The 229,983-nt window shown below is 70.6% G+C and carries 204 protein-coding genes, 13 tRNA genes, 1 other RNA gene and 1 riboswitch (2 of these 219 cut by a window edge); of the genes, 109 read left to right on the top strand and 109 right to left on the bottom strand.

Features of this window, described 5'->3' with window-relative positions; all coding sequences use genetic code 11:
- From OG440_RS19645 to OG440_RS19630, 4 genes are all read right to left on the bottom strand, one after another.
- A protein-coding gene (locus OG440_RS19645) for an amino acid permease (RefSeq protein ID WP_406008107.1) crosses the window boundary here: on the bottom strand, positions 1–1,333 show its 5' portion. Its footprint begins 221 nt before the window's first position; 1,333 of the gene's 1,554 nt are visible here — the first part of the coding sequence; the start codon lies at positions 1,331–1,333; its stop codon lies off the left edge, out of view.
- A 165-nt stretch (positions 1,334–1,498) separates the two neighbouring features.
- The gene (locus tag OG440_RS19640; RefSeq protein ID WP_406008106.1) at positions 1,499–3,772 is read right to left on the bottom strand and encodes a DEAD/DEAH box helicase; all 2,274 of its coding nucleotides are present in this window, start codon (positions 3,770–3,772) and stop codon (positions 1,499–1,501) included.
- 249 nt (positions 3,773–4,021) lie between these two features.
- The gene (locus tag OG440_RS19635) at positions 4,022–4,567 is read right to left on the bottom strand and encodes a hypothetical protein (RefSeq protein ID WP_406008105.1); all 546 of its coding nucleotides are present in this window, start codon (positions 4,565–4,567) and stop codon (positions 4,022–4,024) included.
- A gap of 96 nt (positions 4,568–4,663) precedes the next feature.
- Entirely contained in the window at positions 4,664–5,014 is a 351-nt protein-coding gene (locus OG440_RS19630) for a metallopeptidase family protein (RefSeq protein WP_216377826.1), read from the bottom strand.
- An 83-nt stretch (positions 5,015–5,097) separates the two neighbouring features.
- Between OG440_RS19630 and OG440_RS19625 the strand changes: the two genes are divergently transcribed.
- From OG440_RS19625 to OG440_RS19595, 7 genes are all read left to right on the top strand, one after another.
- Positions 5,098–6,705: a metallophosphoesterase gene (locus OG440_RS19625; RefSeq protein ID WP_406008104.1), complete on the top strand. Its 1,608-nt coding sequence runs from the start codon at positions 5,098–5,100 to the stop codon at positions 6,703–6,705.
- An 80-nt stretch (positions 6,706–6,785) separates the two neighbouring features.
- Positions 6,786–6,858 (top strand) — tRNA-Glu (locus OG440_RS19620).
- A gap of 38 nt (positions 6,859–6,896) precedes the next feature.
- Positions 6,897–6,971: transfer RNA gene (locus OG440_RS19615), tRNA-Asp, on the top strand.
- 24 nt (positions 6,972–6,995) lie between these two features.
- Positions 6,996–7,069 (top strand) — tRNA-Phe (locus tag OG440_RS19610).
- Between the two features lie 116 nt (positions 7,070–7,185).
- A complete protein-coding gene (gene hrpA / locus OG440_RS19605) occupies positions 7,186–11,154 on the top strand; it encodes an ATP-dependent RNA helicase HrpA (RefSeq protein ID WP_406008103.1) in 3,969 nt (1,322 codons plus the stop codon).
- A gap of 94 nt (positions 11,155–11,248) precedes the next feature.
- Positions 11,249–11,323 (top strand) — tRNA-Asp (locus OG440_RS19600).
- Between the two features lie 195 nt (positions 11,324–11,518).
- Positions 11,519–11,710: a DUF6274 family protein gene (locus OG440_RS19595; RefSeq protein WP_406008102.1), complete on the top strand. Its 192-nt coding sequence runs from the start codon at positions 11,519–11,521 to the stop codon at positions 11,708–11,710.
- A 514-nt stretch (positions 11,711–12,224) separates the two neighbouring features.
- Here OG440_RS19595 and bldC read toward each other — a convergent pair.
- Together bldC and OG440_RS19585 are read right to left on the bottom strand one after the other, a co-directional pair.
- A complete protein-coding gene (bldC, locus tag OG440_RS19590) occupies positions 12,225–12,431 on the bottom strand; it encodes a developmental transcriptional regulator BldC (protein WP_003949541.1) in 207 nt (68 codons plus the stop codon).
- Between the two features lie 603 nt (positions 12,432–13,034).
- Entirely contained in the window at positions 13,035–13,877 is an 843-nt protein-coding gene (locus tag OG440_RS19585) for a hypothetical protein (RefSeq protein ID WP_406008101.1), read from the bottom strand.
- A gap of 188 nt (positions 13,878–14,065) precedes the next feature.
- Between OG440_RS19585 and OG440_RS19580 the strand changes: the two genes are divergently transcribed.
- Entirely contained in the window at positions 14,066–15,166 is a 1,101-nt protein-coding gene (locus tag OG440_RS19580) for a Leu/Phe/Val dehydrogenase (protein WP_406008100.1), read from the top strand.
- Positions 15,167–15,476: 310 nt separating this feature from the next.
- On the top strand, positions 15,477–15,737 hold the full coding sequence (locus tag OG440_RS19575) for a DUF3073 domain-containing protein (protein WP_020131270.1): 261 nt from the start codon (positions 15,477–15,479) through the stop codon (positions 15,735–15,737).
- Positions 15,738–15,839: 102 nt separating this feature from the next.
- On the opposite strand, the gene purM is transcribed toward OG440_RS19575, so the two are convergent.
- The 7 genes from purM to purS form a co-directional block, all read right to left on the bottom strand.
- Positions 15,840–16,931, bottom strand: a complete 1,092-nt coding sequence (gene purM, locus OG440_RS19570) for a phosphoribosylformylglycinamidine cyclo-ligase (protein ID WP_406008099.1) — start codon at positions 16,929–16,931, stop codon at positions 15,840–15,842.
- Positions 16,932–16,982: 51 nt separating this feature from the next.
- Positions 16,983–18,509 carry an amidophosphoribosyltransferase gene (purF, locus tag OG440_RS19565; RefSeq protein WP_307164159.1) on the bottom strand — a complete coding sequence of 509 codons (1,527 nt, stop codon included), beginning with the start codon at positions 18,507–18,509 and terminating at the stop codon, positions 16,983–16,985.
- A 254-nt stretch (positions 18,510–18,763) separates the two neighbouring features.
- The gene (locus OG440_RS19560; protein WP_406008098.1) at positions 18,764–19,255 is read right to left on the bottom strand and encodes an META domain-containing protein; all 492 of its coding nucleotides are present in this window, start codon (positions 19,253–19,255) and stop codon (positions 18,764–18,766) included.
- A 49-nt stretch (positions 19,256–19,304) separates the two neighbouring features.
- Positions 19,305–20,102 carry a sterol carrier family protein gene (locus tag OG440_RS19555; protein ID WP_406008097.1) on the bottom strand — a complete coding sequence of 266 codons (798 nt, stop codon included), beginning with the start codon at positions 20,100–20,102 and terminating at the stop codon, positions 19,305–19,307.
- A 182-nt stretch (positions 20,103–20,284) separates the two neighbouring features.
- Positions 20,285–22,543, bottom strand: coding sequence for a phosphoribosylformylglycinamidine synthase subunit PurL (gene purL / locus OG440_RS19550; RefSeq protein ID WP_406008096.1), 2,259 nt, complete (start codon positions 22,541–22,543; stop codon positions 20,285–20,287).
- Positions 22,540–23,220 carry a phosphoribosylformylglycinamidine synthase subunit PurQ gene (gene purQ, locus OG440_RS19545; protein ID WP_406008095.1) on the bottom strand — a complete coding sequence of 227 codons (681 nt, stop codon included), beginning with the start codon at positions 23,218–23,220 and terminating at the stop codon, positions 22,540–22,542. The genes purL and purQ overlap by 4 nt, the downstream gene beginning before the upstream one ends.
- Complete coding sequence (gene purS / locus OG440_RS19540; protein WP_020131278.1) at positions 23,217–23,489, bottom strand: phosphoribosylformylglycinamidine synthase subunit PurS; 273 nt, start codon at positions 23,487–23,489, stop codon at positions 23,217–23,219. The genes purQ and purS overlap by 4 nt, the downstream gene beginning before the upstream one ends.
- A gap of 363 nt (positions 23,490–23,852) precedes the next feature.
- On the opposite strand from purS, the gene OG440_RS19535 reads away from it, so the two are divergent.
- The 8 genes from OG440_RS19535 (at position 23,853) to OG440_RS19500 (ending at position 28,536) form a co-directional block, all read left to right on the top strand.
- Positions 23,853–24,170 (top strand): Lsr2 family protein, encoded by a 318-nt coding sequence (locus OG440_RS19535; protein WP_406008094.1) that lies wholly within the window; start codon positions 23,853–23,855, stop codon positions 24,168–24,170.
- Between the two features lie 153 nt (positions 24,171–24,323).
- A tRNA-Gly gene (locus OG440_RS19530) sits at positions 24,324–24,395 on the top strand.
- A gap of 80 nt (positions 24,396–24,475) precedes the next feature.
- Positions 24,476–24,548: transfer RNA gene (locus OG440_RS19525), tRNA-Gly, on the top strand.
- Between the two features lie 202 nt (positions 24,549–24,750).
- Positions 24,751–25,704, top strand: coding sequence for an ABC transporter ATP-binding protein (locus OG440_RS19520; protein WP_406008093.1), 954 nt, complete (start codon positions 24,751–24,753; stop codon positions 25,702–25,704).
- Complete coding sequence (locus tag OG440_RS19515) at positions 25,701–26,516, top strand: ABC transporter permease (protein WP_406008092.1); 816 nt, start codon at positions 25,701–25,703, stop codon at positions 26,514–26,516. Before OG440_RS19520 ends, OG440_RS19515 begins: the two co-directional genes overlap by 4 nt.
- Positions 26,517–26,578: 62 nt before the next feature.
- Positions 26,579–27,832, top strand: a complete 1,254-nt coding sequence (locus tag OG440_RS19510; protein WP_406008091.1) for a sensor histidine kinase — start codon at positions 26,579–26,581, stop codon at positions 27,830–27,832.
- A complete protein-coding gene (locus tag OG440_RS19505; RefSeq protein WP_406008090.1) occupies positions 27,829–28,437 on the top strand; it encodes a response regulator in 609 nt (202 codons plus the stop codon). Before OG440_RS19510 ends, OG440_RS19505 begins: the two co-directional genes overlap by 4 nt.
- A 23-nt stretch (positions 28,438–28,460) precedes the next feature.
- Positions 28,461–28,536: transfer RNA gene (locus tag OG440_RS19500), tRNA-Gly, on the top strand.
- Between the two features lie 37 nt (positions 28,537–28,573).
- Here OG440_RS19500 and OG440_RS19495 read toward each other — a convergent pair.
- The 6 genes from OG440_RS19495 to ffs form a co-directional block, all read right to left on the bottom strand.
- Positions 28,574–29,473 carry a phosphoribosylaminoimidazolesuccinocarboxamide synthase gene (locus tag OG440_RS19495; protein ID WP_406008089.1) on the bottom strand — a complete coding sequence of 300 codons (900 nt, stop codon included), beginning with the start codon at positions 29,471–29,473 and terminating at the stop codon, positions 28,574–28,576.
- Between the two features lie 150 nt (positions 29,474–29,623).
- Positions 29,624–31,135 (bottom strand): N,N-dimethylformamidase beta subunit family domain-containing protein, encoded by a 1,512-nt coding sequence (locus tag OG440_RS19490; RefSeq protein ID WP_406008088.1) that lies wholly within the window; start codon positions 31,133–31,135, stop codon positions 29,624–29,626.
- Between the two features lie 291 nt (positions 31,136–31,426).
- The gene (locus OG440_RS19485) at positions 31,427–33,757 is read right to left on the bottom strand and encodes a hypothetical protein (RefSeq protein ID WP_406011396.1); all 2,331 of its coding nucleotides are present in this window, start codon (positions 33,755–33,757) and stop codon (positions 31,427–31,429) included.
- Between the two features lie 360 nt (positions 33,758–34,117).
- Entirely contained in the window at positions 34,118–35,380 is a 1,263-nt protein-coding gene (purD, locus tag OG440_RS19480; RefSeq protein WP_406008087.1) for a phosphoribosylamine--glycine ligase, read from the bottom strand.
- Positions 35,381–35,525: 145 nt separating this feature from the next.
- Entirely contained in the window at positions 35,526–37,937 is a 2,412-nt protein-coding gene (locus OG440_RS19475) for a DNA polymerase III subunit gamma and tau (RefSeq protein ID WP_406008086.1), read from the bottom strand.
- A 78-nt stretch (positions 37,938–38,015) separates the two neighbouring features.
- Positions 38,016–38,114: signal recognition particle sRNA small type (ffs, locus tag OG440_RS19470), an RNA gene on the bottom strand.
- A gap of 71 nt (positions 38,115–38,185) precedes the next feature.
- On the opposite strand from ffs, the gene OG440_RS19465 reads away from it, so the two are divergent.
- The 4 genes from OG440_RS19465 (at position 38,186) to OG440_RS19450 (ending at position 42,438) form a co-directional block, all read left to right on the top strand.
- A tRNA-Ser gene (locus OG440_RS19465) sits at positions 38,186–38,273 on the top strand.
- Positions 38,274–38,447: 174 nt separating this feature from the next.
- A complete protein-coding gene (locus tag OG440_RS19460) occupies positions 38,448–39,932 on the top strand; it encodes an HNH endonuclease (protein WP_406008085.1) in 1,485 nt (494 codons plus the stop codon).
- 90 nt (positions 39,933–40,022) lie between these two features.
- Positions 40,023–41,699, top strand: coding sequence for an Eco57I restriction-modification methylase domain-containing protein (locus tag OG440_RS19455; RefSeq protein ID WP_406008084.1), 1,677 nt, complete (start codon positions 40,023–40,025; stop codon positions 41,697–41,699).
- A gap of 13 nt (positions 41,700–41,712) precedes the next feature.
- Complete coding sequence (locus OG440_RS19450; protein ID WP_334537299.1) at positions 41,713–42,438, top strand: PaeR7I family type II restriction endonuclease; 726 nt, start codon at positions 41,713–41,715, stop codon at positions 42,436–42,438.
- 122 nt (positions 42,439–42,560) lie between these two features.
- Here the strand turns inward: OG440_RS19450 and OG440_RS19445 are convergent, their stop codons facing one another.
- From OG440_RS19445 to OG440_RS19435, 3 genes are all read right to left on the bottom strand, one after another.
- Positions 42,561–44,327, bottom strand: a complete 1,767-nt coding sequence (locus OG440_RS19445; protein WP_406008083.1) for a tyrosine-type recombinase/integrase — start codon at positions 44,325–44,327, stop codon at positions 42,561–42,563.
- Between the two features lie 10 nt (positions 44,328–44,337).
- Positions 44,338–44,637, bottom strand: coding sequence for a helix-turn-helix domain-containing protein (locus OG440_RS19440; RefSeq protein ID WP_406008082.1), 300 nt, complete (start codon positions 44,635–44,637; stop codon positions 44,338–44,340).
- A gap of 123 nt (positions 44,638–44,760) precedes the next feature.
- Entirely contained in the window at positions 44,761–45,285 is a 525-nt protein-coding gene (locus OG440_RS19435) for a helix-turn-helix domain-containing protein (RefSeq protein WP_381302029.1), read from the bottom strand.
- A gap of 330 nt (positions 45,286–45,615) precedes the next feature.
- Here OG440_RS19435 and OG440_RS19430 point away from each other — a divergent pair, with 330 nt between their 5' ends.
- The 4 genes from OG440_RS19430 (at position 45,616) to OG440_RS19415 (ending at position 50,972) form a co-directional block, all read left to right on the top strand.
- On the top strand, positions 45,616–47,151 hold the full coding sequence (locus OG440_RS19430; protein ID WP_406008081.1) for a DnaB-like helicase N-terminal domain-containing protein: 1,536 nt from the start codon (positions 45,616–45,618) through the stop codon (positions 47,149–47,151).
- A gap of 382 nt (positions 47,152–47,533) precedes the next feature.
- Positions 47,534–48,487, top strand: coding sequence for a DUF2637 domain-containing protein (locus OG440_RS19425; protein WP_406008080.1), 954 nt, complete (start codon positions 47,534–47,536; stop codon positions 48,485–48,487).
- A 263-nt stretch (positions 48,488–48,750) separates the two neighbouring features.
- Complete coding sequence (locus OG440_RS19420; protein ID WP_406008079.1) at positions 48,751–49,251, top strand: plasmid mobilization protein; 501 nt, start codon at positions 48,751–48,753, stop codon at positions 49,249–49,251.
- Entirely contained in the window at positions 49,248–50,972 is a 1,725-nt protein-coding gene (locus OG440_RS19415) for a relaxase/mobilization nuclease domain-containing protein (RefSeq protein WP_406008078.1), read from the top strand. The genes OG440_RS19420 and OG440_RS19415 overlap by 4 nt, the downstream gene beginning before the upstream one ends.
- A gap of 117 nt (positions 50,973–51,089) precedes the next feature.
- Here the strand turns inward: OG440_RS19415 and OG440_RS19410 are convergent, their stop codons facing one another.
- From OG440_RS19410 to OG440_RS19395, 4 genes are read right to left on the bottom strand one after another with little or no spacing between them, the layout of a single operon-like run.
- Positions 51,090–52,562, bottom strand: coding sequence for a ThiF family adenylyltransferase (locus tag OG440_RS19410; protein WP_406008077.1), 1,473 nt, complete (start codon positions 52,560–52,562; stop codon positions 51,090–51,092).
- Positions 52,552–53,052, bottom strand: a complete 501-nt coding sequence (locus OG440_RS19405; protein WP_406008076.1) for a hypothetical protein — start codon at positions 53,050–53,052, stop codon at positions 52,552–52,554. Before OG440_RS19405 ends, OG440_RS19410 begins: the two co-directional genes overlap by 11 nt.
- Entirely contained in the window at positions 53,049–53,492 is a 444-nt protein-coding gene (locus OG440_RS19400) for a hypothetical protein (RefSeq protein ID WP_406008075.1), read from the bottom strand. Before OG440_RS19400 ends, OG440_RS19405 begins: the two co-directional genes overlap by 4 nt.
- Positions 53,493–53,508: 16 nt before the next feature.
- On the bottom strand, positions 53,509–53,772 hold the full coding sequence (locus OG440_RS19395) for a hypothetical protein (protein WP_406008074.1): 264 nt from the start codon (positions 53,770–53,772) through the stop codon (positions 53,509–53,511).
- A 137-nt stretch (positions 53,773–53,909) separates the two neighbouring features.
- Between OG440_RS19395 and OG440_RS19390 the strand changes: the two genes are divergently transcribed.
- The 3 genes from OG440_RS19390 (at position 53,910) to OG440_RS19380 (ending at position 56,278) form a co-directional block, all read left to right on the top strand.
- The gene (locus OG440_RS19390; protein WP_406008073.1) at positions 53,910–54,443 is read left to right on the top strand and encodes a helix-turn-helix domain-containing protein; all 534 of its coding nucleotides are present in this window, start codon (positions 53,910–53,912) and stop codon (positions 54,441–54,443) included.
- Positions 54,440–54,991, top strand: coding sequence for an ImmA/IrrE family metallo-endopeptidase (locus OG440_RS19385; protein ID WP_406008072.1), 552 nt, complete (start codon positions 54,440–54,442; stop codon positions 54,989–54,991). Before OG440_RS19390 ends, OG440_RS19385 begins: the two co-directional genes overlap by 4 nt.
- 333 nt (positions 54,992–55,324) lie before the next feature.
- Complete coding sequence (locus OG440_RS19380) at positions 55,325–56,278, top strand: DUF4365 domain-containing protein (RefSeq protein WP_406008071.1); 954 nt, start codon at positions 55,325–55,327, stop codon at positions 56,276–56,278.
- Between the two features lie 86 nt (positions 56,279–56,364).
- Here the strand turns inward: OG440_RS19380 and fxlM are convergent, their stop codons facing one another.
- From fxlM to OG440_RS19350, 6 genes are all read right to left on the bottom strand, one after another.
- On the bottom strand, positions 56,365–57,588 hold the full coding sequence (fxlM, locus tag OG440_RS19375) for a methyltransferase, FxLD system (protein ID WP_406008070.1): 1,224 nt from the start codon (positions 57,586–57,588) through the stop codon (positions 56,365–56,367).
- A gap of 87 nt (positions 57,589–57,675) precedes the next feature.
- Positions 57,676–58,851 carry a lanthionine synthetase C family protein gene (locus OG440_RS19370; protein WP_406008069.1) on the bottom strand — a complete coding sequence of 392 codons (1,176 nt, stop codon included), beginning with the start codon at positions 58,849–58,851 and terminating at the stop codon, positions 57,676–57,678.
- Entirely contained in the window at positions 58,851–61,901 is a 3,051-nt protein-coding gene (locus OG440_RS19365) for a lantibiotic dehydratase (RefSeq protein ID WP_406008068.1), read from the bottom strand. The genes OG440_RS19370 and OG440_RS19365 overlap by 1 nt, the downstream gene beginning before the upstream one ends.
- Before the next feature lie 79 nt (positions 61,902–61,980).
- Complete coding sequence (gene fxlA / locus OG440_RS19360; RefSeq protein ID WP_405526454.1) at positions 61,981–62,184, bottom strand: FxLD family lanthipeptide; 204 nt, start codon at positions 62,182–62,184, stop codon at positions 61,981–61,983.
- Between the two features lie 185 nt (positions 62,185–62,369).
- Positions 62,370–62,549: a hypothetical protein gene (locus OG440_RS19355; RefSeq protein WP_406011574.1), complete on the bottom strand. Its 180-nt coding sequence runs from the start codon at positions 62,547–62,549 to the stop codon at positions 62,370–62,372.
- Positions 62,546–62,953: a hypothetical protein gene (locus tag OG440_RS19350; protein ID WP_406008067.1), complete on the bottom strand. Its 408-nt coding sequence runs from the start codon at positions 62,951–62,953 to the stop codon at positions 62,546–62,548. Before OG440_RS19350 ends, OG440_RS19355 begins: the two co-directional genes overlap by 4 nt.
- Before the next feature lie 211 nt (positions 62,954–63,164).
- Here OG440_RS19350 and OG440_RS19345 point away from each other — a divergent pair, with 211 nt between their 5' ends.
- Complete coding sequence (locus OG440_RS19345) at positions 63,165–63,710, top strand: ATP-binding protein (protein WP_406008066.1); 546 nt, start codon at positions 63,165–63,167, stop codon at positions 63,708–63,710.
- Here OG440_RS19345 and OG440_RS19340 read toward each other — a convergent pair.
- Positions 63,606–64,310, bottom strand: a complete 705-nt coding sequence (locus OG440_RS19340) for a 2'-5' RNA ligase family protein (protein ID WP_406008065.1) — start codon at positions 64,308–64,310, stop codon at positions 63,606–63,608. The two genes, OG440_RS19345 and OG440_RS19340, sit on opposite strands and share 105 nt — an antisense overlap.
- A 55-nt stretch (positions 64,311–64,365) precedes the next feature.
- On the bottom strand, positions 64,366–65,706 hold the full coding sequence (locus OG440_RS19335; RefSeq protein WP_406008064.1) for a hypothetical protein: 1,341 nt from the start codon (positions 65,704–65,706) through the stop codon (positions 64,366–64,368).
- A gap of 222 nt (positions 65,707–65,928) precedes the next feature.
- Between OG440_RS19335 and OG440_RS19330 the strand changes: the two genes are divergently transcribed.
- From OG440_RS19330 to OG440_RS19320, 3 genes are all read left to right on the top strand, one after another.
- On the top strand, positions 65,929–66,810 hold the full coding sequence (locus OG440_RS19330) for a helix-turn-helix domain-containing protein (RefSeq protein ID WP_406008063.1): 882 nt from the start codon (positions 65,929–65,931) through the stop codon (positions 66,808–66,810).
- Complete coding sequence (locus OG440_RS19325; RefSeq protein ID WP_406008062.1) at positions 66,807–67,043, top strand: DUF397 domain-containing protein; 237 nt, start codon at positions 66,807–66,809, stop codon at positions 67,041–67,043. Before OG440_RS19330 ends, OG440_RS19325 begins: the two co-directional genes overlap by 4 nt.
- Before the next feature lie 222 nt (positions 67,044–67,265).
- Positions 67,266–67,415 (top strand): hypothetical protein, encoded by a 150-nt coding sequence (locus OG440_RS19320; RefSeq protein WP_406008061.1) that lies wholly within the window; start codon positions 67,266–67,268, stop codon positions 67,413–67,415.
- Positions 67,416–67,644: 229 nt separating this feature from the next.
- Here OG440_RS19320 and OG440_RS19315 read toward each other — a convergent pair whose 3' ends face one another.
- From OG440_RS19315 to OG440_RS19295, 5 genes are all read right to left on the bottom strand, one after another.
- Complete coding sequence (locus OG440_RS19315) at positions 67,645–69,021, bottom strand: AAA family ATPase (protein WP_406008060.1); 1,377 nt, start codon at positions 69,019–69,021, stop codon at positions 67,645–67,647.
- Positions 69,018–70,451: a hypothetical protein gene (locus OG440_RS19310; protein ID WP_406008059.1), complete on the bottom strand. Its 1,434-nt coding sequence runs from the start codon at positions 70,449–70,451 to the stop codon at positions 69,018–69,020. The genes OG440_RS19315 and OG440_RS19310 overlap by 4 nt, the downstream gene beginning before the upstream one ends.
- Positions 70,448–71,653: a hypothetical protein gene (locus OG440_RS19305; RefSeq protein ID WP_406008058.1), complete on the bottom strand. Its 1,206-nt coding sequence runs from the start codon at positions 71,651–71,653 to the stop codon at positions 70,448–70,450. Before OG440_RS19305 ends, OG440_RS19310 begins: the two co-directional genes overlap by 4 nt.
- A complete protein-coding gene (locus OG440_RS19300) occupies positions 71,650–72,432 on the bottom strand; it encodes a hypothetical protein (protein WP_406008057.1) in 783 nt (260 codons plus the stop codon). The genes OG440_RS19305 and OG440_RS19300 overlap by 4 nt, the downstream gene beginning before the upstream one ends.
- Before the next feature lie 934 nt (positions 72,433–73,366).
- Positions 73,367–73,663 (bottom strand): HAD family hydrolase, encoded by a 297-nt coding sequence (locus OG440_RS19295; protein ID WP_406008056.1) that lies wholly within the window; start codon positions 73,661–73,663, stop codon positions 73,367–73,369.
- A 576-nt stretch (positions 73,664–74,239) separates the two neighbouring features.
- On the opposite strand from OG440_RS19295, the gene OG440_RS19290 reads away from it, so the two are divergent.
- Entirely contained in the window at positions 74,240–75,055 is an 816-nt protein-coding gene (locus OG440_RS19290; RefSeq protein WP_406008055.1) for a hypothetical protein, read from the top strand.
- On the top strand, positions 75,052–75,315 hold the full coding sequence (locus OG440_RS19285; protein ID WP_406008054.1) for a hypothetical protein: 264 nt from the start codon (positions 75,052–75,054) through the stop codon (positions 75,313–75,315). Before OG440_RS19290 ends, OG440_RS19285 begins: the two co-directional genes overlap by 4 nt.
- 179 nt (positions 75,316–75,494) lie before the next feature.
- On the opposite strand, the gene OG440_RS19280 is transcribed toward OG440_RS19285, so the two are convergent.
- Positions 75,495–76,196: a restriction endonuclease gene (locus tag OG440_RS19280; RefSeq protein ID WP_406008053.1), complete on the bottom strand. Its 702-nt coding sequence runs from the start codon at positions 76,194–76,196 to the stop codon at positions 75,495–75,497.
- 413 nt (positions 76,197–76,609) lie between these two features.
- On the opposite strand from OG440_RS19280, the gene OG440_RS19275 reads away from it, so the two are divergent.
- The 3 genes from OG440_RS19275 to OG440_RS19265 all read left to right on the top strand — a co-directional run bounded on the left by OG440_RS19275 (position 76,610) and on the right by OG440_RS19265 (position 79,082).
- A complete protein-coding gene (locus OG440_RS19275) occupies positions 76,610–77,161 on the top strand; it encodes a hypothetical protein (RefSeq protein ID WP_406008052.1) in 552 nt (183 codons plus the stop codon).
- Positions 77,162–77,329: 168 nt separating this feature from the next.
- Positions 77,330–78,178, top strand: a complete 849-nt coding sequence (locus OG440_RS19270) for a hypothetical protein (protein WP_406008051.1) — start codon at positions 77,330–77,332, stop codon at positions 78,176–78,178.
- A gap of 682 nt (positions 78,179–78,860) precedes the next feature.
- Positions 78,861–79,082 (top strand): hypothetical protein, encoded by a 222-nt coding sequence (locus tag OG440_RS19265; RefSeq protein ID WP_171398145.1) that lies wholly within the window; start codon positions 78,861–78,863, stop codon positions 79,080–79,082.
- A gap of 365 nt (positions 79,083–79,447) precedes the next feature.
- On the opposite strand, the gene OG440_RS19260 is transcribed toward OG440_RS19265, so the two are convergent.
- Positions 79,448–80,764, bottom strand: a complete 1,317-nt coding sequence (locus OG440_RS19260; RefSeq protein ID WP_406008050.1) for a wax ester/triacylglycerol synthase domain-containing protein — start codon at positions 80,762–80,764, stop codon at positions 79,448–79,450.
- A 326-nt stretch (positions 80,765–81,090) separates the two neighbouring features.
- Here OG440_RS19260 and OG440_RS19255 point away from each other — a divergent pair, with 326 nt between their 5' ends.
- Positions 81,091–82,263 (top strand): macrolide family glycosyltransferase, encoded by a 1,173-nt coding sequence (locus OG440_RS19255; RefSeq protein ID WP_406008049.1) that lies wholly within the window; start codon positions 81,091–81,093, stop codon positions 82,261–82,263.
- A gap of 87 nt (positions 82,264–82,350) precedes the next feature.
- Entirely contained in the window at positions 82,351–82,857 is a 507-nt protein-coding gene (locus tag OG440_RS19250; RefSeq protein ID WP_406008048.1) for an acyl-CoA thioesterase, read from the top strand.
- Positions 82,858–82,887: 30 nt separating this feature from the next.
- Here the strand turns inward: OG440_RS19250 and OG440_RS19245 are convergent, their stop codons facing one another.
- From OG440_RS19245 to OG440_RS19225, 5 genes are all read right to left on the bottom strand, one after another.
- Positions 82,888–84,825, bottom strand: coding sequence for a copper resistance CopC/CopD family protein (locus OG440_RS19245; RefSeq protein WP_406011395.1), 1,938 nt, complete (start codon positions 84,823–84,825; stop codon positions 82,888–82,890).
- Positions 84,826–85,004: 179 nt separating this feature from the next.
- Positions 85,005–85,769 carry an SDR family NAD(P)-dependent oxidoreductase gene (locus OG440_RS19240; RefSeq protein ID WP_406008047.1) on the bottom strand — a complete coding sequence of 255 codons (765 nt, stop codon included), beginning with the start codon at positions 85,767–85,769 and terminating at the stop codon, positions 85,005–85,007.
- Positions 85,766–86,251, bottom strand: a complete 486-nt coding sequence (locus tag OG440_RS19235) for a cupin domain-containing protein (RefSeq protein WP_406008046.1) — start codon at positions 86,249–86,251, stop codon at positions 85,766–85,768. The genes OG440_RS19240 and OG440_RS19235 overlap by 4 nt, the downstream gene beginning before the upstream one ends.
- On the bottom strand, positions 86,248–86,904 hold the full coding sequence (locus tag OG440_RS19230; RefSeq protein ID WP_406008045.1) for a GNAT family N-acetyltransferase: 657 nt from the start codon (positions 86,902–86,904) through the stop codon (positions 86,248–86,250). The genes OG440_RS19235 and OG440_RS19230 overlap by 4 nt, the downstream gene beginning before the upstream one ends.
- The gene (locus OG440_RS19225; protein WP_406008044.1) at positions 86,897–88,963 is read right to left on the bottom strand and encodes a penicillin acylase family protein; all 2,067 of its coding nucleotides are present in this window, start codon (positions 88,961–88,963) and stop codon (positions 86,897–86,899) included. Before OG440_RS19225 ends, OG440_RS19230 begins: the two co-directional genes overlap by 8 nt.
- A gap of 76 nt (positions 88,964–89,039) precedes the next feature.
- Here OG440_RS19225 and OG440_RS19220 point away from each other — a divergent pair, with 76 nt between their 5' ends.
- The 4 genes from OG440_RS19220 (at position 89,040) to OG440_RS19205 (ending at position 91,098) form a co-directional block, all read left to right on the top strand.
- Positions 89,040–89,783, top strand: a complete 744-nt coding sequence (locus tag OG440_RS19220; protein ID WP_406008043.1) for a siderophore-interacting protein — start codon at positions 89,040–89,042, stop codon at positions 89,781–89,783.
- A gap of 24 nt (positions 89,784–89,807) precedes the next feature.
- Positions 89,808–90,437, top strand: a complete 630-nt coding sequence (locus tag OG440_RS19215) for an HhH-GPD-type base excision DNA repair protein (RefSeq protein WP_406008042.1) — start codon at positions 89,808–89,810, stop codon at positions 90,435–90,437.
- A gap of 147 nt (positions 90,438–90,584) precedes the next feature.
- Positions 90,585–90,896: a hypothetical protein gene (locus OG440_RS19210; protein WP_406008041.1), complete on the top strand. Its 312-nt coding sequence runs from the start codon at positions 90,585–90,587 to the stop codon at positions 90,894–90,896.
- Between the two features lie 79 nt (positions 90,897–90,975).
- Positions 90,976–91,098 (top strand): hypothetical protein, encoded by a 123-nt coding sequence (locus tag OG440_RS19205; protein WP_406008040.1) that lies wholly within the window; start codon positions 90,976–90,978, stop codon positions 91,096–91,098.
- 18 nt (positions 91,099–91,116) lie between these two features.
- Here OG440_RS19205 and OG440_RS19200 read toward each other — a convergent pair whose 3' ends face one another.
- Positions 91,117–92,670, bottom strand: coding sequence for a helicase HerA-like domain-containing protein (locus OG440_RS19200; RefSeq protein ID WP_406008039.1), 1,554 nt, complete (start codon positions 92,668–92,670; stop codon positions 91,117–91,119).
- A 105-nt stretch (positions 92,671–92,775) separates the two neighbouring features.
- Here OG440_RS19200 and OG440_RS19195 point away from each other — a divergent pair, with 105 nt between their 5' ends.
- Positions 92,776–93,072: a type II toxin-antitoxin system VapB family antitoxin gene (locus OG440_RS19195; RefSeq protein ID WP_004943146.1), complete on the top strand. Its 297-nt coding sequence runs from the start codon at positions 92,776–92,778 to the stop codon at positions 93,070–93,072.
- A gap of 132 nt (positions 93,073–93,204) precedes the next feature.
- Positions 93,205–93,867, top strand: coding sequence for a LytR C-terminal domain-containing protein (locus OG440_RS19190; protein ID WP_406008038.1), 663 nt, complete (start codon positions 93,205–93,207; stop codon positions 93,865–93,867).
- A 105-nt stretch (positions 93,868–93,972) separates the two neighbouring features.
- On the opposite strand, the gene upp is transcribed toward OG440_RS19190, so the two are convergent.
- Positions 93,973–94,608 carry a uracil phosphoribosyltransferase gene (upp, locus tag OG440_RS19185; protein WP_351761628.1) on the bottom strand — a complete coding sequence of 212 codons (636 nt, stop codon included), beginning with the start codon at positions 94,606–94,608 and terminating at the stop codon, positions 93,973–93,975.
- 168 nt (positions 94,609–94,776) lie between these two features.
- Between upp and OG440_RS19180 the strand changes: the two genes are divergently transcribed.
- The 4 genes from OG440_RS19180 to OG440_RS19165 all read left to right on the top strand — a co-directional run bounded on the left by OG440_RS19180 (position 94,777) and on the right by OG440_RS19165 (position 96,522).
- The gene (locus OG440_RS19180) at positions 94,777–94,980 is read left to right on the top strand and encodes a hypothetical protein (protein WP_082412854.1); all 204 of its coding nucleotides are present in this window, start codon (positions 94,777–94,779) and stop codon (positions 94,978–94,980) included.
- Positions 94,981–95,335: 355 nt separating this feature from the next.
- Complete coding sequence (locus OG440_RS19175; protein ID WP_406008037.1) at positions 95,336–95,899, top strand: hypothetical protein; 564 nt, start codon at positions 95,336–95,338, stop codon at positions 95,897–95,899.
- A 50-nt stretch (positions 95,900–95,949) separates the two neighbouring features.
- Positions 95,950–96,381 carry a tRNA adenosine(34) deaminase TadA gene (tadA, locus tag OG440_RS19170; RefSeq protein ID WP_406008036.1) on the top strand — a complete coding sequence of 144 codons (432 nt, stop codon included), beginning with the start codon at positions 95,950–95,952 and terminating at the stop codon, positions 96,379–96,381.
- A gap of 56 nt (positions 96,382–96,437) precedes the next feature.
- A tRNA-Ser gene (locus tag OG440_RS19165) sits at positions 96,438–96,522 on the top strand.
- On the opposite strand, the gene OG440_RS19160 is transcribed toward OG440_RS19165, so the two are convergent.
- Positions 96,504–96,785 carry a PLD nuclease N-terminal domain-containing protein gene (locus tag OG440_RS19160; RefSeq protein ID WP_406008035.1) on the bottom strand — a complete coding sequence of 94 codons (282 nt, stop codon included), beginning with the start codon at positions 96,783–96,785 and terminating at the stop codon, positions 96,504–96,506. The two genes, OG440_RS19165 and OG440_RS19160, sit on opposite strands and share 19 nt — an antisense overlap.
- A 186-nt stretch (positions 96,786–96,971) precedes the next feature.
- Between OG440_RS19160 and OG440_RS19155 the strand changes: the two genes are divergently transcribed.
- From OG440_RS19155 to OG440_RS19135, 5 genes are all read left to right on the top strand, one after another.
- Positions 96,972–97,148 (top strand): hypothetical protein, encoded by a 177-nt coding sequence (locus OG440_RS19155; RefSeq protein ID WP_406008034.1) that lies wholly within the window; start codon positions 96,972–96,974, stop codon positions 97,146–97,148.
- 21 nt (positions 97,149–97,169) lie between these two features.
- The gene (locus OG440_RS19150) at positions 97,170–97,463 is read left to right on the top strand and encodes a Dabb family protein (RefSeq protein ID WP_406008033.1); all 294 of its coding nucleotides are present in this window, start codon (positions 97,170–97,172) and stop codon (positions 97,461–97,463) included.
- 208 nt (positions 97,464–97,671) lie between these two features.
- Positions 97,672–98,568, top strand: a complete 897-nt coding sequence (locus OG440_RS19145) for an RNA polymerase sigma factor SigF (protein WP_406008032.1) — start codon at positions 97,672–97,674, stop codon at positions 98,566–98,568.
- A 304-nt stretch (positions 98,569–98,872) separates the two neighbouring features.
- Positions 98,873–99,784, top strand: coding sequence for an RNA polymerase sigma factor SigF (locus OG440_RS19140; RefSeq protein ID WP_406008031.1), 912 nt, complete (start codon positions 98,873–98,875; stop codon positions 99,782–99,784).
- A 54-nt stretch (positions 99,785–99,838) separates the two neighbouring features.
- The gene (locus OG440_RS19135; RefSeq protein WP_406008030.1) at positions 99,839–100,642 is read left to right on the top strand and encodes a hypothetical protein; all 804 of its coding nucleotides are present in this window, start codon (positions 99,839–99,841) and stop codon (positions 100,640–100,642) included.
- A 147-nt stretch (positions 100,643–100,789) separates the two neighbouring features.
- On the opposite strand, the gene OG440_RS19130 is transcribed toward OG440_RS19135, so the two are convergent.
- On the bottom strand, positions 100,790–100,987 hold the full coding sequence (locus OG440_RS19130) for a hypothetical protein (RefSeq protein WP_054242212.1): 198 nt from the start codon (positions 100,985–100,987) through the stop codon (positions 100,790–100,792).
- A 478-nt stretch (positions 100,988–101,465) separates the two neighbouring features.
- Between OG440_RS19130 and OG440_RS19125 the strand changes: the two genes are divergently transcribed.
- From OG440_RS19125 to OG440_RS19110, 4 genes are all read left to right on the top strand, one after another.
- A complete protein-coding gene (locus tag OG440_RS19125; RefSeq protein ID WP_406008029.1) occupies positions 101,466–101,993 on the top strand; it encodes a MarR family winged helix-turn-helix transcriptional regulator in 528 nt (175 codons plus the stop codon).
- Positions 101,994–102,006: 13 nt separating this feature from the next.
- Positions 102,007–104,574, top strand: a complete 2,568-nt coding sequence (locus tag OG440_RS19120; RefSeq protein WP_406008028.1) for an MFS transporter — start codon at positions 102,007–102,009, stop codon at positions 104,572–104,574.
- 78 nt (positions 104,575–104,652) lie between these two features.
- The gene (locus tag OG440_RS19115; RefSeq protein WP_406008027.1) at positions 104,653–105,474 is read left to right on the top strand and encodes a YceI family protein; all 822 of its coding nucleotides are present in this window, start codon (positions 104,653–104,655) and stop codon (positions 105,472–105,474) included.
- Between the two features lie 83 nt (positions 105,475–105,557).
- On the top strand, positions 105,558–106,028 hold the full coding sequence (locus tag OG440_RS19110) for a PPOX class F420-dependent oxidoreductase (RefSeq protein ID WP_406008026.1): 471 nt from the start codon (positions 105,558–105,560) through the stop codon (positions 106,026–106,028).
- Between the two features lie 48 nt (positions 106,029–106,076).
- Here OG440_RS19110 and OG440_RS19105 read toward each other — a convergent pair whose 3' ends face one another.
- The 8 genes from OG440_RS19105 to OG440_RS19070 all read right to left on the bottom strand — a co-directional run bounded on the left by OG440_RS19105 (position 106,077) and on the right by OG440_RS19070 (position 116,310).
- The gene (locus OG440_RS19105) at positions 106,077–106,841 is read right to left on the bottom strand and encodes a TetR/AcrR family transcriptional regulator (protein WP_406008025.1); all 765 of its coding nucleotides are present in this window, start codon (positions 106,839–106,841) and stop codon (positions 106,077–106,079) included.
- A gap of 135 nt (positions 106,842–106,976) precedes the next feature.
- Positions 106,977–108,473: an MFS transporter gene (locus OG440_RS19100; protein WP_406008024.1), complete on the bottom strand. Its 1,497-nt coding sequence runs from the start codon at positions 108,471–108,473 to the stop codon at positions 106,977–106,979.
- Positions 108,474–108,630: 157 nt separating this feature from the next.
- Positions 108,631–110,847 carry an ArnT family glycosyltransferase gene (locus tag OG440_RS19095; protein ID WP_406008023.1) on the bottom strand — a complete coding sequence of 739 codons (2,217 nt, stop codon included), beginning with the start codon at positions 110,845–110,847 and terminating at the stop codon, positions 108,631–108,633.
- Positions 110,844–112,400: a glycosyltransferase gene (locus OG440_RS19090; RefSeq protein WP_406008022.1), complete on the bottom strand. Its 1,557-nt coding sequence runs from the start codon at positions 112,398–112,400 to the stop codon at positions 110,844–110,846. The genes OG440_RS19095 and OG440_RS19090 overlap by 4 nt, the downstream gene beginning before the upstream one ends.
- 14 nt (positions 112,401–112,414) lie before the next feature.
- Positions 112,415–114,055 carry a sensor histidine kinase gene (locus OG440_RS19085; protein WP_406008021.1) on the bottom strand — a complete coding sequence of 547 codons (1,641 nt, stop codon included), beginning with the start codon at positions 114,053–114,055 and terminating at the stop codon, positions 112,415–112,417.
- The gene (locus tag OG440_RS19080; RefSeq protein WP_020131327.1) at positions 114,052–114,792 is read right to left on the bottom strand and encodes a response regulator transcription factor; all 741 of its coding nucleotides are present in this window, start codon (positions 114,790–114,792) and stop codon (positions 114,052–114,054) included. Before OG440_RS19080 ends, OG440_RS19085 begins: the two co-directional genes overlap by 4 nt.
- A 296-nt stretch (positions 114,793–115,088) precedes the next feature.
- On the bottom strand, positions 115,089–115,964 hold the full coding sequence (locus OG440_RS19075) for a DUF2797 domain-containing protein (protein ID WP_406008020.1): 876 nt from the start codon (positions 115,962–115,964) through the stop codon (positions 115,089–115,091).
- Positions 115,885–116,310, bottom strand: a complete 426-nt coding sequence (locus OG440_RS19070) for an HGxxPAAW family protein (RefSeq protein ID WP_406008019.1) — start codon at positions 116,308–116,310, stop codon at positions 115,885–115,887. The genes OG440_RS19075 and OG440_RS19070 overlap by 80 nt, the downstream gene beginning before the upstream one ends.
- A 149-nt stretch (positions 116,311–116,459) precedes the next feature.
- On the opposite strand from OG440_RS19070, the gene OG440_RS19065 reads away from it, so the two are divergent.
- A complete protein-coding gene (locus OG440_RS19065) occupies positions 116,460–116,957 on the top strand; it encodes a MarR family transcriptional regulator (protein WP_406008018.1) in 498 nt (165 codons plus the stop codon).
- Between the two features lie 7 nt (positions 116,958–116,964).
- Here the strand turns inward: OG440_RS19065 and OG440_RS19060 are convergent, their stop codons facing one another.
- Complete coding sequence (locus tag OG440_RS19060; protein ID WP_406008017.1) at positions 116,965–117,336, bottom strand: VOC family protein; 372 nt, start codon at positions 117,334–117,336, stop codon at positions 116,965–116,967.
- A 222-nt stretch (positions 117,337–117,558) separates the two neighbouring features.
- Positions 117,559–117,912: a VOC family protein gene (locus tag OG440_RS19055; protein WP_406008016.1), complete on the bottom strand. Its 354-nt coding sequence runs from the start codon at positions 117,910–117,912 to the stop codon at positions 117,559–117,561.
- Between the two features lie 174 nt (positions 117,913–118,086).
- Between OG440_RS19055 and OG440_RS19050 the strand changes: the two genes are divergently transcribed.
- Entirely contained in the window at positions 118,087–118,518 is a 432-nt protein-coding gene (locus OG440_RS19050; RefSeq protein WP_406008015.1) for a hypothetical protein, read from the top strand.
- 199 nt (positions 118,519–118,717) lie between these two features.
- Here OG440_RS19050 and OG440_RS19045 read toward each other — a convergent pair.
- A tRNA-Arg gene (locus OG440_RS19045) sits at positions 118,718–118,790 on the bottom strand.
- Between the two features lie 194 nt (positions 118,791–118,984).
- Positions 118,985–119,075, bottom strand: a tRNA-Ser gene (locus OG440_RS19040).
- 157 nt (positions 119,076–119,232) lie between these two features.
- On the opposite strand from OG440_RS19040, the gene OG440_RS19035 reads away from it, so the two are divergent.
- Both OG440_RS19035 and OG440_RS19030 read left to right on the top strand, forming a co-directional pair.
- Entirely contained in the window at positions 119,233–119,748 is a 516-nt protein-coding gene (locus OG440_RS19035; protein WP_406008014.1) for an SSI family serine proteinase inhibitor, read from the top strand.
- A gap of 396 nt (positions 119,749–120,144) precedes the next feature.
- Complete coding sequence (locus OG440_RS19030) at positions 120,145–124,776, top strand: PAS domain-containing protein (protein WP_406008013.1); 4,632 nt, start codon at positions 120,145–120,147, stop codon at positions 124,774–124,776.
- A gap of 16 nt (positions 124,777–124,792) precedes the next feature.
- Here OG440_RS19030 and OG440_RS19025 read toward each other — a convergent pair whose 3' ends face one another.
- Positions 124,793–125,377, bottom strand: coding sequence for a TetR family transcriptional regulator (locus tag OG440_RS19025; protein ID WP_406008012.1), 585 nt, complete (start codon positions 125,375–125,377; stop codon positions 124,793–124,795).
- A gap of 385 nt (positions 125,378–125,762) precedes the next feature.
- On the opposite strand from OG440_RS19025, the gene OG440_RS19020 reads away from it, so the two are divergent.
- Entirely contained in the window at positions 125,763–126,938 is a 1,176-nt protein-coding gene (locus OG440_RS19020; RefSeq protein ID WP_406008011.1) for an MFS transporter, read from the top strand.
- A gap of 262 nt (positions 126,939–127,200) precedes the next feature.
- Here OG440_RS19020 and OG440_RS19015 read toward each other — a convergent pair whose 3' ends face one another.
- The 6 genes from OG440_RS19015 to OG440_RS18990 all read right to left on the bottom strand — a co-directional run bounded on the left by OG440_RS19015 (position 127,201) and on the right by OG440_RS18990 (position 133,236).
- A complete protein-coding gene (locus tag OG440_RS19015; protein ID WP_406008010.1) occupies positions 127,201–128,880 on the bottom strand; it encodes a long-chain fatty acid--CoA ligase in 1,680 nt (559 codons plus the stop codon).
- 127 nt (positions 128,881–129,007) lie between these two features.
- The gene (locus tag OG440_RS19010; protein WP_406008009.1) at positions 129,008–129,556 is read right to left on the bottom strand and encodes a SigE family RNA polymerase sigma factor; all 549 of its coding nucleotides are present in this window, start codon (positions 129,554–129,556) and stop codon (positions 129,008–129,010) included.
- Between the two features lie 302 nt (positions 129,557–129,858).
- Entirely contained in the window at positions 129,859–131,037 is a 1,179-nt protein-coding gene (locus tag OG440_RS19005) for a lipid-transfer protein (RefSeq protein WP_406008008.1), read from the bottom strand.
- Positions 131,034–131,516: a MaoC family dehydratase gene (locus OG440_RS19000; protein ID WP_406008007.1), complete on the bottom strand. Its 483-nt coding sequence runs from the start codon at positions 131,514–131,516 to the stop codon at positions 131,034–131,036. Before OG440_RS19000 ends, OG440_RS19005 begins: the two co-directional genes overlap by 4 nt.
- Positions 131,513–132,535: a bifunctional MaoC family dehydratase N-terminal/OB-fold nucleic acid binding domain-containing protein gene (locus tag OG440_RS18995; protein ID WP_406008006.1), complete on the bottom strand. Its 1,023-nt coding sequence runs from the start codon at positions 132,533–132,535 to the stop codon at positions 131,513–131,515. Before OG440_RS18995 ends, OG440_RS19000 begins: the two co-directional genes overlap by 4 nt.
- Before the next feature lie 386 nt (positions 132,536–132,921).
- Positions 132,922–133,236, bottom strand: a complete 315-nt coding sequence (locus tag OG440_RS18990) for a hypothetical protein (RefSeq protein ID WP_406008005.1) — start codon at positions 133,234–133,236, stop codon at positions 132,922–132,924.
- Between the two features lie 361 nt (positions 133,237–133,597).
- On the opposite strand from OG440_RS18990, the gene OG440_RS18985 reads away from it, so the two are divergent.
- Positions 133,598–134,491, top strand: a complete 894-nt coding sequence (locus OG440_RS18985) for a bifunctional DNA primase/polymerase (RefSeq protein WP_406008004.1) — start codon at positions 133,598–133,600, stop codon at positions 134,489–134,491.
- Between the two features lie 215 nt (positions 134,492–134,706).
- Here OG440_RS18985 and OG440_RS18980 read toward each other — a convergent pair.
- A tRNA-Ser gene (locus OG440_RS18980) sits at positions 134,707–134,793 on the bottom strand.
- A 493-nt stretch (positions 134,794–135,286) separates the two neighbouring features.
- Between OG440_RS18980 and OG440_RS18975 the strand changes: the two genes are divergently transcribed.
- Positions 135,287–135,910: a hypothetical protein gene (locus OG440_RS18975; RefSeq protein ID WP_406008003.1), complete on the top strand. Its 624-nt coding sequence runs from the start codon at positions 135,287–135,289 to the stop codon at positions 135,908–135,910.
- A gap of 120 nt (positions 135,911–136,030) precedes the next feature.
- Here the strand turns inward: OG440_RS18975 and OG440_RS18970 are convergent, their stop codons facing one another.
- Positions 136,031–137,653: a S1C family serine protease gene (locus tag OG440_RS18970; RefSeq protein WP_406008002.1), complete on the bottom strand. Its 1,623-nt coding sequence runs from the start codon at positions 137,651–137,653 to the stop codon at positions 136,031–136,033.
- A gap of 281 nt (positions 137,654–137,934) precedes the next feature.
- On the opposite strand from OG440_RS18970, the gene OG440_RS18965 reads away from it, so the two are divergent.
- From OG440_RS18965 to OG440_RS18955, 3 genes are all read left to right on the top strand, one after another.
- The gene (locus OG440_RS18965) at positions 137,935–138,771 is read left to right on the top strand and encodes a glycerophosphodiester phosphodiesterase (protein ID WP_406008001.1); all 837 of its coding nucleotides are present in this window, start codon (positions 137,935–137,937) and stop codon (positions 138,769–138,771) included.
- A 254-nt stretch (positions 138,772–139,025) separates the two neighbouring features.
- Positions 139,026–139,664 carry an ATP-binding protein gene (locus OG440_RS18960; protein ID WP_406008000.1) on the top strand — a complete coding sequence of 213 codons (639 nt, stop codon included), beginning with the start codon at positions 139,026–139,028 and terminating at the stop codon, positions 139,662–139,664.
- 220 nt (positions 139,665–139,884) lie between these two features.
- Positions 139,885–140,850 (top strand): DUF5926 family protein, encoded by a 966-nt coding sequence (locus tag OG440_RS18955; protein WP_406007999.1) that lies wholly within the window; start codon positions 139,885–139,887, stop codon positions 140,848–140,850.
- A 277-nt stretch (positions 140,851–141,127) separates the two neighbouring features.
- On the opposite strand, the gene OG440_RS18950 is transcribed toward OG440_RS18955, so the two are convergent.
- Positions 141,128–141,682, bottom strand: coding sequence for a hypothetical protein (locus tag OG440_RS18950; protein WP_406007998.1), 555 nt, complete (start codon positions 141,680–141,682; stop codon positions 141,128–141,130).
- Positions 141,683–141,738: 56 nt separating this feature from the next.
- Positions 141,739–142,404: a bifunctional DNA primase/polymerase gene (locus OG440_RS18945; protein WP_406007997.1), complete on the bottom strand. Its 666-nt coding sequence runs from the start codon at positions 142,402–142,404 to the stop codon at positions 141,739–141,741.
- 524 nt (positions 142,405–142,928) lie between these two features.
- Between OG440_RS18945 and OG440_RS18940 the strand changes: the two genes are divergently transcribed.
- The 4 genes from OG440_RS18940 to OG440_RS18925 all read left to right on the top strand — a co-directional run bounded on the left by OG440_RS18940 (position 142,929) and on the right by OG440_RS18925 (position 148,926).
- Complete coding sequence (locus OG440_RS18940; RefSeq protein WP_406011394.1) at positions 142,929–144,464, top strand: SpoIIE family protein phosphatase; 1,536 nt, start codon at positions 142,929–142,931, stop codon at positions 144,462–144,464.
- A gap of 105 nt (positions 144,465–144,569) precedes the next feature.
- The gene (locus OG440_RS18935) at positions 144,570–146,063 is read left to right on the top strand and encodes an aminopeptidase P family protein (RefSeq protein WP_406007996.1); all 1,494 of its coding nucleotides are present in this window, start codon (positions 144,570–144,572) and stop codon (positions 146,061–146,063) included.
- Between the two features lie 81 nt (positions 146,064–146,144).
- Positions 146,145–147,512 (top strand): PLP-dependent aminotransferase family protein, encoded by a 1,368-nt coding sequence (locus OG440_RS18930; protein WP_406007995.1) that lies wholly within the window; start codon positions 146,145–146,147, stop codon positions 147,510–147,512.
- A 196-nt stretch (positions 147,513–147,708) separates the two neighbouring features.
- Complete coding sequence (locus OG440_RS18925) at positions 147,709–148,926, top strand: MFS transporter (protein WP_406007994.1); 1,218 nt, start codon at positions 147,709–147,711, stop codon at positions 148,924–148,926.
- Positions 148,927–149,112: 186 nt separating this feature from the next.
- Here the strand turns inward: OG440_RS18925 and OG440_RS18920 are convergent, their stop codons facing one another.
- From OG440_RS18920 to OG440_RS18910, 3 genes are all read right to left on the bottom strand, one after another.
- Positions 149,113–149,946: a triphosphoribosyl-dephospho-CoA synthase gene (locus OG440_RS18920; protein ID WP_406007993.1), complete on the bottom strand. Its 834-nt coding sequence runs from the start codon at positions 149,944–149,946 to the stop codon at positions 149,113–149,115.
- A gap of 9 nt (positions 149,947–149,955) precedes the next feature.
- The gene (locus OG440_RS18915) at positions 149,956–150,894 is read right to left on the bottom strand and encodes an intradiol ring-cleavage dioxygenase (protein ID WP_406007992.1); all 939 of its coding nucleotides are present in this window, start codon (positions 150,892–150,894) and stop codon (positions 149,956–149,958) included.
- A gap of 123 nt (positions 150,895–151,017) precedes the next feature.
- Positions 151,018–151,479: an ATP-binding protein gene (locus OG440_RS18910; protein WP_406007991.1), complete on the bottom strand. Its 462-nt coding sequence runs from the start codon at positions 151,477–151,479 to the stop codon at positions 151,018–151,020.
- A gap of 243 nt (positions 151,480–151,722) precedes the next feature.
- Between OG440_RS18910 and OG440_RS18905 the strand changes: the two genes are divergently transcribed.
- The 9 genes from OG440_RS18905 to OG440_RS18865 all read left to right on the top strand — a co-directional run bounded on the left by OG440_RS18905 (position 151,723) and on the right by OG440_RS18865 (position 161,814).
- Positions 151,723–152,592: a hypothetical protein gene (locus OG440_RS18905; RefSeq protein ID WP_406007990.1), complete on the top strand. Its 870-nt coding sequence runs from the start codon at positions 151,723–151,725 to the stop codon at positions 152,590–152,592.
- Between the two features lie 124 nt (positions 152,593–152,716).
- A complete protein-coding gene (locus OG440_RS18900) occupies positions 152,717–153,481 on the top strand; it encodes a YcnI family protein (RefSeq protein ID WP_406007989.1) in 765 nt (254 codons plus the stop codon).
- A gap of 149 nt (positions 153,482–153,630) precedes the next feature.
- On the top strand, positions 153,631–154,281 hold the full coding sequence (locus OG440_RS18895) for an SCO family protein (RefSeq protein WP_406007988.1): 651 nt from the start codon (positions 153,631–153,633) through the stop codon (positions 154,279–154,281).
- A 5-nt stretch (positions 154,282–154,286) separates the two neighbouring features.
- Positions 154,287–154,757, top strand: a complete 471-nt coding sequence (locus OG440_RS18890; protein ID WP_406011393.1) for a copper chaperone PCu(A)C — start codon at positions 154,287–154,289, stop codon at positions 154,755–154,757.
- A gap of 13 nt (positions 154,758–154,770) precedes the next feature.
- Positions 154,771–156,765, top strand: a complete 1,995-nt coding sequence (locus OG440_RS18885; RefSeq protein WP_406007987.1) for a copper resistance CopC/CopD family protein — start codon at positions 154,771–154,773, stop codon at positions 156,763–156,765.
- A gap of 8 nt (positions 156,766–156,773) precedes the next feature.
- A complete protein-coding gene (gene efeB / locus OG440_RS18880; protein WP_406007986.1) occupies positions 156,774–158,102 on the top strand; it encodes an iron uptake transporter deferrochelatase/peroxidase subunit in 1,329 nt (442 codons plus the stop codon).
- 147 nt (positions 158,103–158,249) lie between these two features.
- A complete protein-coding gene (gene pheA / locus OG440_RS18875) occupies positions 158,250–159,182 on the top strand; it encodes a prephenate dehydratase (RefSeq protein ID WP_406007985.1) in 933 nt (310 codons plus the stop codon).
- A gap of 551 nt (positions 159,183–159,733) precedes the next feature.
- Entirely contained in the window at positions 159,734–161,011 is a 1,278-nt protein-coding gene (gene serS, locus OG440_RS18870) for a serine--tRNA ligase (RefSeq protein ID WP_406007984.1), read from the top strand.
- A complete protein-coding gene (locus OG440_RS18865; protein ID WP_406007983.1) occupies positions 161,008–161,814 on the top strand; it encodes an HAD family hydrolase in 807 nt (268 codons plus the stop codon). The genes serS and OG440_RS18865 overlap by 4 nt, the downstream gene beginning before the upstream one ends.
- 479 nt (positions 161,815–162,293) lie before the next feature.
- Here OG440_RS18865 and OG440_RS18860 read toward each other — a convergent pair.
- The 6 genes from OG440_RS18860 to OG440_RS18835 form a co-directional block, all read right to left on the bottom strand.
- Positions 162,294–162,378: transfer RNA gene (locus OG440_RS18860), tRNA-Ser, on the bottom strand.
- A 283-nt stretch (positions 162,379–162,661) separates the two neighbouring features.
- Positions 162,662–162,904 carry a hypothetical protein gene (locus tag OG440_RS18855; protein ID WP_406007982.1) on the bottom strand — a complete coding sequence of 81 codons (243 nt, stop codon included), beginning with the start codon at positions 162,902–162,904 and terminating at the stop codon, positions 162,662–162,664.
- 102 nt (positions 162,905–163,006) lie between these two features.
- A complete protein-coding gene (locus tag OG440_RS18850) occupies positions 163,007–163,726 on the bottom strand; it encodes an ABC transporter permease subunit (protein ID WP_406007981.1) in 720 nt (239 codons plus the stop codon).
- A gap of 9 nt (positions 163,727–163,735) precedes the next feature.
- Positions 163,736–164,647: an ABC transporter ATP-binding protein gene (locus OG440_RS18845; protein WP_406007980.1), complete on the bottom strand. Its 912-nt coding sequence runs from the start codon at positions 164,645–164,647 to the stop codon at positions 163,736–163,738.
- Positions 164,644–165,552, bottom strand: a complete 909-nt coding sequence (locus tag OG440_RS18840) for an ABC transporter permease (protein WP_406007979.1) — start codon at positions 165,550–165,552, stop codon at positions 164,644–164,646. Before OG440_RS18840 ends, OG440_RS18845 begins: the two co-directional genes overlap by 4 nt.
- The gene (locus tag OG440_RS18835; RefSeq protein ID WP_406011392.1) at positions 165,542–166,519 is read right to left on the bottom strand and encodes an ABC transporter ATP-binding protein; all 978 of its coding nucleotides are present in this window, start codon (positions 166,517–166,519) and stop codon (positions 165,542–165,544) included. Before OG440_RS18835 ends, OG440_RS18840 begins: the two co-directional genes overlap by 11 nt.
- A gap of 293 nt (positions 166,520–166,812) precedes the next feature.
- Here OG440_RS18835 and OG440_RS18830 point away from each other — a divergent pair, with 293 nt between their 5' ends.
- From OG440_RS18830 to OG440_RS18805, 6 genes are all read left to right on the top strand, one after another.
- Complete coding sequence (locus tag OG440_RS18830) at positions 166,813–168,624, top strand: SDR family oxidoreductase (RefSeq protein WP_406007978.1); 1,812 nt, start codon at positions 166,813–166,815, stop codon at positions 168,622–168,624.
- A 75-nt stretch (positions 168,625–168,699) separates the two neighbouring features.
- Positions 168,700–169,662: a MerR family transcriptional regulator gene (locus OG440_RS18825; RefSeq protein WP_406007977.1), complete on the top strand. Its 963-nt coding sequence runs from the start codon at positions 168,700–168,702 to the stop codon at positions 169,660–169,662.
- Between the two features lie 122 nt (positions 169,663–169,784).
- Positions 169,785–170,348, top strand: a complete 564-nt coding sequence (locus tag OG440_RS18820; RefSeq protein ID WP_406007976.1) for an RNA 2'-phosphotransferase — start codon at positions 169,785–169,787, stop codon at positions 170,346–170,348.
- Positions 170,349–170,398: 50 nt separating this feature from the next.
- Positions 170,399–170,842 carry a hypothetical protein gene (locus OG440_RS18815; protein ID WP_406007975.1) on the top strand — a complete coding sequence of 148 codons (444 nt, stop codon included), beginning with the start codon at positions 170,399–170,401 and terminating at the stop codon, positions 170,840–170,842.
- 42 nt (positions 170,843–170,884) lie between these two features.
- The gene (locus OG440_RS18810) at positions 170,885–171,787 is read left to right on the top strand and encodes an LLM class flavin-dependent oxidoreductase (RefSeq protein ID WP_406007974.1); all 903 of its coding nucleotides are present in this window, start codon (positions 170,885–170,887) and stop codon (positions 171,785–171,787) included.
- A gap of 71 nt (positions 171,788–171,858) precedes the next feature.
- Positions 171,859–172,746, top strand: a complete 888-nt coding sequence (locus OG440_RS18805) for an HAD hydrolase family protein (RefSeq protein WP_406007973.1) — start codon at positions 171,859–171,861, stop codon at positions 172,744–172,746.
- Between the two features lie 11 nt (positions 172,747–172,757).
- On the opposite strand, the gene OG440_RS18800 is transcribed toward OG440_RS18805, so the two are convergent.
- The 6 genes from OG440_RS18800 to hisC form a co-directional block, all read right to left on the bottom strand.
- Entirely contained in the window at positions 172,758–173,624 is an 867-nt protein-coding gene (locus OG440_RS18800; RefSeq protein ID WP_406007972.1) for a GyrI-like domain-containing protein, read from the bottom strand.
- Positions 173,625–173,725: 101 nt separating this feature from the next.
- Entirely contained in the window at positions 173,726–174,781 is a 1,056-nt protein-coding gene (locus OG440_RS18795) for a M23 family metallopeptidase (RefSeq protein WP_406007971.1), read from the bottom strand.
- 160 nt (positions 174,782–174,941) lie between these two features.
- Positions 174,942–178,433, bottom strand: coding sequence for a thiol reductant ABC exporter subunit CydD (cydD, locus tag OG440_RS18790; protein WP_406007970.1), 3,492 nt, complete (start codon positions 178,431–178,433; stop codon positions 174,942–174,944).
- 93 nt (positions 178,434–178,526) lie between these two features.
- Positions 178,527–179,531, bottom strand: a complete 1,005-nt coding sequence (gene cydB / locus OG440_RS18785) for a cytochrome d ubiquinol oxidase subunit II (RefSeq protein ID WP_406007969.1) — start codon at positions 179,529–179,531, stop codon at positions 178,527–178,529.
- A gap of 20 nt (positions 179,532–179,551) precedes the next feature.
- On the bottom strand, positions 179,552–181,060 hold the full coding sequence (locus tag OG440_RS18780) for a cytochrome ubiquinol oxidase subunit I (RefSeq protein ID WP_406007968.1): 1,509 nt from the start codon (positions 181,058–181,060) through the stop codon (positions 179,552–179,554).
- A 164-nt stretch (positions 181,061–181,224) separates the two neighbouring features.
- Positions 181,225–182,304, bottom strand: a complete 1,080-nt coding sequence (hisC, locus tag OG440_RS18775) for a histidinol-phosphate transaminase (RefSeq protein ID WP_406007967.1) — start codon at positions 182,302–182,304, stop codon at positions 181,225–181,227.
- A 410-nt stretch (positions 182,305–182,714) separates the two neighbouring features.
- Between hisC and OG440_RS18770 the strand changes: the two genes are divergently transcribed.
- The 3 genes from OG440_RS18770 to OG440_RS18760 all read left to right on the top strand — a co-directional run bounded on the left by OG440_RS18770 (position 182,715) and on the right by OG440_RS18760 (position 186,644).
- A complete protein-coding gene (locus OG440_RS18770) occupies positions 182,715–183,827 on the top strand; it encodes a LacI family DNA-binding transcriptional regulator (protein WP_406007966.1) in 1,113 nt (370 codons plus the stop codon).
- Positions 183,828–184,455: 628 nt separating this feature from the next.
- On the top strand, positions 184,456–185,541 hold the full coding sequence (locus OG440_RS18765) for a metallophosphoesterase (protein WP_406007965.1): 1,086 nt from the start codon (positions 184,456–184,458) through the stop codon (positions 185,539–185,541).
- Positions 185,542–185,768: 227 nt separating this feature from the next.
- Complete coding sequence (locus OG440_RS18760) at positions 185,769–186,644, top strand: hypothetical protein (RefSeq protein ID WP_406007964.1); 876 nt, start codon at positions 185,769–185,771, stop codon at positions 186,642–186,644.
- A gap of 252 nt (positions 186,645–186,896) precedes the next feature.
- Here the strand turns inward: OG440_RS18760 and OG440_RS18755 are convergent, their stop codons facing one another.
- From OG440_RS18755 to thiC, 4 genes are all read right to left on the bottom strand, one after another.
- A complete protein-coding gene (locus OG440_RS18755) occupies positions 186,897–188,396 on the bottom strand; it encodes a VWA domain-containing protein (RefSeq protein WP_406007963.1) in 1,500 nt (499 codons plus the stop codon).
- The gene (locus OG440_RS18750; RefSeq protein WP_406007962.1) at positions 188,393–189,022 is read right to left on the bottom strand and encodes a hypothetical protein; all 630 of its coding nucleotides are present in this window, start codon (positions 189,020–189,022) and stop codon (positions 188,393–188,395) included. Before OG440_RS18750 ends, OG440_RS18755 begins: the two co-directional genes overlap by 4 nt.
- Positions 189,023–189,055: 33 nt before the next feature.
- Positions 189,056–189,433 (bottom strand): hypothetical protein, encoded by a 378-nt coding sequence (locus OG440_RS18745; RefSeq protein ID WP_406007961.1) that lies wholly within the window; start codon positions 189,431–189,433, stop codon positions 189,056–189,058.
- Between the two features lie 114 nt (positions 189,434–189,547).
- Positions 189,548–191,374 carry a phosphomethylpyrimidine synthase ThiC gene (gene thiC / locus OG440_RS18740; RefSeq protein WP_406007960.1) on the bottom strand — a complete coding sequence of 609 codons (1,827 nt, stop codon included), beginning with the start codon at positions 191,372–191,374 and terminating at the stop codon, positions 189,548–189,550.
- A riboswitch (TPP riboswitch) is annotated at positions 191,367–191,556 on the bottom strand. Its footprint overlaps the gene before it by 8 nt.
- A gap of 384 nt (positions 191,557–191,940) precedes the next feature.
- Between thiC and OG440_RS18735 the strand changes: the two genes are divergently transcribed.
- A complete protein-coding gene (locus OG440_RS18735) occupies positions 191,941–193,545 on the top strand; it encodes a YibE/F family protein (RefSeq protein ID WP_406011391.1) in 1,605 nt (534 codons plus the stop codon).
- Positions 193,546–193,706: 161 nt separating this feature from the next.
- On the opposite strand, the gene OG440_RS18730 is transcribed toward OG440_RS18735, so the two are convergent.
- The 4 genes from OG440_RS18730 to OG440_RS18715 form a co-directional block, all read right to left on the bottom strand.
- Positions 193,707–194,153 (bottom strand): SsgA family sporulation/cell division regulator, encoded by a 447-nt coding sequence (locus tag OG440_RS18730; RefSeq protein ID WP_406007959.1) that lies wholly within the window; start codon positions 194,151–194,153, stop codon positions 193,707–193,709.
- Between the two features lie 100 nt (positions 194,154–194,253).
- Positions 194,254–195,111, bottom strand: coding sequence for an IclR family transcriptional regulator (locus OG440_RS18725; RefSeq protein ID WP_406007958.1), 858 nt, complete (start codon positions 195,109–195,111; stop codon positions 194,254–194,256).
- Positions 195,112–195,316: 205 nt separating this feature from the next.
- A complete protein-coding gene (locus tag OG440_RS18720; protein WP_020130691.1) occupies positions 195,317–195,529 on the bottom strand; it encodes a DUF5326 family protein in 213 nt (70 codons plus the stop codon).
- 230 nt (positions 195,530–195,759) lie between these two features.
- Positions 195,760–196,077 carry a cupin domain-containing protein gene (locus OG440_RS18715; RefSeq protein ID WP_406007957.1) on the bottom strand — a complete coding sequence of 106 codons (318 nt, stop codon included), beginning with the start codon at positions 196,075–196,077 and terminating at the stop codon, positions 195,760–195,762.
- A 58-nt stretch (positions 196,078–196,135) separates the two neighbouring features.
- Between OG440_RS18715 and OG440_RS18710 the strand changes: the two genes are divergently transcribed.
- The 5 genes from OG440_RS18710 (at position 196,136) to OG440_RS18690 (ending at position 199,870) form a co-directional block, all read left to right on the top strand.
- Positions 196,136–196,513: a phage holin family protein gene (locus tag OG440_RS18710; protein WP_406007956.1), complete on the top strand. Its 378-nt coding sequence runs from the start codon at positions 196,136–196,138 to the stop codon at positions 196,511–196,513.
- A 7-nt stretch (positions 196,514–196,520) separates the two neighbouring features.
- The gene (locus OG440_RS18705; protein WP_406007955.1) at positions 196,521–197,012 is read left to right on the top strand and encodes a low molecular weight protein-tyrosine-phosphatase; all 492 of its coding nucleotides are present in this window, start codon (positions 196,521–196,523) and stop codon (positions 197,010–197,012) included.
- A complete protein-coding gene (locus tag OG440_RS18700; protein WP_406007954.1) occupies positions 197,009–198,166 on the top strand; it encodes a cystathionine gamma-lyase in 1,158 nt (385 codons plus the stop codon). Before OG440_RS18705 ends, OG440_RS18700 begins: the two co-directional genes overlap by 4 nt.
- A gap of 227 nt (positions 198,167–198,393) precedes the next feature.
- Positions 198,394–199,299, top strand: coding sequence for a LysR family transcriptional regulator (locus OG440_RS18695; RefSeq protein WP_406007953.1), 906 nt, complete (start codon positions 198,394–198,396; stop codon positions 199,297–199,299).
- An 88-nt stretch (positions 199,300–199,387) separates the two neighbouring features.
- Positions 199,388–199,870, top strand: coding sequence for an NUDIX domain-containing protein (locus OG440_RS18690; protein ID WP_399470477.1), 483 nt, complete (start codon positions 199,388–199,390; stop codon positions 199,868–199,870).
- Positions 199,871–199,909: 39 nt separating this feature from the next.
- Here OG440_RS18690 and OG440_RS18685 read toward each other — a convergent pair whose 3' ends face one another.
- Both OG440_RS18685 and OG440_RS18680 read right to left on the bottom strand, forming a co-directional pair.
- A complete protein-coding gene (locus tag OG440_RS18685; protein ID WP_406007952.1) occupies positions 199,910–201,292 on the bottom strand; it encodes a globin domain-containing protein in 1,383 nt (460 codons plus the stop codon).
- 418 nt (positions 201,293–201,710) lie between these two features.
- On the bottom strand, positions 201,711–202,343 hold the full coding sequence (locus tag OG440_RS18680) for an HAD family hydrolase (protein ID WP_406007951.1): 633 nt from the start codon (positions 202,341–202,343) through the stop codon (positions 201,711–201,713).
- 196 nt (positions 202,344–202,539) lie between these two features.
- On the opposite strand from OG440_RS18680, the gene OG440_RS18675 reads away from it, so the two are divergent.
- A complete protein-coding gene (locus tag OG440_RS18675; RefSeq protein WP_406007950.1) occupies positions 202,540–203,406 on the top strand; it encodes a GNAT family N-acetyltransferase in 867 nt (288 codons plus the stop codon).
- Positions 203,407–203,476: 70 nt separating this feature from the next.
- Here the strand turns inward: OG440_RS18675 and OG440_RS18670 are convergent, their stop codons facing one another.
- Both OG440_RS18670 and OG440_RS18665 read right to left on the bottom strand, forming a co-directional pair.
- On the bottom strand, positions 203,477–203,896 hold the full coding sequence (locus OG440_RS18670; RefSeq protein WP_406007949.1) for a heme-binding protein: 420 nt from the start codon (positions 203,894–203,896) through the stop codon (positions 203,477–203,479).
- Between the two features lie 237 nt (positions 203,897–204,133).
- Positions 204,134–205,360 carry an MFS transporter gene (locus OG440_RS18665; RefSeq protein WP_406007948.1) on the bottom strand — a complete coding sequence of 409 codons (1,227 nt, stop codon included), beginning with the start codon at positions 205,358–205,360 and terminating at the stop codon, positions 204,134–204,136.
- A 141-nt stretch (positions 205,361–205,501) separates the two neighbouring features.
- Between OG440_RS18665 and OG440_RS18660 the strand changes: the two genes are divergently transcribed.
- Entirely contained in the window at positions 205,502–205,975 is a 474-nt protein-coding gene (locus tag OG440_RS18660) for a MarR family winged helix-turn-helix transcriptional regulator (protein ID WP_406007947.1), read from the top strand.
- A gap of 10 nt (positions 205,976–205,985) precedes the next feature.
- Positions 205,986–206,438: a GNAT family N-acetyltransferase gene (locus OG440_RS18655; RefSeq protein WP_406007946.1), complete on the top strand. Its 453-nt coding sequence runs from the start codon at positions 205,986–205,988 to the stop codon at positions 206,436–206,438.
- 68 nt (positions 206,439–206,506) lie between these two features.
- Here the strand turns inward: OG440_RS18655 and OG440_RS18650 are convergent, their stop codons facing one another.
- On the bottom strand, positions 206,507–207,892 hold the full coding sequence (locus OG440_RS18650; protein ID WP_406007945.1) for a serine hydrolase domain-containing protein: 1,386 nt from the start codon (positions 207,890–207,892) through the stop codon (positions 206,507–206,509).
- Between the two features lie 59 nt (positions 207,893–207,951).
- Positions 207,952–209,430 (bottom strand): replicative DNA helicase, encoded by a 1,479-nt coding sequence (dnaB, locus tag OG440_RS18645; protein ID WP_406007944.1) that lies wholly within the window; start codon positions 209,428–209,430, stop codon positions 207,952–207,954.
- 459 nt (positions 209,431–209,889) lie between these two features.
- Between dnaB and OG440_RS18640 the strand changes: the two genes are divergently transcribed.
- A complete protein-coding gene (locus OG440_RS18640) occupies positions 209,890–211,227 on the top strand; it encodes an MATE family efflux transporter (protein ID WP_406007943.1) in 1,338 nt (445 codons plus the stop codon).
- Between the two features lie 152 nt (positions 211,228–211,379).
- Here OG440_RS18640 and rplI read toward each other — a convergent pair whose 3' ends face one another.
- From rplI to rpsF, 4 genes are all read right to left on the bottom strand, one after another.
- Positions 211,380–211,826, bottom strand: coding sequence for a 50S ribosomal protein L9 (rplI, locus tag OG440_RS18635; protein ID WP_020130673.1), 447 nt, complete (start codon positions 211,824–211,826; stop codon positions 211,380–211,382).
- Positions 211,827–211,844: 18 nt separating this feature from the next.
- On the bottom strand, positions 211,845–212,081 hold the full coding sequence (gene rpsR / locus OG440_RS18630) for a 30S ribosomal protein S18 (protein WP_406007942.1): 237 nt from the start codon (positions 212,079–212,081) through the stop codon (positions 211,845–211,847).
- 82 nt (positions 212,082–212,163) lie between these two features.
- Complete coding sequence (locus tag OG440_RS18625; protein ID WP_406007941.1) at positions 212,164–212,775, bottom strand: single-stranded DNA-binding protein; 612 nt, start codon at positions 212,773–212,775, stop codon at positions 212,164–212,166.
- A gap of 78 nt (positions 212,776–212,853) precedes the next feature.
- Positions 212,854–213,144, bottom strand: coding sequence for a 30S ribosomal protein S6 (gene rpsF, locus OG440_RS18620; RefSeq protein ID WP_006604399.1), 291 nt, complete (start codon positions 213,142–213,144; stop codon positions 212,854–212,856).
- Between the two features lie 286 nt (positions 213,145–213,430).
- Here rpsF and OG440_RS18615 point away from each other — a divergent pair, with 286 nt between their 5' ends.
- From OG440_RS18615 to OG440_RS18605, 3 genes are all read left to right on the top strand, one after another.
- Positions 213,431–213,742, top strand: a complete 312-nt coding sequence (locus tag OG440_RS18615) for a hypothetical protein (protein ID WP_406007940.1) — start codon at positions 213,431–213,433, stop codon at positions 213,740–213,742.
- Between the two features lie 216 nt (positions 213,743–213,958).
- The gene (femX, locus tag OG440_RS18610) at positions 213,959–215,080 is read left to right on the top strand and encodes a peptidoglycan bridge formation glycyltransferase FemX (protein WP_406007939.1); all 1,122 of its coding nucleotides are present in this window, start codon (positions 213,959–213,961) and stop codon (positions 215,078–215,080) included.
- An 84-nt stretch (positions 215,081–215,164) separates the two neighbouring features.
- Positions 215,165–216,196, top strand: a complete 1,032-nt coding sequence (locus OG440_RS18605) for an alanine racemase (protein ID WP_057606322.1) — start codon at positions 215,165–215,167, stop codon at positions 216,194–216,196.
- A gap of 149 nt (positions 216,197–216,345) precedes the next feature.
- Here OG440_RS18605 and OG440_RS18600 read toward each other — a convergent pair whose 3' ends face one another.
- Together OG440_RS18600 and OG440_RS18595 are read right to left on the bottom strand one after the other, a co-directional pair.
- Complete coding sequence (locus tag OG440_RS18600; RefSeq protein ID WP_406007938.1) at positions 216,346–217,848, bottom strand: glycosyltransferase family 87 protein; 1,503 nt, start codon at positions 217,846–217,848, stop codon at positions 216,346–216,348.
- Between the two features lie 131 nt (positions 217,849–217,979).
- A complete protein-coding gene (locus tag OG440_RS18595) occupies positions 217,980–220,658 on the bottom strand; it encodes a transglycosylase domain-containing protein (RefSeq protein WP_406007937.1) in 2,679 nt (892 codons plus the stop codon).
- 353 nt (positions 220,659–221,011) lie between these two features.
- Between OG440_RS18595 and OG440_RS18590 the strand changes: the two genes are divergently transcribed.
- The 4 genes from OG440_RS18590 (at position 221,012) to OG440_RS18575 (ending at position 224,802) form a co-directional block, all read left to right on the top strand.
- The gene (locus tag OG440_RS18590; RefSeq protein WP_406007936.1) at positions 221,012–221,695 is read left to right on the top strand and encodes a helix-turn-helix transcriptional regulator; all 684 of its coding nucleotides are present in this window, start codon (positions 221,012–221,014) and stop codon (positions 221,693–221,695) included.
- Between the two features lie 44 nt (positions 221,696–221,739).
- Positions 221,740–222,822, top strand: a complete 1,083-nt coding sequence (locus OG440_RS18585) for an inositol-3-phosphate synthase (RefSeq protein WP_406007935.1) — start codon at positions 221,740–221,742, stop codon at positions 222,820–222,822.
- 93 nt (positions 222,823–222,915) lie between these two features.
- Positions 222,916–224,175 carry an MFS transporter gene (locus OG440_RS18580; protein WP_406007934.1) on the top strand — a complete coding sequence of 420 codons (1,260 nt, stop codon included), beginning with the start codon at positions 222,916–222,918 and terminating at the stop codon, positions 224,173–224,175.
- Between the two features lie 129 nt (positions 224,176–224,304).
- Positions 224,305–224,802 (top strand): hypothetical protein, encoded by a 498-nt coding sequence (locus tag OG440_RS18575; RefSeq protein WP_406007933.1) that lies wholly within the window; start codon positions 224,305–224,307, stop codon positions 224,800–224,802.
- 118 nt (positions 224,803–224,920) lie between these two features.
- Here OG440_RS18575 and OG440_RS18570 read toward each other — a convergent pair whose 3' ends face one another.
- Positions 224,921–226,387 (bottom strand): CCA tRNA nucleotidyltransferase, encoded by a 1,467-nt coding sequence (locus tag OG440_RS18570; RefSeq protein ID WP_406007932.1) that lies wholly within the window; start codon positions 226,385–226,387, stop codon positions 224,921–224,923.
- A 257-nt stretch (positions 226,388–226,644) separates the two neighbouring features.
- On the opposite strand from OG440_RS18570, the gene OG440_RS18565 reads away from it, so the two are divergent.
- Together OG440_RS18565 and murJ are read left to right on the top strand one after the other, a co-directional pair.
- A complete protein-coding gene (locus OG440_RS18565; protein WP_406007931.1) occupies positions 226,645–229,062 on the top strand; it encodes a DUF6049 family protein in 2,418 nt (805 codons plus the stop codon).
- A gap of 44 nt (positions 229,063–229,106) precedes the next feature.
- A protein-coding gene (gene murJ, locus OG440_RS18560) for a murein biosynthesis integral membrane protein MurJ (protein WP_406007930.1) crosses the window boundary here: on the top strand, positions 229,107–229,983 show its 5' portion. 1,397 nt of this gene lie beyond the right edge of the window; 877 of the gene's 2,274 nt are visible here — the first part of the coding sequence; the start codon lies at positions 229,107–229,109; its stop codon lies beyond the right edge, outside the window.

Below are 229,983 nucleotides of genomic sequence, written 5' to 3'. Positions count from 1 at the left end.
ACGCCACCGACACCACGCCGATCACCTTCGACCAGCGGCCCAGGTGCCACGGTCCCCGCGCGAAGGACTCGCCCTTGCGCACGCGCAGCAGGGTCGGGATGACGTACGCGATGTAGAGACCGATGACAGCGATCGAGGTGACGGCCGCGTACGCGGTCACGTTGATCAGGTACGGCAGGCCCAGCACCAGCGCGCCGCCGGCGGCCAGCCAGACCGCCGCGACGGGCGTGCGGGTGCGCGGGCTGACCGTGTGCCAGATGTGCGAGTACGGCAGCGCGCCGTCCCTCGAGAAGGCGTAGATCATGCGGCTGTTGGCGGTCACCGACGCCATCCCGCAGAACAGCTGGGCGCCGATCACCACGAGCAGCAGCAGCTTGCCGGCGGTCGCGCCGAGCGCGTCGAGCAGGATCTGGGCGGGCGGCGCGCCGGTCGGGGAGGCGAGCGCGGCGTCGTAGGACTGGATGGCGTACGTGAAGCCGAGCAGCAGGACGAAGCCCGCGATCCACGAGGTCCAGATGGACTGCACGATGCCCTTCGGGCCCGCGGTGGACGCGTCGTGCGTCTCCTCGGTCATGTGGGCGGAAGCGTCGTACCCGGTGAAGGTGTACTGGGCCATCAGCAGGCCCAGCAGGACGACGTACACCCCGCTGCCCCAGCCGGTGTTGTTCACGAACTCGCCGAACACGAAGGACGTCGACTGGTGCTTGTCGGGGACGAAGGCCAGCGCCCCGACGATGACGCCCACGCCCAGCACGTGCCACCACACGCTCACGCTGTTGAGGAGGGCGACGATCCGCACCCCGAAGGTGTTCAGCAGGCCGTGCAGCACCAGGATCCCGGCGAAGAGCAGGACCGTCCGGCCGGGTGTCACCTCGAAGTCGAACTGGAGGTTCAGGTAGGCGCCGAGGAAGGACGCGGCCCCGAAGTCGATTCCCGCGGTCACCGCCACCTGGCCCAGCACGTTGAACCAGCCCGTGAACCAGGCCCAGGCCGCCGCCGATCGCGGGGGCGCCAGCCGGTGCGCCCAGAAGTACAGGCCCGCCGACGTCGGGTAGGCCGAACAGATCTCGGCCATGGACAGGCCGACGAACAGGGTCATCAGCCCCACGGCGACCCAGCCCCAGATCATCACCGCCGGGCCGCCCGTGTTCATGCCGAACAGGTACAGCGTCAGGCAGCCCGACAGGACCGAGATGATCGTGAAGGAGACCGCGTAGTTGGAGAACGCCGACATGCGGCGGGCGAGGACCTGGGTGTAACCGAGCTGGGCCAGCAGCTCTTCGTCCGAGAGTTTCCCGGGAGCCGGCCGACCCACTGTGCCGTCATCTGTCATGCCCCCAGCAATTCCCATGCCGAGGGCGTGACACACGTCACAACTTGGCCAGAAAGTGCCCTTGCCGCTCCGGCGACCGACGTCGGCGGGTGCGGACGCACGAAAACGCCGTGGCCCCCACCGGTGTTCGGTGGGGGCCACGGCGTTCACTCACATGAGGTGACGTCAGCCGTTGCGCTTCCAGCGCGGCTTGTCGTCACGACGACCGGCCGTGCCGGAGCCGGAGCCGGTGCCACGGTGGTCGTCGCGACGGCCGAACGGGCGGTCGTGGCCGCCGGAGCGGAAGCCCGGGCGGTCGTCACGGCGGTCACGGTTGAACGGACGGTCGCTGCCACGGTGGGTGGAGGGACGCTCGTCGCGACGGTCGCGGTTGAAACCGCCGCCCGAGGGACGGTCGTCGCGGTTGAACCCGCCCGAGGGACGGTCGTCGCGGCGGAAACCACCGGAGGGACGCTCGTCACGACGGTCACGGTTGAAGCCGCCGCCCGAGGGACGGTCGTCGCGGCGGAAACCACCGGAGGGACGCTCGTCACGACGGTCACGGTTGAAACCGCCGCCCGAGGGACGGTCGTCACGGCGCTCGAAGGAGCGGCCGCCACGGTCGTCACGGCCGGCGCCGCCACGGTCGTCACGACGGTCGCGGTTGAAGCCACCGCGGTCGTCACGACGCTCGAAGGAGCGGCCACCGCGGTCGTCACGGCGGTCGTCGCGACGGAACCCGCCGCGCTCTCCGTCCCGACGGTCGCGGTTGAAGCCGCCACGGTCGTTGTCACGGCGCTCGAAGGAGCGGCCGCCACGGTCGTCGCGACGGTCGTCACGGCGCTCGTAGTTGCCCCGCTCGTCACGGCGCTGCCGCGGCTGCTCGTACGCGGGCTGCTCGGAGACCGCGGCCTCGGCCGGCGCCTCCGTCACGGTGTTCTGCTCGACGACCGCCTCGGCGGCCGCGACGACGGCCGCCTCCGGGTCCTCGCCACGCTCGCGCGCCACGCGGGCCACCAGACGGTCGGCCTCCTCGCGCAGCTCGGTCGCGCGCCGCTGCGCACGCTCCAGCTCCTTGGTGAGCTCGGAGACCTCACGCTCGGCCTGCTGCGCCGCGTTGCCCGCGGACTCGGCCTGGACCTCGGTCATCGACCGGGCGCCGGTGATCTCGGCGACCTCCGGCTCGAAGGCGGCGCCGCCCTGGATGATGTGACGCCCGGCGTCGACGCCCGCGTCCTCCATCAGCCGGAAGATCTGGCGGCGCTGGTGCGGCAGCGACAGGGAGACGACCGTGCCGGTGCGGCCGGCCCGGGCGGTGCGGCCCGCGCGGTGCAGGTAGTCCTTGTGGTCGCCGGCCGGGTCGACGTTGAGCACCAGGTCGATGCCGTCGACGTGGATGCCGCGGGCGGCCACGTCGGTCGCGACGAGCGCGTTGACGTAGCCCTTCTTGAAGTCCTCGAGCACGCGGGTGCGCGCGCCCTGCGTCATACCGCCGTGCAGCGCGTCGGCCTTCACACCGGAGTCGCAGAGCTGCTCGGCGATACGGTCGGCGCCGAGCTGGGTGCGGACGAAGATGATCGTGCGGCCCTTGCGGGAGGCGATCGCGGCGGTGACCGGCGCCTTGTCCTTGGGCTTCACGATCAGGATGTGGTGCGACATGGTCGTCACGTTGCCCTGGGCGCTGTCGACCTCGTGCGTGACGGGGTTGCTCAGGTAGCGCTTGACCAGCGTGGAGATCTCGTTCTCCATCGTGGCCGAGAACAGCATGCGCTGGCCGCCGCCGGGGATCTGGTCGAGCAGCTCGGTGACCTCGGGCAGGAAGCCCAGGTCGGACATCTGGTCGGCCTCGTCGAGGACGGCGACCTGGACGTTCTCGAGCGAGCAGGCGCCGCGGTTGATGAGGTCACGCAGGCGGCCCGGGGTGGCGACGAGGACGTCGACGCCGCGCTCCAGGGCGTACATCTGGTTGCTCATGGACGTACCGCCGCAGACGACCTTCATCTTCAGGCCGAGGACGTCGCCGTAGGGCTGAAGCGCGTCCGCGACCTGCATCGCGAGCTCACGCGTCGGCGTGAGGATGATGCCGCGGGGCTTCTTCTTGTCGGTGTGGCCGCCGGACAGCGACGACAGCAGCGGCAGACCGAAGGAGAGGGTCTTGCCGGAGCCGGTGCGGCCACGGCCGAGGATGTCCTTGCCGGCCAGGGCGTCCGGGATGGTCGCGGCCTGGATCGGGAAGGGGGCGGTCACGCCGTTCTGCGCGAGCTTGCGCACGACGCCCTCGGGCAGCCCGAGGTCGGCGAAGGTGAGTTCGGGGGCCTCGGGCGTCTCGATGACGGCCTCGACGGCCTCGACGACGGCCTCTGCGGCCTCGACGGTCTCGGTGACCGCGATCGCCTCGAGGGTGATCGGCTCGTCGTTGTTCTCGGACACGACGGAGTGATCAGTACTGGAAATGGACATGCGAATGCGAAACCTTCCGGAGTCTCAAGTCGGCACGCGCCCGTCAACTCCGTGTTCGCATTGCGCTACGACCGCCTCTATGCGGTCAGCCACGGCAAGGGAGAGAACGCGCCACACGGCGCGCTCTGCGGTGGCGCCGGGCAAATGGGATCAAACGATCTACCACTATAAGCACCCTGGCCACCGAAGGCAAACCGGGCCTCATCACCCCAGCTCAGCAGCCTCTTCGGACCCGAGCCGGAGGGTTTCCTAGGCGGGCTCGCCCGCCTCCGGCTCAGGTTCCGGTTCCCGGTCCGCCAGCTGCGCCGCCGCCCCGCCGTCGTCCTCGTGCGCCGAGGCCGACGGCTCGGCGACCGTCGGCTCCGGCGTGGGCGACGGCGGCTCCGGCGTGGGCGCGGGCGGTTCCGGATCCGGCGAGCGCGTGGGCGCGGGCGGCTGTGCCCCGGTGGGCGTCGGCGCCCCCGGCCGCTCGCTCTTCCCCGGCCGTACCGCCCCCGCCGAGGCCGGCGCGCTCCCGCCCGCCGACGGCGGAGCCGAGGCCGACGCCGAGGCGCTCGCGCCGGCCTTGCCGCCCTTCCCGTGCGCGTGCTTGCCGTCGCCGCCCGCCGCGCCCGGCCCGGAGCCGCCCCCCGCGCCCGCGGAGACGCCACCGGGGGCCTCACCGCCCCGCTGCCCCGCCGAGTGAGACGGTTCGGCCCGGCCGCCCTTCTCGTGCCCCACGCTCATACAGCCGGCGGCCGCGGCGACGGCCATGACCGTCGCGGCCAGACGAACGGGTACGTACAAGGGGCGCACGGGGCCACCTCCGGGGCAGACACAGGGAGTCGACCTGTCCAACTCCCGGCGCCCGCAAGAGGACACGCGCCGACGCGCGCTCCTGTGCCGTACGGCTCAGCCGTAGCCGAGGGCGTGCAGCCGCGCGTCGTCGATGCCGAAGTGGTGGGCGATCTCGTGCACCACCGTGACCTCCGTCTCCGCGACGACCTCCTCCCGCGTCTTGCACATCCGCAGGGTCGGCCCCCGGTAGATCGTGATCCGGTCCGGCAGCACACCGGCGTACCACTCCCCGCGGTCCGTCAGCGGGGTCCCCTCGTACAGCCCGAGCAGCTCGGGATCGTCCGCCGCCGGCTCGTCCTCGACGAACACCGCGACGTTGTCCATCAGCCGCGTCAACTCCGGCGGAATCCGGTCCAGCGCCTCGGCGACCAGTTCCTCGAACTCCTCGCGCGTCATCTCCAGCACAGGCCCATTGTCCGGTACGACGCGGCCGGGGGAGGTCACGAACCGACCGCATACCGAAGCCCGGACCGGGGCATAGGGCACCAATGGTCCGCGCCCGTCTCCCCACCGCAGTCCTGACAGTCCTCAAGCGTCCCCGGCCCGCCGGGCGCGGCAACCCGGTCCCCGAACTCGCCGCCCGGCCCAACCCCTGGATCCGCGCTCTCGGCCTCACCGGAGTCGTCCTCATCGGCGCCTGGCTCGGCCTGCTGATCGTCGGGGACGTCCGCGTGTCCGTCGGCCCCATGAACACGACGATGACCCTGCGCCCGTCCGTCACCGGCGGCACGAAGATCAACATCTCCCCGCTCGGCGCGCTCAGCCTGGACAGCCACATCGCCCCGGTCCGCCTCGACGTGAACGTCGACCAGCTCGACCCCGAGCGCTCCCAGGCCCTCGTCGACCACCCCGAACGTCTCTCCGGCCTCCAGGACGAGGTCGCCCGTGACATCGAGCACGGCACTCTCGACCTCGCGCTCCGCTCCTGCGTGGCCGTCGTCTCCGGCGCCACCGCGCTGGGCCTCGCCGTCTACCGCCGCCCCCGCCGCGCGCTGGCCGCCGGCGGTCTCGCCTTCGCCCTGCTGGCCGCCTCGGGCGCGACCGCGTACGCCACCTGGAACCCCAAGTCGGTGCTGGAACCACGGTTCTCGGGCCTGCTGTCCTCCGCGCCCTCGCTCGTCGGCAACGCGCGCAGCATCGTCACCGAGTTCGACGTCTACCAGCAGGAACTCGCCCGCCTGGTCACCAACGTGACCAAGCTCTACGACGTCACCTCCACGCTCCCCGCGTTCCAGCCGGACCCGACCACGGTCCGCGTCCTGCACGTGTCCGACATCCACCTGAACCCCGCGAGCTGGAAGATCATCGCCTCGCTCGTGGAGCAGTACAAGGTCGATGTCATCGTCGACTCCGGCGACACGATGGACCACGGTTCGGCGGCGGAGAACGGCTTCCTGGACCCCATCGCCACGCTGGGCGCGCCGTACGTCTGGGTCAGGGGCAACCACGACTCGCTCGTCACCCAGCGCTATCTGGAGGGCATGAAGAACGTGCACGTCCTCGACGACGGCCGCGCGGTCACCCTCGCCGGGCTGCGCTTCGCGGGTGTCGGCGACCCCCAGTTCACCCCCGACCGCTCCTCCGCGCCGGGCGCCGAGGAGTCCCAGGAGGCGGCGGGCGCCCGGCTGGCCGAGGCCCTGCGCGCGCAGCGGACCGCCGGCACCCCGGCGGACGTGGCCATCGCCCACGAGCCCTCCGCCGCCCGGGGAACGGACGGCGAGGTGCCTCTCGTCCTGGCCGGCCATCTCCACCACGAGGACATGGAGGTCATGAAGAAGGGCACCCGGCTGCGCGTCGAAGGCTCGACGGGCGGCAGCGGTCTGCGTGCCGTCGAGGGCAAGTACCCGGACCCCATCGAGGCGTCGATCCTGTACTTCGACCGCGACACCCGCCGCCTCCAGGCCTGGGACGAGATCAAACTCGGCGGCCTGGGCCTGACGACGGCCGAGGTCAGCCGCCATCTGCCGAAGGAGAACCTGCCCGGAGCCGTACCGTCCCCGAGCCCCTCCCCGACTCCCTCCCCCAGCCCGCCGCTCGGCCCGTCCGTCGGCCCCTCCGCGAGTCCCTCCGGAACCCCCTCCAGGACGGGCCCGTAAACCGTTTTGGCGATACCCCCCGCCATCCCATATGCTCATGACGTCCCCGACGCGCTGAGAAGCGCCCAGGCGGGCCGATAGCCCTCATCGTCTAGCGGCCTAGGACGCCGCCCTTTCAAGGCGGTAGCACGGGTTCGAATCCCGTTGGGGGCACGCAACACCGTGTGCGACACTGTCGTACACAACAGCTTGGTCCTGTGGAGCAGTTTGGAGTGCTCGCCACCCTGTCAAGGTGGAGGCCGCGGGTTCAAATCCCGTCAGGACCGCTGAGGTTTCACGTGAAACCTCGTGGCTGGGTAGCTCAGTTGGTACGAGCGATCGCCTGAAAAGCGATAGGTCGCCGGTTCGACCCCGGCCCCAGCCACAAGAACGAAAAACCCCCTCCGGGTGACCGGTGGGGGTTTTCGTCGCTGCGCGGAGGACGAGGCGGTCCAAAAGCACTCGCCCCTTCTTTCGCCGAGATGAGATCCTGGATCGCGTATGTCTACGCACCCCACTCCCGGCGCCTCCGCTCCGGGCACTCCCGCCCTCGGCGACCTCGCCCCCCGCCTGACCGAGCTGTCACTGCGCGACGCGCACCGGCTCGGGCGCAGGCTCGAAGGCGCGCGCAAGATCCGCAAGCCGGAGGCCCGTGCCGCCGTGCTCTCCGAGATCGAGGCGGAGGTCGCGCAGGTCGAGGAGCGCATGGCGCTGCGACGCGGCCGGGTACCGGTCGTCTCGTACCCCGAGCAGCTCCCGGTCAGCCAGAAGAAGGACGAGATCGCGGCCGCCATCCGTGATCACCAGGTCGTCATCGTCGCCGGTGAGACCGGGTCCGGCAAGACCACCCAGATCCCCAAGATCTGTCTCGAGCTGGGGCGTGGCGTCCGCGGCATGATCGGGCACACGCAGCCCCGGCGGATCGCCGCCCGCACCGTCGCCGAGCGGGTCGCGGAGGAACTCGCCACGCCCCTGGGCGAGGCCGTGGGCTGGAAGGTGCGGTTCACCGACCAGGTGAACCCGGACGCCACCTTCGTGAAGCTGATGACGGACGGCATCCTCCTCGCGGAGATCCAGACCGACCGTGAGCTGCGCGCGTACGACACGATCATCATCGACGAGGCCCACGAGCGGTCCCTCAACATCGACTTCCTGCTCGGCTACCTCGCCCAGCTGCTGCCGCGCCGCCCGGACCTCAAGGTCGTCATCACCTCGGCGACCATCGATCCGGAGCGCTTCTCCCGGCACTTCGGCGAAGCGCCGATCGTCGAGGTCAGCGGGCGGACGTACCCGGTGGAGGTCCGTTACCGGCCCCTCCTGGAAGAGGACTCCGAGGACGTCGACCGCGACCAGATCACCGCGATCACCGACGCCGTGGAAGAGCTGATGGGCGAGGGCAAGGGCGACATCCTCGTCTTCCTCTCCGGTGAGCGGGAGATCCGGGACACGGCCGACGCGCTGGAGAAGAAGAAGTACCGCTTCACGGAAGTGCTGCCCCTCTACGCCCGGCTCTCGCACGCCGAGCAGCACCGGGTCTTCCAGCAGCACACGGGCCGCAGGATCGTTCTGGCGACGAACGTGGCCGAGACGTCCCTGACCGTCCCGGGCATCAAGTACGTCATCGACCCCGGCTTCGCCCGCATCAGCCGCTACAGCCACCGCACCAAGGTCCAGCGTCTGCCCATCGAGGCGATCTCGCAGGCCAGCGCCAACCAGCGCAAAGGCCGCTGCGGCCGGACCAGCGACGGCATCTGCATCCGGCTGTACGACGAGGACGACTTCCTCGCGCGCCCGGAGTTCACGGACGCGGAGATCCTCCGTACGAACCTGGCGAGCGTCATCCTCCAGATGACCGCGGCCGGCCTCGGCGACATCGAGAAGTTCCCCTTCATCGACCCGCCGGACCACCGCAACATCCGCGACGGCGTGCAGCTGCTCCAGGAACTGAACGCGCTGGACCCGTCCGAGAAGGACCCCCGCCGCCGGCTCACCCAGACCGGCCGCAAGCTGGCCCAGCTGCCCGTCGACCCGCGCCTCGCCCGGATGGTCCTGGAGGCCGACAAGAACGGCTGTGTGCGCGAGGTCATGGTGATAGCCGCCGCGCTGTCCATCCAGGACCCGCGCGAGCGCCCGGCCGACAAGCAGACCCAGGCCGACCAGCAGCACGCCCGCTTCAAGGACGAGACCAGCGACTTCCTCGCCTATCTCAACCTCTGGCGGTACGTCCGCGAGCAGCAGCGCGAGCGCGGCTCGTCGTCCTTCCGCCGGATGTGCAAGCAGGAGTACCTGAACTTCCTGCGCATCCGCGAGTGGCAGGACATCTACACACAGCTCCGCACGGTCGCCAAGCAGATGGGCATCCATCTGAACGAGGACGACGCGCCCGAGCAGAGTGTCCATGTCTCGCTCCTCGCCGGTCTGCTGTCGCACATCGGCATGAAGGATGTGAAGGACGGCAACAAGAACGAGTATCTGGGCGCGCGCAGCGCCAAGTTCGCGATCTTCCCGGGGTCGTCCCTCTTCAAGAAGCAGCCGCGCTTCGTGATGTCCGCCGAACTGGTGGAGACGAGCCGTCTGTGGGCCCGCGTCAACGCGAAGATCGAACCGGAGTGGGTCGAGCCGCTCGCCGGGCACCTGCTCAAGCGGACGTACAGCGAGCCGCGCTGGGAGAAGGACCAGGCCGCCGTGATGGCGGACGAGAAGGTGACGTTGTACGGCGTCCCGATCATCGCCCAGCGGAAGGTCAACTACGGCCGGATCGACCCGGAGACCTCCCGCGACCTGTTCATCCGCAACGCGCTGGTCGAGGGCGACTGGCGCACCCACCACAAGTTCTTCGCCGACAACCGCCGGCTCCTCGGCGAGGTCGAGGCGCTGGAGCACCGTGCCCGGCGCCGGGACATCGTGGTGGACGACGAGACGCTGTTCGACTTCTACGACCAGCGGGTGCCCGAACACGTCGTGTCCGGCGCGCACTTCGACTCGTGGTGGAAGCACAAGCGGCACGAGCAGCCCGACCACCTGGACTTCGAGCGGGAGATGCTCATCCGGGAGTCGGCGGAGGCGGTCACCAAGGCCGACTATCCGGACTCCTGGCGGCAGGGTCAGCTGAAGTTCCGGGTGACCTACCAGTTCGAGCCGGGCGCGGACGCGGACGGTGTGACCGTCCACATCCCGCTCCAGGTCCTCAACCAGGTCACGGACGAGGGCTTCGACTGGCAGATCCCGGGTCTGCGCGAGGAGGTCGTCACGGAGCTGATCCGTTCCCTCCCCAAGCCGATCCGCCGCCACTACGTACCGGCGCCGAACTTCGCGAAGCGTTTCCTGGACCAGGCGGGGCCCCTCCAGGAGCCGCTCACCACGACCATGGCGCGTGAGCTGAAGCGCATGGTCGGCGTCCCGTTCGAGGCCGACGACTTCGACTGGTCGCGGCTCCCCGACCACCTGCGGATCACCTTCCGGATCGTCGACGAGCGGCGCCGCAAGCTGGCCGAGGACAAGGACCTGGAGACCCTGAAGCTCCGGCTGAAACCGAAGGCGCGGCAGGCCATCTCGCAGGCGGCCGCTGCCATCGCCGAACGGCAGGGCGGCGAGTCCCTGGAGCGTTCGGGCCTGACGGACTGGACGATCGGCACGCTCGCCCGGGTCTTCGAGACCCGCCGCGCGGGCCAGCCGGTGAAGGCCTATCCGGCGCTCGTCGACGACGGGGACACGGTGTCCGTGCGCCTGTTCGACACGGAGGCGGAGCAGGCGGAGGCGATGTGGAAGGGCACGCGCCGGCTGATCCTGCGCACCATCCCGGTCAACCCGGCAAAGTTCGCATCCGAGAAGCTGACGAACGCCCAGAAGCTCGCGCTGTCCGCGAATCCGCACGGTTCGATCCAGGCGCTGTTCGACGACTGCGCGATGGCGGCGGCGGACCGGCTCATCGCCGACTTCGGCGGTCCGGCCTGGGACGAGGAGTCGTACCGGAAGCTCTACGACAAGGTCCGCGCGGAGATCGTCGACACGACGGTGCGGACGGTCGGACAGGTGCAGCAGGTATTGGCCGCCTGGCAGGCCTGTGAGCGCCGTCTGAAGGGCGTGCGCAGCCCCGTGCTGCTCGCGAACCTGGCGGACGTACGGAAACAGCTGGACGCCCTCGTGAAGCCCGGCTTCGTGACGTGGGCGGGGCTGCGCCGGCTGCCCGACCTCATGCGCTACCTGGTGGCCGCGGACCGACGACTCCAGCAGATGCCGACCGGCGTCCAGCGGGACACCAGCCGCATGGAGAAGGTCCACGAGATGCAGGACGAGTACGCGTGGCTGCTGGAGCAGCTGCCGCCGGGCCGGCCGGTTCCCCAGCAGGTCCTGGACGTCCGCTGGATGATCGAGGAGCTCCGGGTCAGCTATTTCGCCCACGCGTTGGGCACGGCGTACCCCGTCTCCGACAAGCGGATCGTGAAGGCGATCGACGCGCTGGCGCCGTAACGGCACCCGCACGGAGGGTGAGTTCGACCGGCGGGCTCACCCTCCTGTACAGTCCTTCTCGCAGCGCAACGCAACATCAAGTGCCGCAAAACCTGGTCCTGTGGAGCAGTTTGGAGTGCTCGCCACCCTGTCAAGGTGGAGGCCGCGGGTTCAAATCCCGTCAGGACCGCAGTGAACGAGTGAGGCCCGCTTCCCGTCGAGGGACGCGGGCCTCACTCGTTCCCCGACCGGAGCCCGGATCCTCGGATCCGGGCTCTTCGCGTCGGTCTGTGGACGTTGTCCGCCGGTCTCTTGACGCCGCCACGTTCCGCCGGTACCCCAGAAGCCAGGGCCCGTTCCCGCGCGGCCCGGACGGAGGTGGGGCATGGCGGCATCGGTCAGGCACGAGACGCGGGCTCTGCTTCGCGCACACCTGTCGGCCGCGACCCCTTACCGGCATCTGACCCGCCACTGCCCGATCTGCCACCGCTTACTGCGCCTGGCGATGGACGGCGCCCCACGGGGCACACAGGCCCCCGAGGGGGCCGCGGAGGGCGAGAGCCCCTCGACGGCGTGAACCGCGCCCTCACGTCCGCCGGCCGCACCCGCGCTCGCGTTCGTACGCGCGCCCGCACTCGACGGCACCCCGACCGCCAACGGCCGTACCCGCGTGGGGCGCTGGAACGCGAGCCTCCTCTAGCGCACACGAGTCAGGGGCAACAAGGCCCCTGGCATGTGACGGGTGTCACGGCATGAGTTTTCAAAACCCGGGTTCTTACCAGGCTCCTACAACTGGTCAATTTTATATGTGCAATTGCACCACTCCGGAGGATGCCCCCAGGAACCCTCCCAGAGCCTCCCCAGACTCCGACAAGCCCGCTCACAGAGCCACCTGATACGACTCGCCGAGCGCTCCCGAGCCGTCTCAAGCGCACAAAAAAGATCGCGCCGGACTCGGCGGAGTCCAGCGCGATCGACGACGTTCCCGGTGGGCGAGGGGCCTGTTGGGGCAGGACCCACGTCGCTTGCAGCTAGGTTTCGGGCGTCCGAACAGGTTGGGGGACCTGACGTGTTGCCCGGTTATTCACTTGTCAGGCCTCGCTGCGCTGCTGCGGGATACCCGCAAGCAGTGCGCGAACCTCGGCCTCGCGATAACGGCGGTGTCCGCCGAGCGTACGAATCGACGTGAGCTTGCCGGCCTTCGCCCACCGCGTGACCGTCTTAGGGTCGACGCGGAACATGGTGGCGACCTCAGCCGGGGTCAGCAGCGGCTCAGCATCAGGGGTGCGAGCGGTCATGAGCGGCCTCCTCGGGAGAACCGAACCTTCTCGGTTCTTTCCTCTAAATTCTGCACCTTGACCCGCGTTGCCCGAAATGGCGGACGCGAGTCGAGTCGGTTATAGGACGAACGGCTTGTCCTCGGCACTACAACTACACCATCTGTCCAGCCGCGTCGGCCAAACCGATGGAATTGCCCCCCAGGTGTTCATCGGCGACGGAAGCCGATGGACCATGCCATAGCGGACAGTCACGCCACTGTGACGATCAGTCACAGGACGATCAGGAGGCACCAGACCCCCCAAAGCGCTGCAATGCTGAGATTTCCCCCCACAGTGGAACATAAGCAGGCGGACGGAGCCCTCCCCGGACTCCTTGTCCTATTTTGGCACGAGGAGGGGCAAGCGACGCAAGGGCCGTGTACGTGCGTTCCATCACCCTTGCGACATAAGCCCGGATCGGGACCTACGTCCCGTCAGTTCCGTGAAGTGCGGTTGACCGTACGCTGTTCCACTGCTTCACGGCCGTGACGTACGTCACTAATGAAAGCGCTGTCGCGTCTGTCACATCGTCAGTTCACAGCGAGTCCGCGGCGCCGACGGCTCGCGGACCTGCGGCGGCCGTCAGTTCGCCGAACGCCGCTCGCGTGCCGACCGCCACCGCTCCACGAGCCGCCCATAGGCCTCGCCCGCCGCCGCGCCGTCCCCGATCCGCAGCGCCTCGATGCCCTCGGCCACGTCCCTGGCCGAGTGATCGTCCTCGAGATCACCGGCGGGCAGCACGTGCACCAGACCGCCGTAATCCAGTTCCACCAGCGAACGCGGGTGGAATTCCTCGAGCCAGCGCCCCACGTCCAGCAGGCCCTCGATGAGGGGCCCCTCGTCCATGGCGTCCTTCAGCGTCCGCAGCGACCGGGCCACCCGCCGCCGCGCCTGCACCATCGGTGTGCGGTAGCGCAGCACGGGCGCCACCTCCGCCGTCCCCTTCTCGTACTCCCGCTCCTCGTCGGAGACGAGGACGAACCAGTTCAGCGGCACCTGCCAGACGGCCGTACGGATCCAGGGGCGGGCGTCGGGGTGGCTTTCCAGCCACCGCTCGTGGTCCTTGGCGGCCTCAAGACGCACTACCTCGGGCAGCGCCGCGTCCAGGACCGGCCGGGGCAGCTCCTCGTCCAGGTCCGCCAGGGCCAGCCAGCCGCGCAGCCGGGTGCGCCAGGGGCAGACGCAGAGCGCCCCGTCCACCCGGGCCAGGAAAGCGTCACCGCTCTCGTGCACCGGCACCGCGACCGGTGGGGTGGGCAGCAGGTCGGCCAGGGAACGGCGCAGTTCGTCCTGGTAGGAGGGGAGGTCGGAGCGGTCGGCGTAGCGCGCCCAGTGGGTGCGCTCGGGCTCGGGGAAGGCGGCCAGCGGCTCGTACACGCGCAGATAGACCGCGTACGGAACGATCACCGAGGACACCTTGGGCACGCCTGCTCCCTCCCCCTTCGGCCGATCGGGAAACCCCGTGAATCGTCCCACGGCGGTACTCCGGGAGAAGGTGATCCCCCACACCACGGGATCGGCGCGCCACGCAGGCTCTACTCTCAGTCCACAGGCCCCGCCACCCTTACGGTGCCTGCGTCCCGATCGCCGCTCGATACCCGGGAGTCACCACAGTGACCGACGTTTCCGGCGCACCTGCTGATGTACTGCACACCCTGTTCCACTCGGATCAGGGCGGTCATGAGCAAGTCGTGCTCTGCCAGGACCGCGCCAGCGGCCTCAAGGCCGTCATCGCCCTCCACTCCACCGCGCTGGGCCCCGCCCTCGGCGGTACCCGCTTCTACCCGTACGCGACCGAGGCGGAGGCCGTCGCCGACGCGCTGAACCTCGCGCGCGGGATGTCGTACAAGAACGCCATGGCCGGTCTGGACCACGGCGGCGGCAAGGCCGTGATCATCGGCGATCCCGACACCATCAAGACCGAAGCGCTGCTGCTCGCGTACGGCCGGTTCGTGGCCTCGCTCGGCGGGCGGTACGTGACCGCCTGCGACGTCGGCACCTACGTCGCCGACATGGACGTCGTGGCGCGCGAGTGCCGCTGGACGACCGGGCGCTCGCCGGAGAACGGCGGGGCGGGCGACTCGTCCGTGCTGACCGCCTTCGGCGTCTACCAGGGCATGCGGGCCTCCGCCCAGCATCTGTGGGGCGACCCGTCGCTGCGGGGCCGTACGGTCGGGATCGCGGGCGTCGGCAAGGTCGGCCACCACCTGGTGGAACACCTGCTGGCGGAAGGCGCCCGGGTCGTGATCACGGACGTGCGCCGGGAAGCCGTCCGGCGGATCGCCGACAAGCACCCCTCGGTGGGCGTGGTCGCCGATACCGAGCGGCTGATCCGGACCGACGGGCTCGACATCTACGCGCCGTGCGCGCTCGGCGGTGCGCTGAGCGACGACTCCGTGCCGGTGCTGACGGCCAAGATCGTCTGCGGCGCGGCCAACAACCAGCTCGCCCACCCGGGTGTGGAGAAGGACCTCGCCGACCGCGGGATCCTCTACGCGCCGGACTACGTGGTGAACGCCGGCGGCGTCATCCAGGTCGCCGACGAACTGCACGGCTTCGACTTCGAGCGGTGCAAGGCGAAGGCGGCGAAGATCTTCGACACCACGCTCGCCATCTTCGCTCGTGCGAAGGCGGACGGGATTCCGCCGGCCGCTGCGGCCGACAGGATCGCCGAGCAGCGGATGCATGAGGCCGCTCAGGCGCGCGGCTGGTGACCCTCGCGTAGGGCTCCGCGGCGACCCGTCCGCGGGTTTCGGCGGTACCGCCGGGTGGAAAGTTGGAGAGAACTCTCACCCTTCCCGGCGGGTCGGCCGCCGATAAGTGGTTAAAATCGCCACTGACCAGCGAGGACGGGGCAACCCCAAGGTGCTGCGCACACGCGCGTGCTACGGGCGACGTACCGTACGGGCGTGGGCTCAGGTACCGTGGGAGCCCTACGGCGGGCTCTCCACGGAGAGGCCGTTCTGGATCATGAACGCGTGTCAACCTGGGGCCGTCGAGCCCCGTCGTTGAGGGGGTCGAGCCATGGGGCGCGGCCGGGCCAAGGCCAAGCAAGCGAAGGTCGCCCGCCAGCTGAAGTACAACAGCGGCGGGACAGATCTCTCACGCCTGGCCGAAGAGCTGGGCGCATCGCCATCGAATATTCCGCCGAATGGTGAGCCATTCGAGGACGATGACGATGACGATGAGCAAGACGACGACCCGTACGCACGGTACGCCGAGCTGTACGGGGACGACGACGAGGATGACGGCGAGGACTCCTCGCAACACCGTCGCGGCGCTTGACCTTGTACTGAGCACCCGCCCGGTCGGTGACTTCGGTCACCGACCGGGTCTTGTGCTGTCCGTACGGTCACGGGCCCGTCCGGTGCCGGGCCCGCCCGGTTCTCAGCCGGCGTAGTCCCCGACCAGCTCCGCGCCGGTCGGGTGCTCGCCGCGTTCGGTGATCTCACCGGCGACCCAGGCCTCCACGCCGCGGTCCGCGAGCGTCGCCAGGGCCACGTCCGTCGACTCCTCGGGCACGATCGCCATCATGCCGACGCCCATGTTCAGCGTCTTCTCCAGCTCCAGGCGCTCCACGGAGCCGGTCCTGCCGACCAGGTCGAAGATCGGGGCCGGGGTCCAGGTGGAGCGCTCCACGACGGCGTGCAGCCCGTCCGGGATCACCCGGGCCAGGTTGGCCGCGAGGCCTCCGCCGGTGATGTGCGAGAAGGCGTGGACGTCCGTCGTGCGGGTGAGCGCCAGACAGTCCAGCGAGTAGATCTTGGTGGGCTCCAAGAGCTCTTCGCCGAGGGTGCGGCCCAGTTCGTCGATCCGCGCCTCCAGGGACAGCCCGGCCTGCTTGAGCAGGACGTGCCGGACCAGGGAGTACCCGTTCGAGTGGAGGCCGGAGGCCGCCATGGCGATCACCGTGTCACCCGTGCGGATACGATCCGGGCCGAGCAGCCGGTCGGCCTCCACGACGCCCGTACCGGCGCCGGCCACGTCGAAGTCGTCCTCGCCCAGCAGACCCGGGTGCTCGGCCGTCTCGCCGCCGACCAGGGCGCAGCCGGCGAGCACACAGCCCTCGGCGATGCCCTTGACGATGGCGGCGACCCGCTCGGGGTGGACCTTGCCGACGCAGATGTAGTCGGTCATGAACAGCGGTTCGGCGCCGCACACCACGATGTCGTCCATGACCATGGCGACCAGGTCGTGACCGATGGTGTCGTACACACCGAGCTGACGGGCGACGTCGACCTTGGTGCCGACGCCGTCCGTGGCGGAGGCGAGCAGCGGGCGCTCGAAACGCTTGAGGGCGGAGGCGTCGAAGAGGCCGGCGAAGCCGCCGAGGCCGCCGAGGACCTCGGGGCGCTGCGTCTTCCTCACCCACTCCTTCATCAGCTCGACGGCGCGGTCGCCCGCCTCGATGTCGACTCCGGCGGCCGCGTAGGACGCACCGGAAGCACTGCCCGTCGCCGTAGGGGACTGATCAGACACAGAAGACATTGCCTGGGATCTTTCGGGTTGGTGAAACGGGGCTCTGCGGCGTTACGGGCGACGGATGGCGTCAGCCGCGGCCGTGGCTGCGGGACCCGCGGCCAGCTCGGTCTCCAGGAGCTGCTTGCCGAGCAGCTCGGGGTCCGGGAGATCCATCGGGTACTCGCCGTCGAAGCAGGCGCGGCAGAGGTTCGGCTTGGCGATGGTGGTCGCCTCGATCATGCCGTCGATGGAGATATAGGAGAGGGAGTCGGCGCCCAGGGAGGTGCCGATCTCGTCGATGGTCATGCCGTTGGCGATGAGCTCCGCGCGCGTGGCGAAGTCGATGCCGAAGAAGCAGGGCCACTTGACGGGCGGCGAGGAGATCCGGATGTGGACCTCGGCCGCGCCGGCCTCCCGGAGCATGCGGACCAGGGCCCGCTGGGTGTTGCCGCGCACGATCGAGTCGTCGACCACGACCAGCCGCTTGCCCTTGATGACTTCCTTCAGCGGGTTCAGCTTCAGGCGGATACCGAGCTGGCGGATGGTCTGCGAGGGCTGGATGAACGTCCGGCCGACGTAGGCGTTCTTCACGAGGCCGGCGCCGAAGGGGATGCCGGAGGCCTCCGCGTAACCGATGGCGGCGGGGGTGCCGGACTCCGGGGTCGCTATCACCAGGTCGGCGTCGACCGGCGCTTCCTTGGCCAGCTTGCGGCCCATCTCCACGCGGGAGAGGTACACGTTCCGGCCGGCGATGTCGGTGTCCGGGCGCGCCAGGTACACGTACTCGAAGACGCAGCCCTTGGGCTTCGCTTCCGCGAACCGGGAGGTCCGCAGTCCGTTCTCGTCGATGGCGATGAACTCGCCCGGCTCGATCTCACGGACGTAGGCGGCGCCGCAGATGTCGAGGGCGGCGGACTCGGAGGCGACCACCCAGCCGCGCTCCAGGCGGCCGAGGACCAGCGGGCGGATGCCCTGCGGGTCGCGGCCCGCGTAGAGGGTGTGCTCGTCCATGAAGACGAGCGAGAAGGCGCCCTTGACCTGCGGGAGGACCTGGTGGGCCGCCTCCTCGATGGTCAGCGGCTTGCCGTCCTCGTCGACCTGGGCCGCGAGCAGCGCGGTGAGCAGGTCGGTGTCGTTGGTCGCCGCGACGCGCGGACTGCGGCCTTCCTGCTTGGGCAGGTCGGCGACCATCTCGGCGAGCTGGGCGGTGTTGACGAGGTTGCCGTTGTGGCCGAGCGCGATCGAGCCGTGCGCGGTGGCACGGAACGTCGGCTGGGCGTTCTCCCACACGGAGGCGCCGGTGGTCGAGTAGCGGGCGTGTCCGACCGCGATATGACCCTGGAGCGAACCGAGCGAGGTCTCGTCGAAGACCTGGGACACGAGGCCCATGTCCTTGAAGACGAGGATCTGGGAGCCGTTGCTTACCGCGATCCCCGCGGATTCCTGACCCCGATGCTGGAGGGCGTAGAGCCCGAAGTAAGTGAGCTTGGCGACCTCTTCACCGGGGGCCCAGACCCCGAAGACGCCGCAAGCGTCCTGTGGGCCTTTCTCGCCGGGGAGCAGATCATGACTGAGTCGACCGTCACCACGTGGCACGCCTCCGAGTGTAGGCGAGATCGACCACTGGTCCGAATTGGGGATACCCGCCGGTAACTCGATCACCCGCCGTTCACATACGTCATGATCGACTTATTTTCGCAGGTCAGTGGCTGGATATGGTGATCCACCAGACGGTTGGGCGGCCTCCGGGCGCGACCGCCCCGGCGCCCGCCCGGTCCGCGCGAGTGAGGTGTCGCACACCGTTGGGGCCGATGGGCGCGCTCCCCCGGGGTCGGGGGAGCGGCCGGAGGTCATTTCCTGCTCAGCAGGACCTGATCGCCGTCGGCCGTGGCGAGCGTCAGCGTGCTGCCGTCGACCTCGGTGCTGAGAGCGCCCTCGGCGAGGGTGCCGGCCAGCGTGCGCTCGAAGTCCATGGGCTGGGCGGCGCAGGCCATCCTGGTCGACCGGGCGTCGCTGAACCGGATGCTGTCGCCCTCGACGGCGGCCTTGGCGGTGAAGTTGTTGCAGCCGTAACTGCCCGCCGCCTTGCCGTCCCGGATCTCGACGTGCGCGCCGTCCGGGGCGCGATGGGTGGTGCCGTCCACGGTCACGCTGTCGACGTTCCAGCGGACACCGGTGACGGGCTGCTCGGCGCTGACCGCCCCGCTGCCGGGCTGCTCACCGTCCGCCCGCTCACTGCCGCAGGCCGCGGCGAGCGGGAGGAGCAGGACGGCCGCGGTCAGCGTCAGGCGCTGCCTGTGCGTCGTGTACGTGTGCGTAGGGCTGTGCCTCTGCCTGTACATGCCGGTTCGACGGGACAGGTGGGGCGGTCGGTTCCACCTGGGGTCGGATTCAGGACATCAGGGGCAGCAGCGCCGTGAGGTCGGCCCGCTCGCCGCTCGCCGCGACCTTCGCCTGTGCGACGGCGTCCTGCCAGGTCAGACGGCCGGTCGCCAGCCGGATCCAGGTCAGCGGGTCCGTCTCGACGACATTGGGCGGGGTGCCCCGGGTATGCCGGGGTCCCTCGACGCACTGGACCACGGCGAACGGCGGGATCCGCACTTCCGTCGCGCCGCCGGGCGCCCGGGCGGCGAGGGCGTCGGCGAGGAGCCGGGTGGCGGCGGCGAGCGCCTGCCGGTCGTAGGGGATGTCCAGGCCGGGGACGGCGGCGTTCAGGTCGTCGGTGTGGACGACGAGTTCGACGGTCCGGGTGACGAGATAGTCGGCGAGGGTCATCGCGCCGGTGCGGGTGGCGAGGAGGCGGTTGCCGGGGGCGGTGGCGAGGTCCTCGGCGACGCGCTCCTCGGTACGGGCGAACAGGGCGTTCAGATCGGGGTGCGCCGCGGCCAGGTCCCGGGTGCCGTCGGAGATGTCGGCGGCCCGGGACGCGGTGGCGAACGGCCACTCGAGGAGCGTGAGCGCCGCCTTCGGCGGCTCGTCCCGGTCCAGGTTGCGGCTGACGGTGGCCACCGCCATGGTCACGTGCGCGGCCAGGTCCCGCACGCTCCAGCCCGCGAGCCGGGTGGGCAGCGCGAGCTGCTCGGGGCCGAGACCGGCCACCGCCCGCCGCACGTTCGCGAACTGCGCGGCGACCGCCGCACGGATCTTGGCGGGGTCGTACGCGCGCGTGCGTTTCCTGGCCGGAGGCATGGCGGTGAGCCTAGTGGCCGCCTGTGACAACCGGGGCCCTGCCCGTCCGGCGCGTACTGGCGCGCGGGGCCCTGCGCGGACCCTTGTGCGCGCGACCTGGTGCGCGGCCTCGCGACGGTACGACGAAGGCCCCGCCCGGGGGAACGGGCGGGGCCTTCACCGGCGGACAGGTGCCGCCGCACTTACGCGAGCAGCGCCGGGATGGTCTCCTCGTGAGCCTTGCGCAGCTCCTCGAGGGACAGCTCGAACTCGCCCTGGAGCTCGACCGAGTCACCGTCCACGACACCGATGCGGGTGACGGGCAGGCCGCGCGCCCCGCACATGTCGTTGAAGCGGAGCTCCTCGGAGCGCGGGACGGCCACCACGGCACGGCCCGCCGACTCGGAGAAGAGCAGGGTGAAGGCGTCGAGCCCGTCCGGTACGACCAGCCGCGCGCCCTTGCCGCCGAGCAGCGCCGACTCGACGACCGCCTGGATCAGACCGCCGTCGGACAGGTCGTGCGCGGCGTCGATCATGCCGTCGCGGGAGGCGGAGATCAGGATCTCGCCGAGCAGCCGCTCGCGCTCCAGGTCGACCTTCGGGGGCAGCCCGCCGAGGTGGTCGTGGACGACCTGCGACCAGGCCGAACCGCCGAACTCCTCACGGGTGTCGCCGAGGAGGTAGAGCAGCTGGCCCTCCTCCTGGAAGGCGACGGGCGTGCGGCGCGCGACATCGTCGATCACACCGAGCACGGCCACCACGGGGGTGGGATGGATGGCCACGTCACCGGTCTGGTTGTAGAGGGAGACGTTGCCGCCGGTCACCGGGGTGCCCAGCTGTTGGCAGGCGTCGGCCAGACCGCGGATGGCCTCCGCGAACTGCCACATCACCGCCGGGTCCTCGGGCGAACCGAAGTTCAGGCAGTCGGAGACGGCGAGCGGCTTGGCGCCGGTCGTCGCCACGTTCCGGTAGGCCTCGGAGAGGGCCAGCTGCGCGCCCGCGTACGGGTCGAGCTTGGCGTACCGGCCGTTGCCGTCGGTCGCGATGGCGACGCCGAGGCCGGTCTCCTCGTCGATCCGGATCATGCCGGAGTCCTCGGGCTGGGCGAGGACGGTGTTGCCCTGCACGAAGTGGTCGTACTGCGAGGTGATCCACTTCTTGGACGCCTGGTTGGGCGAGGCGACCAGCTTGAGCACCTGGTCCTTGAGCTCGGCGCCGGTGGTGGGCCGGGCGAGCTTGTTGGCGTCGTCCGCCTGGAGGGCGTCCTGCCACTCCGGGCGGGCGTAGGGGCGCTCGTAGACCGGGCCGTCGTGGGCCACGGTCCGCGGGTCGACGTCGACGATCTTGCCGCCGTGCCAGAAGATCTCGAGGCGGTCGCCGTCGGTCACCTCACCGATCACGGTCGCGATGACGTCCCACTTGTCGCAGATCTCCAGGAACCGGTCGACCTTCGACGGCTCGACGACCGCGCACATGCGCTCCTGCGACTCGCTCATGAGGATTTCCTCGGGCGAGAGCGTGGAGTCGCGCAGCGGTACGTCGTCCAGGGTGACCCGCATGCCGCCTGAGCCGTTGGAGGCCAGCTCGGACGTGGCGCAGGACAGCCCGGCCGCGCCGAGGTCCTGGATGCCGACGACCAGCTTCTCCTTGAAGGCCTCCAGGGTGCACTCGATGAGGAGCTTCTCCTGGAAGGGGTCGCCGACCTGCACGGCCGGACGCTTCGACGGCTTGGCGTCGTCGAAGGTCTCGGAGGCGAGGATCGACGCGCCGCCGATGCCGTCGCCGCCGGTCCGGGCTCCGTAGAGGATGACCTTGTTGCCGGTGCCCGAGGCCTTCGCGAGGTGGATGTCCTCGTGCCGCATCACGCCGATCGCACCGGCGTTGACCAGCGGGTTGCCCTGGTAGCAGGCGTCGAAGACGACCTCGCCGCCGATGTTCGGCAGGCCCAGGCAGTTGCCGTAGCCGCCGATGCCGGCGACGACGCCCGGCAGGACGCGCTTGGTGTCGGGGTGGTCGGCGGCGCCGAAGCGCAGTGGGTCCACGACCGCGACCGGACGCGCGCCCATCGCGATGATGTCGCGGACGATGCCGCCCACGCCCGTGGCCGCGCCCTGGTAGGGCTCGACGTACGAGGGGTGGTTGTGCGACTCGACCTTGAAGGTGACCGCGTAGCCCTGGCCGACGTCGACGACGCCCGCGTTCTCACCGATGCCGACGAGCAGGGCGTCGGACTGGGGGGCCTTCTCGCCGAACTGGCGGAGGTGGACCTTGGAGGACTTGTACGAGCAGTGCTCGGACCACATGACGGAGTACATGGCGAGCTCGGCGCCGGTGGGACGGCGGCCGAGGATCTCGACGACGCGCTCGTACTCGTCCTTCTTCAGACCGAGTTCGGCCCAGGGCAGCTCGACGTCGGGGGTCTCGGCCGCGTGCTCGACCGTGTCCAGAGGCGTCCGGCTCATGCGTTGACCAGCTTCTTGAGGATCGAGGTGAAGAACGGGAGACCGTCGGTGCGGCCCGACCCGACGAGGGGCTCGACGGCGTGCTCCGGGTGCGGCATGAGGCCCACGACGTTGCCCGCCGCGTTGGTGATGCCGGCGATGTCACGGAGGCTGCCGTTGGGGTTGACGTCCAGGTAGCGGAAGACGACCCGGCCCTCGGCCTCGAGCTGGTCGAGGGTGTACTCGTCGGCCACGTACCGGCCGTCCATGTTCTTCAGCGGGATGTGGATCTCCTGGCCCGCCTCGTAGTCGGCGGTCCAGGCGGTGTCCGCGTTCTCCACCCGCAGCTTCTGGTCGCGGCAGATGAAGTGGAGGTGGTCGTTGCCGAGCATCCCGCCGGGAAGCAGGTGGGCCTCCGTGAGGATCTGGAAGCCGTTGCAGATACCGAGGACCGGAAGACCGGCCTTCGCCTGCTCGATGACGGTCTCCATCACCGGCGAGAAGCGGGAGATGGCTCCGGCGCGCAGATAGTCGCCGTAGGAGAAACCGCCGGGCAGCACCACGGCGTCCACCTGATGGAGGTTCTTGTCCTTGTGCCAGAGAGCGACCGGTTCGGCACCCGCGAGCCTGATCGCACGCTGAGTGTCCCGATCGTCGAGGCTGCCCGGGAAAGTGACGACGCCAATACGAGCGGTCACTTCGCGGCCCCCGCGACGGCTTCTTCCGACTCGACCTTGACGGTGAAGTCCTCGATCACGGTGTTCGCGAGGAAGGATTCCGCAAGATCGTGGATGCGGGCGAGGGCGGCCTCGTCGACCGGCCCGTCAACTTCCAGTTCGAATCGCTTTCCCTGACGTACGTCGGAGATGCCTTCGAAACCCAGCCGCGGCAGTGCGCGCTGCACCGCCTGGCCCTGGGGGTCGAGGATCTCCGGCTTGAGCATGACGTCGACTACGACGCGTGCCACTGGCACTCCCGGTGGTGTGGTGCTGAGCAGGTGCCTGCGGGTGTCTCCAACAGGTGTCTTCAGACTACCCGTACAAAATTTCTACGCGGGTAGAGTTGTAGGAAACTACGTGAGCGCCATCACGATCAGGTATCGGACCAGTGCCTTCGCGAAAATTTCAGGGAAAGATCCGGGGTGCGCCAACGTTCCCTATTGCCCTGGGACACGCGGGCAGATTTAGTCGAGCTTCACATTGCAATGCCGGGCACTGTACAAATGAAATAGCAATAGCCGATACTTTGCCCCATAACAGGCGGACAGTCGACATCTCCGTGACGTCTTGGCACGTCATCGCAGAGCTGTCGCACGAAGGGACCGATATTCGTGGCGCAGAAGGTCGTGGTCACTCTCTTTGACGACATCGACGGCTCGGAAGCGGCGGAAACGATCGCCTTCGGGCTCGACGGCAAGTCGTACGAGATCGACCTGAATGAAGCCAATGCCAAGAAACTGCGTAAGGCTCTCGCGCCCTACGTCGACGCCGGCCGCAAGCGGTCGAGGTCCGGCAAGGCATACCGCCAGACGGAGGTCGCCCCCGACCCCGCGGCCGTCCGGGCCTGGGCCCAGGCCAACAAGCTGGACGTACCGGCGCGCGGCCGTATCCCCAAGAAGGTCTACGAGGCGTTCACCGACGCGCAGTGAGCCGCGCCGGGTGAGCGGCTCCCCGTGAGCCGCGGTCCGACGGCCGGTCACCGGCCCCTCGAACGTACCGACTTGCGCTGCACCCCTCCTGGTCAGCTAGAGTCTGGAGCACGCCGAGGGGCAAGGCCGAAAAGCCCAGCTCACGGAGTACATGCGGGTGTAGTTCAGTAGTAGAACATCCCCCTTCCAGGGGGAAGGCGCAGTGTGCGATCCCTGTCACCCGCTCTGCATGACCTGTCTGGCCACTGTCGTGGATCAGGTAGGGTGGTGCTCGCGCCGATCGGTGAAAGCCGGTCGGAGGCAATGCGGACGTAGCTCAGTTGGTAGAGCGCAACCTTGCCAAGGTTGAGGTCGCGAGTTCGAGCCTCGTCGTCCGCTCGGGAATCAGACCCCGGTCCAATGGACCGGGGTCTTTTCGTGTGCCCAGGGCGGGTTCTCCAGCGTGTTCCCCGAGCATGCGTCCCGGGCCGGGTGCGCGAGGCGGGCGGGTACGTGACGCGGGTGTCCGTCTGACATTTGTCATTGGGAGTGGTGACACCTCGCACTGCTGCCGGCCCCCGCCCGCGGGGAGGCTTGAGGCATGGACACGAATGAACACGTGATTGAGGTCACCGACCTCCGGCGTGTGTACGGGGGCGGGTTCGAAGCGGTCCGTGGGGTCTCCTTCCACGTCGACCGCGGTGAGATCTTCGCGCTGCTCGGCACCAACGGCGCCGGAAAGACATCGACGGTCGAGTTGCTGGAGGGGCTCGCGCGCCCCGACGGCGGCCGGATCAGAGTCCTGGGCCACGATCCGTACTCCGAGCGGGCCGCCGTGCGGCCGCGGACCGGCGTGATGCTCCAGGAGGGCGGCTTCCCCTCCGAGCTGACCGTCGCCGAGACCGCACGGATGTGGGCCGGCTGCGTGAGCGGCGCCCGCCCGGTCGAGGAGGCGCTGGCCCTGGTCGGGCTGACCCGACGGGCCGACGTCCGGGTCAAGCAGCTGTCGGGGGGCGAGCGGCGGCGCCTGGACCTGGCGCTCGCGGTCCTCGGGGAGCCCGAGGTGCTGTTCCTGGACGAGCCGACCACCGGCCTGGACGCCGAGGGCCGCCGGGACACCTGGGACCTGGTGCGCGCCCTGCGCGACGCCGGTACGACGGTGCTGCTGACCACCCATTACCTGGAGGAGGCGGAGAACCTCGCCGACCGGCTGGCCATCCTCCACGAGGGCCGTACAGCGGCCGCCGGGACCCCGGCCGAGGTGACCGGCGCCCAGCCGTCACGCATCACCTTCGAACTGCCCGAGGGGTACTTCGTGGGCGATCTGCCCCCGCTGGGCGAACTCGGTGTGTGTGGTCACGAGGTCGACGGGCGCGTCATACGGCTGCGCACCCGGGAGCTCCAGCGGGCGGCGACCGGGCTCCTGGTGTGGGCCGAGCGGAACCAGGTCGCGCTGCGGAGGCTGGACGTGCGGTCGGCCTCGTTGGAGGAGGCGTTCCTGGGAATCGCCCGGGAGGCGTCGGACAGCGACGAGATCGAGGAGGTCGCGGCATGAGCGGGGCGACGGTGAAGGACGCGGCCACCCGTGCGGGCGGCCGTCCGGTCACGACTCCCGCGAGCCGGATGGCCGCCCTCGCACGCGCCGAGCTGACGCTGCTCGGGCGGAGCAAGAGCACGATCATCGCGGCCGTGTTCGTGCCGCTGGTGCTGCCGGTGAGCCTGGCGTCGGTGGTCGAGGACATGAACGTGGAGGACGAGGGGCTCGGCGTCGGCCTGGTGCTGCTGCCCGCCGCGATCGGCTTCTCGCTGCTGTTCGGGGTGTACTCGGCGCTGGCGGCCATCTACACCGCCCGGCGCGAGGAGCTCGTGCTGAAGCGGCTGCGTACCGGTGAGCTGCGGGACCCGGAGATCCTCGGCGGGGCGGCGCTGCCCGTCGTCGTCACGGGGCTGGTGCAGTCCCTGGTGCTGGTGGCCGGCACCACCCTCCTGCTCGACGTACCGGCTCCCGAGGCGCCCTATCTCGCCGTCCTGGGGCTGCTGTTGGGCCTGGCGATGTGTGCGGCCCTCGCCGCCGTCACGGCGACGGTGACCCGGACCGTGGAGAGCGCGCAGGTCACCACGATGCCCATGGTGCTCGTGTCGATGATGGGCTCCGGCGTGACCGTCCCGCTGGAGCTGCTGCCCGACCGGCTCGCCTCGTTCTGTGAACTGCTGCCGCTCACCCCGGTGATCACCCTGATACGCGGCGGCTGGACCGGAAGCCTGTCGGTGTACGAGGCCCTGGGAGCTCTGGCGACCGCACTGGCCTGGACCCTGCTGGCGGTGTTTGCTGTACGGCGGTGGTTCCGATGGGAGCCCCGGCGCTGACCCGCCCGGAGGGGACCGGGACGAGCGGGGATCGTGGTGGGCCGAACGGTAGGGGGACAAGGATGTTGGGCCTCATTCGGGGGTGGCAGCGGCGTCACTGGCGGGACCGCAGCAAGGCCGAGCGGGTCGAGCTGCAGACCCTGGGCACCTGGTACTTCACCACCTGGTTCTTCTCCTTCGCCTGGCTCGCGCTGCCCTTGGTGGGCGGGTTGGAGCGACGCCCCGGGTCGCTGCTCGTCGGAGGGCTGCTCCTGCTGGTGGGCGCCCTGCAGTGCGCCGAGGCGAACCGGCTGACGCGGCCCGTTCTGGACCACTATCTGCGCCGGACCGGGCTCCCGCCCCGCGCCCTGTATCCGGCGGGCGTGCTGCTGGCCCTCGGACTGGCGCTGGCCCTGGTGCTCACCGCGGTGGGCGGCGCCGATCCGGTGACGACCAGGCTCTGTATAGGAGCCATGCTGCTGCCCTTCGGGATGCTCTACGGACTCGTGGTGTCCATCCGGCGGTTCCTGCGGCACTCCGCTCTGCTCGCGGTGGTTCTCATGGCGGCGTTCGGCTGGGCGGAACCCGGTGCGGCGGGGATCTTCATGGTCGGATTCCTGACCGCCTTCGCGACCTGCTTCTCGCTGTTCGCCTGCCGTTGCAGCGCCTGGAACCTGGCGGTGCTGTGGGAGGCGGACCGGGCCGGGGAGGTCGAGGCCCGGCTCGCCGTCGCCGAGGAGCGGCTGCGGTTCGGACGGGATCTGCACGACGTGATGGGGCGGAACCTGGCGGTGATCGCCCTGAAGAGCGAGCTGGCCGTGCAGCTCGCCAGGCGTGGCCGGCCCGAGGCCGTGGAGCAGATGATCGAGGTCCAGCGGATAGCGCAGGATTCGCAGCGGGAGGTGCGCGCTGTCGTGCGGGGCTACCGCGAGGTGGACCTCGGGGTCGAACTGGCGGGGGCGCAAGGGGTGCTGAGGGCGGCCGGGATCGCCTGCGAGGTGAGCGGGGAGACCGGTGGCCTGCCCGCTCAGGTGCAGTCGGCGCTCGGCTGGGTGGTGCGGGAGACCACCACCAACGTGCTGCGGCACGGAGACGCCGGGCGTTGCTCGGTGGTGTTGCGGATGCCGGAGGGACGCGTGGTGCTGACGGTGGAGAACGACGGCGCCGGATCCCCCGCCACCGACGCCGGCGACGGGTCGGGACTGACCGGGCTGCGGGAGCGGCTGCGGGGCGTCGACGGGACGCTGGAGGCCGGGTTCGTCGGAGCGGGTGTCTTCCGGGTCGTCGCCGAGGTTCCGTTGAGCGCAAACGCTGCTGTGAGAGAGGTCGCTTCATGACCGTGCGGGTACTGCTCGCCGACGACGAACATCTCATCCGGGGTGCGCTGGCCGCGCTGCTCTCCCTGGAGGACGACCTGGTGATCGTCGCCGAGGCGGCCACCGGACCGGAGGCGCTGGCGATGGCGATGGCGCACCGGCCGGACGTCGCCGTCCTGGATCTGCAGATGCCGGGCACCGACGGTGTGAACGTCGCCACATCCCTGCGCGTCGAACTGCCCGACTGCCAGGCACTGATCGTCACCAGCCACGGCCGGCCCGGACATCTCAAGCGGGCGCTCGCGGCGGGTGTGCGGGGGTTCGTCCCGAAGACGGTGAGCGCGCAGCGGCTCGCGGAGATCATCCGCACCGTGCACGCCGGGAACCGTTACGTCGACCCGGAGTTGGCCGCCGACGCGATCGCCGCCGGTGACTCGCCGCTGACCTCGCGTGAGACGGAGGTGCTCGAACTCGCCGCCGACGGGGCGCCCGTCGCGGAGATCGCCGAGCGGGCCGCGCTGTCCCAGGGGACGGTGCGGAACTATCTGTCGTCGGCCGTATCCAAACTCGGGGCGGAGAACCGGCACGCGGCGGTGCGGCTCGCCCGGGAGCGGGGTTGGGTATAGTTGGCCTCGCGCCACGGCGCAGTGCGGACGTAGCTCAGTTGGTAGAGCGCAACCTTGCCAAGGTTGAGGTCGCGAGTTCGAGCCTCGTCGTCCGCTCCATCGCAAAGGCCCCGGTCATCGACCGGGGCCTTTCGCGTCAGGTCCAGCTGGTACCCGTCAGGCGCTCGTAGGCCTCGATGTACTTCGCACGGGTCGCGTCCACGATGGGCTGCGGCAGGGGCGGCGGGGGCTGCTCACTCGCCCGGTCCCAGCCGGACTCGGCCGAGGTCAGCCAGTCACGCACGAACTGCTTGTCGTACGAGGGCTGCGCGCGGCCGGGCTGCCACTGGTCGGCAGGCCAGAAGCGGGAGGAGTCCGGGGTGAGGACCTCGTCGGCGATGACCAGGTTCTCGCCCTCGAAGCCGAACTCGAACTTGGTGTCGGCGAGGATGATGCCCCGGTCGCGGGCGATGTCGCGGGCGCGGCCGTAGACCGCGAGGGTCGCCTGGCGGAGCTGGGCGGCGGTGTCGGCGCCGACCTGGCGGGCCACCTCCTCGTAGGAGACGTTCTCGTCGTGCTCGCCGACGGCGGCCTTGGTGGCCGGGGTGAAGATCGGCGCGGGTAGTTCGCTGCCGTCGACCAGACCCTCGGGCAGGGCGAGGCCGCAGACCGTGCGGGACTCCTTGTACTCGGCGAGGCCCGAGCCGGTCAGGTAGCCGCGGGCCACGCACTCGACCGGGACCATCTGGAGCGACTTGCAGATCAGGGTGCGGCCGGCCCAGTCGGCGGGGGCGCCGGCCGGCAGTTCCGTGCTCAGGACGTGGTTCGGGACCAGGTCACGGAGTTGGTCGAACCACCACAGGGAGAGCTGGGTGAGCACCCGGCCCTTGTCGGGGATCTCGGTCGGCAGCACCCAGTCGAAGGCGGAAGTGCGGTCGCTGGCGACCATCACGAGGTCGCCCGCCTCGTTCTGGTACAGCTCGCGCACCTTGCCGGTGTGCAGATGTACCAGGCCCGGCACCTGAAGGGGCTCGGGCTTTTCTACGAATCCGGACACGGTTCCTCCCCGTGGTTCTGTCCTGGTGGGGTTGATTGTCCCGTACATCGGGATCGATCAAGGACAGCGGGTGGTGCGAGCGGGCGTACGGGCGTCGATCGGCAGGCGTACGGGCCTCGGTCGGCAGACGTACGGATGTCGGTCGCGGTGTCAGTCGCGCTTGCAGATCCGGTCCAGGAGGTTGGCCGTGGCGCGCTGGACGCGGGCGTCCACATGGCCGGGCCGGTCCAGGGCCGGGGACCAGGCGAAGGTGCCGGAGGCGAAGACCAGGGCGCCGGAGGGGGCCCGGTACAGGGAGGTCTCCTGGTGGCGGAGCACGCCCTCGCTGTCGGTGTACGGGGAGTGGGCGAGGAGTATGCGGTCCTCGTGGGGCGGGAGCGGCGTGCGCGGGAAGTAACGGTCCGCCTCGCCGGCGACCAGGTCCTCGATGCCGTCGCCGTCGCCCGCGCCGGTCGCCTCCCACAGCCAGTGGTCGGCGTTGCGGACGATCAGCGGATGCGGCTCGGGCACCCGGCCCGCGTACTGGATGCCGACCAGCTGCTGTTCGGCGCGGTCGATCTCCCGCCAGAGAACGGACTTGCCGGGTCCCTTGCGCTTGCGGCAGGTCAGCAGACGGCCCGGGACGCCGGACGGGGAGGGACCCAACTCCACCTGCCAGTAGAGGGAGTTGGCGGACAGGAAGACCAGTGAGGTGCCGCTGTCGCGGGCGAGTTCCACGGTCCGGCGCATGCTCGTCGACCAGTACTCGTCGTGGCCGGGGAAGACCAGGCCGCGGTAGCGGGTGGGGTCGATGTGACCGGCGTGCAGGTCGCGGGCGTCGGCGTAGGCGAGGTCGTAGCCGTAGCGCTCGGCCCAGCGGATGAAGTCGTAGGCGTGGCCGACGTGGAGCGGCAGGCCCGCGCCGGCGTACGGGCGGTCGAAGGAGACCGTGGTCGCGGCATCGGCCTCGCCGAGGAGCCGGCCGTCGTCGTCCCACGCGTGGTAAAGGCTGGCGCCGCTGCGGCCGTCCTCGGGGTAGAGGTTGTAGGCCTGCCAGGTCACGTCGGGGAGCAGCAGGAGCAGATCGGCCGGATGCTGGTCGCGGACCGTGAAGGGCACGTGGGAGCGGTAGCCGTCGACGGTGGTGAGGACGGCCACGTAGGCGCCGACGTTCCAGTACGACGGCACCTGTAAGCGCCAGGACAGCCACCAGTGGTGGCAGGAGACCGTACGGTCGGCGGTCAACGGCGGGGGCTGGACTATGCCGGAGAGCCGCGGGCTGGTGGTGATCTTGGCGGCGCCGTCACCGTCGTAGTGGCCGATGCGGTAGACGTCGACGCTGAATTCCTGGGGCGGGTCGACCGTGATGTGGAAGTCGACGGCCTCGCCGGGGGCGACCGCGCCGGTGGAGACGAAGCCCTTGATCTGGCGGCGCACGTCGTCGGCCGAGCGGGGGCCGCCGGTCGAGGGGGCGGTGCGGGGGGTCGGGATGCGCGGGCCGCCCCGGGTGCCGGCGGGGGCCGCGTCCACGTACCAGGGGACGACGTGCCCGGTGTCGTCGAAGTACGTCTCGCTGCCGCGCAGCCAGGGGACGGGGCCCTGTCCGAAGGGGTCCGTCACGGCGTGGGCCAGTGCTCCCGACTCCCATCGGCGGATGTGTTCCGGTCCTGGTCCGGGTCCCATGGTGCTCCCCTCCCTGTGCCCCCGCGGTGATGCGTGCGTACGCCGTACGTGACCGCCCTGCGCGTTTGTCCTATGTCGCAAGCCCTTGCCATGGGCCCGATCGGTCCCAGCACATCACATAACGCGCGCAGGCAGTCACTATTCGTTGCGAATTGGCCGAAAGTGGAATGGGGAGCTCCGTTAGGGCTTGGGGGTGCGGTGCCGGGCGTTGCGGGGGCCCTTGCCGGGGTGGCCGGGGGAGGACGGCGCGGATGACGTCGGGCATGGTCGGCGTCGGGTGATGCGGCGCGCTCAGCCGAGCCGTACCGGCTTCTCCGGGCGTATGCCGAGCTCCACGAGCCAGGTGCGCAGGGGGACCGCGTCACCGTCCTCGACGAGGCTGAGTACCCGGGGAGCCAGGTCCGCCACGCGTTCACCGTCGACCAGGAGGGTCGGGCCGTCGAGCCAGTCGAGCCCCGGAACTGCCCCTACGGTGTCCATCGCGGCGCAGCAGACCATCGCCGTGACGTGATCGGCCAGGAGCTCCCGGTCGGTGCGCGGCGGCTGGAGCGGGAACAGGGGGAGCGCGTCCTCGTCCCAGAGGGCCATGTCGGGGCCCTGGCCGGGCGCCGGGGGGCCGGCCGGAGCAGGGGGCGCCGCCGCCGCGGCAGCGGCTTCCTCCCGCCCCAGCTCGGCCCCGAGCCCGGCGGCGAGCGCCGCGCTGCGGGGGTTCGGAGGCAGGAGGTCCTCGTCATCGGCGAGGAAGACGGGCTCGGGGGCAGGGACGGGGGACGGGACAGAGGCCGCGGCGGGGCTGGTGCCGGGGGTGCCCGGGGCAGGGCTGGTGTCCGAGGGGTCCGCGGCGAGGTCGAGGCTCCGATCCAGGTCGGCACTGGTGCCGGGGGCGGGATGCTCGACGGGTGTCGATACGGCCGGGAGGCCGGTGAGGTCGGTGGGTCCCGTCGAGCCGGTCAGGCTGGTGGGCTCGGCCGGGTCGACGGGGTTCGTGAGGTCGGCGGGGCCAGCGGGACCGACGGGGTCACTGAGGCCGGCGGGCTCGGTCGGGCCGACAGAGCCTGTGGAGCCGACGGCGTCCGTGAGACCGACCGGGTCGGTCGGGCTGGCCGGGACGGCCGGATCCGCGTCGGTCAGGCCGACCTGGTCGGTCGGGCCGACAGAGCCGACGGCGTCCCTGAGGCCGACCGGGTCGGTCAGGTCGGCGGGAGTGGCGGGATCCGTGTCGGTCAGGCCGACCAGGTCGGCCGGGGCGGCGGGATCCGTGTCGGTCAGGCCGACCAGGTCGGCCGGGGCGGCGGGATCCGTGTCGGGTCGGTCTGTCGGTCTGTCGGTCAGGTGGTCCAGGACTCGGGCCAGCGTGGGGCCGCTGTGGGCGCCGGGGTGGTGGCCGCCGCGGTGGGCGGTGCCGGTCGGGTCGCCGGTGCGGCGGACGCCGAGGGTGTCGAGTACGCGGTGGAGCCGTGCCGCGTCGGTACGCCACTTGCGGTCGACCACCTCGTCCGGGTAGTCGTCCCAGGCCACTGGCGACCAGTCCGGCCCGGGGTCCGCGGGGCCGCCGTGGAAGAGGCGGGCGGCGAGCAGCGAGGCGGCCTCGTCGATCGTGCCGGGCTCTTCGAGCAGGTCACAGGCGGGGCGCTCGCCGAGGCGGGAGGTGAATCCCTCGGCCAGCCGGTCGCGCCGGGACAGCTCGGTGAGGGCGGCGACGACACCCGCGTCCAGCCGGGAGGGCCAGCGGCCCATCCGCCAGGCGGGCAGCGCCACCCGCGTCAGCAGGCGGTCCCAGCCCGCGTACGCCAGGCCCACCTGCTCCTGGGCGACGATGCGCAGCCCGTAGTCCACCGTCTGGGCCCGCTCGGAGGCCGCGGCGGCGACGCCCCGCTCCATCTCGCCGGCGTGGATCTGACAGCCGCGCAGCATCAGGCGGGCGATCCGGCCGATGCCCGAGCAGGCCGGGCGCAGCACGGGATACCGGTCTCCGCGGTAGGCGCAGACGGCCACCGCGGCGTCCAGCCCGCGCACGAAGCGCCGGGCCGCGGCTATGTCGGGGTGGGCCGAGGGTCCCGTACCGGCGACGACGGGGGCCAGCACGGCGCGCAGCTCGCCGACGCGCATCCACCACAGGAACGGGGAGCCGATGACGAGGACGGGTGCCGCCGCCGTACGGCGGTGCAGGGGGCCGTGGGAGCCGCCCGGGCCGGCTATCTCGTCTCCGCCGCGGGACGGGGCCGGGCCGTGGGCCCGGTGGGTGCGGTCCTCCAGCCAGCTGTCGCAGTCCGGCGTGAGCGCTATCGCGGAGGGCGCGGGGACGTCGAGGCGGTCGGCGAGGTCGCGGACCAGCCGGTACAGGTCGGGGGCCGCCTCCTCGGCGACGGCGACCGTGGGGCTGACCGCCGGGCGGGCGCGGGCGACGACCAGGCCGATGACGCCGGCGGCCAGCAGGACGACGAGCGCGACGGCGGACACCGCCCAGCGGGCGGCATCCCACCCCGGGCCCACGAACTGCCCGGTGGAACCGCCCGCCAGCAGGATCACCGCGGCGGCCGCGGGCAGCAGCGCGACGGCGAGCGCCCGGCTGCGGATGCGCAGCACCGCCAGTGCCCGGGCCCGCGCTGCCTGCGCGCCCATCTCCACTCCCGTACCGGTCACGACCGGACCTCACCCCCTCCCTACGGTCCTGTTTCCCCCGGCTGTCTTCGCAGTGGTCACTCCCCCACTGTGGCACCGACCACCGACATCGCAATGCCGGTGGGCCAAGTGCCGGAACGAGCACCGGAACGCTTGCGCCGCACCCTAGTTGGCGCTCCGGCCCACGTCAGCCGGATAGCTCAGCGCTCACACGATGGAATGGCTTTGGGGAAAGGTGGGCGACGGTGGGCAACGATCAGGCCCCGGGTTCCACGGGTCCTCCGTGCGGAGTTCCGTGGTGGCCCGGGGCCTGAAAGTTCCCTGCTGATACCTGCCGCCGATACCTGCCGCGGCGTGTGCCTACGCGTCTGCCGCCGCCTTCGCGGCGATGTCCCTGCGGTGCTGCGAACCGTCGAGCCCGATGCGCCCGACCGCCTTGTACGCGCGCTCGCGGGCCTCGGTGAGGTCCGTACCGGTCGCGGTGACGGTCAGCACGCGGCCGCCGGCGCTGACGACCGTGCCGCGGTCCTCACCCGCGTACTTCGTCCCGGCGTGCAGGACGTACGCGTGCGGGGCGTCCTCGGCGGCCACCTCGGCGAGCCCGGTGATCGGGTCGCCGGTGCGCGGGGCGCCGGGGTAGTTGTGCGAGGCGATGACGACGGTGACGGCCGCCTCGTCGCTCCAGCGCAGGTCCGGCAGGTCGGCGAGGTCGCCGGTGGCGGCCGCCTTCAGGACGCCGGCCAGCGGGGTCTTCAGACGGGCCAGGACGACCTGCGTCTCGGGGTCGCCGAACCGGGCGTTGAACTCGATGACCCGGACACCGCGGCTGGTGATCGCCAGGCCCGCGTAGAGCAGTCCGGAGAAGGGGGTGCCGCGGTGGCGCATCTCGTCGACGGTCGGCTGCAGAACGGTCTCCAGGACCTCCTCCACCAGCTTCGGGTCGGCCCACGGCAGCGGCGAGTAGGCGCCCATGCCGCCCGTGTTGGGGCCCTCGTCGCCGTCGAGCGCGCGCTTGAAGTCCTGGGCGGGCTGGAGCGGCACGACGCTTACGCCGTCGGTGATCGCGAAGAGGGAGACCTCCGGGCCGTCGAGGAACTCCTCGATGACGACGCGGTCGCAGCCGGCCGCGTGGGCCACGGCGGTCTCCAGGTCGTCGGTCACGACGACGCCCTTGCCGGCGGCCAGACCGTCGTCCTTGACGACGTAGGGCGCGCCGAAGGCGTCGAGGGCCTCGGCGACCTCCTCGGGGGTGGTGCAGACGTAGGAGCGCGAGGTCGGTACGCCGGCCGCGGCCATCACGTCCTTGGCGAACGCCTTGGAGCCCTCGAGCTGCGCGGCCGCCTTCGAGGGGCCGAACACCAGGATGCCCGCGGCGCGCACGGCGTCGGCGACCCCGGCGACCAGCGGCGCCTCCGGGCCTACGACGACCAGCTCGGCGCCGAGTTCGACGGCCAGCGCGGCCACGGCCTCGCCGTCCAGGGCGTCGACCCGGTGCAGCTCGGCGACCTCGGCGATGCCGGCGTTGCCGGGGGCGCAGTGCAGCGCCGTGACGGCGGGGTCGAGGGACAGGGAGCGGCACAGGGCGTGTTCGCGGGCGCCGCTGCCGATGACGAGGACGTTCACGGGGCTCAGCCTAACCGGCGGGGGCGGGGGCGTTCTGTGCGGGCTTCCGAAAGCCGGGGGGTGCCGCCCTTGTGCGTTCCTCCAAGCGACAGGCGCCGGGAAGGGCCGGAGTCGGGGGCGCGTCCGGGTCTCGCCCTACCGGCCCCTACTCGTTGGTGAACTCCTCCACGACCGTCGCTCCGAGCTCGCGCACGATCAGCTCGTAGCCGGAGAGGGCCGACTCGTTGAGGTCGGGGTCGTCGTCCTCGGGGGTGTCGTCCTCGGGGGCCACCGGCTCCGGGGCGGACGGACGGGACGGTGCCGGGGCGGGGGCCGGATAGGCGGCGCCCGCCGCCGGTCTCGACGGCGACGCGTGCTGGGCCGGGGCGGCGGGACCCGCCGGCGCCTGGGTCGGGGCCGTGCCCGAAGGGGCCGTCGACCCGCCGCCACCGCCGTAGCCACCGGGGCCGGTGTGACCCCCGGGGCCGCCGTAGCCGCCGGCCGCACCGCCGCCTCCGCCGCCTCCGCCGCCGAAGCCGCCGGTCGGCGGGGGCCCCGAGCCGCCGGACGGGTCGACGACCGCGTCGATCTTCCACTGGACGCTGAACTGCTCGGCCAGCGCCTGCCGCAGCACGTCCTCGCTGCCGCTGCTCGTGAAGTTGTCGCGGGCGCCGGCGTTGACGAAGCCGAGCTGGAGGGTCGTGCCGTCGAAGCCCGCCACATGGGCGTTCTGGCTGAGCAGGATCCAGGTGAAGCGACGGCGGTTCTTGACCGCCTCCAGGATGTTCGGCCAGAGCATGCGGGGGTCGGGGCCGCCGGAGGGGGGCGCGTACGCGCCGGACACGGGAGCGGGGGCGGGAGCGGCTGCCGGAGCCGAGGCGGGGGCCGGGGAACCGGTCGGGGCGGCGGCCGCGGAAGCGGGGGGCGGAGTCGCCGGAGGGCGCCCGCCGCCGCCCGCGGGAGCGGCCGTGGGCCAGCCGCCGGGACGGCGCCCGCTGCCCGCCGCGGTGGCGGTGGGCCAGGCGCCGGGGGCGGACGGGGCAGGAGCCTGGGGGCTCGCGGCCGGCGCCTCCTCCACCGGCGGCGCGGAGGCCGCCACGGGGGCGGGAGCGGGAGCCTGCGGGTGGGCCGGTGCGCTCGCGGGCGGGGCGGCCGGAGGCTGGGCGAACGCGGGCTCGGCCGGCGCGGGCGCGGCCGGCCGGCCGGGCGCCTGACCCGGCGCCTGACCGGGACCCGGGCCCCGGACCGCGGCGCGGGCGGCCGCCGCCCCGCTCCCGGACGGGATCGGCGCGCCTCCGGCCGGAACGCCCCCGGTCGGGGCGGCCCCGCCGTGCGCCTCCGGACCGGGCACGTAACCCATCGTCAGCATCGCGGGCGCGCCGTGCGCCGCCGCCTGCGGGGCGCCGCCCGCCGAGAGGTTCACGCCGCGCTCGATGCGGTCGAGACGGGCCATGACCGAGCGTTCGTCGCCGTAGGCGGCGGGCAGCATCACGCGCGCGCAGATCAGCTCGAGCTGGAGCCGGGGCGAGGTGGCGCCCCGCATCTCGGTGAGCCCCTCGTTGACGAGGTCGGCGGCGCGGCTCAGCTCCGCGGCGCCGAAGACGCCGGCCTGGGCCTGCATGCGCTCGATCACGTCGGCGGGGGCGTCGATCAGCCCCTTGTCCGCGGCGTCCGGGACGGCGGCGAGGATGACGAGGTCCCGCAGCCGCTCCAGCAGGTCGGCGACGAAGCGGCGGGGGTCGTTGCCGCCCTCGATGATCCGGTCGACCACCTCGAAGGCGGCGGCGCCGTCACCGGTGGCGAAGGCCTCGACGACGGAGTCGAGCAGCGAACCCTCCGTGTACCCGAGCAGGGAGGTGGCCATGGCGTACGTCACACCCGCGTCGCTCGCGCCGGCGAGCAGCTGGTCCATGACGGACATGGAGTCACGTACGGAACCCGCGCCGGAGCGCACGACGAGCGGCAGCACACCCTCCTCGACGGGGATGGCCTCCTGCCCGCAGACCTCGGCGAGGTAGTCCCGCAGGGTCCCCGGCGGCACGAGCCGGAACGGGTAGTGGTGGGTACGCGAGCGGATGGTCCCGATGACCTTCTCCGGCTCGGTGGTCGCGAAGATGAACTTCAGATGCTCCGGCGGCTCCTCGACGACCTTGAGGAGTGCGTTGAAACCTGCCGACGTGACCATGTGGGCCTCGTCGATGATGTAGATCTTGTAGCGGCTGCGGGCGGGCCCGAAGAAAGCCTTCTCGCGCAGGTCACGGGCGTCGTCCACACCACCGTGCGAAGCCGCGTCGATCTCGATGACGTCGATGGACCCCGGGCCGTTCCTGGCGAGGTCCTTGCAGGACTCGCACTCCCCGCACGGGGTGGGAGTGGGCCCCTGCTCGCAGTTCAGGCACCTGGCCAGGATCCGCGCGCTGGTCGTCTTCCCGCAGCCGCGCGGCCCGCTGAACAGGTACGCGTGATTGACCCGGTTGTTCCGTAGCGCCTGCTGCAACGGGCCGGTGACATGCTCCTGCCCGATGACCTCGGCGAACGACTCGGGGCGATAGCGGCGGTACAGCGCGAGAGACGACACGCATACGAGGTTATAGGCGACCGCTGACATCGGGTCCCCGCGCGGACCGGCCCCGGATCCGCCCCGGATCCACCCGGGAACGCAAGCGCCCCCCACGCACCCGCCAGAGCCGACCTACCCTTGCTGCCTTCCGGCCCTGGGGGAGTTCAGTCAGATAGCGCCGCGTGAGGGGCTGCGCACAGGCTACAGGATCTGAGCGGGGGGAACGAGTTCGCGAGCACTCCTCAACGTCTTGTATTGTTTGCCGCGGAGGATTCGCCTAGTGGCCTAGGGCGCACGCTTGGAAAGCGTGTTGGGGGCAACCCCTCACGAGTTCGAATCTCGTATCCTCCGCCAGTGCCTCACCGGGCACGATGTCGAAGGGCCCCACCGTTCGCGGTGGGGCCCTTCGTCGTGCGTGGTTGCAGTTTTGGTTGCAGTTCCGATGATCCGAGCGCCGACCGCAAGAGATCATGCTCCGGAGCAGCCGGCCCGACCGGGAGGCGCAGACAGCCGCACGAGGAGAAGGCGATGCCCGCTGACGGAGTCACCCTGCACGGTCCCCTCGGAGAGTTCGCACGTGAGCTGAGCCCGTCAGACGATCTGCACGCCGAGGAGATCTACGCCGCAGCCCTCTCTGTGTGGTCGACCGCGATCGCACCCACCGTGAAGGTTCAGTCGTACCTTCCAGGGTTGCGACCGCCTCTGGTGTGGACCGCCTTTGTGGGGGACAGCTGGAACCCGCCTCAAGGCCCTGAATTGTCTGTGGTTCGTGCACTGCGGCTGCGGGAGAACTTCACCTCAGTTGCAGGTCGCGACCCGGTCACCAGCGTGGCGCACCTCTTCGCGGCAGTGGACTCAGCACGCCGGTATCCATCCAGGCACACTTCCGCCTTGCGTAGCACGTTGCTGAACAGTTCACCGTTCCGCTGGACCCGGGAAGGGAAGCCCCAACTCCAGAGTGAGCTCAACCACGCCCTGCGTCAGGCTTGGGACGGCAGCAACTTCTTGAGGGCTGGCACGAAGAAGCGGACGCCCGTCCAGAGAGAACAGGACCGCATACCTCCCATGGTGGGGGCCCTCTGGAGCGTCGACGAGGGGGCCTGGAACCAGCGGCCCTACTCGCCCGGAGACGACGCCTTCTACTCCCGCTTCCTTCCGCTCAAACTCCGCGGTCGCCCTCGTGCCGGCCGTCCGGTACTGGCTGGACCGCCTACTGCATTGGTCGACGCGTACGGCTGGGCGGTCGGTGGTCAACGCCAAGTGCAACTGAGTGACGCCGCTGCGGAGAAGTGGGGTGCGGTCAGATCTCTGGAGTCAGATCTGTCTGACACCCTCGACGAGGAGCAGGCCGCCTTCACACTCCGTGTGGGTGAACACACTCTTCGCATTGCGGCTGGGCTCGCCGTCGCGGAAATGTCAGACATCATCCACGCCGACTTGATCGAAGCCGCCTGGTCTCTCGTGCGACGCTCCATTCTTGACGCCTCGGACCTCTCCAAAGCGGGCACCAGCCAGTTTGAGGAGCCCATAGCTAAGGTCGGCATCGCCATGCGGGCCGCTGCAAGCTTGGACAGCGCTCCAGTGACATCGCCTTGGCATACCGAGGAACCCATCGCCGACTTGCCCGATGCACCGGTTCAGCGAAGAACGTCCGTCGTCCAGACTCAAGATCGCGATACCCGCGTCACCCGGCAGGTCAAGGACTGGTACGACGACACCTGCCAGTTCTGCGGCACCATCCTCGAACTGCCAATGCCTCCGTACGCATACAGCGAGGCAGCGCACATCCAGGCTCTCGGGGCTCCGCACAACGGTCCCGACCGGATCGAGAACGTCCTCTGCCTGTGTCCGAATTGCCACATCCTCTTTGACAGAGGTGCTCGGTTCCTCACGGACGATCTTCGAGTCATCAACGCCGTGACAGGCGAAAGCATCGGCGCCTTGACTATCCAGTCACAGCACCGCATCCGACTCTCCTACGTCCAGCAACACCGATCTCGTTGGAAGCTTTGACAGCGGCTCGGTCGAGGATGGTTCGACCCCACCACCACTCATTAGGGCACATCGACTCCGACCGGAATTGTCCCTAGTAGGGTCTTGGACGTGGCCACTCCTCTGTTCCCTGACACCGATCTCCACGGTCTCCCTGCTCTTCCCGCGGAAGCCGTGGAGCACGGCGAGGTCTTCACGCGACGCTGGGTGGTCGACCTGATCCTCGACCTTCTCGGCTACACGGCCGACAAGGATCTCTGCGACGTAAAGCTCGTCGAGCCGGCCTGCGGCTCGGGTGCATTCCTGGTGGCTGTGGCATCGCGAATCAGTGCCTCCTGCCGTGCACACAATCGACCGATCACAGACGCGCTCGCGGCGGTTCGTGCTCTGGACCTGCTGGAGCGCAACGTGAAGCAGAGCCGTGCGGTCATCGAGAAGCAGCTGGTGGATGAGGGATGGCAGGCCGAGGAAGCTCAGCGGGTGGCAGCAGCATGGGTCGAAGAAGGCGACTACCTACTGCAGTCCGACGCCGATCACCGTGCCGACTACGTGGTGGGCAACCCTCCGTACATTCGCCTTGAAGACGTCCCCGACCATCGGATGGCCGCCTATCGCAGCGCCTGTCCCACGATGGGCGGCCGAGCAGACATTTACGTCGGCTTCTATGAGATCGCGCTGCACAGCCTCAAGCCCGGAGGCCGGCTGGGTTTCATCTGCGCGGACCGCTGGATGCGGAACCAGTACGGCAGTCGGCTCCGGCAGCTGGTGAAGCGTCGCTTCAGCATGGATCTGGCACTCGTCATGCACGACGTGGACGCCTTCGATGATCAAGTTTCGGCCTATCCGGCGATCACGATCATCTCGAACCGTTCCCAAGGCGAGGCGGTTGCAGCGGACACCACCCGCGCGTTCGGCAGCACCCAGGCCCACGACTTCGCCGACTGGTACACGAAGGGCACGTCGGAGTCGATCACTACCCCGGCCTTCCAGGCCGCGCGTATGCCGCACTGGTTCCCGGACGAGGACTCGTGGCCGGCCGCGTCACCAGCCAGGCTGGCAGTCCTGGAGGAGCTGACCGAACGTTTCCGGCTGCTGGAGGACGACAAGACCGGCACACGCGTCGGCATCGGCATCGCCACCGGCGCCGACAAGGTCTTCCTCACGGACGACGACACCCTCGTCGAACGTGACCGGCTGTTGCCGATGGCCATGGTCCGTGACACCACCAGCGGCACTCTGAACTGGCACGGCACCTACTTGGTCAACCCGTGGACTGCCGAAGGCGACCTCGTAGACCTCACCGCACACCCCCGGCTCTTCAAGTACTTCGAAGAGCACGGTGCCGCCCTGCGTAAGCGCTACATCGCGGTCAAGCAGCCCCAACGCTGGTACAAGACGATCGACAAGGTCGACCACCGTCTGACCGAGCGCCCCAAGCTGCTGTTTCCGGACATGAAGCTGACGATCCATCCGGTCCTCGATGAAGGCGGCCTGTACCCTCACCACAACCTGTACTTCATCGTCTCGGACGTCTGGGACATGCGCGTACTCGGTGGTCTGCTGCTCTCCAAGGTCGCGGAAGCGTTCGTGGAGGCGTACGCGGTCAAGATGCGAGGGGGGACTCTCCGGTTCCAGGCGCAGTACCTCCGCAAGATCCGCGTGCCCGACCCCGCAGCGATCAGCGAGAGCGACCGGGTTGCCCTTGCAGAGGCTTTCGACAAGCGCGACGTGAAGGCCGCCACGGAGGCCGCGCTTCGCGTCTACGGACTCGCCGAGCTGCCTGACTAGGGAGGGACGGATCTTGACGGTCACCCGCCAAGACTTCGAAGACGCCATTGCGGCCTACTGGGGTGCGAAACAGCTCCAGAACGAGCAGTCCGCGATCAAAGCCGCGGTTGGCGCCGGCACAGCCGGATCGGTACGCGGTGGCAAGCACTTCGATGTGATCGCGACCCTCTTGGCGAAGTTCTTCCTGGATGCAGGCTTCCCGCCTGAGAGCATCCGCGTCAGCAAGTCCCAGGGCCTGGAGCTGCCCGGCTACTACCGGCCGCAGAAACAGTGGGACCTCGTAGTCGTTCACCAGGGCGTACTCGTCGCGGCCTTCGAGATGAAGGCGCTCGGAGGGCCGTCCTTCGGCAACAACTACAACAACCGGGTAGAGGAAGCACTCGGCAGCGCGGTGGACCTCCGCCGCGCAGCGCTCGCCGAGTTGTACCCGAAGGAGAAGCCCTGGCTCGGCTACTTCTTCATAATGCAGGACGGCGAAGGCTCCCGGCGGCCGGTCAAGACCGCGAAGGGCGCCCTGCCCTCCGACGAGATCTGGCACGGCACCTCGTACCAGGATCGGTTCGGGATCTTCTGCGAGCGCCTCATGGCCGAACAGCTCTACGACGCCGCGTGCTACGTCACGTCCTCGGCCGAGAACCCCAAGCCCATCGAGCTGGTGGAAAGCCTTGACTGGCGGCACTTCTCAGCGGCGATAAACGCCCGTCTCACCTACCTGAAGGACCTTGGCATTCCTGGCTAGGACATCAGCCTCGGCGATCGGCGGAACACCGCCTGCTACAGGCAGTCGACTCATGCGTGGAGGGGCCTCGACCCGATCGGTCGAGGCCCCGCTCTGCCGTCCCCCTCAGGACTCGGTGGACATCAGCCCTGTGTATCGCCGTACTTGCCGGGGTTCTTCGCGCGATCCACAGCCTGTGCACAAGCCTCGGCGTAGGCCGTAGAGACGGCGTCCGCGTCCGTGCCTCGCACCTGGGCCTCGACCTCCTGACCGGGACGGCGGGTGGTGTGCCAGCGGACCGGTAGGTCCGTGTAGAGGTCGGTCTCGAACTCCCAGGCCATCACGGACCATTGGGCATCGCGGCCGATGTTGAGCCGGTCGCCGCCGGACAAGTACACCGCGTGGGCGTGGTGGACGATCCGGCGGTCGGGCATCTTGTCGCGGATGGCCCGCGCGCCGCCGGGGCCCTTGTCCTCCCACTTCTCCCGGTCCCATTCCTCCACCTCTGCCGCATGGTTGGGATGGTCAGCGCCCCACTGCACGGCCATCACGTCCGCGTGCTCGCGGTGCAGGAACGGGATGAGGCGTTCGCCGAGTCGGGCGACGTACACCGTCGGGTCCGCTGGGACGGGGGCCGGGCTCGGGCCGGGCTCGGGGCTTCCGGAGGCCGATGCGGGCGTAGAGGTCGTCGGCCCCCACAGCAGGGCGCCGACCTTCGCGGCGGTCTGCTGGAGCACAGTGCCGGTGAGGTGCTGGTAGCGGCGGCGCATCCGGGCGGACTTGCCGGGCTCCCAGCCCATGATGCGGTCGACGACCGCCTCGGGGACACCGAGGATCAGCAGCACGGTAGCGGCGGTGTGGCGGGCGTCGTGGAGTCGCCCCTCGCGGACGCCGGCGGCCTTCAACAGGTCCTTCCACCTGTGGTGGTCGGTGTTGGGGTTGAGCGGCTCGCCGGTCGGCGACGTGAACACGTACCCCTTCTCCACCCACAGGTCACGGGCTAGGGTCCGCTCGCGGTCCTGCTCCTCCTTGTGCCGTCGCAGCAGGGTCAGCAGTTGCTCCGGTACGCCGATCGAGCGCTTGCCGGCGCGGGTCTTGGTGTCCTTCGTCTCGCGCCGGGTGTTGATCTTCTGGGGGCAGTAACCGGGCTTGCGGCCGCACTTGTTGCCACAGCCGTGGTTGTAGCGAGGCCGCAGGCGGCCCCGGCGTACGACGAGCACCCCTTCCTCGAAGTGCACGTCCTCCCATTTCAGACCGAGGGCCTCGCCCTGGCGCAGGCCGAGCGCGAGCGCGATGACCCAGCGAGCGTGGTTGCGGTACTTGCCCGCTTCGAGGAGGAGGCGCTGGATCTCCTCAAGGGTGTACGGCTCGACCTCCTCCTCTTCGACCTTGGGGGCCTTGGCAACGGAAGCCGGGTTGATGGTGAGATGGCGGCGGCGTACGGCCTCGTTGAGCGCCGTCTTGACCGTGCGGTGCGCCTGGTGAGCGGTTCCGGCAGCGCTGCCGTTCGCCTGCATCTTCCGGTAGAGACGCTCCAGGTGCTCGGGCTCCATCTTCTCCAGGCGGTGGGCGCCCAGGCCGGGTATGAGGTGGTGGTAGACCGCCACGCGGTAGCCGTCGATGGTGTTCTCGCCGACGTTGGGCGCGGCGATGTTCTCCACCCAGTGGGTCAGCCACGTCTCGACCGTCCAGGTCTGGCCGACCTTGCGGACGCCCGTGGAGTCGCGCTGCTTCTCCAGGTCGCGTACGGCCTTGGTGATCTCGGGGCGGGTCTTGCGGCTGACGTGGCGGCGATCCGGACTGCCGTCGTCCTTGACGCCGACACTGACGTAGCCGTGCCAGCGGCCGTCCTTGCCGAGGAAGATGGTGGAGGCACCGTTGGGCTGGCGGGACTTCGGGGACTTGGTCATTCCGCCCCCTTCAGGCCGCGGTCGTGTAATCCGCCGAGTCCGGGCGCCTGGCTAGGAAGTCGTTCAGCGCCTCGGCAGGTATGCGGCGCAGCCGGCCGATCTTCACGGAGGAGATCTCGCCGGAGGAGACGTACTCGTACAGCTTGGTGCGGCCGATGCCTATCCGCCGTGCGGCTTCGGCGACGGTGAGGCCGACGAGGGTGGCATCGCCGTGGGAGGCGTCGCGCTGGTTCATCAGAGCGCGCAGCTCAGTCTCGGAGACGCCGAGGAGCTGGGCGATCTGGGTGATGGGCACGGCGTTTTCGGGCAAGGAGAAGTCCGTTTCCTGGCAGGCGATGGGGCGGCAACCCCGGCCTGGCCGGTTGATCTCGGGATGTGTGCGGTGGGTTCCGCGCCTGGGGGTTTGCGGGGCCCAGGTCGGGCGGCGGAGGCGCTACGCGTCGGGAGCGGAGTCCGCGTGCTCAGGGTCGGATTGCGTGTCGGGCGGGGGCCCGTAGATCTCCGCGTTCATCTTCATGAGGCTTTCGGCGATTGCATTGGAGACCATCGCTTCCGCCTCTTCGCGGATGTCGGGGTGTTCAGCGATGTAGGCGTCGAAGTCGTCACGAGCGCGGGTGAACACGTGCTGGGCGCGCTGGGTCTCCTGGTGGGCGGCGACGACCTTGTCGATGAGTTCCATGGCGCGGCCCTTCGCAGCGAGCTGCGGAGGGCCGGCAAGGTTTCGGAGGTCAACGCCGAAGATCTCGGCGAACCCGATCGCCTCATCGAGATTGATGCGTCGCTTGCGGTTCTCGATTCGCCAGACCGCGGACGGGTTCATTTCGAAGCCAGCCTCGTTCAGGCGGTCGGACAGAGCCGTCGTGCTCCAGCCGCGCCGCTCGCGTTCGAGCTTGATCCGTACAGCGGCGTTCTCCTCGCCGCTGAGCAAGATCCCCTCGGGGGTCTCGTCGTCTGCCATCCATCCCCTCCTTCCTGTCGCAGGGCGCCCCTGCGATATGCAGGGAGCTGAAACTGTACCACACGCTCTGCGCATGGCAGGGGATCAATGCGATACGCATAGGTAGTGATCATCGACACTCTCTGCACTAAGCAGAGATGTATTGCATTTCGCAGATCACGTGGCATCCTGGTAGTCCTGCCCAGACACCGACCGGAGACCCGAGACACAGAAAACCCCTCGGCGCGACACCGAGGGGTTCAAAGCGCAAACCTCTAAAACCGCCATCCCTAGCGATCAACCTGCCTGGCCGGGATTGCCGTCCCATATGGCCCGCAGGAGAGGAGCTTCATGTCCCAGGGTACGCCCCTGACTCCGCAGCCGCCATCCCCCGCCGTCTCCGCTGACGCCGAGCCGCCGACGGACATGCTCCACGCCCCGTTCAACATCGACGCCGAGCGTGCGGTCCTGGGCGCCTGCATGCACAGCGCCGACGTGATCGACACTGTCCGGTCCGTACTCGGCGACGCCGCCTTCTACCGGCCCGCGCACGAGACCATCTGGCGTGCCCTGCTCAGCCAGCACCGCGAGGACAAGCCGACCGACCCGATCGCCCTCACCGAGCTACTCGAAAGGCAGGGTGATCTGCATCGAGTCGGTGGCAACGCCTACGTGTTCCAGCTCGCCGACGTGCACTACGGCACCGGCGGCGCAGAGCATCACGCGGAGATCATCCGTGAGAAGGCCAATCTGCGCCGGCTGCTTGCCTCTGCGATACGCACTGTCCAGCGCGCCCAGGAGCCGGGCGCCGATCCCGAGGCGATACGCAGCGAGGTCGAGGCGGAGATGCGAGCCGAGCGTGAGCGGGCGCTGGCCTCGGGCCAGGGGCGCCTTAACCGCTTCGCCACGGACGGATGGTCCTTCGTCAAGGAGTCCGGCGCGGATGCCGAGCCTCTTTGGGGAACACGTGACAAGACCGTCTGGGCCCCCGGCGAAAGCCTGATGATCGTCGGCGCTCCGGGCGTCGGCAAGACCACCCTGGCCCACCAGGTGATCTTCGCCCGCCTCGGCCTGTCGGAGACGGTCCTGGAGATGCCGGTCGCGCCCAGCAGGCGGGTGCTCTACCTGGCCATGGACCGACCCAAGCAGATCGCCAAGGCCATGGCCCGCCGGGTCTTCGACACCGACGAAGCGATCCTTCGCGACCGACTCGTCGTCTGGGAAGGGCCACTGCCCGCCACCCTCGACAAGGAACCCGACCTCCTCGCCGACCTCGCCGCCGCACACCAGGCCGACACGATCGTGATCGACAGCCTCAAGGACGCCGTCAGCACGATGGTCGACGACAGCCTCGCCGTCGCCTTCCACAACGCCCGCATGCGCGCCCTGCGAGGCGGCGTGGAGATCCTGGAGCTGCACCACCAGCGAAAGGCCACCGCCGACGCACCGCGCGGCCAGCGCCCCAGCCTGGACCAGGTCTACGGCTCAACGTGGATCACCGCCGGCGCGGGCAGCGTCCTGTTCGTCACCGGCAGGGCAGGCGACCCTGCCGTCACCCTGCACCACCTCAAGACCCCCACCGGCGAGGTTGGCCCGCTGGACGTCACTCACGACCACAAGCGCGGCACCACCACGGTCGACCCGACCAAGGATCCCGCCGTCCTGCTGCGCAACGCCCCAGGCGGCCTGACCGCGCGCGACCTGGCGGCCATCCTGATCGGCGGCGGCGACCCAGAGCGCGCCGACGTCGAAAAGGCACGGCGCCACCTCGCCCGCCTCGTCGACAGCGGCCTGGCCACCAGGGCCGACGGCGCCGCCGGAGGAGCCGGAGGCGGGCAGCAGACCCGCTACTACGCCTCCGCACGCCACCTCACCGCCGTCGGCTGAACCCCCTGTCGGTCGGCGCGAAGCGATCACGCGACCGTACACGCGGCCCTCACGCGAACCCCCCACCGTGAACCGCTCACAGCGTCCACGCTCACCGCAAAACCGCAGGTCAATCGATCACGTGAGCGTCCACGCCGTACACGCGCCCAAGCGATCACGCGCGGGGCCCCCTTTAGAAGGGGGCCCGCGTGAACGCCCCCTCCGTGAGCGCCCCTCACCCCTGCACCACAAGCCTCACTTCCCCGCCCTGGAGCCCGCCCTTGCACTCCCCTGCCCCGAGCGCCCCGGCTGCCATACGCGGCAGCCGCAGCATCCGCTCCGGCATCGCCCTGCTCCCGCCCGCCCCGACCACCGTGCACTCACACCCGCTGGGGGTCGTCGCGTGAACCGCCTGGGACGCATCACCCTCGTCGTCGGCCTGTTGGCCGTCGTCCTCATGGCCTTCCGGGTCTCGTGGAACGCGCTGTCCGACGTGGCCCGCGCCATCGGCGCCGACTCCACCGCAGCCCTGCTCTACCCGATCGTTGTCGACGGGCTGATGGCCCTCGCGCTGGTCGCCACGCTTGTGCTGACCGGTACTGACCGGACGTTCGCGCTGCGGGTCCTGGCGACCTACACGATCGCCAGCCTCCTCCTGAACTACGTGCACGGCCTCATTCCGGCCCTGCACACCACGTCGATCCAGTGGGGCCGACTGGCCGACTGGGCCCCTGCGAACTGGGCTCTCGTACTGCTGGCGACCTCGCTCCCGGTCGGGTCGATCTACTTCGGGTCGGACCTCGTGGCGAAGGTGCTGCACCACAACCCCGAGTCGGCCGGCTCTGCCGAAGCAGCCTGTGCCGAGTCGGGGGGTCAGCAAGCTGACGAGCAGGCGACACGGTCGAGGTCTGACCAGGCCGCATCGGCCCCCAAGCAGCTGACCGAGTCGCCCTCCGTGAAGGTCGCCGAGGCGCCCGAGACGAGGCCGACTGTGGCCGGCGGGTCGGTCACCGCCCCCCGACCGCCCCGGTCTGCCGCTGCGGCGGCGTCGACCGGAGCCGCCCCGCGTCGGGCGACCGGTCGGGTCCCCGCCACCGCCAAGTCGACCGCCGACCGCACCCGCACCGATGCCGAAGTCCTCGATGAGGCCCGGCGCCTGACCGCCGACTGGAGCGACGACCGGCTAAGCGCCGAGCGTCTGCGCAGCGCACTACGGATCGGGCAGAACCGCGCCCGTGCCCTGCGCGACCAACTACAGGCCGAGCGCACTGGCCAGGCCGAGCCTCTCCACGGACTCGACGAAGCCACCTCGCAGCGGCAGAGGGAGCTCGACACAGCCCCCGTCGGCACCGCCTGACCTGCCGCAAACGCACCGATCGCCTCACCCCTCCAGATCCCCCGTGCCCCGCGCAGAACAGCGCACAGGGCAAGGGGGCCGCGCGCAGCGAAGCACCCGGCACCAGCACCCCAACGGAGAACGGATCCATGCACGACCCGCACCACGGAACCCCCGACGCCCAGCAGGCATCAACAACCACTCCAGCCCCAGACAGCACAGCAAGTTGGAGGTTCGGACACTCCCCCGCAGGGGGAGCGCCCGAACCCGACCCCGCCCCGGGGGTGGCGGGGCCCACCCGGCGCCAGGGGGCGCCGGCCGGGGAGGCTGCGACCGAGGGCGGATCGCAGCCAGGAAAGGCCGGCCATACACGCCGGACCAAGATCAAGGGGAAGGCGCGTCTGCGCGAGAAGAAGCAGCGTCCCGCTCACAGCGTCCGCCTCAGCGATCACGAGCACGCCCTCATCCAGACCGGCGCCGATGCCGTCGGCATGAGTGTGGCCGGCTTCCTCGCGCACTCCGCGCTGGCCGCCGCCCGCGACCAGTCCCGCACCGCCGTCACCATTGCCACCGAACGCGATGTGCTCACCGAGCTGTTCGCCATGCGCCGGCAGCTCGGCTGGGCCGGCAGCAACCTCAACCAGGTGGCCAAGGCGCTCAACTCCGGCGGCGAAGTGCCCTATCTCAAGGAGGTACTCACCGACGTCCACCGCGCGGCCAATGCTGCGAAGAAGGCCGTCGACCGGGTCGCCAACCGCCAGGAGCAGGAGGGTGAGGCCGCTTGATCCCCAGCATCCACGGGCAGGGCAGCAGCACCCTCGGCCTGCTCCACTACCTCTACGGCAAGGGCACCCACGAGGAGCACGTCGACCCGCACCTGGTCGCCTCCTTCGACCACCTGGCCCCTGACCCCGGCCGCGACCCCTCGGCCACGAAGAAGGACCTCGCTCACCTCCTCGACCAGCCCCTCCACCTCCTCGACCAAGACCAGCGACCCGAGAAGCACGTGTGGCACTGCTCGGTGCGCGCCGCCCCCGACGACCGGATCCTGGCCGACGACCAGTGGGCCGACATCGCCCGCCGCATCGTCGCGTCCACCGGCATCGACCCCGGCGACGGCGCCGGCTGCCGCTGGGCCGCCGTCCGCCACGCGGACGACCACATCCACATCATCGCCACCCTCGTCCGCGAAGACGGCCGCCGCCCTGACCACCACCGCTCCGGCAAACGCGCCCAGGCCGAAGCCCGCCTCATCGAAGCCGACTACGACCTCCACCGCGTCACCCCCGGCGACGGCACCGCGGCGAAGCGCACCACCAGCGCCGAGCGGCACAAGGCCGATCGCCTGGGCTGGGACCGCGCTGCGCGCGAGGAGCTGCGCGAGACCGTGCGCCGCGCGGTGGCCGGTGCCGCCTCCACGGACGAGTTCCTCGAACGACTCAAGGACGCCGGGCTGCTCGTACGCACCAAAGTGCTGCCCTCCGGCGACCTGAAGGGCTACACGGTCGCCTTGCCCGGTGACCGCAACGGGGAGAACGAGCCGATCTTCTACGCCGGTTCCACGCTCGCCCCGGACCTGTCCCTGCCCCGCATCCAGGCACGATTCACCACCGACTCCATCCCACCGGGGACCGCCGACAGCGAGCGGCCGGAACGCTCTACCGCGTCCTCGGCACCCGCAACGGCACGGCGCACCACCGCCCACGCGGCCTGGGCGGCAGTAACCCTCCTCGACCACAGCACCGATGACGGCGCGGCTGCCGCCCAGATCGCCGCCGCCGGCGAGGTCCTCGATGCCCTCGCCAAGACTTCGGCCCTCCACACCCGCGGCGAACTGCGGCAGGCGGCCTGGGAGTTCGAGCGGGCCTCCCGCTCCCACACCCGAGCCGAGTTCCGCCACGCGCAGGACCTGCGCCGTGCAGCCCGCGACCTGGTGTACAGCGGGCCCGCGTTCGGACGGGGTGAGGACGGAGCCGGCACCGCCATGGTCCTGGACACACTGGTCTTCCTCGCCATCGCGGCGGCCCACTGGCACGCCCAACGTCAGCACGCCCAGCAGGCCGAAGCCGCGCGCCGGGCCGCCGCGCACCTGCGGGCCGCCTACCAGCAGGCAGCCGCCGAACCCCTCGCCGTGCTGCGCGAGCGTGGCCGCTATAGCGCCCCGTCCCTGCGCCGCCACCACGCCACCACCCTGCGCGCCGCCCTGCCCGAACTAGCCGAGACCGTCCTGGCCGAGCCCGGCTGGGACGCCCTGGCCGCAACCCTCGCCGACGCCGAGCTCGTCGGCCACAATCCCCGCGCCCTGCTCGCCGAGGCCGCCGTCGGCCGGGAACTGGACACCGCCGATTCCGTCAGCGACGTTCTCGTCTGGCGTCTGCGCCGCACCGCGGATCTCCCGTTGTACGCCCCAGCCCAGGAAGCCACCCGGGTCAACCGCCCCAACGATCACATGTCTGCCTCGCGGACAATGCCGGTATCACCGGCATCGCGGGCACGGCGCCGTTGATCACGGCACGACGAACGCGTTGAGCGTGCCTGAAACAGATGACGGGCCCGACTGCACCATGGTCGGGCCCGTCACCACCTGCGCACTCCGCTCCTTGCTCCCACCTCCAGCCAGACGTCAACGTCGGGTTTGTCGGATGTGGTTGATGAGAGCGGCGTCCTTCTGGCAGACGCACCCAGGGGTGGGAAGCCGGTGATCGATCATCTGGTCGGGCCGGGGGCCGAAGCGGGTGTCGTACTCGATGCGTCGTGGAGGCCCGCTGACCAGGCCCGTGCTGCGTGCGATCCAGGCACCGACGACCAAGCAGGCGGCCTGCTGGGCTACGAACGCGGCCGAAGGACGGAACCCGTCGTTCGTTCTACCGGTCAGCTCAGCCGAGTTGATCAGCCCGCACACCGGTCGTCCGAGGAACTGCCCGACGAGCTCCCGCTGTTGATTGTCCAGGCATTCCAGGTCCCGTTCGGTCAACGGCTCCTGCCCGCGGGCGATTCGGGACAGCGGGAGCCCGGTCAGTTCATGCAGGCGTTGCTCCGCGCTCTTCACGGTGTGGTTGGCCTTGAAGTAGCAGCGCAGGCAGGGGCCGGTGGGCAGCGCCTCGTGCAGGGCGACAGTGGTGCCGACCGGGCCGCCGGTGCTGCCGTCCAGGGTGAGATCGGCCTGCAGCCGCTGCAGGTCGTGCCGGGCCTCGACGCTGTCCAGTCCCCCGAGGACGATCCGGGGCCACGGCAGGGTGCCCGCATCGACGGCCTCGATGGAAGCCTGGATCGTCCCGTGGAACGGGGTCACCTCGATCCGTCGTAGGCGTGCGTCGATCAACTGCACCTTCGGCAGGCCCGCAGTCGCGTCGGCCAGGGTGCCGATGCTGTATGAGGTGACGTTCGGTTTCTCGAAGACCTCCTTGTCCACCACCGTCAACTCGCCGGAGACCTGCAGCAGGTCCAGGACCAGGGCGATGCCAGTGCCGATCGCACCGCCCCCGCCCAGCAGCACCTGCTCCAGCGCAGGCAGCGGGGCGACGGCGATCCCAGGTTGCTCACCTGGGAGGACTGGGCAGAAGTCCACCACCGGGGTCTCCTGGAACTTCCCCTCCGGCAGCCCGGCAACGACCTTGAACGCCTCGCCGGCCAGCATCGCCGCAGTGAGGACCGCGCCCAGCCCGGTGCCGGGCGCGTTGAGCCGAGGGAAAGGATGACCGGTGTGCCGCAGACGGACCCCGTGTCCGTCCGGCGCACCGGCCACCGCAGTACCCAGCGGTGGTGCGGTTCCCACGTGCAGATGCAGAAGCGCCCTGCTCTGGGCCTCACCGATGCGAAGCGTCCGGTCCGGATCGATCCCGGCCGCCGTGTCCACCAGCCTGCGGATGAGTTCGTCGTCGAGCCGTCCCGGTCCGCGGCCGGGGTCCAGACTCAGCCGGACCGGCCACCGGCGCAGGTCCGCCACCAGTACTTCGAGAGTCTCCGCGGCCGCGGGCAGGCGCCCGTCCGCCGTCAGGTGGATCAGGATGCCCTCCATCCGCTCCCGCAGGGTGGTCTCTTCCACGCCGGCGGCCAGGCCGCCCAGGCGGACGCTGCGGCTGTAGTCAGTACTCACGGACACCCTCCTCGTCGAACATCACCGTGCGCGCCAGGGGCAGCGCCGGGTCGACCCGCGAAGCGGTGCAGGGCACCCAGTCCTGCTCGAAACGCCACCACCCCCACGACGCCGGGTCGGCGGGCGGCGCCGCGTAGGTCGGGACGACAGCACTGATGAACCCCGGCACCCGCAACGAGTACGCGCGGTCGGTCCGCGACAGGAAAGCCTGCTCGGGGTGCGAGTGGATCATCGCCCGCACCCGGTAGGACCGTTCCTCGGCAAAGGTGAACAGCCGGTCGTACGCGACCGCGCTCACCGTGAACAGACCCGGACCCCGCACGATCCCAGCCCTCCCGGCCACCGCCACGACCAGCACGCGCATGTCCGACTGCCCGGTCAGCAGCAGCGCTCCGGTCTCCTGGTCGGCCAGCCCGTGGCGCCGAATCTCCTGGAGCACCGGGTCGACCGCGCCGGCCGGCAGCACCAGCTTCCTCATGTCGGTGGTCATCCGGCACGCCTCCCGTCAATGCGATCGATGTCGTCCTGCACGTTCTCCACCACGTACAGGAAGGGATTGCCGGAGCTCCGCCAGGAGTGCGGCCCGCTGCTCCACTCAGGGTGGAGCCCCTGGCCTTCGGCGGTGAACGGCTTGCACACGTCGTTGGAGCCGTAGCGGTAGCCGTTCGCTTCCGGCCAGGCACTGGGCGCTCCGACTCCGGAGGCGCCGATCGACTCGACGAAGACGAGGGAGGGCGGCCGGTCCGGGTAGACCGTCCACTCGATCCGGGCGATGAACGCTGCGCGCTCACCGTTGTTCGGTTGCACCTCGGCCCAGAACAGGCCGTCGGGGTCCTGGTCGCGGTGGTGAAGGCGGCCGGCGGTCGAGGAGAGGAACTCCTCGACCGCCGGGACGTCGCCCGCCAGCCGCAGACGGCTCTCGAGATCCACGACTGACTCCCGGGCTCTAGCCGTTGGTTGTCTCGGTGCGCAGCTTCAGGTGGAGGGCCTTGGCGTGCCCGGCCAGCTCGCCCACCGTTGCCTCGGGCGGGACCTCGTGCCCGTCGTGGAACAGGTAGTAGCGGGTGGTGCCGTCGCTGGCGAAGCCGAAGGCGGTGAGGGTGTCGGACAGGATGCTCGTGGCGGTTGCCTGCGGGTCGTAGTCGTGCTGGTACGGGTGCTCGGCGAGGGCGGAGGTCACCGTGATCTTGATCTCGTGGGGCTGGGGCATACCGATCTCCTAAGTCGTTCGGGGGTGGTACAGGAACACTCTGCTGATTCAGCAAAGCGTCAGTGAGTCCAGTGTGATCACCTCGGGTCGATGCAGTCAAGCTTCATCGCCGTATTGCTGCGCGCTACGCTGCCCGTATGAGCCCCGACCGGAGCCAGCTCCCCCTCCCGGACCCCGAAACGCCAGGACCGGACGCTGTCGAACAGTTCGACATCGCCGAACTCGGACGCCTCCTGAAGGAACACCGCGGCCCCCTCTCTCTCCGGCAGGCCGCCGTCGAAGCCGGCGTCAGCTTCAGCACCCTCACCCGGGTCGAAGCCGGCGCCCAGCCCGACCTCGCCACCTTCACCCGCCTCTGCGCCTGGCTGCGCGTCTCCCCGAGCCGCTTCTTCACCCCGACCGCCACCCGCCAGACCTCACCACTCGACGAGGCCATCACCCACCTCCACGCAGACCCTCGGCTCACCGACGATGCGGCGAACAAGATCAGCTCTGTTCTGCGCGACCTCTACGACGCCCTCGCGAAGGAGGCGGTCCCCGCCGTACCCGCCCTTGCCTGCCACCTCCGGGCTGCCTCGGTGCTGCGTCCTGGCGTCCCCCAGCGGCTCGCCGACCTGCTCACCGACATGAACACCGAACTCGAACGACTCGTCGAAGCAGGCGAACTGTGACCCTCCCCCGAGGCTTCAAGGCCAACGCCGAACGCGAAGCCCTCCGACTTCGCCGCGAACTCGATCTCAGCGACACCGATGCCCTGAACGTCGACGACCTCGCCGACCACCTCAAGGTCAAGATTGTCAGCGCCGAGAAGCTCGTCAGCCACACACGCCTCGAAGAACTCGAACGAGTCCAGGCGTACGCCTTCTCCGCCGCGACCTTCCAGGTCTCCGGCAGGAACATCGTCGTCACCAACCCGCTCCGAACCCCGGGGCGCAGGGCCAGCGACGTGGCCCACGAGCTCTCCCACCTCGTCCTGGAGCATGACCTCACCGAGATCCGCGAAGTCAATGGCATGCCCTTCAGGACCTGCCGCCCCGACGAGGAAGAACAAGCCACTGCCTTTGGCGGAACACTCATGCTTCCCCGCCCCCTGCTGCTCGGCGCAGTCCGCCGCCAGTGGGGGCCGGCGCAGATCGCCGAGCACTACGGAGTGACCGAGGAGATGGCCCGGTACCGATACAACACCACTGGGGTGGCAAAACAGGTCCGAGGCCACTGACGGTGCCGGAGGTAGGCGCTGTCGGTCTGTCGCCTACCGCCGGGACGTTGGTGCTCGATTCCCCCACGCGCCCGCCGGTCTCAACAACTGCCGAGGCCAGCTTGGACGACGTACACGCTCGGGGGTGCGAGGACGAGCGCCCTTCGCCCGCTCCGCCGGAAGCGTCGCCCGCCAGCCTGCCCGGCTCACCCGTAGTGGTAGCGGACCACACTGCGCAGCGGTGCCGTCAGATCCGAAGATTCGGATACGACCGGGAGGCTACGTAGCCGGGACACCGCGTGAGACACCAGGCACAACCACAGGTTGCGCCGAGGGCAGCGAATAATGGCGGTCATGATGCGTCGAATTCCTGCTGCCAAGGTCGGCAGCGAAGGAGTCACTCACACCCAGCTCGCTGTCCAGGATGAGCTGGGGTGGCTGTTTCGAGAGCAGCCGACCGAGGACTACGGGATCGACGCCCACGTCGAAATCGTGGACACGGAAGAGGTGCTGGGTAGGCTGCTCGCGCTGCAGATCAAGAGCGGCGAGAGCTGGTTCAAGGAGACCACTCAAGGCGGCTGGTGGTTCCGGCCTGATGCCGAACACGTCCAGTACTGGCTCAACCATTCCCTGCCGGTCGTAGTGGTCCTTTACGAGCCGAAGATCCAGGTCTGCTACTGGCAACTCGTCAACCGCGAGACTTTGCAAAGATCCCGCCGGGGCGGTTGGAAGCTGCTCGTTCCCCGCAACCAGATCCTTGACAAGGAAGCTGCTTCGGTGTTGCGTGAGGCCGCCGAGGGCGACCCATATGTACTACGCATCCGTGATCTGCAGCTGGCCCGGCCGTGGATGGAGCGACTCGCAGCTGGCGAGCGCCTCGTCATCGACATCGAGGAATGGGTCAACAAGACCTCTGGGCGAGGCGAGATCATCCTCGGCGTCGACAACGAGGACGGCCAACCGCCCACCGAGCTCGCGAGCTGGCCCATCATGCTAGGACTCTCCAGCTACGCCGATGTCGTACCGACACTGTTCGCCTGGGCCGAAGTCGGTCTCCACGAGGAGACCTACGACGAAGCCGACTGGGACCAGTACGACACCGAATGCCGCGTTTGGGACAGCGAGATCACCTTTTATTCGGAGAAGTACAGCGATTGGAAACAGGGCCGGTTTTCCGGGCTGCGTCCCTATACCGACGACGGCGAGGTCGCGTTGTGGCGTCTGGAACTAACTCTTAACGAGCTGGGCACTGCCTTCATGGTGGTCGACCGATTCGGAGCCACAGGCAAGCGTCAGCTTGTGCAGTAATCCGCGCCCCGACCTAGTGATGTCCAGGAGGCGTCCTGTGCCGGTTAGACGACCACGAGATTGGTGAGCTCGCATGTCTACCCAGGTCAGTAGGCGATGACGAGCCGCACGGAAGGGCGGTCGATCACGGCTCCGTCGGCGAGGTCACTGTCTGGTGCGTCCGCAGGGTACGCCGTGACCACGGGTTCGGCGGTTCGGGCCGGGCTCCAGGCGCGGATCTGTGCGCAGATCCGCTCGGCGAGATCGGCGCCGTCCGGGCCATAGCCGACGGCTCCCAGCCGGAACCGGGGTTCTGTCTCGGGGTCTTCCGCGGTCCGCTCCAGGGTGAGGTACGCGATTGAGACCCCCTCGACGAGGGCGGGGCTCAGGGCAGGTGAGGCGGGCCGGTGGAGGCCGGCCGCCACCGCAGCGGGCTTCGCGGTGATGCGGCAGGTCACTCGCTCGGTGGCGCTCAACCGCAGCCAGACGCCGTCGAACGACTCGACGGGGCCGACCGTCACATCGGTCCAGACGACCGACTTCGGTCGGGTGAGCGCGTCGCGAAGGAGTTCCGGGGCGATGGACTGGTCCTCGTCCCAGTAGAGCCTGACGAGCCGGTCGTCGTCGATGTAGTCGTTCCGCTCTCCGTCCTGGCCGATCACCGGGAGGAAGCCGCACATCTTGACGGAGTCGGACCGCATCCGCCCCTCCTCGCGTTGGAAGGCCACGGCCCTGGAGAGCCCGCGCCACCGCAGTGGGACCACGAGGCGTCCGCCGACGGCGAGCTGGTCCCACCAGGCGCCGGGCAGGTCCCACATGCCGACCGTGGCGATCATTCGGTCGTACGGGCTGAACTCCGGGGCGCCGAGGGCGCCGTCCCTCGTGACGACGCGAACGTCTTCGTATCCGTAGGCGTCCAGCGTCCGGCGGGCGTAGGCGGTCACGTCGGGGTCGATGTCGCATGTGGTGACCTGTCCGGACTTCCCGGTGAGGTGCTTGAGCAGGGCGGCGTTGTAGCCAGTGCCGGCCCCGATCTCGAAGACGTTGTCGCCTTCGCGGACGGCGAGCTGGACCAGCATGAAGTGCACGACGTCGGGCTGGGAGGCGCAGCTCAGCGGGAGTGCGTCCTCGTCGGGGTTCTCCTTGATCGTCACGCTCTTGTTGGCGTACGCCTCCTCGATGGGTGCGCCGGGGAGGAAGGCGTGGCGGGGTACGGTCCGCATAGCGGTCTCGACGCGTGCGTCGCGGAGGCCGGAAAGGCCCTCTTTGAGGATGGCGTCGACCAGGCGGTTGCGCAGGTCCTCGGGGGAGGCGCCAGTGGTGGTGTTCATCGCGTCCTTTCGGAAGGTGCCCGGCTGTGCGTACGGCAGGGGTAGATCGTTCTCATTTGTTCTGGTGTGCGGATGCGGTTCGCGGCGTCACCCTGTCAGGAGCAGGCAGCCGTCCCAGGGGGCGGTGATCGCCGTGTTGACGGGGTCGGTGAGACGGACCAGGTGGATACCTGCCGTGCCGTCCATCAGGCCGACGCCGTCCGGCAGTCCGTGGTGGTCCAGGTGCTTGTTGAGCCAGACGTTCAGGCGGCGTACATGCGACGCGAGTCCGTCGTCGAGGGCGTCGGCGGCGGCACGGGCAACGGTCTGTATGAGCCCCGCCCAACCGTGGCAGAGGGATGCGTCGGTGAGCTGGGCGAGCTGCTGATCGTCGGCCAGACATCCGGCCAGGGCCTGCTCGGCTTGCCGTTGCCGGTCACGGTCGCCGAGGGCGAGGCCGGCGAGTTGCTGGGCGCGGGCGATGCCGGGGATGCCGTAGCACCAGGACGGGCGCCTCGGTCCTGGGCGCTGGAGTTCGCCGCGTCGGTGTTCGTCTCGGGTGATCAGGTCCGGCCACCAGGCGCGCGAGCCGGTGCCGTTGCGCCACCGGTCGAGCCAGTCGCAGATCCGGGTGATGGCTTGCGTTTGTCCGGGCACAGTGTGGCCGTGTCGCAGGGCTGTGGCCAGCAGCGCAAGCGGTCCGGTGATGCCGTGGGCGAGGCCGAAGTTGCCGTGTCCGCCGGGCCATCGCGGCGTCGGTCGCAGATCGGGGCTGTCTCCCGTCCACCAGCCGGGCAGACGTTGCGCTTCGATGGTGATCGGTTCCGTCAGCCGCACCAGGTAGGCGAGGACGTCCTGAAGCTCCGTCTTGTGGCCGCGGTGCAGGTGGTACACGCCCAGCCCGGTCAGTCCGCTGATGAGGTCGTACTCACCCAGGGTGGGCAACTCGCCGTGATCGATGCGGGCGTGTGCCCGCTGGAGTCGTTGGCGTGTGACGTCGGCGAGGTGTGTGTCCAGGGTCGCCAGGGCGCGAGTGGCGGTGTTCGTGTGCGTGAAGCTGAGGACGTACGCGACGGCCGGGGCGCCCTCGTACAGACCGCATGCTTCGGGGGCGGCCTGGATCGGGCCCTTGAGCATTGCGGCGGCCCATGGCCGGAGCGCGTCCTTGTCGTCTTCGCCGGTGTGGGCCCTGACTGCGTGCAGCAGGGCGACTCCCGCCGCGCCGGAGTACAGCGACTGGCCCCAGCCGGGCCCGGTGGGTGTGGGCGGCGCGTCGTAGTTCATCAGCGGCTCTCCCCCGGCCAGGCGGCCCATGCAACGGCGGACTGACGGGCAAGGCGGCGGCAGATCCTCTCGTCCTCCCGGTCCAGGCCACGCAGGCGGTTGTGGTGCATGTGCAGCAAGGATTCCAGGACGGAGTCGAGGTCCATGCTCTCGGCGAGGCCCTCGCGATACAGCGCCAGGGCTACGGCGCGACGGTGCCACGCTTGGGCAAGCTCGTCGCCCCAGCCCCGGGCATGAGGCGTAGTGCGGCGAACGAGTTCGATGGCTCGGTCGCTGACGCCTCGCTCGACGCGAGCCGGAGGCGCGGGCCGGTTCGCCAGCCACCGCATGCCCTCGTCGGGGCCGAGCAAGCCGCAGGCGATGTCCACCATGCCGACCGCGGCCAGCGCACGTCCGCCGACGCCGTCGACTCCGGGGCCCTGCAAGGCTGTGAGGGCGTAGGCCGAGTCGGCCGTGAACACCGCCTCGGCACAGCGCATGGCGGCGCCTGCACCGTAACGGCCGATCTCGGGGGTGTACGTGTCGAACACTAGCCTGCTGCTGAGTCCCTCTCGGCGCAGCCCGGTGGCCCATCCGGCGACGAGCTCAGTGCAGGCGGCGTACTGCCCGGGGCTGCGCGTGCGGATGCGTAGGCGCAGGTGGTCGCGGTCGTGCGGGGTGCGGTAGCGGACGAACCACCACTCGGGTGTGCCCGGGAGTTGGGCAACGAGGCCCGCAAGGTGGGTGCCGATCAGCTCATCGAGCTGATCGGGGTGGCTGTAGATCTTGGCGTTCAGCCAGGGTGCCTGTACCGCCCCCGGTACCGGGCCGAGGGTGCTGTTGGTGAGCACGGGGAGGAAGCCGGAGAGCGGGTCGGGTATCGGTCGGCGGGTGCTGGTCATCGGCAGGGCGATCTCGTGGACGTGGCGGCCGATCCAGCCGTAGGTCTCCTCGGCCGGCGCCTCCGTCAGCACGGCATGGTCTTCCCGGTCCAGGTGGGCGCGTAGGACGGTGGCGTGTGCGGGCACGTCGAGTTGGAGCCGAGTTGTCCGGTCGTCCTCCCGCAGCTCGACGGCACCGTGGCAGTGCCACCGCTTCCGCCACCGGCCGAGGGCGTCGGTCCACTCCCGCATGTCCGCGCCGCGGCTTGGAAGGTCGTCGGCGGTCAGGTTCCAGCGACTGGGAGACAGGATTACGCGCCCGTAGCGGACGCGCGGCAGGAACGGCAACCGTGCGCCGTGCGGCCCCCAGTCGAAGCTGGTCCAGGCAGGGTCGAAGGAGCGGGTCAGGTGCGCCAGGAACCTGGCCAGGGGCGGGGGTTGCTTGTCCAGGGCCATGGCGTGGAAGACCTGCGGGTCCACCAAGCGACGGCGGGAGATGCTGACCAGGTACAGCCGGGTGTGCGTGGCCGTCACCGCGAGGTCGTCGACGTCGATGACCGTCGGCGCGGTGTCATCCGGGCTGCGGTGCTCGCCCAACGGGATCACGTGTGGAAGATAAGCGGGGATGCGGGCGACGTTCTCTGTGTGCGGGTACAGCGGCGGGAAGGAGAGCTGCGCGGTCAGCGCGTTCTCGACGCCCGTGGGAACTTGACGGTAGACCTCGTCGAGTCCCGTGCCGGTGGCGACCGGAGTGAACCGGGACGTGAGCGTGCCCGCGGCACGGGCCGGTGTCACCGTGAGCGTGAAGTCCCCGTCCTCCAGGGCAGACAGGCTGTCGGCGTGCAGGCGCGCGCACATCTCCACGTGGGGCGGTGCCTCCTGCCCGGTCGGCGCATCGCCGGCCAGGCGGTCGATCAGGTCGTCGGTGAGGACGATCTCCCTGCTGCCGTCAGCCAGTGCCTGCCAGGCCAGGGCCAGCAGCCGCTCGTCCCGCTCGGAGACTGTCGTGGGTGGAGCGGTCATGCGGCTGCCGGGGTACTCGGCTGGATAGCCGAGCCCGGACGCCGGGTCGACGACCTCCTTCACCGGCACGAGCGTGCCGGTGCCATACCGCTCCCAGAACGCGACCTGGTACTCCTTCCACACACCCTGGCCCGCCGGTCGGCGCGTGAGCCGCAGTAGGGCATCGGCAGCCCTCTCCATCTCCTGCGCGACGCTCTCGGGGATCCGTACCTCGACGTCCAGTCTCAGGTCGACGGCCAAGGGGCTTCGGCCCGCGTCGGAGAGCCGACGCAATCGACCCGTGAGTTCCTCCCGAGCCAGCCCTTGCGCGCTCGCCGGGCGCCGGTTGTGCTCGTGTACGGCGCGTTGCACCGCTTCCAGCTCGTGCAGAACCTGCGCGACTTCCGGCATCGTGCCCGCGTCCGCGTCGTGCAGCCGCTCGATCAGGTGGGACAGCGGATCGGTGTTGGTCATCGGCGCGCGCAAACTGGTGATCAGGAACTTCTCGCGCACCAGCACACCGAGCAGTGTGCGGATGTTCTGCGGCTCGGTTCGGGGGAAGGAGGCGGCCAACTGCTCAGCGAGGGCGGCGAAGTGGACCGGCCGGCGTGCCAGGTCCTCGATCACGCGTACCGCGCTGGTGCGCCGGATGGTGGCGCCCATCGGTCCGCCGTGGGGAACGTGAAGGCGTCCGCCGCGGCGCGCCGACAGGTTGTTCAGGACGAGATCCAGGCGCTCCAGCAGGGCCGGGCACGCCTCCAAGCGGACGATGACGTCGTCCAGCCACTCGGTATCCACCCGCGCCACGGCCTGGTGTGCATCTCCCCACCTCACGTGTGGCGTCGAACCCACGCTGGCCGCAGTGACTCCCGCGAAGAGGCCGAACGGGGTCGGTCGCCCGGTGGCGCGCAACAAGTAGCGGACGGTGGCCATGGCGGCGCGCCGGACCTGCTTGGAGCGTGTCGGCTGCCCAGCGCAGATCGCGTCGACCCGAGAGGCGAGATCGCCGCTTGCCTGCCGTACGGCGTCGGCGAACCGCGCATCGGCCCACACCTGCTTCAGCCACTTGCCGCACGCCTCCGTGTCGGACGAATCAGGCCACCATGTCGGCAGACCCGTCAGCGGCATCGCGGCGGCCCGGAGCAGCGCCGCGCCTGTGTGCTGGTAGAGCTTTTCGTCGCTTCCCATCCCCATGCCTCCGCCGTCAGTGCTGTGAACGAGCGGGGTCGGGGGCGGCAGCGCCCCCGACCCCGTGCACGGGCCGTCGTCAGACGGCGCTGGCGCAGGACGAGGCGCAGGAGGCCGCGCACCCGTCACCGGTGCCGCACGCCTTGGGGAGCAGGTCGGCGCCGATCTCCGTGACGATGGTCAGGTCGACGTCGAACGGGTCGGCGGGCGCCTCGGGGGCGGCCGCCGCAGCGGACGCCCCGATGGTGGCCATCATGATCGGGCTGAGCATGGTTGCGGTCATCGCACTTCCTCTTCTGTCGGAAGGTTCCGAACGGTTCGTCGTGCCGCCCGGCCTGCGTATGGATTGCCGCAGGGCCGGGTTTCTCCATTCGCACCTTGGGTGCGGCCCCTCTCCGGTTGATCGGATTCCGTGGGGGACATGGATTCGGAGCATCCGGAGAGGGGGGTCGAGGACACGGGCCGGGGCTACCGGAACTGGCCCGCGTAGAGCGTGGTCAACGTTGTGCCGGTCACCAGGACGGGCAGGAACAGCACCTGGAAGGTGCCGAAGCCGAACCGACCGACGTATGTCGCCGGATGCCGCAGCACCCATCCGACCTGGTCGAGCAGCCGCACGAGCGGCCGTTGCCGCCTCCGGGCCATCACGCCGCCGACCTCCGGGCGCCCGCGGAGCCGACGGCATCGACGACCGCCCACGGCGTCGTGATCAGCGCTCCGGTCCGAGCCTGCCAGGCAGCGAGGTTGGCCCTGTCCTCCTCCAGATGCCCCAGCATCACGAGCAGAGGGGTGACGATCCCGGCCGCCTTCCCCTGCTCGACCGCGGCCAGAGCGTTGTGCCAGCCCTCGCACAGGGCGCGGCTTTCGAACGGTGCCGCCCGGTCGACGTACGTCTCGACCGCCTCCCAGCCGGCATCGGCAACGTACCGTCGTGCGCTGGCCACGCTGTGGTCGGCGGCCTCACCGAGTGACGCGGGCAGACAGGCGTACAGCACCAGGCGCGTGCCCGGGGGCACCTCGTGTGGTGCGGTCTGCCTCGCACTGCTGCTCATTCCGCGTTACCTCCAGCCAGGTGAGCCGAGACGCCAAGGACCGGCGCCTCGACGAAGAGCCTCGTCGGGGGCAGTCGGCGGCGGTACGCCGTCAGCACGCCGTTCGTCCGCCGTCCAGCGGCGCGCGAAGCGGCGGAGCCGCGGCGTACCGCTGCGGCTCCGCCGCAGCGAGGCTGATCGGTCCAGTGCCAAGCGGAAACGAGAAGCGGCGATGGACGCGGTGGACGAAGAGCACCTCTGCGGGCGGACGCCGGTACGGCGTCATTGGGTGAAGCTGGCCTATTGCACCGAGCCTTCGGGCCTCGCGCGCAGACACGTACGAAAGCTCCTCGAGGGCCATGCCGCGCCGGAGCGGGTCGACGACGCCGTTCTGATCACCTCGGAGCTCGTGGGCAACGCGCTCAGGCACACAGCCGGCGGACCGGACTGCATGTGCGTGGAGGTCTACCGGAACGTGGCGGTAGTGCGGGTCCATGACGCGGGACGAAATGTCTCCAGGGTCCGGGCACGCTCCGTGGAGGAGTCGGTGGAGGAGTTGACGGGCAGTGGTCTCGGACTGCTGCTCGTCGGGGAGTTGGCCTCCGCATGGTCCGTCCGGCCGACCGCGATCGGCAAGGAAGTGGTCGTGGTTATCGCCTTGGGTGCCAGCGGGCTACCCGAGTGTGACGTTCCTCCGCACATCCCAGCGGTACGTCCGCCCCTCACGGCGGAGCTCCACCAACTGGACGGCGGACACGGAGAGTTCGACAGCCGGTAGAGCGCGAAGCCCTGAGACCGCCTCCACAACGGGCGCGGCGGGGCGCCGGCGGTTGTTGTACGCGAGGCTCAGGTGCGGCCGAAATGCGGACGTCGGCTTCTTCGGGGCCAGACCGACGCTGCTCCCTGCCTTGGCCAGCGCGTGGTGCAGCCGGAGCAGGGGTTCCCAGGGACCGAGGGACAGGCGGACGGCGCCTCGGGAGCCGGCCAGCGGCATGGCGCATATGGAGAACGCGGAGGGCAGCAGCGCCTCGGCGTCCCGCGCCAGGCTGTCCAGCTGGCCGGGGGTGACGACGCCGGGAGTTCCGACTCGGGCGAGGGTGATGTGCAAGCCGTCCGTCGGCACCGGGTCGAGGCCGAGGGGCGCCAGCTCCTCCTGGCAGTGCCCGGCGAGAGTCGCGAGCCGCTGATCGTCCGGGAAGGTCAGCATCCAGTAGTACGCACGGCTGCCGTCCGACCAGCCGGGGCGTGCCCAGTGGTCGGTCATCTCGTCGAGTGCGCTGAACGCCGCCCAGTCGTGGGCCGCGGTGACCGCCGGGTCGTGCGTGTCGGCGGGGGGCTCGGCGGGGAACGCGGCGGGATCGGCGCTGAGCAGGGGCACCCGACGTACTCCTTCGGCTTCACACTGCCCCGGAGTACGACGACACCGACGGCGCCTACGACGCGGATGACGCCATGGCCAGGGCCGCTGGCTGCGAGCTCCAGGTTTGGAACTCGTCGCCATAATCGCGCACCGCCGGGTGATCACGCCACGGCCCGGCCTGCTCATGCAGGTCACGGGAGCGTTGGTAGACGGAGCTGATCGGTGTGTCTCCGCACAGCCGCAGGGCCTCACGGCCCAGCGCCATCGCGTGGTCGATGTCGGGCGTGCGCTGCTGCAGCAGCGCGGTGGCGACGTCGAGGCGTACGAGCGAACGGCTCCAGGAGGAGGTCGAGTGCTCCACCAGGTCGTCGATGTGCTCGGCGTCGCGCAGTACCTGGGCCGTGTTGCGCAGCGCCACATGTGACGTGACGGCGTTGGCCAGCGTCCTTGCCCGTCCGTACGGCTCGAAGGAGATGCAGGAGGTCAGCCCGACGGGTACCTCGTGGAGGTTGGAGAGGCGGAGTGCCTGTCCGACGGCCTGCTCGACGGCACGCCGGTCGCCGGTCTTGCCGAGGGCCCGGGCCCGGCCGTTGGCGAGCAGGCGGATGGACTGGGCGTGGCGCGGGGCCCGCTCGACAGCCGCAGCGGCGCAGGCGTCCGCTTCGTCGTACCGGCCGGCGTAGTAGAGGCTGAAAGACAGGGTGCCGCACGCCCAGAGGTCGGTGTCCAGGTCGCCGATCTCACGGCTGAGTTCCCGGGCTTCGGTGCAGTACGCCTCCGAGAGCGCGAAGTCGCCCGTGTTCACCGCCATGTAGCCGAGCAGGCCGGAGGCGCGGGCGGCGAGGCGGAAGAGGTCCCGGCGCGTGCGTGGGGGCTGGCGGCCGTCGAGGAGGGTGTGGGCGAGCTGCCGCACCTGGCGGGCCTGGGGGCGGAGGATGTACGGCCCGTCCTGTTCGTACCGGCTGGCGATGCACTCCAGCGAGGAGTCAAGGAAGGCGAGCGTCGCGTCGTCGGCGTTGCTGGCCGTGAGTTGCCGGGTCCGGGTGACGATGTCCAGTGGGTTCTCGTCCTCCTCTCGTGGCGGAGGCGCACTCGTCGCCTGCTGGGCCGTGCTCGACTCCTCGTCGCGGTCGTGCGCGGAGTCGTCGTCGTACGCCGTGGAGAACAGCTGGGACACGGGTCTGCCCAGCATGTGCTCCAGAACTCGGCAGGCGTCAGGACGGGGCAGAGTCAACAACTCCCCGCCGTACCAGCGGTCGAACTGACGTGGAGAGACCTGGAGGGACGCCAGGCGGGGGTCTCGGTCGAGCTCTGCCAACCGGGCGGCGGCCCGCTCGTACTGGGCGGCGAAAGCCTCGTGCGTCGTCAGGTGCCGTTGCTGGAGCAGCCGCCGGAGCAGCGTTGTCCGTGGCATGGCCCACCCTCCTGGTGCGGCGTGCAGGACCGACGCGGAGGCGCGTGCCGGTAGCGAGGTCGTGGTCATGCTCGCCCATCGGTCGGCTGCGGCGCCCGCCCGTACGAACGCGCGCCGTGACTCCTGACAGCATGCCGACGCAACCACCAACTAGGCAATATGTCTGGTGAAGTTGACCCGTATGGGTTGTAGAGGCGTCGCCGGTACGGAGAGACTTTCGCCATGGCCTTGAAGAGAAGCCTGGTCCCGCAGTCGGTGTACCGGCGACAGCTCGCGGCACGGCTGAAGGAACTACGTGACGCGACCGGGCTCACCCTCACCGCGGTCGCCGACCAACTGGAGGTCAACCAGGGGTCGCTGAGCCGGATCGAGAACGGCGAACGCGGCACGACGCCGGTTCTCGTCCGGGCACTGCTGGACCTGTACGGCGTCAAGGACGAAGACCGGCGCGCCGACGTGCTCGACCTCGTGCGAGCGGACAAGGAACAGCAAAAGCCCTGGTGGCGGAAGTACTCGACGGTGCTCACCCCGACGCACTACGACGGGTACCTCGCGCTGGAGGCCGGCGCGACGCACCTCGCCAGCTACCAGCCGATGCTCGTGCCGGGGCTGCTCCAGACCGAGGACTACGCGCGTGCCGTGATCTCCCAGATGAGGAAGGACCTGTCCCCGCCGCAGGTCGAGTCCCTGGTCAGGGTCCGCATGGAGCGGCAGAACAGCCGCTTGGGTGGTGAGACCCCAGCCAGGTTCTGGGCAATCCTCGACGAAGCCGTGCTGCGGAGGACGGTCGGCTCCGTCGAAGTGATGCGCGACCAGGCGCGGAAGTTGGTGGAGGCGAGCGAGCAGCCGAACGTCACGGTACAGCTGCTGCCGTTCTCGCTCGGCGCGCACCCCGGGCTGTACGGCCCGTTCGTCATCCTGACGTTCCCGCATCCCACGCCGAACTTGGTGTGGCTGGAAAATCCCAAGAACTCTGTGTATCTCGAGTCCACGGAAGACGTGGACAACTACACGGACATATTCGATCAGTTGAGGGGCACCGCTCTCGACCCGTCGGAGACCCGCACCCGCATCGCGCGCATCAGCAAGGAGCTCGAAGAGTGAGCACGCCCAGCACGACTGCCCCGCACGACGTCGATCTCGCGCAAGTGCGGTGGCGGAAGAGCTCGTACAGCGGGGGTGCGAACGACTGCGTGGAAGTCGCGGAAGTGGGCGAACACGCCGCAGTGCGCGACTCAAAGGACATCAGCGGGGGGCCGTTGCTCTTCCCGAAGGCGGCGATGCGCGCGCTGGTTGGCGGAATCGCCAGCGGGGCAATCGGTGAGCATCGGAACTGAGCAGAGAGCCTTGACGGTCGTCGTCGTGGGCGTAGGCGTCTCGGGTCTCACGACCGGCGTGGCGCTAACTGAGGCCGCCTGCAAAACGTCCGACATGACCGGCCTACCTAGCGCACCCGCGACGCCGGTCATCTCCCGTACGCGCGCTTCCAGCGTGCCGAGTGCCGGGAGTCTCCTTGGTCCACGGCCGTTCACCTCGCTTAGGGGGAGCAGGGAGGCTCCGTGGTTCCACAAGCCGAGGTGGTCGCGATGCACGGCGAGGATGCCGTGCTGCACCGCGAACCGCTCAGAGGGACGGCTGAAGCGCGTGGTCGTCACGAACACCGCCAGGTCCGCCCCGAAGTGCACCTTGGCACCCAGCAGATCGCGTGAAAGCCAAGGGGTGCGGCTCCGGCCGGGGCATGCAGGGCGTGGCGCTGGACGTCGGGCGGCAGGGTGCCGTACGTGATGGTGCGGCGGGCCGCTTGTCGCCGATCAGCGTCGGCACCTTCACGCTCATGGCGACCTCGCGGTTGGGCTGGCCTGGGTGGGCTGCTACCTGAGCGAGGACTGTCGGCGCGAACTGCCGCCACGCCACTGATGCTGGTGGTCCGCGCTTGTGTCAGACGGCCACGGGGGTGCGGTGCGCGCCGAGGCGCTCGAGGACCTGGTGGTGGGCGGTGACTCCGTCGACCTGCGGTTCGGGCTCTCCGATGATCAGGTCGGTGTTGTCAGGGTGCTCGAGCAGGATGTCGGCGGTCCCGGCGCGGCCGACAACGACGCAGGCGTGCCGGTGCCGCGACAGCATCACGCACATGCGGCCCGGGTCGAGGTGAAACTCGGTCGCGTCGACCCGCCCGGCGAGCGGGTGCCAGGCGATGGTGAGCGCGAACTCGCGGCCCTGGATCTTGTTCGCGGTGGTGATGGTCAGCGCGCTGGTATCAACGCCGGCGTCTTCCAGGCCGGTCACGACGAGGTTCGCCTGGGCGGTGTGCGTGGTGACCACGGCCAGGTCGGCGGCGGTCAGCAGCCGACCGTCGCGTTCGTGGCCGAGTTCGGAGACGACGGTGCCTTGCCGGTTGAGGGCGGTGATGACCAGGTCGACGATCGTCTGCGCGGTCTGGCTGTCCGCGCGGGCGGTGTGCCGGCCGGGCAGCTCCAGATACGTCCAGCCGGTCGCAGCGGCCTGCTCGAGGGCGTCGTCGGCGACGGTCGCGCCGATGCGCGGGCGGGTGAAGGTCAGCGTTCGCGCGGCCGGAGTGCTCCCGGCGATGAACGACACATCGGGGTAGAAGCAGTCGGCGACGAGCCCGGCCGCGGATGGCGGCAGCCGCCACGACACCCTCATCGCATATTCGGGCAGGCCCGCGCGGTTGGTGGTGAGCACGTCCATCGCCGGGCGGATCGGTGAGTGCGGCAGAGCCTGCCATCGGTCCGTGTCCAGGACCGTGAACGGCGACAGCTGGCCGGGGTCCCCGATCAGCAGCATCCGGCGGGCTTTCGGGGCGATGCGCTGCAGCATATCGGCGCGCATCTGGAAACACTCGTCGACAATCAGCCACGGGAACGGCTCACCGGTCTGGATGTGCGCCCACTTGGCGGCCGGGGCGACGATGATGCGGGCGCCGTCGTCGACGAGGTCGCCGTACTTGCTGGCGGCCAGTAGCATCCCGCGGCTGATGGCCGCAGCGTCGGCGATCTGGTCGGCGGGGGTGTCACCGGCGAACAGGCGGGCGACCCGCAGGGTCGGGTTCTCGGCGTGCAGCTGCAGGACGAGCTGATCGGCCTGGGCGTTGGTTTGCGTCGCGATCGGGACGAGCCCGTCGGCTTCCAGCGCCCGGGCCACCCCGCGGACCAGCGTCGATTTCCCGGCGCCCGGGGGTGCTTTGACGATGACGGCCGAGTCGTCGGTCGGCAGCTGGTTGAGCAGTCCGAGGATGTTGTTGAGGTCGGCGGCGGCGACGGCCGCGTACGACAGCAGCGGCTGCGGGCTGCTCATGCGGGCACTCCCTGTCGTTCGTGCGTCCAGGAGCTTGGGATCGGACCGGTCGCGAACCGGCCGGAGGATTCGGGGGAACTGGTCGCGAAGGTGACGCACTGCCCTTCGGCCGGCAGCGGCTGGGCGCGCCACTTCGCCAGGAAGGCGAGCTCGACGAGGTAGGGCCGGTCGTCGGGGTGGTCGCCGGGCTGGCGCTGGTCGGGTTGGGTCGAGCGGATCTCGGCGACCATGCCCGGGTGTGCCGCCCACCGGACTCGGGTGCCGTGCGGGTACGCGGGCCGGTCCGGGGTGCGTACCACGATCATCGGCACCTTGACCCGGTTGCGTTTGCGGCGTTCGCGATTCTCCTCGTCGAGGTAGACGACTTCGCCGGTGAACGCGGCGCCGGTGTCCTCGGCGACGGCCATGACCAGCGGGTCGTCGTAGGCCATCTGCGCGGGCACGACGTTCGCGGCGTCTTCGAGTGCGGCGGCGTTGACCGGTGCCCAGCCGACAGAGTCACGGGCGGAGAAGCGCGGCACCCCGTCGGTGCACCGCTTGGCGTAATACGCCCAGTTACTGCGATCCGTGCTGGCTCGGGCGGCGGCGGAGGGGGCGAGTTCGAGGGTGCGAAGCAGCTGCATCGCCCGGTGGGTGCCGGAGTAGGCGTGGCGCAGCTCCGGCATGACCGCGTCGATGATGCGGCGGGCGGCGAAGTCGCGGGCCCGGCCGGGCCGGGCGCGGCCGTGGGCGATAACCAGGGTCATGAGGTCCCGGTCGGCGGCAGGGTCGCGCAGCGGCCCCCAGGCGTGTTTCTCGGCGGCGGCGATCGCGGCGATCCGCTGCGCGCGGCTGGTGTGTGCCGGGTCCGGGTCGATCCAGGCGAGCAACGCGGCGAGATTCTCGTCCTCGACGCCGGCCTGCCCGGTGACCCAGTGGGTGCGCAGTGCGGTGGTCGCGGGCACAAGCATTGCCTGCCCAGCCCGGCCGTACTCCAGGCCGAGGAACGTCAGGTGCGCGGCGGCCCACTGCGCGGCGATCGGCGCGCCGGGCGAGTAGCGCACACCGCGGCCGGCCATCTGCACGAGCGCGTCGGCGGCAGCGGCGTTCGGGACGACAATCTGCGGGGCGGCGGCGGCCTGCGGCTGGCCCCGGCCGTCGTAGCTGATCTGCAGGTAGGGGGCCACGTGGTCGTTGAGGGCCTGCGCGAACGCTTCCAGGCCGGCGTACCGCAGGTCCCGGTTGCGGGGTTCGGCGACCACGGCGTACCCAGCGGGCCGGGCCGGTTCGGTGCCCCAGGTGATGCCGAGCAGGGCGAACGGTTCCCCGGCGAGGACGTGGAACGCGACGACGAACGGGTTCTGCTCGACGTGCAGGTGCCGCAGCGCGGCGGCCGGGACGGCCCGGCCGGTATCGAACGCTTCGGCGTGGCGCAGCGCGGTCAGGCTCATGCGACTCCTCCGGCCTGGCGGGCCGCGACGCGGGCGCGGGCAGCGTCTTCGATACGGCGGGCGCGGCGGAGCGCCAGGGACGTATCGGCGGGCGCATCGGTGTCAGCGGGCAGCGGCTGCCCGGCGGCAATGCGGGTGGCCTGGCGCAGGTCGCGAATGCCGGCGAGGTCGTCGCGTACGCTCGGGCCGATCAGCACGGGGTTGCCAGCGGTGACGGCTTCGAGGTGGCAGAACTCGCCGAGCCCGCACGCGGACCGGCAGCCCGGCACGTAGTTCGAGGGGACCTGTCGCAGCTTGTCGGCGAGTGCGTCCTGACGGGCGTCGTCGTCGAGGCCGACCAGGTCGGCGGCCTGCGGGTCGAGGGTGAACCCGGACGGCAGCTCGTCGAGGATGTTGCTGATGCTGGTGATGCGCTGCAGCTGCCGCTGCAGGTGGATGAGCCGGTCAGCCGTTGGCAGCCGGCTGCCGACGGCTTTGCTGGTGGTGGTGTTCTCCGGGGTGATCAGGACCGCGTCGGTGGAGATGACGTTCGGGTCGTGGCCAAGATCGGCGACGACCTGGCGCAACGCGTGCACGTAGACGGCGACCTGCCGGGCTGCGGCGGCGGCTTTGGCTTTGTCGATGACCTGGTCGACCGACGGGAACGACTTGATCTCGACGAGGACGAACTTGCCGTCGACGGCAACCAGCGCAAGCGCGTCGGGTTCGACGTAGACGGTTTCACCGGCGACCACGAGGGTGAGCACCGGGTGATCGAGCAGGGCGGGGGCGTCGGGGTCACCGGAGAGGATCCAGCGCAGTTTCTGCACGGTGGTGTACGCGCGGCGTTGCACCGCGGCCAGGCCGATCGGGCCGTCCTCGCCGAGATCTTCGACGCTGTACCGTTCCGGTGGCAGGCCGATCGCCTGGGTGAGCGCGGCGAAGAGCATGTCGTAGTTCGTGTCACGTTTGAGGCGCCGCTCGAACGCGTTGCCGCGGGTGATCGCGAACGGCGACTGACCGTACGGGGCGGGCACGCCAGCGGACTCGGAGGTCTTCTCGAGGCTGATGCGGGCCAGGTCGGCGACCGTGCGCAGCCGGCAGCCGGGGTTGTCGGCGATACCGGCGACCCGGCGGGCGTTGAGCCGGACCGCCTTCTGAGTGCCGCGGACCGCGTCGAGACGCGGGTCAACGGCCGGTCCGGTGTTGGCGCGATGGTTCACTTGTCGCCTCCCACGACCCGCAGGGTCCTCTTCTTGCCGAACAACTGCGCGGTGATGTCGGGCTCCTTGGCGAGACGTTCGGCGGCGGACTCGCGGTCGGCGCGGTCTTTGCCCTCGATGAGGGCCAGCTGATGGTCGACGGTCGCGCGGGCAGCTGCGACGTCGATGCCGGCGAAGCTGAGCCCGTCGATGCTCTGCCCGAAGTTCAGCAGCACACTGGTGATCGCTGCGCGGTGCTGCTCGTCGGCCGCGGGCAGGTTCTGCAGGTAGTCGAGCATCCGACGTACGGCGTGCAGGTGGTTGACCCGTTCGCTGTACACGCCGGTGATGCGCAGCCATCCGGGCCAGGTCGACAGGGCGAACAGGCCGCGGGCGGGCGCGAGCTGGGGGGTGAGGGTCGGTACGACCAGTACCGGGGTGGAGCTCCTGCTGTCCAGCGTCCGGGCTTCGTCGCGGCGGAGCGAGGTCAGCCCGCGCGGGTGCAGCTCGGAGTCGAACACGGCGCGGTGGTAGGCGGCGATGAGGGCGGCGCTGGTCGGCACGCCGAGGTCGGTGAGCGCTTCGATGACCTGGCTACGCACGCTGGCCTTACCGATCCTGGTGCCGGTCCCGGCGGGACGGGCCAGTTCACGGACCGTGTTGCGGGCTTCGGTGAGGCTGGTGTCGACCGCACCGAGCAGGGTCGCGTCGATGTCCTGCCCGCGGGCGCGGGCCAGGGCGCGCTGCAGCTCCTCGACCGCTCGGGCGAGGTCAGCAGAGGTGGAGTGTTCTTCAGGCACCACCCGAGAGTACCCGCCTCTCCCAGCATTGCCAATATCCCCTGGGTCTCCCAGTTTTTTCCAGCTTTAGGATGACTCTCGTCGGAGAGGGGATGGATGTAGCAAAACTGCACCCACGGACGCCGGCTGATCTCCGCGCGGGAGCTCGTCGCCAATGCCCTCTCATACGCTTCGTGACCGTCGCTGATCAGGGGCAACGCGGCCACCTCTGGTCTCAGTTTTGGTCTCATTCACCCCCGTCCGACTCCGTCCGAAGCCCCCACGAGAACCCGCTCCCTCGTAGGTCAGAACGTCCCCGGCCCTCGCCGAAAACCCCCAGACGAACACCAGTGCCCCACCAAGCACGACGAAGGGCCCCACCGTTCGCGGTGGGGCCCTTCGTCGTGCTTGATCTCAGTTGCGGTGATCGGACGGGGTCGGACCTCGGCGAGCTGTGAGGCTGAGCATCTTTGCCGATGGTGCCACCCAGGACGTGGGGCCGTACATCGGTGCCGGTGAAAGGTTCGGCGATCCGGTTGGCCTGCTTGCTGGAGCCGGAGATAGAGCGTCGGGTACCTGCCGCCCACCAGAGGCGATCCGACCACAACGGCATCGATGACCGGCACCGGGTCCAAATGGTCGGCGATGCGCTGCACGCGCGACTGTGAGACGGCGCTCGCTTCGATGTAGATCGTGCCTGCGCCGACCATGCCGAGTTCGGCTACCGGGGCGGCAGTCTCCTCCGCGGCGGCGGGAGGGCACAGGGAGAGCAGCACGTCGGAGCGGGAGACGAGCTCGGGCAGTGCCTCAGGTTCGAGGCACGCCCGCTCGGCCCGGCGACGGGTTGTGTCGCTGCGTCCGTCGGGGCACCACAGCACGATGTAGCCGCGGGCGCTCAGTTGGGCGCCGAAGGCAGAGCCCATGCTGCCGGGGTGTAACAGCCCGATCGTGTCTGTCATGCCGTGGTCTTCGTGTGGCCGGCGGAGTGCAGAAGCAGCAGGCCGATGGCGGCGCGTGCATGCGGCACCGTGTGGTCCGGCCCGGCGTCGTCCGGCGGCCAGGAGCGGTCGTTGCCGATCCAGATGGTGCTCAGCCCTGCGGAGCGTCCGCCGCCTACGTCGTTGACCGGGTTGTCGCCGACCATCCAACAGCCGTCGCCCAGCACGGTGCCGCAGCGGGCCGCTGCCAGGACGAAGTGCCGGGTCTGCGGTTTGCGCGCGTCGGCCTCCTCGGAGACGAAGACGCCGTCCACACTCTCGGCGATATCGTGGCCCGCAGCATGGCGCGCTGGATGTCCACCGCGCCGTTGGTCGCCACCCCCACTCGCCAGTCGGCCCCACGCAGCTCGTCCAAGCCGTCGAGGACCTCGGCTGGGCACGACACCAAGGCCGAGATGTCGTTGCAGTACGCACGCCACAACTCCGCCGTCGACATGGGCAGCCGGTACCGGTCCGGATCATGTCAAAGGTAGACAGATAGGCCCGCTCGGCCGCCATGCCTAGGACGTGCGCCTGCTCCTCGTCCTCCAGACCGTGCTCGGTGGTGAACTCGGCGGCCCAGTCGGCGAGCGTTCCCCGCCGGTCCGCGAGTGTGTTGTCGAGGTCGAAGAGAACCAGGGGCTGCAGCACATCCCGCACCCCAGTGCGCGAGCGTCAGCTCCGGATCCACCCCACTGAGCAGGCTCCATGTCCTGCCATCGCTGACCGCCGAAGCACAGCGCCAAGAAATTATCGGCAGGGCCAGAAAAAAGTCGCAGCAAAGTGTGGGGTCTCGAGTCTTCGCATCCATATGAGTCGCCAGATCTATAACTACGGTACGAGGACTGGTGTTGCCCAAAATGATCAGCAGTGGCGATGAGGCCGAGCTGAAGGTGAAGATCCCATTCGAGGACGGAGACGATCCGCCTCCCCCGACCCTCGTTCAGGACCGGAGGCTGTACGACGAGTTGCTGCGGGTGGAGTTCCGCGGCCCCCGCTACGACGTCTTTGCCCAGGAGCTGTGGACCTACGGCATCCGCACCCTGACGGCATGGATGCGCACGGGCGCCATCTCCCATCACTGCCACCGCTACAACGTGGCCTTCGACGCCTCGGAGGTCGAACTGTCCATCCTCGCCCGGACCTCAGAGGTACGCGAAGCCCTGGCCGTGGACAGCGTGACGGCGGCCGCACCCCGCTTCCTGGAGCGCTCGCTGCGCGGCGGCGAATGGAACCCGGACAAGGGCGCCAGCATGTTCACCTTCTTCGTGGGCGGATGCGTCATGGCCTTCGGCGACGTCTTCAAGACCTGGTCCCGGAAGCGGCGCCGGGAAGTGAAGGTGATGGCTTACGGGCTCCTCAACCTCACCGAGACCGACGCCGTGTTCCCCGGTCAACTCAGCCTGTTCGACGACCCCGCCGAAACGGTCGCCTCGCGTGACACGCTGCGGCGGATACTGAGCGAGGCCACCCCGGAGGCTGCTGCCATCTGCACGCTGATGCTGCGCCGCCCGGAGCTGAACCAGCGCGAAATCGGCGCTCTGCTGGGCGGTATGAGCGCCCGCGCGGTCGAGGGACAGCTGCGCCGGCTCCGCGGAACCGCTCGCGTGCTCGCGGCGAGCGGGAAGATCAGTCGGCCGCAGTTCTTCGAGGCAGGCCAGCGATGACCGTACAGATCTCCTCCGAAGCCGTGATGCTCCTCGTCATTGGCTGCGTCGTCGGGCTCGCCGTCTACAAGCACACCACGCGGACCCATACCGGTGCCTCCACCCGAGGAGACCTGGTGGGCGCGATCGGAGCGGCAGTGGGCGTCATGACCATCCTGGCGCTTCTCTTCAGCCTAGGGGACGCCGGCGAGACGTTGCAGCGGCCAGGCCCGGCATCCGGGCCGACGACGATGACGAGCGCGGAAACCCGAGCTCCGTGAAGCACACGGTCTCCGCTGCCTGTCCGGCGTGCATGGTGGCGATCAGGTAGCCCCTTGCCGAGGGATTCTGGATGACGGTGAGCACGGCGGTACAGCCGTGCTCTACCTACGCGGCCCGGAGGCGTACGGCACCAAAGTGGCCGAGGATCGTGATCCGGCCTCGCTCTACCCGAGGCCGGTTACTTCTCGTACGCCTGCTTCCAGCGCGCTCGGTGACGGGAGTCGCCCTGCCCCTGGCCGTTCACCTCACTCAGGGACAGCAGAGAGGCCCCGTTGTTCCACAGCCCGAGGTGATCCCGGTGCACGGCAAGGATTCCGTGCTGCAGCGCAAACTTCTCTGAGTGGCGGCTGAACCGCGTGGTCGTGACGAACACGGCGAGGTCAGCCGCGAAGTGCACCTTGGCGCCCAGCAGATCGCGCAGTTCACGGCTCGCGATCGTGCTGGTCGGCGCGTAGCGCTTGCACTGGATCACCACGCTCCGGCCGTCCGGGAGGCGGCCGACGACGTCAGCGCCGTTGTCGTTCGCACCGCCCACCCGCCGGACCTCCATGCACCCGTCCCGCCGACAGAGTTCCGCGACCAGCTCCTCGAACTCGGTGCCGGTCATCGCATCCACCTCCGCGAGCGTCCGGTGACCGGCCTTCACCGCCTCTTCTTGCCGCCACAGACGGTCCCGCCCGCGCACGAGCCGATCCGTACGCCACAGCCACCAGCCAGTCGCCGCGACTCCGCCAAGGATCAACACCCCGACGAGGTACGGCCACACGACCGACCAGAAGACAACCAGCAGGACCAGTGCCAGCCCACCGCCGACCGCCGCCGACTTCAGCCGCGCTGCTCGCCGCCTGCGAGCAGCCGCACCTTGTCTACGCCCAGCCATGATTGAAGCCCTTTCCCCAGGTCCTGAACGGCAGTCTGGGCAGCCTCTGGCAGCGTGAGAAGGGCGCGAGTCGGCCATGGCCAGATCGAGATGGCCGGGCCTATACCTAACGTCAGGCGTCGACTCGAGCGCATCGATGACCTACCAGGTGGCCTGTCTCAGCAATCGCCAGTCGCACGCAGTATCGCGCAACTACTGTGGGTCACATGCGCCCTTCCGATGTGCCTATGCCTCCTGCAATTGCTGCTCGGCCACGTGACCCTCGCGGCTACCCCATCCCGGCGATCACACCGTGGGAAGGAGGCATACCCCAGTTCGCCTCACTGAGCATGAGACGTGTGTTCCTTTGTCTGACGCAGCGCAGATGCACCGTATGCGGCCGGGAGATGCCGCCCGGCCCGGTGTGGCGGGTTGTGGATACCGAAGAAACCGAGATGTTGGCGGAAGTGCTCTCACGCGGAGTCGGTGACAAGTTCCTCAACATGGCACCAACCCAGGAGGGCCCGGGGCACCGGTCATGCATGATCTACAGCGCGATGGTCTGCCCCTTCCTCGGAGGGCCGGAAGCCCGCCGCGGACAAGGCGCCAACTCCTATGGCGAAGAGATACCGTCTGGCGAAGCCCGCGGGCATAAGGGCGGCATCGTCGCTTACGACTCCTGCGAGTTCCGGGAGACGCCGGTCGGTTCCGGCTGCGTGTACGGCCATCCCCTCGAACTGCTGGAGTACGAACGCGGCGAGGACCTGCTGGACGCGTTGAAGGAAGCCGTGGACGCAGACACCGAAGCCCTGACCGGCACGTGTCCTCCATGGCTACTGGACGACGAGACAGCAGTAGAGGCTGCGTTCCTCCTCGCGATGCGCACTCCCGAAGAGACTGCAAGGCTCAAAGCCCAGCGACGGATGGCGGAAGCGCGGCGCAAGCGGCAGAAGCAAGCCAAGGCATCTCGCCGACGCAATCGCTGATTCCGCAAAGCAAACTTGAGAACCCGAAAGCACGCGCCCTGGCCGTGCCCTTCAGGAGCGGCGGCCGAACTAGGCAAAGCGCAAAGTGCCGTTGCCAGTCGGCCACTGTCACTGCTCACCCTTACCCTCAATTGCACACACCCGACGACGCGCGAGAGGCCGCCTGGCATGGCTAACGACGACGGCATGTCCCCTGAGGTGCAGCGCATGATTCAAGAAGCGCAGGCCATGATGACCGACGAGGTCATGGAGGAGACCCTTCGCAGCAAGGCCGGCGTTGACCCCAGCCACCTGGCCACGTTGCTGGATCTCGTGGCGATCGGCATCACCAACGGCGCCTGGCGGAACAGCTGCATCGAGAATTGGCACGCCGAAGGCCGACTGTCGGACGGCGACATGATGCGCATCAACAGCTACACCACGGATGCCGTGCGTCGACGTCTGAAGGGTTGGTGCATCGAGTCCGGAATCATTTCGGCGAGCAGCAGCGCGCTGGAAGGGACCGACGTGGAGGATATGGACGTCCTTGTCGGTCGTATCTTCCGATGGCTGACGAATGCTGAGCGCAGGCTCCCCACCGGGATGACTCTCGGCGAGTTGGCTCGCTCCAGGGAAGACCTCGAAGAGTACGAGGACCACGCGGATCGGGCCCTCAGCGGCTTTACCGGACAGATGGAGGACAAGGGCGTCCGATTCGGCCTCCTCCGCACCGCCTGCCACGGTGCCCTGGCCTGCTCCCAGTGGTGGGCGCATCCCACATGGCCCGACCGCGTCGAACGCTTCATTCGCGTCCTTGACGATGCGACCGAGCCCCATTGGGGTTCTAACGGGGAGCGCAGGGAGAGACTGGGCGTCGAGCCGCCCTCCGTGGAGGACCGCGATATTCTGCGTTCCACGCTGTTGGAGAGCCCGTGGAAACTCGATGCCACGGCTGCCGAGTGGATCGTGGATGCCGGGATCGGCTACCTGACGCCCGAAACAGGGCTGTCGGCCGCAACCGCGTCCGATCAGAAGTAGCCAGTAGGAAGTGACCCGGTCACTGCGCTCACCGCTGCCTGGTCTCAGAGCGGGGAGTAAAGGCGATTCCCCGCTGACCAGGAACCACGAGCAGAAGCTGGCACGCTCACGCTGCTCCACTTCCGTGGTTGCAGTTCTGGTTGCATTCACCGGCGTACAGCACCGTTCAGGACCCCCGACCGGACCAGCTGCACCGCAGGTCAGGACATCCCCGCACATCCCCGAACCCCCAGACGAACATTTGGAAAGCGTGTTGGGGGCAACCCCTCACGAGTTCGAATCTCGTATCCTCCGCCAGTGCCTCACCGGGCACGATGTCGAAGGGCCCCACCGTTCGCGGTGGGGCCCTTCGTCGTCCGCCGTCACGGATGCCGTCCCGGGCGGGTGCGACCCTCGTGATCGGCGGAGGCCGATCCCCGAGCGACCGGACGCGGAGAGTCGGGGCACCGCGTACCGGATGTCACCACGTGCCCGGGGTCCGGGGCGCGAAGTGGACTTGTGAAGGTAACGGTCTGTGCCGGGGTCCGGCGGGCGCTTTCGCCGACCTGTCGGCGAAGGCCCAGGTCAGGGGCGCATGGTCGGCCGCTTTGCGGCCGGAGCGGTGATCGCTGTCCGGGTCTGTGACGAACAGCGGGGAAAGACGGCCGCTCCGAGCGGCGCATCCAGGCCCATACTGGAGGCAATGACAAAGCCAACGGCACCGAAGCGTTACTTGCCCACCAGTCCCTTCAAGGCCCCGGCCGCGCCGTCCCCCAAGCACTTCGAGGTGGGCGACCAGGTCACGCACGACATGTACGGCCTCGGCCGCGTGATCGGCATCGAGGACGGAATCGCGGCACTCGTGGATTTCGGTTCGGCGCAGATGCGGATCTTGAGCCCGTACACCAAGATGAGCAAGCTGTAGAACCGCTGTGCCCGGTCACGGCACCGCAGGTCCCTCTACGGCCCTGTAACGAATGGGAGACCTCTCATCGAACCGACCTCGCTGTTCTCCGCTCCGGAAGGGGCGACTCGCTATGCCACCGCGGCATCGCCGCCTCCGACGACCAACCCCTTCCAGGCCCCGGACTTCGGGGAGGACGAGTTCCTCCTGAGCGAGGATGCGCAGGCATCCTTCTCCGGCACGGGTGCGGCTCGACGCCAGGCGAGCTAGTCCCGGCCGGTGACAGTGGCCTCGCAGTCGGCGGCCACGGGCCGTACCGGTTCCACGCACGCCGAAGGGCCCCATCGTGAACGGTGGGGCCCTTCGACATGCGCGGTCCCGCCGGGTCAGCCGGCCCCCTCGGCGAGCAGCGTCAGCTCGTCGAGGAACGCCTCCGCCAGCAGGCCCGCGTCCTGGCTGCCCGAGTTGGTGGCGACGCTCAGCGTGTGGCCCTTGGCGCAGCCGCCCAGCGCGAAGGTGACCGTGTCCGCCGGGGGCACCATCGGGACGATGGTGAGCCGGCGCAGCGGCCGTCCGGCCAGGGTCTGGCTCTGCTCGCGCAGATGGACGTAGGAGCAGGCCGCCGGCGCGTAGGCGGGGGCGAAGATCTTTCCGCCGGCCAGCGCCAGGGTCGCCCCGGGGACCGCCGCGAGCGTGCCCTCGACCAGTTTCTCGGCGGTGCGGCGGGGCCGGGTGACGGTGGTCAGCAGGCCGGTGCAGGCGGTCAGCCGGGCCGCCGGGTCGGAGAGCGTCACCGGCGCGGGGACCCGGACGTTGGCGAACGCGTTGCCGAGGAACTCACCGCAGTCGTCGGGCCGTTCGTCGACCGGGACCGACAGCCACACCTGCCGTGCGTCGGCGGCCGGGCCACCGTCGGCTGACGCGGCGGCGAACGCGGAGTCCGTGGCCGACAGGCGGGCGCGCAGGACTCCGGAGACCGTCGCCAGGAACACCTCGTTGGTGGTCGCCGGGCGCGGTGAGCCGCCGTCCGTCCCCACCGAGACGGCCGCGCGGGCGGCCCGCAGGACGTCGGCGCGCAGCCGTACGACGGTGTACGCGGGCTCCCGCGGTCCCCGGTGCGGCAGCGGCACCGCGCGGCCCGTGGTCAGCAGGCCCGGCGGACCTCCCCCCGCCGGTCCCGGGCGGACCGTCCGTCGCCGGGGGCCGGGCACGGCCAGGGACGCGGCGCCGTCCAGCGGGCCTCCGTCGTCGAAGAGGGCGCGCAGCAGGGTCGTCAGGGAACGGCCGTCGAGCAGGCTGTGGTGCATCCGGAAGAGCAGGGAGAACTCCCCCTCCGCCGCCCCGCGCAGCAGGTGGAGGCTCCACGGCGGCCGGTCGGCGGGGAACGGCGTGTGGAACCACAGCCGGACCGCGTCGCGGAGGGTGAGGTCCGCGCTGTCGACCTGCCGGCCCAGGCCGTGGCCGTCCCGCCGCGCCCAGCGGTGCCGGCCGGTCCACCAGGCCAGGCCGGTCCGGGCGCCGCCGGGTGCGACCAGGGTCTGGGTGAGCCTGGGCAGCGCCTTCCAGCGTTCCTCCACCAACGCCCGCAGCTCGTCCAACGACGGTGGGGCGCCCGCGAGGTCCAGGGCGATCCCGGCGTTGGGCGGGCCGAACGGCCAGCGGGCCATCCCCTCTTCCATCAAGGGCAGATGCGATCCGGGCATGAGACTGCTCCTGTCGTGGGCCGTCCGTGGCGTGGGCCGGTCCTGTCGTGGGCCGGCTGCTGGGGGACGACGTCCTGTACCCCCAACGGCCGATCGGACCGGCGGTCACGTGTGCCGCGTCATCAGCCGTGCCGCCAGGTACCCCTCAGGTGTTCCGCAGGTGTCAACGCGCGGCCGTGGAGGCTCCCTGATGGGGTGACACTGCCGCAGGTTTGCGGTCAGGAACGGTGTCGGAGCGCCTTTAATCGGGACTCCGCGTCCGCCGTTCGGGCGCCCCCTTCCCGAGTCCCCCGCCCCGGCTCCGTGCCGGACAGGAGTGGTGTGTCGTGCCTGGTACTCATCCGAATCCCGCGCACATCCCCGCGCACATCGCCGTGTTCAACGTTCCGATGCACGGGCATGTGAATCCGACCCTGGGGGTCGTCGAGGAGCTCGTGCGGCGTGGGCACCGGGTCAGTTACGCCGTCACCGAGGACTTCATGCACCAGGTGAAGGCGGCCGGGGCCGAGCCCGTGCTGTACCCGGACGCGGGCGACGGCTCGGACGCGCCGGAGGACATGGGCGAGGGGTTCGCGCGGGTCGTCGAGGTGGCGCTGGCGGCCCTGCCCGCCCTGACCCGGGCGTTCGACAAGGACCGTCCCGACCTGGTGCTCTGCGACATCTACGCCTTCGCGGGCCTGCTGCTGGGAGCGCGCTGGCAGGTGCCGACCGTCGTGGCGTCGCCCACCCACCTCGCCTACGACGGCATCGTCCCCGAGTTCTTCGGTGTGCCCGGCCTCCCGCAGCTGCCGGGCTTCGCGCGACTGGCGGCGGCCTTCGCCGACCAGGGGATCGAGGCCGCGCGGATCCTGGACCTCGTACGGCCCGCGCACGCCGTCGCGTTCTTCCCGCGGAGCTTCCAGCGCAGGGCGGACACCGTCGCGGCACAGCGCGTCGCCTATGTCGGGCCGGCGCTCGGGGACCGCTCCTACCAGGGCTCCTGGCAGCCGCCGCGGCCCGACGTGCCCGTCCTGCTGGTCTCGCTGGGCTCCCAGTTCACCCGGCGGCCGGAGTTCTACCGGTCCTGCGTCCAGGCGTTCGCCGAGCTGCCCTGGCATGTGGTCATGTCCGTCGGCGCCGTCCCGCCGGACGGGCTCGGGCCGCTGCCCGCCAACGTCGAGGTCCATCCCCACGTGCCCCAGCTGGCCGTGCTCGCGCACGCGGACGCCTTCGTCACCCACGCCGGGATGGGCGGCACGATGGAGGCCCTGCACTACGGCGTCCCGCTGGTCGCGGTCCCGCAGATGGCCGAGCAGCGGGTCAACGCCGACCGGATCGAACGCCTCCGGCTGGGTGTGCACCTGCCGCGCGAGAGCGTCACCCCCGAGGCGCTGCGCGAGGCCGTCCTGCGGGTCTCGTCCGACCGGGACATCCGCGCGGGCGTGTCCGCCATGCGCCGGGAGATCGCGGCGGCCGGCGGGGCGGGAGCCGCGGCCGACCTGATCGAGCGGGCCCTGTAGCCCCGCAGTCCCTGTAGCCCCGGCACCGGTACCGCGTACCGGCCAGGCGGCCGGGACCCCTGTTCCGCTGTTCCGAGGAGTGACACCGTGACCCTGACCGACACCCTGACGTCCGACACCCTGACGTCCGACATCCGCCGTACCGGCACCGGGCGCACGCCCCCCGAGGTGCCGGAGTCCCGGCCCCATCTCTATCTCCGCCAGGTACGCATGAGCGACCTGGACTCGATGCACCACGTGAACAACGTCCGGCTGCTGGAGATGATCCAGGACGCCCATATCGACATGTTCTATCTGCGCCCCGGCCTGCCCGGACAGGAGATCCGCCCGAGGTTCGTCTACGCACGCCACGAACTCGACTACACGGAACCCCTCGTCCTCCAGCCGGAGCCGGTCACCATCACCACGACCATCGGTGACCTGCGCCGCTCGACGTTCCGCGTCACCAGCCGCGTCACCCGCGACGCCCGGGTGTTCTGCACCTGTGTGAGCACGGCGGTCGCCTACGACCCGGACGCCCGGTGCTCCCGCCGGCTCGAGGAGGAGGAACGTGCCCTCGCGGCCCGTCACGCCACTCCCGAGCCGGTGCGCTGACCGGCCCGGCCCGCGTGGGGCGGCTCCGGCTCAGCGCACGATCTCCACCGGCTTCGACTCGCTCACCTGGTCGGTCTCCGTCACCCGTACGGTCACCTTCATCTCCCAGGTGCCGGGCAGCGGCAGATTGACCGCGGCGGCGCCCCAGTAGCCGCCCCGGTCGGTGACCTTGGCGTCGAGGGGGCCGATGTCCTGGCCGGGCAGGCTGAAGGAGACACGCAGTTCGGGGATGCTGACGAAGCCGCCGTCGGGGCCGTAGACCACGGCCTGGAGGCCGTTGTCGCCGACCCGGCCCGGGTCGAGGGTGACCTGCACCTTTCCGCTGGCCCCCCGAACGCCGGGATCGCCGGTGCCGATGCTGAAGGGGATGGTGGTCACGGAGGCCACGGGCAGTCCGGCGGACTGTTCCGCCGTCGCCGCCTCGGCGGCCGCCCGGCCCGGCAGGGTGCCCGTCAGCACGGTGGTGAAGACGAGGACGACGACGGAGACGACGACCTCGGCCAGCACGGAACGGCGCAGCGCCCGGCGTTGGGCGTCCTCGGCCGGCGTGAGGGCCCCACCGGCCGGTGGCCGGGGCTTGTCGGGCAGCGGCGGGCCGCCCACCGGGGCGTCGGCCGCGGCGTCCGGCCCGTCTCCCGCCGGGCCGTCGACCGTACCGTCCACCCGGTGTCCCGCCAGGCCGTCCGCCGCGCCTTCGGCCCGGCCGCCCACCGGCTCCGGCACCCGCGCGTCCCGCGTCCCGGCAGCAGTCTCACCTGTCCCGGCAGCCTCACGGGTCTCGGCAGTCTCCACCGTCACGCTCCTCGCCGTCCTTTCCCTTGTCACCGTCCGCCGCGACCGGGCCCCCGCGAGCAGCAGCAGCGTCACCGCGGCCAGCTTGGCCAGCAGGACCCGCCCGTAGGTGGTGTCCGTCAGGGCGGACATCGAGCCGAGGCCACGCCAGGACTGGTAGACGCCCGTCACCACCAGGACGCTCACCGACAGGCCCGCCAGCTGTGAGAAGCGGCCGACCACGCGCGACGGTACGGACGCCCGGTGGAACAGGGTGAGCAGGGCCGCCAGGCCGCCCAGCCACACCGCCATCGCCAGCAGGTGCAGCACCGTGGACGTCATCGCCGCCGGGACCTGGATACCGGCCGACGCGTGTTCGGCGGCGGCCCAGGTCAGCGCCAGGCCCAGGGCCAGCGCGACGCCGGTCGGCAGCACCGCGCGGGACGAGCGCCCGCTTTTCCGGAGGGCCTTGCGCCGCCACAGGAGAAGAGCCGCGACCGCCGCGAGCAGCACGAGGCGCGCCACCAGGGCCAGTCCCGGCCGGGTGCCCAGCGTGCGGGTCAGGTTCGACGGGTCCAGGGCCCGCGCGGGGCCGCTGCCGGTCTCGTAGGGGCCGCGGAGCAGCAGCAGGAACACCGTCGATCCGGCCAGCGCCCACCAGCCGGCCGCCAGCAGCCCGCGCAGCGGCCGCACGTCGGGCGGGCGGCAGACGGCGATGAAGGCGGCGGTGCCGATGAGGAGCGCCGCGGCGAGGTAGGCGACGTAGCGGCCGATGTTGAAGAGGCCGCCGGTGACGGGGTTCTCCACCGAGGTGCTGGGCAGGAGCGGCGGGGTCGCGGACGGCGTGCCCACCGAGAAGGTGAAGGCGCCGGCGATCGGGTGGCTGTCCGCCGAGACCACGCGCCAGGCCACCGTGAACGTGCCGGTGCCGAGCTTCGCGGGGAGCTCGACCCGTGCCGTGTCGGCGCGGCCGTCCGCGTGACCCGCCTCGCCCGTGTCGATCCGCCGGTTGTCGGGGTCGAACACGCGGAAGGAGTCGTCGAGCAGTCCTACGGACTCGGTGAAGGTGAGGGTGATGGCGTCGGGGGCCGTCCGGACGACGCTTCCGTCCGCGGGGTCGGCACCCCGGAGGGCTGCGTGCGCAGAGGCCGGCGCGCCGCCGAGGAGGAGCAGGACCAGCACGGTGCCCAGCAGCACCAGCCCCTGAAGCCGCCGCCGGCCGCCGCCGTGTCCCCGGCTGTCGTGTCCCCGGCTGTCGTGCCGCCCGCCTTCGTGTCGTCCGCCATCTCGCCCTTCGCTCACGTCACCGCTCCGCCTTGCCTGGGACTCGACACTCGTGTGCTCGGAGATACGTACGCATGCACGGGGCATCCGGTTCACCAGGTGGGCCGCGCCGACACCCCGCCGTCCACCACCAGATCGTGTCCGGTGATCCAGGACGCGAGCGGCGAGGCCAGGAAGACGCAGGCGTCGCCGACGTCCTCCGGGCGCCCCAGCCGGCCGACCGCGACCGCCTCCCGCCACCGCCGCACCCCGTCGGGCCACGCCTCGGCCAGTCCTTCCCGGTCGATCAGCCCGGGCGAGACCGTGTTCACGCGGATGCCGGACGCCCCGTACTCCTGTGCCGCCGCCCGCGCGTGCATCACGACCGCGGCCTTGGAGGCGGCGTAGTGGGCGTGCCCGGGAGCGGGTCTCGCCGCTTCGACGGAGGCGATGTGGGTGATGCTCCCACCGCGCTCCCGCATCACCTCCGCCGCCGCCTGCGTACAGGCGAACACGCTGGTCAGGTTGGTGTCGACGACCGCCCGCCAGTCGGCCGCCGTCATCGAGGGCAGATCCTGCACCGGCTGTACGCCGACGTTGTTCACCAACGCGTCGAGCCGTCCGCCGCCCCACTCGGCGGCCTGGGCCACCACCTCGCGGCACTCCGCCTCGACGGTCAGATCGGCGCCGGCCAGGACGACGGCCCGCGCCCCGGTCCCGTCGGCGATCTCCCCGGCGAGGGCGTGGGCCGCCTCGGTCCCCGTACGGCAGTGGAGCGCCACCGCCGCGCCCTCCTGGGCGAACCGCAGCGCGATGCCGCGCCCGATCCCTCCGCCCGCACCCGTGATCAGGGCCACCCGGCCCGCCAGCAACGTCATGGACGGCACAGTTCCGTGATGAGGGCGGCCCGGTCCGGGTGCCGCGCCGCGAGGTCGGCCGCGTCGCCGTGTTCGTAGTCCCCGTAGGTGAAGCCGGGGGCCATCGTGCAGCCGAAGAAGGTCCAGGCACCCCCGGCGGCCACCCGCGCGCCCATCCAGGTGCGCGCGGGCACGGTGAGCTGCGGCTGCTGCCCGCCGAGGACGTCCGGGCCGAGCACCGCCGTACGGGAGGTGCCGTCGGGGGCGAGGAGCAGCAGCGTGAGCGGGTCGCCGAGGTAGAAGTGCCAGACCTCGTCGGTGGGCAGGCGGTGCAGGGCCGAGAAATCGTCGGCGGTGAGCAGCGCGACGATCGCGGAGCCGGCCGGGCGGCCGTCCGGCCCCTCCGGACCCGCCCAGGTACGGCGGAACAGGCCGCCCTCACGGGGGATCGGCTCCAGGCCGTACCGCGCGACGAGGTCTTCGGGGGTGAGCGGTGAGGTCACCCGGGGAACGCTACCTCCCGGCGCAGGAACGCCAGTTGCGCCTTCTTCTCCGGCAGGTACACGTCCGGCAGGTCGATCTCGGGCAGGGTGACGACCGGCCCCTCCTCGAAGCCCTGCCGGAGGAAGCGGACCACCGCCTTCTCGTTGCGCACGTCGGGGTCCACCACGACGCGCGACCGGTCCAGGCCGACCAGCACGTACGACGCGAACGCGCCCATCAGGGCCGCCGACCAGCCCGGCCGCGCCCCGCGCCCGCCGGCCGGCGCGATGAGGACGTGGACGCCGATGTCCCCGGGTTCGACCGGGTAGCACGCGCCCACCCGGTCCTCGCTCGGTTCGTACGTCTGGAGGAGGGCGACGGGTTCGCCGTCCAGCTCGGTCAGGAAGGCGTGATGGGTGTCGAGGCCGGCCATGTGGGTGTAGATCTCGGCGACCTGGTCCCGCGTCAGTCCGTTCATGCCCCAGAACGCGGCCCGCTCCTCGTCCACCCAGCCGTGGACGACGTCCGCGTCGCCCTCGGCGTCGAGCGGCCGGATCGCGACGGTCCCGAACCCGTCGATCACCTGCTCGTGCACATAGGCACCCCGGAGGTCCCGGGCGTCGCTGCCGTCCCGGCTGTCCCGGCCGTCCCGGGCGTCCCGGCGGTCACTCATCGTCGCTCTCCTTCGTCAGCAGTGCCCAGTCGGTGACGACCGGGGCCAGTTCGCCCCTGAGCCACAGGGGGAGCTGGTCGTGGTGGTGGGGGTGGCCGGGGAGGCCGGACGCGCCGTACGGGACGACCCACAGGCTGTCCTCGCGGCGGGCCAGGTCCCACACGTAACGGGCGGCCGGGCCGCGCGCGGCGAGGTCGGTCCAGCCGGGCACGGACGAGGTGCACAGCACGCAGTCGTGGTCACCGGCGAGGGCCGGGGCGTGCCGTCCGGCGTCCGGCAGCGCCTGCCAGGGGGCCAGCCGGTGGGTGTCGCCCCAGCGGGCGGCGGGCCGGCCGGCGACCTCCTCGACGGCCTCCCGTACGAGCGCCGTCCGGTCGACGCCGTACAGCCGCTCGGCGCGCAGGAGGTGTTCGAGGGCGAATCCGATCCGCGGGAGGAGGGCCAGCCAGGGGAGGAACACCTCCGGGTAGGCGGGCGGGGTGGCGAGGGCCGCGAACGCCGGGTGGGCGGCGAGGCGGCGGACCAGGGCGCCGCGCAGGGCCGCGAACCGCGCCGCGTCCTGGCTGTCGGCGTCCATCCGGCGGTCCCAGCGCAGCAGGCGGTCGCGGAACCCGGCGGCCGGCCCGGTCAGGTCCTCGAGCGCGGCCAGCCGTTCCAGCAGTGGCGCGGCGGAGGCCAGGTAGGTGTCGGTGTGGACGGCCGGCATGTCGGACGCGGACCATCGCCGACGCCCGCCGAGCAGCGCCCGGATGCGGTCGGCGCGGTGCGGCGGGGCGAACTCGACGCCCAGCGTCCCGGCGGGGCCCCGCTGGTTGGCCATCACCGCCACACCGTCGGCCAGTCCCGCGCGGGGCATCTCGTGCCAGCCGGTCCACTCGTGGCCGGGTTCCCAGGCGGGCACCAGCCGGGTGCCGTTCTCCTCGGCGCGCAGCGGAACCCGGCCCGCGACCCGGTGCAGCAGGCCGCCCTCGGTGTCGGCGGCCTGGACGACGTTGACGGGCTCGACCCAGAGGTCGAAGGCGCGGTCCACGTCGGCGACCCGGCGGGCCCGGAGCAGCGGGAGGAGGGCCCGGAAGCCCAGGTCGGCGGTGACGCGGGGCGGATGGCGCAGGGCGAGCGCGAGCGGGGTGCCGTCGTCGAGGCCTTCCGGGCCGCCCGCGATCACCGGGCCCCGCTCGGTCTCCAGCACCTCCACCTCGACGGTCTCCTCACCCGCCACCCGCACGAGTTCGGTGTGCCGGGCGACCCGTCGCCAGGTGCCGTCCGGGCCGAGCGCCTCGACGCCCGCGCCGGTGCGGCGCAGCCGTTCGCGGTAGAGGTCCTGGTAGTCGGCCATGGCGTTGGTGATGGCCCAGGCGACCGTGGTGGTGTGGCCGAAGTGGGCGATGCCGGGGATGCCGGGCACGGCGAGTCCGACAACGTCGAACTCGTCGCAGGCCAGGCGGATCTGCTGGTAGACGCCGGGATCCTCGATGAAGCGGTGCGGGTCGCCGGCGATGACCGCCTGCCCGGTGACCGTCCGCGCCCCGTCGACGAGCCAGCCGTTGCTGCCGGAGGTGCCGGGCCCGTCGGTGGCGAACAGGCCGACCGCCTCGGGGCCGAGGTGCCGGACGGCCTCCTCGCGCCACAGTTTGGCGGGGAATCCGGCGAACAGGATGTGTGTGGCCAGCCAGACGGCGAGCGGGGTCCAGGGTTCCCAGCGGCCGGGCGCGAGGCCGACGCGGGTGAACTCGGGGGCGTCGCAGGCAGCCAGTCCCTCGTTGACGCCGTCCACGTAGGCCCGGACCCAGTCGGCCGTCTCCAGGTCCTGTCTCTCCAGCTCGTCGAAGCAGCGTCTGGCCGTGTCGTCGAGGCGGGCGCGGCGCACGAACCGGTCCCAGGGGAGGGCCTCGGAGCCGAGGAAGGACGCCGACGTGCCGCGTGCCCGGTGCCGTTCGACCTCCAGTTGCCAGGCGCGGTCGCGGGCGGTGACGGTTCCCTGGAGGCGGGCGAGGGCGTGGGCGCTGCCGGCGCGCAGATGCGGAACGCCCCAAGCGTCACGGTAGATCTCGGTGGTCACCCTCGGGCCCCTTTGCTTTAGGTTAGGCTTGCCTAAGTAGGTTGTGCCGAAATCGTACGCGAGGGGTGAACGGGCCATGGCGCAGGGGCGGGGCTGGGAGGGCACGGTCCTCAGATTGATGCGTGCGAAGGACTTCACGCTCACGGTCACGGGCGTGGAGGAGGTCACCGGCGAGTACCGCCGGCTGCGCCTCACGGACGGCGGGCTGCTCGCCGCCACCGGCGTCCACCCGACGATCTGGATCCGGCTCTGGTTCGAGAACGCGGGGCGGCCGCACCAGCGCGCCTACACCCTGGTCGATCCCGACCCGGCGGCCGGCACCTTCGCCCTGGAGTTCGCGCTGCACGAGGGCGCGGCCAGCGACTGGGCGCGGGCGGCCGGGCCCGGCGCGACCATCGAGGCGACCGTCCAGGGCACCGGCTTCGAGACGCCCGCCCCGGCCCCGTCGCACGTCCTCGTGATCGGCGACCCGGCCTCCCTGCCCGCCATCAACTCCCTGCTCGGCGAGGGCGAGGGGACGCTCGGCGCCGCCCCGGCGACCGTCTGGTTCGAGGGCCCGCCCGACGGCCCGGACGGACTTCCCTTCCGGACCGACCCCGCACGCCACGAGATACGCCACGTGCCCCGGGTGGACGCGGGCGGCCGTCTCGTCGAGCGGGTCAAGGCCGAACTGCCCGCGCTGCTGACGGCCACCCCCGACCCGTACGTCTGGATCGCCTGCGACACCCGCACCACCAGGACGCTGTCGGCCTACGTACGCAAGGAGCTGGGCGTCCCCAGGGAACGGCTGCACGCGCTGGGGTACTGGCGCGCGAGCTGACGGCCCAGGCGGGATCATCGACGCATGGACGTCACCCTTCACCTCTCCCAGGACCCCGAGGCCGACGAGCTCCTCGGGCGGTCCCCGCTCGCCGCGCTGGTCGGGATGCTGCTGGACCAGCAGGTTCCGATGGAGTGGGCGTTCAAGGGACCCCGGACGATCGCCGACCGGCTCGGCGCCGACGACCTGGACGCGCACGACATCGCCGCCCAGGACCCGGAGGCCTTCGCCGCACTGCTCGCCGAGAAGCCGGCCGTGCACCGCTACCCCGGGTCCATGGCCAAGCGCGTCCAGCAGCTCTGCCAGTACCTCGTCGACCACTACGACGGGGACGCCGGTGCCGTCTGGAAGGAGGTGGGCAGCGGCGGCGAACTGCTCGGGCGGCTCCAGGAACTGCCGGGATTCGGCAGGCAGAAGGCGCAGATCTTCCTCGCCCTGCTGGGCAAGCAGCTCGGTGTGCGGCCCACGGGCTGGCGCGAGGCGGCCGGCGCCTACGGCGAACCGAAGTCCTTCCGGTCCGTCGCCGACATCACCGGCCCGGAGTCGCTGACGAAGGTCCGGGCGCACAAACAGGAGATGAAGGCGGCGGCGAAGGCGGAAAAGGCGGACAAGGCCGGTAAGGGCGACAGGGCGGACGGGGCCGCGAGGAAGTAGCGACGCGGGTCGGGTGGCCCGCCCGACCGACGGCCCACCGCCGCCCGGCCCCGGCCCGTACGCCGTGGGAGCCGGCTGTCCGCCGAACGGGCGGATCCGGCCCCCGGCATGCTGAATCCAGGGCGTGTCGCGGGGAGATGACCTCTCATGAGCCCCGCAGCACGCCTCCCCCGCAGCCGCACCTGGCTGCGGACGCTCGTGCTGCTGCTCGTCCTGCTGGTGCCGGGCGTGGCCGCCGACGTCCCGGCGGCACCCGTCGCCGCCGCCGAGCTCGCCGAGTACGACGTCCTCGACACGGCGCTGCGACCGGCACCCTGCGCCCACCGCCCCGTCGCCCTGCGGCGCCCCGCGCCCCTCCCTGCCCCCGCGCCCGAAGTCCCCGCGGACCGGCCGCGCCCGGCGCCGCACCGGCCGTCATACACCCTGCACGTCCTGCGCACCGTGGTCCTGCGCTGCTGACGGACGCCGTTCCCAGGCCCGCCGACGATCAGCCGCCCGGCGATCACGCTCACGCGAGGAACAAGCGAGGGAAAGAGTCATGCCCACGGACCCGTACGCGATTCTGCGCGCCCTGCTGCGCGCCGAAGCCGCCCGCAGCACACCGAAACCGCAGGTGAAGGAAGCGAAACCGCGGCAGGCCCCGGAACACCGGGACCGCTGACCGGTCGGCGGAGGCGGACTACCGCCTCCGCCGGGCCGTACCGAAGAGCGAGCGGGTGATCTCCCGGCCGATCTGCGTGCCGACGGACCGCGCCAGGGACGTGAACATGCCGCTGCCGACGACCTGCTCGACGACGGACCGGTCCTCCCCGGACCGCTTCGGCCCGGACTCCCGCGTCCGGGAACTCTCCGGCTGCTCCTGCGGCCCCCGCGGCTCCGGTCGCCCGGCGGGCCGGGCCGCCAGCTTCTCGAACGCGGATTCTCTGTCCACAGCCTGTGCATATCGCTCGTGGAGCGGAGATTCGCGCGCCGCCCGGTCGAGGACGGCGGCGTCGACCGGCCCCATCAGGGACTCGGGGGCGCGCAGCCGGGTCGCGGCCACCGGCGTCGGGGCGCCTTTCTCGCCGAGGACCGTGACGACGGCCTCGCCGGTACCGAGCCCGGTGAGCAGTTCCTCCAGGTCGTAGGGGGAGTTCGGGAACGTCTTCACCGTGGCCTTCAGGGCCTTCTGGTCGTCCGGTGTGAAGGCCCGCAGCGCGTGCTGGACCCGGTTGCCGAGCTGGGCGAGGACGTCGCGGGGTACGTCCTTCGGGGTCTGCGTGACGAAGAACACGCCGACCCCCTTCGAGCGAATCAGCCGGACGGTCTGCGTGATGGAGTCGAGGAACGCCTTCGAAGCGTCGTGGAAGAGCAGGTGCGCCTCGTCGAAGAAGAAGACGAGCTTGGGCCGGTCGGCGTCGCCGACCTCGGGCAGGTCGTGGAAGAGGTCGGCCAGCAGCCACATCAGGAAGGTCGAGAAGAGCTGCGGCTTCTCCTGGACGGCGGGCAGCTCCAGGACCGAGACGACACCGCGGCCGTCGGCGGCCGTACGCAGGAACTCGGCCGTGTCGAACTCCGGCTCACCGAAGAAGCTCGCCATGCCCTGGGCCTCGAAGGCGGTCAGCGAGCGCAGGATCACCCCGGCCGTGGCCGTCGACAACCCGCCGATGCCCTTCAGCTCCGGCCTGCCCTCGTCCGAGGTGAGGAAGGCGACGACCGACCGCAGATCCTTGAGGTCGAGAAGCTCCAGACCCTTCTGGTCGGCGTAGTGGAAGATCAGGCCGAGGGACTGTTCCTGGGTGTGGTTGAGCTGGAGCACCTTGGCGAGGAGCACCGGGCCGAAGCTGGTGATCGTGGCCCGCAGCGGGATGCCGTGCCCGAGGCCGCCGAGGGCGTAGAACTCGGCCGGGAAGCCGGTCGCCGTCCATTTCTGGCCGACTTCGGCCGCCCGCCCCCGCACCCGGTCGTTCGCCGCTCCCGGCGCCGAGACGCCGGACAGATCTCCCTTGACGTCGGCGAGGAAGACCGGCACGCCCTGCGCCGAGAGCTGCTCGGCGATCAGCTGGAGCGTCTTGGTCTTACCGGTGCCGGTGGCGCCCGCGACCAGACCGTGCCTGTTCAGCATGGGAAGGGGGACGCGGACGGGGGCCTCGGGACGGCACTTCCCGTCCCACACCAGTGCGCCGAGGTCGAGGGCGGGCCCGGTGAAGGCGTACCCGGCGGCGATGTCAGCGGCGCTCGTCGACCCACTCATCGGCAGACCCTCGTTCCGTTTTACCCCCGTTCATCACGTCTTTTCCAGCGTCGCACTCCGTCTCCATGGCTGCGCCCGGAACGTCTGGACCGGTAGGCTTTCCGTGTGATCTTCAAGCGCATCGGAAACGGCCGGCCGTACCCCGACCACGGCCGGGAAAGCACCCGGCAGTGGGCGGACGTCGCGCCGCGCCCGGTCCGCCTCGATCAGCTGGTGACCACCAAGCAGCAGCTCGACCTGGAAACCCTGCTCGCGGAGGACTCCACGTTCTACGGCGACCTCTTCGCGCATGTCGTGAAGTGGCAGGGCGACCTGTACCTGGAGGACGGGCTGCACCGCGCCGTGCGGGCGGCACTCCAGCAGCGACAGGTGCTGCACGCGCGCGTGCTCGAGCTGGACTGACCCTCCGCCCGACGCCGTTCCCGCCCCGGCCGACCCTTCCCCGTTGACCCTTTCGGGTGCTTTCCCGCACCTCGAACGGTGTCGGATGATCGTTTATTCGTCACGGCCGCCCGGGCGCACTACGCTGCGCCCATGAGCATGCTGACTCCCCCCGGCATGGGCGGCAAGTACCGGATCACGGGGGACAAATACCCCCGCATGCGCCCCCACCGACGACGCGGCCGACTGGTCGTCGTGGTCGTCGCCTGCGGCGCCGTGCTGGGCGTGGCCGGCTGGGGCACCCTTCAGCTCATCGACGTCTTCACGGGCGGCGGAGGGACGGCCACGGCCGCCGGAACCGGCTGCTCGACGAAGGCGACCAAGGCGAGCCCCGCGGCTTCCCCGGCCGCCGCGTCGGCAGCCGTGGCGGGCGCGGCGCCCAAGCCCGCGCAGATCACCGTGAACGTCTTCAACGCCACCACCCGCAGCGGCCTCGCCAAGACCACCGCGGACGAGCTGAAGAAGCGCGGCTTCCGGATCGGCGAGGTGGGCAACGCCACCAAGCAGTACGACAAGAAGGTCACCGGGACCGGGATACTGCTCGGCCCCGCGTCCTCGCTGAACACCTCGCTGCCGGTACTCGCCACCCAGCTCACCACCGCCGAACGCCGCACCGACGCCGCCCGTGCGGGCACGACCGTCGACCTGATCATCGGCAACCAGTTCAAGGCGCTGACCAGCCCGGCGGCCTCGGTCAAGGCACTGACCGCCCTGGCCGCGCCACAGCCGACGGCCACCACGAAAAAGGGCTGCTGAGGCCGCTTCACGGCCCGCCCGGGCACTGCCCGAGGACCGTGGGCGTCACGGCCCGCACGGCCCGCACGGTCTGGTCGACCGCGCGGGCGGGGCGGACCGCTCGCCCTATTCGGCCGCGCCGTACAGCCGGTCGCCCGCGTCGCCCAGGCCCGGGACGATGTAGCCGTGCTCGTTGAGGTGGTCGTCGACCGCCGCCGTGACGACGGTGACCGGGGTGCCCGCGAGCTCGCGCTCCATGAGCTCCACGCCCTCCGGGGCCGCGAGCAGCACCACGGCCGTCACGTCGTCGGCGCCCCGCCGGATCAGCTCGCGGATGGCGGCGACCAGCGTGCCGCCGGTGGCCAGCATCGGGTCCAGGACGTACACCTGACGGCCGAGAAGGTTTTCCGGCATGCGCGTGGCGTACGTGGACGCCTCGAGCGTCTCCTCGTTGCGGATCATGCCGAGGAAGCCCACCTCGGCCGTCGGCAGCAGCCGGACCATGCCGTCCAGCATGCCGAGGCCCGCGCGCAGGATCGGCACGACCAGGGGGCGCGGGTACGAGAGCTTCACGCCGGTGGTCGGGGAGACCGGCGTCTTGATGTCGACCTGCTCGGTACGCACGTCACGCGTGGCCTCGTAGGCGAGCAGGGTGACCAGTTCGTCGGCCAGCCGGCGGAAGGTCGCGGAGTCCGTGCGCTGGTCGCGCAGCGTGGTGAGTTTGTGAGCGACCAGAGGGTGGTCGACGACGTGGAGACGCATGTCCACAACAGTAACCGGGCCGAACCCGCCCGGCGCCCCCACTCACAGTGAACCCCTCCCCCTCGACTTGCCCTCGGGTTGGGCCGATGGCTGGCGTCAAACCCCCCGTCGGAGGGAAAGTGGGAGCAAGGTAAGGAGACGGACCGGGGTACCCGGAGTGGTGTGCTGATGCCTGAGCTGCCCAACCTGCCCGACAACGACTCGCCGCGAAAGGCGCGGCCGGACGAGACCGACGCCGAACGGCGCCGGCGCCGCGCCCGGTTCCTTCGCGAGCTGGCCGAGGCCCGCGAACTGCGCGACCGGGTCCAGCCGCGCCGCGCCAAGACCGCCCGGCTGCGCCACGCGATGCGCATGCGCACCTTCCGCTGGTAGCCACGGCCGCAGGGGTCTTGGGGCATATGGGGAAGATCGCCACCGTCACGGGTGCCGCGTGGAGCGGGCGTGCGTGGGCGTGCGTGGGCGCACGGGAAAGCCGCGTACGATCCGCTCGTGGCGGCAACGAGAGCGCCGGCGAGTCACTCACGGACATCGCGCGTACGTGCTCATGGGCGTACGCGCGGGCATGCGATCAAAACCACCGGACACAGGGAGCCGAAGACGTCCCCTGGGCGCCTTGTTTCTGCCACGATTCCGAGTGGGTGGGGCTCGGAGCCTCAGCTCTCTCCGCCCGCAACCTCCGCCGGGGGGACCCCCAACCGGCACGCCTAAGACCAGTGGGAGAGTCACGGTGTACTTCGCCGCACTGCTCGCGCGCACCGAAGACGGGTGGGAAGCGAGCGACACAGAGCTCGACGATGTGGAAACCCTGTCGGATCTGGCCGACCTGGCCCGGGAGGCCTCTCCCGACGACGACACGGTGATCGTGCTGATCGAGCAGGAGGACTCCTGGTTCGGGGTCGTCCGCATCGACGGCGAGGAAGACCCCCGCATCTTCGTCTCCGACGCCGCCGCCGCCGCCCGCAGCTCGTACGGCGAGATCCTGCTCACCGACGAACTGCTCGGAAGAGATCCGGGTGACGACGACGACCTGGACGCCCTCGACCTCGACGGCACCGAGGACGGTGAGAACGAGGACGAGGCCGATGACGCCGACGACACCGTGGACGCGGGTGCCGTCGCCGTCGTGAACGGCAGCTCGGCCGAGGCCGTGCCGCACGGCCCGGTCGGCGACGCCGGCATCCTCGACGACCTCGGCATCGGCGAGAAGGAACTGAGGTCGCTGTCCTCGGACGCGGTCACCGAGATCGCCGACGCCCTCGGCGCCTCGGAGGTCCTGGAGACCGTCCGCTGACCGGACCGGGGACGGCGCCTGATCCCGTACGCGACCGCTGGCGGGTCGCGATGCGGCTCGCCCTGGACGAGGCACGCCTGGCCGCCCGGGGCGGAGACGTCCCGGTCGGCGCCGTCGTGCTGGCTCCGGACGGTACGACGGTCCTCGCCAGGGGCCACAACGAACGTGAGGCGGGCGGCGATCCGACAGCCCACGCGGAGGTGCTCGCCGTCCGGCGGGCGGCCACCGCGCTGGGCGAGTGGCGGCTGTCCGGCTGCACGCTCGTCGTGACCCTCGAACCGTGCACGATGTGCGCGGGCGCACTCGTGCAGTCCCGGGTGGACCGGGTCGTCTACGGCGCCCGCGACGACAAGGCGGGCGCGGCCGGCTCCCTGTGGGACGTGGTCCGCGACCGACGGCTCAACCACCGCCCCGAGGTCGTCGAAGGCGTCCTCGCCGACGAGTGCGCGGGACTCCTCACGGAGTTCTTCCGCGACCGGTGATCCACCCCCGAATACCGATTTCAAACCGGGGCTCGCCTTGCTGTAAGGTCTCCCTCGGTAGCGTGTCCGAGCGGCCGAAGGAGCTCGCCTCGAAAGCGAGTGTGGCGCAAGTCACCGAGGGTTCAAATCCCTCCGCTACCGCTGGTGGACGAAGGGTCCGGCTCGACGAGCCGGGCCCTTCGTCGTGTTCCGCGGTCTTCACGCGGCTCGGGGCCCTTGCCCAGGTAGATCCAGGCGAGGCCGCCGACGATCGGGGCGCCGAGCATGAAGAACAGCCAGAGCGCCTTGGGCACGTGCCGGACGCGCTCGGCGGGGGTGCGGACACAGTCGAGCAGCGCCCCCAGGCACAGCACCGTCACGAGCACCATCGGGGCCATGGCCAGCGGTTCCAGCAGACCCAGCATGTTTCTCCCCTTGCCTTCACTTCCACTCCGCCCGGCACGCACCGGCGTTCACCCCCTCATCGGACGAGGACCCCCGAACGGTTCACGAACGCGCCGTGGACGTTCAAAAGCGGTGTGTAAATCGCACTTACGGTTACACTCGCCGCCGTCAACAGGGCCCGGGTGGGCTCGTACAGGGGAGGCCAGGTGGCGGTGAACGCCAAGAAGATCGCCGTCTACGTACTCGTGGTCTTCGTGCTCTACGTGATCATCACGGACCCGGCGAAGGCGGCGGACTACGTCCAGATAGGCTTCCAGGGCATATCGGACGCCGCCAAAGCCGTCGGCGACTTCTTCACCTGGCTCGCGGACGGGGCCGATTAGTAGCTCACCCGGGGAGTGCCCATGATCCGCCACCTGGTCCTTTTCAAGCTCGACGAAGGTGTCGGGCGCGACGACCCCCGGGTGGTGCGGGGCGAAGCGGCCTTCCGGGCCCTCGGCGGCCGGATCGAGGAGCTGCGCTTCTGGGAGCTGGGCTGGAACATCAGCGACCGGCCCATCGCCTACGACTTCGCGATCAACTCGGCGGTCGAGGACGCGGACGCCCTGAAGCGGTACATCGAGCATCCGGCCCACCAGGAGGGCGTCGCCCTGTGGCGCGAGTTCGCCACCTGGGTGGTCGCCGACTACGAGTTCTGAACCGCCCTCCCGGCGGTTCGTGCCGGCAGTACGGAGCCCTCCGTCGGAACAGCGGGGGGCTTTCGCACGTCCGGAACCAGGGCGATCGGCCGCACTTCACCCTCAACACGGCGTTATGGGGTGCTTGCACACAGTGCACATGTCTTGTGATGCTATGACCGCTTTTGACGGATGAGTTGACCGATGTTGACCTGACGAAGAGGTGGCGTTGACCGTGTCGGCCAGTACTGCGCCGCCTCAGCAAGAGGCACCCCCGGCACCCGCCCCCGCGCCTGCCCTGGAAGCCGTCCCGGAAGCCCCCACGGAGATCCTCACGGAGCCCGTCCAGCCGCCCGAGCGGCGTCGGGGCGCCGACACCCGGGCACTGACCCAGCTGCTCTTCGGCGAGCTCAAGGAGCTCCAGCCGGGCACGCCGGAGCACAACCGGGTGCGCGGGGCGCTCATCGAGGCCAACCTCCCGCTCGTGCGCTACGCGGCCGCCCGCTTCCGCTCCCGCAACGAACCGATGGAGGACGTCGTCCAGGTCGGCACCATCGGGCTGATCAACGCCATCGACCGCTTCGACCCGGACCGGGGCGTGCAGTTCCCGACGTTCGCCATGCCGACGGTCATCGGGGAGATCAAGCGGTACTTCCGCGACAACGTCCGCACGGTCCACGTACCGCGCCGGCTGCACGAGTTGTGGGTGCAGGTCAACAGCGCGACCGAGGACCTGACGACGGCCTTCGGCCGCACGCCGACGACGGCCGAGATCGCCGAGCGGCTGCGCATCGGCGAGGACGAGGTGCTCTCCTGCATCGAGGCGGGCCGCTCGTACCACGCCACGTCGCTGGAGGCGGCCCAGGAGGGCGACGGCCTGCCGGGCCTGCTGGACCGCCTCGGCTACGAGGACCCCGCGCTGGACGGCGTGGAGCACCGCGACCTCGTGCGCCACCTCCTGGTCCAGCTCCCCGAGCGCGAGCAGCGCATCCTCCTCCTGCGCTACTACAGCAACCTCACCCAGTCGCAGATCAGCGCGGAGCTCGGCGTCTCCCAGATGCACGTGTCCCGGCTACTCGCGCGTAGCTTCCAGCGGCTCCGTTCGGCGAACCGCATCGAGGCGTGACGCGGGACCCGGCCGACACGTCACTCGATCAGGGCTCGGAAGCGTGAGCGAGTCGTCACCTCGGAGAGCGAATCGCTCATCCGGTCTTTTCCCTGCGGATCTGCGCTGAAATGCCGTCAGACCCCCTCTTTCCAGGGCCGATTCGTCACTCACATGTCGACATGTCACTACAGCGTGTTGCCGACATGTGACATTCTGCCGGAAGCGCGTTTGCCGGGGCTTCGGCTCCGGTATTCAGGTGAAGGCTGACGTTCCTCAAGCGGGAATGTTCGCCGCGACCGTCCCGCGACCCAAAGGGGGTGGCATGTCCGCAGATCAGGGCAGCTCGAAGGTGCTCATGCTCACAAAGAGCGAGTCCGCGCCCAGCGCGCCCGTCGAGCCCGCAGTGCTCGACGTGCTCGACGACGTCACGGCCCCCGAGGCCGCTCCGGCTCCGGTTCCCACGACCACAGGGGCCATCGACACCCGCACCCTGTCCCGCTCCCTGTTCCTGCGACTGGCCACCCTCGCCGAGGACAGCCCCGAGCGCATGTACGTCCGGGACACCCTCATCGAGCTCAACCTCCCCCTCGTGCGCTACGCGGCGGCCCGCTTCCGCTCGCGCAACGAACCGATGGAGGACATCGTCCAGGTCGGCACCATCGGCCTGATCAAGGCGATCGACCGCTTCGACTGCGAACGGGGCGTGGAGTTCCCGACGTTCGCCATGCCGACGGTCGTGGGCGAGATCAAGCGCTTCTTCCGCGACACCTCGTGGTCGGTGCGCGTCCCGCGCCGCCTCCAGGAGCTGCGCCTGGCCCTCACCAAGGCCAGCGACGAGCTCTCCCAGAAGCTGGACCGTTCTCCGACGGTCGCCGAACTCGCCGCGGTGCTGGGCGTGTCCGAGGAGGACGTCGTCGACGGCCTCGCGGTCGGCAACGCCTACACGGCCTCCTCGCTGGACTCACCGGCCCCGGAGGACGACGGCGGCGAGGGCTCCCTGGCCGACCGCCTCGGCTACGAGGACACGGCCCTGGAGGGCGTGGAGTACCGCGAGTCGCTGAAGCCCCTGCTGGCCAAGCTCCCGCCCCGTGAGCGCCGCATCATCATGCTGCGCTTCTTCGCCAACATGACCCAGTCCCAGATCGGCGAGGAGGTCGGCATCTCCCAGATGCACGTCTCCCGGCTGCTGACCCGGACCCTGGCGCAGCTGCGCGAGGGCCTGATCTCCGACTAGCCGGACTCGAACCGAGGGCTTCCTTCCTGACGGAGCGTCAGCGACACTGACGCGATGCGAAGTCCGACACGGGCACGTGGCCGCCGGGGCGCCTTGTGGGGCGCGTCGGCGGCCGCCGTCGTGGTGGCGGCGGCGGGTCTGCTGGGCGGCTGCGGGGGAGACGGGCCCGGTGGCGGCTACGTCGCCATCGGCGGAGCGGGCGACACGACGCTCCCGGGCTCCCGCACGGGCGGCTCGGCCGATCCGACCGGCGGGGTGCGGCTCGTCCCGCTGGACGGGGAGAGCGGCGCTCCGGCCGGGCAGGCCGGGCCGACGATCCCGGCGGGCGAGACGACCGGACACGGGCCGGGAGACACCACGGAAGACGGCGCCGGACTCGGCGCGCCACAGACGGCCCTGCCGGGCGTCCCAGGCGCCCCGGACGTCCCGGGCGGCTCAGGCACCCCAGGCGGCTCAAGCACCCCGGGCGCCGAGGGGGGCTCCTCCTCCCCGGGCGGCACGCCCGCGCCCGCACCGACGCCCACGGCCCCGCCGAGCACCGCGCCGGCCGGACCGGCCTCGCTCGCGGTGAGTGATCCCGTCCGCGCGAGTACGGACCAGCGGTGGTGCGAGGACGTGACCCTCGCCCTGCGCAACTCGGGCGGCAGCGCGGTGCGTTCCGGCACGGTCACCTTCGGGACCCATGTCATCGACGCGCTCGGCATCGACTGGGCGACACGCGAGTCGACGGTCGCGCTCCCGGTGCCGATCGCCGCGGGGGCGCGCAAGGAGAAGACCTGGACGGTCTGCGTCGACGCGTGGCGCGTACCGCTGGGCATGCACATCGAGACACGGGACGTGTCGGTGCGGTGGGAGTGAGCGGGCGGCGCCGGACGTACAGATACCGGACACCCGCCGCGGCCGGAGTGTGCGCCGGAGGCATGGCTGTGCGCGCCAACCCCGCTGTGACACGCGGCGGTTGACGCGCCCGTTCGTCCCGTCACCCGGTCCGGTGCGGGCCGACGGCTACTTCAGCGCCAGCCAGGCGACCGCCGCGACGATCACGACCGCGGCGACGATGCCGACGATCAGGCCGATGCGGGGCCCGGACTGTGTGGGGGCCGGCTGGGCGGCGCGGGGGGCGCCGTCGTCGACGAACGCGCGGAACATCTGGGTGCTGCCGGCGGGGTCGTGGTTGCCCTGGGGGCCCTGGGTGTTAGCCATGGGCCGAGACACTAGCGAAAATGCGCGGGGCGACCCAAGTGGGGGTGGGGAGCCGGACGGCCGGAAGCCTCCGCCGGGGACCGGCCACTTGACCTCCGAGGCGCCCCCGCCGACCTCGTCGACCGCATCACCGCCCGTATCGCCGAACGCATCACCGCCCGCCGGGACGGCACCGTCGAGCGCCGGGGCCGTCTCCCGACCGCCTTGCCGACCGCCTCCCCGGCCGTCTCCCCGACCGCCTCCCCGGCCGCCTGGTCAAAGGCTCCCTGCCCAGCCGTCCGCCCCCCCAGCCGACCGCCCAGCCGGTGGCAGCTGCGGTGACGGGCCCACCGGATCGACCTCCGCGCCGCCCTCACCTGCACATTTACCGCCGCAATACTTGTCTTTGCCAACTTTTTGCGGGCTTCACGGCCTTTTTATTTGCCTGTAGCAACCAACCGCTCTTATGGTTGCCCTAAGCAACAACTTGGGAGGTGTGATGGCAGGGCAGGCGCAGTACGAGGAGCTGGCGCGTCAGCTCAGTGCCGTCGGGGCGGTGAAGCGGGACCTCGGGCGCATCCTGCCGCCCGACTGTTCCGCGGGCTCGGCCGGCGTGCTGGCGCTCCTCGGCCGCCACGGCGACATGCGCATGAGCGCTCTGTCCGAGCTGCTCGCCGTCGACATGTCCGTGACCAGCCGACACGCCGCGCACCTCGCCGACCGGGGCTGGATCGAACGCGCCCCCGACCCCGCGGACAAGCGCTCCCGCATCCTGCACCTCACGCCCGAGGGGCACGCGATGCTCGTCGAGCTGTCACGCCGGAGCAGCGAGCTGCTGGCGGAACGGCTGGGCGACTGGACCGACGCCGAGGTCGGCCGGCTCATCGCCCTGCTGACCCGGCTGCGCGCCAGCTTCGGCGACTGCCGCACGGTCACGCACCGGCCGCCGGCCCCGCCCGCGACGCCGCCTCCCGTTCCCGTAAGCGAACAGACACAGACCACCCGTACACCCGCACAAGCAACATAGGAAAAGGAAGCCCATGGCAACGACCACACCAGCCGGTGTGCGGGCTCACGCGAAGCACGGCGGAGGGTCCCACGGCTCCGCCGAGGCCGCTCCGATGACCCACCGGCAGATCATGGAGGCCCTCTCCGGGCTGCTGCTCGGGATGTTCGTGGCGATCCTCTCGTCCACGATCGTCTCGAACGCCCTGCCGGAGATCATCGGCGACCTCGGCGGCGGCCAGTCCGCCTACACCTGGGTCGTGACCGCCACCCTGCTGTCGATGACGGCCACCACCCCGCTCTGGGGCAAGCTCGCCGACCTGTACCCCAAGAAGGCGCTCGTCCAGATAGCGCTCGTCATCTACGTGCTCGGGTCCGCGGCCGCCGGTCTCTCGCAGAACCCCGGCATGCTGATCGCCTGCCGTGTCGTGCAGGGCGTCGGCGTCGGCGGTCTGTCCGCCCTCGCGCAGATCGTCATGGCGGCGATGATCTCGCCGCGTGAGCGCGGCCGTTACTCCGGCTACCTCGGCGCGACCTTCGCCGTCGCCACCGTCGGCGGTCCGCTGCTCGGCGGTGTCATCACCGACACCAGCTGGCTCGGCTGGCGCTGGTGCTTCTACGTCGGCGTCCCCTTCGCCGTCATCGCGCTGATCGTGCTCCAGAAGACCCTGCACCTGCCCACCGTGAAGCGGGACGTGAAGGTCGACTGGGCCGGCGCGTTCTTCATCTCCGCCGCGGTCTCCCTGCTGCTGGTCTGGGTCACCTTCGCCGGTGACAAGTACGACTGGGTTTCCTGGCAGACGGCCGTGATGGTCGCGGGCTCGATCCTGCTCGGGCTGATCTTCGTGCTCGTCGAGTCGAAGGCCTCCGAGCCGATCATCCCGCTGCGTCTCTTCCGCAACCGCACCATCACCCTGTCCTCCATCGCGTCGATGTTCGTCGGCGTCGCGATGTTCTCCGGCACGGTGTTCTTCGCCCAGTACTTCCAGCTGGCCCGGGACAAGTCCCCGACCATGTCGGGCGTCATGACGATCCCGATGATCGGTGGCCTGTTCATCTCCTCCACCGTCTCCGGGCAGTTCATCACCAAGACCGGCAAGTGGAAGGCCTGGCTGGTCAGCGGGGGTGTGCTCATCACGGCCGGCCTCGGTCTGCTGGGCACCATCCGCTACGACACGGCCTACTGGAAGACCGCGGTCTTCATGGCCCTGGTGGGTCTCGGCGTCGGCATGATGATGCAGAACCTGGTGCTCTCCACGCAGAACCAGGTCGACCCGAAGGACCTCGGCTCCGCCAGCTCCACGGTCACCTTCTTCCGCTCCCTGGGCGGTGCGATGGGCGTCTCGGCGCTGGGCGCCGTCATGGCCAGCCGCATCACCGACTACGCCCAGGACGGCATCGCCGACCTCGGACCCAAGTACGCCTCCCTCGCCTCCGGTTCGAGCTCCTCCAGCTCGATCCCGGACATGGACAAGCTGCCCGCGCCGCTGCGTACCGTCATGGAGAGCGCGTACGGCCACGGCATCGCGGACGTCTTCATGATCGCGTCCGGCCTGGCGCTGCTGGCCTTCCTGATCACCCTGTTCATCAAGGAGGTCCCGCTGCGCACCAAGGGCGCGCTGGCGCAGACCGCCACCGCGGACGCCGAGACCCCGGCCGCGGACACCGCCGCGGCTGGGGCTCCCGCCGCGGTCACGGCCGGCGCCGCGGCTCCCGCCGAGGAGCACGTCCCCAGCTGGGCGGTCGCCGAGTCGGCTGCCGGGCCCGGCCGGGAGGACGGCGTCCAGGGCACGCAGCGGCTCGCCGCCGTCGCCACCGCCGAACCCCTCCAGGCGCCCTCCGGCGGCATCCCGGTGCACGGCTTCGTGCGCGGCGCCGAGAGCGCGCCCGTCCCGCAGGCCGCCGTCACGCTGATCTCGCTCGCCGGACGCCAGCTCGGCCGTTCGGTCGCGCAGGCCGACGGTTCCTACGGACTGGACGCGCCGGGCACGGGCTCGTACGTGCTGATCGCCTCCGCCGACGGCTTCCAGCCGCAGGCCTCCACGATCGTCGTGAACGGCGAGCCGGTCGCGTACGACATCCTGCTCAGCGGGACCAGCGGACTCAGCGGTGTCGTGCGCGCCGCCGAGTCGGGCGAGATCGTCAAGGACGCCATGGTGATCGTCACCGATGTGCGCGGCGATCTGCTGGCCACCGCGGCCACCGGTGAGCAGGGCGAGTTCTCCTTCGCCGAGCTGGTGCCGGGTGCCGTGACCGTCGCGGTCAACGCCGTCGGGTTCCGGCCGCGCGCCCTGCCCGTCGAGATCGGCGCGACGGGCGTGACCCGCGCGGAGGTCGTCCTCGAAGCGGGCGCCCAGCTCCAGGGCGTCGTCCGCGCGCCGTACGGGCCGCTCGCCGACGCGCGCGTGACGCTCGTCGACGCGGCGGGCAACGTGGTCGGCACCGCCACCACCGGTGCGGACGGGGCGTACGCCTTCGCCGACCTCGACGGCGGCGAGTACACGGTCATCGCGACCGGCTACCCGCCGGTGGCCACCGCCCTGACCGTGGCGGGCGCAGGCGTCGACGGCCACGACATCGAACTCGCCCACCCCGGCGAGTAGTTCCGACAGTTATCGGCTCCGGCCCGGTGCGGGGGTTTCGCCCGCACCGGGCCGGTTCCAGTTCGAGGAGTACATGCAATGGGACTGACCGCGAAGATCCGCACGCGGGACGGGTGGGCCGTGTCGCACGCGGTCGTCACGGTGACCGACATGGCGGGCGGCCAGGTGCTGCGCGCCGAGGCGGACGGTGAAGGAGCCGTACGGGACGCGACCGCGCTCGCTCCCGGGGCGTACACCGTCATCGTCACGGCCGTCGGGTACGCGCCCACGGCGTCCAGCGCGATCGTGACGGCGAGCGGACGCGCCGAGGTGGGGACCGTGACCCTGGCCCGGCAGGGCGGCACGGAACTGCCCCCGCCCGGCCCCTGGACCGTCGACCCGGCGCACTCCACCGTCGGCGCGGTCGCCCAGCACCTGGGCATCTCCAGTGTGCGCGGACGGTTCACGGAGTTCTCGGCGGCGATCGAGGTCGCCCCGGACGACGTCGCCAAGTCCCGCGTGGAGGCGGTGATCCGGGCGGCCTCCATCGACACCGGCAACGCCCTGCGCGACACCCACCTGCGCTCGCCGGACTTCCTGGACGTCGAGACGTACCCGGAGATCACCTACCGCTCCGGCGGCCTGACCCCGGCGGGCCCGGACCGCTGGACCGTCCACGGCGAGCTGTCGCTGCACGGTGTCGCCCGCCCCGCCGACCTGGACCTCGCCTACCTGGGCACCGGCTCGGACCCCTGGGGCGGCACCCGCGCCGCCTTCCGCGCCACGACGGAACTGCGCCGTGAGGACTTCGCGATGAACTACAACCAGGTCGTCCAGGCGGGCATCGCGGCCATCGGCACCACCCTGAAGGTGGAGCTGGACGTCCAGGCGGTACAGGGCGACGCACTGCCCCAGGCGTAGGCGCGGGCAGGGCGACGCACCACCCCGCGCGCAGGCACGGCAGGGTCGGCCGGAACGGGTGCCGCTGCGCCTAGGCTGACTCCATGGCACCGAACATCGCGACGAACACCAAGGTCTCCCTGGACGAGTTGCTGGACTTCGTACGGCCCCGGCACCGCGCGATCCTGCTGACGCGGCGCGCCGACGGCAGCCCCCAGGCCTCGCCGCTGACCTGCGGGGTCGACGACTCGGGGCGGATCGTCGTCTCCACCTACCCCGAGCGGGCCAAGACGCGCAACGCCAAGCGGGACGAGCGGGTCGGCGTCCTCGTGCTCAGCGACGACTGGAACGGCCCGTGGGTCCAGATCGACGGCACGGCCGAGGTCATCGACACGCCCGACTCCGTCGAGCCGCTGGTGGAGTACTACCGCAACATCGCCGGGGAGCACCCGGACTGGGACGAGTACCGGCAGGCCATGCTGAAGCAGGGCAAGTCGATCATCCGGCTCACCCCTCGGCGGTGGGGCCCGATCGCGACCGGCGGCTTCCCGGCCCGCCTGGTCGCCGACCAGTAGACCGGAGGCCGCCGCACCACCACGGTGCCGGACCGGACGGCGGGACGATCAGCCGCGTTTCACCATCGCCTCGATACCCGCGATCAGCAGGTCCAGGGCGAAGGTGAAGTCGCGGCTCATCATCTCCTCGACCGTGTCGCCGCCACGGGCCGCCATGAGCGTCTTCGACTCCTCGATGATCTCGGCGGTCTGCGGGGCGCCCGCGGTCGCGGTCATGGCCTGCCGGAAGTACTCGTCCGGGGTCAGACCGGTGTCCGCGACCCGCTCGAAGAAGTGGCCCTCGATCGTGCCGTAGCCGTACACGAACTGGAAGACGGCCGAGATCGCGCCGGTGATGCCGTGCGCGGGCAGGCCGGTACGCAGCACGACCCGCTGGACCGCACGGGAGAACACCAGCGAGTTCGGGCCGATGTTGAGGTAGCGGCCGGCCAGCGGGGACAGCCACGGGTGGCGGACCAGCAGCCCGCGGTACTCCGTGGCCAGCGCGCGCAGTTGCTCACGCCAGTCCGCGTCCTCGTCCGTCGGGTCGGGCAGCGCCGCCAGCTCGCCGAAAGCCCTGTCCAGGGCGAGTTCGAGCAGGTCGTCCTTGGTGTCGACGTACCAGTAGACGGACATCGCCGTCACGTTCAGCTCGGCCGCGAGCCGCCGCATGGAGAACTTGGCGAGCCCTTCCGCGTCCAGCAGCCGCACGGTGACCTCGGTGATGCGCTCGCGGTCCAGTCCCGAGGGCTGCCCCCCGCCGCGGCCACGCCGACGCGCCCTGCCCTCCAGCCACACACTGCGATGCGCGGCGCCCTCGGCGGTCTCGGACATGGCGAGGCACCTTCCTTCCGGTCACTGGAGAAGATGCTAGGCCGAGGCCCGCCGCCGTGGCGCGGGGGACCGCCCTGACATGCGGTCCGTCGGGCAGTGGGCCGCCCCGGCTCTGCGGGCCGGGAGCCGCTGCCCTCAGCGGGCGGCGGCCGGCACCGCCGACGCCTGCGCGCGGTCCGCCCGGGCCAGCAGAGCCGCGGCCACCACGCCGCCCAGCAGCACGGCGGCTGCCCCGATCAGGAGGCTGACCTCCAGCCCGGACGAGAACGAGTCGATCACCCGCGCCTTCTCCGCCACCGAGTTCGCCGCCGCCAGCGCCACCGGCAGCGACACCGCCGCGAACCGCGCGTTCAGCACCGCGCCGAGCACGGCGACGCCCAGCCCGCTGCCGAACTCCGCCAGCGTCCCGTTGACCCCCGCGCCCACGCCCGCCTTCGCCGGCGGGATCGAGCTCATGATCGCGTACGCCATCGCCGGGCTGGCGACCGACGTTCCCGCGCCGATGAGCAGCAGCCCGACCAGCATCCCCGGGTAGCCGCCGGAGGCCAGCGTGGCGACGGCCGTCAGGCCCCCCGCCACCAGCGCCATCCCCGTCAGCACCGACACCGGGCCGCCGAGCCGGGTCATCACCTTCGCCGACAGTCCGGTGAAGTTGAGGGCCACCACGGTCAGCGCCAGCGGCGCGGTGCGCAGGCCCGCCTCCAGGGGGCCGTAGCCGAGGACGAACTGAAGCTGCTGGGTCAGCAGGAACAGCGCGCCGCCCATTCCGAAGGTGACCAGCACCGCGCCGGCGACCGCGCCCGTGAACCGGCGGTCGCGGAAGAACGCCGGGTCGAGCATGGGGTACGGGATCCTCGTCTCCCAGTACGCGAAGAGCGCGAGGACGACGACCGCCAGCCCCGCGCTCACCAGGACCCGTGCCGACGTCCAGCCGTGCGAGGGGCCGGAGATGATCGCGAAGACCAGCGTGGTCATGCCGACGGTCGACAGGAACGCGCCGAGCAGGTCGGGACGGTCGCCCTGCGGGTTCTTCGTCTCGGGGACCAGGAGCACGACGGCCACCAGGCCCAGCGCCGCCACCGGCAGGTTGATCAGGAAGATCGCGCCCCACCGGAAGTGGTCGAGCACGAAGCCGCCGATGAGCGGCCCGGTCGCGAAGCCCAGCGAGTTCACCGCGGCCCAGATGCCGATCGCCTTCGGCTGCTCCTCGGTGACGAAGACCTGCATCACCACGGCCAGGGTGGTGGTGAACAGCAGCGCCCCGCCCACCCCCATGCCGGCCCGCGCCGCGATCAGCTCGCCCGTGGTGTCCGCCAGGCCCGCCGCCAGGGAACCCAAGCCGAACAGTGCCAGGCCCGCGACCAGCATCTTCTTCCGGCCGTAACGGTCGGCGGCGCTGCCTGCGGTGAGCAGCAGACCGGACTGCACCAGCGAGTACGCGTTGATCATCCACTGGATGTCGGCGGTGGCAGCGTCCAGCTCCCGGGTGAGCGAGGGGATCGCGACGTTCAGGACGGTGTTGTCGAGCAGCACGGTGAGCTGGGCGAGGCAGATGACGCCGAGGATCAACCAGCGTCGGGGATGCCCTGGGGAGCTGCCCGGGAGGGACGAGGGCGACGGGGGCGTGGTCATGTTCTACACCGTAGAGCTATTCCCATACGCCGTACAACAAGATTGTTCGGGGCAAGGACAGGGTGCCGGGCAGCGGACACGGGGAAGGGCGGCGACCGTGGTCACCGCCCTTCCTCACCTGCTCGCGCTCAGGTCTCACGCACTCACCTGCGGCAGGTCAGCCGCTCGCCTTCTGCGTCAGGTCGTAGAAGGTGGCCGAACCGACCGTCACCTTCTTGAAGTTGGCCTCGACCCAGGAGCTGATCTGCGAGGACGTGCCGCTGCTGCTGCCGCTCATGCCGCCGCCGGAGCCACTGCTGATGAAGTAGTGGATCTTCCCGTCGGTCACGTACTGCTTGAACTGCGCCAGCGTCGGCGACGGGTCGGTTCCGTTGAAGCCACCGATCGCCATCACCGCGTCACCCGTGGCGAGTTGGTAGCTCGCGGCGTTCTGCGCGCCGATCGCGGCCGCCGCCCAGGTGTACTCGCCGGAGTCGGCCTCCAGCAGCTTCTCGGCCTCGTCGGTGACCGAGGCGCCGTTGAGCAGGCCGCCGACGCCGCCACCGCCGCCCATGCCGCCGCCGTCGCCGGTCAGGCCCCCGGGACCGCCCTGCTGGGTCTGGCCCTGGCCCTGCGTACCGCCGGTGCCGTTCTGCTGGTTCTGGCCGGGCATGCCCCCGCCGGGGAAGCCGCCGGTGCCGCCACCCTGCTGGTTCTGGCCCTGACCCTGGTTCTGCGTGGTGCCGTTCTGGTTCTGGCCGCCGCCGAAGCCGCCTCGGCCACCGCCACCGCCGCCACCCGGACCCCCGCCGCCCATCGCACTCGCGCCGGACGGGCCGGCGGTCACGATGGAGCCGGTGTGGCCCTCCTGCACCGTGCTGATGGTGTACGCCGTCGGGCCGGCCAGCGCGGCCACCAGGCCCACGGAGGCCGCAGCGAGGGCGAGCTGACGGTTGATCCGGCCCGCGAAGGTCAGGCCGAGCGCGGCCACCAGGCCGCCGACGAGCACCAGCCACTTCAGCCAGGGCAGGTAGTCGGGGGTGCGGTTGAGCAGCACGTACGACCAGGACGCCGCCGCGACGACCGAGGCCGCGAGGGTGATCGAGGCCCACAGCTCGGACCGCTTCTCCCACACCAGACCCGCGCCCATGCCGATCACGGCCGCCAGGTAGGGGGCGAGGGCCACCGTGTAGTACTGGTGGAAGATGCCCGCCATGTAGCTGAAGACGAGCGTGGTCATCAGCAGCGAGCCGCCCCACACCAGGAACAGGCCGCGGGTCGTCGACGTCCGCCTCAGCTTCCGCGTGGCCACCAGACCGCCGGCCAGCAGGATCAGCGCGGCCGGCAGCAGCCAGGAGATCTGGCCGCCGATCTCGGAGTTGAACATCCGGTCCCAGCCGGTCTCACCCCACTGACCGGTGCCTCCGGTGCCCCCGCCGCCGCCGACACTGCCGGTCTCCTCGCCGTTCAGACGGCCCAGACCGTTGTAGCCGAAGGTCAGTTCCAGGAAGGAGTTGTTCTGCGAGCCGCCGATGTACGGGCGGGAGGACGCCGGCCACAGTTCGACGATCGCCACCCACCAGCCGCCGGACACGACCAGCGCGCCGGTGGCGACGGCCAGCTGGCCGAACCGCTTCTTCAGGCCCACCGGGGCGCACACCGCGTACACGATCGCCAGCGGCGGCAGGATGAGGAAGGCCTGGAGGGTCTTGGCGAGGAACGCGAAACCGATCGCGACCCCGGCCCACACCAGCCACTTCGTCCGGCCGTCCTCCAGCGCACGGGCCACCATGTAGCAGGCCACGGCCATCAGCAGGGCCAGCATCGCGTCCGGGTTGTTGAACCGGAACATCAGCGCGGCGACCGGGGTCAGCGCCAGCACGGCGCCCGCGATCAGACCGGCCGCGGGACTGAACCGGCGGCGCACCGAGGCGTAGACGACGGCGACCGAGCCGACGCCCATCAGCACCTCGGGGACGAGGATCGCCCATGTGTTCAGGCCGAAGAGCCTGACCGACAGCGCCATCGGCCACAGCGAGGCCGGGGGCTTGTCGACGGTGATGGCGTTGCCCGCGTCCAGCGAGCCGAAGAACAGGGCCTTCCAGCTCTGGCTGCCGGCCTGGACGGCCGCGGAGTAGAAGGAGTTGGCGTAGTCCGAGGCGCTCAGGTTGTACAGGTAGAGCAGGAGGGTGGCGGCCAGCAGGCCGAGGAAGGCCGGGCGGACCCAGCGGGGATCCTCGGGACGGCCGCGCCACAGTCTGCGCTGCCAGGGCTGCTTCGGCTCACCGGACCCGGGGGCCGGGACGGCCGTCTCCCGGGCGTCGGGATCCGTGTCGGCCGGCGCCGCGGTGGGCGGCGGGCCCCAGCTCGTCGTCTGGTCGAGGTCGGTGGTCATCGGGCGTCCCCCGCGTCGGTGTCTCGGGGGCGGCGCACCGGCAGCATGTGCAGGGGCGCGTCCCTCCAGGTGCCGTCCGCGGCTTCGCCGGCGCGGAACCGAGTGGTCGTGTCGTGGTCCTGCGGGTGCACGACGTGCCGCTGCGGCAATGGCGCGGCCGGGCCGCCGGCCTGCGGAGCACCGGTCTGCGGGCCGCCGGTCTGGGGAGAGCCGGCCGGGTACGTCGGTGAGGAGGCGTGGGGGAAGGAGACGCCGGGGGCCGGGGCGGAGGCGCGGGAGGCGGTCGTCACGCCGTTGTTCGGCTCGTCGCCCTCGCGCCGGTCGGAGAACACCCAGACGCGGAAGAGCAGGAAGCGCAGCACGGTCGCCGCGAGGTTGGCGGCGACGAGCACCGCCAGCTCGGTGGAGTGCGCGGGGCTGGACGTCGCCGTGTTCAGGGCGAAGAGCGAGCCGCTGGTCAGCGCGAGGCCGATACCGAAGACGACCAGCCCCTGGGCCTGGTGCTTGACCGCCCCGCCACGGCCGCGCACCCCGAAGGTGAGCCGGCGGTTGGCGGCGGTGTTGGCGACGGCCGAGACCAGCAGCGCCAGCGCGTTGGCGACCTGGGATCCGCCGAACTGGCGGAACGCGGTGTAGAGCACCAGGTAGAAGAGGGTGGACAGACCACCCACGACACAGAAGCCGACAAGCTGGCGGGCCAGGCCCTTGGGTACGTCCATGATGTCGCGGTCGCGGGGATCGTCGCCGAACGGCCTGGTCAGCCGGTCCAGGGAGAGCGAACCGGTGGCCAGCGCCCGGCCCACGCGCCATACCCCCTTCAGGTCGTCCGTCGCCGTCTTCACGATGTGCACCGTGGAATCCGGGTCGTCGACCCAGTCGACCGGCACCTCGTGGATACGGAGGCCGGCACGTTCGGCGAGCACCAGCATCTCAGTGTCGAAGAACCAGCCGGTGTCTTCCACCAGGGGGAGCAGGATCTGTGCCACATCACGCCGGATCGCCTTGAAGCCGCACTGCGCGTCCGAGAAGCGGGCCTGGAGCGAGCCGCGCAGGATGAGGTTGTAGGCGCGGCTGATGAACTCCCGCTTCGGCCCGCGCACCACACGGGAGCTACGGGCCAGCCGGGAGCCGATCGCCAGGTCCGAGTGGCCGGAGATCAGCGGCGCCACCAGCGGCAGCAGCGCGTTGAGGTCGGTGGACAGGTCCACGTCCATGTACGCGAGGATCGGGGCGTCCGAAGCCGACCAGACGGTCCGCAGCGCACGGCCGCGGCCCTTCTGCTCGAGCCGGAAGTTCCTGACCTCCGGGATGCGCGCCGCCAGCCGCTGCGCCACCGCGGGGGTGGTGTCCGTCGACGCGTTGTCCGCGATCGTGATGCGGAAGGAGTACGGGAACGTACGCGTCAGATGGTCGTGCAGTCTGCGGACGCACGGCAGGAGGTCCTTCTCCTCGTTGTAGACGGGGATCACTACGTCCAGGACAGGCGTACCGGCTGTGGCGGCCGGGAGGTGCTCCCGCGCCGGCAGGGTGCCGGGAGAAGAGTCGGTTCGCATGACATCGACTTTCGTCAGGCGCCCTGTTGCACCCATGTGGTGGCACTGTGGTCGACCTGTGAGTCGAGTTGCCAGTTCGTTTCGGGGGACGGCTGGGGAACGGCGGGGGCGAGCGCGGGCAAATGAACGGTGAAGACCGTCTGTCCGGGCACGCTGTCCACCGTCACGGCGCCGCCGTGCGCGGTCGCCACGGCCTGCACGATGGCGAGGCCGAGTCCGGTCGAACCGGTGGTGCGGGAGCGCGCCGTGTCGCCGCGGGCGAACCGTTCGAAGACGTGCGGGAGCAGATCGGCCGGGATGCCCTGACCGTTGTCCTGGACGTCCACGCACAGCCACGGCCCGCGGTGCTGCACGCGCGCGGTGACCGTCGTACCGGGCGGGGTGTGCGTCCGGGCGTTGGCGAGCAGGTTGACGAGGACCTGCTGAAGGCGTGCCGCGTCGGCGGAGACGAGCGCGGGCTCGTCGGGAAGTTCGAGGCGCCAGACGTGGTCACGTCCGGCGGCGCGGGCGTCGCTGATGGTGTCGATGACGAGGGGGACCAGGTCGGTCTGCTCGAACTGCAGGGGCCGGCCCGCGTCGAGCCGGGCGAGCAGGAGCAGATCCTCGACGAGGAAGGTCATCCGGCCGGCCTCGGACTCGATACGCCCGAGGGCGTGCCGGGTGTCGGGCCCGACCTCCTCCCGGCCGCGCCGGGTCAGCTCGGCGTAGCCCCTGATGGAGGCGAGCGGCGTACGGAGCTCGTGACTGGCGTCCGCGACGAACTGGCGGACCCGCATCTCGCTCTCCTGGCGGGCGTGCAGGGCGCCGTGGACGTGGTTCAGCATCCGGTTGAGCGCGGCCCCGACCTGTCCGACCTCGGTGTGCGGATCGGTCTCGGACTCCGCGACCCGCTCGCTGAGGTTGACCTCGCCGGTGTGCAGCGGGAGTTCGGAGACCCGGGTGGCGGTGGCGGCGACCCTGCGCAGGGGGCGGGTGGCCACTCCGACGAGGACGTAGCCGGCGATACCCGCGGCCACCAGGCCCGCTGCGGTGACGCTGAGCTCGACGATGACGAGGGTGTTGATCGTGTTGCTGACGTCGGTGGTCGGGACGGCGACGTAGTAGCTTCCCTTGTCACCGCTCTTGTACTCGACGCGGTACTCGCCGTACCCGGGGAGGTCCACCGTGTGCGCGTCACCGTCCTGGGAGACGGAGCCGAGCGCCGCGATCGCGGAGTCGGAGAGGTCCGCGGGGCTCATCTCCAGGTCGTCCGAGGACTTCTTGCCGACCTTGGCGGAGGTGATGGAGCCGTTCTCGACCTTGGCGGCGACCGTGCCCTGCGGCTGCGGGCCCCGAGCCACGAACTCGCCGATGTCGGTCGTCTGCTCCAACTGCTGGGTGTCGCCGGTGCCGGCCCCCTTGGCAGCCTGGTCGCCGCCCACCTTGCTCGGGCCGCCGGGCGGCCCGAACTGGCCGGAGGCACGCATCGCGACCTCGTTCAACTGGCCGTCCAACTGGTCGTACAGATGGGAGCGCAGCGCCAGGGTCGTCACCGTACCGATCACCGCGCATACGACGGCGATCAGCGCGACGGACGCGACGACGAGCCGCGTCCGCAGGGTGCGCGGCTGTCCCGCTCGTCGCTTCTGCGCACGTGGTCGCCGTCGCCCGCTCATGAGACGGCGGGCTTGATCAGGTACCCGGCGCCGCGCCGGGTGTGGATCATCGGTTCGCGTCCCGCGTCGATCTTCCGCCGCAGGTAGGAGATGTACAGCTCGACGACGTTGGCCTGACCGCCGAAGTCGTACGACCACACGCGGTCGAGTATCTGGGCCTTGCTGAGCACGCGCCGCGGGTTGCGCATCAGGAAGCGCAGCAGCTCGAACTCGGTGGCGGTCAGGTGGATGTTGTCCCCGGCCCGCGACACCTCGTGACTGTCCTCGTCGAGGGTGAGGTCCCCGACCACGAGCACCGAGTCGGAGCGCCGGTCGGCGGCACCCGAGCGCCGGATGAGTCCACGCAGCCGCGCCACGACCTCTTCGAGGCTGAACGGCTTGGTGACGTAGTCGTCGCCGCCCGCGGTGAGGCCGGCGATCCGGTCCTCGACCGCGTCCTTGGCCGTCAGGAAGAGCACCGGCACCTCGGGCAGCTCACGACGCAGCCGCCCCAGGACGGTCAGCCCGTCCATGTCGGGAAGCATCATGTCGAGGACGACGGCGTCGGGGCGGAACTCCCGGGCGGTCTGGATGGCACCCGTGCCGTCTCCCGCACTCCGGATCTGCCATCCCTCATAGCGCAGGGCCATGGACAGCAGTTCGGTGATCGACAGCTCGTCGTCCACCACAAGCACTCGGACGGGGCTCCCGTCCGGCCTCAGCAGTTCGGTGCGCCCCTGGGGCGAGGTCGTGGTCATGGTGAACACCTTGGCCGGGTCCCCTGAGAGCACTCTTTCACTAATCTGTGATTTACCTGAGAAACGCACAGGCACCTCTCAGGCAACACCTGGGAACCGCTTGCTCCCCGTCGACTCCGGGGTGCGGTATGCCTGGTACGACCTGTTGTGCGGCCCTCGGGGCACCCGTTCCGTGAGAGTCACCTGGGTGGTCCGCGTGAACCCGTGGCTGTGCTCCAGCTGAGGTTCGCCAGAACAGGCCGCCAGGAGACAGGCCGCCAGGACAGACCGCCGGAACAGGCCATCGGGACGGACCGTCAGAACAGTCCGTCCTGACGATGGTCGGCCGCGGCCTCGAAGTGCCGTACCGGAAAGGCCGGTTCACCGCCCGCCACCGGCACCAGCCGCCACCCCCGCATCAACCGCGTGTCGAGCACGACCACTCCGCCCGGAGTGGCGAGATGCAGATCGGGCCCGGCGGCCGCCACGAGCTCCCCGCCCACCGCTCCCCCGGGGACGAGCTCGACCACCGCCCCGAGCGCGGCCGGCGCCCCGGCCAGCCCGAACGCCCGCACGTGATCGACGGGGTGGAAGGGCGCGCGCTCCAACGACTCGGGCCAGCCGCCCAGTCGCACGGCGCGCGCGTACACCTCGCCCATCTCCTCGGCCCGTTCCGCCTCCGAGTCCGGCAGCGCGGCCCGCACCGCACGTTTCTCGGCGTACGGAATCCGGTCCGGCACCCGCAGAGCGGCCCGCAGCAACTCCTCCGTGCGCCGGGCGGCCATCAGCGGCCCGCTGCCGAGCCAGCTGAAGCAGACGGCGCCCTGCTCCAGCAACCGCACCGAGCCCCGCTCGACCGCCGTGATCCCGACCTTGACCAGACCGGGCCCGAACCAGGCGAGGTACACGCGGTACGGTCGCGGATCGTCGGCAACCCGGTCCGCGGCGACGGAGTGCGCCCGGTCCAGCCGCGCACACTCCTCACACCGCCCGCCCGCGCTCCTCCCCGGCACGACCACCCGCCGGGGACACGCGTGCCCCCGAGCCCCCGCACACTCCCGCACGCCCCCGTCCGCCACGCCGAAGGAGACCCGCCTCCCCCAGGACAGCGGGCTACGACGCCCCCCGTCCCACCTCAGCTCCGGCCCCTCCGCCGACCACCGCAGCCCCGCGCACTTCCATGCCTGTGCCATCACCCACCACGGTAGGCCCAGGCACTGACACCACGGCCAGGGTCGCGGGCGCGCGCCCCGCGAGCCGGCATCCGACGCATCCCGGATGCCCGTCCCGGGCCCACGGGTCGCGGACCCGCATCCCCCACTCCGCCTTCGGCCGCACCCCCGGCGGCTTGCCCCACCCGGTCAGATGCAGCCCCCAGGTGACCAGCGCGCTCAGGACGACGATCACGAGCCCGACGGTCAGGAGGACCCCGGAGACGGCACACACCCCCACCCCCACCACGGCGGTCCCGACGGTCGCGATGCCGACGCCGGTCCAGCCGGCGACCGTGTGTCCCTCGTCGTACAGATGCCCCGCCATGTTTCCCTCACCTTCTAAGAAGTTGCTGTACTTAACCTCTTAGAGGGTAAGAGAAACCGAAACCAGATAACAAGGACCCAGCAGAAACCGACGTCCCGCGAACCCGCGGACTCCTCAGCCAGGAAACAAGAGAGCGCAGAGAGCCCGAGATGCCAGCCGAGCCGACACCGCCGCACCACGGCCGCCCCGCCGCCACCCCCGCGCAAGCGCTTGCGGCGATGGACGACCTCATCGCTGCCAGCATGGTCGGCCAGCAGGAGATGGCCCAGCGCCTGGGCCTGAACGTCACCGACCTGACCTGCTTCGGCTACGTCATCCAGGCCGGCGAGGACCTCCTCACCGCCGGCGAACTCGCGGCCCGCGTGCACGTCACGACGGGCGCGGTGACCGGCATCCTCAACCGCCTGGAACGCGCCGGCTATGTCACCCGCCGCCCCGACCCCGGGGACCGCCGCAGGGTCCGCGTCGCCGCGGTGCCTGCCGCGGTCGCTCGCGCCCACGCCCTCTACGAGCCGTACTACGCCCGTCTCCACGCCCTCTTCGCGGACTACTCCCCCGAGGAGACCGCCGTCCTGACGGACTGGTTCACCCGCGCCACGACCCTGGCCAACACCTACCGGGACGAACTCCGCCGCCACGACAGCTGACGCTCGGCTACCGAACGAGGTTCTTCTTCGGACGGACCACGCAGAATTCGTTCCCCTCCGGATCTGCCAGCACGGTCCACGACTCGTCGCCGCTCTGCCCGACGTCCGCCCTGCGGGCGCCGAGCGCGAGGATGCGCTCGATCTCGGCCTCCCGGTCCTCCACCGCGGACGTCAGATCGAGGTGCAGCCGGTTCTTGACGACCTTGCGATCCGACACCGGCATGAAGCAGATCCCCACCGGAGCGTTCTCGTCCGTCCCGATCACCACCTCCCGCTCCCGCTCGGACAGCACCCGCCAGCCCAACACCTCAGCCCAGAAGCGCGCCAGACCGGGCAGATCATGAGCGTCGATCACGATGTGATGCAACGAAACAGGCATGCCGGACAGTGTCCCTCTCCTCGAAGCCCACGAACAGACGCGAACGAACAGGCGCGTACAGAGAGGAGACGACGCGACCGGTGCCGGTGGCCCGACAGGTGTCCGGCGCGAACGGGCGAAGGTGCGGACGGGCGAAGGTGCGGACGGCGGCGGGCCGTTCGAAGCGGGGCCGGGACATCACGCCCCGCCTCTCCCTCACCACCCACCACCCACTCGACGGGCTCAGTCGGATCGCCGGCCGAGAAGGCAGAACTCGTTGCCCTCGGGATCCGCCAGGACGACCCACGACTGATCACCCTGGCCGATGTCGACCCGCTGCGCGCCGAGCGCCACCAGGCGAGCCACCTCGGCGTCCTGGTCGTCGGGGACGAAGTCGAGATGCAGCCGGCTCTTGCCCTGCTTCGGCTCGTCGAGCCTGACGAACTCCATCCCCGGCAGACGACCCGACGCCGGGGCGATCGCGAACTCCACGTCGGAGGTGTGGACGACCACCCACCCGAGGGCCTCGGCCCACCACTGCCCCAAGGCCGCCGGATCAGCCGAGTGGACGATGACATGCCGCCATTCCAAGGTCATCCGGCGAGTCTAGTCCGCTCCCCAAGACGGTCACCGGCGAGAAAGGGCGCCACCCCGCCATGGTGGGTTGCGGTCGCGGCGCCGGGGAATCGCGGTGATCCTGGCAGGGGAGGGCGGCCGGCGTCGCACGGGCGTTGCGCTTCGGTGACCGCGCTGTACAGGAAGGTGACGGCCATGGCAGCAGTGCCGAACGAGTCACGGCGAGGGCACGTGGGGCCGGACAGCGGCGACCGGCTCAGCGGCGCGTCCGTGTTCGCCGGGTCCGCGATGATGCTCAGCGGGCCGCTCAGCATTCTCATGGGTGCCTCCGGCATCGCGGAGGACAACCTGTTCGCCGCGTCCCAGTACGCCTACCGCTTCGACCTGACCGCCTGGGGCTGGATTCACATCGTGGTCGGACTGGCACTCGTCATCGCCGGTCTGGGGGTCGTGGGCAACAAGAGCTGGGGTCGCGGGGCCGGTGCGGCGGTGGCAGGGATCAGCCTGATCACCCAGTTCATGTTCGTTCCGTACTACCCGCTGTGGGCCATCCCCGTGATGACGATCGACCTTCTGATCATCTTCGCGCTGACGAGGATCCACATCGACACCGACGGCGTCCGGTGACACACCTCGCCCACCCCTCTCCCCGGCGCCCGTCCCGGCCCGCGGTCTCGCAACGCCAAGCGCGCCGCGGTTGAGGTCGGTCGGGGACTCGGGGATTCGGCGGCGCTTCGGCTTCCGCCGGCGGTTGCCGTCAATCACTGCCGTCGATGAAAAAACCAGAGGCCCTAAGGAGTGATCCTTAGGGCCTCTGGCTCAGCTGTGCACTCGGCAGGATTCGAACCTGCAACCTTCTGATCCGTAGTCAGATGCTCTATCCGTTAAGCTACGAGTGCTTGTTGTTCGGTTTTTCTGTCTTCGCTCTCGGCTCTTGCGACCCGCTCGCGGCGACAGGAAGAACATTACATGACTGCCGCCGACATGTGAAATCCGTTTGCCATACCGCTTGTGAGCTGCGGAAACGCCTGTCCGGGGGCTTCTGCGGAACGACGAAGCCCCGGTCCTCGGGACCGGGGCTTCGGTGATCGCGCGGAGGCGGAGGGATTTGAACCCTCGATGGGATTGAAGTCCCAAACCGCATTAGCAGTGCGGCGCCATAGACCGGACTAGGCGACGCCTCCAGCACAACCGCTCGCGTGTGGGCGAGTGGTGCGTGCAGATGATGACACAGTCGAGCGGCGTGTCACCAATCGCCGTCCACGGTACTAGGCCGGTGGGTCGCAGGGCAAAGCGGTTGGCGGGGTGCAACGTCGTCCGTGGCGTCGCGTTAGTCCTGTCATGTTCCAGGTCACCCCCCTGCGACGGCTCGCCGTCGCCGCATCCGCCGCCTGTGCCGTCGTGGGCGCCGCGTCCGCCGCCGGGACAGCCGAGGCCGTCACCGGCGTCACCGCCGTCAGCGCCGTCGCCGAGGTCGTCCCGCTCGCGCCCCCGCCCGTCCGGGAGGAGGACCGGGTCTCCGGCGATCACCTCACGGTCACCGTCCGGCAGGCCGGCGGGCGGGCCGACGGGACGTTCGAGCTGTACTGCCACCCGGGAGGCGGCAGTCACCCGGACGTGGAGAACGCCTGTCGCGCCGTGGACCGCAACGCGAGGTGGGGCAGGGACACCTTCGCGCCCGCGCCGGCCGACGGCATCTGCACCATGCGGTACGGCGGGCCGGCCACCGCCCATGTCACGGGCCGCTGGGCCGGGCGTCCGGTCGACGCGACGTACGACCGCAGCAACGGCTGCCAGATCGAGCGGTGGGACCGGCTGGTGCCGCTGCTGCCCGACCTGCGCCCCGCCACGCGCTGACGCATGCCCGCGGGGGCGTGCCCGGCTATACCCACAGCCGCATGCCCCGGTGGGAGTGTCGGTGACCGTGTCCGGTGGCCGATGCGCCCCTCCCCTTCATCCTTCGCGGGTACAGGTGACGCGTGGCGGAAGCACCGGTTCCGTAAAGGTCGCGCGAAGGTACCGCGAAGTCCGGGCAGCCGGCGGGGCGGGCGCGGGAGGGGTCGGCCCCGCGCAGGGACAGGCCACGACGGGTGGGGACACACGTTCTGTGTCACTTCGTCGTGCGAGCTCCCTCTCATCCGGCGCCGCCGACGGGACCCCAGCCCTTAGACTCCCTCGCGTGACACGGTGAGGGCCGGTTGGCAAGATGGCCCGAACGGTCGGCAAGGTGCGGTAACAGGGAGGAAGCGACTCGTGAGCAGCAGGCCATCCCGAGGCGCTGCTCGCCTCGCAGCCATACTCGACGCGCTCCCGGATGCGTTGGTGTTGGTCAACGCCAACGGGACCGTCGTCAACGCGAACACCATCGCGCTCGAGGCGTTCGAGACTCCGGGCACCGCGCTGGTGGGCCGCGGGCTCCTCGATCTGCTGCCGCAGTTCGACTCCAAGCTCATCCCGGGGTCCATGCGGCGGCCCGATCACATGGACCCGCGCGGGCGGACCAAGCCGACCCGGATGGTCGCGCGCCGCACCGACGGCAGCGAGTTCCCGGTCGAGGTCACCAGCGCCAATCTGGAGAACGGCCAGCAGGCCTACGACGGCTACGGCTACTCCTCCGCCTCCGACGAACTGCTGATGCTCGTCGTACGCGACCTGTCCGGGACCGTCGACACCGAGGCCGAACTGGCGCGTTCGCAGCGGCAGACCGAGATGATCCTGCGGGCCGCGTCCGAGGGCGTCGTGGGCACCGACACCGACGGGCGGATCGTCCTCGTCAACCCGGCCGCCGCCCAGATACTGGGGTACCGGGCCGGCGACCTCGGCGCCAAGGAGCTGCACACCCTCGTGCTGCACTCCCGGGCCGACGGCTCGCCGTTCCCGTACGACGAGTCGCCGCTCGCCGACACCCTGCGGTCCGGGCGCAAGCACCGGGTGCGCGGGCAGGTGCTGTGGTCCAAGAGCGGGGACAGGGTCGCGGTCGATCTGACGACCGCGCCCGTGCGCGACGGCGACCAGCTCGTCGGCGCCGTCATGACCTTCACCGACCGGCGGCCCTACGACGCGCTCGCCGAGGAGAAGGACGGGGTCGAGAAGCGGCACGCGGAGGAGTTGGAGAAGCTCTCCGAGGAGCACGCCTCCGACCTCACCGCGCTGCGCCAGCAGCACGTCACCGAGCTCGAGGAACTGCGCGAGCGGCACGCGGAGGAACTCGCCGCCGGTGAGGAGCGCTACGCCTCGCTCGGCGAACGCGAGAAGGACCGGTACGAGGCGCTCGCCGGCCGGCACGAGCAGTTGCTCACCCTGCTCGGCGGGTCCCTGCGCGGCCCCCTCGACGAACTGCGCCGCGAGCTGGCGGCACTCGCCGCGGACGACGCCGGTCAGCTCTGGCCCGAGGCCAACCAGGTGCTCCACCATCTGTCGGCGGGCTACTCGCGGATCACCACCCTCATCGACAACGTGCTCGGCTACCAGCGTCTCGACACCGGGTCGGAGGTCATCGCCCGGACGAAGGTGATGCTCGACGCCGTCGTCGCCGCCGGGGTCGACGGCGCGGTGGATCTCATCGGACCGGGACGGGTGCAGTTCGCCGTGCACGCGCCGCCCATCGAGGCCGAGGTCGACGCGCGGCTCCTCGCGACCGCGCTCGCACACCTCGTGGCCGACGTCGCGGGCGTCGACGCCACCGGCAACGCGCCCGTCTCGGCGGGCGGTTACATGGACAACACGGTCGTGGTGGCGGCCGCCCAGCGCGGCGAGGTCGTACGCATCGAGGTGCGCGGGCCGTACGCCGGCGGCGACCCGGTGCACGAACCGATCGTGCGCGGGATCGTGCGGGCGCACGGTGGCGTGCTCCAGACGCACGAGGTGCCGGGGATGAGCGGCAGCGCGTACGTGCTGGAGGTGCCGTTGGGCGGTGGCGCGGGGGCCATGGCGGCTCCCGCGGCCATGGCGCTGCCCGCCCTCGCGTCCGGTGACGGCGCCGCCTCGCCGGCCCCCGCGACCGCCATGGCCCCGGAGGAGGACGTCGCGGGCGAGTACGGCGTCGGTGGGCGCCGGCGGGCCCGGCGGTCCTCCGTGGACGCGTTCCTGGAGGGTGACGTCCCGGCCGTCGAGGGCGGCGCCGAAGCGGAGGCGACCATTCCGACCGGTCGGCGGCGCAGGCGGGCCGGGGCCCCGGCCGCCGAGGAGATGCCGGCCGAGGTGGCGCCCGTCGCGGACGAGGCCGAGGGCCCGGAGGGCTCCGGCGGCACCGGGCGGCGGCGTGGCCGGTCGGCCGAGGTCGCCGTCGTGGGAGCCGACCCCGGGTCCGGCGCGGGCATGCCCGACGCGGGTACGGCCGTGGCGATCGACGGCGGGGTGAGCGAGGGCGCCGTCGTCACCGCCGCCGAGCACGCGGCGGGGACCGCGGCCTCGGGTACGGGACTCGGCGGCACCGTTCCGCCGCAGGGTGTACCGGTGCCTGCCGGGCAGCGGGCCCCCCAAGTACCGGACGGCCGGCAGCCGCAGAACGCGTTGCCGTCCGCGTTGCCGGCGCTCGCGGGCGCATCGGCCGAGGCCCCGGGGACGGGTCCGGGAGCCATGACGCCGGCGGGGGCGGAGGACGGTCAGCCGACGGGCAGGCGACGGCGTGCCCTGGCCGCCGCGAACGAGCGTGCCGCCGCGCAGGAGGCGGGACCTCGCTCGGTGTTCGCCCTGCCGCCGGCGGAGGCCGACCGGGTGCCGGACGGCTCCGTCGGCGCGGGTGCGGCCGCCCAGGTTCCCCAGATCCCCCAGGCTCCTCAGACTCCCCAGGTTCCCCAGGTTCCCCAGGTCGCGCGGCCGGTCGGACCGATGCCGGCTCCCGGTTCGGCGCCCGGGCCGGTGCAGGCGTTGGGAGCGATCCAGGTCCCGGCCCAGGCACCCGTCGCCGCTCAGGCTCAGGTCTCCGGACAGGCACCCGTGGCCGACCAGACACCGGTTGCCGCCCAGGCACCCGTTGCCGCCCCGGCCCAAGCGCCGGCGCAGGTTCCTGTTCAGGCTCAGGTTCCCCTTCAGGCTCAGGCGCCCGTTCAGGCGCAGTCGCCCGTTCCGAGTGCCGCCGAGAATTCCGCACTCGACCACGGGCGGCACGACGCCGTCCCGCACGACCAGGCCGCCGATCACACCCCGCCCCAGCCGCACCCCACGAGCGCGCCCACGGGTCGCCGTCGCCGGGCCGCCGCTCAGGCCCCGGAGGTCGCCGCCCCGGCACCGGCGCAGGCCCAGCTCCCCTCTCCACCGCAGCAGAGGGGACAGGCCGCCGTCGCGCAGCCCGGGCCGGCAGCCGTGCCCGCCCCTGGGCAGCCGGCCGCAGGTCAGCCGTTGCCCGCGCAGGCGGCCCCCGGCCAGGCGGTCCCCGCACCCGCCCCCGTGCCGAACGCGGCCGGGCACGGTCAGCCGCTCCCGGCCGAAGCGGCCCCGGCCGCCGCCCCTGCCCCTGCCCCTGCGGCGGCGCAGCCCGCGCCGGCGACGACGACGCCCGGCGGTGGCACCCCGCTTCCGCCCGAGGCCGTCGGCGGACAGCCTCGGGCCGCGCAGCCGTTGCCCGCCGAGGCCGCGACGGGCCGGCCGATGGACCCCCACTCGACGCAGGGACGGGCGATCAGCGTCCGGACGCTGGGTCAGGGCGTGCCGTTCACCCGGCAGGCCGCGCAGGTGCAGCAGGCCCAGCAGTTGCAGCAGGCACAACAGGTCCAGCACGCGCAACAGGCGCAGCAGGCTCAGGTGATGCGTTCCTCGCAGGCGGGACTGCCGTCGGCGCAGTCCACGGCCACCCCGGCTCCGCACGCCCCCGGCGGTTCCGGGCGGCGCCGCAAGCTGGGGACTCCGCCCGACCCGACGACGCGCCCGGAGCAGACGGCCCGTCCGCACCCGTCGGGCGAGCAGCCCGTCGGGGCGCAGGCCCCGGCACCGTCGCCCGGCGCGACGCCCACGCCCGCGCCCGCCCCGCCGCCCGTCCCGCATCCCTCCCTCGCGGGCCAGGCGCGGCTCGTGCCCGGTGGGCCGGGGACCGAAGGTGCCGGACGGTCGTACGCCATAGGGGCTCCGGACGAGAACGCCGCCGAGGGACCCGAGCCGCTGGACGGGCCCGGTGGAGCCGTCGAGGTGGCGGATCCGCCTCGGCCGCAGCCCCTGGACGACGAGCTGCCGCCTGAGCCGCTGGACAACCCGCGTCGGCTGCTGGTGTGGCCGGCGCCGGACGTCAGTACGCAGCAGGCACTCAGCGACCGCGGCTATCGGCCGGTCATCGTGCACTCGCGCGAGGAGGTCGACGCGCAGATCGCCGCCTTCCCGGCCGCGCTGTTCGTGGACCCGCTGACCGGGCCGATCACCCGTACCGCGTTGCAGTCGCTGCGTACGGCCGCGGTGGCCGCCGAGGTTCCCGTGCTGGTCACGGCGGGGCTCGGGCAGGCGACGCGCGAGGCGGCGTACGGCGCCGATCCTGCCGTCCTGCTGAAGGCGCTCGCGCCGCGCGACAGCGAGCAGCATCCGCCGCGGGTGCTGCTCATCGAGGAGCACGCCGAGATCGCCCTCGCCCTGACCTCGACGCTGGAGCGGCGCGGGATGCAGGTGGCACGGGCGGCGAGCGACGCGGACGCGGTCACGCTCGCCGGGCAGCTGCGGCCGAACCTGGTCGTGATGGACCTGATGCAGATGTCCCGGCGCCATGCCGGGATCCTGGACTGGCTGCGCGCGAACGGCCAGCTCAACCGCACTCCGCTGGTCGTCTACACGGCCGCCGTCGACCAGGCCGACCTGCCGCGGCTGGCGTCGGGGGAGACGGTCCTCTTCCTCGCCGAGCGGTCGACGAGCGCCGAGGTGCAGAGCAGGATCGTGGATCTGCTGGCCCGGATCGGCACCAACTAGACCCGTCCGATCCGGCCTACCGGGCGACCATCCGCCGCGCCGCCTCCTTGATGGAGGCGCGCAGGCGGTCGCGGTCGGCGTCCTCGGAGCCCGCCAGGATGCGGCTCATCTGGGGGACGAAGGCGGCCCAGTTGGCCATCGCGATCAGCAGGAAGAAGAGGTCGCGGGCCGGGATCGCGTCGGAGATCACTCCCCGGTCCTGCGCCTCCCGCACGGCGGAGACCTTGAGCGCGTAGTGCTTCTGGCGTTGCGCCTCGTCGGGCAGCAGCTCGGTGCTGCCGTACTCGATGCCTTCCCAGTACAGGAGGCGGAGCAGTTCGGGGTGGGCGGCGTGGTAGTCCATCAGCCGGTCGAGCCAGCCCTCGATGTCGTCGGGGTCGACGGGGACGGCCGAGGCGAGGTCCACCATGGAGCGGCCGAGGACCTGGGAGAACAGTTCGGCCTTGTTGCCGAAGTAGGCGTAGATGAGCTGCTTGTTCGCCTTGGCTTCGGCTGCGATGCGGTCGATGCGGGCGCCCGCGATGCCGTAGCGGGCGAACTCCGCGACGGCGGCGTCGAAGATCCGGGCCCGGGTGGCCTCGGGATCCCTGGTGGTTGCCATGGGGCCATCGTAGCGAGGACCTAACCAACTAGTTGGTTGACAGGGAATTCCCGCTCATCGCAGACTGTTCCCCCTCCGTTCCAACCAACTGGTTGGTTGCCGGTCGGTCAGACGCCAGATGTCGGAGTGGGAGCACCGCGCCATGTCGCCCGAAACCACAGAAGCCCGCACAGAAGCCCGAGCACCCCGAGCACCCCGAGCACCCCGAGCACCCCGAGCACCCCGAGCACCCCGAGCACCCCGAGCACCCCGGGAGACGAACGAGACGAACGAGACGAGCGAGACGAGCGAGTCCAGGGAGACCCCGGAGAGCAGGGAGACCCGGGGGACGAGCAGGACCCAGGAGACGAACGAGACCCGGGAGAAGAACGAGACCCGGGAGGCCGTGCACTCGGCGGCCACGGGTCGCCGCAGGGAGTTGCTCCTCGTCCTCATCGCCCTCTGCACCGCCGTCACGGCCGGCAACATCTACCTCGCGGCCCCGCTGCTCCCCCTCATCGCCCACGACTTCGGCTCGGCGCCGTCGGCCGTGGCCTGGATCGCCTCGGTCGCCCAGTTCGGCTACGCGGCCGGCCTGCTCGTCTTCGCCCCGCTCGGCGACCGCGTGAACCGGCGCCGACTGGTCGCCGTCCTCTCCCTGGTCACCGCGGGAGCCCTGGCCGTCGCGGCCACGGCCGCCGGGACCGGCACGCTCGCGGCCGCCGTGTTCGTCGCCTCGGCCGCGACCGTCGTCCCGCAGCTCCTCGTGCCACTGGTCGCCGCCCGCGCCCCCGCCGACCGGCGCGCCCGGCACGTGGCCGCCGTCATCGCCGGGCTGTTCACCGGCATCGTCGCGGCCCGCGTCCTCGGCGGGCTCGCCGGGCAGGCCTTCGGCTGGCGGGCGGTGTTCGTCGGCGCGGCCGTCCTCACCACGATCCTGGGCCTGCTGACCGCGGCCGCCCTGCCCTCCGAACGCCACCACCCCCGCGAGGGCCACCTCTTCGCGGGCCTCACCGCGATGCCGGGCCTGGTGCGGCGCTCGCCCGAGCTGTGGCGGGCCTGCGTGCGGCAGGCCGGGATGTACGGCGCCTGGAGCGCCTTGTGGACCTCGCTGGCCCTGCTGCTGACGGGCGAGGGCGAGGGGTCCTACGGCCTGTCGACCGCGACCGCCGGCCTCTTCGGCCTCTTCGGACTGACGGCCAGCGTCGTCGCACCGCTGGCGGGCGGCCTGGTCGACCGTTTCGGGGCGGCGAAGGTCGTACGCAACGCGTACCTTCTCGCCGCCGTCTCGGTCCCGCTGTTCTGGCTGGGCGGCCAGGTGCTCGTGGCGCTCTTCGTGGCCGCGATCGTGATCCACGCGGCTCTCGTCGCGTCCCACGTCGCCAACCAGACCCTCGCCCTGACGACGACCTCGGCCCCGGCCACCGCCAACAGCGCCTACGTCGTCGCGGGCTTCGCCGGCGGCGCGACCGCCTCGGCCCTGGCCGGCCTCGCCTTCACACGGTTCGGCTGGGGTGGAGTCGTCGCGGTGGCGGGCGCGTGGCTGATCCTGGGCTGGACGACGACGACCGTACGACGGTGACGGCCGTACGACGACCGGCGCCGACGACCGTACGACGGTGACGGCCGTACGACGACCGGCGCCGGCGACCGTACGACGGTGAAGGCCGTACGCCGATGACGGCCGGCGTACGGCGATGAGGCCGGCCTACGGCGGTGAAGTCGGCCCACGGGGGTGAAGTCGGCCTACGACGGTGAAGCGGCGTGCGCCGGGCAGGGGCCGTGAGGTGCCTGCCCGGCGTGTGCCGCCGTACCGGTTGCCGCGTCACGCGGCGCGGGTGGGTTCAGAGCCGGGTGACGTCCAGCTCGCCCTCCGCGTACTGCCTGCGCAGCACCTTCTTGTCGAACTTGCCCACGCTCGTCTTCGGGACCGCCCCGATGATCGTCCAGCGCTCCGGGAGCTGCCACTTGGCGATCTGCCCCTCGGCGGCGAGGAAGGCGCGCAGGGCCTCGAAGTCCGTGCTGGCGCCCTCCCTGAGGACGACCGTGGCCAGCGGGCGCTCGCCCCACTTGTCGTCCGGGACGGCGACGACGGCGGCCTCGGCGACGTCCGGGTGGGACATCAGCGCGTTCTCCAGGTCCACCGACGAGATCCACTCGCCGCCGGACTTGATGACGTCCTTGGCGCGGTCGGTGAGGGTGAGGAAGCCGTCGGGGGAGATCGTGCCGACGTCGCCGGTCTTCAGCCAGCCGTCGTCGCTGAACTTGTCGGCGGGTCGCAGGGGCTCGCCGTCGGGGCCGTTGTAATAGGCGCCGGCGATCCACGCGCCGCGCACCTCCAGCTCGCCCGCGGACTCGCCGTCCCAGGGGAGGCGTTCGCCGCCGGGGCCGGTGAGGCGGCCTTCGACACCGGCCGGGAAGCGGCCCTGGGTGAGGCGGTAGCCGAACTCCTCGTCGGTGCCGACCGCGTGGGCCGGCGGGCGGGCGATGGTCCCGAGCGGGGAGGTCTCCGTCATGCCCCAGGCGTGGCAGACCCGCATGCCCAGCTCGTCGAAGGCGGCCATGAGGGAGGGCGGACACGCCGATCCGCCGATGGTGACCTGGGTGAGGGAGGAGACGTCGCGCGGCTTGGCGGTGAGCTCGGCCAGCAGACCCTGCCAGATGGTGGGGACGGCGGCGGCGTGGGTCGGCTTCTCGCTCTCGATCATCTCGGCGAGGGGCGCGGGCTGGAGGAAGCGGTCCGGCATCAGCATGTTGATGCCGGTCATGAAGGTGGCGTGCGGCAGTCCCCAGGCGTTGACGTGGAACTGCGGGACGACGACGAGCGTGGTGTCCTGGTCGGTCAGGCCCATCGACTCGGCCATGTTCACCTGCATGGAGTGCAGGTAGATCGAACGGTGGCTGTAGACCACGCCCTTGGGGTCGCCCGTGGTCCCGGATGTGTAGCACATGGCGGCGGCCTGGCGTTCGTCCAGCTCGGGCCAGTCGAAGCTCTTCGGCTTGTCCGCGATCAGCTCCTCGTACTCGTGCACGCGCGCGTGGGCGCCCTCGAGGAGCGAGCGGTCGCCCGGGCCGGAGACGACGACGTGTTCGACCGTGGGCAGCTTCGGCAGCAGAGGCGCGAGCAGCGGAAGCAGCGAGCCGTTGACTATGACGACCTTGTCGGCGGCGTGGTTGACGATCCACACCAGCTGCTCGGCCGGGAGGCGCAGGTTGAGGGTGTGCAGCACCGCGCCCATGGAGGGGATCGCGAAGTACGCCTCGACGTGCTCGGCGTTGTTCCACATCAGCGTCGCCACCCGGTCGTCGTCACGGACGCCGAGGTCGTCGCGCAGGGCGTTCGCCAGCTGCACCGCCCGGGTGCCCGCCTCGGCGAAACTGCGTCGCTGTGGTTCGCTCTCACCTGTCCAGGTGATGATCTGGGACCGGCCGTGCACCAGCACACCGTGCTCGAGGATGCGGGTCACGGTCAGCGGTACGTCCTGCATGGTGCTCAGCACGGCGTCCTCCCAGGGCGGCGACATTGCCTGCGCGGTGGTAACGGTTGTGCTGATTCTGCGCACATACCGCGCGGTATGTCACTAGGGAACGGTGATCGATCAGGTCACGCCGGGCCCCGGGTCGCGGCGCGGGCCCCGATAACGGGCCTCGTCAGCGGACGAGAACCAGCTCAGGGTCCTCGCGCAGCTTGCCCAGCGCCCGCGACACCGCCGACTTCACCGTGCCCACCGAGACCCCGAGCACCTCGGCCGTCTGGACCTCACTGAGATCCTCGTAGTACCTGAGGACCACCATCGCCCGCTGCCGCGCGGGCAGCTTCAGGATCGCCCGCCACATGGCGTCGTGCAGCGCCTGCCGCTCCGCCGGGTCGTCCGCGGAGACCACCGGATCCGGCTCCGGCAGCTCGTCGCACACGAACTCGTCGACCTTGCGCTTGCGCCACTGCGACGTACGGGTGTTCAGCAGGGCCCTGCGGACATAGCCGTCCAGCGCCCGGTGGTCCTCGATCCGCTCCCACGCGACGTACGTCTTGGTGAGCGCGGTCTGCAGCAGGTCCTCCGCGTCGCTCGGGTTCGCGGTCAGCGACCGCGCGGTGCGCAGCAGCACCGGCTGACGGGCCCTGACGTACGACGCGAAGGACGGGTACGGGGAAGGCCGCGTCATGCCGTTCGAAGCGCGGGTGCAGACGGGATTGGTCATGGCTCCACGCTAGGTTCGCGGCCCGCTCCGGCGGATCGGCCGCAGGTCCCGAAGGCGGATCCCTCTCAGGTTGTAGGGGTGGTGCCCGCCCCACCTCCTGAAGGTGGACGAGACGACGGCGACTACTACGGGATGACCCCTGGGTGCTCATCCCTCCGCGGCCCGTCCCCGGCTTCCTCCACAGCTCCCTCCACGGCATCCGCCGGGCTTCCGCCGGGCCTCCTCCGCGACTCCCTCAGGGGCTTCCTCCGGGGCTTCATCCGGGCTCCTCCCAGGGCTCTTTGTGCGGCTCGGTCCGCCGCTCAGGCCGCCGCTCCGTCCGCCGTCAGGACCAGGCCCGACGTCGGTACGCCGGTCCCCGCCGTCACCAGGGTCCGGGCGGCCCCCGGGACCTGGTTCACGGAGGTGCCGCGCAGCTGCCGTACCGCTTCCGCCACACCGTTCATCCCGTGGAGGTAGGCCTCGCCGAGCTGACCGCCGTGGGTGTTCAGCGGCAGCCGGTCCTCCGAGACGAAGGCCGGGGCCTCGCCCGGGGCGCAGAAACCGAACTCCTCCAGCTGCATCAGCACGAACGGCGTGAAGTGGTCGTACAGGATCCCCACGTCGATGTCGGCCGGCGCCAGGCCGGAGCCGCGCCACAGCTGGCGGGCGACCACGGACATCTCCGGCAGGCCCGTCAGGTCGTCGCGGTAGAAGCTGGTCATCTGCTCCTGGGCCCGGCCGGCGCCCTGGGCGGCCGCGGTGATCACGGCGGGCGGCTGCGGCAGGCCCCGGGCCCGTTCCACCGAGGTGACGACCAGTGCCTGGCCGCCGTCCGTCTCCTGGCAGCAGTCCAGCAGCCTGAGCGGCTCGGCGATCCACCGCGAGGCCGCGTGGTCGGCGCGGGTGATCGGCCGTCGGTGGAAGTACGCCGCCGGGTTCGCCGCCGCGTGCCGACGGGCCGTGACGGCGACCGGCCCGAATGCGTCCTCCGGGGTCAGCCCGTACGTGTGCAGATAGCGCTGCGCCGCCATCGCCACCCAGGAGGCGGGCGTCAGCAGCCCGAACGGCAGCGTCCAGCCGAGCGCCGTCCCCTCCGCCGACGGTTCGCGGTGCCGCACACCCGAACCGAAGCGACGCCCCGACCGCTCGTTGAACGCCCGGTAGCAGACCACGACGTCGGCCACCCCGGCCGCGACGGCGAGCGCCGCCTGCTGCACGGTCGCGCAGGCCGCCCCGCCGCCGTAGTGGACCCGCGAGAAGAAGGACAGCTCCCCCATGCCGCAGGCCTGCGCCACGGTGATCTCCGGGCTGGTGTCCATCGTGAACGTCACCAGCCCGTCCACGTCGGTGGGCGTGAGTCCCGCGTCGGCGAGAGCCGCCCGCACGGACTCCACCGCCAGCCGCAGTTCGCTGCGCCCCGAGTCCTTGGAGAACTCGGTCGCCCCGATGCCGACGATCGCCGCCCGGCCGCCGAGGGAGTCCCGCGTCCGCACGCTCATCCCGCGCCTCCCGGCGGGACGACGACGACAGCAGCGGTCTCGGTGTCAGCAGCGGCGACGGAAGAGGAGGAAGGGGAGGAAGGGGAGGAGGAAGAGGAAGCGGGCACGGTGAGGGTCACCGTGCCGGTGACGTGTCTGCCGATCCCGTTGTCCCCGGCGACCCGCACCACGGCCGTCTCCCCGTCGAACTCCTCGACCCTGCCTCGTAACACCATGGTGTCTCCCGGGTAGTTGGGGGCCCCGAGCCGGATGGCGACCTTGCGGAGCACGGCCGTCGGACCGAAGTGGTCGGTGACGTACCGGCCGACCAGCCCGTTGGTGGTGAGGATGTTCATGAAGATGTCGGGCGATCCCTTCCGCCGGGCCGATTCAGGGTCGTGGTGGACGTCCTGGTAGTCCCGCGAGGCGAGGGCGCCGGCGACGATCAGGGTCGGGGTGATCCCGATCTCCAGCGGCGGCAGCTCGTCACCGGCCTTCATGCGACCGCCTCCCCGGCGCGCGGGCGGAACACGGGCAGCACCAGTTCGCCGTCCGCGTCGTCGTAACCCCGGAACTCCAGCTCCACCGGCATACCGATCCGCACCTTGTCGTACGGCACGTCGACCACGTTGCTGATGATGCGGACGCCCTCGGCGAGCTCGATCAGGCCGATCGCGTAGGGCGGGGAGAAGGCCGGGAAAGGCGGGTGGTGCATCACGACGTACGAGAAGACCGTGCCCTCGCCGCTCGCCTCGACGGTGTCCCACTCCGCCGAGCCGCAGGCGTTGCAGCCGGGGAGCCAGGGGAAGCGGAGCCCGGCGCAGGCGGTGCAGCGCTGGACGAGGAGGCGGTGGCGCCGGACGCCCTCCCAGAAACCGGCGTTGTCCCGGTTGACGACGGGCCGCGGTCGCCGCGGCGCTTCTTCCCGGCCCCGCCCCTCCCGGCCCCGAACCTCCTGGCCCCGCGCTTCCTGTGCTCGCCTGTTCGGTGCGTCGGTGCTCGGCACCTTCGTGCTCGCTGCGTGCGTGCTCGGTGCGTGCGCGCTCGGCGCGTACTTGAGGATGCGGAAGCGGTGGGTGCCGACCAGCACCTCACCCACCCGCACGTCCGTCCGGGTCGTGACGAAGTACCCGGTGCCCAGCTTGGTGGTCTTCCGCGGCGAGACGGACTCGATCACGGTGTCGAAGACGACCTCGTCCCCCGGCCGCAGTGGACGCAGGTACTCCTGCTCGCAGTCGGTGGCGACGACCGAGGTACAGCCCGCCTCGTCCAGGAGCGAGAGCAGCTCGCCGTAGGCCTGCGCGCGCCCCTCGTGGCCGTTCAGGCCGCCCATGATCCAGGCCTGGAGCATGGTGGGCGGGGCGATCGCGCCGGCGCCGGTGTACGCGGGGTTCCGGTCGCCCATCGCCTCGCACCAGTGCCGGATCATGGGCGCGTTGACCGGGTCCCGGCCCGCGCCCGCGACCGCCGCGGAGCGGCCCTCGTAGGCCTCGAGCCGCGCGTGGAGCTCGTCGTCCACGGCCGTTCTCCTTCCGGCGGAAAGGCTTGCCAGGACTTACCGGGAACGGTTTCTGACTGTCCGTCAGAAACCGGCCTCTGTCAAGGTCACTTCCGCGTACACAAACGCCTGCGCGGCGGCACCGAAGCACCGCCGCGCAGACGCGTCCCCCTACCCCCTTCACCCCTCGCGGCCCCCACAGCCCCTGCCCCGGACCACCCCCGGGCTTCTGCCACCCCCCGGCCCCCCACAGCTCCCCACTGCCCCTGCCCCTGGGCCACCCCTGGCCCCCTCCCCAGCCCCCCGGCACAAAGACCCCCTCCGGTACCGGGATCGGGACCGCGGGCCTCCACCGCGGCCGCCGCCGCAGCCGCCGCCACCGGCCGCTGGGCGCCGACCCCCTCAGGTCACCACCACAACGGGGTGAAGGTGAGCGCGACGTTGCTGTTGCCCTGGTTGACCGCGGTGAACGGGGACCTGTTGACCTGCGCGGTATTGCTCTGATTCGAGGCACCCGAACCTACGGCGTTCTGCTGTGTGGTGGCCGAGTTGCCGCTGTTGTCGCGCCCGACCCCGCTGCCGGTGACGCTCGCGACACCCGCGTTCGATCCGTCGTCCGCGAAGCCACCGTTGTCCGCCACCGCGACGCCGCCGAAGAGGGCGGCTGCCAGCGGGAGGGCGGAGACGGCGGCGATGGCGCGGACGGTACGGATGCTTGCCATGGTGTTCCTCCAGAACGGAAGTACGTGAGTACCCGAAGGGCATGAAATACGGCTTCGACCTGGGCAGTTGGCCGACCGCCCCGGCGCTTGTGACGACGTCGCGAGACCAGAGTTGCCCACCGAATCCCCGGCGAACCACCCCGGAAGCCCCAATTCGCACGCAAGCGTGATGACATGTCGATAAACCCGAGCGCCACTTTTCTTTCCCATGACGTCATAACCCCCGACAATTCGGACGCCTACTCTCCGGACCCCACAAGGGGCGAAGCGTTCCCGCACTTTTCCGCCCCGGCCGGCCTCCTTCGGGCGCGTCGCGGCCCACCCTCTTCCCATTATCGAACGTATGTACGACACTACTTCCATGGCCACCACCGACCGGTACTCCCGGCAGGCCACCACGCTGGCCCTCGCCCACGCCCTGTCGGCCGCCGAACGCGGCCTGGCCGTCATCCCCCTGTCCCGGACGAAACTCCCGGCCCTGCGCTCCCCCCACCGCGACGCCCCCGAGCCGGCGGGACCGCCCTGCCACGGCGAGTGCGGCCGCTTCGGCCACGGCGTGTACGACGCCTCCACCGACCCGGCCCGCATCCGCGCGCTGTTCGCCGCCGCACCCTGGGCCACCGGCTACGGCATCGCCTGTGGCCTGCCCCCGCACCACCTGATCGGCGTCGACCTGGACACCAAGTCGGACACGGACTCCACGGCCACCCTGCGCGAACTGGCCCTGCGCCACCTCTTCACCATCCCGCCCACGATCGTCGTCCTCACCCCCTCCGGCGGGCGGCACCTGTGGCTCACCGGGCCGCCGGACGTCGTCGTCCCCAACTCGGCCGGCCGTCTCGCCCCCGGCATCGACATCCGGGGCGCCGGCGGCTACCTGGTCGGCCCCGGCTCCCGCACCGCCCACGGCGTCTACGCCACCGCCCCCGGCACCGCCCACCTCACCCCCGCACCCTGCCCGCGCTCCCTCCTGCGCCTGCTGCTGCCACCGCCGCGCTCCCCACGCACGGGGCCCGGCTCGCCGGCGGGCGGCGCACACGGCCGGGGCCTGGTCCAGTTCGTCCTGGCCGCTCACGAAGGGCAACGCAACACGCGGCTGTTCTGGGCGGCCTGCCGGGCCTACGAGGACGGCATCGGCCCGGAGTTGACGGAGGACCTGGTCGAGGCGGCCGTACGGATCGGCCTCACGGCACGGGAGGCACGGGGCACGATCACATCGGCGGCCCGCATGACCACCCACCGCCCCGAACCGTGACAGCCCCCGACGCTCCACGGTCAGCACAAGCGCCGTGCCGGGTCGTCGGCCGCGTGGGCTGGTCACCGAGGGGCCGGTGAACCCTGGCCGCAGGTCGGCCGCGCGCCGGTCAGAGGTGGGACACCGGCGGACCGGGGCGAGCCAAGGCCACGCAGAAGGGGCACCACTCCGGAGAGTGGCACCCCTTCTGACCTGCAAGTCTCTGACCTGCCAAGCGGTGGGTGTGGGATTTGAACCCACGGTGACATCGCTGCCACGACGGTTTTCAAGACCGTTCCCTTAGGCCGCTCGGGCAACCCACCTGCGCCCCTGCCCACCTGGGGCGGAGCGGATACAGACTACCGGGCGTGGACTCCGATCGGGGAGCATGGTCCACACGGGGCCCACTGGCGCACGTTCCGGGCTCCGGCGCCGCCTGTCTCGCACCGGTCCCTGGTCCCACGCCGGCCCGTAGTAAGCCTCTGCTCGGCGCGGCCAGGCCCATCCTCTTGGAACACGACCCTCTGGTCCGGAGGCTCGGGCGACACGCCGCGCCATGGGGGTCGAGGCTGAAGCCTGCTGGGCGAACGGCGCGAGGTGATCGGCGGCCCTCGATGACCCAGAGGCGGGGCGAGGAGAAGCAACCTCGTTGCCTGGCAATCACGTTGGCCATGTCACGGGTACGTGACGGCGCCGTCCGGGAACAAGGACCGACGCATCCGATCTGGTCCTGAGCCCCTCATAGTGATCAAGCACGGACTGAGGAACCGACCGCACCTCAGCCTCAAACAATCGATCACGCAGGGGAATTGACCCATGATCCGCAACCGTCGCAAGGCCTTCCTCGTCTCCGCCGCACTCCTGGGCAGCACCCTGCTGATGACGGCCTGCAACCAGGGCGACGACGCCGCCGACAGCTCCTCCGGCAAGGCCGACACGTCCGCGACGGCGAGCAAGTCCGGCACCAAGGGCGCCGGCGGGACCTCCGCGTCCCCCTCCGGTTCCGGTTCCGGGAACACGTCCGGCAGTGGCAGCACGTCCGGCTCCGGTAGCACGTCCGGTGGCAGCAGTACGTCGGGCGGCAGCAGCGCGTCCGGTTCCGGGAGCACGTCCGGCTCCGGCGAGACCGTCGTGGAGGGCCTCGACAAGGGCAAGGGCGTCAGCGGCACCTGGTACGGCATCGTGCGGTACGTGGCGCCCGGCAAGTACCTGGTCGACGGTCCTGCGGCCCAGGGCTCCGGCGGTGAGCAGCAGGCCTTCTACCTCGCCGAGGACACCGTGATCCTGGGCGGGGGCCAGATCTGCGGCACCGCCGGCTCGAAGGTGGACGCCCCGTGCGAGGAGGCCGACCTGGAGAAGGCCGCCAAGAAGGGCGTGGAGGCCGAGGTCGTCATCGCGAACGGCACAGCCACTCAGATCACCGACGGTGCGCTTCTCTGATGCCGTAGCCCGCAACGCGTAGAGGCGGTCTGCTCCGGACGTATGACTTCCGGGGCGGACCGCCTCACTCATTGCTGTGGGAGCCGGACGTACTCCTGCGTGGCTCGGGGTGGGGTGGTGTCAGCTGTCGCCCTTGCGGGAGCCGAGGGTGAGGTCGACGGTGTGGGACTTGCCGTCGCGCTCGTAGGTGATCGTGACCTTGTCGCCGGGCTGGTGGGTCCAGATCTCGCCGATGAGGGTCGGGCCGCTGTCGATCACCATGTCGTCGAGCTTGACGATGACGTCGCCGGGCTTGAGGCCGGCCTGGGCCGCCGGGCCGCCCGACTCGACCGCGGAGGCGCCGCCCTCGGCCGTGTCGGTGATCTTCGCGCCCTCCGTGGAGTCCGCCAGGGAGACGGACGCGCCGATCTTGGCGTACACCGGCTCGCCGGTCTTGATCAGCTGCTGGGCGACGTATTTGGCCTGGTTGATCGGGATGGCGAAGCCGAGGCCGATCGAGCCGGACTGGGTGGTGCCGCCCAGGCCACCGCTGCCGGTGGACTGGATCGCGGAGTTGATGCCGATGACGTTGCCCGAGGCGTCCAGCAGCGGGCCGCCGGAGTTGCCCGGGTTGATCGAGGCGTCCGTCTGGAGGGCGCTCATGTAGGAGGCGGCGCTGCTGGTGCCGTCGCTGGAGGCCACCGGGCGGTTCTTCGCGCTGATGATGCCCGTGGTGACCGTGTTGGAGAGGCCGAAGGGGGCGCCGATCGCGATCGTGGAGTCGCCGACCGCCACCTTGTCGGAGTCGCCGAGGGCGAGCGGCTTCAGGTCCGAGGGGGCGTTCTTGAGCTTGATGACGGCGACGTCGTAGCCCTGGGCGTGCCCGACGACCTCGGCGTCGTACTTCTTGCCGTCCGGGAAGGTGGCCGTCACCTTGCCGCCGTCGACCGCGTCCGCGACGACATGGTTGTTGGTGACGATGTGACCCTGGGTGTCGAAGACGAAGCCCGTACCGGTGCCGCCCTCGCCGCTGCTGGACTCGGCCTCGATGGTGACCGTGCTGGGCAGCGCCGTGGCGGCCACCCCGGCGACCGTGCCCGGGTCGCGCTTGACGTCGCCGCTGTTGGTGGAGGCGGCGACGGTCGTCGAGCCGGTGTCGTCGTCGTTCTTGGCCAGCGTGTAGCCGAGTCCGCCGCCCAGGCCGCCCGCGACCAGCGCGGCGACCAGGATGGCGGCGACGAGCCCGCCGCGGCCACGGCCCGACTTGGGCGCGGGCTGCTGGTAGGAGGCACCCCAGACGGTCCCGTCGTGGCCACCGGGGCCGCCCGGTCCGCCGACCCCGGCGTGACCGCCGGCGGCGACGTCGCCGGAGCCGGGGGCGCCGTACGCGTGCGTGCCCGCGCCGGCGTCGGCGTAGAGGGGCGTCGTCGGGGCCGGGTTCGGCCAGTCGTCGACGGCGGCCGGGGCTGCCTGCGGCGCAGGGGCGGCCTGCGGGGCGGTCGGCGGCGGCCAGTCGCCCTCGGTCGGGGCAGACGCCCCCTGGGGCGCGGTGGGCGGCGGCCAGTGGCCCTCGGGCGCACCCGCGGGGGCGTGGCCGGCTTCCGGAGCCTGCGCGGGCGCCGCCGGGAGCGGAGTCGTGGGCGCGCCGGCATCGGGCGCGGGCGCCTGCGGGGAGGCCGAGGGAGAATCCACCGGCACGGGGGGTGCGGACGGGGCCGGGGGTACCTGGGTGCCCTCGTTCTTGCCCTCGTTCTCGGTGCTCACAGCTCTTCTCCTCGATCCACGGCTGTTGTCGTCGGTCGCACTAGGTCGGACTCGTCGGCACTCGTCACGCTTTCGCGCGCTTTGTCGTCGACCCGGCGCGCTGAAGCTGTGCATGTGCTTTCGTACGTCTCAGCTTTTCCCACGGGCCGTCAGAGCACCATAAGCGGTGGCTGTGGGTCCTTGGCCATTCCTTATATAGGTCATTACGCACAATAAGTGCGCATCATCGAAACATCTCAGAGGGTTCTCAGACGACCGGGTGCCGATGGCACCATGACGCGGTGACCCACGCACGGCAGCACCACATTCAAGTCGTCGCCCACCGCGGGGCTTCCGAGGAGGCCCCCGAGCACACCCTGGCCGCGTACAAGAAGGCGATCGAGGACGGTGCGGACGCCCTCGAATGCGACGTACGGCTGACCGCGGACGGCCATCTCGTCTGCGTGCACGACCGTCGCGTCAACCGTACGTCCAACGGCCGCGGGGCGGTCTCCGCCCTGGAGCTCGCCGACCTCTCGGCGCTGGACTTCGGCTCCTGGAAGACACGGGAGGCCCGCGAGGCCTGGCACGCGCGCGTGGAGGACCCCGACTGGGAGGTCCGGCCCGAGGACCGCGAGGAGACCTCCGTCCTGACCCTGGAGCGGCTGCTGGAGCTCGTCTCCGACGCGGGGCGCCGGGTGGAACTGGCCATCGAGACCAAGCATCCGACGCGCTGGGCCGGACAGGTGGAGGAGCGGCTGCTGGTGCTGCTGAAGCGGTTCGGCCTGGACGCGCCGGCCTCGGCGGCCGAGTCCCCGGTGCGGATCATGAGTTTCTCGGCCCGCTCGCTGCATCGCGTGCGTGCCGCCGCGCCCACGGTGCCGACGGTCTACCTCATGCAGTTCGTCTCGCCCCGGCTGCGCGACGGGCGGCTGCCCGCGGGGGTCGGGATCGCCGGCCCCTCGATCCGGATCGTGCGCAACCATCCGGCGTACATCGAGCGCCTGAAGGCGGCCGGCCACCAGGTGCACGTGTGGACGGTGAACGAGCCGGAGGACGTCGATCTCTGCGTCGAGCTGGGCATCGACGCCATCATCACCAACCGCCCGCGCGAGGTGCTGCGCCGACTGGGCCGCTGAGCTGCCGGGCCGCCAAGCTTCTCAGCCGCCGAACCGCTGCGCTGCCCAGCCGCCGAGTGCCCGAGTTACGGCACAGAGGTCACAGAGGTCACAGAAGTCACACAAGCCCCGTCCACCCCGTCCATACCTCTTGACCGCACAGCGGCGTTACAGCATCCTCCGTTCTCAGCCATACCGTCCAAATTCAGCCACTCACTGACAGGCCCCTCACAGGGAGTGCTCCGGCGCGTTCGGTCCGTGTTCGACCAAGCCGAATGCGTCGCAGAGGCCGCATTGGCCGGTTTCCGGTACAGGCCAATGGGGCATCCACACCGTGGCGTGGGGCGAAGGAGGTCTCGGGGGTGGCGTTGGTGGTGGCACAGGAGGTGCCCGCGTCGTCGAGCATGGCCGTATCCCATGGCCCGGCGGGCGTGGGGAACGCGCGACACCGCATGCGCGATCAGCTGCGCAGGGGCGGGGTGTCGGAAACGGTCATCGACGACGCCGTACTGATCCTTTCCGAACTTTTGAGCAACGCGTGCAAGCACGGCAGACCGCTGGGCGACGCCCTGGCCGGGGACGGCGACGTCCGGGCGGCGTGGCGCGTCGATCCGGGAGGCCGGCTGGTGGTCGAGGTGACCGACGGCGGCGGTCCGACCCGTCCGGCCCCGGCCACCCCCTCCGTCACCGCGCACGGTGGCCGCGGACTCAACATCATCACGGCGCTGGCCGACGACTGGGGCGTGCGGGACGACGCCCGTGGCGAGGTCACCGTGTGGGTCGTCGTCCACGCCGACGTGTACGACCCGGACGCGGGCTGCCGGCGCGACGACTTCGCGTCCCGGGTCGCGGCCCCGTCGGTGGCGTCGATGCCCGGCCTGGACTTCGCGGACGCCTTCGACGACCTGGACTAGACCGGAAGCGGTCGCAAGCGGTTCGGAAGCAGTGCGAAGCGGTCGAGGTCGGCCGGGGTGGCCCGGAGCCGGGGCCCGAGACGGGGCCGGAGAAACGCGCGGGGCGGGGCGCGGTGATCGTTGTCCACAGCCCCCGCGTCGTCCACAGGTTCCCGTGACGGAGCGTACGAACGGCTAGGCTCCCGCCGTACCAGACGAGCCGTAGCCGGGAGACACCCAGATGGCCAAGAAGCGACCCCAGACGAAGGCCAAGCGGCCGCAGCCCACCGACGCGGACATCCCGGTCGTCGGCGCGCGGGAGCCCTGCCCCTGCGGCAGCGGCCGCCGCTACAAGGCCTGTCACGGCCGGGCCGCCGCACATGCCGTGACCGAGTTGGTGCAGCGTCCCTTCGAGGGCCTGCCGGGCGAGGGCGACTGGGTGGCGCTGCGCGAGCTGGTGCCGGCCGCCACGGTCGAGCTGACGCTGAAGGACGGTCTGCCCGAGGGCGTCCCGTCCGTCACGCTCGCCACCGTGCTGCCGATGGCCTGGCCCGCCCTGCGCCGCGACGACGGCTCGGTGCTGCTCGGTCTGCAGAACGACACGCCGTCGGGCGACATCAGCCGCGACCTGGCCGACACCTTGCGGCGGGCGCTGGAGGCGGACCCCGGCACTCCGGTGCAGGCGCGCCGCGCCCCGGCCGACGGTCCGCGGATGCAGGATCTGCTCGCCGCCGAAGGCGCGTTCGAGCCAGTTGTGCACAGCGGCTTCGAATTCTGGGTCCCGGACCCGGAGAACGCCGCGCCGGAGGTGGCCGCCTCCCTGGAGCGCGCCAACGCGGCGGCGATCCCGACCGTGAAGCTGACCGGAGTGGACGCCGCGTACTGGTGCGAGACGCCGGACAAGAACCACCTGCGCTGGGTCATGCCGCACCCGGAGGAGCGGCTTTTGGACGCCCTCGCGCGGCTGCACGCGGCGGGCCGTTCGAGCCTCGGCGAGGGCACGCGCCTGGTCGGCTCCTTCCGGGCGCACGGTCTGACGGTGCCGGTCTGGGACCTGCCGAGCGCGGTCACGGCGGACGACGTGGAGAAGCCGGCCACCGAGTTCGCCGAGCGGCTCGCCGCCGCCCTGGCCTCGGACGCACCGCTCACCGCCGAAGAGCGGCGCGCGCGGGGCGGCCTGACCAACCGACAGGTGACGCTCAGCTGACACACGGGTACGGACCCCGGCCGGACTGACCGACCGGTCAGCATCGCGCCCGTCGGCGGGTGGCGTGACTCCGCTCACAACTGCCGCCCGCTCAGGGTGAGTCGGCGCGAGAAAGGCCGATTCGCCGGTGTCCGGAATACCGATGAAAACAAGAGATCGAATTTGCTTGGAGCAGATCTCTTGTTACCGTTCGAGTTGCCCGGTTGCTGATGCATCCCCCGTCGTCAGCAACCGGGTTTTTTCCTGCCCGGCGCCGTTTACAGGCTGCGGTCGAACGTCAACTGCCCGTATCAGCGCGGGAGTTGCTCCCGGAGCGCAGGAGCAGTGGCCCGTCGTCGGTCGCTCGCGCGAATTCCGCGATCGCTGTGTACGCCGCCAGTTCGCCGCGGGTCCGTTCATGCGGTGTCTCGCAGGATTCCGGCTCGTCCTCGGCGCCCACCGCGCAGCGCGTCCGCACGGTGCGCCCCTCGGGCCCCATGAGGCTCAGGAAAGCGTCCAGGGCGCGTCCGGTGGCGTTGCGGTAGTAGGTGCGCGCCCAGCTGTCCTCGCCCTGGGACAGCACGCAGGTCTGCGCCTCCACGCCGTCGGGGGAGGTGAGTTCGGGGCCGCAGCGGGCGGCGGTGGCCAGCCCCAGGCCGAGCAGCAGCGGGGACCGGGAGGGCGCGACGGGCGGCGCCTTCGGATCCGTACCGCCGGTCGCGCGTGCGTCGGACACGTCGACGGCGTCGGCCGTACGCCCTTCGTCGCCGGCCGGCCCCGCGGACGCCATGGCCAGAGGCAGCGCGATCGCGCCTGCCACGGCGCCCCCGAGGGCGAGGAGACGAAGGTTCATGTAGCGGAAGATAGAGGGCGAACGCCGGTGTCCTGTCCGGCGCGCGCCCGACACCCCTACAACTCGGGCGCGCTCACACCCGTACGAGTGAGGGCGTCGACGACGGCGTCCACCACGGCCTCGACGTCGGGCACCCAGGGCGAGGCCGAACCGGGGAGCGGCGCGCGCTCCCACCGGATGTCGCCGCGGCCCGTCTCGGACGGAGGCAGGGCGATGTAGCCGCCCTCGCCGTGGAACCGCAGGGAGCCGGGCACGAAGTCCTTGGCGTAGAGCAGCTCACCCAGCTGCTCCATCGTGTAGGGCCGGACGAGGAACGACCAGCGGGTGGGCGAGGCCACGACCGGGCCGAGGCGGATGCCCTGCCGGTCGAGCGCCACGAGCGCGCGCGAGGCCGCGAGGGCGGGGAGGCTGACCGCGCAGGGAGCCGTACCCCCGGTGGCCAGGATGATCGGTGCGGTCGGCCGGTTGGTCCACCACCAGCGCACCATGCGCGCTTCGGTGGTGGCCGCGAGAAGGCCGGGGTCGAAGGGGTGAGCACCGGGGACCGTGCACTCCGGGTCGGGACAGCCGCAGCGGGAACGCCCCTGCGGGTCCGCCGTCACGCCCGGGAGGACGGGCCACTGCCATTCCGTCGCGAAGGTCAGGGCCGAGTCGATCAACTCAGGTCCGCTGTCGCTGGACTGGGACAGGAGCCTGCGTCGCTTTCCGAGGATCTCGCGCATGAGCGCTCGTTCCTTTCCGTTGCACCGCTGGCAACACCGTGGGCCACATCACATCATGTGTCGATCACTTCACTGTGCGTACCTGTTGGCGCATCACACCCCTGTACGAGACAGGGGGAACCCCTCAGGGTCGAGCGGTGGCTGCTTCCGCGGCCACTCCGTCCGACTTGCATCCATCTAATGCCTGGGCGTGGCGTGGGGTGGCGAAGTCTGGCGTTTAACGTCGCGCGTATTTCTCTCCGCCTCCGCCACGGGAGGATGGGGCACGGTCGTCGATGACTATGACGCCCGGGCCGGTCACCAGGTTCCGGAAGGCTCCCAACGAGCTCCCGACGACACCTGGTCCCTACCGAGTACGTACCCATCACGACCGCTGTGACGCTCCGTGGAGCAAGCCCAGTCGACCGCAATCGCCCGTTACCCGAGGCATTTTTAAGCCAACTTTACAATTCCGCAAGGGAGCCGGAAGAACTGTGCCCGATTCTCCCAAAGACCCCACGGACACCAGCAATCCCAACAGGACAATGCTGGACATCCCCTCACGAGTGCGTGTACATGTGGAGACACCGCTAGCGGCGCAGAATGACATGGGGGTTTGCGATGCTTTTGAGCAATACGCTCCGGTCCGAGAGCCGGACACCATGAACGCCCCTCACCCTCCGAAAGTGGCTGGAATCGATTCAACGGTTCCCTCACCCGCACACACTGTCGCGCCCGCGCCCGTCACCCCGGGCGTTGCGACGGTCCCCGCGGCCCCCTCCGGCGCACCCGGCTCCACCGGCCCGGGCGCCCTTCTGACGGACCGGCTGGCCGGCTGGGTCTCCGACCTCACCACCCTCCACGAACTCACCGAACGCCTCGCCCGCACGGACTCCCTGCCGACGGCCCTCCAGGAATTGCTGCACGCCGGAGCCGCTCTCGTGGGCGCCCGGCGCGGTCTTCTCGTCCTCGAGCCCGCCGACGGTCTGGGGCCGGACACCATGATCGGACTGGGCCTCGGCCGCGCCGACCTCGGCCACATCGAGACCGTGCCGCGCAGCGCCCTGTCCTACGGCCGCATCCTCGAAGGACTGCCGGGCGGAGAGGGGGAGATCGCCGAGCCCGACCTGTTCGCCGAGGACGGCATGGACCCCCGCCACCGGGAGGTGGCCGCCCGCCTCGGCTACGCCGCCAGCTACGCACTGCCCCTGGAGACGGACGACGCGCCGGGACGCCTGGGCGCGGCCGTATGGCTCTACGACGAACCCGCCGAGCCGGACGAGCGTCAGCGCCACCTGATCGGCCTCTACGTCCGGTACGCCGCCGAGCACCTGGCGCGGCTCCTGGAACTCGAACGCACGCGCGTGTGCATGAAGACGATGGCCGAGGAGCTGCTGCCCTCCCGGCTGCCGCGCGTGCCCGGCGTCCAGCTCGCCGCCCGGCATCACACGGGGCCGCGCGGGGGCGGTGACTGGTACGACGCGCTGCCGCTGCCGGACGCCGCGCTGGGCCTCGCCGTCGGGTCCGTCACCGGGTCCGGGCCGAGCGCGGTCGCCGCGATGGGCCGGCTGCGGGCCTCCTTGCGGGCATACGCCGTGATGGAGGGCGAGGACCCCGTCGCCGTCCTGTCCGACCTGGAGCTGCTGCTGCGGCTGACCGAGCCCGCCCGCTCCGCCACCGCCCTGTTCGCCTACTGCGAACCCGCCCTGCGCAAGATCACTCTGGCCGGCGCCGGGCACTGTCCGCCGCTGCTGGTCGGCGAACGGCGCACGGAGTTCGTCGAGACGTCCGTCTCCGCCCCGCTGGGCATGCTGGCCTGCTGGGAGGCGCCGAGCGTCGAACTGGAGGCCGAGCCCGGCGAGACGGTTCTGCTCTACACGGACGGTCTGCTGCGCCGCACCGGCGACCCCACCGACCGCGCCTTCGCCCGGCTGCACGCGGCCGCCGCCGGGATCCCGAAGCCGCTGCGGCACGACCCCGGCGCGATCGCCGACCACGTACTGCGCACGCTGCTGCCCGACGGAGCGGCCGAGCGGGACGGCGACGAGGACGTGGTGCTGCTGGCGGCCCGCTTCGAGTAGCGCGGCGGTGACATCGGGTGACCGGCCCGGTAACAGGTGCATCCGGCCTGGACCCCCTTACGTACGTCCGTACGATGGAGGGGGTCCAGTGCCGTATCAAGGAGGATGACCGTGGCCGACGAGCTCACCCCGGCAGTGCCGGATGAAGCTGCTACCGCAGCGGGCCCGGAGACTGAGTCCGAGGAGCCCATCAAGCAGCGGAAGAACGGCCTGTACCCAGGCGTCTCCGACGAGCTGGCCGAGAGCATGAAGTCCGGCTGGGCCGACACGGAGCTGCGTGACCTGGAGCCGATCGCCCAGGCCGCCGAGACGGCCGCCCGCCGCGCCGCGCTCTCCGCGCGCTTCCCCGGCGAGCGCCTGGTGATCCCCGCGGGCAACCTGAAGACCCGCTCGAACGACACGGAATACGCCTTCCGCGCCTCCGTCGAGTACGCGTATCTCACCGGCAACCAGACGGAGGACGGCGTCCTCGTCCTGGAACCCGTCGCCGACGGCCACAAGGCCACGATCTACCTGCTGCCGCGCTCCGACCGTGAGAACGGCGAGTTCTGGCTGTCCGGTCAGGGCGAGCTGTGGGTCGGTCGCCGGCACTCGCTCACCGAGGCGGCGAAGCTGTACGGCATCCCGGCCTCCGACGTGCGCGAACTGGCGGACCGGCTGCGCGAGGCCACCGGCCCGGTGCGGGTCGTGCGCGGCCACGACGCGGGCATCGAGGCGGCCCTGACCGACAAGATCACCGCCGAGCGCGACGAGGAACTGCGCACCTTCCTCTCGGAGGCCCGACTCGTCAAGGACGACTTCGAGATCGGCGAGCTCCAGAAGGCCGTCGACTCGACGGTGCGCGGCTTCGAGGACGTCGTGAAGGTCCTCGACAAGGCCGAGGCGACGAGCGAGCGCTACATCGAGGGCACGTTCTTCCTGCGCGCGCGGGTGGAGGGCAACGACATCGGCTACGGCACCATCGCCGCCGCCGGACCGCACGCCTGCACGCTGCACTGGGTGCGCAACGACGGCCCGGTCCGCTCGGGCGATCTGCTGCTGCTCGACGCGGGCGTGGAGACCCACACGTACTACACCGCCGACGTCACGCGCACGCTGCCGGTCAACGGCCGCTACAGCGAGATCCAGAAGAAGATCTACGACGCCGTGTACGACGCCCAGGAGGCCGGCATCGAGGCCGTCAGGCCCGGCGGCAAGTACCGCGACTTCCACGACGCCGCGCAGCGCGTGCTGACCGAACGGCTCGTCGAGTGGGGCCTGGTCGAGGGGCCGGTCGAGCGGGTCCTGGAGCTCGGTCTCCAGCGCCGCTGGACGCTGCACGGCACCGGTCACATGCTCGGCATGGACGTCCACGACTGCGCCGCCGCGCGCGTGGAGTCGTACGTCGACGGAACGCTGGAGCCCGGCATGGTGCTGACGGTCGAGCCCGGACTGTACTTCCAGGCCGACGACCTGACGGTGCCCGAGGAGTACCGGGGGATCGGCGTCCGGATCGAGGACGACATCCTCGTCACGCAGGACGGCAACCGGAACCTGTCGGACGGCCTGCCGCGCCGCTCCGACGAGGTCGAGGCGTGGATGGCTTCGCTGAAGGGCTGACACATCGCCGACCGATGGCCGGGTACTGGTGGGTGCCCGGCCATTCGCCTGTCCAGGGGCGCTTCTGTCCAGGGGGACCGTGTGAACGACTTCTTGTCCGGTGTCGGAGTCGACCTGCATCTGGAACCGGATGCCGCCGAAGGGCGGCGGACGGGGCTGGAACGGGCTCTGCGGGACGCCGTGCGTGAGGGGCGGCTGGCGCCCGGCAGCCGGCTGCCGGCCACCCGGCGGCTCGCGGCCGAGGCCGGCATCTCACGCAACACGGTGAAGGCCGCCTACGACCAGCTGGTCGCCGAGGGCTATCTGACGGCGCGGCAGGGCTCGGGCACCCGGGTCGCGGCCCTGCCGTCCGACGCCGCCGAACCACTCGGCGCCGCCGCACGCGCGCGTGAGCCGCGTTTCGACCTGCGGCCCGGCAGCCCCGACGTCGGGACGTTCCCGGCCGCGGCCTGGCTGCGCGCGCTGCGCCGGGCCATCGCGACGGCGCCCTCCCTGGCGTACGACTACGGCGACCCGCGCGGCCGCATCGAGCTGCGCACCGCCCTCTCGGGGTACCTGGGGCGGGCGCGGGGCGTCATCGCGCCGCCCGAGCGGATCGTGATCACGTCCGGATACGTGCAGGGTCTCGCGCTCCTCACGCGCGTGCTGGGCGGCGGCGGGATCGCGATGGAGGACCCCGGGCTGCCCTTCCACCGCGAGGTCGTACGACGCAACGGCGGGACCGTGACGCCGGTGCCGGTGGACGAGCGCGGGGTACGGGTCGATGAACTGGGCGACGCCGCGGCCGTGGTCGTCACGCCCGCGCACCAGTACCCGACCGGCGTGACGCTGCACCCGGGGCGGCGACGCGCGCTGACCGAGTGGGCACGCGCGCGTGACGCGCTGATCGTCGAGGACGACTACGACGGGGAGTTCCGCTACGACCGGCAGCCGGTCGGCGCGCTCCAGGGCATGGCACCGGGGCAGGTCGTCTATCTCGGCACCGCCTCCAAGACGCTCGGGCCCGCGCTGCGGCTCGGCTGGATGGTGCTGCCGCCGCACCTGGTGGACGCGGTCGCCGACGCCAAGCTGCACAGCGACCACCACACCGAGTCCATCGGACAGCTCGCGCTCACCGAGCTGATCCACAGCCACGCCTACGACCGGCACGTACGCGCGTGCCGGTTGCGCTACCGCCGCCGCAGGGACCTGCTTCTCGAACGGGTGGGCGCGCGCCGGGGTGTACGCGGGATCGCGGCCGGGCTGCACGCCCTGGTGGAGGTCGACGACGAGGCGGAGGTGCTGGCGCGCGCGGACGCGGAGGGCCTCGCGGTGGGCCGTCTCGGCGAGCACTGGCACACACCCGGCGCGGGACGTCCCCAGGGCCTGGTCGTGGGGTACGGGACGCCCCGGGAGCGGCTGTATCCGGAGGCGCTGGACGCGCTGGCGAAGATCCTGGGCCGGGCCTGATCGGACCCGGGCCGGCGAATCGGCCAGGACGGAGGCGGGATCCGGGAGGGACCGGGGCACGATCCGGGAGGGATCCGGGACGCATGCGGGCAGGGTCGGGGCGGGATCCGGACAGGACCGGGGCCCGGATTGGACCAGTTTCGCGGCCTGTGATTGGTGCTGTCGGGCGGTCCACTGCGCCTCTAGCGTCATCGGTATGTCGAAGACTCGCCCACGGCGGCTGCTCGCTCTCGCGCAGTTGAGCAACTCGGTCGGGGACGGCGCGTACTACACGACGTCGGCCCTCTACTTCACCCAGGTGATCGGTCTCGCCCCCGCGCGCGTGGGCCTCGGGCTCACCCTCGGGTGGGCGTTCGGCTCGCTGGCCGGGGTGCCGCTGGGGCGACTGGCCGACCGGCGCGGGGCGCGCGGGACGGCGGTGCTGCTGGCCCTCGCGACCGGGCTCGCGGTGGCGTCCTTCACCCTCGTGAGCGGCTTCGTGCCGTTCGTGCTCGTGGCGTGCGGGTACGCGGCAGCCCAGTCGGGGCTCGCGGCGGCCCGGCAGGCCCTGCTGGCCGGGCTGGTGCCCGTCGGTGAGCGGACGGGGCTGCTCGCGCGGCTCCAGGCGACCCTCAACGCGGGTCTGGCCGTCGGCGCCGGGCTCGGTGGGCTCGCGCTGCACGCCGGGACACGAGAGGCGTATCTCGCGGTGTTCGTGGTCGACGCGGCGAGCTTCCTGGTGTGCGCGTCGCTGCTCGCCCGGCTGCCCCGGGTGGCTCCCGCGGCCGTCCGTCCGCGCGGGAGCGGCCTGGGTGTGCTGCGGGACCGGCCGTACGCCCTGGTGGCGCTCCTGAACACCGTGCTGCTGCTGCGGATGCCGCTCCTCAGCCTGGTGCTGCCGCTGTGGATCACCGAGCGGACCGGGGCCCCCGCCTGGCTGGTCTCCGCGCTGTTCGTGCTCAACACCGCCGTGGTGACGGTGTTCCAGGTGCGGGCGGCGCGGGGCGTGACGGGGCCGGCGAGCGCCACGCGCGCGCTGCGCCGGGCGGGTTGGGTGATGTGCGCCGCGTGCGCGGTGTTCGCCCTGTCCTCGGGTGCCTCGCCGTGGGTGGCGGCGGGCGTGCTGGTGCTGGGGTCGGTGCTTCAGGTGATCGCGGAGATGGGGCAGTCTGCGGGCTCCTGGCAGCTCTCCTTCGACCTGGCGCCGGCCGACCGCGTGGGCGAGTACCAGGGCTTGTTCGGCACCGGTGTCACGGTGGCCCGCACCCTCGGCCCGCTGGTCCTGACCTGGCTGCTGGTCGGGTGGGGCACCCCGGGCTGGCTGCTGCTGGGCGCGGCGATGGTCGCGGCGTCGTACGCGATGGGCCCGGCGGCCCGTCGGGCCCAGGCCGGCCGGACCACCGAGCCGCGGGGCGCGCTGATCCCGGTGAGCTGAGGGCGGCGCGGTCCCGAGCCCACCAGGGGCCCGTCATGGCCTCCTCGGACCCGCCCGGAGGTGGCCCTGGGTGGCCCGAGACCGCGGCCGCCGTCTCCCGTCATCCGTCATCCGTCATCTTGCGTCGCCATCCGGCGCCCTCCGGCGGGTTCCGTCGGCTTTCGGCGTCGTCCGGCGTCGTCCGGCTCAGGTCGCGTGGCCGGGTGCGGTCACCGGCAGGGAGTCCACGAAGAGTGCGCCCGCCAGAAGGCCCGCGCTTCCGCGAGGGCTCCACGCGCGTGTGTGGAGGTCGGCGTCGAGGTCGCCGAGCGCCGCTCGGCCTGCCGGGGTCGCCGTGCCGCCCGCCTCCAGGACACCGCGGGCGCCGGCCTGCACATGACGCAAGCCCAGAGGGCCCGCGGTGTGCAGGAGTTCGGTGTCCTGGAGGGTGGACATGACGGTGAGCAGGGCGTCGAGTCGTGCCTCGGGTTCGTCCGCGCCGGCCGCGCGGGCCGTGGCGAGCGCGTCGAGGGCCCGCCGCACGTGCGGGAAACCGGCGCGCGCCTCGCCGCGGGCGCCGGCCGCGCCGTACGTCGCCGAGATCGTCGCGCCCCGCGAGGGCCGCCGTGGGGCGGCCCGGTCGGGGTGGGCGGCGATCCGCTTCGCGGTCGCGGCGACCTCGACGCCCCGCGCGCGGGTGTCGAGGGCGGCCGCCGCCACCAGCAGACCGAGCGTCCACAGCGCACCCCGGTGCCCGCCGCCGGCGAGGCCCACCGAATGCTCGGTGCACCTCCCGATCGCGCCCAGCTCCGCGCGGAGCCGGGGCGTGGGTTCGCCGGTGCGGCGGGCGGCCGCGGCCATCGCCGCGAGGCCGGGTGCGAGCGCCTTCGCCGACCAGCGCAGCCCGCGGTGGTCCTTGCGGGTGACGCGGGCGGCCAGGTCACGTGGGTCGGGCAGGCCCGGCTTGGGGGCCAGGGCCAGTTGACCCGTCAGCGCGGCCACGGCGGCCTGCGCGAGCGCCTCGTCCTCGCGGCTTGTCATGTACCGACTCTACGAGGAGGCGGACGCCGACGGGGCGTCGCTGGGCGGAGTTCCCGTCGGGGCTTCGCCGCTCGGGGGCGTGCCGCCGCCTCCGCCGCCCGCGCCGGTGTTCTCGGCGTCGGGGTCGACACCCAGGGTGATGGATCCCTTGTAGCCCTTGGAGGGGTCGGCCTTGTGCACGGCCTTCAGGGTCAGCAGACCGCTGGAGGTGCCACCGCCGTCGTAGACCATGTCGTTGTCGAGGGTGGTGTAGCTGCCGGAGTGCTTCGCGTAGGGCTCCAGGGTGAAGATCTCCTCGGCGATGTCGTCGGGGAAGAAGAGCTGGCCGGTGTAGTTGACCTTGCCGCCCTCGTAGGTGCCGTCCTCCTTCTGGCCACCCGTGTGCACCTTGAGGTGGATGTGGCAGGTGCGCGGGGTGTACCAGCCCGGGAAGATCGTCTCGAACTTGACGACCCCGTTGGCGTTGGCGATCTGATAGCCACGCAGGTAGGTGTCGTCGTCGGCGGTGGAGCCGTCCTCGCTCTCCGCGGGGGCCGAACCGCCGGGGTTGGCCGTCGTGTAGCCGGAGTAGTAGCCCCAGGCGTCGCAGTGCCAGATCTCGACAGCGGCCCCGGAGACCGGCGTGCAGCCGTCGGTGGCGTCGACGACGGTGAGACGCAGGGTCAGGGGCACGCCGCTCTTGCCCTCGGTGATGTCCTTGCGCACCAAGGCACCGTCGAGGTAGTAGGGCCCTTCCGTGACGCTCGTCATCAGCGTCATACAGCTGCTGCTCGTGGAGGTCGAGGTGGCGGACGCCGACGCGCTCGCCGCGGTGACCGTGGCCGTGTCGGCGAAGGCCGACTGGTATCCGGCGACGGCGAGTCCGCCGGCCGCGACCGTGCCGCCGGTCACCGCGAGGGCGCGGCGCCGGGTGAGGGTGGAGTCTTTGTGGTTTCCCGTCATGAACATGAACGTAGGAAGGGCCCCCGTCAGTGGCGTGAGCGAGCGCTGAGAGGAACCTGAGAGTGCCGAGAAAACGCCGAGAACGGGGCGGGCGCTCCAGCGGGCGCTCCTGTCGCGCCTGAAAAACGGTCAGACGGCCATGAGGGGAGCGTCCTTGCGCCACTTGAGGATCTTGTCGAAGCTCACCACCGCGCCGCTGCGCCCCGGCTTGTTGCCGATGTGGACATGGTCGGCGAGTTCCTGGATGAGATAGAGGCCGCGACCGTGCTCGAGAGAGGTGTCGCCGGGAAGGGAGCGGTCGACGCGGGGGGTGCGCCCACCGACGAAACCCGGTCCCGAGTCGGCGACTTCGATGCGGCACTTCTCACCGTCGAGGTAGGCGGTGACGCGGTACGCCTCCGAACAGCCGCCGCGCGCGGCGCCCCCGCCGTGCTCGACGGCGTTGGCACAGGCCTCGCTCAGGGCGACGGAAAGGTCGTAACTGACGTCGGGATCGACGCCCGCCGTCTCCATGGTGCCGAGCAGCAGGCGGCGGGCGAGCGGAACGCTCGCGGCGTCGCGCCGCAGATGGAGTGACCACCAGATGCTCATGCTCCAGCCTCCAGGCCGCGGCTCGACATACCGATACGTATTGCCCCCTCAAGGCCCTGTGTAAGCGCGAATTCCACGTGATGCCGCCCATATGGGGGATGCCCGCGGTCCTGAAATCGGTGTATGTGGGACTCAGGGCCATCAGTCGTACCAGTCATTACAGAAGCTGATCTTCCGCATCGTACGGAATCTTGTGGACCTGCCGTATGACCGCGGTAAGGCCAGTGCGATGATGAGCCCGCCATGACTGCCCCCCACAGCGAGCGCTCCGGCAGCGATCTACGGCTGCTGCGGGCCGCGGTGTTCGCCGCGGTCTGCGTCGTGCTGGCCGGGGCCGGGCACACCATGGCCTCCTGCGCGACGGTTCCGCTGTGGACGCTGGGCGCGGGATTCCTGGGCGCCCTCGCGGTCGTGGCGCCGCTCGCCGGACGCGAACGGTCGCTGCCGGGCATGGCGGTGCTCCTCGCGGTCGGGCAGACCGTGCTGCACACCCTGTTCGGACTCGGCCAGCACGCCGCCTCCGCCTCCGCCTCCGCCTCGACCACGGTGTCGGCCATGTCCGACGCCACGCTCGTCGAACGGGCGGCCCGGCTGGTGTGCGGGGCCACGGCGGCGGCGATCAGCCCCGCCCAGGCCCGACGGATCCTCGTCGACGCGCGGCTCTACACGAGCGGCGGCGACACCCACGCCGCCGGGGGCGGTACGCGGATGAGCGGCATGAGCGGGATGGGGGCCGCGCATCATCCCGCGGACGCCCTGACCACCGCCGGCACCTCGATGTCCCTGCTGCCGTCCCTGCCCATGCTGCTCGGCCACGTCCTCGCGGCCGTCGCCGCCGGATGGCTGCTGCGCCGCGGTGACAGCGCCCTGCTGCGGCTGCTCGCGCTGTCGGCTCACGGCGTCACCGAGGCGGCGCTCGTCCGCTCCCTGCGCGGGGCGCTCGCGCTGGTGCGCGCCCTGCTCGCCGGGCTGCCCGCCGCTCCCGGAGCGCAACCGCGCGTCCCGCGCACGGCGTTGCTCGCTGCGGCGCCCGCACCCCGGACGACCGCACTCCAGCACTCGGTGATCAGGCGCGGCCCGCCGGCCGTATCCCTTCTCGTCCTCGCTGCCTGACGCGACACGACCCGCACTCCACATCGGGGGGAACGGCCGCCGTCGTGCGGCACGCGCGCGTGCGCACATCCCTGCCCACGCCTCTCCCACCCGCAGATTCACTCAGAGTGGAGTGCTCGCTGTCATGAAGGCCTCTCGTATCGCCTCCCGCGTCGCCGCCGCCGCTGCCGTCGCCGGTTCCGCCGTTCTGGTCCTGTCCTCGCCCGCCTTCGCGCACGTCAGCGTCGCCGCCGAGGGCACCGCCGCCAAGGGCGGTTACGCGGTCGTCGACTTCAAGGTTCCCAACGAGCGGGACAACGCCTCGACCACCAAGCTCGAGGTCACCTTCCCGACCGACCACCCGCTGGCCTCCGCGATGCCGGAGCCGATCAACGGCTGGACGATCGCGGTCACCAAGTCGAAGCTCGCCAAGCCCATCGAGCTGCACGGCAAGCAGATCTCCGAGGCCGTCTCCAAGATCACCTGGACGGCCACCGGCAAGGGCATCGAGGCCGGCTACTTCCAGAAGTTCCCGGTCTCCGTGGGCGCGCTCCCCGAGGACGCCGACGAACTCGTCTTCAAGGCGATCCAGACGTACTCCAACAAGGAGGTCGTGCGGTGGATCGAGGTCCAGGAGGACGGCGCGGAGGAGCCGGAGAACCCGGCCCCGGTGCTCACCCTGGCCGCCGCCTCCGAGGACGAACACTCCCACGGCACGACCGCCGAGGACGCCTCCGACGAGACCTCCGACGACGCCAAGGCGGCCGCCTCGACGACCGAGGCGGCCTCCGACTCCGACAGCAGTGACACCACCGCCCGGGTCCTCGGCGTGGTCGGCATCGTCGTCGGCGCCGCCGGTGTGGCGTACGGGGTGCTCGCCGGCCGCCGTCGGACCACGACCGAGGCCTGAGCCCACCCCCGCGTCGGGCGGCCGCCGCCGCCCGGCGCCTGCTCCTCGACGGTGCGCACCGGGGGCCGTACGCCCTGTCGTACATCCCGGTACACCTGCCCCGTACACCCCGGTGCGCGCCGGAGTTCACACATCTGGGACATTTCTCTATGCGCAAGAAGACGTTCGCCGTGGCCGCGCTGCTCGCCGCCGCCACCCTCACCCTCTCCGCCTGCGGCAGCGGCGACAGCGGCAGCAGCCCCGTCGCCGTCGTCTCCGAGGACGGCAAGCAGCAGGCCGCGACCGTGCTCGACCAGCCCTTCACCAAGCCCGCCCTGGTCCTCACCGACACCCAGGGCAAGAGCTACGACCTCCGCAAGGAGACCGCGGGCCACCCGACGCTGATCTACTTCGGCTACACCAACTGCCCGGACGTCTGCCCGCTGACGATGAACAACATCGCCGTCGCCAAGAAGCAGCTGTCCAAGGCCGAGCAGGACGAACTGCGCGTCGTGTTCGTCACCACCGACCCGGACCGCGACACCCCGGCCGCGCTCGGCACGTGGCTCAAGGGCATCGACCCGCAGGTCGTCGGCCTGACCGGGAAGTTCGCGACCATCCAGGCCGCCGCCCGCACCGTCGGCATCTCCGTCGAGGCGCCGCACAAGGACAAGAACGGCAAGATCGTCTCCACCCACGGCACCCAGGTCGTCGCCTTCTCCCCGAAGACCGACGCGGGATACCTGCTGTACGGCGAGGACGCCACCGTCGACGACTACACCAAGGACCTCCCCAAGATCGTCAAGGGTGCCAACCCGTGAGCCGCGTGAAGCCCGCCCGGCCCGCGCGGCTGCTCGCCGTACCGACCGCCGTGATCACCGGGGCGCTGCTGCTCGCGGGGTGCGGGTCGGACTCCGACGGGCGGGCCGACCTGTCCGTCCGGGACGCCTACATCCCGCAGCCCGTCTCCGACACCATGGCCGCCGGTTTCCTGACCATCGTCAACAAGGGCGGTGCGAAGGACGAGCTGACCTCCGTCACCAGCACCGCGGCGGGAAGCGTCACCCTCCACAAGACCGTCGGGTCGTCGATGGAGGAGGTCGCGTCCCTGGACGTGCCCGCACACGGTCAACTCGTGTTCAAGAGCGGCGGAAACCATCTGATGTTCGAGAAGCTGAAGAACAAGCCGGTACAGGGCGGGACGGTGAACGTCGAACTGCACTTCGCCGCGTCCGACCCCGTCGAGGTCGAGATTCCGGTGGAGTCCGCCACGTACGACCCGAAGACCGGCCACTGAGGGAGGGACCACCTTGACGCAGACCATCGCCCCCCGCGTCCGGATGCTCGTGCTGCTGTTCCTGGCGGTCACCGGTGCGCTCCTGGCCGGCGCCGGGCCCGCATCCGCGCACGCCGCGCTGACCGGCAGCGACCCCGCGCAGGGGGTGGTGGTCGACAAGGCGCCCACGCAGGTGACGCTGACCTTCTCCGAGACCGTCTCGATGAACGACGACTCGCTGCGTGTCCTCGACCCCAAGGGCACCCGAGTCGACACCGGCAAACCGTCCGAGGTCAGCGGCACGACCTACGCCGTCCCCCTGCACTCGGGGCTGCCCGACGGCACCTACACGGTGACCTACCAGGTGGTGTCCGCCGACAGCCATCCCGTCGCCGGCGCCTACACCTTCTCCATCGGCTCCCCCTCCGAGACCAGCGTCTCGGTGTCCGACCAGGAGGCCGGCGGAGGCGTCGTCGGCTGGCTCTACGGCTTCGGCCGGTACGTGTCGTACGCCGGGTTCATCGTCCTGACCGGCGGGGCCGCCTTCGTCCTCGCCTGCTGGCAGCGCGGCACCGGGGTGCGGGCCGTCCAGCGGTTCGTCGTCTCCGGCTGGGTCGCGATGACCGCGGCCACCCTGTTCCTGCTGCTCCTGCGCGGCTCCTACACCACCTCCGGCAACTTCGGCGACGTCTTCGACCTCGACCTCCTCGGGGAGGTCCTCCAGACCAAGACCGGCGCGGCCCTGGTGTCGCGGCTGCTGCTGCTCGCCGCGGCCGCGCTGTTCATCGCCGTGCTCTTCGGCGCGTACGACAAGCGCGAGGGCGAGGAGAAGCGGGACCTGACCTTCGGGCTCGCCATCGGCGGAACGGTCGTGGCCGCCGGCCTCGCGGCGAGCTGGGCCATGGCCGAGCACGCCTCGACGGGGCTGCAGCCGGGCATCGCGATGCCGGTCGACGTGCTGCACCTGCTGGCGGTCGCGACCTGGCTCGGCGGCCTCACCGCACTCCTCGTCGCCTTGTACCGGGCGCCCGCCGACCGGCCCGTCGAGGCGCCCGCCGCGCGCCGCTTCTCCCGGCTGGCCTTCGGCAGCGTGCTCGTCGTGGTCGCCACCGGCACCTACCAGTCCTGGCGCCAGCTCGGCTCCTGGTCCGCCTTCACCGACACCCGCTACGGCCAGCTGCTGCTCGTCAAGATCGGCCTCGTGGCGCTGCTCGTCGGCGTCGCGTGGATCTCGCGACGGTGGACGGCCCGCCTCGCGGACACGAGGGCCGAGGGCACGGTAGGCGAGTCCGCGCCCGAGAAGGAGCGCGTGACGGCCGCACCGGGGAAGGAGCGCGTCGCGGCCGCATCCAAGCAGGAGGGCGTCACGGCGGCGGCCGGGACCGGCGACACCGCCGAGCAGACGTCCGGCGATGCCGAGTCCGGCTCCGCGAGCGCCGAACGGGCCGCGCAGCTGGCCCGGCAGCAGGCCGCCGTCGACGCGACCCGGCAGAAGCGGCTGCGGGACTCCGACGCCCACCGCTTCGGGCTGCGCCGCTCGGTGCTCGCCGAGGCCGGCGTCGCCGTCGTCGTGCTCGCCGTCACCACCGTCCTGACGTCGACCGAACCCGGTCGCACCGAGCAGGACGCCGCCGCGGCCGGCCGGGCCTCCTCCTCGGCCTCGTCCTCCGCGGGGGACTCCGCTTCGGGTGCGCTGACGCTGGACATGTCGTTCGACACCGGCGGCACGGACGGCAAGGGCGTGGTCAGCGTCGACCTCGACCCCGCGCGCACCGGCGCCAACGAGATGCACGTCTATGTGACCCGGCCCAACGGCCGGGCCTTCGACGTGCCCGAGGTCAAGGTCGCCTTCACCCTCGAGGCCAAGGACATCGGGCCGCTGCCCGTCGTCCCCGACCACATCACCACCGGCCACTGGTCGGCGAACGGCGTGCAGATTCCCGTGGCCGGCGAGTGGCAGATCTCCGTGACCGTGCGGACCTCCGACATCGACCAGACGACCGTCTCCAAGAACGCGCAGATCGGCTGAACCGCACCATGCCCGACCAGTCCATTCCGCAGTCCCTCCCCGAGGCCCGTACACCGGCGGCAGCATCAGATGGTGTCCAGGTCGTCCCGTCGGAACCCTCCTCCCCCGAGGGGGTCTCCGAAGGGCTGACGCGGCGCAGGCTGCTCGGCACCGCCGGTGCCACCGGGCTCGTGCTCGGCGCGGCCGGCGGGGCCGCCGGGTACACGGCCGCGCCCTCGCAGGCGACACCGCTGTCGTCGATCGGCGCGGGCGAGGCGATGTTCCACGTGAAACATCAGCCGGGGATCACCCAGGGCCTCCAGGCCCGCGGGCATCTCGTCGCCTTCGACCTCGCGGCCGGGGCGGGCCGCAAGGAGGCCGCCGCGTTGCTGCGCCGCTGGTCGGAGACGGCCCGGCGGTTGATGGCGGGCGAGGCCACCGCTTCCGACGACACCGACGTGGCGCGGGACGCCGGACCCTCCTCGCTGACGGTCACCTTCGGCTTCGGCAACAGCTTCTTCACCCGCACCGGCCTGGAGAAGCAGCGCCCGGTCGCCCTGGACCCGCTCCCCGACTTCTCCTCCGACCACCTCGACAAGACGCGCAGCAACGGCGACCTCTGGGTGCAGATCGGCGCGAACGACGCCCTGGTCGCCTTTCACGCCCTGCGCGCGATCCAGAAGGACGCGGGCGGAGCGGCCAAGGTCCGCTGGCAGATGAACGGCTTCAACCGGACGCCCGGCGCCACCGCCCACCCCATGACGGCCCGCAACCTGATGGGTCAGATGGACGGCACGCGCAATCCCAAGCCGGCCGACGCGGACTTCGACCAGCGCATCTTCGTGCCGGCGGACAGCACCAAGGACCCCGCCTGGATGGCCGACGGCTCCTACGCCGTCGTACGCCGTATCCGCATGCTCCTCGACGACTGGGAGAAGCTCTCGGTCACGGCGCAGGAGCAGGTCATCGGGCGCCGCAAGGCCGACGGAGCCGCGTTGTCCGGAGGCACCGAGACGACCCCGATGGACCTGGAGAAGACCGACGCGAACGGCGATCTGGTCGTCCCCATCAACGCGCACGCCCGTATCACCCGCCCCGACCAGAACGGCGGAGCGGCCATGCTGCGGCGGCCCTTCTCCTACCACGACGGCATCGACCCGGACGGCACTCCGGACGCCGGTCTGCTGTTCGTCTGCTGGCAGGCGGACCCGCTGCGCGGCTTCGTCACCGTGCAGCGCAAGCTGGACCGCGGCGACGCCCTGTCGAAGTACATCCGCCACGAGGCGAGCGGCCTGTTCGCGGTGCCGGGCGGGGCGGCGAAGGGCGAGTACGTGGGCCAGCGCCTGCTGGAGGCGTGAAATCCGGGGACCTCACGCCCGCCGGTGTGACGGCCGGGTGTGTCGAGCAGAGGCGGGAAGTTACGCCTCGGCGGGCGGATTCATTCCTGCGTGGGGCGGTCGTGAGACACGTACGCCTGCTCAGGCAAGGGCCATTAGGGTGAGGTCATGCCAGCGAGCTATGCGTATCTCGGCCCCGAGGGCACCTTCACGGAGGTCGCCCTGCGCACGCTTCCGGAGGCGGCGACTCGCCAGCTGATCCCGTATGTGTCGGTGCAGTCGGCGCTGGACGCGGTGCGCACCGGTGAGGCCGAGGCCGCCTTCGTGCCGATCGAGAACTCCGTCGAGGGCGGGATCACCACGACCCTGGACGAGCTGGTCGCGGGCACGCCGCTGATGATCTACCGCGAGGTGCTGCTGTCGATCACCTTCGCGCTGCTGGTCCGGCCGGGTACGCAGCTCACGGACATCAAGACGGTGTCCGCGCATCCTGCCGCGCAGCCGCAGGTGCGCAACTGGCTGAAGGCGAACCTGCCGGAAGCCGCCTGGGAGTCGGCCGCCTCGAACGCGGACGCGGCCCGGCTGGTCCAGGAAGGCCGTTACGACGCCGCCTTCGCGGGCGAGTTCGCGGCCGCCCGGTACGGGCTCACCGCCCTGGAGACCGAAATCCACGACGCCGAGAACGCGCAGACCCGGTTCGTGCTGGTGGGCAGGCCCGCCCGGCCGGCGGCACCGACCGGCGCGGACAAGACGTCCGTCGTCCTGTGGCAGCGCGACGACCACCCCGGTGGCCTGCGCGACCTGCTGGGCGAGTTCGCCACCCGGGGCGTCAACCTCATGCTGCTCCAGTCCCGCCCGACCGGCGCCGGTATCGGGAACTACTGCTTCTGCATCGACGCCGAAGGGCACATCTCCGACCGCCGGATGGCCGAGGCCCTCATGGGGCTCAAGCGGATCTGCCGTGAGGTGCGTTTCCTGGGCTCTTACCCGCGGGCGGAAGTGAACGTGGCGGATGTGGCCGCTCCGCTGCCCGGGACCTCCGACGGGGAGTTCGTGGCGGCGGCGGACTGGGTGGCGCGCTGCCAGGACGGCAGGTTCTAGGAGCCCTTCCGGCCTGTCTTATCTGCACATCTTCGTTATCCACAGAAGTTATCCACAGGCTCGCTTCTCGACCTGGGGACAAGTCGACAACGAAGTGCCATCCAGTCGACAAATCGCCCTAGAGCACCCCACCACGACTCCCACCCGCCGGTTCACCCTTCGTCCACCTGTCTCCTTCGATGAATCCTTTGAGGCGACCCATTTCCACCCGAAAGAGGGTGGGGGCAGGGTTTGGGCAAGGAATTACCCACCCGGCCCGGCGGTATCGGAATGATCAATTCCGATGTCCACAGATCTTTCGCACACCCTGTGGATAACCCTTTCGGGAGGGTGGGCTCCTGTGGACAACACCTCTCTCAAGTCCCCGCTTCCGCAAGGGAATCGGGTCAACGAGACGCCCGCCCCTTGCCCCGTCCCAGGGAGTGAGACACCTTTTATTGACACGCTGGGCAATTCGCCCATAACTAACCGTATGCCATTATTCGTCACGGGGCGTGCGCGGTACGGAATGGTGTCGTGAGCCGCAACCCCACCCGGGTAGCCTTGGCCGCGTGATTGACCTTCGCCTGCTTCGTGAGGACCCCGACCGTGCGCGCGCCTCCCAGCGTGCCCGTGGAGAGGACGTCGCGCTCGTCGACTCCCTCCTGTCCGCCGACGAGCGGCGCAGGTCGTCCGGCGTCCGCTTCGACGAGTTGCGCGCCGAGCAGCGATCGCTCGGCAAGCTCATCCCCAAGGCCTCCCCGGACGAGAAGGCCGAGCTGCTGAAGAAGGCGAGCCAGCTCGCCGCCGACGTCAAGGCCGCCGACGCCGAGCGCGACGCGGCCGTCGCCGAGACCCAGGAGCTCCTCCAGCGCCTCGGCAACCTCGTGCACCCCGACGTGCCCGTGGGCGGCGAGGAGGACTTCGTCACCCTCGAGACGCACGGCACGATCCGCGACTTCGGCGCCGAGGGCTTCGAGCCCAAGGACCACCTCGAGCTCGGTCAGATCCTCGGCGCGATCGACGTCGAGCGCGGCGCGAAGGTCTCCGGCTCCCGCTTCTACTTCCTCACCGGCGTCGGCGCCCTGCTCGAGCTGGCCCTGGTCAACGCGGCGATCGCCCAGGCCACGGCCGCCGGCTTCACACCGATGCTCACCCCGGCGCTGGTCCGCCCCCAGTCCATGGCGGGCACCGGCTTCCTCGGGCAGGCCGCCCAGGACGTCTACCACCTCGACAAGGACGACCTCTACCTGGTCGGTACCTCCGAGGTCCCCCTCGCCGCGTACCACATGGACGAGATCATCGACGCGGACAAGCTCCCGCTGCGCTACGCGGGCTTCTCGCCCTGCTTCCGCCGCGAGGCCGGCTCGCACGGCAAGGACACCAAGGGCATCTTCCGCGTCCACCAGTTCGACAAGGTCGAGATGTTCTCGTACGTCACGCCCGAGGACTCGCAGGCCGAGCACCAGCGTCTGCTGGCGTGGGAGAAGCAGTGGCTGTCCGCGCTGGAGCTGCCGTTCCGGGTCATCGACGTCGCCTCCGGTGACCTCGGCTCCTCGGCCGCCCGCAAGTTCGACTGCGAGGCGTGGATCCCGACGCAGGGCAAGTACCGCGAGCTGACCTCGACGTCGGACTGCACCGAGTTCCAGTCCCGCCGGCTGTCGATCCGCGTCCGCGAGGGCAAGCAGGTCCGCCCGCTGGCCACGCTCAACGGCACGCTGTGCGCCGTCCCGCGCACGATCGTCGCGATCCTGGAGAACCACCAGCAGGCCGACGGTTCCGTGTACGTGCCCGAGGTGCTGCGCCCGTACCTCGGCGGCCGGGAGAGCCTGGAGCCGGTGGCCAAGTGACCGCCGCGTTCCCCTACCGCCTGATCGCGACCGACCTCGACGGGACGCTGCTGCGCTCCGACGACACGATCTCGCGGCGCACCCGTGAGGCCCTCGCCGCGGCCACCGCGGCGGGGGCCGCGCACATCGTGGTCACGGGCCGCGGGGTCCGGTGGACCCGGCACATCCTCGACGACCTCGGCTACGACGGCCTCGCGGTCTGCGGCCAGGGCGCCCAGGTCTACGACGCCGGCGAGCACCGCCTGCTGACCTCGGTGACCCTGGACCGGCAGTTGGCCGCGGTGGCGCTGGCCAAGATCGAGGCGGAGGTCGGACCGCTGTACCTGGCGGCCAGCCGTGGCGGCCTGGACGGGGACGTGCTGGTAGGCCCGGGTTACGCGCTCACCGGCGCCCTGCCCTCGAAGCCCTTCACGGACGTGTCCGACCTCTGGTCCGAGCCGCTGGGCAAGCTCTACATCCAGCACCCCGAGCTGTCGGACGACGCGCTGGCCGCGGCGGCCCGGAGGGCCGCGGGCGGCTTCGTCACGGTCGCGCTGGCCGGTGCGGGCATCGTGGAGCTGCTCCCCCTGGGCCTCTCCAAGGCCACGGGCCTGTCCCTGGCGGCCCGCCGCCTGGGCCTGAAGGCCGCCGACACGATCGCCTTCGGCGACATGCCCAACGACATCCCCATGTTCGCCTGGGCGTCCCGCGGCGTGGCCATGGCCAACGCCCACGAGGAACTGAAGGCCGTGGCCGACGAGGTCACCACTTCCAACGACGACGACGGCATCGCCGTAGCCCTGGAAAACCTGCAGCCCGCCTAGCCCCGACCTCAGGCACCGCACGGGCGCCCGAGGCGGCCAAAGACCCCACGAACACCGCGCGGGTTCCCCCGAAGGCGTTCAGAGATGTCGAAGCCGCGACACAGGCGGACCGCTCCGATCACCGCAGGCGACCAGAAACCTTGAAACCAGTGGGCCGACGCACCGCACCGGCCGCTCAGATCGCCGCAGGCGATCAGAACCCTGAAAGCAGTGGGCCGACACACCGCACGGCCGCCCAGATCGCCGCAGGCGATCAGAAACCCTGAAACCAGCCGGCCGACACACCGCACCGGCCGCTGGATCGCCGCAGGCGATCAGGGGCCGCGGGGAACTGCGCGACCAGCCACGACGGACCCGCACCCGCATTCCAACCCAAGCCCCGCAGCCTCACCGGCACCAGCACCAGCACCAGGCTCACGCGACGGCGCCAAGCCACGCCCCCCGCACAACTCCCGCCCAGTCCCAGCGACAACGCCCCGCGGAGGATGCACGGATCGAACGTGCGCGGGGATGTCCCCGACCACGGCTTAGCAAGCCGGTGCCTTGCCTCTCGGCCAATCCTCCGGGTGGGCGGCCCACGCGAGAGCGACAATCGCGTGCTCGAAGCGGCCGCCCCGGGCAGCTCCCCTGTACGGGACGGGTTCGACGGAGGAGTGACTACTCCGGAACCCGGCCCTGGCTGCCCTGAAAGGAACTCGACGGACTGTCGTGCATCGACATCGCCGAGCTCCTCCCGGTCTGTGGTACCGGATCCCTTCCGGCCCTGCGGGTACAACCACTGTGCCCGGGGGACGAGTTGGGCGCCATCGAATAAAACGCCTGTGCGAGGGCGGGGTGGGCGCGACGGCTACCGGCGACGCCATCTGCGTCGACGTGCCTTGCTGAAGAACCAGCCCGCGGGCGGGTCGTCGGAGCGCCAGGGCTGCGGCTCGGGCTCCTCCGCCCGCCAGCGTGCGGCCAGCATCCGGGCCCGGGCGGACGGTTCGGACGTCTCGGCGGCCCGTATGAAGTCCTCGTCCAGCACGAGGTCGTTCCCGACCTCGCCCTCGGACGGCTCTCGACCGCCGCTCCGCGCATCGTCGTCCGCCATCCCCGTCCCCCCTGTTCCGGTCCGTTACGCCCAGTGTGCCGGGGTGCGGGTGAAGCCACCGTCAAGAGAACGGCCGCTCCGCGCGCGCCCCGGCAGGGACGGTCACTCCTCGCCGGCGAGTTTCAGCGACCGCAGCTTCTGGCCCGCGTACCAGGTGGCCAGCACGGTCACCACGACCAACAGCACCGTCGCCGTGGTCAGTCCGACGTCCGAGGTGACGAGGTCTCCGCCCGCGACCTTGTGGGCGACGGCCAGCGACCACTGCTGGACGCTGAGCGTGCGCGCGCCCGGTACCAGGGAGCCGAACAGGGCCTCCCAGACGAGGGCGTAGACCAGGCCGAAGACCACCGCGTGCCGGGACACCGTGCCCAGCAGCAGGAAGACCGCCGCGTAGGCGATGGACGAGACCAGCGCGGCCACCGTGTAGGCGACGGCGATCTGCTGGCCGTTGCCGTTGAGGATGAAACCGGCGATGAGCGTGGGCAGCGCCGAGAACACCATCGTGACCGCGATCGCCACGATCAGCTTGGTGAAGATGATCGTCGGCCGCTTCAGCGGCTTGGACAGCAGGTACACCACGGAGCCGTCGTCGATCTCCGGGCCGATCGCACCCGTGCCCGCGATGACACCGATGATCGGCACCATCGTGGCGAGCGCGAGCCCGCCGAGCAGGTCGGACGCCGTCTGGTCGTCGGCGCCGGCGAGGCCGCGCACCACCACGGAGATGGCGATCAGCAGCAGGGGCAGGGCGCCCAGGATGAGGGCCCGGCGACGGCCGAGCAGGGCCCGGTAAGTGAGCCGGGCGACTGTGGGGTCGTACATCAGGGCCTCCTACGCCGCGACCAGGTAAGAGAACACGGACTCGAGGGACTCGTCGGACGGCGAGACCGTCAGCAGCCGGATGCCGTGGTCCCTGGCGACCCTCGGCAACAGCGCGGTGAAACGGCCGAAGTCGACGGCCTGGATCCGCAACGCGCCCTCGGCGAGGTCGACTTCGATGCCGGACGTCGACGGGTCGGCGATCAGCGCGGCCGCGAGCGCGCGGTCGTCGCTGGAACGCACGAGGTAGCGGTGCGGGCGGTCGGTCATCAGACGGCGGATCTTGCGGAAGTCGCCGCTGGCCGCGTGCCGGCCCGCGACGACGACCTCGATGTGCCAGGCGAGTTGCTCGACCTCTTCGAGGATGTGCGAGGAGAACAGCACGGTGCGGCCCTCGTCGCCCATGCGCCGCAGCAGGTCCATGAGCTGCATGCGCTGGCGCGGGTCCATGCCGTTGAAGGGCTCGTCGAGCAGCAGCAGCGACGGGTCGTGGACCAGGGCGGACGCCATTTTCACGCGTTGGCGCATGCCCTTGGAGTACGTGGAGATCTTGCGGTCCTGCGCGTACTCCATCTCGACCGTGGCCAGCGCCTTCTGTGCGGCCTTGGCGCCCAGGCCGTGCAACTCGGCGTTGGCGACGACGAATTCGCGGCCGGTGAGGAAGTCGTACATCGCCTCGCGCTCGGGGACGATGCCGATGTGCTGGTAGATCGCCTCGTTGCGCCAGACCGGGCGGCCGTCGAGGGTGACCGTGCCGGTGGAGGGGGCCAGGAAGCCTCCCATCATGTTGATGAGGGTGGACTTGCCGGCGCCGTTGGGGCCGAGCAGGCCGGTGACGCCGGGGCCGATGGTCATGGTGATGTCGTTGACGGCGACCACGTTGCCGAACCAGCGGGAGACGTGGTCGATGCTGAGCGTGGTCACAGTCCGACCCTTCGGTAGCGGCGCATCAGGAGGCCGTAGCTCGCGGCGATCAGGCCGAGGAGGACGAGGACGTAGACGACGCCCTCCCCGTGGGAGGGGCCGACCCCGCCCGGGAAGGCGGAGGTGGCGCCCAGGAACGCGGACTGCACTCCGTCGACGAGGGTGACGGGCGAGAACAGGCCGATCCAGGGAATGGAACCGGTGCTGTTCTGCGCGTCGGCGATGGCCTGGAGCGTGGAGACCGCGCCGTAGGAGATGGTCAGGACGGCGATGACGGCGGCGATGCCGAAGCCGCGCCGCGGGGTCAACGAGGCGATGACCAGGCCGAGGCCGGCGAAGAGCAGCGAGAGCAGGGCCACGGAGGCGAGTCCTTGGGCGAATCCCTTGGTCTGGTCGGCGAAGTCCAGCTTGGCCAGCAGCGCGCCGATGTACAGCACCAGCAGCGGTGCGGCGGTGAGGGCGAAGAGGGCCGAGGCCAGCGCCGCGAACTTGGCGCGTACGTAGTCCGACGTCTCGATGGGCCGCGAGAAGTACAGCGGCACGGTCTTGAAGCGGAGGTCGCGCGAGACGGACTGGGGCGCCTGCGAGGCGACGTACAGGCTGATGACGGCCTGCATGACGATCGCGTACCGCGTGTAGTCCACGGGGAGTTCGTCGGCCTTGGTGGCGACCGCGACGGCGACCATGATGGCCGCCGGCACGCACATCACCACGAAGAGCAGCATCGGCAGCACCTTGGACTTCACCGAGCGGCCGAGGCCGTAGGCGCCGCGCAGGGACTGCGAGTAGAGGGAGCGGCGGGCGTAGGCGCGGCCCAGACGGGGGCCGTCGTAGCTGCGGTAGCCGATGTTGTGGATGCGGGTCTGGTCACCCGAGGGGGCGGTGACCGGGTGCTCAACTGCCATGGCCGACGGCCTCCTTCCGCTGCTGGTCGTTGGTGGCGTCGCCGTCGGTGAAGACCTCGGAGATGTGGTGCCTGCGCTGTTCCATGCGCACCAGGCCGAGTCCGAGGTCGGCGACCACGTCCCGGACGACGTCGTAGGTGTCCTCGCCCTGCGCGGTCAGCAGCAGCACATGGCCGGCGCCCGGCAGGCCGTTGTCGCCGTCCAGGACGTCCACCCCGCGCGCGTGGAGCGCCTGGCGGACCGCGCGGGTGCCGTCCGGGTGGTCGTCGGTGTCGGTGACCTCGATCGCGAGGGTGGTCGTGGTCTGGGTGAAGTCGGTGGTGGAGCTGGAGCGCAGGAGTTTGCCTCCGTCGACGACCACGACGTGGTCGCAGGTGCGCTCCAGTTCGCCCAGGAGATGGGAGGTGACCAGGACCGAGATGCCGAAGTCGGTGTGGATGCGACGGATGAGGCCCAGCATCTCGTCCCGGCCGACCGGGTCGAGGCCGTTGGTCGGCTCGTCCAGGAAGACCAGCTGCGGGTCGTGGACGAGGGCCTGGGCGAGTTTCACCCGCTGCTTCATGCCGGTTGAGTAGCCGCCGATGGGCCGGTAGCGCTCCTCGTACAGCCCGACATGGCGCAGGGTGTCCGCGGTGCGCTCTCGCGCGGCGGTGGGCGGCAGGCCGGACATGCGGGCCATGTGCACGACGAACTCGGTGGCCGAGACGTCGGGCGGCAGGCAGTCGTGTTCCGGCATGTAGCCGACCCGCTCGCGGATGTCGGCGCCCTTGGTCGCGACGTCGAGGCCGAGCACCTCGGCTCGGCCCTCCGTGGCGGGCGACAGACCCAGCAGGATCTTGATCAATGTGGACTTGCCGGCTCCGTTGGCTCCGACGAGGCCGGTCACACCGGGCCCGACGTCCACAGAGAGCCGGTCAAGAGCGGTCACCCGGGGGAACCGCTTGCTCAGGCTTTCGGTCGCGATCACAGTCACGTCATCGAAATTAGTGACGCACGCCACGAAAATCGTCAGACCTCAGAGCCGTCTTCGCCTCAGACCTCAGATGTACGGGTCCGTAGGGGATGCCATGCCTGAGAGCTACGGGGGCGCCGACGGCGGGTTTTCCACAGGCCTCGAACCCGCCTATTGACGCTGCCTCTAACAACTGTCACATTCGGTTATGTCACGTTACGGACACGTAGCGCAGTCGACGGGGACCGGGTGGGACGGGGTGACATGACGACGCCACCGAGGGCCACGCCGGGGAAGGCGGAGGAGAAGTGGCGTTGCCAGAGGGTGCGCGTGAGCGGCGGGTGCGGACCGGCGGGATCGAGCTGTGCGTGGCCGAGCTGGGGGACCCCGGGCGACCGACGGTCGTCCTGGTGCACGGCTATCCGGACAGCAAGGAGGTGTGGTCCGAGGTCGCGTCCCGTCTGGTGGAGCACCACGGGTTCCACGTGGTGCTGTACGACGTCCGCGGGCACGGCCGTTCCGGCACGCCGAAGCCGTTGCGGGGCGGGTTCACCCTGGAGAAGCTCACGGACGACTTCCTGGCGGTCGCGGACGCGGTCAGCCCGGACCGGCCGGTGCACCTCGTGGGGCACGACTGGGGCTCGGTGCAGTCCTGGGAGTTCGTGACCGTCGAACGCACCAAGGGCCGCATCGCATCCTTCACGTCGATGTCCGGACCGTCTCTCGACCATTTCGGCCACTGGATCAACAAGCGGCTGACCAGGCCGACTCCACGCCGGGTCGGCCAACTCCTCGGCCAGGGTGCCAAGTCCTGGTACGTGTATCTGCTGCACACCCCGGTCCTGCCCGAACTGGCCTGGCGCGGCCCCCTCGGCAAACGCTGGCCGGGCATCCTGCGGCGGATCGAGAAGGTTCCCACCGGCGACTACCCGACGCCGTCGCTGAGCTCGGACGCGGCGCACGGAGCCTGGCTGTACCGGGACAACGTCCGTCCCCGTCTGCGCCGCCCGCGCGCGGACGCGTACGCCCACGCGCCCGTGCAGCTCATCACGCCTTCGGGGGACCGGTTCCTGTCGGAGCGGCTGTACGACGAGCTGGACGAATGGGTACCGCGGTTGACCCGGCGGACCCTCCCGGCCGGGCACTGGATCCCGCGCACCCGGCCCGACCGGCTGGCCTCCTGGATCGACGACTTCGTCCGGTCGGTCGAGAAGGAGCGGGAGGCCGAGGCGTCGGGAGAGGCCCGGGAAGACGGCGCGGGCAGACCGGTACGCAAGGCCGCCACCGGTCGCTACGCCGAGCGCTTCGGCGGTCAGCTGGTACTGGTCACCGGGGCGGCCAGCGGCATCGGGCGGGCCACCGCGCTCGCGTTCGCCGAGGCGGGCGCCCGGGTGATCGCCGTCGACCGGGACGCCGAGGGTGCGGCCCGCACCGCCGAGCTGTCGCTCCTGGCCGGCGCGCCCGAGGCCTGGGCGGAGGCGGTGGACGTCTCCGACGAGCAGGCGATGGAGAAGCTCGCGGCGAAGGTGCACGCGGAACACGGCGTGCTGGACGTGCTGGTGAACAACGCGGGCATCGGGCTGTCGGGCTCGTTCTTCGACACGACGCCCGAGGACTGGCGCAGAGCCCTGGACGTCAACCTGTGGGGCGTCATCCACGGTTGCCGTCTCTTCGGCCGGCAGATGGCCGAGCGCGGGCAGGGCGGCCACATCGTCAACACCGCCTCGGCGGCCGCCTACCAGCCGTCCAAAGCGCTGCCCGCCTACAGCACCTCCAAGGCGGCGGTCCTGATGCTGAGCGAGTGTCTGCGCGCGGAGCTGGCCGACCAGGACATCGGCGTCACCGCGATATGCCCCGGCCTGGTGAACACCAACATCACCGCCACGGCGACGTTCGTGGGGGTGGACGCGCAGGAGGAGCGGCGCCGCCAGAAACGCTCCACGCGCGTGTACGGGCTGCGGAACTACCCGCCGGAGAAGGTCGCGGACGCGATTCTGCGGGCGGTCGTACTCAACAAGCCGATGGTTCCGGTCACTCCGGAGGCGCGGGTCTCGTATGCGCTGTCGCGTTTCCTGCCGAGGGCGTTGCGGGCGCTGGCGCGGGTGGGACCGCCGCTGTGAGCCGCCGCACGGCCCCGCCGCGCCGTCGGCGAGCACGGCACACGCCAGGGCAACGCCCCTGCGGAGGCGGATGACTTGACCACCGACCCGGCGGCTCGGCCCCCGTACCGCATAGAGACGCTCGCTCATCTCACCGGCACCACGGTTCGCACCATCCGCGCCTACCAGGACCGTGGTCTGCTCCCCCGCCCCGAGCGTCAGGGGCGGGCCAACCACTACTCCGACACCCATCGCACGCGCCTGCACCAGATCGCCGACCTCCTCGACCGCGGCTACACCCTCGCCTCCATCAAGGAGCTTCTGGACGCCCACGACACCGGCCGTGGCCTGGGCGGTGTCCTGGGGCTGGTCGCCGAGGTCGACGGTCCGTGGACCGACGAGGAGCCCTCCCGTGTCTCCCGCGCCGACCTGACCGCCCGCTTCGGCGGTACCGCCGACGACAGGGCGATCGCCGAAGCAGTGGCACTCGGTGTGCTCGAACCCGTCCCCGGCGGCGGCGACGGGGACGAGGACGTCTTTCTCGTGCCCAGCCCCCAAGAGCTGGCCGTGGCGGTGGAGTTGCACGCGGCCGGTGTTCCCCTGGGCGCGATCACCACGCATCTGCGGGAGTTGAGGAGTCAGGTCGAGCAGATAGCGGCCCGTTTTCTGGAGTTCACCACCGAGCATGTCTTCGCGCGCTACCTCGACGGAGCGCACCATCCGACCGACGCGGACGTGGCCGAAGCGGCCTCGCTCGTCCGACGGCTGCGCCCGCTCGCCCGGCAGACGGTGGACGCCGAACTGGCCCGGGCCATGCGCCTGTTCGCCGGTCATCACCTGCGCCGGCACCTCGGCTCGGGCGATGTGCCACCACCCCCGTCGGGTGCGCGGGCGGTCCCTGTTCCGGTGGAGACGATGCGGGCCGTGGAGGCCCTGGTTGGCGCCGATCACGCGGCCGGATTCTTCGCTCTCGCCGCCGAACGCGAGGTGCGCGCCCGGACGTTGGACCGGCTCGTCTCAAGTCACGGCCCATCAGATGACCTTGGTGAAGGGGACTGAGAGGACGGCCCGTTGTCCACAGAAACGCCAACTTACCTGTGGATAACTAGAGTTGGCTGTGGACCAAACCTGCGCCCCAAAACAAAGTGCGTGATCTGCGTCTCTCGCGTCATGCTGAGTGGATGAACGAAATGGACAGGGACGAGAGACGCACCGTGAAGGTGTCGAAATATCTCTCGAAGCACCTGCGGCACCAGCCCGAGCGGATCGGCCTCACGCTCGACGAGGCCGGCTGGGTGGAGATCGACGCACTGATCGCGGCCTGCGCCGCGCACGGCTTCCGCTTCACCCGTGACGAGCTGGAGCACGTCGTCGCCGCCAACGACAAGAAACGCTTCGCGATCGACGGCACCCGGATCCGCGCGAGCCAGGGCCACAGCGTCGAGGTCGACCTCGGACTGCCTCCGGCGATCCCGCCGTCGTACCTCTACCACGGCACCGTGGCCCGCTCCCTGGACCCGATCCGCGCCGAGGGGCTGCGGCCCATGAACCGGCACGACGTGCACCTCTCGGCCGACCGGGAGACCGCGACGCGGGTCGGAGCACGGCGGGGCCGTCCGGTGGTCCTCGCCGTCGACGCGGAAGCCATGCACCGCGACGGCCACGTCTTCCACGTCAGCGCGAACGGGGTATGGCTGACGAAGGCCGTGCCCCCGCGATACCTGCGCTTCCCGGAGCGGCACTGAGGCGTGTCCTCGACTGCCGTGCGACGCCTTCCTTCGGCATGATCACAGGTATGGACCACCTCCCCACCACCGAGGCCGCCATCGCCGCCCTCCGGTCGATCGCCGACCACTACGCGCTCGAGATCGAGGTCACCCACGACATCGGCGCCGATCAGACCTCCCGCCGCACCTCCGCCGGCGTCGGCGTCACCACCGATCCGGACGGCTCGCTGCCGCACGAGGCCTACGTCGAGCTCGGCGGCCGCCCCAGCGTGAGCGTGCGGCTCTACCCCGACGACGACGCTCTGATCACCGTCGACGGAGTGGAGTGCCCCGACGTCGACCGCGACGACGTACCGGCCTTTCTCCGTTCCCTCTACGACGGGCACGCGTGGGTGAAGATCCGGCGCTTCCCGCCCGCGCACTTCCTGATGGTGCCGCTGCCGCACGACCGCGTGCACAAGGAGTTCATCCTGATCGGGCTCAGTCCGTGGCTGGGCGGACGCGCACGGTGACGGTTTCACGTGAAACATGCTCGTCCGCATACGCTCGATGACATGAGTCTGCGTCTGAGCACCGTGATCCTCCCGTACCTGCGTTGGCACGAGGGAGGCCGCTCCACCTGGACACGGGCCGAGCAGCTCGGTTTCCACACCGCGTACACCTACGACCACCTGTCCTGGCGCACCTTCCGGGACGGCCCGTGGTTCGGCGCCCTCCCGACGCTGACCGCCGCCGCGGCCGTCACCGACCGCCTGCGTCTGGGCACGCTGGTGACCTCGCCGAACTTCCGGCACCCGGTGACCCTCGCCAAGGAACTGATCTCCCTGGACGACGTGTCCGCCGGCCGGGTGACCCTGGGGATCGGCGCGGGCGGCACCGGCTTCGACGCCACCGCCCTCGGCCAGGAACCGTGGACCCCGCGCGAGCGGGCCGACCGCCTCGCCGAGTTCGTACCGCTGCTGGACCGGCTGCTCACCGAGGACTGCGTGTCGTACGAGGGCGATCACTACTCCGCGCACGAGGCACGCAACATCCCCGGCTGCGTCCAGCGCCCCCGGCTGCCCTTCGCGGTCGCCGCGACCGGCCCCCGCGGGCTGCGCCTCGCCGCACGCTACGGACGGGCCTGGGTGACCACGGGCGACCCGAAGCTCTACGAGAACGGCACCCCCGAGCAGTCGGTTCAGGCCATTCGCGGCCAGGTGGAGAAGCTCACCGACGCCTGTGCCGAGATCGGGCGTGACGTGCAGGAACTGGACAAGGTCCTGCTCAGCGGGTTCACCCCGGACCGCGGGCGCCCGCTGGAGTCCCTCGACGCCTTCGTCGATTTCGCGGGCCGGCACCGGGAGCTCGGCTTCACGGAGATCGTGGTCCACTGGCCCATCGCCGACTCCGTCTTCGCCGCGGACGAGAAGGTCTTCGAGCAGATCGCCATGGAGGCCCCGGCGCAGCTGCGCTGACCTCGGCGTCAGGTCCTCAGCACCCCGGTGGTGTCTCATGTGTGCGGGCTCCCGCCCGACCGTGCGGGCATATGCGCGAGAATAGGCCGGTGACCTCAGCGACTCGACAGCCCGAGACCCCGGCCGCCGCCCTCCCGCCCCGACTGATCGCCACCGATCTCGACGGCACCCTGCTGCGCGACGACAAGTCGGTGTCCCCCCGCACGGTCGCCGCCCTCGCCGCCGCCGAGGAGGCGGGCATCGAGGTCTTCTTCGTCACCGGCCGCCCGGCCCGCTGGATGGACGTGGTCAGCGAGCACGTCCACGGGCACGGCCTGGCGATCTGCGGCAACGGCGCAGCCGTGGTCGACCTGCACGGCGGCCCCGGCGCCCACCGGTTCGTGAAGGTGCGCGAGCTGGCGCGGGAGAACGCCCTGGACGCCGTACGGCTGCTACGGGAGGCGGCGCCCGGCACCCTGTACGCCATCGAGCAGACGTACGGCTTCTACCAGGAGCCGGAGTATCCCAAGATGCATCTGGAGATACCCGACACCCTGGCCCCGGCCGAGCGACTGCTGGCGCCGGACGCGCCCGGGGCCGGCGAGCCGGTGCTGAAGATCCTCGCGTTCCACCCCACGCTCGACCCCGACGCCTTCCTCACCCTCGCCCGGCTGGCCATCGGCGACCGCGCCAACGTCACCCGCTCCAGCCCGAGCGCCCTGCTGGAGATCAGCGGCCCCGAAGTCTCCAAGGCCAGCACGCTCGCCCTGTGCTGTGCGGAACGGGGCATCTCCCACGAGGAGGTCGTCGCGTTCGGCGACATGCCGAACGACGTCGAGATGCTCACCTGGGCCGGCCGGTCCTACGCGATGGGCAACGCGCATCCGGACGTACTCGCGGCGGCCTCCGGACAGACCGTCGCCAACAACGAGGACGGCGTCGCCGTGGTCATCGAGCGGCTGATCGCCGAGCGGAAGTAGTCCCAGGGGGGTCAGCCCTGTTCCCGCTCCACCGGCAGCCACAGTTCGGCGTCGGCCTCGGTCCCGTCCGGTGACAGCCGGGTGCGCAGGATCTCCGGGCCGGGGCGGCTGCGGTACGGGTTGGACGGGAACCACTGCGTGAACACATCCCGCCACAGCTCCTGGATGGCCTGCGGCGCCGGCCCGGAGGTGGTGAAGACCGCCCAGGTGCCGGCCGGCACCGCCAGGGCGGCCGTGCCCTCGGGAGCGGCCGCGGACGTGACCACCCCTTGGTAGTAGTCGAGTTCGGTGCCCTCGGCCCGGCTCGGATCCAGGTCGTCGCAGACCGAGACGACGCCCTGGGGTTCCTGGTCGGACAGCTTCCCCAGGCGCTCCATGACCTGCGGGTCGATCCCGCGGACGAAGTCGATGATCGCCTGGTTCGGCCCCGTGTGCACCAAGGGCACCCGGGCCTTGAAGCCGGCGACGGTGAAGGCCGGCCGGTCCGCTACGCGATAGCGCATGCTGCTGTTCCCTTCGATGGTGAGGCGGAAGGCCAGCCGGGGCTGGGAGACGAGCGCGGCGCCGGTTCGGCGGGCCTCGCCGGGCCCGACGCCGTGCACGGCACGGAACGCCCGCGCGAACGCCTCACCCGAGCCGTAGCCGTAGCGCACCGCGATCTCCAGCAGTGAATCCTCACCCGCGAGCACCTCGGCGCCCGCGACGGTGAGCCGCCTGCGCCGGATGTACTCCGACAGAGGCATGCCGGCGAGCGCGGAGAACATCCGCCGCAGGTGGTACTCCGAGGTGGCCGCGCCGTGCGCCAGCGCCGCCACGTCGATCGTCCCGGCGAGGTGGTCCTCGATCCGCTCCATGGCCTGGTTGAGCCGCTCCAGCACGTTCGGTCTCCTTCCGCTGTTGCGATCGTCACGCTAGGCGGCGGAGGTCGGGCCCGACCCGACATCTCGTGCCCGATCGGGTCGGGTGCGCGGCAGGAGCCTCAGCCGACGGGCGCTCCACGTGCCGCCAGCCAGGGCACCGGGTCGAGCGCCGAGCCCGCGTCGGGCGTGACCCGCACCTCGAAGTGCAGGTGCGGGCCGGTCGAGTTGCCCGAGGTGCCCGACTGCCCGACCCACTGCCCGGTGGTCACGGCGTCCCCCTGGTCGACGGTGACGGCGGCGAGGTGGGCGTACTGCGTGTAGTAGCCGTCGGAATGCCGCACCACGACCTCGATCCCGAACGGGCCCCCGCACGAAACCCGCACCACGCGACCCGCGCCGACCGCCCGCACCGGCGTCCCGATCGGCACCGCGAAGTCCTGGCCGGTGTGCCGGTTCGCCCAGCGCGTGCCGCCGCTGCCGAAAGCCGCCGACAGGGCGTACGTCTCGACCGGCGTGACCCAGTCGGCCACGAAGTGCGTCGGTGGCTGGTCCAGGCGCACGGCACCGCGGCAGGAACCCGCCGCCACCGACGCGTCCGCCCGGCCCTGCAACTCCCCTCGCGCCTGTTCGAGCTTGTCGTCGATGTCCTTCTTCAGCCGCGCGAGTTCCTGGGCGCACCGCTCCACCGCCTGCCAGGCCTTCACGGCCTTCTCCTCGTCGGCGGCCAGCCGCGCCTCCGCCCGCCGGTTCTTGCCGATCGCGTTGTCGACGGCCAGGTTCACCTGTGAGAAGACGTGCTGTCCGCGCATCAGCTTGTCGGGGCTGCCCGCCAGGACCATCTGCGCGACGACCGGCAGACCGCCACCTCCTCGGTACTGGGCCCGGGCGATACGGCCCAGGTCCTCGCGCAGCACGGTGATCTCCCGCCGCTCACGGGTGAGGAGTTCCTCCACGTGCCGGGCCCGCCCCCGCTGTTCCTCGGCCTCGCGGCGCCTCTCCTCGTAGCGCTGGGTCGCCACCGCGGCGTCCGCGTACAGCCGCGCCACCCGTGCGCTCACGTGGGTGTCCGAACCGTCGCCGGGTTCCCCCTCGGCGGCCGTGGGCCGGGTCGCGAGCAGCCCGGACACGCACAGCACAACCGGAACGAGCAGGACACGACGGCGAGGTGAGCGCATGTCAGCGATCGTGACCCGGCTGCCGTGTCCCGGTCCTGTTCAAGTCGTACGCCTGGGGGACACCCTGCCTCTGATGGCTCAGTAACGACATCGTCCGCCCCGGTTCGGCTCCAGCCCGGTGCGCACCTTTCGGCACGGAAGGCCGGGCCGGATCCGGCGATCACGGCGCCGCCGTCAGCAGCTCCGTGGCTTCCTCCCGTTCGGCCATCCTCCGCAACGGCCCGTCCACGACCGCCAACGCCGCGTAGGAACCTCGCTGCACCACTCGTCCGCTGTCCAGCACGACCACTTCGTCGACCGCTTCGAGGCCGGCCAGCCGGTGGGTGATGAGCAGTGTCGTACGGCCCTCCGTGGCGGCCAGCAGATCCCGGGTGAGCGCGTCGGCGGTCGGCAGGTCCAGATGCTCGGCGGGCTCGTCGAGTACCAGGACGGGGAAGTCGGCGAGCAGCGCCCGGGCCAGCGCGAGCCGCTGCCGCTGCCCGCCGGACAGACGGGCGCCGTGCTCACCGACGAGCGTGTCGAGCCCTTCGGGCAGGCCGTCGGCCCACTCCAGCAGCCGGGCTCGCGCCAGCGCGTCCCTCAACTCCTCCTCGTTCGCCCCCTTCTTCGCGAGCAGGAGGTTCTCGCGGACCGAGCTGTCGAAGAGGTGCGCGTCCTGCGCGCACAGCCCGACGAGCCGGCGTACGTCATCGCCGTCCAGGGCGTTCGCGTCCACCCCGCCGAGCGTGTAGGAGCCCGCGCCCGCGTCCAGGAACCGCAGCAGCACCTGCGCGAGCGTGGTCTTGCCGGAGCCGGAGGGCCCGACGACGGCGATCCGGCGTCCTCGCGTCAGGTCGAGGTCGACCCCGGCGAGTGCGTCCCGGCCCTGCCCGGCATGCCGGGCGGCCAGGCTCCTGAGGACCAGCGGGAAGGGCGACCCGGGTGCCTGACGGGGCTGCTCCGGCTCACGCACGGGCTCGGCGGAGTCCAGGACCTCGAAGACCCGCTCGGCGCTCCTGCGCACCCGCTGGCGGTACTGCACGGCAAGAGGCAGGCCCAGGACGGCTTCGAAGGCGGCCAGCGGGGTGAGGACGACCACGGCCATCGTCACGCCGCTCAGCCGTCCGTCGGCGACCGCCTGGGCCCCCACGAGGGCGGCGGCCGTGACGGTCAGCCCGGAGACGAGTGCGGTCAGCCCGTCGCCGAGGGCGGTGGCGGTCGCCGCGCGTGAGGCGATCCGGGTCAGTACGGAGTCGGCCGCACGCATCCCCGCGGTACGGACGGGCAACGCGCCCGCGACGGTCAGCTCGGCGGTACCGGTGAGCAGGTCGGCCGTGCGGGTGGCGAGCACCCCTCGGGCGGGGGCCAGCCGGCGCTCGGCCCGGCGCGCCACGGCGCCGGTGACCAGGGGAACTCCGACCCCGGCCGTCAGCAGCCCCGCGGCGAGCACCGCCCCGGCCTCGGGCAGCAGCCATGCCGTGAAGGCGACGGACCCGGCCGAGACGACGACGGCGGAACCAGCGGGCAGCAGCCAGCGCAGCCAGTAGTCCTGGAGAGCGTCCACATCGGCGACCAGCCGCGACAACAGATCGCCCCGCCGGGTCGTGCGCAGCCCCGCCGGCGCCAGCCGCTCCAGCCGGCGCCAGACGGCGACCCGGGTGTCGGCCAGCATCCGCAGCACGGCGTCGTGCGACACGAGCCGCTCCGCGTACCGGAACACCGCCCGCCCGATACCGAAGGTGCGGGTCGCGGTCACGGCCACCATCAGGTACAGCACCGGCGGCTGCTGCGAGGCCCGCGAGATGAGCCATCCGGAGGTGGCCATGAGGCCCACGGCACTGCCGAGGGCAAGGCTGCCGAGCAGCAGCGCGAGGGCGAGCCGGCCGCGTCGGGCGCCGGCCATGGCGCGGATCCGGGCGAGGACGCCACCGCCGGTCACGGCCATCCCCGCCCCGGCCTCACCGCTGCCGGGCAGGGCAGCGGTCTCTTCCAGGGGAGCAGCAGCCGTGTTGCCGGGCGTGGTCTCCGCGGGCGCGGGTGTCTCGGCCTCGGCCAGCCGCACCACACGGTCCGCCACGGCCAGCAGCGCCGGCCGGTGCACGACCAGCAGGACCGTCCGCCCGGCCGCGAGGCGCCGTACGGCCGCCACCACCTCCGCCTCGGTCTCCCCGTCGAGCGCGGCCGTCGGCTCGTCCAGCAGGAGCACGGGCCGGTCCGCGAGGAACGCCCTGGCCAGCGCCAGCCGCTGCCGCTGTCCTGCGGACAGGCCGGCGCCGTCCTCGCCGAGCACCGTGTCGGCCCCGGCGGGCAGCGCCTCGACGAACTCCAGCGCCCCCGCGTCCGCCAGCGCCCGGCGCACCGCCGCGTCGTCGGCGTCGGGACGCGCCAGCCGTACGTTCTCGTCGATCGTTCCGGCATAGAGGTGCGGGCGCTGCGGGACCCAGGCGATCCGGGAGCGCCACTGTTCCAGGTCCGCCGCCGCGAGGTCGACTCCCCCGGCCAGCACCCGGCCCTCGGTCGGCGGTACGAACCCCAGCAGCGCGTTGACCAGGGTCGACTTGCCCGCCCCGCTCGGTCCGACCAGCGCCACCGTCTCGCCGGGTTCGACGGTGAACGACACGTCCGTGACGGCGTCGGCGGAGCGGCCGGGGTAGCGGACGGTCACTCCCTCGAAGGCCACCCCGCCCTCGGTGACCGCGACCGTGCCCGACGCCGGCGCCGGCGTCTCCAGCACCTCGAAGATCTCCTCGGCGGCGGCCAGTCCCTCGGCGGCCGCGTGGTACTGCGCGCCGACCTGCCGCAGCGGGAGATACGCCTCCGGCGCCAGCACGAGGATCACCAGGCCGATGTACAGGTCCATCTCGCCGTGCACGAGCCGCATGCCGATCGTCACGGCCACCAGGGCCACCGAGAGCGTCGACAGCAACTCCAGCGCGAAGGAGGAGATGAAGGCGATCCGCAGCGTCCGCATGGTCGCCTGCCGGTACTCGCCGGTGATGCGCCGGATCGACTCGGCCTGTACCTTGGCCCGTCCGAACACCTTGAGCGTGGGCAGCCCGGCGACCACGTCCAGGAAGTGCCCGGACAGCCGGGACAGCAGCCGCCACTGACGGTCCATCCGCGCCTGCGTGGCCCAGCCGATCAGCACCATGAAGACGGGGATCAGGGGCAGGGTGCCGACGATGATCGCGGCGGACACCCAGTCCTCGGTGACAATGCGCGCGAGGACCGCGACCGGCACGACGACCGCCAGCCCCAGCTGTGGCAGATAGCGCGAGAAGTAGTCGTCGAGGGCGTCCACGCCCCGCGTGGCGAGAGCGACCAGTGAACCGGTGCGCCGGCCACTGAGCCAGTTCGGCCCCAACGCGGTGGCCCGCTCCAGCAATCGCCCCCGCAGCTCGGACTTCACGGCGGCACTCGCGCGGTGCGCGGCGAGTTCGGTGAGCCAGGCCACCAGTGCCCGGCCGGCCGCCACAGCCACCAACAGCAGCAGGGGAGTGCGCAGTTCGGCGAGGGACAGGCCGTGCTGGAAGGCCCCCACTACGACCTCTGCGATGAGCATCGCCTGCGCGATGACCAGGGCCGCTCCGACGGTACCCAGAACGACGACCGCCACCAGGAAGAGGCGGGTCGCGCGGGCGTACCGGAGGAGACGCGGGTCGATCGGTTTCACGTGAAACACCCTCTTCTCAAAGAGCGTGTTTCACGTGAAACACGCTCTCTTCTCATGGGGTGTGTTTCACGTGAAACACACCCCACAGCAGACTCAGTGCACGGCCTCGGCGATGTGCTGCGTCCCGATCCGCTTACGGAACACCCAGTACGTCCAGCCCTGGTAGAGCAGCACGACCGGGGTGGCGATCCCCGCACACCAGGTCATGATTTTCAGGGTGTACGGGCTCGACGAGGCGTTGGTCACCGTGAGGCTCCAACTCTCGTCGAGCGAGGACGGCATGACGTTCGGGAAGAGCGTCAGGAAGAGCATCGCCACGGCGGCCACGATGGTGACGCCCGAGAGTGCGAACGACCAGCCCTCGCGTCCCGCCTGATTCGCCACGAGCGCCGCGACCAGGGCGCCGACAGCCACGACCAGGGCGACCAGGCTCTTGGCGTCGCCACTGTCGATCTGCGTCCACAGCAGGAAGATCGAAGCGAAGACGGCGGTCGCGAGCCCCACCTTCAGCGCCAGCTTCCGGGCTCGTTCGCGGATCTCGCCGACGGTCTTGAGGGCTGTGAACACCGCACCGTGGAAGGTGAACAGCGTCAGGGTCACCAGACCGCCGAGCAGCGCATGCGGGTTGAGCAGATCCCAGACGGTGCCCACGTACTCGAAGTCCCGGTCGATCTTGACGCCCCCCACGATGTTCCCGAAGGCGACGCCCCACAGGAACGCGGGAAGGAGCGAGGTCCAGAAGATCGCGGTCTCCCAGTTGCGCTGCCAGTTCTCCTCGGGCCGCTTCGCCCGGTACTCGAAGGCGACGCCCCGCACGATCAGACAGACCAGGATGAGCAGCAGGGGCAGGTAGAAGCCGGAGAAGAGCGTGGCGTACCACTCGGGGAAGGCGGCGAAGGTCGCCCCGCCCGCCGTGAGCAGCCACACCTCGTTGCCGTCCCAGACGGGCCCGATGGTGTTGATGAGAACCCGCCGCTCGGGCCGGTCGCGGGCGAGCAGCTTGGTGAGGATGCCGACCCCGAAGTCGAAGCCCTCCAGGAAGAAGTAGCCGGTCCACAGGACGGCGATCAGGACGAACCAGACGTCGTGCAGTTCCATGTCTGTGCAGCTCCCTCGGCCTAGTAGGAGAAGGCCATCGGCTTGTCGGCGTCCCGGGAGTCGCCGCCGATCTTCGTGGGCGGGTTGAGGTCGGCCTCGGTGAGCTCGGGCGGGCCGGCCTTCAGGTACTTCACCAGCAGCTTGACCTCGATGACGGCGAGGACCGCGTAGAGCGCCGTGAAGACGATCATCGATGTGAGGATCTCGCCCTGGGAGACCCCGGGGGAGACCGCGTCACGGGTCTGGAGGACGCCGTAGACGACCCAGGGCTGGCGGCCCATCTCGGTGAAGATCCAGCCCCAGGAGTTGGCGATCAGCGGGAAGCCCAGGGTCCAGATCGCCGCCAGCCAGTAGAGCCTGGTGAGCTTGGGGCTGAGCGCCTTGTTCTTGAACAGCACCACATGTGGCACCTCGTCCTCGCCGACCCTGAGGTGCTGCGGCAGCAGGAACTTCTTGCGGGTGAGCCAGAGTCCTGCCAGACCGATCGCGAAGGACGTCATGCCGAAGCCGATCATCCAGCGGAAGCCCCAGTAGGCGACGGGGATGTTGGGCCGGTAGTCGCCGGGGCCGTACTTCTCCTGCTCGGCCTTGTTCACGTCGTTGATGCCGGGGACGTACGAGCTGAAGTCGTCGTTCGCGAGGAAGGACAGCAGGCCCGGGATCTCTATGGCGACCTTGTTGTGCCCCTCCTCGACGTCGCCGTAGGCGAAGACCGAGAACGGCGCGGGCGCCTCGCCGTCCCACAGGGCCTCGGCGGCGGCCATCTTCATGGGCTGCTGCTTGAACATCACCTTGCCCAGGACGTCACCGCTGACGGCCGTGAGCAGGCCGGCTATGACCACGGTGACCAGGCCCAGTCGCAGCGAGGTCTTCATCACCGGGATGTGCTTCTTGCGGTACAGATGGAAGGCGGCGATGCCGACCATGAAGGCGCCACCGGTGAGGAAGGCCGCGGACATGGTGTGGAAGACCTGGCTGAGCGCGGTGTTCTGGGTGAGCACGGCCCAGAAGTCGGTGAGCTCCGCGCGCCCCTTCTCCTTGTTGATCCGGTAGCCGACGGGGTGCTGCATCCACGAGTTGGCCGCGAGGATGAAGTACGCCGACAGGATGGTGCCGATCGAGACCATCCAGATGCAGGCCAGGTGGATCTTCTTGGGCAGCTTGTCCCAGCCGAAGATCCACAGGCCGATGAAGGTGGACTCGAAGAAGAAGGCGATCAGTGCCTCGAAGGCGAGCGGGGCGCCGAAGACGTCTCCGACGAAGCGCGAGTAGTCGGACCAGTTCATGCCGAACTGGAACTCCTGCACGATGCCGGTGACAACACCCATCGCGATGTTGATCAGGAAGAGCTTGCCCCAGAACTTCGTCGCCCTGAGGTACTTCTCGTTCTCCGTCCGCACCCAGGCGGTCTGCAGCCCGGCGGTGAGGGCCGCGAGGGAGATCGTCAGGGGCACGAAGAGGAAGTGGTAGACGGTGGTGATGCCGAACTGCCAGCGCGCCAGTGTCTCCGGCGCCAAAGCCAGGTCCACGTCGTCACTCCTTACCTCACGCTCGTGGATCACGCTTGTGAAAGCGTTCACATTCACAAGCTAGTATGCCGCACCGATTTTCGATAAGCCAAGGGGGGTCCCCGCCCACTCGCGGAGACCCCCCTCAACCCCTGCTGACCAGCGGAAACCGGTGCAGGCGACAGCTACATGTCCTTGCGGAACCCTTCCGCCACTTTCAGGAAGATGTCGTTCGCCTCGTTCTCCCCGATCGTCACCCGAACACCCTCGCCCGCGAACGGCCGCACCACGACGCCGGCCTGCTCACACGCGGCCGCGAAGGGAACCGTGTGCTCGCCGAGCCGCAACCACACGAAGTTGGCCTGGGTCTCCGGCACCGTCCAGCCCTGCGCGCGCAACCCCTCGACCACCCGGAGGCGCTCGCACACCAGGGAGCCGACCCGGCCGAGCAGCGCGTCCTCGGCCCGCAGCGAGGCGATCGCGGCCTCCTGCGCGAGCTGGCTCACCCCGAACGGCACCGCCGTCTTGCGCAGGGCCTCCGCCACCGGCTCGTGGGCGATGGCGAAGCCGACGCGCAGGCCGGCGAGGCCGTAGGCCTTGGAGAAGGTCCGCAGGACGCAGACGTTGGGCCGCTTCCGGTACAGCTCCACGCCGTCCGGCACCTCGGGGTCGCGGATGAACTCCCGGTACGCCTCGTCGAGCACGACCAGGACGTCCCGCGGCACCCGGTCGAGGAACCGTTCCAGCTCGGCCCGCTTCACGACGGTGCCCGTGGGGTTGTTGGGGTTGCAGACGAAGATCAGCCGGGTCCGCTCGGTGATCGCCTCGGCCATCGCGTCCAGGTCGTGCACATCCCCCGGCGTCAGCGGCACCTGGACCGCCTTCGCGCCGCTGATCTGCGTGATGATCGGGTAGGCCTCGAAGGACCGCCAGGCGTAGATCACCTCGTCGCCGGGGCCCGAAGTGGCCTGGACGAGCTGCTGGGCGACCCCGACCGATCCGGTTCCCGCGGCCAGGTGGGACGCGGGGACACCGAACCGCTCGGACAACTCGTTGATCAGAAGCGTGCAGGCCAGGTCCGGATACCGGTTGAAGGAGGCGGCCGCCGCCGTCACCGTCTCCATCACGCCCGGCAGCGGCGGATAGGGGTTCTCGTTGGAGGACAGCTTGTAGGCCACCGGACCGCCACCCGCGGCCGGCTTGCCCGGCTTGTAGGTGGGAATCCCCTCCAGCTCGGCGCGCAGCTTGGGGCTCGTCTCGCTCACCGCAGTCCTCCTCGTGACCACCAGCTTCAATACTGCTCACCTTATGAGGATTCGGCGCCGGTGCGTACAGGTGAGCAGGGACCGACGTATCAAGCGGAGGGACCTCTGCGACTTCTGCGGACGAAGCCGCACGAAGGCGTACGCCCCAGGGGGCGCGCTCCACATATATCTACGCGCCGGTGGTGCGCTCCGTGGCGCGCATCCCTCGTGCAGGTGAGTTGAGACCTCTTCGAAACATCGGTGCGTTGGCAGGCTCATCCGTGCCGACACGTCACGTCCTGGCATTGGGTGGGTCAACTGCCTTACGTTCCATGGCACTTGACCCCTTCCAGCCTTGCAGAAACGTGCCTGTCAACGCGTGCATATGCGTCCGCCCTACCCCACCGAATGAGCCCTACTATCGGCTCGCCATGACAGCAGCAGGGAAGCACCAGGTGAGCCGCGCGGAAACCTCACGCCGAGGCAGCCGGCCGGGCCGAGCGGGCATCAGGGACGTGGCCGCCGCCGCCGGAGTCTCCATCACGACCGTCTCCGACGCCCTCAACGGCAAGGGCAGGCTCCCGGACGCCACCCGACGCCATGTCCGCGAGGTCGCCGACCGACTCGGCTACCGCCCCTCGGCGGCGGCCCGAACCCTCCGTACCGGCAAGTCGGGCCTCATCGGCCTGACCGTGACGACGTACGGGGATGAACCTTTCACCTTCACCGAGTTCGCGTACTTCGCGGAGATGGCGCGCGCCGCCACCTCCGCCGCGCTCGCCCGCGGCTACGCGCTCGTCATCCTCCCCGCGACCTCACGCCACGACGTCTGGTCCAATGTCGCCCTGGACGGCACGGTCGTCATCGACCCGTCCGACCAGGATCCGGTGGTCAGCGAGCTGGTCCGGCAGGGCTTACCGGTCGTCTCCGACGGCCGCCCGGCCGGCGCACTCCCGGTCACCGCATGGGTGGACAACGACCACGAGGCCGCCGTCCTCGACATCCTCGACCATCTGGCCGACGCCGGCGCCCGCCGCATCGGCCTGCTCACCGGCACCTCCACGGACACCTACACCCACCTGTCGACCAGCGCGTACCTGCGGTGGTGCGAGCGGGTGGGTCAGGATCCGGTCTACGAGGCCTACCCCGCACACGACCCGTGCGCGGGTGCGGTGGCCGCCGACCGGCTGCTGGCCCGCCCGGACCGCCCCGACGCCGTGTACGGCCTGTTCGACCCCAACGGCACCGACCTGCTCGCCGCGGCCCGCCGCTACGGCCTGCGGGTTCCCGAGGACCTGCTGATCGTGTGTTGCAGCGAGTCCACGGTGTACGCCAACACCGAACCGCCCGTCACGACCCTCTCGCTGAAACCGCGCCGCATCGGCACGGCGGTGGTCCAACTCCTCATCGACGCCATCGAGGGCGAGGAGACGGACCGTCCGGTCGAGCAGGTGATACCGACCGAACTGTTCGTACGCACCTCGTCGCAGCGACGCTCCCCTCGGACCACGGTCAGCCCGCCTCGGGCGCCGGAGGAGAAGTAACCCGCCGCCGCTCCCCACGCCCGACGCCATGGCGCGGATCGGGGGGAGCGGCGGCTTGTTCGGGGCAGGGGGCGATGGTGCGGTCCGTTCGCGGCGGCTGGGGTGCGGGCCGTCCGCGGCGGCTTGGACGGCCGCTCGGGCAGTCCGGTCGGGCAGTCCGGATCAGGCCGTCGGGGGCAAGCGGTCCGGGGCGGGCGCTCCGGGGGTGAGGCGCGTGCGGTTCGGGACCTGGACGCGTCAACGAAAGTTGGCGGGAGGCACGTACGGGCGATTTTCGGCGGTCTCGGCAACATCGGTCTCCGCTTCGGCCACAACGGCCTCGTCGTCCTCACTCCGGCCGCAGAAATCACCCTCGCCCGGCCCTTCCCGTCCCCCGGTCCGTCCGACGGGGCAGCCCGCGGGGGTGGGGCGCGGGTGCGGGCACGGTGCGCGCCGGGCGAGAGCGGACTGCCGAAGCCCGGCCCAATCGGGGCGAAAGCCGCGATGAACTGGAGCCTTGCTCCGATTCACCACCCCTGGGTCATCACACGGCACGATCCGCATTCCTATGATGGACGCACGGCACCGCGGGCCGCTGCGACCAGGCAGCCCGAAGGGTGCAGATGCGGCGCGATGGTGGAGGGGTCTGATGACTCAGGGGGCCGGTCAGGGACCCGAGGTGGAGCGGACGGCGACGTTGCGCGACTTCCGGGTGCCCGCTTACGTCCACGAGACCGGTCCGTACGACCCCGGCACGGAGCCGGGCAACGCCGCGCCGCCTCTCGAAGAGCCGCTGGAGCATCCCGACGGCTACACGCCCACCCAGCGCGACCTGCCCGTCATCAACCGGCGCGGCGACACCCTCCAGGTGGCCGTGGACCCGGCGGTCGTCCAGGCCCCGCAGCCCGCGACCGGTCCGGGACCGCTGTTCGTCGTCGGCGACGTCCACGGCTACCTCGACGAACTGGTGGCCGCGCTCCAGGAGAAGGGCCTCGTCGACTCCGCAGGCAACTGGTGCGCGGGCACCGCCCGGCTGTGGTTCCTCGGTGACTTCACCGACCGCGGCCCGGACGGCATCGGCGTCATCGACCTCGTCATGCGGCTGTCCGCCGAGGCCGCCGCGGCCGGCGGGTACTGCAAGGCCCTCATGGGCAACCACGAACTGCTGCTGCTCGGCGCCAAGCGCTTCGGCGACACGCCCGTCAACTCCGGTGCCGGCACCGCCACCTTCCAGGCGGCCTGGCTGCTCAACGGCGGCCAGAAGTACGACATGGACCGCCTCCAGGACCACCACCTCCAGTGGATGGCCCGCCTCGACGCGGTCGAGGAGGTCGACGGCCACCTGCTCGTGCACTCCGACACCACCGCCTACCTCGACTACGGCGACTCGATCGAGGCGGTCAACGACACCGTCCGCGAGACGATCACGCGCAATGACGCGGACGAGGTGTGGGACCTGTTCCGCAAGTTCACCAAGCGCTTCTCCTTCCGCGACGAGGGCGGCGCCGACGCCGTGCGCTCCCTGCTCGATACGTACGGCGGCACCCGCATCGTTCACGGCCACAGCCCGATTCCCTACCTGCTGGGCGAAGTCGGCTCCGAGGACGGCGAGGACAACGGCGGTCCGCACGTCGAGGGACCGCACCTGTACGCGGACGGGCTGGCCATCGCGATGGACGGCGGCGTGACGATGGCCGGAAAACTGCTGGTCCAGCAACTGCCCCTGGAAATCTGAGCGTTCCGGGGCGGCCCCCGGGCCGGTATCGGGGGCGGTTCCCGGGGCGGGAGTGCCCCCCTGTCGACCTGCCGGCGACATCGCAGGTCGGGGGCCAATTTCGGCAAACCCCCTGTCACCCCATGCCGTCACCGCTCTACCATCGGGTTATCCGTAGCAGGCTCCCCTCCGTTTCTGCCCGACGGCTCGTTGGCATGCGAGCCCCAAGCCCTACGGAGCATCGGGGGATGCAGATGAACAGCGTTCCGCAGCACCTGAACAGCGAGGACCGCCAAGAGTACGAGCGGATCCTCGACGAGGCGCTGCGCTCCGCCCCATATCACCCGGAACTGGCCGCGGTCGGACAGCGGCTCAACCCCGAACAGCTGCGCACCATGGCGCTCAACGCCTCCGCACTCATCACGGTGGCCGCGGCGGCCGAGTACCAGCACTACGTGAAGGTCCGCGAGGAACTGCGCCACCCCGCGCCGTCCACCCCGTCGTCCACGTCCGAGGCAGGCTCCGCGGAGCCGGGCGCGGCCGCGATGGGGCTCGCCACCACCATGGGGGAGGCGGCTCAGGCCGCCGAAGCGGCCGGCGCGGGCGCCGTCGCCGCCGTCCTGACCCCGGTACTCGCCGGGGCCGCCGCGGTGATCTTCCTGCTCGTCGGCTACCTCCTCAGGGCGCTCGACCCCGAGCAGGCGTTCGCCCGGACCATGGTCGCCGCCGGCTGGACGTTCGGGGCCGTGGCCGTGGCCGCGATCCTCGTCGCCACCGTCGCGCTGCTGCTCACCGCCCTGCGCAACCGGCCCTCCCTGGAGGCCGGACCGTACGGCGAACTGAGCGAGGAAGTCGACCAGGCCAGAGAAGCCTGGCGAGAAGCCCTGCTGCAACGCGGCATCCTGCCGTTCCTCCGGGAGGCCCTCACCGCTCCCGGCACGACGGCCGCCCTGCACACCGAACCGGCCCCACCGGCTCCCACCGGCCGTCTCCCGAAGATCGGCTACGACCGCCCCGGCTTCAGCAGCCCGGACGACGGCCGCTCGACCGGCCCGCGCCCGAGCTTCAGCAGCCCGGACTACACCAGCCCGGACTTCGGAGGCCCGGAGCACCAGCCGGAATAGGCACCCGGCTTGCGCCCCCGCCGCCCCGCCGAGGGGAGCGCAAGCCGTACGCCGGGCGCCGGACAGTCGGCGCCGTACAGCCGACGGCAGACGCCGGTGGCGGGCGGCGGGCGATCTGCGGGTCGTGGGTGGCTCCGGTGGAGAGCCGGCCAAGGGACCGATGGCCGGTGCTGCCTGCGGTGCTCAGCGCTGCCCTGTGCCGGACGGAGTCACGGGCGCGGGCACCCGTGAGCCGGACGTCCGGTCACCCCGTCAGAGGATGCCCGCCCGGCGGGCCGCGGTGATCCAGCTGGGGAACTCCGACAGCAGCCGGTCGTAGAGCTCCTGGTCCGGGACGGTGCTGATGTCGTCCACGGAGAAGAACCCCACGTTGTCGACGCGGCGTCCGGCCAGCGTGTCGAACCGCTCCAGAATCCCGTAGTCGGACCGGCCGAGCCCCACGAACTGCCAGAAGATCGGCTCCTCGACCGCAGCCCGCAGCTCCCGCTCGATCGCCGCGTCGCGGTGGACCCCTCCGTCGGAGAAGAAGAGCACCAAGGTCGGTGCAGCAGCCGGATTCTCCCGGACATAGGACCTGACCTGGGCAATCGCCTTCTGTTCCTCGTTCTGGATGCCGATCGAGCGCATGTCGACCTGACCCGGCTCCATCCCCTTGCGGGGTTTCCTGCCGCGCCGGAACAGACTGATCTCGCCCACCCTCACATGCAGCCGCAGCCACTCGGGGAGCTCGCCCAACCGCAGGTCCGGAAGGCGCGCGGCCTCGCTGGCGAAGGTCCAGGCCTGCATTTCGCCGTCGTCGTCCAGTTCCGCCGCCACCGCCGCCATGCGCTCCACGACGTCGGCCACCACGCCACGTGAATACAGGAACGCCATGGACCCCGAGGCATCGAGGACGAGCACGATCCGCGCGCTGATCCCCAGCGCCCCTTGCTTGCGCAGACTGACGGCGACCTGCTCCTTGCGCAGGGACAACCGCTTACGCATGTCGACGGGAAGCCGCTCCTCCCCCTTGCTCGGACGAGGTCCGCCGGGCGGTGTGCCTGCCGAGAGGGTGCTCGGCGCTGGGGGGTCTGCCGGCGGGGTGTGTGTCGGGGGCGTACCTGTCGGTGCGGTGGGCGCGGGGGTGACGCTCCATGGAGTCACCGCAGGTGGAGCGGCCGCTGGCGGGTTGAGCGGGGTGGCAGCCGGGCGGTTGAGCGGGGTGGCCGTCGGCTCCGGCTCTTCGTCGACCGTGATCCCGAAGTCCGTGGCAACCCCCGCCAGCCCGGAGGCGTACCCCTGCCCGACGGCCCGGAACTTCCAGCGCCCTTCGCGCCGGTACAGCTCACCCGCGATGAACGCGGTCTCCGTCTCGGCCCGCATCTCGAACCGGGCCACCTCCGTTCGCCCGTCGCCGCCGAGCAGCCTCAAGGTCAGGCCGGTCACCTGACCGAAGGAGCCGCCGTCGGCCGATGCGCACAGCACCACACGCGTGATGGCGCCTTCCAGCGAGCGCAGGTCCACCTGGACGGTGTCGGTCAGCACACCGGCATCGCTCCGCTTGCCGACGTGCCGCACGGCGCCGGACGCGTGCACGGGCTGGTTGTAGAAGACGAAGTCCCCGTCGTCACGTACCCGTCCGTCCTGCGCCAGCAGCAGCGCCGAAGCATCGATGTCCGGCCCACCGGCGCTTTCGGCCCAGCTGAGTTCGACCCGTACGTCCGCCTCGTCGACCGGCAGATTGGCACCCTTGCTCAGGAATCGCGCTGTCATGGACGCAAGTGTGCCGAGCCGGCGCCCCGAGGCAACCGGACGAACGCGATGCTTTCCTCCTGGGCGACCGCCAGGAGCGTGCCGTCGGGACGCATGGCCGCGACGGGTGTCGGTATGTGGGTGACTCCGTAGGCTCCGTCACGGCGGGACACCTTCACCTCGGGCCATTCCGCCGGCACTTCACCGGTCATGACGTCGATCAGCCGAGGGTGCCCGTGCAGCGAGACGACACGGCCACCACCCGCCATCAACGTGCCGACCTCGAAGTCGACGGAACTCCGACGCAGCCACGCGCGTCGGGACAGGGACCACACTCCTATCCGGCCAGGTCCGAGGTCGGGGCCGTCGTCGTCCTGGTCCTCGTCATCGTCATCGTCGTCGTCGTCGTCGAGATGCTCGCCTCCGGTAGCCACAGCCAGCAGGTCGTCGTCGAGCCAGCAGGCCGAGACCACCTCCGCATCGATCCCGGGCCGCGTCGGCAGCACCCCGTGCCCATCCAGTACGGCAGGGTCTGCCAGGGCTCTCTCCAGATCGAAGACCTCGACGATTCCGTACGGGTGCCACAACCAGCCGGCCACCAGCAGGTGCCTGCCGTCCCCGGTCACCGACAGCCGGGAATGGAACACGTCCTTCGCCTCGCGGGCGCCGGTGGTGAGCCGCTACCCGGACGCCACGTCCTCGATCTGGAGCACGTTGCACTCCTCCGGGCAGTGGATCAGGACCTCCCGGCCGTCCCTCAGAATCCCCAGGGCCACCGGGTAGTCGTAGTCCTCGGCATGGTCCGGGCTGCGCGTCAGTTCACGGAGGAGATGTGTCCCCTCCAACAAGCGCGCCTCGGTCCCCCGTTCCGCGTAGACGACGCTGTAGCGGCCCGACGGCGAGACGGCACCTCTGTCGAAGGCGGGACCGTGATCGACGGCCGTGCGGCGCTCCACACCGTCGCTGCTCCATACCCGGCCGCCGACCACGTCGACCAGCTCATCGCCCCGCCAGGCCAATGACCGGACCGGCGCCGTCGACTTCACCCATTCCAACAACGTCGTCTCTCCCCCTCGGTGACGACCCCTCCTGGCGCTGCCCCCAGGCCCGACCTCAGGTCCCCGCCCGAGCTCAGGTGTCGGACCTCGGAGGACAGCGCCGATCCAGGTACGTCAGTCAGCCAGCGGCAGGTACACCCGGTTCCCGCTCGCCGCGAACTCCTTCGACTTCTCCAGCATGCCCTCGGCGATCTCCTCCGGTGAGGCCCCGTCGGCCGCCCCGGCGCCGAACCGTTCGTTGATGCTCTGGCTGATCTTCATCGAGCAGAACTTCGGCCCGCACATCGAGCAGAAGTGCGCCGTCTTCGCCGGCTCCGCGGGGAGTGTCTCGTCGTGGAACTCCCGTGCGGTGTCCGGGTCGAGGGCGAGGTTGAACTGGTCTTCCCAGCGGAACTCGAAACGGGCGTCGGACAGCGCGTCGTCCCATTCCTGCGCACCCGGGTGCCCCTTGGCGAGGTCGGCTGCGTGGGCGGCGATCTTGTAGGTGATGACGCCGGTCTTGACGTCGTCACGGTTGGGCAGGCCCAGATGCTCCTTGGGCGTGACATAGCAGAGCATGGCCGTGCCCCACCAGGCGATCATCGCCGCACCGATGCCGGAGGTGATGTGGTCGTACGCGGGCGCGACGTCCGTCGTCAGCGGGCCGAGCGTATAGAACGGAGCTTCATCACAGATCTCCTGTTGAAGGTCGATGTTCTCCTTGATCTTGTGCATCGGGACATGGCCCGGGCCTTCGATCATCGTCTGAACATGGAAACGCTTCGCGATCCGGTTGAGTTCCCCGAGTGTCCTCAACTCGGCGAACTGCGCAGCGTCGTTGGCGTCCGCGATGGAACCGGGCCGCAATCCGTCGCCCAGCGAATAGGTGACGTCGTAGGCGGCGAGGATCTCGCAGAGCTCCTCGAAGTTCTCGTAGAGGAACGACTCCTTGTGGTGCGCGAGGCACCAGGCCGCCATGATCGAACCGCCGCGCGAGACGATGCCGGTCTTGCGGTTCGCGGTGAGCGGGACGTACGGGAGGCGGACGCCGGCGTGGACGGTCATGTAGTCCACCCCCTGCTCCGCCTGCTCGACGACCGTGTCCTTGTAGATCTCCCAGGTGAGCTCTTCCGCGCGGCCGTCGACCTTCTCCAGCGCCTGGTACAGCGGCACCGTGCCGATGGGGACCGGGGAGTTGCGCAGCACCCACTCGCGGGTGGTGTGGATGTTGCGGCCGGTCGACAGGTCCATGACCGTGTCGGCGCCCCACCGGGTCGCCCAGGTCATCTTCTCGACCTCCTCCTCGATGGAGGACGTCACCGCCGAGTTGCCGATGTTGGCGTTGACCTTCACCAGGAACCGCTTGCCGATGATCATCGGCTCGATCTCCGGATGGTTGACGTTGGCCGGCAGTACGGCGCGGCCCGCCGCGATCTCCTCGCGAACCACCTCGGGAGAAACGTTCTCCCGGATGGCCACGAACTCCATCTCGGGTGTGACCTCCCCCCGGCGCGCATAGGCGAGCTGAGTGACCGCCTCACCGTCCCTGCCCCGGCGCGGCAGGCGCGGCCGACCCGGGAAGACCGCGTCGAGGTTGCGCAGACCGCCGCGTGGCGAGGTGTGCTTGATGCCGTCGTCCTCGGGGCGGACCGGACGGCCCGCGTACTCCTCGGTGTCGCCCCGGGCGATGATCCAGTTCTCCCGCAACGGCGACAGGCCCCTGCGGACGTCGGTCTCGACGAGTGGATCGGTGTACGGGCCGGACGTGTCGTACAGGGTGACCGATTCTCCGTTGGTGAGATGCACCTGACGAACCGGCACCCGGAGATCGGGGCGAGCGCCCTCGATGAACCCCTTGTGCCAGCCGATGGACTTCCCGGCCTCCGAGGCGTTCACGTCGACCGTGCTCTCGCTGGTCGCGTTCTGCGTGAAGGCAGGCGTGCGTGCGTCCTTGTTGGTCATAAGACCTACTCCCTACGCCGGCATTACCCGGTAACAGGTTCGGCGGTCGACGCAGCGGCTACCGCCTGCCGATGTTTCATGTGAAACATCACTCGATTCGAGAGACGTTCCACGTGAAACATCGCGAAGACGGAGGTCAGCGCCCTCTCAGCCCGGTGCTCCGAGCTCCCGCGTGTGCAAAGGTTGCCTCCACGCTAGCGTCAATTCTGGCGCGGTGAACAGAGGGCCCGTGTCGTTCTTGCGATGATCGGTCGGTGACCACGACACACCAGCCCCCGTACCCGCCGCCCGAGCCGCCCCGCCGACCGGGCGCCGGCAGCGGCCCCGGCAATGGCTCGGGCAATGGCTCCGGCAACGGTTCCGTCGGCGGCCCCAGAGGCGACCGCGACTTCGGCGACGGTCACGACCACCCGCACAACCCCGACCGCGGCCCGGGATACGCCGGCGGGCTCGGCGGGCTGAGACGCGCCGCGGCTCCTGGCGGGCAAGGACCCGGCTACGGCAACGGCCAGGGATACGGGGACCGTCAGGGCCACGGGGACAGCCAGGAGTACGGAAACAGGCCCGTGCCCGGCCAGGAGTACGGCCCCGGCCACGGCGCCGGTCCTCGTCCGGGCCAGGGCCCTCGTCCTGATCCCGGTCACGGCTCTGCTCCGGGTGACGGATACGGCTTCGACCGCGAGCACGGTCATGGGCAGAGCCTCGACGGCGGTCATGGTGGCGGCACCGGGAGCGGTCACAGCGCGGGCGACGGCGGTGGTCACGGCCATGGCCCGGGCGACGGGCACGGCTCCGGTTCCGGCGGTGGGCACGGGCATTCGCACAGCCACAGTCACGGCCCGGCCGCTCCCGTCTCCCAGCACCTGCGCAAGGTCATCGCGGCCATCCTCATCCCGTTCGGCGCCGCGGTCCTGGTGGGCCTCGTGGTGTTGTGGCCCGGCGGGGCCCCGGCCCACGAGCGCACCGGAGTCGGCTTCGACCGGCAGACCCAACAGGCCACGGTCACCAAGGTCGTGAGCGTGAGCTGCGCGTCGGTGAACGCCTCGGGCGAGACCCCGACCGGCGACACCTCCACCGCCGAGGGCTCCTCCGCGCAGCAGCAGGCGAGCGGCGCCTGCAAGCGGGCCACGATCCGGGTGGACACGGGCGACGACAAGGGCCGTACGTTCACCGAGATCGTCCAGCCTGACCAGTCACGGCAGTTGGAGCAGGGCGAGAAGGTCGTGGTCGCCTACGAGCCCTCCGCGCCGAAGGACCTCCAGTACTCGGTCACCGACGTGAACCGCCGCATCCCCATGGCCGTCCTGGCCATCATCTTCGCGGTCGCCGTCGTGGTCGTCGGACGGCTGCGGGGCGTCATGGCGTTGGTCGCCCTGGCCATCAGCTTCATGGTGCTGAACTTCTTCGTCCTGCCCGCGATCCTTCAGGGGTCGAACCCGCTGGTGGTGGCGGTGGTGGGATCGAGTGCCATCATGCTGATCGCGCTGTATCTCTGTCACGGGCTCTCGGCCCGTACGTCCGTCGCCGTGCTCGGCACCCTGATCTCACTGCTGCTGATCGGCGTCCTCGGTTCGCTGTTCATCGACTGGGCCGCGCTGACCGGCAACACGGACGACAACACCGGCCTGATCCACGGCCTGTACCCGTCGATCGACATGAGTGGTCTGCTGCTGGCCGGCATCATCATCGGCTCGCTCGGCGTGCTCGACGACGTGACGGTCACCCAGACCTCGGCGGTCTGGGAACTGCACGAGGCCAACCCCGCGATGGGCTGGCGCGGCCTGTACCGGGCCGGTATCCGCATCGGCCGTGACCACATCGCGTCCGTGGTGAACACGCTCGTTCTCGCCTACGCCGGTGCCGCGCTACCGCTGTTGCTGCTCTTCTCGATCGCGCAGAGCAGCGTGGGCGCCGTCGCCAACAGCGAGCTGGTCGCCGAGGAGATCGTGCGCACCCTGGTCGGCTCGATCGGCCTGGTCGCCTCCGTGCCCGTCACGACGGTTCTGGCGGCCCTGGTGGTCTCCGCGGACCGGCCAGGCTCGGGCAAGGCACCCGGGACGGCTACGGAAGCGGCTCCGGCGATTCCGGCTGCGGCGACGGCCACGGGCGCGGGCACGGGCATGAGCAGCGCCCAGGTCCGGGGCGGCCGGGGCAGGCGGCGCAAGCGCTGAGGCGGGAGAGCGCCCGAGTGCCGACACCATCGGCCTGCTCCGGGCGCGCCACGCGTGCCCGGCACAGCCGTTCAGCGCCTGCGTCCCGCCGTGAAGAAGCGTTCCTGCACAACACCGATCGCTGTGCGGCACGCGGCACCCTTCGTCGCTTCGCCATCACGTCAGCCGGCGCTCTGCTCCTCCGCCAGGATCCGGTCCAGCGCCTCGTCCAAATGCGTGTCGAAATCGGCGAGAGCACCCTCCTGGCCCAACGGAACCAGCTTGTCGGTGCGGTCGAGGAACGCCACCAACGGGGCCGCCGACGAGCGGAACAGCGCCTGGTCGCCGCCTACCTGAAGACGGATCAGGACCTCCCCCAGCACATCGGGATCCACCGGCGAGACACGGACATCCCCCTCGCCGCACGGCCTGCCCACCCCGTCGATGAGCAACTCGCGCCCGAAGGCCCAGGTCACCGGGGCATCACCGGGCAGATGGAAGGTCAGTCGCACGGCATAGGGATCGCACGACTCGTAACCCAGCTCCACCGGAATGCGGAACGAGAGCTCCTCGGAGACGAGGAAGCTCATCATGACCTCTGCCTGTACTGCCTGTACCGACTCGCGCATCGCCTAACCCCGTCACTTACCGCCGACTGGCCGGGAATGGACCTTCTGACACTGCACGCATCTTGCAGAAAGTACACAACAGATCACAAGGAGTGAGTTTTCAGATACTGATAGAGATCGCCAGCGACCCCATCAGCCGTCCGACCTCGCTCTGAAGTTGCCGAGCCGCGGGCAGCAAACGGTCCGCCTGATGGGCGGGCAGAGAGATCGCCATCGTGGCCGCCGTGGTGCCCACGGTGATCGGAATGGCGGCGCACACGGTACCCAGCGCGTACTCCTGCCGTTCGACGACCGGCTCCATCCGCCGCATCCGCTCCAGGCGCCGCAACAGACTGTGGTTGTCACGCACCGTGTACGGGGTGATCGACTGCGCGGGATAGCGCTGCAGGTGGTCGCGGCGGGCGTCCTCGTCCAACTGGGCGAGCAGGCACTGGCCGATGGCGTGCGCGTGTCCGGTCTCGCCGAAGTCGGCCCACTCCTCGACCGCCGGATTGCCCGGGGTGTCGGAAACGCACATGATCTCGATCTCGCCGTCGCGGTACCTGGCGTAGTACACGGGAACACCGATCGAATCGCGCCACTGGGCGAGCGTGTCGGCGACCGTGCTGCGACGTTTCTGCGCCGCTCCGCTCCTGCCGAGCCGTTCAGCCGCCTCACCGAGGAAGAACAGCCCTTTGTCCCGTCGCAGATAGCCCTCGTGCACAAGGGTTCGCAGCAGGTGGTAGGCCGTGGGCAGCGCGAGCCCGGTCTCGCGGGCGAGTTGTTTGGCCGGAGCCCCGTACTCGTGCTCCGCGACGGATTCCAGCAGTCGCATGGCGCGCTGGACGGAGCCGATGAGGGTGGCGGCGGAGTGTGGGTGCTCGGGGGTGGTCGTGTTCGGTGGGCGTTGCAGCGGGGGCGCGGCGGAACGCGGCCGGGCGGGGGGTGCGAACGGTTCTGCCGATGCGGTGTCAACCATGACCAAGGGTCACTTCCGAAGCGCGAGGGGGGAGGCCCGTGCGGGGGGACACGGGAGGGGGGTGTGCGCCACTCGCGGGTTCGTTCCCCGCGACGAGTTCCGGACTTTAACCGTCTGCCACCGCTCACAGACGGGCTGTCAGGGAAACTTCCCCCGGCCGAGGGAACAGGCGAATCCTGTTACCGCCCATCGGCCCCCACACCGCTCACCAGTCGCTGCGTGACGAGGAACTCGACGTGAACTTCCTTACGACGTAGATCAGTCCGCCGACCAGGGCCACGAAAACCAGCAGCTTGAAGAGCAGGCCGATCACGAACCCGACGACGCTGGCTATCAGACCGCCGAACACGACCAGGGCGATGACCGGCACCGCGACCCACTTCACCCACCACGGCATTCCCGCGAAGATCTCTCGCATCGCCCTTGTCCTCATCCTCTTCGGTCGATACCCGGCACCCCTGTCGGGCCGGAGCGTTTCGATGTCCTGCTGCCGATGCTAGGTCCGAAGGGGGTGCCGACGGGGGCTCCGCATCCCTTGTCCTCCCCTGACCGAACCCTGAGGGAACCCCGAGGCCGCCGGTCGACCGGCAGAAGGACACGCTCAGGACGGGCACCAGGAGAAGCGGCTCGGTCTCGGGCGGGAACGGCTCAGGCCTCGGGTGGTGAGAAGACGACCATCACGCGCAGGTCCTCGCTGATGTGATGGAACTTGTGGGCGACCCCCGCCGGGACGTACACCACACTGCCTCGCGCCACCTGCGTGGTCTCCAGGCCGACCGTGATCGAGGCGCGTCCGCTCACGACGAAGTACACCTCGTCCTGGTGGTGCGGATTCTGCGGATCATGCGCACCGGCGTCGAGCGCGTACAGTCCGACCGACATGTTCCGTTCGCGCAGAAACTGCAGATAGGCACCGTCGTTGGCGGCTCGCTCCGCCTCCAGTTCATCCAACCGGAATGCCTTCATCGACCTTGTCCGCCCTCGTCCGGTGCTCGTTCTCGATCTCTCTGCCACGATCAGACACATGAAGAATTTCGTAGTCAAGACGATCGCCAACGCAGGCGCCCTGGCGGTCGCCGTCTGGCTGCTCGAGAAGATCACTCTGACCGGTGACAGCACGGGCAAGAAGACCGGCACGCTCATAGTCGTCGCACTGCTTTTCGGCCTGGTGAACTTCCTCGTCAAGCCGATCGTGAAGGTCCTGACCTTCCCCCTGTTCATCCTCACGCTCGGCCTGATCACCCTGGTGGTCAACGCGCTGATGCTGCTGCTGACCTCGTGGCTGGCCGACAAGCTCGACCTGAGCTTCCACGTGGAGGGCTTCTGGACCGCCGTCCTGGGCGGCCTGATCATTTCCGTCGTCTCCTGGGCCCTCAACGTCGTCATGCCCGACGGAGACTGAGCCGGCGATGACCTACCGCGTCTGTTTCGTCTGCACCGGCAACATCTGCCGCTCGCCGATGGCCGAGTCGGTCTTTCGCGCGCGCGTGGACGACGCCGGTCTCGAGGGACTGATCGAGGCCGAGAGCGCCGGCACCGGCGACTGGCACGAGGGCGAGAACGCCGACCCGCGTGCCCTGTCCGTCCTGGAGGAGCACGGATACGCCCTCGACCACACGGCCCGGCGCTTCGAACCGTCCTGGTTCACCCGCCTCGACCTCGTCATAGCCCTCGACTCCGGCCATCTCAAGGCCCTGCGCCTCCTGGCACCCACGAAGGAGGACGCGGCGAAGATACGGCTGCTTCGGTTCTACGACCCCGCGGCGGCCGACGACCTCGACGTCCCCGACCCCTACTACGGGGGCCTGAGCGGCTTCGAGGAATGCCTTGAGATGGTGGAGGAGGCGAGCACCGGTCTGCTCGCCGCCGTACGAGACGACGTGGAAGGACGAGTGGCATGAGCGGATCCGCTACCGAGGGAGAGCTCCCCAGAGGCCCCGGCGAGGGCACGCGCGCGGTGCGGGCGGGGCTGCCCGAGCCGGTGAAGTACGAGCCGACCCTTCCCGGGCCGGTGTTCGCGGCGCACTTCCACCTGCCGGGCGAGCCCACCGGGCCGTACACCTACGGCCGTGACGAGAACCCGACCTGGACCCACCTGGAACACGCGATCGGCGAGCTCGAGGCGCCGGGCCAGGACGACGTGGAAACGCTCGTCTTCGCCTCCGGCATGGCCGCGATCTCGTCGGTGCTGTTCTCCCAGCTGAGGGCCGGCGACACCGTCGTACTGCCCGCCGACGGCTACCAGGTGCTGCCCCTGGTGCGCGCGCAGCTGGAGGCGTACGGCATCGAGGTACACACCGCGCCGACCGCCGACGATGCCCAGCTGGACGTCATGGACGGCGCGAAGCTGCTGTGGATCGAGTCCCCCTCGAACCCCGGGCTCGACGTGTGCGACATCCGGCGGCTCGTCGAGGCGGCACACGCGCGTGGCGCTCTGGTGGCCGTGGACAACACACTCGCCACCCCGCTCGGGCAGCGCCCGCTGGAACTCGGCGCCGACTTCTCGGTGGCCAGCGGCACCAAGCAGCTCACGGGCCACGGCGACGTCCTCCTCGGCTACGTCACCGGGCGGGCCGGTGCGCCGATGACGGCCGTACGGCGCTGGCGCAAGATCGTCGGAGCGATCCCGGGGCCCATGGAGGCCTGGCTCGCGCACCGGTCGATCGCCACCCTCGAGTTGCGTGTCGAGCGGCAGAACACCACCGCCATGGCCGTGGCCGAGGCTCTGCGGGGCAGGCCCGAGGTGAGCGGGCTGCGGTATCCGGGGCTGCCGGACGACCCGTCCCACAAGGTGGCCTCGCGGCAGATGCGTCGCTACGGGTGCGTGATCTCCTTCACGCTGTCCACGCGCGCGCGGGCCGAGCGTTTCCTCGACGCCCTGCGACTCGTGGACGACGCGACGAGCTTCGGCGGCGTGCGCTCCACCGCGGAGCGGCGCGGGCGCTGGGGCGGGGACGCGGTGCCGGAGGGCTTCATCCGGCTGTCCGTCGGTGCCGAGGATCCCGCGGACCTGGTGGCGGATGTGCTGCGCGCGCTGGAGGAGTCGGCGCGGTGACCGCCTTACGGACGCCCCACCGGGCCCCGCTACGCGCAACGGACGGTCCGAGCCTCCCCCCTCGTGGCTCGGACCGTCCTCGGTTCTGTATACGAAGAACCGCGCGAACAAGGCTAGTTGACTCTGTGTCAGTGTCCAATCACAGTAGCGACAGAGACCTATCGACTTATTTATAGTTGAGCCCTGCCTGAGAGCTGGAGGAAGGCCGGGAAAAGGGAGGACGCTCCGTGGATCTGGCCTTGCTGCGCACCTTCGTTACCGTGCACCGGGCCGGTTCCTTCACTCGCGCCGCCGCTCTGCTGGGACTGTCCCAGCCGGCCGTCACCTCCCAGATCCGCACCCTGGAACGGCAGCTGGGCCGCCCCCTGTTCCTGCGGCGGGCCCGCGGCGTGACGCCGACGAGCATCGGCGACGAGCTCGCCCACAAGGCCGCTCCCCACCTCGACGCCTTGGTGGAGATCGCCGGGACCGGCCCCGAGGACGAGTCCGCCGTGCGGACGCTGCATCTCGCCGGTCCGCCCGAGTTCACCGCCGAGCGGGCTCTTCCCGCGCTCACCGGACTGTCCGGCGACGACGGCCAGGGGTTCGCCCTGCGTGCCTCGTTCGGAAACGCCGAGGAGGTCCTGGAAGGCCTGGCTGCCGGACATCACGACCTGGCCATCAGCACGGCTCGACCACGCGGGGCACTGCTCACGGCCACTGCGCTGTGCGACGAGGAACACGTCCTGGTCGCCGCCCCGCAGTGGAACGAACGGATCGACGTCGGGAGGCTGTACCGCAAGGGCGCGCCCGCCCTGGAGAACCTGCCGGTCGTCGAGGTCCACGAGTCGCTGCCCCTGGTCTCCCGCTACTGGGCCTCCGTCTTCGACTCGCGCCCCGCCGCTTCGGGCACCGTCATCGTGCCCGACCTGCGCGCGGTCCTCGCGTGCGCCGCCGCGGGGGCCGGTCTGGCGGTCCTGCCCCGCTATCTGTGCGCGGCCGCCCTGGAGCGTGGGGACATCGTCGCGCTGCACGAGCCGGCGGTGCCACCGCTACGGACCTACCTTCTCGTGGCGCGCACCGGAACGCTGGCGACGCCGCATATCGCGCGGGCCCACGAGTGGCTGCTGGGCGCCGCCACCGCCTGGTACTGACCCGGTTTTCGGGTCGCGACGGCTAAAGAACCTGCCCGGTGACCTCTCACGATGTTTCACGTGGAACCAGCCGGGCCACATTTCTCCCATGACCGTCCGACCCGTGGTCAAGCGCACCGCACGAGCCGTTCTGCTGGACGGCGACAACCTGATCCTGATCAAGCGCACCAAGCCCGGTGTGGATCCCTACTGGGTCACGCCCGGTGGCGGAGTCGAACCGGATGACGCGACCGTGGTGGACGCCCTGCACCGCGAGGTGCACGAGGAGCTCGGCGCCAAGATCACCGACGTGGTGCCCTGCTTCGTCGACACCGTCGAGCACATCGGTGATGACGGGGGTGCCACCGGAGTCAAGGTGCAGCACTTCTTCGTCTGCCGTCTGGAGTCCATGGACCTTTCCCAGCGACACGGCCCCGAGATCGAGGAACCGGCCGGCGAGTACGAGATCGTCCGCGTGCCGTTCACGCGGGTCGGGATCGCCTCCGTCCACCTCGTGCCGCTGTCGCTGCGGCACTACCTCGACGGCAACATCGAGGGTGTCCGCGCCATGCACGCACCCGACCTCGGCTGAGCGCCCCGAGCCCGGCCCAGCGTCCTGCCGGGCGCCGGGTCAGCTTCCGGCTGCGACGAGCTCCTCGACGGAGTCGTGGCGTATGCGCTCGGGGGGCATGCCGACGCCACGCAGGGCGTCCACCCCGCTGCGGATCATCCCGGGCGGGCCGGAGACATAGGCGTCGTGCCCGGCCCAGGGTCCGAAGGTACGGATCGCGTGGGGCAACTGGAGCAGGCCGGGCCGGTCGACCACCGGGCGGACCTCCAGCCAGGGATGGGACCGCTGGAGCCGGAGCATCGTGTCGATGTCGTACAGGTCATGGTCGCTGCGCGCGCCGTAGAACACCTCCACCGGGCGCCGGGTGCCGTGCTCGGCCACATCCTCGACCAAGGCCTTGATGGGGGCTATACCGGTGCCGCCTCCCAGGCAGAGCAGCCCGCTGTTCCTGCTGTGGTCGACGGTCATCGAACCGGCCGGGGGACCGAGCCGGATGACGTCGCCGGGCCGGGCGCGGTGCACGAGGGCGCTGGAGACCCAGCCTGCGGGCACGGCCTTCACATGGAACGCCAGCAGACCGTCGGAGCGGGGCGCCGAAGCGAAGGAGTAGTGCCGCCAGATCCGCGGCCACCAGGGCGTCTCCAGGCTCGCGTACTGCCCGGCGAGGAAGGGATAGGGCTGGTGGGGGCGGACGGTGAGGACCGCCACATCCGGTGTTCGGAGGTCGTGCGTGACGACCTCCGCGTACCACCAGGGCGGCGCGCGCAGTTCGTCACCGGCCGCCGCGTCGATCATGATCTGCGACATCGTGGTGTAGGTCCGGACCCAGGCCGCCTCCGTCTCGGCGTTCCACACGGCTCCGGCGTACTGGCTCAGCGCGCCGATGAGGCACTCGCCGACGGCCGGATAGTGCTCGGCCCTGGTGCCGTACTTGCGGTGCCCACGGCCCAGGTTCTGGAGGTATGCGACAAGGACCGCTCGGTTGTCCATGTGCTCGGCGGCGGTGAGCAGCGCCTTGAGGAGCCGGTCCCGCTGGGCGTCCATCGCGGGCGGGAACAACGAGCGCAGGTCGGGATGGCGGACGAACAGCAGCGCATAGAAGTAGGACGTGACCTTGTCGGCCACCGGGGCCACCTCGGCCATCGTGCGCCGGACGAGAACGGCGTCCGGTGACGCGTCGCCGACGGGCGTCGCCCGCCGAGCGGGCAGCAGGGAATCGACCGACGAGGCGGCGAACCGCAGCACGGTCGAACGGGCCTCGGCAGGGCCGGCCTGGATCGGGGAGGCCGACGCCGACGGCTGCTGCGGCTCCGGCAACTGCTGCTGCTGCGGAGCCGGGTCCGGCTGCTTGTCCGAGGTGAACCATCCGTCCCCGCCGCCGGGCGGGCCGTTGTCGGCGGACCTGTCGGCCGGAGCGTCCATGATGTGCCTCGCCTCGAACATCTGTCGGTAGGTCTGCGCAATTCCTGTTTCGGAAAGTGTCTGCTTCCCTTGCGGACGGCTTGTCGCAGACGGCTTGCATTTCTGTTCGGTTCCACGACCGGGAACCTCACGGGCCACGGGTATTTCCCTTCGCAGCCGCGCGTGAGGCGAGTGCGCGAAGAGGGTGGCGCTCTTACCGCAGCTTCCCATCCCGCCCGGACGCCTCGGTCACTTCACCGGAAAGGCGGGTCTTCGATCTCTCCGTCCCGTTAAGCTGCGTTGCCCTGTTCTCGGCTCGCGCCACATCCATGCGTCACGTCGTGCGCACCTCTTTCCGGAAGCGAACCCGAGTCGACCATACCGGCCGCCGTCCGCCACGCAAGTCGCCCCTTCCGCCCCCGGGATGCGTTGGGCCCGCGACCCGCGGGTTTCTCCTCAATCAGCCGTCTCCGCGCACCAATTCATAGGCGCCCCACAGATCTTTCCCCACGTAGGAGTGGGTCGCGAGGCCCGACAGACGACGGTCCGAGTTGACCGCCACGGACACCGGCACGGCCCCGAACAGATCCATGTCGGAGAGCGAATCTCCATAAGCGACACAGTCGTCCCGCGTCACTCCGAACTCCGCGCAGAGCCGGTCGGCGATCGCCACCTTCGCCGCCGCACTGAGCACTCCCGCCGTGTCCATGGGCTCGATGAACGGGAGCGCCGGGAAGCGGGATCCATAAGCCGCGTGCGCGCCCCAACCGGTGAGTCTTTCCACGAAGAAGGAAGGCGAGAGCGACACGACCGCGCAGTACTCCCCCCTGCGCCTGATCTCGGCCCAGACCTCGCGAATGCGTGCCAACCACGGTGCCCCTTCGAAAGCAGCCGTCACATGCTCCTCGGTGAGCTGCGCCCAAAGGTCGTACACCTGCGTCGCGTACTCCGGCGGCTCGATCAACCCCGCCGAGATCGACCGCTCCAGCAGCACCGTCTCGGCCTCCAGGCCGAGTTGGCGTGAGATCTCCAACGGGGCGGACGTCCCGTGCAGCAGCGTGCCGTCAAGGTCGAAGAGGTGAAGTCTCGCCATGGCCCGAGGCTAACGGGCCGGCTTGACACCCCGGTCGGAGTTCTCGGACTGCTGTTCGCCGCTGTTTCACGTGAAACACTCCCGCGCCGCCGTCGCGCCGGCGTGGGCGGTGGTGTCCCATGACATGGCCTGAAGCACGTACGTCCCAGGGGAATCAGGTGGACGCCGACAGCACGGGTCGGACAGCCTGACCTGCGTGCCGACTCCCTCCCTCACGCCGCTCCCCATCCGCCGCCTGACGCACCGCGATCTCGCCGACTGCGCCGACCTGTCCGAGGACCGGGGGTGGCCACGCGAGGATCACAAGTGGGGCCTGCTCCTCTCGGCCGGAACTGGTTACGGCATCGACGACCCCGAAGGCGGACTCGTCAGCGCCTGTGTCGTCACCGAGTACGGCCCGCACGGCCGCCCCACCCTCGGAGCCATCGGCATGGTGCTGGTGGCCGAGCGGCACGCCCGGCAGGGCATCGGCCGACGGCTGATGCGGCACGCGGTCTCCGTGATGGGCACCACGCCACTGACCCTTCACGCCACACCGAACGGCCGTCCGCTCTACGAGGAGCTGGGCTTCAAGACCACAGGCCGGGCGGAAATGGTGCGGGGGTATCTCACGCCGGACGGGACGGCGTCGGACGTCGTCACCCGTGCCGCCACGGCGGAGGACCTCACCGCGATCCTCCGGCTCGACGAGGTGGTCTTCGGCGCCGATCGGACGCATGTGATCGCTCGGCTGCCCGCCTTCGCGGACCGATTGCGGGTCGCCGAGGACGGTGGCCGGATCATCGGTTACGCGGCCGCATGGCCCAACATGGACACCCAGGTCGTGGGCCCGCTGATCGCCAGGGACACGAAGACCGCGAAGGCCCTGCTGGCCTCGCTGGCGGCCTTCACTGATCGCCCTCTGCGCACCGACATCGACGTCCGGCACGAGGAACTGCTGGAGTGGGTGAAGGAACGAGGCCTGGAACCCGTCGCCTTCAACGCCGTGATGACCCACGGGATCGCGGAGTTGCCGGGCGACTGGCGCCGCCGGTTCGCTCCGCTGACCGTGGCGGCCGGCTGAGGCCGCGAGCACGACAGAACGCCGGTTGCCGCGATGGTCGGGAACCGGCGTTCTTCGTGGACGCGGCAGGTCAGGCGAGCGTCTCCACGGCTGCCGTGGCGAAGCCGTGGTCCTGCTCCGGGGCGCCGCCTCCGACGCCGATGGCGCCGATCAGACGGCCGTCGCGGCGCACCGGCACGCCACCCGCGATGAACAGCAGCGGCCGGTCGAGCGCGGTGGGCAGGGTGTGGAAGAGGCCGCCGGGCTGCACGGCGTCGACGAGGTCGGCGGTGGGCGCGTTCAGCTGAAGCGCCGTGTACGCCTTACGCGTGCTCGTCTCCCCGGAGATCAGTACGGCCCGGTCATCGCGCCGGAAGGCCAGCAGATGGCCGCCGGCGTCGAGAACGGTGACGCTGACCGTGACCCCGGCGCCCTCGGCGGCACGGCGAGCGGCCGAGACCAGGGCTTCGGCGTCGTGAATGGTCAGGGGCGCGGCGGTGGTGGTGCTCATGAGGGGACTTCTCCTTGCGATGCTGTCGAGGCTGAGCGAGGTTCGGCCTGACCGCGATCTCGGCGATGCCGAGGGCCGATGCGGTCGAGGTGTGGGCCGTGGAGGATGAGGGATGAACGCCGGTCGCGGTCTCGGCATGGGCGGCGGGTGCCCGGCAGGGCTTCACCTCTGGCGGCGGGCATCCTGCCAGCCGTCAGGCTTCGCCGCTGGACAGCGGGCTCCCGCTGGCGCCGGGCTTTACCGCTGGACGGCCGTCTGCCGCTCGGCGGGCGATCCACCGGCGACCACGGCACTGGGGGCGCCGGCATCGCCACGGGCGTTGTCGCGGCGTTCCAGCGCGGCCGAGGCGACGGCGAGGAGCAGGGCGCCCGCGGCGAGGGCGGCGCCGACCCAGTTCGGGGCGGTGTAGCCCATGCCTGCCGCGATGACGAGGCCACCGAGCCAGGCGGACAGCGCGTTGCCGAGGTTGAAGGCACCGATGTTCACCGCCGAGGCCAGCGTCGGCGCGCCGTGGGCCTGGTCCAGGACGCGCTTCTGGAGCGGCGGGACGGTGGCGAAGCCCAGGGCGCCGATCAGGACGATCGTGACGGCCGCCAGGACCTTGTTGTGGGCGGTGAGCGTGAAGAGCGCCAGGACGACGGCCAGGGCGCCCAGAGACACGTACAGCATCGGCATCAGCGCGCGGTCGGCGTACTTGCCGCCGACGAGGTTGCCGCCGACCATGCCGAGCCCGAAGAGCACCAGCAGCCAGGCGACGGATCCGTCGGCGAAGCCGGCCACGTGCGTCATCATCGGCGCGATGTAGGTGACGGCCGCGAAGACACCGCCGAAGCCGAGGACGGTCATCGCCATGGCGAGCACCACCTGGGTGTTCTTGAAGGCCGCCAGCTCGTGCCGCAGGCGGACCCCCTCGGCCCGCGGCATCTCGGGGACGAGTTTGGCGATGCCGACCAGCCCCACGACCCCGAGCACGGCGACGATGGCGAAGGTGACGCGCCACCCGACGCTCTGTCCGACGAGTGTGCCCAGGGGAACACCCACGACGTTGGCGACGGTGAGCCCGGTGAACATCATCGCGATAGCCCCGGCCTTCTTGTCCGGAGCGACCAGGTCCGCGGCGACGACCGCGCCGATGCCGAAGAAGGCTCCGTGGGCGAGTGAGGCGACCACACGGCCGATCAGCATCACGGCGAACGAGGGGGCGACGGCGGAGAGCAGGTTGCCGGCGATGAACAGGCCCATGAGCAGCATCAGCATCCGCTTGCGGGGGACCTTGGTGCCGAGAACCGTCATGAGCGGGGCACCGAACACGACGCCGAGCGCGTAGCCCGTCACGAGGAAGCCGGCCGTGGGGATGGAGACTCCGAAGTCGCTCGCGACCTCGGGCAGCAGGCCCATGATCACGAACTCGGTCGTTCCGATTCCGAAGGCCCCGATCGCGAGGGCCAGAAGCGCGAGAGGCATAGAGGGTGACACCTTCCCAGACGATTGCAGATGCGCTTTGCGTGCGTCCACAATAGTTGCAGACGCGGGTTATCTGCAACCGCCGTATTTTGCGGGATTGCTCTATCCTGGTGTCAGCCGCTCCGGGACGGAGGAGACCCCATGACTGCCACGGACCCCGCGCTCACCGCTCTCGCCCAGGGCTGGTGCGCCCTCTCCCTGCTGCACGGGAGAATCGAGGCCCACATCGAGCGCGCGCTACAGACCCGGCACGACCTGAGCGTGCGCGAGTACTCCCTGCTCGACGTGCTCAGCCGACAGCACGACGGCGCCGGGGGACATCTGCAGATGAAGCAGGTGGCCGACGCGGTCGTCCTCAGCCAGAGCGCGACCACCCGGCTGGTGACCCGGCTCGAGGACCGCGGGCTGCTCGAGCGCTACCTGTGCCCCACCGACCGCCGTGGCATCTACACCAACGTCACCGAAGCCGGCCTGAAGCTGCTCTCCGAAGCCCGTCCGACCAACGACGCCGCCCTGCGCGAGGCACTCGACGAAGCCGCCGAGAACGCGGAACTGGCCCCGTTGGTACGGGTCGTGGAGTCACTGAAAGCGCCGGTCGCCGCCTTGGGCACATAGGGTTGCGCGCATGGGAGATCTTGAAATACGGGCCGCTGTCGCCGCCGACATCCCGGCGATCGTCGGCATGCTCGCGGATGACGCCCTGGGTGCACAGCGCGAGTCGCCGGACGATCTCGGTCCCTATCTGACCGCGTGGGAACGGCTGGCCGCCGACCCGAACCAGCGTCTGGTCGTCGCGGTCCGCGAGGGGCGAGTCGTCGGGACGCTCCAGCTGACGATCGTTCCGGGCCTGTCCCGGCGCGGCTCGACCAGGTCGATCATCGAAGGCGTGCGGGTGCACGCCGACGAGCGCGGCAGCGGCCTCGGCACACGGTTCATCGAGTGGGCGATCGAGGAATCCCGGCGCGAGAACTGCCAGTTGGTGCAGCTCACCTCCGACAGCACGCGCACCGACGCCCACCGCTTCTACGAGCGCCTGGGCTTCGTCGCCTCACATGTGGGCTTCAAGCTCCAGCTCTGAAAATGGCGAGCCCGAAGAAGGAAGCGCCTTGTTTCACGTGAAACAAGGCGCTTCCTTCTCGTGCGCGCCTAGGCGATGCCCCGCCAGCCCTCCGGGTCGATGCCACCGGGCACAGCGGCCCCCTCCTCGTACGGCTGACGCGTGAACACGAAGGACCCGAGGTCCAGGTGGTCCACGCTCCCGTCCTGCCGCCGTACGGCCCGCAGGAGCTCTCCGGCGTAGTAGCCCTCCAGCCCGGTCCAGGTGCCGTCTCCGTTCGGCCTGAAGCGGGAGCGCCTGCCGGCACCGGACAACGGCCCCAGGGAGACCAGCCCGTCGGCCGTCACCCGCAGGGCGAAGGAACTCGTTCCCCAGTGCCACTGACCGGCCAACTCCAGGACCGCGGGGTCCACCTCCCGCAACGGACGCCACGGTTCGGGGATGCGCGGCTCGGCTTCGGCGACGATCCGTACGAGATCGGCGGCCACCTGGGACGTCATAAGGCCGGACGTGCAGTTGGCGAGCACCACCGCGGCCACGTCGTCGGCCACCCCGACGGTGAGGGTGGCCAGGAAGCCCGGCACCGAGCCGGAGTGGCCCACGAGCAACCGGCCGTCCCGATGCTGGACCTGTAGCCCGAGTCCGTAGGCGGCTCCGTCCGCCACATCCGGCAGCCCGGCCGGTGCCGCGGGCGTCCACATCTCGCGCAGGGTCTCGGCGCTCAGGACGCGGTCGTCGCCCCGGGCCAGGAAGGCGGCGAATCGCGCGAGGTCGCCGGCCGTGGACCACAGCTGGCCTGCCGCCGCCATCCGTCCGAAGTCCTCAACGGGTTCGGGCAGCAGCACGTCGGCCCAGGGATGAACCGCCCAGCCGCCGGCGGCCGGAGCCTGCGAACGGACCGTCGTACGGTCGAGACCCAGAGGCTCGAGCACTTCCCGTCGCAGCACCTCTTCCCAGGGCGCCCCACGAAGCTTCTCCACCAGAGCACCCAGGAGCGCGTAACCGGGGTTCGAGTAGTGGTGGCGTCGGCCGACCGGAAACAGGGCCGCCTCCTCGCCGAGGACGTCGGCGAGCCCCGGCCGCAGCGAGCCCGGAGTCCGCTCCCACCAGGGGCCGGGCGACTCAGCCGCCAACCCACCGGTGTGGGCGAGCAGTTGAGCAATTGTGGCCTCGCCCGCACCGGTTCCGGGCAGATGTTTCTCCAGCGGGTCCTCGAGGTCGAGCACGCCCTCGTCGCGCAGTCGCAGTACGAGCACGGCGGTGAAGGTCTTGGTGATCGAGCCGATCCGGTACTGCACGTTCTCGTCCGGTGCGTGCCCGTCGACCGAGGTCCGCGCCCCGTGCCACACGGCCCGCCCGTCCCGTACGACCGCCGCGACGAGCGACGGGGCCCGCCCCTCGGTCTGGGCCACGGCGATCCGGTGCAGCAGCGCCCGCCGGGTGCCGGGAAGCAGCTCTTCCTGAGGTGTTGTCATGGGCTCAGTCCACCCGCCCGCACGGCCGGCGTCGAGCTCATTTCGCCCGGGACACCGGATCAGGTCTGCGCCATGTCCACGAAGCGGGAGTAGTGGCCCTGGAACGCGACGGTGATCGTGGCCGTCGGGCCGTTACGGTGCTTGCCCACGATGATGTCCGCCTCGCCCGCGCGCGGAGATTCCTTCTCGTAGGCGTCCTCACGGTGCAGCAGGATCACCATGTCGGCGTCCTGCTCGATGGAGCCGGACTCACGCAGGTCGGACACCATCGGCTTCTTGTCCGTGCGCTGTTCGGGACCACGGTTGAGCTGCGACAGCGCGATCACCGGGACTTCCAGCTCCTTGGCCAGCAGCTTGAGGTTTCGGGACATGTCCGAGACCTCCTGCTGACGGCTTTCGGAGCGCTTGGAGCCACCGGCCTGCATCAGCTGGAGATAGTCGATGATCACGAGCTTGATGTCGTTGCGCTGTTTCAGCCGGCGGCACTTGGCCCGGATCTCCATCATCGACAGGTTCGGGGAGTCGTCGATGTACAGCGGTGCGGAGGAGACCTCGGGCATCCGGCGCGCCAGACGGGTCCAGTCCTCGTCCGTCATGGTGCCGGAACGCATGTGGTGCAGGGCGACGCGTGCCTCGGCCGACAGCAGGCGCATCGCGATCTCGTTGCGCCCCATTTCCAGGGAGAAGATGACGCTGGGCAGGTTGTGCTTGATCGACGCCGCGCGCGCGAAGTCCAGCGCGAGCGTCGACTTGCCCATGGCCGGTCGTGCCGCGATGACGATCATCTGGCCCGGGTGCAGACCGTTGGTGAGCGAGTCGAGGTCGGTGAACCCGGTGGGCACACCCGTCATCTCGCCGCTGCGTGAGCCGATCGCCTCGATCTCGTCGAGGGCGCCCTCCATGATGTCGCCGAGGGGGAGGTAGTCCTCGCTGGTGCGCTGCTCGGTGACCGCGTAGATCTCGGCCTGGGCGCGGTTGACGATCTCGTCGACGTCGTCGTCGCCCGCGTATCCCATCTGCGTGATGCGGGTGCCGGCCTCGACCAGACGCCGCAGCACGGCCCGCTCGTGGACGATCTCCGCGTAGTACTCGGCGTTGGCGGCTGTCGGCACCGTCTGCACGAGCGTGTGCAGATAGGACGCGCCGCCGACCTTGTTGATCTCGCCGCGCTTGGTGAGCTCGGCGGCGATCGTGATGGGGTCGGCCGGCTCGCCCTTGGCATAGACGTCCAGGACGGCCTGGAAGATCGTCTCGTGCGCGGGCTTGTAGAAGTCGTGGCCCTTGAGGACCTCGACCACGTCCGCGATGGCGTCCTTGGACAGCAGCATGCCGCCGAGGACGGACTGTTCGGCGTCGAGGTCCTGCGGCGGTACCCGCTCGAAGGCGGTACCCCCGCCTTCCCACTCCCCGCTGTCCCGGCCGCGATCGTGCTGTTCGTCACGACCGCGCCCCCCTTCGCCACGCCGCCGGGCCGGAGGCAGACGATCGCTGGGCCCGCTGTCGGCCCACGGGTCGTCCAAGGGCTCGGAAATGCTCACCGAGCCACCTCCTCCCGTCCGCCGAGCGGACCTCGCCATGCCTTTCTTTCTACGGCACGGCACTGACAATTGAGAGCGCCAACTCCGGTTGTGGAGCGTCGGTTTTATGAGGGTTTCCTCGGCCGACGGACGGAGCGGGCGCCGAACCACGGTAGGCCCGTCTGCACCGTCAGCCAATCTGGTTATCCACAGGCCATGTGGACGACGGCCCCGATGCTGTGGGTAACTCCGCAAAACCTGTGCACGACCCGGTGGACAGCCCTGTGAACAAGCCCTCGACTTTTCTTGCCAGACCTCTCTGACCTGCACTTTCCCCATCCACCGGCTGTGCAGAAGAAAAAGTTGCCCGGTCGGACCAAGATCTCGTCGAACGACGCGCGAGAGGATACGCGACACAAGGAGAGGTAAGGGTCACACCAGGACTGGATCTCTTACCTGTGGACGATTAGATTGGTGCTCATGACACAGGCTCCCGCGCCCCCCGAGGCGGTCCGCCGGAAGCACGATCGCGAGATCGTCGCACTGGCCGTCCCGGCCTTCGGCGCACTCGTCGCCGAGCCGCTCTTCGTCCTCGCCGACAGTGCGATCGTCGGCCATCTGGGCACACCCCAACTGGCCGGACTCGGCATCGCCTCCGCGCTTCTCACGACAGCCGTCAGCGTCTTCGTCTTCCTCGCCTACGCCACCACCGCCGCCGTCGCACGCCGCGTGGGCGCGGGCGACCTGCCGGCAGCCATCCGGCAGGGCATGGACGGCATCTGGCTGGCGCTGCTGCTCGGCGTCGCCGTGATCGCGGCCACCCTGCCCACGGCCCCGGCACTCGTGGACCTCTTCGGGGCCTCGGACAGCGCCGCCCCGTTCGCCACCACCTATCTGCGCATATCGGCTCTCGGGATCCCGGCCATGCTGGTCGTGCTGGCCTCGACCGGCGTCCTGCGCGGACTGCAGGACACAAGGACACCGCTGTACGTCGCCGTCGCGGGCTTCGTCGCCAACGCCGTACTGAACGTCGGCCTCGTCTACGGCGCAGGTCTCGGCATCGCCGGCTCCGCCTGGGGCACCGTGATCGCCCAGTGGGGCATGGCCGTCGTCTACCTTGCTGTGGTGGTCCGAGGAGCCCGGCGCCATGGCGCCTCTCTGCGCCCCGACGCCGCCGGCATCAGAGCCTCCGCCCAGGCGGGGGTTCCCCTGTTGGTCCGCACGCTCTCGCTGCGGGCCATTCTGATGATCGCCACCGCCGTGGCCGCCCGCCTCGGGGACGACGACATCGCGGCGCACCAGATCGCTCTGGGCTTGTGGAGCCTGCTCGCCTTCGCGCTGGACGCCATCGCCATAGCCGGTCAGGCCATCATCGGGCGCTACCTCGGTGCCGAGGACGCCCAAGGCGCCCGTGCCGTCTGCCGCCGCATGGTCCAGTGGGGCATCGCCGTGGGTGTCGTACTCGGCCTGCTGGTCGTGATCACCCGACCTCTGTTCCTGCCGCTCTTCACCGGCGACCCCGCGGTGAAGGAGGCCGCGCTGCCCGCTCTTCTCGTGGTGGCGCTCTCCCAGCCCGTCTGCGGCATCGTCTTCGTACTCGACGGCGTGCTGATGGGTGCGGGAGACGGCCCCTACCTCGCCTGGGCGATGGTGCTCACCCTGGCGATCTTCACTCCGGTGGCCCTGCTGGTGCCGGTTCTCGGCGGCGGTCTCACCGCGGTGTGGGGAGCGATGACGCTGATGATGACAGTCCGGATGCTGACCCTCTGGATGCGCGCCCGCTCCGGCCGCTGGGTCATCACCGGCGCCACCCGCTGACCGTTTCACGTGAAACCGGCGGTCACGTGCATCTGCGGTCGTGTGAAACCGCCGATCGCACAGGGCCCGACGTTTCACGTGAAACAAGCAAGCGGAAGGGGCCGCACCCGAGGGTGCGGCCCCTTCTCGGCTCTTCGAGCCAAACGCGGCGATCAGGCCGCGACGACCTCGATGTTGACCTTGGCGGCAACCTCGGGGTGCAGACGCACGGACGTCTCGTGGGCGCCCAGGGTCTTGATCGCCGAGCCGAGCTCGATGCGGCGCTTGTCGACCTCGGGGCCACCGGCAGCCTTGATCGCGGACGCGATGTCGGCCGGGGTGACGGAACCGAAGAGACGACCGGCGTCGCCGGAGCGCACGGCCAGACGGACCTTCACGCCCTCGAGCTGGGCCTTCACAGAGTTGGCCTGCTCGATGGTCTGGATCTCGTGGATCTTGCGAGCGCGACGGATCTGCTCGACGTCCTTCTCGCCACCCTTGGTCCAGCGGATAGCGAAATTCCGCGGGATCAGGTAGTTGCGAGCGTAACCGTCCTTGACGTCGACGACATCGCCGGCGGCACCGAGGCCAGAGACCTCGTGAGTGAGGATGATCTTCATTAGTCGGTCACCCTTCCCTTATCGCGCCTGGGCGGTGTACGGCAGCAGCGCCATCTCACGGCTGTTCTTCACGGCCGTGGCGACGTCACGCTGGTGCTGCGTGCAGTTGCCGGTCACGCGGCGGGCACGAATCTTGCCGCGGTCGGAAATGAACTTCCGCAGCATGTTCGTGTCCTTGTAGTCCACGTACTTGACCTTGTCCTTGCAGAAAGCGCAGACCTTCTTCTTAGGCTTGCGCACAGGCGGCTTCGCCATGGTGTTTCTCCTGTGTGATCAAGAAGTTGGGATTCGACCCACCCTCGACCCGGACGCGCCCGGAGACCCGGGCGTGAACGGTCTAGAAGGGGGGTTCGTCCGAGTAGCCGCCGCCGGAACCGCTGGTGCCGCCGCCGGAGTTTCCACCCCAGCCGCCGCCACCGCTGCCGCCCTGCTGACCGCCGGCGGGAGCGCCGGTGGCCCACGGGTCGTCTGCGGGAGCGCTGCCGCCCTGCTGGCCGGCGCCGGAGTTTCCACCCCAGCCGCCACCCTGCTGGCCGCCACCGCCACCGCCGCCGTAACCACCCTGGCCGCCCTGGCCACCGCGGCCGGAGGCCTTGGTGACCTTGGCCGTGGCACTGCGCAGGCTGGCGCCGACTTCCTCGACGTCCAGTTCGTAGACCGTGCGCTTGACGCCCTCACGGTCCTCGTAGGACCGCTGCTTCAGCCGGCCCTGCACGATGACGCGCATGCCTCGCTGGAGCGACTCCGCGACGTTCTCCGCCGCCTGACGCCAGACCGAGCAGGTCAGGAACAGGCTCTCGCCGTCCTTCCACTCGTTCGTCTGACGGTCGAAGGTGCGGGGAGTGGACGCGACACGGAACTTCGCGACCGCCGCACCGGAGGGGGTGAAGCGCAGCTCGGGGTCGTCGACAAGATTGCCGACGACCGTGATGACGGTCTCGCCTGCCATGGGGGAACCTCTCGGCGGGTTTGCTGCTGGCTGCTAGTGCTGCTACTCAGAATCCCGAGATCAGCTGAGCGGGAGAGCTCAGTGGGTCTCGGGACGGAGGACCTTGGTCCGGAGGACCGACTCGTTCAGGTTCATCTGGCGGTCGAGCTCCTTGACGACCGCAGGCTCGGCCTGCAGGTCGATGACCGAGTAGATGCCCTCGGGCTTCTTCTTGATCTCGTACGAGAGACGACGGCGGCCCCAGGTGTCGACCTTCTCGACCTTTCCGTTGCCCTCACGGACGACGGAGAGGAAGTTCTCGATCAGCGGGGAGACAGCGCGCTCCTCGAGATCGGGGTCGAGGATGACCATCACTTCGTAGTGACGCATGTGGAACCCACCTCCTTTGGACTCAGCGGCCACGGTCGATCCGTGGCAGGAGGGTTGTGATGCGTACGCAACGGTATCGGCCGCCACTGACAATCGGGGGTCGGCAGGCGACTTCCCCACTCTCAGCTGGGCGGACTCCCTGGCAATGCCAGGACAGACACCGGTGCAGACGGTACAGACTACCTGCACCCACGCTTCCGGTTGAAATCCGGCGTGGATGACCGTCAGTCTGTACACGTCGGGTGTGTATGGCGCTACGATGCGCCGCTTCCGCAGGAGGTGCCCCATGGCACAGGCATTGCGACCCAATACCGCCGGATCTCTCTTCGCCACCGACGGGAGAGCCCATCCAGTGCAGGACACCTTGCTGGCGGTCACGCTGGTGCTCGGTGTGACGGCCTTCATCACGTCGTTCTTCCACAGCCTCCATCTGCTCAGCTCCTGGGCCGGCCTGGTGGGCATCCTGACCGGCGCGTACGGACAGTGGATCTCCGAGACCACCCGTGAGCGCTTTGGTCTGATCCTGGGTCTCGGTGCCGCGGCCCTCGGCTTCTTCATCGGAATGGCCCACGGCGGCCTCTTCGGCGGAATCTGGTGACCGGACCGGTGCGGACGGTGCCCGCACCACGGACACCGTCCGCACCGCAAACCACGTAGGACACCTACGAATCAGGACGGAACGCCCCGGCCGAGCACGGGCCGGGGCGCAGGTTCCGTACGCCCAGTCGGGCCGCTCGAAAGGCGCAGTAGGCTTCGGCGCGAGAGCCGGAGCCCCTGTACCCATGGGGACACACCAGCCCGAGGAGCGCCCGGAATGAGCCTGACCCTGAGGACGATCAGCCGCGAGCAGCATCTGGCATACATCCAGAGTCTGCCGTCGGCGAGCCACATGCAGGTTCCGGCCTGGGCCGACGTCAAGGCCGAGTGGCGTTCGGAGAGCCTGGGCTGGTTCGACGAGCGCAACGGTGAACTGGTCGGCGTGGGCCTCGTCCTCTACCGCCAACTGCCCAAGATCAAGCGCTACCTGGCCTACCTTCCCGAGGGCCCGGTCATCAACTGGTACGCGCCGAATCTGACCGACTGGCTGGAACCGATGCTCGCGCACCTCAAGCAGCAGGGCGCCTTCTCGGTGAAGATGGGCCCGCCGGTGATCATCCGGCGCTGGGAGGCCGTGTCCATCAAGGCGGGCATCCAGAGCCCGGACGTGAAGCGACTGCGCGACATCGAGGCCGACTTCATCGAGCCGCGCGCCTTCGAGGTGGCCGACAAGCTGCGCCGCATGGGCTGGCAGCAGGGCGAGGACGGTGGCGCCGGCTTCGGCGACGTCCAGCCGCGCTACGTCTACCAGGTGCCGCTGGCCAATCGTTCCCTCGAAGAGGTCCACAAGAACTTCAACCAGCTGTGGCGCCGCAACATCAAGAAGGCCGAGAAGGCCGGCGTCGAGGTCGTCCAGGGCGGCTACCACGACCTCGAGGAGTGGCAGCGGCTGTACGAGATCACGGCCGTGCGGGACCACTTCCGGCCGCGCCCGCTGTCCTACTTCCAGCGCATGTGGTCGGCCCTCAACACCGAGGACCCCAACCGCATGCGGCTGTACTTCGCCCGCCACAACGGTGTGAACCTCTCGGCGGCGACGATGCTGATCGTCGGCGGCCATGTCTGGTACTCCTACGGCGCGTCCGACAACATCGGCCGTGAGTTCCGGCCGTCGAACGCGATGCAGTGGCGCATGCTGCGCGACGCCTACGCGCTCGGTGCGACCGTGTACGACCTGCGCGGCATCTCCGACTCGCTGGACGAGACGGACCACCTGTTCGGCCTGATCCAGTTCAAGGTCGGCACCGGCGGACAGGCCGCGGAGTACCTCGGCGAATGGGACTTCCCGCTGAACAAGCTGCTCCACAAGGCCCTCGACATCTACATGTCGCGCCGCTGACGTCACGTTCAGTGATTCCATACCTCTGACACCTCTGACGCGTTTCCCCACACCGCAGCCACGAGAAAGGTCCCAGGTCCGGCCATGGCGCTCACCCTCTACGTCGACACCGCGCGCTGGCGGGCGCATCACAAGCACGTGCAGGAGCAGTTCCCGGGACTCGTCCCGGTCTGCAAGGGCAACGGCTACGGCTTCGGGCACGACCGGCTGGCCGAGGAGGCCACCCGGCTCGGTTCGGACGTCCTCGCCGTCGGCACGACGTACGAGGCCGCGCGCATCAAGGACTTCTTCGGTGGCGACCTGCTCGTGCTGACGCCCTACCGGCGCGGTGAGGAGCCCGTCCCGCTGCCCGACCGCGTCGTGCGCTCGGTGTCGTCGATCGACGGCGTGTACGGCCTCGTGGGTGCCCGGGTGGTCATCGAGGTGATGTCGTCGATGAAGCGGCACGGCATCAGCGAGCAGGACCTGCCGCAGCTGCACGCCGCGATCGAGAACGTCAGGCTCGAGGGCTTCGCCATCCACCTCCCGCTGGACCGCACCGACGGCTCCGACGCCGTCGAGGAGGTCATCGGCTGGATGGACCGGCTGCGCGCGGCCCGGCTGCCGCTGCACACGATGTTCGTCAGCCACCTCAAGGCCGACGAACTCGCCCGGCTGCGGCAGCAGTTCCCGCAGACCCGCTTCCGCGCCCGTATCGGCACGCGGCTGTGGCTGGGGGACCACGAGGCCACCGAGTACCGCGGCGCCGTCCTCGACGTCACGCGGGTCTCCAAGGGGGACCGCTTCGGCTACCGGCAGCAGAAGGCGGCCTCCGACGGCTTCTTGGTGGTCGTGGCGGGCGGTACGTCGCACGGGGTGGGTCTGGAGGCCCCCAAGGCCCTGCACGGCGTCATGCCGCGCGCCAAGGGCGTCGCCCGGGCCGGCCTCGCCACGGTGAACCGGAACCTCTCCCCGTTCGTCTGGGGCGGCAAGCAGCGCTGGTTCGCCGAGCCGCCGCACATGCAGGTGTCCATCCTGTTCGTGCCCTCGGACGCGCCGGAGCCGCACGTCGGCGACGAACTGGTGGCCCATCTGCGGCACACCACCACACAGTTCGACCGGATCGTGGACCGCTGAGGCGCGAACGCCGAGCAGACGCGGCAAGGGGAAGGGCCGTACACGGAGTTCCGTGTACGGCCCTTCCCCTTGTCCTGCTTCCGGGCTCTGAAGCCTCGGCCGCTGCTCTGCTGCCCGGGGCCCTGAGTCCTTGACCGAGCCCTGTTCGCTCAGAGCGAACTGTCGGGAGTGGCCTTCTGCTTGCCCCAGTCGACCTGGGGACCGTCGAAGTGGGAGGCGTGCCGGGGCGGATGCGCCGCGGCGCCGAGAACGAAGACGTCCTCCGCCCCGTCGAGCACTCCGCCGGAGGGATCGTCGTCGCCCGCCTGCCGCACCACGTCCCGCTCCGGCATCAGGATGTCGCGCACGATCACGCCGCACAGGTAGAGCGTTCCCAGCAGGTGCACGCCGATGGCCCAGTGGTAGCCGTCGGTCGGCAGTCCCTTGTGGGCGTCTCCGCTCGTCGTGTACGCGAGGTACATCCAGATGCCCAGGAAGTAGGCGACCTCGCACGCCTGCCAGATCAGGAAGTCCCGCCACTTAGGCCGGGCCAGCACCGCCAGCGGCACCAGCCACAGGACGTACTGCGGCGAGTAGACCTTGTTGGTGAGGATGAAGGCGGCCACGATCAGAAAGGCCAGCTGGGCGAAGCGGGGCCGACGGGGCGCGGTCAGTGTCAGGACGACGATGCCCGCGGCGCACACCACGACGAGAAGCGTGGCGAGGGTGTTGACGCTGTCGGTGGTGAGGGGATCGCTGGAGTTCTGCGCCATGATCAGCCAGAAGGAGCCGAAGTCGACGCCCCGCTCCTGGCTGAAGCGGTAGAACTTCGACCACCCCTCGAAGGCGAAGAGCATGACGGGCAGGTTCACCACCAGCCAGGCGACGACCGCACCCCCCAGGGCCTTGCCGAAGTCCCGCCACTTCCCCGCGCGCCAGCACAGCACGAACAGGGGACCGAGGAGGAACACGGGATAGAGCTTGGCGGCCGTGGCGAGCCCCAGCAGGATGCCAAAGGCGAGGGGCCGGCTCCGCGACCACATGAGCATCGCCGCGGCCGTCAGGGCGACCGCCAGCAGGTCCCAGTTGATGGTCGCGGTCAACGCGAAGGCGGGCGCCAGGGCGACCAGCAGGCCGTCCCAGGGGCGCCGGGCGTGCGTCCGGGCCACGCAGACGGCGATGACGGCCGCGCAGGCCATCAGCATCCCTGCGTTGACCATCCAGTACCACTGCTCCTGGTCCTGGATGCTGCCGCTGCCCGGCGTCAGCCAGTTGGCCACCTCCATGAACACGCCGGTCAGCACCGGGTACTCGAGGTAGTCCATGTCGCCGGGGAGCTTGTCGAAGTACGGCACGAGTCCGTCGGCGAAACCGCGCCCTTGGTAGAGGTGCGGGATGTCCGAATAGCAGGCGTGCGTGTACTGGGTGGTGGCCCCGAAGAACCAGCCGCCGTTGTAGCAGGGCGCCTTCTGGATGAGTCCTAGGGCGAACATCCCGATCGCCACGAGCGCGATGATCCGTACGGGGGTCCACCAGGACGTCCCGAGCAGGGCCCGGCGACCGAGGGGACCGCCGATCAGCTCACTGCCGGCTGCGGCCACCGGGTCATCGCTGGTCGGCTTCACCGGATCCGGCTCGTGCACGCGCGTCGGCGTCGATTCTGCACTGGGCATGAGCGCCATCCTGCCGTACGGACCTAGGAAAAAGCCGAGGGCCGCCCCACCTCGTTCGGTGGAGCGGCCCTCGTTTCACGTGAAACATACGCATGTTTCACGTGAAACGCCCAAGAAGGACGACAGCGCGACTAGCCGCCTGGGCCTCCGAAGAAGCCGCCGTTTCCGTTGCCTCTGCTGTTCCCGTCCGATTCCGTGGCCGTCGGTGTCGGAGTGGTCTCCCCTGTCCCGCCGTTCTCGTTTCCGTTGGTCGTCCCGGCGCTGTCGTCCTGGCAGTCGAAGAAGTTCGAGCAGGTCTCGGACTCCGAAGGCGAGGGCTGGACCTGCGTCCTGCTGGGAGACGGGGACGGCGACGGCGACTCCTCTTCGGTCTCGGTGACCGAGGGCGTCGGAGTCGGAGACGGTTCCGCGTTCACGACCTCGCCGATCGGCTGGGGCTCGGGGAAGTCCTCCGCCTTCGTGCCCTTCAGCGCCTCGGCCATGTAGTCGTGCCAGATCTGCGCCGGGAACGAGGCGCCGTGGATCTTCTCCTGGCCACCCGTTCCGAACATCTTCAGGAACGTGCGGTTCTTGTTCGACTCGTCGTCGTCGTAGCGGAACATCGTGACCGCGGTCGACAGCTGCGGGGTGTAGCCCACGAACCAGGCCGACTTGTTGCCGTCGGTGGTGCCGGTCTTGCCGGCCACCTCTCGGCCGGGCAGCTGGGCGTTGGTACCGGTGCCCTTCTCGACGACCGTCTTCAGGACGTCCGTGACGTTGTCGGCGACCTTCGCGGTGAACGCCTGGTCCGTCTTGGTCTCGTGCGTGAAGATCTGGCCCTTCTCGCTCGTCACCTTCTCCACGGAGTAGGGATCACGCTGCTTGCCGCTGGCGGCGAAAGTCCCGTACGCGCCCGCCATGCGGATCGCGCTCGGGTCGGAGATGCCGATCGAGAACGACGGGAAGCCGCTGTTGGTCAGGCTGGACTCCTTCAGGCCCGCGCTGACTGCGGAATCCTTCACCTTGTCCAGACCGACGTCCATGCCGAGCTGCACGAAGGCGGAGTTCACCGACTCGCGCATCGCCTCCCGGAGGTCGATCTTGTACTTGGGCGGAGACCCCAGAGAGACGTTGCCGTCATTCGTCTGAAGCCACTCCTCGCCCTTCTCGTTCTTCCAGACCGAACCGTCGTAGTTCTCGATCTTGAGCTTGTTCTTGCCGCTGAAGAGGCTCTCGGGCGACACGATGGTGCGTTCGTCCTGCGCCTGCGAGGACCCCAGATCCGGATCCCGCACGCCCCACGTCATCGCGGCGGCCAGCACGAACGGCTTGAACGTCGACCCGACCTGGGCACCGGTCTGGTCGGCGTTGTCGGTGAAGTGCTTGGTGGCGTCCTCGCCGCCGTAGATGGCGCGGATGGCACCGGTGTCCGGTTCCACGGACGCTCCGCCGAACTGGACGTGCGTGTCCGTCTCCGGCCGTTCCTTCGGCTTGATGTTGGCCTTCTGGACCTTCGTGACCGCCTCGTCGAGCTCCTTGACCTTGTTCTTGTCGAAGGTCGTGTAGATCGAGTAGCCGCCCTGCTGGAGCAGGTCCTGGGTGATCCCGGTGTCCTTGCTGTTGGTGACCAGGTAACCGTTGGCGAGGTCGACGAGGTAGCCGATCTGGCCCTTCAGGTCGGTGTTCGAGCGCGGGTTCTGCCACCTGGGGAGGCTCGTGTACTCGGCGCGTACCGCCGCCTTCAAATGGCCGTACTCGACCATCTTGTCGAGGGTGTCCTGCATCTGGAGCAGGGCCCGCTTGCTGTTGGCAGCGGAGGTGGCGCCGACCGGGTCGACGGACGTCGTGCCGGCGGGGTCGTAGTACGTGGCGCCCTTCAGCATGGCGGCCAGGAACGCGCACTCGCCGGGGTTGAGCTTGATCGCGTCCTTGTTGAAGTAGGCGCGTGAGGCGGCCTGGATCCCGTAGGCGTTGCGCCCGTAGTACGCGGAGTTCAGGTAGCCGGCCATGATCTGGTCCTTGTCGACCTCGGCGCCCACCTTGATGGACACGAAGATCTCCTTGAACTTCCGGGAGATCGTCTGCGACTGGTCGTTCAGCATGGCGTTCTTGACGTACTGCTGGGTGATCGTCGATCCACCCTGCGTCTGGCCGCCCCGGGCCATGTTGAACACGGCACGGGCGATGCCCTTGGGGTCGATGCCGCTGTCGTCGTAGAAGGTCTTGTTCTCCTGCGAGATCACCGCCCAGCGCATCTCCTCGGGGATCTGCGAGAGGTCGATGTTCTGACGGTTCGTCTCACCACCGGTGGCAACCATCTGGCTGCCGTCCTTCCAGTAGTAGACGTTGTTCTGCGCCGTCGCCGTCTTGGCGACGTCCGGGATACCCACCATGGCGTAGCCGATGCCGGCCACGGCCACCAGACTGCCCACGAAGCCGACGAACAGACCCCCGACGAGCTTCCAGGACGGCATCCAGCGCTGCCAGCCGTACTTGCCGGCGCGCGGGTAGTCGATCAGGCGCTTGCTGTCGGGCGCCGGTCGCCCTCTGCCCCGTCCGGGGCCGGCCGGGGCTCCCCGACGGCCTCCTGTGGGCTCGGCCGCTCTACGCCGCCCGCCCGGGTCTCTCTGGGACGCGCGCCGGGCGTCGGCGCGGCTGCCTTGTGACGGCTCCTCGCCTCCGGCCCCGAGACCCAACCCGTAGTCGGAAGGAGATCCGGTGGCGCCTCGCGGTGCCGCGCGGCGGCCGGAGGACGGACCGGACTGGCCGCGTCGGGCCGCGGCACGTCCGCCTCCCTGCGGCTGCGGCGGTTTGCGACGGTGCTCGCTCATCGAACGATTACTCCTCGGGCAGGCGCATCCGTGCGCGCCTGGAAAGGGCGGCTGGTTTCCTGTCCCCCCGAAGTACGGATGCGGTCGGTCGCGCATTCACCCGTACTGCACCGAGGACCTCGACGCCCCCCGGCGTCTCATGGGTCCCGGTGGTGTGCATGGCGCACAGACTACGCACCGCCAAAACCCGCCTAGCCCCGAAGTTCATCCCAAACCAGGCAACTTGCCCTCAATGAATCGGTGATGTGACCCCGTTCACCCTCTTCCCTCTTGTCGCATCCGGAAGGCCGTTCTATCGTGCTGATGTATCGAGTCGATACATCAGCGCGACATAAGGCCGAGAGGAGGCGACGATGAGCCGGCGTGCCGGGATCCTCGAGTTCGCTGTCCTGGGCCTTCTCCGCGAGTCTCCGATGCACGGCTATGAGCTGCGCAAACGGCTCAATACGTCACTGGGTGTGTTCCGTGCCTTCAGTTACGGCACGCTCTACCCCTGCCTCAAGACGCTGGTCACCAACGGCTGGTTGATCGAGGAGCCGGGAAGCACCCACGAAGACGCCCTCGCCGCTCCACTCGCAGGGCGTCGCGCCAAGATCGTCTACCGATTGACGGCGGAGGGTAAGGAGCACTTCGAGGAGCTGCTCTCACAGACGGGTCCCGACGCGTACGAGGACGAGCACTTCGCCGCTCGTTTCGCGTTCTTCGGGCAGACGTCGCGCGATGTCCGCATGCGCGTACTAGAGGGCCGCCGCAGCCGGCTGGAGGAGCGCCTCGAGAAGATGCGCGCCTCCCTGGCGCGCACCCGGGAGCGCCTCGACGACTACACGCTTGAGCTCCAGCGCCACGGTATGGAGTCCGTGGAGCGCGAAGTGCGCTGGCTGAACGAGCTCATCGAGAGCGAGCGGGCCGGACGGGACCTGACAGGTTCCGCCTCCGGGGAGCCCGCTCAACAGAACACCACATCTGGATCGACGGGCGGCCTGCCCCGTCCCGGGGACACTCCCGGGACGGATCTGCCCGACGAAACCGCCACGTGAGCGCCCATGCAGGGCCTCACTCGTACACACAGGGAGCAACCGGAATGGGTTCGGTTCGCGTAGCCATCGTCGGCGTGGGCAACTGCGCCGCCTCGCTGGTGCAGGGCGTCGAGTACTACAAGGACGCCGACCCGGCGTCCAAGGTCCCGGGTCTGATGCACGTGCAGTTCGGCGACTACCACGTCGGTGACGTCGAGTTCGTCGCCGCCTTCGACGTCGACGCGAAGAAGGTCGGCCTCGACCTCTCGGACGCCATCGGTGCCAGCGAGAACAACACCATCAAGATCTGCGACGTTCCGAACAAGGGCGTCACGGTCCAGCGTGGCCACACCCTGGACGGTCTCGGCAAGTACTACCGCGAGACCATCGAGGAGTCCACCGAGGCCCCGGTCGACATCGTCCAGGTCCTCAAGGACAAGCAGGTCGACGTTCTGATCTGCTACCTGCCCGTCGGCTCCGAGAGCGCGGCGAAGTTCTACGCCCAGGCCGCCATCGACGCCAAGGTCGCCTTCGTCAACGCTCTTCCGGTCTTCATCGCCGGCACCAAGGAGTGGGCTGACAAGTTCACCGAGGCGGGCGTCCCGATCGTCGGCGACGACATCAAGTCCCAGGTCGGCGCCACCATCACCCACCGTGTGATGGCGAAGCTGTTCGAGGACCGCGGTGTCCGGCTCGAGCGCACCATGCAGCTCAACGTCGGCGGCAACATGGACTTCAAGAACATGCTGGAGCGCGACCGCCTCGAGTCCAAGAAGATCTCGAAGACGCAGGCCGTCACCTCGCAGATCCCCGACCGCGACATGGGCGAGAAGAACGTCCACATCGGTCCCTCGGACTACGTGGCCTGGCTGGACGACCGCAAGTGGGCGTACGTCCGCCTCGAGGGCCGTGCCTTCGGTGACGTCCCGCTGAACCTCGAGTACAAGCTCGAGGTCTGGGACTCCCCGAACTCCGCGGGTGTCATCATCGACGCCCTGCGCGCCGCGAAGATCGCCAAGGACCGCGGCATCGGCGGCCCGATCCTGTCGGCGTCCTCCTACTTCATGAAGTCCCCGCCGGTCCAGTACTTCGACGACGAGGCCTACACCAACGTCGAGAAGTTCATCCGCGGTGAGGTCGAGCGCTAACTCGACCCGCACGGAAAATCGCTCCTGCCAGGGCTGAGAAGGGTCCCCGGGTCCATGACCCGGGGACCCTCCCCGTATGTGAGGCTGTGCCGCATGGCCGTCGTCCGTGATCTGCGCGTTCTGCTGCGCTTCAAGAACTTCCGGCGACTGCTCGCGGTACGGCTGCTCTCCCAGTGCGCGGACGGCGTGTACCAGATCGCGCTCGCCACCTACGTCGTCTTCTCCCCGGAGAAGCAGACCTCGGCCGGCGCCATCGCCTCCGCCATGGCGGTCCTGCTGCTGCCGTACTCTCTCGTCGGCCCCTTCGCGGGTGTTCTGCTGGACCGCTGGCGTCGCCGGCAGGTCTTCCTCCACGGCAACCTGTTGCGCGCTCTGCTGGCCTCCGTGACGGCCGTCCTGATGATCGGCCAGGTCCCCGACTGGCTCTTCTACGTCTCCGCTCTGTGCGTCACCGCCGTCAACCGCTTCGTCCTCGCGGGCCTTTCCGCGGCTCTGCCACGCGTCGTCGACGGTGAGCGCCTGGTCATGGCCAACTCCCTCTCCCCGACCGCCGGGACCCTGGCCGCGGTCGCGGGAGGCGGTCTCGCCTTCGTCGTCCGGCTGGTGGCCGACTCCGACGCCGCGGTGGTGCTGCTGGGTTGCGCGCTGTACCTGTCCGCAGCGCTCGCCTCCCTGACCATGGCGGCGGATCTGCTCGGACCTGACCGTGATCTGGTCCGGCCCCGGCTGACGAGCGCGCTCAGGGGCACCGCCCGCGGTCTGTCGGCGGGCCTGCGCCACCTGGCCGAGCCGAAGCGCAGGGAGGCTGCCTGGGCGCTCGGCTCGATCTCACTGATGCGGTTCTCCTACGGCGCCCTGACCGTCATGGTGCTGATGCTGTGCCGGTACGCCTGGTCGTCCGACCCGGACGACGGGCTGGCCCTGCTGGGGTTGGCGGTAGGGGTCTCCGGCGTGGGCTTCTTCGTCGCCGCGGTCATCACCCCGTCGGCGGCCGGACGGCTGGGCCCGGCCCGCTGGATCGTCGCCTGCTCCGCGGCCGCCGCGGTCCTGGTACTCGCCCTCATGCTGCCGTTCACGCAGGTCACCACGTTCGTCGCGGCCTTCGTGCTGGGGGTGGTCACACAGGGCGCCAAGATCGCCACCGACACCATCGTCCAGTCGTCCGTGCAGGACGGCTTCCGCGGCCGGATCTTCTCCCTCTACGACGTCCTGTTCAACGTCGCCTTTGTCGGGGCCGCCGCTGTCGCCGCCCTGATGCTGCCACCTGACGGACGTTCCACCGCATTGGTGGTCACGGTCGCCGTTATCTACGGGGCGGTTGCTACCGCTATGGGCAGATTCGAGCGGCGGTAAGTGTCACATCAATGACACAGACTCCCCCTCCGGCTACAGGGTTGTCAGTGGGGGCCGGTAACTTACGTGCGTCTTACTTCGCGAGTGATTTCGCGCCACACGTCCATTGTTTTCTAGGGGGACCCACCAGTGTCGACTCCGCCGCCCCAGGGCCAGAACCCGTTCGCGCAGCAGGGCCAGCAGCCCTACGGCCAGCCCCAGGGCCAGGCGCCGTACCCGCCGCAGCCCGGCTACCCGCAGCCCGGCGCCGCGCCCTACGGCGCGGTGCCGCCGGAGCAGCCCCGCCGCAAGGTCGGCTTCAAGCTGATCAAGAACGTCGTCATCGTTCTCGCTGTCATCGGTGTGGGCATCGGCGTCTACATATCCAACAAGGACGACGCCAACACGGCGGCGGTCGGCGACTGCATGCACCGCGGCAGCACCAACGACAACGACCCCGACCTCGAGGTCGTCAAGTGCGACTCCTCGCAGGCCCAGTTCGTCGTGCTGGCGAAGATCGAAGGCACGTACACGCAGGTCACGGCCGACAGCAAGTGCGCCGAGAAGGCCAAGGACTACCAGTACCAGTACACCGAGAGCGGTGACGGCAGTGACTTCCTGCTCTGCCTGAAGGACTACAAGAAGTAGGACAGCAGCTGAAAGGGGCGGTGTTTCACGTGAAACACCGCCCCTTCGCATGTGCGCCTGTCGCGTCCGCCGCATCACCGGTCATGTTTCACGTGAAACATGACCCCGTTTCACGGCCTCAGTCCTGCGCGGCCCACCACTCCTTGAGCGCGGCGACCGCCGCGTCGTGCTCCATCGGCCCGTTCTCCAGACGCAGTTCCAGCAGATGCTTGTACGCCTTACCGATGGCAGGTCCGGGGCCGACGCCCAGGATCTCCATGATCTGGTTGCCGTCGAGGTCGGGGCGGATCGCGTCCAGCTCCTCCCGCTCCTTCAGCTGGGAGATGCGCTCCTCGAGCCCGTCGTACGCCCGCGAGAGCGCGGCCGCCCTGCGCTTGTTCCGCGTCGTGCAGTCCGAGCGGGTCAGCTTGTGCAGGCGGTCGAGGAGCGGCCCCGCGTCCCGCACATAGCGACGCACCGCGGAGTCCGTCCACTCACCGGTCCCGTACCCGTGGAAGCGCAAGTGGAGTTCGACCAGTCGGGAGACGTCCTTCACCAGCTCGTTGGAGTACTTCAGAGCCGTCATGCGCTTCTTCGTCATCTTCATGCCGACCACCTCGTGGTGGTGGAACGAGACGCGACCGTCGTTCTCGAAGCGACGGGTGCGCGGCTTGCCGATGTCATGCAGCAGCGCGGCCAGCCGCAGCGTGAGATCAGGACCGTTCTCCTCCAGGGCGATGGCCTGCTCGAGGACGATCAGGGTGTGTTCGTAGACGTCCTTGTGCCGGTGATGCTCGTCGCTCTCCAGCCGCAGGGCGGGAAGCTCGGGCAGCACATGGTCGGCGATGCCGGTGTCGACCAGCAGCGACAGCCCCTTGCGCGGGGACGCGGACAGGATCAGCTTGTTCAGCTCGTCCCGTACCCGCTCGGCGGAAACGATCTCGATACGGCCGGCCATCTCCTTCATCGCCGTGATGACCTCGGGGTCGACCTCGAAGTCGAGCTGAGCGGCGAAGCGGGCGGCGCGCATCATGCGCAGCGGGTCGTCCGAGAACGACTCCTCCGGCGTACCCGGGGTGCGCAGCACACGCGCCGCGAGGTCCTCGAGGCCACCGTGCGGGTCGATGAACTCCTTCTCCGGAAGCGCCACGGCCATGGCGTTCACGGTGAAGTCGCGCCGGACCAGGTCCTGCTCGATGGAGTCGCCGTACGACACCTCAGGCTTGCGCGAGGTGCGGTCGTACGCTTCCGAGCGATAGGTGGTGACCTCGATCTCAAAGCAACGATCCACGCCTTCGACCCGGGCGTCCTTCTGGACCCCGACGGTGCCGAACGCGATCCCGACCTCCCACACGGCGTCCGCCCAGGGCCGGACGATCTTCAGAACGTCCTCGGGTCGGGCGTCCGTCGTGAAGTCCAGGTCGTTGCCGAGTCGGCCGAGCAGCGCGTCCCGGACCGAGCCGCCGACCAGGGCGAGAGAGAACCCGGCCTCCTGGAAGCGGCGGGCGAGGTCGTCGGCGACAGGGGCGACCCGCAGCAGTTCGCTGACCGCGCGGTGCTGCACCTGGCTCAGGACGCTGAGATTGTCTTCGTTGGCGTTCGGCACAACAGAAGAGGGTACGTGGCCCGGCCGACCGGGGGCGCCCCGATTTGGGCGAGCGGACATCGCCTCCGATAGCCGGGCAAGACAGCTTCTTGCTCTCTACCTGGCCACTTCTTCCCATACACAGAGATAGCGGACGATCCGGTCGGCTTCCACGATCTTGTGGAGCAGTCCGCGGCACTTCCCCTCAGCGCGCATCGTTACCATGCGTGGACGCACATTCCGACGACCACTGACGACGACGAGGGACGGGCGAACGCGTGGCCGAGGCGGCAGACTTTCCGGGGATGACTCCCTCACCTGCCCGTCGGTGGCTGCGGCGCACCGGCGCACTGCTCGCCGGGGCGCCCCTGCTGGCCGGTCTGCTCCAGCTGCCCGCCACCCCCGCGCAGGCCGCCGGCCGGACTTCCGCCAAGGAGGCCTCCGACGCCGGCACGGTGGCCGTCACCGTCGACTCGCTCAGCCCCGCCGCTCCCACCGACGGGGACACCCTGACGGTCTCCGGCACGGTCACCAACAAGGGCAAGCAGGCCGTCACCCACGCGCACGTGGGCCTGCGGGTGGGTTCCGCTCTCACCACCCGCTCGGCGATCGACAGCGCCGCCAAGCGGTCGGACGCCCTCTCCGGCGACGACGGCTCCGAGGTGGGCGGCAAGTACGTCACCGAGTTCGCCAAGCTCACACCGGGCGTGTCCGAGCACTTCAGCATCTCCGTCCCGGTCGACAAGCTCGACCTGGACGACGACGGCGTCTACCCGCTCGGTGTCTCCCTCGCGGGCGAGACGTCGGCGCAGCCGTGGGAGCAGGTGCTGGGCGTCCAGCGGACCTTCCTGCCGTGGCAGCCCGAAGAGGCGGACACCCCGACCAGGACGACGGTGCTGTGGCCGCTGGTCTCCACCGTCCACATGTCGGCGGAGACCGGTTCGAACGCGCAGCAGACGCCGGTCTTCCTCAACGACGACCTGGCCGAGGAGCTCTCGCCCGGCGGCCGCCTGGAGCAGCTCCTGAGCCTGGGCAGGGAGCTCGACGTCACCTGGGTGATCGACCCGGACCTGCTGGCGTCCGTCGACGCCATGACCGGCAGCTACCGGGTCCGGGGCGACGGAGACACCACCACGGCCGGCACCCACCAGGCGGTCGCCAAGCAGTGGCTCGACGAACTCCAGGACGCGGTGCTCGGCAAGGAGGTCGTCGCGCTGCCCTTCGCCGATCCCGATCTTGCCTCGCTCGCCCACAACGGCACCGGTGTCGCCGGCTCGCTGAGCCAGCTCAAGGCGGCCACCGATGTCGCCGCCACCACCGTGGAGACCGTTCTCCATGTGACTCCGAACACCGACTTCGCCTGGCCGGTGGACGGCGCCGTCGACCCGTCGATCGTCAAGGTCGCCACCTCGGCTGGCGCCGACAAGGTGATCGCGCGCAGCGACAGCCTGACGGAGAGCGGTGATCTCACCTACACCCCCTCCGCGGCCCGGCCCATCGGCGGCGGCACCACGGCGGTGGTCGCGGACGCGCGGCTGTCGACGGCCTTCAAGGGCGATCAGACGAAGGCCTCCACGTCCACGCTCGCCCTGCAGGAGTTCCTCGCGCAGAGCCTGGAGCTGACCCTTCAGACGGGCAAGCAGCGCAGCGTCGTCGTGGCCCCGCAGCGCATGCCGACCGCGAGCCAGGCCCGGGCGCTGGCACGGGCCGTCACCACGCTCCAGGGCGGCACCTGGTCGCAGTCCCAGCAGCTCGCGGCGGCCGCCAAGGCCAAGCCCGACCCGGGCGCCGCCACGAAGGTGCAGCCGAAATCGGCGTACCCCTCCTCGCTGCGCAAGCAGGAGCTGCCCCGATCGGCTTTCGAGCAGATCGCGTACACGCAGGACAAACTCGACAACTTCAAGGTGATCCTCGCCAACGAGGCCCGGGTGGTGACTCCTTTCGGGCGGGCCATAAACCGTGAGATGTCCACGTCCTGGCGGGGTCGGAGCACCGCCGCGAGCTCGTTCCGGCAGGGTGTGCAGGCCTACCTCGACACCCTGACCGGCCAGGTCAAGCTGATCGACAAGTCGGAGACCAAGCTCTCCGGGCGCAGCGCCACGATCCCGGTGACCGTGCAGAACAACCTGGTGCAGGGCGTCGACCACCTGATCCTGCGGCTCACCTCGAAGAACCCGACCCGTCTCGAGATCTCCGACGAGGCCTACGCCGAGCAGTCGGTGACGGTGTCCGGCGGCCACACCTCGACGGTGAAGTTCAGCACGTCCGCCAAGGTCAACGGCCAGACGACGGTGGTCGCCCAGCTGTACACCGAGGACGGCCAGAAGTACGGCCAAGAGGTCACCTTCGACGTGCGCGTCACCGAGATCACGGCCACGGTGATGCTGGTCATCGGCGGCGGCGTCCTGCTCCTCGTGCTGGCCGGCTTCCGCATGTACACCCAGCGCAAGCGTGCCGCGGCCCGTGAAGCCGCGGAGACCGACGACGAGACCGAAGAAGTAGGCGAGGACGGTGCCGGCGAGGCGGGCGAGCCCGCCGACGGCCCCGAGAACGCCGGAAACGACGAGAACCGTCCCGAGAAAGAGTCCGGCGGCCGAGCAGGGGCAGCCGACCCGGAGCAGCCGAGTGACGAGACATCGGACACCGCAGTGGAAAGCGCCGACCCGTCCGGCACGGGTGAGAGAGTGGACCGTTGAGGATGCCGTGGCCGGTGGGCCGGGGACGATGAGGTGGGGTAACCATGAACGCGCCGTACGACGGTGACCGCGGCCAGGCCGCGGGCGGCTCGGGCCACCCCGAGGGCCCGCCGCCCGAGCACGGCCAGGTGCCGCCGCAGCACCCGGCGGACATGTACCTCCAGGACGCCTACGACCAGGACCCCTACCGGGCCCAGGACCTCACCGCGCAGGACCCGGTCGCCGAGGCGCTCTACGATCGTGCCGCACACCCGCCGCCCCCGCCGGGCATGCAACAGCCGCAGCAGCCGCTCTACGGCCGGCCCCCGCAGTCCCCGTACGCCCCCGACCCGCGGGTGTGGGCCCAGACCCCGGCGCCCGAGCCGGAGGGCCCCACGCAGTATCTGCCGTACGGCGACGACCCCCGCACGACGCAGTTCGTGGGCGTGGACGACTTGATGACGCACTCGGGTGAGGAGCAGCACCAGCCCGACGCCTTCGCCCACCTGTTCCGGGACCAGCAGCAGAGCGGCGTCCGCTCGGCCGAGTCCGCGTCGGTACCCGGTCCGACGCCCGCCCCGGGCGGGCAGGGCGGCGTGCCGGCGTACCAGGCCCCGATGGGACCGCCGTCGAACGCGGACCAGACCATGAACCTCACGGCCACACCGGCCGCGCCCCCCGCCGCGGCCGCCCCCGCCGCGAAGAAGGGCGGACGCGCCGGCGGCCTGCTGAAGTCCAGTGCCGTCATGGCCGCGGGCACGATGGTGTCCCGCCTCACCGGCTTCGTCCGCTCCGCGCTGATCGTCTCGGCGCTGGGCGTCGGGCTGCTGGGCGACACCTTCCAGGTCGCCTACCAGCTGCCCACGATGATCTACATCCTGACGGTCGGCGGCGGCCTCAACTCCGTCTTCGTGCCGCAGCTCGTGCGGGCGATGAAGGAGG

Origin of the sequence: Streptomyces sp. NBC_00637 (genome assembly GCF_045161545.1) — a bacterium.
Taxonomy (GTDB): domain Bacteria; phylum Actinomycetota; class Actinomycetes; order Streptomycetales; family Streptomycetaceae; genus Streptomyces.
The sequence above is the reverse complement of the archived record's forward strand: the minus strand, read 5'-3'. Positions and strand labels throughout refer to the sequence as shown.

Bases quoted from the DNA above. Each gene is read 5' to 3' on its own strand.
- OG440_RS19640 (WP_406008106.1), bottom strand. From the start codon at position 3,772: ATGTCCATTTCCAGTACTGATCACTCCGTCGTGTCCGAGAACAACGAC.
- OG440_RS19625 (WP_406008104.1), top strand. From the start codon at position 5,098: ATGGTCCGCGCCCGTCTCCCCACCGCAGTCCTGACAGTCCTCAAGCGT.
- hrpA (WP_406008103.1), top strand. From the start codon at position 7,186: ATGTCTACGCACCCCACTCCCGGCGCCTCCGCTCCGGGCACTCCCGCC.
- OG440_RS19595 (WP_406008102.1), top strand. From the start codon at position 11,519: ATGGCGGCATCGGTCAGGCACGAGACGCGGGCTCTGCTTCGCGCACAC.
- bldC (WP_003949541.1), bottom strand. From the start codon at position 12,431: ATGACCGCTCGCACCCCTGATGCTGAGCCGCTGCTGACCCCGGCTGAG.
- OG440_RS19575 (WP_020131270.1), top strand. From the start codon at position 15,477: ATGGGGCGCGGCCGGGCCAAGGCCAAGCAAGCGAAGGTCGCCCGCCAG.
- OG440_RS19560 (WP_406008098.1), bottom strand. From the start codon at position 19,255: ATGTACAGGCAGAGGCACAGCCCTACGCACACGTACACGACGCACAGG.
- OG440_RS19555 (WP_406008097.1), bottom strand. From the start codon at position 20,102: ATGCCTCCGGCCAGGAAACGCACGCGCGCGTACGACCCCGCCAAGATC.
- purL (WP_406008096.1), bottom strand. From the start codon at position 22,543: ATGAGCCGGACGCCTCTGGACACGGTCGAGCACGCGGCCGAGACCCCC.
- OG440_RS19520 (WP_406008093.1), top strand. From the start codon at position 24,751: ATGGACACGAATGAACACGTGATTGAGGTCACCGACCTCCGGCGTGTG.
- OG440_RS19515 (WP_406008092.1), top strand. From the start codon at position 25,701: ATGAGCGGGGCGACGGTGAAGGACGCGGCCACCCGTGCGGGCGGCCGT.
- OG440_RS19510 (WP_406008091.1), top strand. From the start codon at position 26,579: ATGTTGGGCCTCATTCGGGGGTGGCAGCGGCGTCACTGGCGGGACCGC.
- OG440_RS19505 (WP_406008090.1), top strand. From the start codon at position 27,829: ATGACCGTGCGGGTACTGCTCGCCGACGACGAACATCTCATCCGGGGT.
- OG440_RS19490 (WP_406008088.1), bottom strand. From the start codon at position 31,135: ATGGGACCCGGACCAGGACCGGAACACATCCGCCGATGGGAGTCGGGA.
- OG440_RS19485 (WP_406011396.1), bottom strand. From the start codon at position 33,757: ATGGGCGCGCAGGCAGCGCGGGCCCGGGCACTGGCGGTGCTGCGCATC.
- OG440_RS19460 (WP_406008085.1), top strand. From the start codon at position 38,448: ATGCCCGCTGACGGAGTCACCCTGCACGGTCCCCTCGGAGAGTTCGCA.
- OG440_RS19445 (WP_406008083.1), bottom strand. From the start codon at position 44,327: ATGACCAAGTCCCCGAAGTCCCGCCAGCCCAACGGTGCCTCCACCATC.
- OG440_RS19435 (WP_381302029.1), bottom strand. From the start codon at position 45,285: ATGGCAGACGACGAGACCCCCGAGGGGATCTTGCTCAGCGGCGAGGAG.
- OG440_RS19430 (WP_406008081.1), top strand. From the start codon at position 45,616: ATGTCCCAGGGTACGCCCCTGACTCCGCAGCCGCCATCCCCCGCCGTC.
- OG440_RS19405 (WP_406008076.1), bottom strand. From the start codon at position 53,052: ATGACCACCGACATGAGGAAGCTGGTGCTGCCGGCCGGCGCGGTCGAC.
- OG440_RS19395 (WP_406008074.1), bottom strand. From the start codon at position 53,772: ATGCCCCAGCCCCACGAGATCAAGATCACGGTGACCTCCGCCCTCGCC.
- OG440_RS19390 (WP_406008073.1), top strand. From the start codon at position 53,910: ATGAGCCCCGACCGGAGCCAGCTCCCCCTCCCGGACCCCGAAACGCCA.
- OG440_RS19380 (WP_406008071.1), top strand. From the start codon at position 55,325: ATGATGCGTCGAATTCCTGCTGCCAAGGTCGGCAGCGAAGGAGTCACT.
- fxlM (WP_406008070.1), bottom strand. From the start codon at position 57,588: ATGAACACCACCACTGGCGCCTCCCCCGAGGACCTGCGCAACCGCCTG.
- OG440_RS19370 (WP_406008069.1), bottom strand. From the start codon at position 58,851: ATGAACTACGACGCGCCGCCCACACCCACCGGGCCCGGCTGGGGCCAG.
- OG440_RS19365 (WP_406008068.1), bottom strand. From the start codon at position 61,901: ATGGGAAGCGACGAAAAGCTCTACCAGCACACAGGCGCGGCGCTGCTC.
- fxlA (WP_405526454.1), bottom strand. From the start codon at position 62,184: ATGACCGCAACCATGCTCAGCCCGATCATGATGGCCACCATCGGGGCG.
- OG440_RS19350 (WP_406008067.1), bottom strand. From the start codon at position 62,953: ATGAGCAGCAGTGCGAGGCAGACCGCACCACACGAGGTGCCCCCGGGC.
- OG440_RS19345 (WP_406008066.1), top strand. From the start codon at position 63,165: ATGGACGCGGTGGACGAAGAGCACCTCTGCGGGCGGACGCCGGTACGG.
- OG440_RS19335 (WP_406008064.1), bottom strand. From the start codon at position 65,706: ATGCCACGGACAACGCTGCTCCGGCGGCTGCTCCAGCAACGGCACCTG.
- OG440_RS19330 (WP_406008063.1), top strand. From the start codon at position 65,929: ATGGCCTTGAAGAGAAGCCTGGTCCCGCAGTCGGTGTACCGGCGACAG.
- OG440_RS19315 (WP_406008060.1), bottom strand. From the start codon at position 69,021: ATGAGCAGCCCGCAGCCGCTGCTGTCGTACGCGGCCGTCGCCGCCGCC.
- OG440_RS19310 (WP_406008059.1), bottom strand. From the start codon at position 70,451: ATGAGCCTGACCGCGCTGCGCCACGCCGAAGCGTTCGATACCGGCCGG.
- OG440_RS19285 (WP_406008054.1), top strand. From the start codon at position 75,052: ATGACCGTACAGATCTCCTCCGAAGCCGTGATGCTCCTCGTCATTGGC.
- OG440_RS19280 (WP_406008053.1), bottom strand. From the start codon at position 76,196: ATGGCTGGGCGTAGACAAGGTGCGGCTGCTCGCAGGCGGCGAGCAGCG.
- OG440_RS19270 (WP_406008051.1), top strand. From the start codon at position 77,330: ATGGCTAACGACGACGGCATGTCCCCTGAGGTGCAGCGCATGATTCAA.
- OG440_RS19265 (WP_171398145.1), top strand. From the start codon at position 78,861: ATGACAAAGCCAACGGCACCGAAGCGTTACTTGCCCACCAGTCCCTTC.
- OG440_RS19260 (WP_406008050.1), bottom strand. From the start codon at position 80,764: ATGCCCGGATCGCATCTGCCCTTGATGGAAGAGGGGATGGCCCGCTGG.
- OG440_RS19240 (WP_406008047.1), bottom strand. From the start codon at position 85,769: ATGACGTTGCTGGCGGGCCGGGTGGCCCTGATCACGGGTGCGGGCGGA.
- OG440_RS19230 (WP_406008045.1), bottom strand. From the start codon at position 86,904: ATGAGTGACCGCCGGGACGCCCGGGACGGCCGGGACAGCCGGGACGGC.
- OG440_RS19220 (WP_406008043.1), top strand. From the start codon at position 89,040: ATGGCGCAGGGGCGGGGCTGGGAGGGCACGGTCCTCAGATTGATGCGT.
- OG440_RS19215 (WP_406008042.1), top strand. From the start codon at position 89,808: ATGGACGTCACCCTTCACCTCTCCCAGGACCCCGAGGCCGACGAGCTC.
- OG440_RS19210 (WP_406008041.1), top strand. From the start codon at position 90,585: ATGAGCCCCGCAGCACGCCTCCCCCGCAGCCGCACCTGGCTGCGGACG.
- OG440_RS19205 (WP_406008040.1), top strand. From the start codon at position 90,976: ATGCCCACGGACCCGTACGCGATTCTGCGCGCCCTGCTGCGCGCCGAA.
- OG440_RS19200 (WP_406008039.1), bottom strand. From the start codon at position 92,670: ATGAGTGGGTCGACGAGCGCCGCTGACATCGCCGCCGGGTACGCCTTC.
- OG440_RS19190 (WP_406008038.1), top strand. From the start codon at position 93,205: ATGAGCATGCTGACTCCCCCCGGCATGGGCGGCAAGTACCGGATCACG.
- upp (WP_351761628.1), bottom strand. From the start codon at position 94,608: ATGCGTCTCCACGTCGTCGACCACCCTCTGGTCGCTCACAAACTCACC.
- OG440_RS19180 (WP_082412854.1), top strand. From the start codon at position 94,777: ATGCCTGAGCTGCCCAACCTGCCCGACAACGACTCGCCGCGAAAGGCG.
- tadA (WP_406008036.1), top strand. From the start codon at position 95,950: ATGCGGCTCGCCCTGGACGAGGCACGCCTGGCCGCCCGGGGCGGAGAC.
- OG440_RS19160 (WP_406008035.1), bottom strand. From the start codon at position 96,785: ATGCTGGGTCTGCTGGAACCGCTGGCCATGGCCCCGATGGTGCTCGTG.
- OG440_RS19150 (WP_406008033.1), top strand. From the start codon at position 97,170: ATGATCCGCCACCTGGTCCTTTTCAAGCTCGACGAAGGTGTCGGGCGC.
- OG440_RS19140 (WP_406008031.1), top strand. From the start codon at position 98,873: ATGTCCGCAGATCAGGGCAGCTCGAAGGTGCTCATGCTCACAAAGAGC.
- OG440_RS19135 (WP_406008030.1), top strand. From the start codon at position 99,839: ATGCGAAGTCCGACACGGGCACGTGGCCGCCGGGGCGCCTTGTGGGGC.
- OG440_RS19130 (WP_054242212.1), bottom strand. From the start codon at position 100,987: ATGGCTAACACCCAGGGCCCCCAGGGCAACCACGACCCCGCCGGCAGC.
- OG440_RS19125 (WP_406008029.1), top strand. From the start codon at position 101,466: ATGGCAGGGCAGGCGCAGTACGAGGAGCTGGCGCGTCAGCTCAGTGCC.
- OG440_RS19120 (WP_406008028.1), top strand. From the start codon at position 102,007: ATGGCAACGACCACACCAGCCGGTGTGCGGGCTCACGCGAAGCACGGC.
- OG440_RS19115 (WP_406008027.1), top strand. From the start codon at position 104,653: ATGGGACTGACCGCGAAGATCCGCACGCGGGACGGGTGGGCCGTGTCG.
- OG440_RS19110 (WP_406008026.1), top strand. From the start codon at position 105,558: ATGGCACCGAACATCGCGACGAACACCAAGGTCTCCCTGGACGAGTTG.
- OG440_RS19105 (WP_406008025.1), bottom strand. From the start codon at position 106,841: ATGTCCGAGACCGCCGAGGGCGCCGCGCATCGCAGTGTGTGGCTGGAG.
- OG440_RS19100 (WP_406008024.1), bottom strand. From the start codon at position 108,473: ATGACCACGCCCCCGTCGCCCTCGTCCCTCCCGGGCAGCTCCCCAGGG.
- OG440_RS19095 (WP_406008023.1), bottom strand. From the start codon at position 110,847: ATGACCACCGACCTCGACCAGACGACGAGCTGGGGCCCGCCGCCCACC.
- OG440_RS19090 (WP_406008022.1), bottom strand. From the start codon at position 112,400: ATGCGAACCGACTCTTCTCCCGGCACCCTGCCGGCGCGGGAGCACCTC.
- OG440_RS19085 (WP_406008021.1), bottom strand. From the start codon at position 114,055: ATGAGCGGGCGACGGCGACCACGTGCGCAGAAGCGACGAGCGGGACAG.
- OG440_RS19080 (WP_020131327.1), bottom strand. From the start codon at position 114,792: ATGACCACGACCTCGCCCCAGGGGCGCACCGAACTGCTGAGGCCGGAC.
- OG440_RS19075 (WP_406008020.1), bottom strand. From the start codon at position 115,964: ATGGCACAGGCATGGAAGTGCGCGGGGCTGCGGTGGTCGGCGGAGGGG.
- OG440_RS19070 (WP_406008019.1), bottom strand. From the start codon at position 116,310: ATGGCGGGGCATCTGTACGACGAGGGACACACGGTCGCCGGCTGGACC.
- OG440_RS19065 (WP_406008018.1), top strand. From the start codon at position 116,460: ATGCCAGCCGAGCCGACACCGCCGCACCACGGCCGCCCCGCCGCCACC.
- OG440_RS19060 (WP_406008017.1), bottom strand. From the start codon at position 117,336: ATGCCTGTTTCGTTGCATCACATCGTGATCGACGCTCATGATCTGCCC.
- OG440_RS19055 (WP_406008016.1), bottom strand. From the start codon at position 117,912: ATGACCTTGGAATGGCGGCATGTCATCGTCCACTCGGCTGATCCGGCG.
- OG440_RS19050 (WP_406008015.1), top strand. From the start codon at position 118,087: ATGGCAGCAGTGCCGAACGAGTCACGGCGAGGGCACGTGGGGCCGGAC.
- OG440_RS19035 (WP_406008014.1), top strand. From the start codon at position 119,233: ATGTTCCAGGTCACCCCCCTGCGACGGCTCGCCGTCGCCGCATCCGCC.
- OG440_RS19025 (WP_406008012.1), bottom strand. From the start codon at position 125,377: ATGGCAACCACCAGGGATCCCGAGGCCACCCGGGCCCGGATCTTCGAC.
- OG440_RS19015 (WP_406008010.1), bottom strand. From the start codon at position 128,880: ATGTCGCCGCCCTGGGAGGACGCCGTGCTGAGCACCATGCAGGACGTA.
- OG440_RS19010 (WP_406008009.1), bottom strand. From the start codon at position 129,556: ATGACCAATCCCGTCTGCACCCGCGCTTCGAACGGCATGACGCGGCCT.
- OG440_RS19005 (WP_406008008.1), bottom strand. From the start codon at position 131,037: ATGAGCGTGCGGACGCGGGACTCCCTCGGCGGCCGGGCGGCGATCGTC.
- OG440_RS19000 (WP_406008007.1), bottom strand. From the start codon at position 131,516: ATGAAGGCCGGTGACGAGCTGCCGCCGCTGGAGATCGGGATCACCCCG.
- OG440_RS18990 (WP_406008005.1), bottom strand. From the start codon at position 133,236: ATGGCAAGCATCCGTACCGTCCGCGCCATCGCCGCCGTCTCCGCCCTC.
- OG440_RS18985 (WP_406008004.1), top strand. From the start codon at position 133,598: ATGGCCACCACCGACCGGTACTCCCGGCAGGCCACCACGCTGGCCCTC.
- OG440_RS18975 (WP_406008003.1), top strand. From the start codon at position 135,287: ATGATCCGCAACCGTCGCAAGGCCTTCCTCGTCTCCGCCGCACTCCTG.
- OG440_RS18960 (WP_406008000.1), top strand. From the start codon at position 139,026: ATGCGTCGCAGAGGCCGCATTGGCCGGTTTCCGGTACAGGCCAATGGG.
- OG440_RS18955 (WP_406007999.1), top strand. From the start codon at position 139,885: ATGGCCAAGAAGCGACCCCAGACGAAGGCCAAGCGGCCGCAGCCCACC.
- OG440_RS18950 (WP_406007998.1), bottom strand. From the start codon at position 141,682: ATGAACCTTCGTCTCCTCGCCCTCGGGGGCGCCGTGGCAGGCGCGATC.
- OG440_RS18945 (WP_406007997.1), bottom strand. From the start codon at position 142,404: ATGCGCGAGATCCTCGGAAAGCGACGCAGGCTCCTGTCCCAGTCCAGC.
- OG440_RS18940 (WP_406011394.1), top strand. From the start codon at position 142,929: ATGCTGGACATCCCCTCACGAGTGCGTGTACATGTGGAGACACCGCTA.
- OG440_RS18935 (WP_406007996.1), top strand. From the start codon at position 144,570: ATGACCGTGGCCGACGAGCTCACCCCGGCAGTGCCGGATGAAGCTGCT.
- OG440_RS18925 (WP_406007994.1), top strand. From the start codon at position 147,709: ATGTCGAAGACTCGCCCACGGCGGCTGCTCGCTCTCGCGCAGTTGAGC.
- OG440_RS18920 (WP_406007993.1), bottom strand. From the start codon at position 149,946: ATGACAAGCCGCGAGGACGAGGCGCTCGCGCAGGCCGCCGTGGCCGCG.
- OG440_RS18915 (WP_406007992.1), bottom strand. From the start codon at position 150,894: ATGTTCATGACGGGAAACCACAAAGACTCCACCCTCACCCGGCGCCGC.
- OG440_RS18910 (WP_406007991.1), bottom strand. From the start codon at position 151,479: ATGAGCATCTGGTGGTCACTCCATCTGCGGCGCGACGCCGCGAGCGTT.
- OG440_RS18905 (WP_406007990.1), top strand. From the start codon at position 151,723: ATGACTGCCCCCCACAGCGAGCGCTCCGGCAGCGATCTACGGCTGCTG.
- OG440_RS18900 (WP_406007989.1), top strand. From the start codon at position 152,717: ATGAAGGCCTCTCGTATCGCCTCCCGCGTCGCCGCCGCCGCTGCCGTC.
- OG440_RS18895 (WP_406007988.1), top strand. From the start codon at position 153,631: ATGCGCAAGAAGACGTTCGCCGTGGCCGCGCTGCTCGCCGCCGCCACC.
- efeB (WP_406007986.1), top strand. From the start codon at position 156,774: ATGCCCGACCAGTCCATTCCGCAGTCCCTCCCCGAGGCCCGTACACCG.
- pheA (WP_406007985.1), top strand. From the start codon at position 158,250: ATGCCAGCGAGCTATGCGTATCTCGGCCCCGAGGGCACCTTCACGGAG.
- OG440_RS18855 (WP_406007982.1), bottom strand. From the start codon at position 162,904: ATGGCGGACGACGATGCGCGGAGCGGCGGTCGAGAGCCGTCCGAGGGC.
- OG440_RS18850 (WP_406007981.1), bottom strand. From the start codon at position 163,726: ATGTACGACCCCACAGTCGCCCGGCTCACTTACCGGGCCCTGCTCGGC.
- OG440_RS18840 (WP_406007979.1), bottom strand. From the start codon at position 165,552: ATGGCAGTTGAGCACCCGGTCACCGCCCCCTCGGGTGACCAGACCCGC.
- OG440_RS18820 (WP_406007976.1), top strand. From the start codon at position 169,785: ATGAACGAAATGGACAGGGACGAGAGACGCACCGTGAAGGTGTCGAAA.
- OG440_RS18815 (WP_406007975.1), top strand. From the start codon at position 170,399: ATGGACCACCTCCCCACCACCGAGGCCGCCATCGCCGCCCTCCGGTCG.
- OG440_RS18810 (WP_406007974.1), top strand. From the start codon at position 170,885: ATGAGTCTGCGTCTGAGCACCGTGATCCTCCCGTACCTGCGTTGGCAC.
- OG440_RS18805 (WP_406007973.1), top strand. From the start codon at position 171,859: ATGCGCGAGAATAGGCCGGTGACCTCAGCGACTCGACAGCCCGAGACC.
- OG440_RS18795 (WP_406007971.1), bottom strand. From the start codon at position 174,781: ATGCGCTCACCTCGCCGTCGTGTCCTGCTCGTTCCGGTTGTGCTGTGC.
- cydB (WP_406007969.1), bottom strand. From the start codon at position 179,531: ATGGAACTGCACGACGTCTGGTTCGTCCTGATCGCCGTCCTGTGGACC.
- OG440_RS18770 (WP_406007966.1), top strand. From the start codon at position 182,715: ATGACAGCAGCAGGGAAGCACCAGGTGAGCCGCGCGGAAACCTCACGC.
- OG440_RS18765 (WP_406007965.1), top strand. From the start codon at position 184,456: ATGACTCAGGGGGCCGGTCAGGGACCCGAGGTGGAGCGGACGGCGACG.
- OG440_RS18760 (WP_406007964.1), top strand. From the start codon at position 185,769: ATGCAGATGAACAGCGTTCCGCAGCACCTGAACAGCGAGGACCGCCAA.
- OG440_RS18755 (WP_406007963.1), bottom strand. From the start codon at position 188,396: ATGACAGCGCGATTCCTGAGCAAGGGTGCCAATCTGCCGGTCGACGAG.
- thiC (WP_406007960.1), bottom strand. From the start codon at position 191,374: ATGACCAACAAGGACGCACGCACGCCTGCCTTCACGCAGAACGCGACC.
- OG440_RS18730 (WP_406007959.1), bottom strand. From the start codon at position 194,153: ATGCGCGAGTCGGTACAGGCAGTACAGGCAGAGGTCATGATGAGCTTC.
- OG440_RS18725 (WP_406007958.1), bottom strand. From the start codon at position 195,111: ATGGTTGACACCGCATCGGCAGAACCGTTCGCACCCCCCGCCCGGCCG.
- OG440_RS18720 (WP_020130691.1), bottom strand. From the start codon at position 195,529: ATGCGAGAGATCTTCGCGGGAATGCCGTGGTGGGTGAAGTGGGTCGCG.
- OG440_RS18715 (WP_406007957.1), bottom strand. From the start codon at position 196,077: ATGAAGGCATTCCGGTTGGATGAACTGGAGGCGGAGCGAGCCGCCAAC.
- OG440_RS18710 (WP_406007956.1), top strand. From the start codon at position 196,136: ATGAAGAATTTCGTAGTCAAGACGATCGCCAACGCAGGCGCCCTGGCG.
- OG440_RS18705 (WP_406007955.1), top strand. From the start codon at position 196,521: ATGACCTACCGCGTCTGTTTCGTCTGCACCGGCAACATCTGCCGCTCG.
- OG440_RS18700 (WP_406007954.1), top strand. From the start codon at position 197,009: ATGAGCGGATCCGCTACCGAGGGAGAGCTCCCCAGAGGCCCCGGCGAG.
- OG440_RS18690 (WP_399470477.1), top strand. From the start codon at position 199,388: ATGACCGTCCGACCCGTGGTCAAGCGCACCGCACGAGCCGTTCTGCTG.
- OG440_RS18685 (WP_406007952.1), bottom strand. From the start codon at position 201,292: ATGTTCGAGGCGAGGCACATCATGGACGCTCCGGCCGACAGGTCCGCC.
- OG440_RS18680 (WP_406007951.1), bottom strand. From the start codon at position 202,343: ATGGCGAGACTTCACCTCTTCGACCTTGACGGCACGCTGCTGCACGGG.
- OG440_RS18670 (WP_406007949.1), bottom strand. From the start codon at position 203,896: ATGAGCACCACCACCGCCGCGCCCCTGACCATTCACGACGCCGAAGCC.
- OG440_RS18665 (WP_406007948.1), bottom strand. From the start codon at position 205,360: ATGCCTCTCGCGCTTCTGGCCCTCGCGATCGGGGCCTTCGGAATCGGA.
- OG440_RS18660 (WP_406007947.1), top strand. From the start codon at position 205,502: ATGACTGCCACGGACCCCGCGCTCACCGCTCTCGCCCAGGGCTGGTGC.
- OG440_RS18655 (WP_406007946.1), top strand. From the start codon at position 205,986: ATGGGAGATCTTGAAATACGGGCCGCTGTCGCCGCCGACATCCCGGCG.
- OG440_RS18650 (WP_406007945.1), bottom strand. From the start codon at position 207,892: ATGACAACACCTCAGGAAGAGCTGCTTCCCGGCACCCGGCGGGCGCTG.
- OG440_RS18640 (WP_406007943.1), top strand. From the start codon at position 209,890: ATGACACAGGCTCCCGCGCCCCCCGAGGCGGTCCGCCGGAAGCACGAT.
- rplI (WP_020130673.1), bottom strand. From the start codon at position 211,826: ATGAAGATCATCCTCACTCACGAGGTCTCTGGCCTCGGTGCCGCCGGC.
- rpsR (WP_406007942.1), bottom strand. From the start codon at position 212,081: ATGGCGAAGCCGCCTGTGCGCAAGCCTAAGAAGAAGGTCTGCGCTTTC.
- OG440_RS18625 (WP_406007941.1), bottom strand. From the start codon at position 212,775: ATGGCAGGCGAGACCGTCATCACGGTCGTCGGCAATCTTGTCGACGAC.
- rpsF (WP_006604399.1), bottom strand. From the start codon at position 213,144: ATGCGTCACTACGAAGTGATGGTCATCCTCGACCCCGATCTCGAGGAG.
- OG440_RS18615 (WP_406007940.1), top strand. From the start codon at position 213,431: ATGGCACAGGCATTGCGACCCAATACCGCCGGATCTCTCTTCGCCACC.
- femX (WP_406007939.1), top strand. From the start codon at position 213,959: ATGAGCCTGACCCTGAGGACGATCAGCCGCGAGCAGCATCTGGCATAC.
- OG440_RS18605 (WP_057606322.1), top strand. From the start codon at position 215,165: ATGGCGCTCACCCTCTACGTCGACACCGCGCGCTGGCGGGCGCATCAC.
- OG440_RS18600 (WP_406007938.1), bottom strand. From the start codon at position 217,848: ATGCCCAGTGCAGAATCGACGCCGACGCGCGTGCACGAGCCGGATCCG.
- OG440_RS18595 (WP_406007937.1), bottom strand. From the start codon at position 220,658: ATGAGCGAGCACCGTCGCAAACCGCCGCAGCCGCAGGGAGGCGGACGT.
- OG440_RS18590 (WP_406007936.1), top strand. From the start codon at position 221,012: ATGAGCCGGCGTGCCGGGATCCTCGAGTTCGCTGTCCTGGGCCTTCTC.
- OG440_RS18585 (WP_406007935.1), top strand. From the start codon at position 221,740: ATGGGTTCGGTTCGCGTAGCCATCGTCGGCGTGGGCAACTGCGCCGCC.
- OG440_RS18580 (WP_406007934.1), top strand. From the start codon at position 222,916: ATGGCCGTCGTCCGTGATCTGCGCGTTCTGCTGCGCTTCAAGAACTTC.